General features: G+C 57.2%; 218 protein-coding genes, 6 pseudogenes and 2 riboswitches (2 of these 226 cut by a window edge). Of the genes and pseudogenes, 115 read left to right on the top strand and 109 right to left on the bottom strand.

Annotation, left to right across the window (positions count from 1 at the left end; translation table 11 throughout):
* From dgcB to RHM56_RS25340, 4 genes are all read right to left on the bottom strand, one after another.
* Positions 1–1,765, bottom strand: the 5' portion of a protein-coding gene (gene dgcB / locus RHM56_RS25355; RefSeq protein WP_322237108.1) for a dimethylglycine demethylation protein DgcB. It extends 179 nt beyond the left edge of the window; 1,765 of the gene's 1,944 nt are visible here — the first part of the coding sequence; the start codon lies at positions 1,763–1,765; the stop codon falls past the left edge of the window.
* Between the two features lie 114 nt (positions 1,766–1,879).
* Positions 1,880–3,940, bottom strand: coding sequence for a dimethylglycine demethylation protein DgcA (gene dgcA, locus RHM56_RS25350; protein ID WP_322237106.1), 2,061 nt, complete (start codon positions 3,938–3,940; stop codon positions 1,880–1,882).
* A gap of 15 nt (positions 3,941–3,955) precedes the next feature.
* A complete protein-coding gene (locus RHM56_RS25345; RefSeq protein WP_153335141.1) occupies positions 3,956–4,486 on the bottom strand; it encodes a 4-vinyl reductase in 531 nt (176 codons plus the stop codon).
* 213 nt (positions 4,487–4,699) lie between these two features.
* Complete coding sequence (locus RHM56_RS25340) at positions 4,700–5,677, bottom strand: dipeptidase (RefSeq protein WP_322237103.1); 978 nt, start codon at positions 5,675–5,677, stop codon at positions 4,700–4,702.
* A 229-nt stretch (positions 5,678–5,906) separates the two neighbouring features.
* Between RHM56_RS25340 and RHM56_RS25335 the strand changes: the two genes are divergently transcribed.
* The 3 genes from RHM56_RS25335 (at position 5,907) to RHM56_RS25325 (ending at position 7,245) form a co-directional block, all read left to right on the top strand.
* Positions 5,907–6,308: a lysozyme inhibitor LprI family protein gene (locus RHM56_RS25335; RefSeq protein WP_322237101.1), complete on the top strand. Its 402-nt coding sequence runs from the start codon at positions 5,907–5,909 to the stop codon at positions 6,306–6,308.
* Between the two features lie 14 nt (positions 6,309–6,322).
* Positions 6,323–6,739, top strand: a complete 417-nt coding sequence (locus RHM56_RS25330) for a DUF3010 family protein (RefSeq protein WP_322237099.1) — start codon at positions 6,323–6,325, stop codon at positions 6,737–6,739.
* A gap of 248 nt (positions 6,740–6,987) precedes the next feature.
* Positions 6,988–7,245: a hypothetical protein gene (locus RHM56_RS25325; RefSeq protein WP_322237097.1), complete on the top strand. Its 258-nt coding sequence runs from the start codon at positions 6,988–6,990 to the stop codon at positions 7,243–7,245.
* 101 nt (positions 7,246–7,346) lie between these two features.
* On the opposite strand, the gene RHM56_RS25320 is transcribed toward RHM56_RS25325, so the two are convergent.
* On the bottom strand, positions 7,347–8,450 hold the full coding sequence (locus RHM56_RS25320) for a GlxA family transcriptional regulator (protein WP_322237095.1): 1,104 nt from the start codon (positions 8,448–8,450) through the stop codon (positions 7,347–7,349).
* Positions 8,451–8,923: 473 nt separating this feature from the next.
* A complete protein-coding gene (locus RHM56_RS25315) occupies positions 8,924–10,300 on the bottom strand; it encodes an L-serine ammonia-lyase (RefSeq protein ID WP_322237093.1) in 1,377 nt (458 codons plus the stop codon).
* Positions 10,301–10,658: 358 nt separating this feature from the next.
* Here RHM56_RS25315 and RHM56_RS25310 point away from each other — a divergent pair, with 358 nt between their 5' ends.
* The 3 genes from RHM56_RS25310 (at position 10,659) to choV (ending at position 13,696) form a co-directional block, all read left to right on the top strand.
* A complete protein-coding gene (locus RHM56_RS25310) occupies positions 10,659–11,606 on the top strand; it encodes a choline ABC transporter substrate-binding protein (RefSeq protein WP_322237091.1) in 948 nt (315 codons plus the stop codon).
* 69 nt (positions 11,607–11,675) lie between these two features.
* Entirely contained in the window at positions 11,676–12,521 is an 846-nt protein-coding gene (gene choW / locus RHM56_RS25305) for a choline ABC transporter permease subunit (protein ID WP_322237089.1), read from the top strand.
* Positions 12,518–13,696, top strand: a complete 1,179-nt coding sequence (gene choV, locus RHM56_RS25300; protein WP_322237087.1) for a choline ABC transporter ATP-binding protein — start codon at positions 12,518–12,520, stop codon at positions 13,694–13,696. Before choW ends, choV begins: the two co-directional genes overlap by 4 nt.
* Positions 13,697–13,870: 174 nt before the next feature.
* Here the strand turns inward: choV and RHM56_RS25295 are convergent, their stop codons facing one another.
* Positions 13,871–15,808: a BCCT family transporter gene (locus tag RHM56_RS25295; RefSeq protein ID WP_322241867.1), complete on the bottom strand. Its 1,938-nt coding sequence runs from the start codon at positions 15,806–15,808 to the stop codon at positions 13,871–13,873.
* A gap of 441 nt (positions 15,809–16,249) precedes the next feature.
* On the opposite strand from RHM56_RS25295, the gene betI reads away from it, so the two are divergent.
* The 10 genes from betI (at position 16,250) to RHM56_RS25245 (ending at position 30,672) form a co-directional block, all read left to right on the top strand.
* Positions 16,250–16,843 (top strand): transcriptional regulator BetI, encoded by a 594-nt coding sequence (gene betI / locus RHM56_RS25290; protein WP_322237085.1) that lies wholly within the window; start codon positions 16,250–16,252, stop codon positions 16,841–16,843.
* 109 nt (positions 16,844–16,952) lie between these two features.
* The gene (betB, locus tag RHM56_RS25285; RefSeq protein ID WP_322237082.1) at positions 16,953–18,425 is read left to right on the top strand and encodes a betaine-aldehyde dehydrogenase; all 1,473 of its coding nucleotides are present in this window, start codon (positions 16,953–16,955) and stop codon (positions 18,423–18,425) included.
* Between the two features lie 126 nt (positions 18,426–18,551).
* Positions 18,552–20,255 carry a choline dehydrogenase gene (gene betA / locus RHM56_RS25280; protein ID WP_322237080.1) on the top strand — a complete coding sequence of 568 codons (1,704 nt, stop codon included), beginning with the start codon at positions 18,552–18,554 and terminating at the stop codon, positions 20,253–20,255.
* A 240-nt stretch (positions 20,256–20,495) separates the two neighbouring features.
* The gene (locus RHM56_RS25275) at positions 20,496–21,938 is read left to right on the top strand and encodes a TldD/PmbA family protein (RefSeq protein ID WP_322237077.1); all 1,443 of its coding nucleotides are present in this window, start codon (positions 20,496–20,498) and stop codon (positions 21,936–21,938) included.
* Positions 21,938–23,275 carry a TldD/PmbA family protein gene (locus RHM56_RS25270; protein ID WP_322237075.1) on the top strand — a complete coding sequence of 446 codons (1,338 nt, stop codon included), beginning with the start codon at positions 21,938–21,940 and terminating at the stop codon, positions 23,273–23,275. The genes RHM56_RS25275 and RHM56_RS25270 overlap by 1 nt, the downstream gene beginning before the upstream one ends.
* Positions 23,276–23,367: 92 nt before the next feature.
* Positions 23,368–24,798 (top strand): multidrug transporter subunit MdtD, encoded by a 1,431-nt coding sequence (gene mdtD, locus RHM56_RS25265; RefSeq protein ID WP_322237073.1) that lies wholly within the window; start codon positions 23,368–23,370, stop codon positions 24,796–24,798.
* Between the two features lie 207 nt (positions 24,799–25,005).
* Positions 25,006–26,343, top strand: a complete 1,338-nt coding sequence (dbpA, locus tag RHM56_RS25260) for an ATP-dependent RNA helicase DbpA (RefSeq protein ID WP_322241866.1) — start codon at positions 25,006–25,008, stop codon at positions 26,341–26,343.
* 124 nt (positions 26,344–26,467) lie between these two features.
* Positions 26,468–27,646, top strand: a complete 1,179-nt coding sequence (locus RHM56_RS25255) for an NAD(P)/FAD-dependent oxidoreductase (protein WP_322237071.1) — start codon at positions 26,468–26,470, stop codon at positions 27,644–27,646.
* 294 nt (positions 27,647–27,940) lie between these two features.
* Entirely contained in the window at positions 27,941–30,115 is a 2,175-nt protein-coding gene (yccS, locus tag RHM56_RS25250; protein WP_322237070.1) for a YccS family putative transporter, read from the top strand.
* A 74-nt stretch (positions 30,116–30,189) separates the two neighbouring features.
* On the top strand, positions 30,190–30,672 hold the full coding sequence (locus tag RHM56_RS25245; protein ID WP_322237068.1) for a GNAT family N-acetyltransferase: 483 nt from the start codon (positions 30,190–30,192) through the stop codon (positions 30,670–30,672).
* On the opposite strand, the gene RHM56_RS25240 is transcribed toward RHM56_RS25245, so the two are convergent.
* Entirely contained in the window at positions 30,647–30,943 is a 297-nt protein-coding gene (locus tag RHM56_RS25240; RefSeq protein WP_322237066.1) for a winged helix-turn-helix domain-containing protein, read from the bottom strand. The two genes, RHM56_RS25245 and RHM56_RS25240, sit on opposite strands and share 26 nt — an antisense overlap.
* A gap of 107 nt (positions 30,944–31,050) precedes the next feature.
* Positions 31,051–31,551, bottom strand: a complete 501-nt coding sequence (locus RHM56_RS25235) for a M48 family metallopeptidase (RefSeq protein ID WP_322237064.1) — start codon at positions 31,549–31,551, stop codon at positions 31,051–31,053.
* A 189-nt stretch (positions 31,552–31,740) separates the two neighbouring features.
* Here RHM56_RS25235 and RHM56_RS25230 point away from each other — a divergent pair, with 189 nt between their 5' ends.
* Positions 31,741–32,142, top strand: coding sequence for a hypothetical protein (locus RHM56_RS25230; protein WP_322237062.1), 402 nt, complete (start codon positions 31,741–31,743; stop codon positions 32,140–32,142).
* A 59-nt stretch (positions 32,143–32,201) separates the two neighbouring features.
* On the opposite strand, the gene fba is transcribed toward RHM56_RS25230, so the two are convergent.
* From fba to tkt, 5 genes are all read right to left on the bottom strand, one after another.
* The gene (gene fba / locus RHM56_RS25225) at positions 32,202–33,266 is read right to left on the bottom strand and encodes a class II fructose-bisphosphate aldolase (RefSeq protein WP_016782491.1); all 1,065 of its coding nucleotides are present in this window, start codon (positions 33,264–33,266) and stop codon (positions 32,202–32,204) included.
* Positions 33,267–33,497: 231 nt separating this feature from the next.
* Entirely contained in the window at positions 33,498–33,716 is a 219-nt protein-coding gene (locus RHM56_RS25220) for a hypothetical protein (RefSeq protein WP_322237060.1), read from the bottom strand.
* 32 nt (positions 33,717–33,748) lie between these two features.
* Positions 33,749–34,912, bottom strand: a complete 1,164-nt coding sequence (locus RHM56_RS25215; RefSeq protein WP_322237058.1) for a phosphoglycerate kinase — start codon at positions 34,910–34,912, stop codon at positions 33,749–33,751.
* A 26-nt stretch (positions 34,913–34,938) separates the two neighbouring features.
* Complete coding sequence (gene epd / locus RHM56_RS25210; protein ID WP_322237056.1) at positions 34,939–35,994, bottom strand: erythrose-4-phosphate dehydrogenase; 1,056 nt, start codon at positions 35,992–35,994, stop codon at positions 34,939–34,941.
* 121 nt (positions 35,995–36,115) lie between these two features.
* A complete protein-coding gene (gene tkt / locus RHM56_RS25205; protein WP_322237054.1) occupies positions 36,116–38,113 on the bottom strand; it encodes a transketolase in 1,998 nt (665 codons plus the stop codon).
* Positions 38,114–38,374: 261 nt separating this feature from the next.
* On the opposite strand from tkt, the gene RHM56_RS25200 reads away from it, so the two are divergent.
* The 4 genes and pseudogenes from RHM56_RS25200 (at position 38,375) to RHM56_RS25185 (ending at position 42,857) form a co-directional block, all read left to right on the top strand.
* On the top strand, positions 38,375–39,370 hold the full coding sequence (locus tag RHM56_RS25200) for a metalloregulator ArsR/SmtB family transcription factor (RefSeq protein ID WP_322237052.1): 996 nt from the start codon (positions 38,375–38,377) through the stop codon (positions 39,368–39,370).
* Positions 39,371–39,389: 19 nt separating this feature from the next.
* Entirely contained in the window at positions 39,390–40,580 is a 1,191-nt protein-coding gene (metK, locus tag RHM56_RS25195) for a methionine adenosyltransferase (protein ID WP_322237050.1), read from the top strand.
* Positions 40,581–40,734: 154 nt separating this feature from the next.
* Positions 40,735–42,371 (top strand): annotated as a pseudogene (ligB, locus tag RHM56_RS25190) (NAD-dependent DNA ligase LigB).
* A gap of 90 nt (positions 42,372–42,461) precedes the next feature.
* Entirely contained in the window at positions 42,462–42,857 is a 396-nt protein-coding gene (locus RHM56_RS25185) for a DUF1090 domain-containing protein (RefSeq protein ID WP_322237048.1), read from the top strand.
* Between the two features lie 71 nt (positions 42,858–42,928).
* On the opposite strand, the gene RHM56_RS25180 is transcribed toward RHM56_RS25185, so the two are convergent.
* Positions 42,929–43,378 (bottom strand): cytochrome c, encoded by a 450-nt coding sequence (locus RHM56_RS25180; RefSeq protein WP_322237046.1) that lies wholly within the window; start codon positions 43,376–43,378, stop codon positions 42,929–42,931.
* 128 nt (positions 43,379–43,506) lie between these two features.
* On the opposite strand from RHM56_RS25180, the gene RHM56_RS25175 reads away from it, so the two are divergent.
* Together RHM56_RS25175 and queC are read left to right on the top strand one after the other, a co-directional pair.
* Positions 43,507–44,649 carry a murein transglycosylase A gene (locus RHM56_RS25175; RefSeq protein ID WP_322237044.1) on the top strand — a complete coding sequence of 381 codons (1,143 nt, stop codon included), beginning with the start codon at positions 43,507–43,509 and terminating at the stop codon, positions 44,647–44,649.
* A gap of 94 nt (positions 44,650–44,743) precedes the next feature.
* Entirely contained in the window at positions 44,744–45,445 is a 702-nt protein-coding gene (queC, locus tag RHM56_RS25170) for a 7-cyano-7-deazaguanine synthase QueC (RefSeq protein WP_322237042.1), read from the top strand.
* Positions 45,446–45,545: 100 nt separating this feature from the next.
* Here queC and RHM56_RS25165 read toward each other — a convergent pair whose 3' ends face one another.
* Positions 45,546–45,932: an MAPEG family protein gene (locus RHM56_RS25165; RefSeq protein WP_322237040.1), complete on the bottom strand. Its 387-nt coding sequence runs from the start codon at positions 45,930–45,932 to the stop codon at positions 45,546–45,548.
* Positions 45,933–46,253: 321 nt separating this feature from the next.
* Here RHM56_RS25165 and RHM56_RS25160 point away from each other — a divergent pair.
* The 3 genes and pseudogenes from RHM56_RS25160 to RHM56_RS25150 form a co-directional block, all read left to right on the top strand.
* A pseudogene (locus tag RHM56_RS25160) lies at positions 46,254–47,114 on the top strand (cation:proton antiporter); the annotation flags it as partial.
* A gap of 380 nt (positions 47,115–47,494) precedes the next feature.
* Positions 47,495–48,481: a nucleoid-associated protein gene (locus tag RHM56_RS25155; protein ID WP_032894897.1), complete on the top strand. Its 987-nt coding sequence runs from the start codon at positions 47,495–47,497 to the stop codon at positions 48,479–48,481.
* The gene (locus tag RHM56_RS25150; protein ID WP_047338026.1) at positions 48,478–49,920 is read left to right on the top strand and encodes a hypothetical protein; all 1,443 of its coding nucleotides are present in this window, start codon (positions 48,478–48,480) and stop codon (positions 49,918–49,920) included. Before RHM56_RS25155 ends, RHM56_RS25150 begins: the two co-directional genes overlap by 4 nt.
* Positions 49,921–50,184: 264 nt before the next feature.
* Here RHM56_RS25150 and RHM56_RS25145 read toward each other — a convergent pair whose 3' ends face one another.
* From RHM56_RS25145 to arsN2, 4 genes are all read right to left on the bottom strand, one after another.
* Positions 50,185–50,721 carry a hypothetical protein gene (locus RHM56_RS25145; RefSeq protein WP_032894895.1) on the bottom strand — a complete coding sequence of 179 codons (537 nt, stop codon included), beginning with the start codon at positions 50,719–50,721 and terminating at the stop codon, positions 50,185–50,187.
* The gene (locus RHM56_RS25140) at positions 50,714–51,886 is read right to left on the bottom strand and encodes a DUF3800 domain-containing protein (RefSeq protein WP_032894893.1); all 1,173 of its coding nucleotides are present in this window, start codon (positions 51,884–51,886) and stop codon (positions 50,714–50,716) included. Before RHM56_RS25140 ends, RHM56_RS25145 begins: the two co-directional genes overlap by 8 nt.
* Positions 51,887–51,947: 61 nt before the next feature.
* Positions 51,948–52,316 (bottom strand): hypothetical protein, encoded by a 369-nt coding sequence (locus tag RHM56_RS25135; protein WP_032894891.1) that lies wholly within the window; start codon positions 52,314–52,316, stop codon positions 51,948–51,950.
* A gap of 72 nt (positions 52,317–52,388) precedes the next feature.
* Positions 52,389–52,853, bottom strand: coding sequence for an arsenic resistance N-acetyltransferase ArsN2 (arsN2, locus tag RHM56_RS25130; RefSeq protein WP_032894889.1), 465 nt, complete (start codon positions 52,851–52,853; stop codon positions 52,389–52,391).
* Positions 52,854–52,982: 129 nt separating this feature from the next.
* Between arsN2 and RHM56_RS25125 the strand changes: the two genes are divergently transcribed.
* Genes RHM56_RS25125 through RHM56_RS25095 form a run of 7 tightly spaced genes read left to right on the top strand, consistent with a single transcriptional unit; the run spans position 52,983 to position 57,868 of the window.
* Complete coding sequence (locus RHM56_RS25125) at positions 52,983–53,405, top strand: arsenate reductase ArsC (protein ID WP_032894887.1); 423 nt, start codon at positions 52,983–52,985, stop codon at positions 53,403–53,405.
* On the top strand, positions 53,402–53,758 hold the full coding sequence (locus RHM56_RS25120) for a metalloregulator ArsR/SmtB family transcription factor (protein ID WP_322237035.1): 357 nt from the start codon (positions 53,402–53,404) through the stop codon (positions 53,756–53,758). The genes RHM56_RS25125 and RHM56_RS25120 overlap by 4 nt, the downstream gene beginning before the upstream one ends.
* A 24-nt stretch (positions 53,759–53,782) precedes the next feature.
* On the top strand, positions 53,783–55,066 hold the full coding sequence (locus RHM56_RS25115) for an arsenic transporter (RefSeq protein WP_032894883.1): 1,284 nt from the start codon (positions 53,783–53,785) through the stop codon (positions 55,064–55,066).
* Between the two features lie 16 nt (positions 55,067–55,082).
* Positions 55,083–55,553, top strand: a complete 471-nt coding sequence (locus tag RHM56_RS25110) for an arsenate reductase ArsC (RefSeq protein ID WP_032894881.1) — start codon at positions 55,083–55,085, stop codon at positions 55,551–55,553.
* 47 nt (positions 55,554–55,600) lie between these two features.
* Positions 55,601–56,314 carry an arsenical resistance protein ArsH gene (arsH, locus tag RHM56_RS25105; RefSeq protein ID WP_032894879.1) on the top strand — a complete coding sequence of 238 codons (714 nt, stop codon included), beginning with the start codon at positions 55,601–55,603 and terminating at the stop codon, positions 56,312–56,314.
* Positions 56,315–56,334: 20 nt separating this feature from the next.
* Entirely contained in the window at positions 56,335–56,757 is a 423-nt protein-coding gene (gene arsC, locus RHM56_RS25100) for an arsenate reductase (glutaredoxin) (protein WP_032894877.1), read from the top strand.
* A 37-nt stretch (positions 56,758–56,794) separates the two neighbouring features.
* Complete coding sequence (locus tag RHM56_RS25095) at positions 56,795–57,868, top strand: ArsO family NAD(P)H-dependent flavin-containing monooxygenase (RefSeq protein WP_032894876.1); 1,074 nt, start codon at positions 56,795–56,797, stop codon at positions 57,866–57,868.
* A 26-nt stretch (positions 57,869–57,894) separates the two neighbouring features.
* Here the strand turns inward: RHM56_RS25095 and RHM56_RS25090 are convergent, their stop codons facing one another.
* A complete protein-coding gene (locus tag RHM56_RS25090; protein ID WP_032894875.1) occupies positions 57,895–58,446 on the bottom strand; it encodes an arsinothricin resistance N-acetyltransferase ArsN1 family B in 552 nt (183 codons plus the stop codon).
* A 289-nt stretch (positions 58,447–58,735) separates the two neighbouring features.
* A complete protein-coding gene (chrA, locus tag RHM56_RS25085) occupies positions 58,736–59,956 on the bottom strand; it encodes a chromate efflux transporter (RefSeq protein WP_416194930.1) in 1,221 nt (406 codons plus the stop codon).
* A 570-nt stretch (positions 59,957–60,526) separates the two neighbouring features.
* On the opposite strand from chrA (RHM56_RS25085), the gene RHM56_RS25080 reads away from it, so the two are divergent.
* From RHM56_RS25080 to RHM56_RS25070, 3 genes are all read left to right on the top strand, one after another.
* Positions 60,527–62,014 carry a SulP family inorganic anion transporter gene (locus RHM56_RS25080; protein ID WP_032894873.1) on the top strand — a complete coding sequence of 496 codons (1,488 nt, stop codon included), beginning with the start codon at positions 60,527–60,529 and terminating at the stop codon, positions 62,012–62,014.
* Positions 62,015–62,025: 11 nt separating this feature from the next.
* The gene (locus tag RHM56_RS25075; protein ID WP_032894871.1) at positions 62,026–62,877 is read left to right on the top strand and encodes a universal stress protein; all 852 of its coding nucleotides are present in this window, start codon (positions 62,026–62,028) and stop codon (positions 62,875–62,877) included.
* A gap of 92 nt (positions 62,878–62,969) precedes the next feature.
* On the top strand, positions 62,970–63,503 hold the full coding sequence (locus tag RHM56_RS25070; protein WP_032894870.1) for an NUDIX hydrolase: 534 nt from the start codon (positions 62,970–62,972) through the stop codon (positions 63,501–63,503).
* A 103-nt stretch (positions 63,504–63,606) separates the two neighbouring features.
* Here the strand turns inward: RHM56_RS25070 and RHM56_RS25065 are convergent, their stop codons facing one another.
* From RHM56_RS25065 to RHM56_RS25040, 6 genes and pseudogenes are all read right to left on the bottom strand, one after another.
* The gene (locus RHM56_RS25065) at positions 63,607–64,614 is read right to left on the bottom strand and encodes an aldo/keto reductase (RefSeq protein WP_032894869.1); all 1,008 of its coding nucleotides are present in this window, start codon (positions 64,612–64,614) and stop codon (positions 63,607–63,609) included.
* Between the two features lie 64 nt (positions 64,615–64,678).
* Positions 64,679–64,909, bottom strand: coding sequence for a hypothetical protein (locus RHM56_RS25060; RefSeq protein ID WP_144420576.1), 231 nt, complete (start codon positions 64,907–64,909; stop codon positions 64,679–64,681).
* A gap of 119 nt (positions 64,910–65,028) precedes the next feature.
* On the bottom strand, positions 65,029–66,027 hold the full coding sequence (locus RHM56_RS25055) for an NADP-dependent oxidoreductase (protein WP_032894867.1): 999 nt from the start codon (positions 66,025–66,027) through the stop codon (positions 65,029–65,031).
* Positions 66,028–66,098: 71 nt separating this feature from the next.
* The gene (locus RHM56_RS25050; RefSeq protein WP_047338273.1) at positions 66,099–66,968 is read right to left on the bottom strand and encodes an alpha/beta fold hydrolase; all 870 of its coding nucleotides are present in this window, start codon (positions 66,966–66,968) and stop codon (positions 66,099–66,101) included.
* Positions 66,969–67,066: 98 nt separating this feature from the next.
* Positions 67,067–67,856: pseudogene (locus RHM56_RS25045) on the bottom strand (SDR family NAD(P)-dependent oxidoreductase).
* A 41-nt stretch (positions 67,857–67,897) separates the two neighbouring features.
* Positions 67,898–68,998, bottom strand: a complete 1,101-nt coding sequence (locus RHM56_RS25040; RefSeq protein ID WP_032894863.1) for an alkene reductase — start codon at positions 68,996–68,998, stop codon at positions 67,898–67,900.
* A 165-nt stretch (positions 68,999–69,163) separates the two neighbouring features.
* On the opposite strand from RHM56_RS25040, the gene RHM56_RS25035 reads away from it, so the two are divergent.
* The 3 genes from RHM56_RS25035 to RHM56_RS25025 all read left to right on the top strand — a co-directional run bounded on the left by RHM56_RS25035 (position 69,164) and on the right by RHM56_RS25025 (position 70,701).
* Complete coding sequence (locus tag RHM56_RS25035; RefSeq protein ID WP_032894862.1) at positions 69,164–69,763, top strand: TetR/AcrR family transcriptional regulator; 600 nt, start codon at positions 69,164–69,166, stop codon at positions 69,761–69,763.
* 75 nt (positions 69,764–69,838) lie between these two features.
* Positions 69,839–70,273 (top strand): YeeE/YedE family protein, encoded by a 435-nt coding sequence (locus RHM56_RS25030; RefSeq protein ID WP_032894861.1) that lies wholly within the window; start codon positions 69,839–69,841, stop codon positions 70,271–70,273.
* Positions 70,274–70,275: 2 nt separating this feature from the next.
* The gene (locus RHM56_RS25025; protein ID WP_032897737.1) at positions 70,276–70,701 is read left to right on the top strand and encodes a DUF6691 family protein; all 426 of its coding nucleotides are present in this window, start codon (positions 70,276–70,278) and stop codon (positions 70,699–70,701) included.
* On the opposite strand, the gene chrA (RHM56_RS25020) is transcribed toward RHM56_RS25025, so the two are convergent.
* The 4 genes from chrA (RHM56_RS25020) to RHM56_RS25005 form a co-directional block, all read right to left on the bottom strand.
* Entirely contained in the window at positions 70,672–71,838 is a 1,167-nt protein-coding gene (gene chrA / locus RHM56_RS25020) for a chromate efflux transporter (protein WP_050499465.1), read from the bottom strand. The two genes, RHM56_RS25025 and chrA (RHM56_RS25020), sit on opposite strands and share 30 nt — an antisense overlap.
* A gap of 240 nt (positions 71,839–72,078) precedes the next feature.
* On the bottom strand, positions 72,079–73,281 hold the full coding sequence (nhaA, locus tag RHM56_RS25015; RefSeq protein WP_032894858.1) for a Na+/H+ antiporter NhaA: 1,203 nt from the start codon (positions 73,279–73,281) through the stop codon (positions 72,079–72,081).
* A 196-nt stretch (positions 73,282–73,477) separates the two neighbouring features.
* A complete protein-coding gene (gene crcB, locus RHM56_RS25010) occupies positions 73,478–73,861 on the bottom strand; it encodes a fluoride efflux transporter CrcB (protein WP_032894857.1) in 384 nt (127 codons plus the stop codon).
* A 138-nt stretch (positions 73,862–73,999) separates the two neighbouring features.
* Positions 74,000–74,061: riboswitch (Fluoride riboswitch) on the bottom strand.
* Positions 74,062–74,196: 135 nt separating this feature from the next.
* Complete coding sequence (locus tag RHM56_RS25005; protein ID WP_032894856.1) at positions 74,197–74,529, bottom strand: hypothetical protein; 333 nt, start codon at positions 74,527–74,529, stop codon at positions 74,197–74,199.
* Between the two features lie 466 nt (positions 74,530–74,995).
* Here RHM56_RS25005 and RHM56_RS25000 point away from each other — a divergent pair, with 466 nt between their 5' ends.
* Positions 74,996–75,457, top strand: a complete 462-nt coding sequence (locus tag RHM56_RS25000) for a 3'-5' exoribonuclease (protein WP_032894853.1) — start codon at positions 74,996–74,998, stop codon at positions 75,455–75,457.
* Between the two features lie 90 nt (positions 75,458–75,547).
* Here RHM56_RS25000 and RHM56_RS24995 read toward each other — a convergent pair whose 3' ends face one another.
* Positions 75,548–76,027 (bottom strand): helix-turn-helix domain-containing protein, encoded by a 480-nt coding sequence (locus RHM56_RS24995; protein WP_050499464.1) that lies wholly within the window; start codon positions 76,025–76,027, stop codon positions 75,548–75,550.
* Positions 76,028–76,254: 227 nt separating this feature from the next.
* On the opposite strand from RHM56_RS24995, the gene RHM56_RS24990 reads away from it, so the two are divergent.
* The 4 genes from RHM56_RS24990 to RHM56_RS24975 all read left to right on the top strand — a co-directional run bounded on the left by RHM56_RS24990 (position 76,255) and on the right by RHM56_RS24975 (position 77,944).
* Positions 76,255–76,647 (top strand): DUF6957 family protein, encoded by a 393-nt coding sequence (locus RHM56_RS24990; protein WP_051903165.1) that lies wholly within the window; start codon positions 76,255–76,257, stop codon positions 76,645–76,647.
* A gap of 42 nt (positions 76,648–76,689) precedes the next feature.
* Positions 76,690–77,136 (top strand): hypothetical protein, encoded by a 447-nt coding sequence (locus tag RHM56_RS24985; protein WP_158879131.1) that lies wholly within the window; start codon positions 76,690–76,692, stop codon positions 77,134–77,136.
* A 90-nt stretch (positions 77,137–77,226) separates the two neighbouring features.
* The gene (locus tag RHM56_RS24980) at positions 77,227–77,610 is read left to right on the top strand and encodes a hypothetical protein (protein ID WP_032894847.1); all 384 of its coding nucleotides are present in this window, start codon (positions 77,227–77,229) and stop codon (positions 77,608–77,610) included.
* Positions 77,611–77,665: 55 nt separating this feature from the next.
* Complete coding sequence (locus RHM56_RS24975; protein ID WP_095023249.1) at positions 77,666–77,944, top strand: hypothetical protein; 279 nt, start codon at positions 77,666–77,668, stop codon at positions 77,942–77,944.
* 61 nt (positions 77,945–78,005) lie between these two features.
* On the opposite strand, the pseudogene RHM56_RS24970 reads toward RHM56_RS24975, so the two are convergent.
* The 6 genes and pseudogenes from RHM56_RS24970 to RHM56_RS24945 all read right to left on the bottom strand — a co-directional run.
* Positions 78,006–78,119: pseudogene (locus RHM56_RS24970) on the bottom strand (DUF411 domain-containing protein); the annotation flags it as partial.
* Between the two features lie 27 nt (positions 78,120–78,146).
* Entirely contained in the window at positions 78,147–78,419 is a 273-nt protein-coding gene (locus RHM56_RS24965; RefSeq protein WP_032894845.1) for a heavy-metal-associated domain-containing protein, read from the bottom strand.
* Positions 78,420–78,533: 114 nt separating this feature from the next.
* The gene (locus RHM56_RS24960) at positions 78,534–80,804 is read right to left on the bottom strand and encodes a heavy metal translocating P-type ATPase (RefSeq protein WP_032897731.1); all 2,271 of its coding nucleotides are present in this window, start codon (positions 80,802–80,804) and stop codon (positions 78,534–78,536) included.
* A gap of 90 nt (positions 80,805–80,894) precedes the next feature.
* Positions 80,895–81,146 (bottom strand): DUF2933 domain-containing protein, encoded by a 252-nt coding sequence (locus RHM56_RS24955; RefSeq protein ID WP_032894843.1) that lies wholly within the window; start codon positions 81,144–81,146, stop codon positions 80,895–80,897.
* Positions 81,147–81,271: 125 nt separating this feature from the next.
* Entirely contained in the window at positions 81,272–81,667 is a 396-nt protein-coding gene (locus tag RHM56_RS24950) for a hypothetical protein (RefSeq protein ID WP_032894840.1), read from the bottom strand.
* A gap of 99 nt (positions 81,668–81,766) precedes the next feature.
* Positions 81,767–82,162 carry a hypothetical protein gene (locus RHM56_RS24945; protein WP_032894838.1) on the bottom strand — a complete coding sequence of 132 codons (396 nt, stop codon included), beginning with the start codon at positions 82,160–82,162 and terminating at the stop codon, positions 81,767–81,769.
* A gap of 285 nt (positions 82,163–82,447) precedes the next feature.
* Here RHM56_RS24945 and RHM56_RS24940 point away from each other — a divergent pair, with 285 nt between their 5' ends.
* The 5 genes from RHM56_RS24940 (at position 82,448) to copD (ending at position 87,023) form a co-directional block, all read left to right on the top strand.
* Complete coding sequence (locus tag RHM56_RS24940; RefSeq protein WP_032894835.1) at positions 82,448–82,657, top strand: co-regulatory protein PtrA N-terminal domain-containing protein; 210 nt, start codon at positions 82,448–82,450, stop codon at positions 82,655–82,657.
* 148 nt (positions 82,658–82,805) lie between these two features.
* A complete protein-coding gene (locus RHM56_RS24935; protein ID WP_032894833.1) occupies positions 82,806–84,659 on the top strand; it encodes a copper resistance system multicopper oxidase in 1,854 nt (617 codons plus the stop codon).
* 127 nt (positions 84,660–84,786) lie between these two features.
* The gene (locus RHM56_RS24930) at positions 84,787–85,632 is read left to right on the top strand and encodes a copper resistance protein B (protein ID WP_232964630.1); all 846 of its coding nucleotides are present in this window, start codon (positions 84,787–84,789) and stop codon (positions 85,630–85,632) included.
* 69 nt (positions 85,633–85,701) lie between these two features.
* Entirely contained in the window at positions 85,702–86,085 is a 384-nt protein-coding gene (copC, locus tag RHM56_RS24925; RefSeq protein WP_032894831.1) for a copper homeostasis periplasmic binding protein CopC, read from the top strand.
* A 2-nt stretch (positions 86,086–86,087) separates the two neighbouring features.
* On the top strand, positions 86,088–87,023 hold the full coding sequence (copD, locus tag RHM56_RS24920; protein ID WP_032894830.1) for a copper homeostasis membrane protein CopD: 936 nt from the start codon (positions 86,088–86,090) through the stop codon (positions 87,021–87,023).
* A 51-nt stretch (positions 87,024–87,074) separates the two neighbouring features.
* Here copD and RHM56_RS24915 read toward each other — a convergent pair whose 3' ends face one another.
* Positions 87,075–87,521, bottom strand: a complete 447-nt coding sequence (locus RHM56_RS24915) for a DUF411 domain-containing protein (protein ID WP_032894829.1) — start codon at positions 87,519–87,521, stop codon at positions 87,075–87,077.
* Positions 87,522–87,809: 288 nt separating this feature from the next.
* On the opposite strand from RHM56_RS24915, the gene RHM56_RS24910 reads away from it, so the two are divergent.
* Positions 87,810–88,493, top strand: a complete 684-nt coding sequence (locus tag RHM56_RS24910; RefSeq protein ID WP_032894827.1) for a heavy metal response regulator transcription factor — start codon at positions 87,810–87,812, stop codon at positions 88,491–88,493.
* Positions 88,490–89,872: a heavy metal sensor histidine kinase gene (locus tag RHM56_RS24905; protein WP_047338274.1), complete on the top strand. Its 1,383-nt coding sequence runs from the start codon at positions 88,490–88,492 to the stop codon at positions 89,870–89,872. Before RHM56_RS24910 ends, RHM56_RS24905 begins: the two co-directional genes overlap by 4 nt.
* 293 nt (positions 89,873–90,165) lie before the next feature.
* On the opposite strand, the gene RHM56_RS24900 is transcribed toward RHM56_RS24905, so the two are convergent.
* Positions 90,166–90,807: a hypothetical protein gene (locus RHM56_RS24900; RefSeq protein ID WP_032894825.1), complete on the bottom strand. Its 642-nt coding sequence runs from the start codon at positions 90,805–90,807 to the stop codon at positions 90,166–90,168.
* A gap of 12 nt (positions 90,808–90,819) precedes the next feature.
* Positions 90,820–91,557 (bottom strand): HupE/UreJ family protein, encoded by a 738-nt coding sequence (locus RHM56_RS24895; RefSeq protein WP_032894822.1) that lies wholly within the window; start codon positions 91,555–91,557, stop codon positions 90,820–90,822.
* A gap of 513 nt (positions 91,558–92,070) precedes the next feature.
* Between RHM56_RS24895 and RHM56_RS24890 the strand changes: the two genes are divergently transcribed.
* Genes RHM56_RS24890 through RHM56_RS24875 form a run of 4 tightly spaced genes read left to right on the top strand, consistent with a single transcriptional unit; the run spans position 92,071 to position 94,701 of the window.
* Positions 92,071–92,370: a metal-sensing transcriptional repressor gene (locus RHM56_RS24890; protein ID WP_032894820.1), complete on the top strand. Its 300-nt coding sequence runs from the start codon at positions 92,071–92,073 to the stop codon at positions 92,368–92,370.
* A gap of 7 nt (positions 92,371–92,377) precedes the next feature.
* A complete protein-coding gene (locus RHM56_RS24885; RefSeq protein ID WP_032894819.1) occupies positions 92,378–93,514 on the top strand; it encodes a nickel/cobalt efflux protein RcnA in 1,137 nt (378 codons plus the stop codon).
* 12 nt (positions 93,515–93,526) lie between these two features.
* A complete protein-coding gene (locus RHM56_RS24880; protein ID WP_032894818.1) occupies positions 93,527–93,964 on the top strand; it encodes a YqaA family protein in 438 nt (145 codons plus the stop codon).
* A gap of 2 nt (positions 93,965–93,966) precedes the next feature.
* On the top strand, positions 93,967–94,701 hold the full coding sequence (locus RHM56_RS24875) for a TraX family protein (protein ID WP_032897726.1): 735 nt from the start codon (positions 93,967–93,969) through the stop codon (positions 94,699–94,701).
* A gap of 40 nt (positions 94,702–94,741) precedes the next feature.
* On the opposite strand, the gene RHM56_RS24870 is transcribed toward RHM56_RS24875, so the two are convergent.
* Positions 94,742–96,052 carry an MFS transporter gene (locus RHM56_RS24870; RefSeq protein ID WP_032894816.1) on the bottom strand — a complete coding sequence of 437 codons (1,311 nt, stop codon included), beginning with the start codon at positions 96,050–96,052 and terminating at the stop codon, positions 94,742–94,744.
* 254 nt (positions 96,053–96,306) lie between these two features.
* On the opposite strand from RHM56_RS24870, the gene RHM56_RS24865 reads away from it, so the two are divergent.
* Positions 96,307–96,459 (top strand): YHYH domain-containing protein, encoded by a 153-nt coding sequence (locus RHM56_RS24865; RefSeq protein WP_223656464.1) that lies wholly within the window; start codon positions 96,307–96,309, stop codon positions 96,457–96,459.
* Positions 96,460–96,555: 96 nt separating this feature from the next.
* Here the strand turns inward: RHM56_RS24865 and chrA (RHM56_RS24860) are convergent, their stop codons facing one another.
* The 4 genes from chrA (RHM56_RS24860) to RHM56_RS24845 form a co-directional block, all read right to left on the bottom strand.
* On the bottom strand, positions 96,556–97,914 hold the full coding sequence (chrA, locus tag RHM56_RS24860) for a chromate efflux transporter (RefSeq protein ID WP_032894815.1): 1,359 nt from the start codon (positions 97,912–97,914) through the stop codon (positions 96,556–96,558).
* On the bottom strand, positions 97,907–98,851 hold the full coding sequence (locus RHM56_RS24855) for a chromate resistance protein ChrB domain-containing protein (protein ID WP_032894813.1): 945 nt from the start codon (positions 98,849–98,851) through the stop codon (positions 97,907–97,909). The genes chrA (RHM56_RS24860) and RHM56_RS24855 overlap by 8 nt, the downstream gene beginning before the upstream one ends.
* A gap of 132 nt (positions 98,852–98,983) precedes the next feature.
* Entirely contained in the window at positions 98,984–99,460 is a 477-nt protein-coding gene (locus RHM56_RS24850; protein ID WP_032894812.1) for a hypothetical protein, read from the bottom strand.
* A complete protein-coding gene (locus RHM56_RS24845; RefSeq protein ID WP_032894810.1) occupies positions 99,457–99,666 on the bottom strand; it encodes a hypothetical protein in 210 nt (69 codons plus the stop codon). The genes RHM56_RS24850 and RHM56_RS24845 overlap by 4 nt, the downstream gene beginning before the upstream one ends.
* A 188-nt stretch (positions 99,667–99,854) precedes the next feature.
* On the opposite strand from RHM56_RS24845, the gene RHM56_RS24840 reads away from it, so the two are divergent.
* Positions 99,855–100,103: a CsbD family protein gene (locus RHM56_RS24840; protein ID WP_032894809.1), complete on the top strand. Its 249-nt coding sequence runs from the start codon at positions 99,855–99,857 to the stop codon at positions 100,101–100,103.
* A 294-nt stretch (positions 100,104–100,397) separates the two neighbouring features.
* On the opposite strand, the pseudogene RHM56_RS24835 reads toward RHM56_RS24840, so the two are convergent.
* Together RHM56_RS24835 and RHM56_RS24830 are read right to left on the bottom strand one after the other, a co-directional pair.
* Positions 100,398–101,006, bottom strand: a pseudogene (locus RHM56_RS24835) (histidine phosphatase family protein); the annotation flags it as partial.
* A 151-nt stretch (positions 101,007–101,157) separates the two neighbouring features.
* Positions 101,158–101,625 (bottom strand): transcriptional regulator, encoded by a 468-nt coding sequence (locus RHM56_RS24830; protein WP_032894808.1) that lies wholly within the window; start codon positions 101,623–101,625, stop codon positions 101,158–101,160.
* A 303-nt stretch (positions 101,626–101,928) separates the two neighbouring features.
* Here RHM56_RS24830 and RHM56_RS24825 point away from each other — a divergent pair, with 303 nt between their 5' ends.
* Positions 101,929–102,483: a hypothetical protein gene (locus RHM56_RS24825; protein WP_032894807.1), complete on the top strand. Its 555-nt coding sequence runs from the start codon at positions 101,929–101,931 to the stop codon at positions 102,481–102,483.
* Positions 102,484–103,191: 708 nt separating this feature from the next.
* Positions 103,192–103,656 carry a hypothetical protein gene (locus tag RHM56_RS24820; protein WP_050499462.1) on the top strand — a complete coding sequence of 155 codons (465 nt, stop codon included), beginning with the start codon at positions 103,192–103,194 and terminating at the stop codon, positions 103,654–103,656.
* Between the two features lie 249 nt (positions 103,657–103,905).
* Here the strand turns inward: RHM56_RS24820 and RHM56_RS24815 are convergent, their stop codons facing one another.
* From RHM56_RS24815 to RHM56_RS24795, 5 genes are all read right to left on the bottom strand, one after another.
* Positions 103,906–104,457, bottom strand: coding sequence for a hypothetical protein (locus RHM56_RS24815; protein WP_047338033.1), 552 nt, complete (start codon positions 104,455–104,457; stop codon positions 103,906–103,908).
* Between the two features lie 104 nt (positions 104,458–104,561).
* Positions 104,562–106,022 carry a tyrosine-type recombinase/integrase gene (locus RHM56_RS24810; protein WP_047338034.1) on the bottom strand — a complete coding sequence of 487 codons (1,461 nt, stop codon included), beginning with the start codon at positions 106,020–106,022 and terminating at the stop codon, positions 104,562–104,564.
* Entirely contained in the window at positions 106,015–106,620 is a 606-nt protein-coding gene (locus tag RHM56_RS24805; RefSeq protein WP_050499460.1) for a hypothetical protein, read from the bottom strand. The genes RHM56_RS24810 and RHM56_RS24805 overlap by 8 nt, the downstream gene beginning before the upstream one ends.
* 2 nt (positions 106,621–106,622) lie before the next feature.
* Positions 106,623–108,710: a hypothetical protein gene (locus tag RHM56_RS24800; protein WP_032894804.1), complete on the bottom strand. Its 2,088-nt coding sequence runs from the start codon at positions 108,708–108,710 to the stop codon at positions 106,623–106,625.
* A complete protein-coding gene (locus tag RHM56_RS24795) occupies positions 108,694–110,982 on the bottom strand; it encodes a hypothetical protein (RefSeq protein WP_032894803.1) in 2,289 nt (762 codons plus the stop codon). The genes RHM56_RS24800 and RHM56_RS24795 overlap by 17 nt, the downstream gene beginning before the upstream one ends.
* 84 nt (positions 110,983–111,066) lie before the next feature.
* On the opposite strand from RHM56_RS24795, the pseudogene RHM56_RS24790 reads away from it, so the two are divergent.
* The 4 genes and pseudogenes from RHM56_RS24790 to RHM56_RS24775 all read left to right on the top strand — a co-directional run.
* Positions 111,067–111,474, top strand: a pseudogene (locus RHM56_RS24790) (cation:proton antiporter); the annotation flags it as partial.
* A gap of 125 nt (positions 111,475–111,599) precedes the next feature.
* Entirely contained in the window at positions 111,600–111,971 is a 372-nt protein-coding gene (locus RHM56_RS24785) for a hypothetical protein (protein WP_322237002.1), read from the top strand.
* A gap of 1 nt (position 111,972) precedes the next feature.
* Positions 111,973–112,515 (top strand): PQQ-binding-like beta-propeller repeat protein, encoded by a 543-nt coding sequence (locus RHM56_RS24780; RefSeq protein WP_322237000.1) that lies wholly within the window; start codon positions 111,973–111,975, stop codon positions 112,513–112,515.
* Complete coding sequence (locus RHM56_RS24775) at positions 112,512–113,963, top strand: PQQ-binding-like beta-propeller repeat protein (RefSeq protein WP_322236998.1); 1,452 nt, start codon at positions 112,512–112,514, stop codon at positions 113,961–113,963. Before RHM56_RS24780 ends, RHM56_RS24775 begins: the two co-directional genes overlap by 4 nt.
* Positions 113,964–114,221: 258 nt before the next feature.
* On the opposite strand, the gene RHM56_RS24770 is transcribed toward RHM56_RS24775, so the two are convergent.
* Positions 114,222–114,863, bottom strand: coding sequence for an HD domain-containing protein (locus RHM56_RS24770; protein WP_322236996.1), 642 nt, complete (start codon positions 114,861–114,863; stop codon positions 114,222–114,224).
* On the opposite strand from RHM56_RS24770, the gene RHM56_RS24765 reads away from it, so the two are divergent.
* On the top strand, positions 114,862–115,026 hold the full coding sequence (locus RHM56_RS24765; protein WP_322236993.1) for a hypothetical protein: 165 nt from the start codon (positions 114,862–114,864) through the stop codon (positions 115,024–115,026). The genes RHM56_RS24770 and RHM56_RS24765 overlap by 2 nt on opposite strands.
* A 28-nt stretch (positions 115,027–115,054) precedes the next feature.
* Positions 115,055–116,020: a GlxA family transcriptional regulator gene (locus RHM56_RS24760; RefSeq protein WP_322236991.1), complete on the top strand. Its 966-nt coding sequence runs from the start codon at positions 115,055–115,057 to the stop codon at positions 116,018–116,020.
* A 22-nt stretch (positions 116,021–116,042) separates the two neighbouring features.
* On the opposite strand, the gene RHM56_RS24755 is transcribed toward RHM56_RS24760, so the two are convergent.
* The 4 genes from RHM56_RS24755 to RHM56_RS24740 all read right to left on the bottom strand — a co-directional run bounded on the left by RHM56_RS24755 (position 116,043) and on the right by RHM56_RS24740 (position 121,252).
* A complete protein-coding gene (locus RHM56_RS24755; protein WP_322236988.1) occupies positions 116,043–116,762 on the bottom strand; it encodes a 16S rRNA (uracil(1498)-N(3))-methyltransferase in 720 nt (239 codons plus the stop codon).
* A gap of 103 nt (positions 116,763–116,865) precedes the next feature.
* A complete protein-coding gene (locus RHM56_RS24750; protein WP_322236986.1) occupies positions 116,866–118,272 on the bottom strand; it encodes an adenosylmethionine--8-amino-7-oxononanoate transaminase in 1,407 nt (468 codons plus the stop codon).
* A gap of 131 nt (positions 118,273–118,403) precedes the next feature.
* Entirely contained in the window at positions 118,404–119,651 is a 1,248-nt protein-coding gene (locus tag RHM56_RS24745; protein ID WP_322236984.1) for a pyridoxal phosphate-dependent aminotransferase, read from the bottom strand.
* Entirely contained in the window at positions 119,648–121,252 is a 1,605-nt protein-coding gene (locus tag RHM56_RS24740) for a pyridoxal-dependent decarboxylase (RefSeq protein WP_322241863.1), read from the bottom strand. Before RHM56_RS24740 ends, RHM56_RS24745 begins: the two co-directional genes overlap by 4 nt.
* A 520-nt stretch (positions 121,253–121,772) precedes the next feature.
* Between RHM56_RS24740 and RHM56_RS24735 the strand changes: the two genes are divergently transcribed.
* A complete protein-coding gene (locus RHM56_RS24735; RefSeq protein WP_322236982.1) occupies positions 121,773–122,324 on the top strand; it encodes a cytochrome b in 552 nt (183 codons plus the stop codon).
* 32 nt (positions 122,325–122,356) lie between these two features.
* Positions 122,357–122,935: a YceI family protein gene (locus RHM56_RS24730; protein WP_322236980.1), complete on the top strand. Its 579-nt coding sequence runs from the start codon at positions 122,357–122,359 to the stop codon at positions 122,933–122,935.
* 176 nt (positions 122,936–123,111) lie between these two features.
* Here the strand turns inward: RHM56_RS24730 and RHM56_RS24725 are convergent, their stop codons facing one another.
* The 3 genes from RHM56_RS24725 to ahcY form a co-directional block, all read right to left on the bottom strand.
* Complete coding sequence (locus RHM56_RS24725) at positions 123,112–124,977, bottom strand: DEAD/DEAH box helicase (RefSeq protein WP_322236978.1); 1,866 nt, start codon at positions 124,975–124,977, stop codon at positions 123,112–123,114.
* A 359-nt stretch (positions 124,978–125,336) separates the two neighbouring features.
* Positions 125,337–126,182, bottom strand: a complete 846-nt coding sequence (gene metF, locus RHM56_RS24720; RefSeq protein WP_322236976.1) for a methylenetetrahydrofolate reductase [NAD(P)H] — start codon at positions 126,180–126,182, stop codon at positions 125,337–125,339.
* 74 nt (positions 126,183–126,256) lie between these two features.
* Positions 126,257–127,666 carry an adenosylhomocysteinase gene (ahcY, locus tag RHM56_RS24715; RefSeq protein WP_322236974.1) on the bottom strand — a complete coding sequence of 470 codons (1,410 nt, stop codon included), beginning with the start codon at positions 127,664–127,666 and terminating at the stop codon, positions 126,257–126,259.
* Positions 127,667–127,689: 23 nt separating this feature from the next.
* A riboswitch (S-adenosyl-L-homocysteine riboswitch) is annotated at positions 127,690–127,796 on the bottom strand.
* A gap of 198 nt (positions 127,797–127,994) precedes the next feature.
* Here ahcY and RHM56_RS24710 point away from each other — a divergent pair.
* Positions 127,995–128,396 (top strand): acyl-CoA thioesterase, encoded by a 402-nt coding sequence (locus RHM56_RS24710; RefSeq protein WP_322236972.1) that lies wholly within the window; start codon positions 127,995–127,997, stop codon positions 128,394–128,396.
* A 174-nt stretch (positions 128,397–128,570) separates the two neighbouring features.
* Positions 128,571–129,416: a formate/nitrite transporter family protein gene (locus RHM56_RS24705; RefSeq protein ID WP_322236970.1), complete on the top strand. Its 846-nt coding sequence runs from the start codon at positions 128,571–128,573 to the stop codon at positions 129,414–129,416.
* Positions 129,417–129,499: 83 nt separating this feature from the next.
* Here the strand turns inward: RHM56_RS24705 and trhA are convergent, their stop codons facing one another.
* From trhA to pilG, 7 genes are all read right to left on the bottom strand, one after another.
* Positions 129,500–130,117, bottom strand: coding sequence for a PAQR family membrane homeostasis protein TrhA (gene trhA / locus RHM56_RS24700; protein WP_322236968.1), 618 nt, complete (start codon positions 130,115–130,117; stop codon positions 129,500–129,502).
* A gap of 104 nt (positions 130,118–130,221) precedes the next feature.
* Complete coding sequence (locus RHM56_RS24695; RefSeq protein WP_322236966.1) at positions 130,222–130,671, bottom strand: chemotaxis protein CheW; 450 nt, start codon at positions 130,669–130,671, stop codon at positions 130,222–130,224.
* Positions 130,664–136,573 (bottom strand): Hpt domain-containing protein, encoded by a 5,910-nt coding sequence (locus tag RHM56_RS24690; RefSeq protein WP_322236963.1) that lies wholly within the window; start codon positions 136,571–136,573, stop codon positions 130,664–130,666. Before RHM56_RS24690 ends, RHM56_RS24695 begins: the two co-directional genes overlap by 8 nt.
* A 27-nt stretch (positions 136,574–136,600) precedes the next feature.
* Positions 136,601–138,658, bottom strand: coding sequence for a methyl-accepting chemotaxis protein (locus tag RHM56_RS24685; RefSeq protein ID WP_416194873.1), 2,058 nt, complete (start codon positions 138,656–138,658; stop codon positions 136,601–136,603).
* 53 nt (positions 138,659–138,711) lie between these two features.
* Positions 138,712–139,257 carry a chemotaxis protein CheW gene (locus RHM56_RS24680; RefSeq protein ID WP_322236960.1) on the bottom strand — a complete coding sequence of 182 codons (546 nt, stop codon included), beginning with the start codon at positions 139,255–139,257 and terminating at the stop codon, positions 138,712–138,714.
* A gap of 10 nt (positions 139,258–139,267) precedes the next feature.
* Positions 139,268–139,645 (bottom strand): twitching motility response regulator PilH, encoded by a 378-nt coding sequence (pilH, locus tag RHM56_RS24675; RefSeq protein WP_322236958.1) that lies wholly within the window; start codon positions 139,643–139,645, stop codon positions 139,268–139,270.
* Positions 139,646–139,686: 41 nt separating this feature from the next.
* Positions 139,687–140,094, bottom strand: coding sequence for a twitching motility response regulator PilG (gene pilG / locus RHM56_RS24670; RefSeq protein ID WP_019409156.1), 408 nt, complete (start codon positions 140,092–140,094; stop codon positions 139,687–139,689).
* 319 nt (positions 140,095–140,413) lie between these two features.
* Here pilG and gshB point away from each other — a divergent pair, with 319 nt between their 5' ends.
* The 7 genes from gshB to RHM56_RS24635 all read left to right on the top strand — a co-directional run bounded on the left by gshB (position 140,414) and on the right by RHM56_RS24635 (position 146,322).
* Positions 140,414–141,367, top strand: a complete 954-nt coding sequence (gshB, locus tag RHM56_RS24665; protein ID WP_322236955.1) for a glutathione synthase — start codon at positions 140,414–140,416, stop codon at positions 141,365–141,367.
* A gap of 77 nt (positions 141,368–141,444) precedes the next feature.
* Positions 141,445–142,344, top strand: coding sequence for an energy transducer TonB (locus RHM56_RS24660; protein WP_322236952.1), 900 nt, complete (start codon positions 141,445–141,447; stop codon positions 142,342–142,344).
* A gap of 78 nt (positions 142,345–142,422) precedes the next feature.
* On the top strand, positions 142,423–142,995 hold the full coding sequence (locus RHM56_RS24655) for a YqgE/AlgH family protein (RefSeq protein ID WP_322236950.1): 573 nt from the start codon (positions 142,423–142,425) through the stop codon (positions 142,993–142,995).
* Positions 142,995–143,435 (top strand): Holliday junction resolvase RuvX, encoded by a 441-nt coding sequence (gene ruvX / locus RHM56_RS24650; RefSeq protein WP_322236947.1) that lies wholly within the window; start codon positions 142,995–142,997, stop codon positions 143,433–143,435. Before RHM56_RS24655 ends, ruvX begins: the two co-directional genes overlap by 1 nt.
* An 83-nt stretch (positions 143,436–143,518) precedes the next feature.
* The gene (gene pyrR, locus RHM56_RS24645; RefSeq protein WP_322236943.1) at positions 143,519–144,037 is read left to right on the top strand and encodes a bifunctional pyr operon transcriptional regulator/uracil phosphoribosyltransferase PyrR; all 519 of its coding nucleotides are present in this window, start codon (positions 143,519–143,521) and stop codon (positions 144,035–144,037) included.
* A 12-nt stretch (positions 144,038–144,049) separates the two neighbouring features.
* Positions 144,050–145,054 carry an aspartate carbamoyltransferase catalytic subunit gene (locus tag RHM56_RS24640; RefSeq protein ID WP_322236941.1) on the top strand — a complete coding sequence of 335 codons (1,005 nt, stop codon included), beginning with the start codon at positions 144,050–144,052 and terminating at the stop codon, positions 145,052–145,054.
* Complete coding sequence (locus RHM56_RS24635) at positions 145,051–146,322, top strand: dihydroorotase (RefSeq protein ID WP_322236939.1); 1,272 nt, start codon at positions 145,051–145,053, stop codon at positions 146,320–146,322. The genes RHM56_RS24640 and RHM56_RS24635 overlap by 4 nt, the downstream gene beginning before the upstream one ends.
* Before the next feature lie 85 nt (positions 146,323–146,407).
* On the opposite strand, the gene RHM56_RS24630 is transcribed toward RHM56_RS24635, so the two are convergent.
* The gene (locus RHM56_RS24630; RefSeq protein WP_019409165.1) at positions 146,408–146,824 is read right to left on the bottom strand and encodes an NINE protein; all 417 of its coding nucleotides are present in this window, start codon (positions 146,822–146,824) and stop codon (positions 146,408–146,410) included.
* Positions 146,825–147,077: 253 nt separating this feature from the next.
* Here RHM56_RS24630 and RHM56_RS24625 point away from each other — a divergent pair, with 253 nt between their 5' ends.
* Positions 147,078–147,737, top strand: coding sequence for a C40 family peptidase (locus tag RHM56_RS24625; RefSeq protein ID WP_322236937.1), 660 nt, complete (start codon positions 147,078–147,080; stop codon positions 147,735–147,737).
* A gap of 88 nt (positions 147,738–147,825) precedes the next feature.
* Here RHM56_RS24625 and RHM56_RS24620 read toward each other — a convergent pair whose 3' ends face one another.
* Positions 147,826–148,815 carry a type IV pilus twitching motility protein PilT gene (locus RHM56_RS24620; protein WP_322236933.1) on the bottom strand — a complete coding sequence of 330 codons (990 nt, stop codon included), beginning with the start codon at positions 148,813–148,815 and terminating at the stop codon, positions 147,826–147,828.
* A 57-nt stretch (positions 148,816–148,872) separates the two neighbouring features.
* Here RHM56_RS24620 and RHM56_RS24615 point away from each other — a divergent pair, with 57 nt between their 5' ends.
* From RHM56_RS24615 to RHM56_RS24575, 9 genes are all read left to right on the top strand, one after another.
* Positions 148,873–149,559 (top strand): YggS family pyridoxal phosphate-dependent enzyme, encoded by a 687-nt coding sequence (locus RHM56_RS24615; RefSeq protein ID WP_322236931.1) that lies wholly within the window; start codon positions 148,873–148,875, stop codon positions 149,557–149,559.
* Between the two features lie 32 nt (positions 149,560–149,591).
* The gene (gene proC / locus RHM56_RS24610) at positions 149,592–150,410 is read left to right on the top strand and encodes a pyrroline-5-carboxylate reductase (RefSeq protein WP_322236929.1); all 819 of its coding nucleotides are present in this window, start codon (positions 149,592–149,594) and stop codon (positions 150,408–150,410) included.
* Between the two features lie 11 nt (positions 150,411–150,421).
* Positions 150,422–151,009 carry a YggT family protein gene (locus tag RHM56_RS24605; protein WP_322236927.1) on the top strand — a complete coding sequence of 196 codons (588 nt, stop codon included), beginning with the start codon at positions 150,422–150,424 and terminating at the stop codon, positions 151,007–151,009.
* A gap of 178 nt (positions 151,010–151,187) precedes the next feature.
* On the top strand, positions 151,188–152,327 hold the full coding sequence (gene metX, locus RHM56_RS24600) for a homoserine O-succinyltransferase MetX (RefSeq protein WP_322236925.1): 1,140 nt from the start codon (positions 151,188–151,190) through the stop codon (positions 152,325–152,327).
* A 7-nt stretch (positions 152,328–152,334) separates the two neighbouring features.
* Positions 152,335–152,955, top strand: a complete 621-nt coding sequence (gene metW, locus RHM56_RS24595; protein ID WP_322236923.1) for a methionine biosynthesis protein MetW — start codon at positions 152,335–152,337, stop codon at positions 152,953–152,955.
* Between the two features lie 25 nt (positions 152,956–152,980).
* On the top strand, positions 152,981–153,403 hold the full coding sequence (locus RHM56_RS24590; RefSeq protein WP_322236922.1) for a DUF4426 domain-containing protein: 423 nt from the start codon (positions 152,981–152,983) through the stop codon (positions 153,401–153,403).
* Positions 153,400–153,996 carry an RdgB/HAM1 family non-canonical purine NTP pyrophosphatase gene (gene rdgB / locus RHM56_RS24585; RefSeq protein ID WP_322236920.1) on the top strand — a complete coding sequence of 199 codons (597 nt, stop codon included), beginning with the start codon at positions 153,400–153,402 and terminating at the stop codon, positions 153,994–153,996. The genes RHM56_RS24590 and rdgB overlap by 4 nt, the downstream gene beginning before the upstream one ends.
* Positions 153,993–155,207: a radical SAM family heme chaperone HemW gene (gene hemW, locus RHM56_RS24580; RefSeq protein ID WP_322236917.1), complete on the top strand. Its 1,215-nt coding sequence runs from the start codon at positions 153,993–153,995 to the stop codon at positions 155,205–155,207. Before rdgB ends, hemW begins: the two co-directional genes overlap by 4 nt.
* A 9-nt stretch (positions 155,208–155,216) precedes the next feature.
* Positions 155,217–155,543 (top strand): DUF3392 domain-containing protein, encoded by a 327-nt coding sequence (locus tag RHM56_RS24575; RefSeq protein ID WP_322236915.1) that lies wholly within the window; start codon positions 155,217–155,219, stop codon positions 155,541–155,543.
* A gap of 225 nt (positions 155,544–155,768) precedes the next feature.
* On the opposite strand, the gene trmB is transcribed toward RHM56_RS24575, so the two are convergent.
* The 4 genes from trmB to RHM56_RS24555 all read right to left on the bottom strand — a co-directional run bounded on the left by trmB (position 155,769) and on the right by RHM56_RS24555 (position 157,993).
* The gene (gene trmB / locus RHM56_RS24570; RefSeq protein ID WP_322236914.1) at positions 155,769–156,491 is read right to left on the bottom strand and encodes a tRNA (guanosine(46)-N7)-methyltransferase TrmB; all 723 of its coding nucleotides are present in this window, start codon (positions 156,489–156,491) and stop codon (positions 155,769–155,771) included.
* A 9-nt stretch (positions 156,492–156,500) separates the two neighbouring features.
* The gene (locus RHM56_RS24565; RefSeq protein WP_322236912.1) at positions 156,501–157,295 is read right to left on the bottom strand and encodes a thiazole synthase; all 795 of its coding nucleotides are present in this window, start codon (positions 157,293–157,295) and stop codon (positions 156,501–156,503) included.
* A 45-nt stretch (positions 157,296–157,340) separates the two neighbouring features.
* Positions 157,341–157,541 carry a sulfur carrier protein ThiS gene (gene thiS / locus RHM56_RS24560; protein WP_322236910.1) on the bottom strand — a complete coding sequence of 67 codons (201 nt, stop codon included), beginning with the start codon at positions 157,539–157,541 and terminating at the stop codon, positions 157,341–157,343.
* An 80-nt stretch (positions 157,542–157,621) separates the two neighbouring features.
* Entirely contained in the window at positions 157,622–157,993 is a 372-nt protein-coding gene (locus RHM56_RS24555) for a DUF423 domain-containing protein (protein ID WP_322236908.1), read from the bottom strand.
* Between the two features lie 44 nt (positions 157,994–158,037).
* Between RHM56_RS24555 and mtgA the strand changes: the two genes are divergently transcribed.
* Positions 158,038–158,808 carry a monofunctional biosynthetic peptidoglycan transglycosylase gene (gene mtgA, locus RHM56_RS24550; protein ID WP_416194872.1) on the top strand — a complete coding sequence of 257 codons (771 nt, stop codon included), beginning with the start codon at positions 158,038–158,040 and terminating at the stop codon, positions 158,806–158,808.
* Between the two features lie 126 nt (positions 158,809–158,934).
* On the opposite strand, the gene rpoH is transcribed toward mtgA, so the two are convergent.
* The 4 genes from rpoH to ftsY form a co-directional block, all read right to left on the bottom strand.
* Positions 158,935–159,789, bottom strand: coding sequence for an RNA polymerase sigma factor RpoH (rpoH, locus tag RHM56_RS24545; RefSeq protein ID WP_322236906.1), 855 nt, complete (start codon positions 159,787–159,789; stop codon positions 158,935–158,937).
* 114 nt (positions 159,790–159,903) lie between these two features.
* The gene (ftsX, locus tag RHM56_RS24540) at positions 159,904–160,929 is read right to left on the bottom strand and encodes a permease-like cell division protein FtsX (RefSeq protein ID WP_322236904.1); all 1,026 of its coding nucleotides are present in this window, start codon (positions 160,927–160,929) and stop codon (positions 159,904–159,906) included.
* Positions 160,926–161,597: a cell division ATP-binding protein FtsE gene (gene ftsE, locus RHM56_RS24535; RefSeq protein WP_322236902.1), complete on the bottom strand. Its 672-nt coding sequence runs from the start codon at positions 161,595–161,597 to the stop codon at positions 160,926–160,928. The genes ftsX and ftsE overlap by 4 nt, the downstream gene beginning before the upstream one ends.
* Positions 161,594–163,102 carry a signal recognition particle-docking protein FtsY gene (ftsY, locus tag RHM56_RS24530; RefSeq protein ID WP_322236900.1) on the bottom strand — a complete coding sequence of 503 codons (1,509 nt, stop codon included), beginning with the start codon at positions 163,100–163,102 and terminating at the stop codon, positions 161,594–161,596. The genes ftsE and ftsY overlap by 4 nt, the downstream gene beginning before the upstream one ends.
* A gap of 356 nt (positions 163,103–163,458) precedes the next feature.
* Here ftsY and RHM56_RS24525 point away from each other — a divergent pair, with 356 nt between their 5' ends.
* The 6 genes from RHM56_RS24525 (at position 163,459) to RHM56_RS24500 (ending at position 170,373) form a co-directional block, all read left to right on the top strand.
* Positions 163,459–164,814 carry a pitrilysin family protein gene (locus tag RHM56_RS24525; protein ID WP_322236898.1) on the top strand — a complete coding sequence of 452 codons (1,356 nt, stop codon included), beginning with the start codon at positions 163,459–163,461 and terminating at the stop codon, positions 164,812–164,814.
* Complete coding sequence (locus tag RHM56_RS24520; protein WP_322236896.1) at positions 164,807–166,297, top strand: pitrilysin family protein; 1,491 nt, start codon at positions 164,807–164,809, stop codon at positions 166,295–166,297. The genes RHM56_RS24525 and RHM56_RS24520 overlap by 8 nt, the downstream gene beginning before the upstream one ends.
* The gene (gene rsmD / locus RHM56_RS24515; RefSeq protein WP_322236894.1) at positions 166,297–166,905 is read left to right on the top strand and encodes a 16S rRNA (guanine(966)-N(2))-methyltransferase RsmD; all 609 of its coding nucleotides are present in this window, start codon (positions 166,297–166,299) and stop codon (positions 166,903–166,905) included. The genes RHM56_RS24520 and rsmD overlap by 1 nt, the downstream gene beginning before the upstream one ends.
* A 189-nt stretch (positions 166,906–167,094) precedes the next feature.
* Complete coding sequence (locus tag RHM56_RS24510; protein WP_322236892.1) at positions 167,095–168,348, top strand: pitrilysin family protein; 1,254 nt, start codon at positions 167,095–167,097, stop codon at positions 168,346–168,348.
* A gap of 196 nt (positions 168,349–168,544) precedes the next feature.
* Positions 168,545–169,540, top strand: a complete 996-nt coding sequence (locus RHM56_RS24505) for a hydrolase (RefSeq protein ID WP_322241860.1) — start codon at positions 168,545–168,547, stop codon at positions 169,538–169,540.
* Positions 169,540–170,373, top strand: a complete 834-nt coding sequence (locus tag RHM56_RS24500; RefSeq protein ID WP_322236890.1) for an AraC family transcriptional regulator — start codon at positions 169,540–169,542, stop codon at positions 170,371–170,373. The genes RHM56_RS24505 and RHM56_RS24500 overlap by 1 nt, the downstream gene beginning before the upstream one ends.
* Before the next feature lie 5 nt (positions 170,374–170,378).
* On the opposite strand, the gene RHM56_RS24495 is transcribed toward RHM56_RS24500, so the two are convergent.
* Together RHM56_RS24495 and RHM56_RS24490 are read right to left on the bottom strand one after the other, a co-directional pair.
* On the bottom strand, positions 170,379–171,233 hold the full coding sequence (locus RHM56_RS24495) for a sulfurtransferase (protein ID WP_322236888.1): 855 nt from the start codon (positions 171,231–171,233) through the stop codon (positions 170,379–170,381).
* Between the two features lie 29 nt (positions 171,234–171,262).
* Positions 171,263–171,931 (bottom strand): TetR/AcrR family transcriptional regulator, encoded by a 669-nt coding sequence (locus RHM56_RS24490; RefSeq protein WP_322236886.1) that lies wholly within the window; start codon positions 171,929–171,931, stop codon positions 171,263–171,265.
* 160 nt (positions 171,932–172,091) lie between these two features.
* Between RHM56_RS24490 and RHM56_RS24485 the strand changes: the two genes are divergently transcribed.
* From RHM56_RS24485 to RHM56_RS24465, 5 genes are all read left to right on the top strand, one after another.
* Positions 172,092–173,522 (top strand): coniferyl aldehyde dehydrogenase, encoded by a 1,431-nt coding sequence (locus tag RHM56_RS24485; protein ID WP_322236884.1) that lies wholly within the window; start codon positions 172,092–172,094, stop codon positions 173,520–173,522.
* Positions 173,523–173,544: 22 nt separating this feature from the next.
* Entirely contained in the window at positions 173,545–174,090 is a 546-nt protein-coding gene (locus tag RHM56_RS24480; RefSeq protein WP_322236882.1) for a twin-arginine translocation pathway signal protein, read from the top strand.
* Between the two features lie 134 nt (positions 174,091–174,224).
* On the top strand, positions 174,225–175,820 hold the full coding sequence (locus RHM56_RS24475; RefSeq protein ID WP_322236880.1) for a GMC family oxidoreductase: 1,596 nt from the start codon (positions 174,225–174,227) through the stop codon (positions 175,818–175,820).
* 115 nt (positions 175,821–175,935) lie between these two features.
* Positions 175,936–176,418 (top strand): pantetheine-phosphate adenylyltransferase, encoded by a 483-nt coding sequence (coaD, locus tag RHM56_RS24470; RefSeq protein WP_019409197.1) that lies wholly within the window; start codon positions 175,936–175,938, stop codon positions 176,416–176,418.
* Positions 176,419–176,517: 99 nt separating this feature from the next.
* Entirely contained in the window at positions 176,518–176,769 is a 252-nt protein-coding gene (locus RHM56_RS24465) for a YfhL family 4Fe-4S dicluster ferredoxin (RefSeq protein WP_019409198.1), read from the top strand.
* A gap of 68 nt (positions 176,770–176,837) precedes the next feature.
* Here RHM56_RS24465 and mutM read toward each other — a convergent pair whose 3' ends face one another.
* Complete coding sequence (gene mutM / locus RHM56_RS24460) at positions 176,838–177,650, bottom strand: bifunctional DNA-formamidopyrimidine glycosylase/DNA-(apurinic or apyrimidinic site) lyase (protein WP_322236878.1); 813 nt, start codon at positions 177,648–177,650, stop codon at positions 176,838–176,840.
* 9 nt (positions 177,651–177,659) lie between these two features.
* Positions 177,660–178,475 carry an HDOD domain-containing protein gene (locus RHM56_RS24455; protein ID WP_322241859.1) on the bottom strand — a complete coding sequence of 272 codons (816 nt, stop codon included), beginning with the start codon at positions 178,473–178,475 and terminating at the stop codon, positions 177,660–177,662.
* A gap of 201 nt (positions 178,476–178,676) precedes the next feature.
* Between RHM56_RS24455 and RHM56_RS24450 the strand changes: the two genes are divergently transcribed.
* Positions 178,677–179,873 (top strand): class I SAM-dependent rRNA methyltransferase, encoded by a 1,197-nt coding sequence (locus RHM56_RS24450; RefSeq protein ID WP_322236876.1) that lies wholly within the window; start codon positions 178,677–178,679, stop codon positions 179,871–179,873.
* A 104-nt stretch (positions 179,874–179,977) separates the two neighbouring features.
* Here the strand turns inward: RHM56_RS24450 and RHM56_RS24445 are convergent, their stop codons facing one another.
* A complete protein-coding gene (locus RHM56_RS24445) occupies positions 179,978–181,663 on the bottom strand; it encodes a DUF4153 domain-containing protein (RefSeq protein WP_322236874.1) in 1,686 nt (561 codons plus the stop codon).
* Positions 181,664–181,986: 323 nt separating this feature from the next.
* On the opposite strand from RHM56_RS24445, the gene ilvD reads away from it, so the two are divergent.
* Positions 181,987–183,834 (top strand): dihydroxy-acid dehydratase, encoded by a 1,848-nt coding sequence (gene ilvD, locus RHM56_RS24440; protein WP_322236872.1) that lies wholly within the window; start codon positions 181,987–181,989, stop codon positions 183,832–183,834.
* 61 nt (positions 183,835–183,895) lie between these two features.
* Here ilvD and RHM56_RS24435 read toward each other — a convergent pair whose 3' ends face one another.
* Complete coding sequence (locus RHM56_RS24435) at positions 183,896–184,951, bottom strand: haloacid dehalogenase-like hydrolase (RefSeq protein ID WP_322236870.1); 1,056 nt, start codon at positions 184,949–184,951, stop codon at positions 183,896–183,898.
* A gap of 219 nt (positions 184,952–185,170) precedes the next feature.
* Between RHM56_RS24435 and RHM56_RS24430 the strand changes: the two genes are divergently transcribed.
* Positions 185,171–186,562, top strand: a complete 1,392-nt coding sequence (locus tag RHM56_RS24430; protein WP_322236868.1) for an L-cystine transporter — start codon at positions 185,171–185,173, stop codon at positions 186,560–186,562.
* A 95-nt stretch (positions 186,563–186,657) separates the two neighbouring features.
* Here RHM56_RS24430 and RHM56_RS24425 read toward each other — a convergent pair whose 3' ends face one another.
* Positions 186,658–187,170: a dihydrofolate reductase gene (locus RHM56_RS24425; RefSeq protein ID WP_322241858.1), complete on the bottom strand. Its 513-nt coding sequence runs from the start codon at positions 187,168–187,170 to the stop codon at positions 186,658–186,660.
* 95 nt (positions 187,171–187,265) lie between these two features.
* Here RHM56_RS24425 and RHM56_RS24420 point away from each other — a divergent pair, with 95 nt between their 5' ends.
* Together RHM56_RS24420 and RHM56_RS24415 are read left to right on the top strand one after the other, a co-directional pair.
* Positions 187,266–188,645, top strand: coding sequence for a DUF2868 domain-containing protein (locus RHM56_RS24420; protein ID WP_322236866.1), 1,380 nt, complete (start codon positions 187,266–187,268; stop codon positions 188,643–188,645).
* On the top strand, positions 188,638–190,002 hold the full coding sequence (locus tag RHM56_RS24415) for a GTPase/DUF3482 domain-containing protein (protein ID WP_322236864.1): 1,365 nt from the start codon (positions 188,638–188,640) through the stop codon (positions 190,000–190,002). The genes RHM56_RS24420 and RHM56_RS24415 overlap by 8 nt, the downstream gene beginning before the upstream one ends.
* A 65-nt stretch (positions 190,003–190,067) precedes the next feature.
* Here RHM56_RS24415 and RHM56_RS24410 read toward each other — a convergent pair whose 3' ends face one another.
* The 7 genes from RHM56_RS24410 to RHM56_RS24380 form a co-directional block, all read right to left on the bottom strand.
* Positions 190,068–190,625: a phosphonate degradation HD-domain oxygenase gene (locus RHM56_RS24410; RefSeq protein ID WP_322236862.1), complete on the bottom strand. Its 558-nt coding sequence runs from the start codon at positions 190,623–190,625 to the stop codon at positions 190,068–190,070.
* Positions 190,625–191,752: a TIGR03364 family FAD-dependent oxidoreductase gene (locus tag RHM56_RS24405; protein ID WP_322236860.1), complete on the bottom strand. Its 1,128-nt coding sequence runs from the start codon at positions 191,750–191,752 to the stop codon at positions 190,625–190,627. Before RHM56_RS24405 ends, RHM56_RS24410 begins: the two co-directional genes overlap by 1 nt.
* A 117-nt stretch (positions 191,753–191,869) precedes the next feature.
* On the bottom strand, positions 191,870–192,892 hold the full coding sequence (locus RHM56_RS24400) for a putative 2-aminoethylphosphonate ABC transporter substrate-binding protein (protein WP_322236858.1): 1,023 nt from the start codon (positions 192,890–192,892) through the stop codon (positions 191,870–191,872).
* 25 nt (positions 192,893–192,917) lie between these two features.
* Entirely contained in the window at positions 192,918–194,633 is a 1,716-nt protein-coding gene (locus tag RHM56_RS24395) for a putative 2-aminoethylphosphonate ABC transporter permease subunit (RefSeq protein WP_322236856.1), read from the bottom strand.
* A gap of 1 nt (position 194,634) precedes the next feature.
* Positions 194,635–195,711 (bottom strand): putative 2-aminoethylphosphonate ABC transporter ATP-binding protein, encoded by a 1,077-nt coding sequence (locus RHM56_RS24390; protein WP_322236854.1) that lies wholly within the window; start codon positions 195,709–195,711, stop codon positions 194,635–194,637.
* Positions 195,712–195,897: 186 nt separating this feature from the next.
* Positions 195,898–196,761, bottom strand: a complete 864-nt coding sequence (locus RHM56_RS24385; protein ID WP_322236852.1) for a LysR family transcriptional regulator — start codon at positions 196,759–196,761, stop codon at positions 195,898–195,900.
* A gap of 17 nt (positions 196,762–196,778) precedes the next feature.
* The gene (locus RHM56_RS24380; protein WP_322236850.1) at positions 196,779–199,022 is read right to left on the bottom strand and encodes a heavy metal translocating P-type ATPase; all 2,244 of its coding nucleotides are present in this window, start codon (positions 199,020–199,022) and stop codon (positions 196,779–196,781) included.
* 85 nt (positions 199,023–199,107) lie between these two features.
* Here RHM56_RS24380 and cadR point away from each other — a divergent pair, with 85 nt between their 5' ends.
* Positions 199,108–199,557, top strand: coding sequence for a Cd(II)/Pb(II)-responsive transcriptional regulator (gene cadR / locus RHM56_RS24375; RefSeq protein ID WP_322236848.1), 450 nt, complete (start codon positions 199,108–199,110; stop codon positions 199,555–199,557).
* A gap of 82 nt (positions 199,558–199,639) precedes the next feature.
* Here the strand turns inward: cadR and RHM56_RS24370 are convergent, their stop codons facing one another.
* From RHM56_RS24370 to RHM56_RS24360, 3 genes are read right to left on the bottom strand one after another with little or no spacing between them, the layout of a single operon-like run.
* The gene (locus tag RHM56_RS24370; RefSeq protein ID WP_322236846.1) at positions 199,640–200,611 is read right to left on the bottom strand and encodes a thymidylate synthase; all 972 of its coding nucleotides are present in this window, start codon (positions 200,609–200,611) and stop codon (positions 199,640–199,642) included.
* Between the two features lie 49 nt (positions 200,612–200,660).
* Positions 200,661–201,467: a prolipoprotein diacylglyceryl transferase gene (gene lgt, locus RHM56_RS24365; RefSeq protein WP_322236844.1), complete on the bottom strand. Its 807-nt coding sequence runs from the start codon at positions 201,465–201,467 to the stop codon at positions 200,661–200,663.
* Positions 201,468–201,479: 12 nt separating this feature from the next.
* Positions 201,480–202,262: a sulfite exporter TauE/SafE family protein gene (locus RHM56_RS24360; RefSeq protein ID WP_322236842.1), complete on the bottom strand. Its 783-nt coding sequence runs from the start codon at positions 202,260–202,262 to the stop codon at positions 201,480–201,482.
* 120 nt (positions 202,263–202,382) lie between these two features.
* Here RHM56_RS24360 and RHM56_RS24355 point away from each other — a divergent pair, with 120 nt between their 5' ends.
* Entirely contained in the window at positions 202,383–203,129 is a 747-nt protein-coding gene (locus RHM56_RS24355) for an NRDE family protein (protein WP_322236840.1), read from the top strand.
* A 154-nt stretch (positions 203,130–203,283) separates the two neighbouring features.
* Here RHM56_RS24355 and ptsP read toward each other — a convergent pair whose 3' ends face one another.
* Positions 203,284–205,563, bottom strand: a complete 2,280-nt coding sequence (gene ptsP / locus RHM56_RS24350) for a phosphoenolpyruvate--protein phosphotransferase (protein ID WP_322236838.1) — start codon at positions 205,561–205,563, stop codon at positions 203,284–203,286.
* 21 nt (positions 205,564–205,584) lie between these two features.
* Positions 205,585–206,064, bottom strand: a complete 480-nt coding sequence (locus tag RHM56_RS24345) for an RNA pyrophosphohydrolase (protein WP_019828104.1) — start codon at positions 206,062–206,064, stop codon at positions 205,585–205,587.
* A 143-nt stretch (positions 206,065–206,207) separates the two neighbouring features.
* Between RHM56_RS24345 and RHM56_RS24340 the strand changes: the two genes are divergently transcribed.
* The gene (locus tag RHM56_RS24340; protein WP_322236835.1) at positions 206,208–206,864 is read left to right on the top strand and encodes an HAD family hydrolase; all 657 of its coding nucleotides are present in this window, start codon (positions 206,208–206,210) and stop codon (positions 206,862–206,864) included.
* Positions 206,865–206,950: 86 nt separating this feature from the next.
* Here the strand turns inward: RHM56_RS24340 and RHM56_RS24335 are convergent, their stop codons facing one another.
* Together RHM56_RS24335 and ilvA are read right to left on the bottom strand one after the other, a co-directional pair.
* Positions 206,951–207,379: a DUF2269 family protein gene (locus RHM56_RS24335; protein WP_322236833.1), complete on the bottom strand. Its 429-nt coding sequence runs from the start codon at positions 207,377–207,379 to the stop codon at positions 206,951–206,953.
* Between the two features lie 40 nt (positions 207,380–207,419).
* Positions 207,420–208,934 (bottom strand): threonine ammonia-lyase, biosynthetic, encoded by a 1,515-nt coding sequence (gene ilvA / locus RHM56_RS24330; protein ID WP_322236831.1) that lies wholly within the window; start codon positions 208,932–208,934, stop codon positions 207,420–207,422.
* A 133-nt stretch (positions 208,935–209,067) separates the two neighbouring features.
* Between ilvA and rpiA the strand changes: the two genes are divergently transcribed.
* Positions 209,068–209,739, top strand: coding sequence for a ribose-5-phosphate isomerase RpiA (gene rpiA / locus RHM56_RS24325; protein WP_016782772.1), 672 nt, complete (start codon positions 209,068–209,070; stop codon positions 209,737–209,739).
* A gap of 330 nt (positions 209,740–210,069) precedes the next feature.
* On the opposite strand, the gene RHM56_RS24320 is transcribed toward rpiA, so the two are convergent.
* The 3 genes from RHM56_RS24320 to RHM56_RS24310 all read right to left on the bottom strand — a co-directional run bounded on the left by RHM56_RS24320 (position 210,070) and on the right by RHM56_RS24310 (position 213,229).
* A complete protein-coding gene (locus RHM56_RS24320) occupies positions 210,070–211,137 on the bottom strand; it encodes an IS110 family transposase (protein WP_322241702.1) in 1,068 nt (355 codons plus the stop codon).
* A gap of 126 nt (positions 211,138–211,263) precedes the next feature.
* Positions 211,264–212,172, bottom strand: coding sequence for an SdiA-regulated domain-containing protein (locus tag RHM56_RS24315; protein WP_322236829.1), 909 nt, complete (start codon positions 212,170–212,172; stop codon positions 211,264–211,266).
* A gap of 127 nt (positions 212,173–212,299) precedes the next feature.
* Positions 212,300–213,229: an SdiA-regulated domain-containing protein gene (locus tag RHM56_RS24310; RefSeq protein WP_322236827.1), complete on the bottom strand. Its 930-nt coding sequence runs from the start codon at positions 213,227–213,229 to the stop codon at positions 212,300–212,302.
* A gap of 627 nt (positions 213,230–213,856) precedes the next feature.
* On the opposite strand from RHM56_RS24310, the gene RHM56_RS24305 reads away from it, so the two are divergent.
* The 8 genes from RHM56_RS24305 (at position 213,857) to RHM56_RS24270 (ending at position 221,973) form a co-directional block, all read left to right on the top strand.
* Positions 213,857–214,621, top strand: coding sequence for a hypothetical protein (locus RHM56_RS24305; RefSeq protein WP_322236825.1), 765 nt, complete (start codon positions 213,857–213,859; stop codon positions 214,619–214,621).
* A gap of 223 nt (positions 214,622–214,844) precedes the next feature.
* Positions 214,845–216,086 carry an SfnB family sulfur acquisition oxidoreductase gene (locus tag RHM56_RS24300; RefSeq protein ID WP_322236823.1) on the top strand — a complete coding sequence of 414 codons (1,242 nt, stop codon included), beginning with the start codon at positions 214,845–214,847 and terminating at the stop codon, positions 216,084–216,086.
* 11 nt (positions 216,087–216,097) lie between these two features.
* Positions 216,098–217,294, top strand: a complete 1,197-nt coding sequence (locus RHM56_RS24295) for an SfnB family sulfur acquisition oxidoreductase (RefSeq protein WP_322236821.1) — start codon at positions 216,098–216,100, stop codon at positions 217,292–217,294.
* Positions 217,294–218,649, top strand: coding sequence for an LLM class flavin-dependent oxidoreductase (locus tag RHM56_RS24290; protein WP_322236819.1), 1,356 nt, complete (start codon positions 217,294–217,296; stop codon positions 218,647–218,649). The genes RHM56_RS24295 and RHM56_RS24290 overlap by 1 nt, the downstream gene beginning before the upstream one ends.
* Positions 218,650–218,758: 109 nt before the next feature.
* Positions 218,759–219,550 (top strand): MetQ/NlpA family ABC transporter substrate-binding protein, encoded by a 792-nt coding sequence (locus RHM56_RS24285; RefSeq protein ID WP_322236817.1) that lies wholly within the window; start codon positions 218,759–218,761, stop codon positions 219,548–219,550.
* Between the two features lie 2 nt (positions 219,551–219,552).
* Positions 219,553–220,674: a methionine ABC transporter ATP-binding protein gene (locus RHM56_RS24280; RefSeq protein WP_322236815.1), complete on the top strand. Its 1,122-nt coding sequence runs from the start codon at positions 219,553–219,555 to the stop codon at positions 220,672–220,674.
* The gene (locus tag RHM56_RS24275; protein ID WP_322236813.1) at positions 220,664–221,308 is read left to right on the top strand and encodes a methionine ABC transporter permease; all 645 of its coding nucleotides are present in this window, start codon (positions 220,664–220,666) and stop codon (positions 221,306–221,308) included. The genes RHM56_RS24280 and RHM56_RS24275 overlap by 11 nt, the downstream gene beginning before the upstream one ends.
* Before the next feature lie 41 nt (positions 221,309–221,349).
* Positions 221,350–221,973 carry a class I SAM-dependent methyltransferase gene (locus tag RHM56_RS24270; RefSeq protein ID WP_322236811.1) on the top strand — a complete coding sequence of 208 codons (624 nt, stop codon included), beginning with the start codon at positions 221,350–221,352 and terminating at the stop codon, positions 221,971–221,973.
* Between the two features lie 93 nt (positions 221,974–222,066).
* Here the strand turns inward: RHM56_RS24270 and RHM56_RS24265 are convergent, their stop codons facing one another.
* From RHM56_RS24265 to RHM56_RS24240, 6 genes are all read right to left on the bottom strand, one after another.
* On the bottom strand, positions 222,067–222,525 hold the full coding sequence (locus RHM56_RS24265) for an REP-associated tyrosine transposase (protein ID WP_322236809.1): 459 nt from the start codon (positions 222,523–222,525) through the stop codon (positions 222,067–222,069).
* A gap of 182 nt (positions 222,526–222,707) precedes the next feature.
* Positions 222,708–222,923, bottom strand: coding sequence for a TOBE domain-containing protein (locus RHM56_RS24260; protein WP_003444581.1), 216 nt, complete (start codon positions 222,921–222,923; stop codon positions 222,708–222,710).
* A gap of 34 nt (positions 222,924–222,957) precedes the next feature.
* Entirely contained in the window at positions 222,958–223,764 is an 807-nt protein-coding gene (gene ssuB, locus RHM56_RS24255) for an aliphatic sulfonates ABC transporter ATP-binding protein (RefSeq protein ID WP_322236807.1), read from the bottom strand.
* Complete coding sequence (ssuC, locus tag RHM56_RS24250; protein WP_322236805.1) at positions 223,761–224,567, bottom strand: aliphatic sulfonate ABC transporter permease SsuC; 807 nt, start codon at positions 224,565–224,567, stop codon at positions 223,761–223,763. Before ssuC ends, ssuB begins: the two co-directional genes overlap by 4 nt.
* A gap of 7 nt (positions 224,568–224,574) precedes the next feature.
* Positions 224,575–225,723 (bottom strand): FMNH2-dependent alkanesulfonate monooxygenase, encoded by a 1,149-nt coding sequence (ssuD, locus tag RHM56_RS24245; RefSeq protein ID WP_322236803.1) that lies wholly within the window; start codon positions 225,721–225,723, stop codon positions 224,575–224,577.
* A gap of 31 nt (positions 225,724–225,754) precedes the next feature.
* Positions 225,755–226,232, bottom strand: partial view of a sulfonate ABC transporter substrate-binding protein gene (locus RHM56_RS24240; protein ID WP_322236801.1) — the 3' portion only. It continues 488 nt past the right edge of the window; the window shows 478 of its 966 coding nt (coding positions 489–966); the start codon falls outside the window, past its right edge; its stop codon occupies positions 225,755–225,757.

The raw sequence follows: 226,232 nt of genomic DNA, 5'->3' as shown, positions 1-226,232 counted from the left end.
GAATGTCGTCCATGCGCATGTCGGGAATACGCTGCTTGCCGGGAATGTCGGTAATCGGCGCGCCGCCGCCCCCTCCGCAGCACCGCGAACGAAAGCCAGAACGCGCCATCTCTTTGACTTCAATGCCCAGCGCACGCAACACCGCACGCGGCGCCTCGTATTCACCGTTGTAGCGGCCCAGGTAGCACGGGTCGTGATAAGTCACGCTGCCACCCGTGTCGGCACTCACGTTCAGTTCCCCGGCCGCCAGCAACTCGGCCATGTAGGTGCTGTGATGTTGCACTAGGTAGTCGCCGCCAAAGGCGCCGTATTCGTTTTTCAGCACATGGAAACTGTGCGGATCGCAGGTCACGATGCGTTGGAACCGGTACTGCGCCAACGTCTGAATGTTGCGCTTGGCCAGCGCCTGAAACGTGGCTTCATCGCCCAAACGCCGGGCCACGTCGCCGCTGTCGCGTTCTTCAAGACCGAGTACGGCGAAATTGACCTTGGCCGCTTTCAGCACTTTGACGAACGCACGCAAGGTGCGCTGGTTACGCATGTCGAAAGCGCCATCACCGACCCAAAACAGCACGTCCACCGAGGGTTTGTCGCGCATCACGTCGAGGTTTAAATCGGCCGCCCAGTTCATCCGTCCGCCGGGAGCAAAGCCGCCGGGGTTATCGGTGGCAATCAGGTTGTCCAGCACCTGCGCGCCATTGTTCGGGGTCGCGCCTTTTTCCAGGGTAAGGAAGCGGCGCATGTCGACGATGGCGTCCACGTGCTCGATCATCATCGGGCACTCTTCGACACAGGCGCGGCAGGTGGTGCACGACCACAAGGTGTCGGCGTCGACCAGGCCATTGACGATGGGTTGATGCGGGTTGCCGCCATGCTCGCCAATCGGTTTGCCGGGGTACGGGCTGCCGGCAAACTGCGCGTCAGTGCCGCCCGCCAACCCGACGACCATGTCTTGAATCAGCTTTTTCGGGTTCAGCGGCTGGCCAGCAGCAAAGGCCGGGCACGCGGCTTCGCACTTGCCGCACTGCACGCAGGCGTCGAAGCCGAGCAGCTGGTTCCAGGTGAAGTCCTTGGGTTTCTCGACACCCAATGGCGCGCTGCGGTCGGTCAGGTCGAGGGCTTTCAAACCCGTCGAGCGACCGCCACCAAAACGTTCGGCGCGGCGGTGCCAGGCCAGATGCAAAGCGCCCGCAAAGGCGTGTTTCATTGGCCCGCCCCAGGTCATGCCCAGGAACAATTCACTAACGCCCCACGCCACGCCGACGGCCAGCAACGCGGCCAGTGACCAGCCGCCAAAGCCTTCAGGCAGCACACCTGCGACCGGCAAGGTGAGGATAAAAAAGCTCGCTGAAAACGCCAGCAGACTTTTCGGCAGGCGCATCCACGGCCCCTTGGACAGCCGGCTCGGTGGATTGAGACGACGTTTAAACACACACAGCGCGCCGACAAACATCAGCGCCGTGGCGAACAGCAACGCGTAACCAAGCACGCGGTTTTGCACGCCAAACCCGTGCACCAGAATCGCCAGCACCGCTGCCAGCACAAAGCCGCCAGCCGTGGCGACGTGGGTGTTGGCCATGTATTTATCGCGGGCCACCACGTGGTGCAAATCGACCATGTAGCGACGCGGCATAGCCAGCAGCCCGCCGAGCAGATCGACCTTGGCCGGGCGGCCCCGACGCCACATAGCCATGCGCCGCACGGCGCCAAAAACGGCGAGCGCGAGGGCGGCGAATAACAGGATGGGAAGGATGATAGTCAGCATGATGAAGCTCCCAGGTCTCACACGATCCCTGTAGGAGCGAGCTTGCCTCGCGATCTTTTCAAAGATCAAAAGATCGCGAGGCAAGCTCGCTCCTACAAAGGTATGGGTCGCTGCTTAGAAATCCTTGCACAACCGCAGGGCGTCATAGATGGCGGCATGCACGTTGCGCTGCGCCACGCAGTCGCCGATACGGAACAACAAGTAGCCGTCGCCCGCTTCGCTCAGGCATGGCTGCGGCTGGATGGCGAACAACGCTTCTACGTCGATCTGGCCCTTGTTGCGCGAATCCGGCTTGAGTGCGTAGTAGAGCTCTTCGTCCGGGCGCACGCCGTTTTCAATCACCACCTGGTCGACCACGCGTTCTTCTTTGGCGCCGGTGTATTCGTTCTCCAGCACAGCAATCAGCTTGTCGCCCTCGCGGTAGACCTTCTCCAGCATCATGTCGCCAGTCATGATCACTTCTTTGGGGTACAGGCTGCGGTAGTAGGTGGGAAATGACGTGCCGCCCACCGCCACACCCGGCTTGGTGTCATCGGTAACGATTTCGACCTGCGCGCCTTTGTCCGCCAGAAAGTCGGCCACGGACATGCCGGTGAATTCGCAAATGGTGTCGTACACCAGCGCGTTTTTGCCCGGCGCCACTTTGCCGTCGAGCACGTCCCAACTGCTGACCACCAGCCCTTCGGCCGCGCCCCAATGTTCGTTCTGTTCCACATACGAATGCCCGCCCACCGCCAACACCACGATGTCGGGGCGCAGGTCGCGAATGGTCGCCACATCGGCGGCAGTGCCCAAGCGCAGGTCAACGTTGAGCCGCGCCAGTTCCAGTTGGAACCAGCGCGTGATGCCGGCCATCTGGTCACGTTGCGGGGCTTTGGAGGCGGTCGTGATTTGCCCGCCAATTGCCTCTTTTTTCTCGAAAACAGTCACGTCATGCCCGCGTTCAGCCGCCACCCGCGCGGCTTCCATCCCGGCCGGGCCTGCGCCGACGATCACCACTTTGCGTTTAGGCCCGGTGGTTTTCTGAATGATGTGCGGCACGCCCATGTATTCACGCGACGTCGCAGCGTTCTGAATGCACAGCACATCCAGCCCTTGGTATTGGCGATCGATGCAGTAGTTGGCGCCCACACATTGTTTGATCTGGTCGATCTGGCCCATTTTGATTTTGGCGATCAGGTGCGGGTCAGCGATGTGGGCGCGGGTCATACCGACCATGTCCACGTAGCCACCTTCCAGAATGCGTGTGGCCTGGTTCGGGTCTTTGATGTTTTGCGCGTGCAGCACCGGCGCCTTGACCACTTCTTTGATGCCAGCAGCCAGGTGCAAAAACGGCTCCGGCGGAAAGCTCATGTTCGGGATCACGTTGGCCAGGGTGTTGTGCGTGTCGCACCCCGAGCCGACCACGCCGATAAAGTCGAGCATGCCGGTGTCGTCGTAATACTTGGCGATTTGTTTCATGTCCTCGTGGCTCAAGCCATCGGGGTGAAATTCGTCGCCGCACAGGCGTATGCCCACGCAGAAATCCGGGCCGACTTCGGCGCGCACCGCTTTGAGCACTTCCAGGCCAAAGCGCATGCGGTTTTCAAAACTGCCGCCCCACTCATCGGTGCGTTTGTTAACCCGCGGGCTCCAGAACTGGTCGATCAAGTGCTGGTGCACCGCCGACAGTTCCACGCCGTCCAGCCCGCCTTTTTTAGCCCGACCCGCCGCACTCGCGTAGTTGCCGATGATGCGCCAGATTTCTTCGGGCTCGATGGTTTTGCAGGTCGCGCGGTGCACCGGCTCACGCACCCCGGACGGCGACATCAGGGTGGGCCAGTTAAAGCCATCCCAACGTGAGCGACGGCCCATGTGGGTAATCTGGATCATGATTTTGGCGCCGTGCTTGTGCATGGCGTCGGCCAAATTCTGGAAGTGCGGGATGATGCGGTCGGTGCTCAGGTTGACCGAACTCCACCACTCCTGCGGACTGTCGATGGCCACCACGGATGAGCCGCCGCAAATCGCCAGGCCAATGCCACCTTTGGCTTTTTCCTCGTAGTACTGCACGTAACGCTCGGTGGTCATGCCGCCATCGGTGGCATAGACCTCAGCGTGCGCGGTGCTCAGCACGCGGTTGCGGATGGTCAGTTTGCCGATTTGAATCGGCTCAAACATTGCTTCGAACGCCATATCCCGATCCTCGACTTACAACGGCTTGACGATAAACAGGCCGTGGTCGTGGCCTTCTTCCGATCCGCTATAAACCTGCTCGGCTACGGTGCGGATCTGGCTGCCACGCGCTTGCAGAATCTGGTCCATGGCACCTGCAAACCAGCCGGTGAACATGTAGTCGACCTTGCGCCCGACCTTGCCGTACACATACACGAAGCAGGAGTGTTCAAGCTTGATCGTGGCGGTGCCTTTGTCGAGGTCGATGTCCTGAATGGTGAACAGACCCCAGCCGCGTTGCGACAGGCGTTTCATGTAGTGCTCGAACACCGCAACGCCTTCCAGGCCATGGCATTCGGCTTCTTTTTCGCACCAGTGCCAGGCGGACTTGTAACCGGCCTTGTAGAGAATCTCGGCATAGGCGTCAGCGCCCAGCACCTCTTCGATGCCCATGTGGTTATTGACGAAAAAATGCCGTGGCACGTAGAGCATTGGCAGCGCGTCAGAGGTCCAGACGCCAGTCTCGCTGTCGACTTCGATCGGTAATTGCGGGGCGATTTTAGCCATGAGTACAACTCCAAAAATTGATTCGTTGTTTTGCTTGGCGTGGCTTTGGCCTTGCTCTTATAAAAAAGCTGTGTGAATGCCTTTGGAGCCGTAGCGAGCTCGTCGAGAGCAAGGAAGGACCGGAGCGACAAGCGAGACAGTACGGGACGTACGGCGAGTTTGGCGCGAGGACCTGACGCGGCTATCGGCGAGCGCAGTAGGCTCCAGAGATATTCACTCGCCCCAGACGTCTTTTAGGACACCAACCCAGTTCTCACCCATGATTTTTCGCACCACGCGTTCGCTGTGGCCGCGCTTGAGCAGGGTTTCGGTGAGGTTCGGGAACTCGCCCACGGTGCGGATGCCCAGCGGGTTGATGATCTTGCCGAAGCTGGTCAGACGTCGGGCATAGCCTTTGTCGTGGGTCAGCATTTCGAAAAAGTCCTGACCGTGGCCTTGGGTGAAGTCGGTGCCAATGCCAATCGCGTCTTCGCCCACGATGTTCATCGTGTACTCGATGGCTTCGGCGTAATCGTCGACGGTCGAATCAATGCCCTTGGCCAGAAACGGCGCGAACATGGTCACGCCGACAAAGCCACCGTGGTCGGCAATGAACTTGAGTTCGGCGTCGGATTTATTGCGCGGGTGTTCTTTGAGGCCGGACGGCAAACAGTGCGAGTAGCAGACCGGTTTTTTCGATTCGAGAATGACTTCTTCAGAGGTCTTGGAGCCCACGTGCGACAGGTCGCACATGATGCCGACGCGGTTCATTTCAGCCACCACTTCGCGGCCGAAACCCGAGAGCCCGCCATCGCGTTCATAGCAGCCGGTGCCCACCAGATTTTGCGTGTTGTAACACATCTGCACGACGCCAACGCCGAGCTGTTTGAAGATCTCGATGTAACCCAATTGGTCTTCAAACGCGTGGGCATTCTGGAAGCCGAAGATGATCCCGGTTTTGCCCAGCTCCTTGGCGCGACGAATGTCGGCAGTGGTTTTGACCGGGATCACCAGGTCGCTGTTTTCGCGGATCAGGGTCTGGCTGGCGACGATGTTATTGATCGTGGCCTGAAACCCCTCCCACACCGACACCGTGCAGTTAGCGGCCGTCAGGCCGCCTTTGCGCATGTCTTCGAACAACTCGCGGTTCCATTTGGCAATGATCAGCCCGTCGATAACGATGCTGTCTGCGTGCAACTCGGCTGGGCTCATCAGGCGTCCCCTTATAGGCGATTGCTGCGCCGAATCGTCTGCCGGCGCTTTGGGGCCAGCATAGGCTTGGGGTTAAAAACAGCCGGGTGCAAAAGCGACAGCGCGATTGCCGAAAGCGTCAATCCGCGACAAAGCGTGAGGCGGCCCTGACCTTTGCTTACGAGGCGCGGCTGTTAATTGGCCGACGCTTAAGCCAGAATCGGCCCCAACTATGGATTAGGAAGCCGCAATGAAATCGATTCTCCTGGCCTTGGCGTTGATCACCAGTGGTGCGTACGCCGCCGATGATGCCGATTACAACCCGTGTGATGCGGTAGAGAACGACCAGCAAACACTGGCGTGTTCGGTGTACAGCAAACAGGCCGCAGAGCAATTGCTGGCCGAAAACTTCGAAGCGCTGCAAGCGCGCATGAAGTCGCTTTACGGCAGCAACGCGACCCAGCTCAACAACATCACCAGCAAGATCAAAGCGGCGCAGGCGCTGTGGCTGCACCAGCGTGATGCCGATTGCGCGATTGTGGTGTTCCCGGCAACGGCGGGCACCGAAGCGTTCAACATCGCCCAAAACGACTGCATGGCGGCCATCAGTGATGATCGCTCGGAATTTTTGGAATCGATTGGTCAGGAATGACCTGTGGGGCTTTTATGACTATTTGCGGTATCGAAATCAAAGGCAGCGAAGCCATTTTCGCCTTGGCGACCCGAGGCGCACAGGGCCTGGAACACGTGGCGATTGCCACTAAAAAAATCGCCCTCGACGACGATGAAGACGCCGCCAACGTCAAAGCCTTCGCCGTGCAGATCGCAGCGTTTGTGAAGGCCAACGCCATCACCCGTATCGCAATCAAAAAACGCAGCAAAAAAGGCGAATTCGCCGGTGGCCCGACGACCTTCAAGATCGAAGGCATCATCCAGTTGCTGGACGCGTGCGAGGTGCAATTGCTGTCACCGCAAACCCTCAACGCGCAATTCAAAAAGCATGCGTTCGACCTGCCTGCATCGCTGAACAAATACCAGCACGACGCTTATAAAGCGGCGTGTGCAGCGCTGCTCAAAGGTTAAAAAAACGAGTACAAAAAAGCCCCGAACCTGCCGTGACAGGTTCGGGGCCAATAGTGTGTGATGCCGAGACGGTGACCAAACCCTCGACAGTGTTGCTGATGCCAGTGTGCCCAGCCCTGAGTGCGCTTACTTAGTCAAAAACGACCTGTTCTTAGGCATACCAGACATCCCTTTAAACCCTGCTTGCCCCTTTGTAGAAGCGCTACCAGAATCAAGCTTCGATCGCGCCTCTGTGAAAGGGAAAAAACATGATGCACGCAGATTTGATTGATGAGCAGGACCTGCTGAGCCAACTGCGTTCGCTGGGCTTTGACGTGTCGGGTAACGCTGAACAAGCGTGCTCAAGCGTGGTGTGCGGACTGAATGAAACCAATGCCCGCGCACTCAAAGGCCTGGTCGAAAAACTCTACACCAGCAGCGCGACCATCTTGCCTGCGGTGCGCCAGGCCATCGACCAGCAACTGCTGCCGGGGCTGGTGCAGTTCAAGCAAAGCAAGATCATTTAAGCGAAAGCAAGTCACTCGTAAGAGCGAGCTTGTCTCGCGATCTTTTGATTTTTTAAAAGATCGCGAGACAAGCTCGCTCCTACAGGGGCTTTGACCTTGCCCTACACCCTCACACTCGCAAACGTCGATTCATTACGCGCCTGATTAAGCGCCGACATCGGCCCGGCCAATGGCGCCAGCAACAGCGAATGCGGAATCGCCACCAGCGTGGTTTGCTGCGCCGTATTAGAGCCCACGCGCTCATCGCGTGGCGGGATCCCAAAATACTCGCGGTAACACTTGGAAAAGTGCGGCGTCGAGACAAACCCGCACACCGCCGCCACTTCGATAATCGACATGGGTGTTTGCTTGAGCAACTGCCGCGCCCGCACCAAACGCAGCTTGAGGTAGTAGCGCGACGGCGAGCAGTGCAAATACTTCTGGAACAGGCGCTCCAACTGACGGCGCGACACCGTCACATACACCGCCAACTCATCAAGATCGATGGGTTCTTCAAGGTTGGCTTCCATCAGCGCGACGATTTCCTGCAACTTCGGCTGATTGGTGCCGAGCATGTGCTTGAGCGGCACACGCTGGTGATCCTGTTCGTTACGAATGCGCTCATACACAAACATTTCCGAGATCGCCGCCGACAGTTCGCGGCCATGATCGCGGCTAATAAGGTGCAGCATCATGTCCATCGGCGCCGTGCCGCCCGAACTGGTGGAGCGGCTGCGGTCCAGGGTAAACAGGCGAGTACTCATGGACACCCGCGGGAAGGCTTCCTGCATCGACGCCAGGCATTCCCAGTGCACGCTGCAATCAAACCCGTCGAGCAACCCGGCATACGCCAGCGCCCAACTGCCGGTGCACACTGCACCCAGGCGGCGTGATTGACGCGCCTGGCTTTGCAGCCACGAAACGTGCTCGCGGGTCACGCTGCGTTGAATGCCGATGCCGCCACACACAATTACCATGTCCAGCGCCGGGGCCTTGTGCATGCTGGCGTCAGGGGTGATTTGCAAGCCATCACTGGCCCACACCTGGCTGCCGTCTGCACTGAGAGTGCTCCAGCGATACAACTCACGGCCGGACAACTGATTGGCCATGCGCAAGGGCTCTATCGCGGAGGCCAGGGAAATGAGCGTGAAATTGTCCAGCAGCAAAAAACCGATGGATTGAGGCGTACGGTTCTGGGGTTGGGCCCCGGAGTTGAACGACGTCATCGCAGTATCTCCTCACACAAAGCGGGTGATGGCCCCAGGCGCAGGCTCTTGTTATGGCCCACGTTTAGCGGGGGCTTTGCAATCACAACGCAAATGCCGTGCCTAAACTTGAATGGGTATTCAATAAAATCTGAAAACGACGTCGTAATACGTCTAGGTGGGTGATGGTGAACGCAGGCTTAAACAACGTCTAAACAGACGTGGCGCAGGGCGCGGGGCCGTGTTGAGCAAATCGGTAGCACTTGTGGGAAACACGTAGGACGCGTCCGTGTCACCAAAGGTGCTGGTGGAGGGTGTGCGCTGAAAGGGGGCGCTGTGCGCTTAAAAAGCGCGCCCGACACACCTCATAAGATTTCTACCGAAACCAGACAGGCTGGTAGTTAAACATCCCGACGAACTCTTCAGGCGGTTTTATTAAATCTGAGCGATTTCTAATAATATCTGTGCCTTCAGCCGGCTACAGGGACTGGCAATCAACACTCCACCGCGCTCACCGCTAACCCGCCGCGTGAGGTTTCTTTGTATTTGTCGTGCATGTCGGCGCCGGTGTCGCGCATGGTGCGGATCACCCGGTCGAGTGAAATGAAGTGCTGGCCGTCGCCGCGCAGGGCCATTTGCGCGGCGTTGATGGCTTTGACCGCCGCGATGGCGTTGCGCTCGATGCACGGCACTTGGACCAGACCGCCCACCGGGTCGCAGGTCAGGCCCAGGTTGTGTTCCAGGCCAATTTCGGCGGCATTGCACAGTTGCTCGGGCGTGGCCCCGAGGATTTGCGCCAACCCCGCCGCTGCCATGGCGCACGCCGAGCCGACTTCGCCTTGGCAACCCACTTCGGCACCGGAAATAGAGGCGTTCTTTTTGCACAAGATGCCAATCGCCGCCGCGCTCAATAAATAGTCAACGACGTTGGCTTCGCTGACCTCGTCGCTGAATTTCATGAAGTAGTGCAACACCGCCGGGATGATGCCTGCCGCGCCGTTGGTCGGGGCGGTGACCATGCGCCCGCCCGCCGCGTTTTCTTCGTTGACCGCCAGGGCGAACAGGTTGACCCACTCCATGGCGCTGAGGGTGGAGCCGATGACGTTGGGTTTGCCCAATTCCTGCAAGCTGCGATGCAAACGTGCAGCGCGGCGCCGTACGTGCAGCCCGCCGGGCAAAATGCCCTCGTGTTTGAGGCCTTGTTCGACGCAGTCCTGCATGGCACGCCAGAGTGTGATCAGGCCACAGCGAATTTCGTCTTCGCTGCGCCAGGTGCGTTCGTTGGCCATCATTAATGCGGCTACGCTGAGGTGGTGTTCGCGGCACAGGTTAAGCAGTTCGACGGCGCTGGAAAAATCATAAGGCAGCACCGTGCGATCCATGTCCAGCACACCGCTGGCCGCTTGCGCTGCGTCCACCACAAAGCCGCCGCCCACCGAGTAATAGGTGTCGCGGTGCAGTTCGCCGTGCTGGCCTTCGGCGATCAAGGTCATGGCGTTGGGGTGAAACGGCAGGTTTTCGTCGATAAGACGCATATCGTTCGACCACACGAACGGAATGGGCAGGTAGCCATCCAGCAACAACGTTTGGCTGTCGTGCAGTTCGGTGATGCGCGGGCCGATGTGTGCCGGGTCGATTGCATCTGGCCATTCGCCCATCAGGCCCATGATCACGGCGTTGTCGCTGCCATGGCCGATGCCGGTGGCCGACAGCGAGCCGTAAAGCTGCACTTCAATGCGTCGCACCTGTGGCAACTGATCACGCTCACGCAGTCCTTGCACGAACAGAGCAGCCGCCCGCATCGGGCCCACGGTGTGGGAGCTGGAGGGGCCGATGCCAATCTTGAACAGGTCGAACACGCTGATAGCCATGAGCAAGAACCTTGTAGGTATGTATTGGCATCATGGGCCGTTTGCATCGCCTGAAAACGTCCAGCTACGACCCGCTATTGCCTGCCAGCGCCTTCGCCGTTTTATGCGGTGCAGACGCTCTAAAAGTGCTGCTTTTGGGCAGGAAACGTCCAGATACGACCTCGCAGGTATCAGATACGACCCTGCCTGTACTGGATGCGACGCACCCTGTAGGCGTTTGATTTTGGCTGTTACATGATCAGTCTCGACTCGATTGCTGGATGCGTTGGCAGCACGTTTGCCGGGCATCGTCCAACCGCAACTGATCCGTGCGGCTTTTCAATCGAAAACCGCCCCCCAGACACACAGGAGTTGTTGCATGAAACATTCCTCCCCCTTGCTGTTGGCTGCATTGCTGAGTCTGCCGGTTCTCGCCCAGGCTGCCGAACCTGCACAGTGCAGCACCGTGAACTTCTCGGACGTCGGCTGGACCGACATCACGGTAACCACCGCCGTCACCAGCGCCGTGCTGGATGCGCTGGGCTACAAGACCAAAACCACAATGATTTCGGTACCGGTGACGTACAAGTCGCTGGCAGATGGCAAGAACATGGACGTGTTCCTCGGTAACTGGATGCCGACCATGGAAAACGACATCAAGGCTTACCGCGATGCAGGAACGGTGGAGACCGTGCGCGCCAACCTGGAAAACGCCAAGTACACCCTCGCGGTGCCTCAGGCGCTGTATGACAAAGGCCTGAAAGACTTTTCTGACTTGCCTAAATTCAAGAAAGAGCTGGACGGCAAGATCTACGGCATTGAGCCGGGCAACGACGGCAACCGCATGATCCAGACCATGATCGACAAGAACGCCTTCGGCCTTAAGGACGCGGGCTTCAAGGTGGTGGAATCAAGCGAAGCCGGGATGCTCTCGCAAGTGGATCGCGCTCAGCGCCGTGGCACCGATGTGGTGTTTTTGGGCTGGGAACCGCACCCGATGAACACCCGCTTCAAGATGAAGTACCTCACCGGCGGCGATGATTTTTTTGGCCCTAACTATGGCCAGGCGACTATCTATACCAACACCCGCAAGGGCTACACCCAGGAATGCCCGAACGTGGGCCAGTTGCTGAAAAACCTGGTGTTCACCCTGGACATGGAAAGCACCCTGATGGGCAAGGTGCTGGACGACAAGATCAAGCCGGACGCAGCCGCCAAGGCCTGGCTGAAACAGAACCCTCAAGTGCTCGAAACCTGGCTTGCGGGCGTGACCACGATTGATGGCAAACCTGGCCTTGAGGCGGTCAAGGCCAGCCTCGCGAAGTAATCGCGGGCGCCAGGCGGCGTGTCCGCCTGGCTCCGTTTCAATTCCTCCTGCATGCGGACGTTCACTACCATGCTGATTGATCACAAAATCCCTCTAGGCGAGTACATCGCAGACTTCGTTGACTGGTTGACCAAACACGGGGCCAGCACCTTCGACGCCATTGCGAGCACGCTCGAAGCGATGATTCACGGCGTGACGTTTGCGCTGACCTGGTTCAACCCGTTGGCGTTTATCGGGTTGATCGCCTTGTTTGCGCATTTTATTCAACGCAAGTGGGGGCTCACGGTGTTTGTCGCGCTGTCGTTTCTGCTGATCCTCAACCTGGGGTATTGGCAAGAGACCATGGAAACCCTCGCGCAGGTGCTGTTTGCCACCTTTGTCTGCGTGATCATCGGCGTGCCCTTGGGGATTCTCGCCGCGCACAAGCCTATGTTTTATACCTTTATGCGCCCGGTGCTGGACTTGATGCAGACCGTGCCTACTTTCGTTTACCTCATCCCGACCCTGACCCTGTTTGGTCTGGGCGTAGTGCCGGGGCTGATCTCGACCGTGGTGTTTGCGATTGCCGCGCCGATCCGCCTGACCTATCTGGGCATTCGTGATGTCCCCCATGAACTGCTGGACGCAGGCAAGGCCTTTGGCTGTTCGCGCCGCCAGTTACTGACCCGCATCGAGCTGCCGCACGCCATGCCGAGCATCGCAGCCGGGATTACCCAATGCATCATGCTGTCGCTGTCGATGGTGGTGATTGCCGCCCTGGTGGGCGCTGATGGCCTGGGCAAACCGGTGGTCAACGCACTGAACACGGCCGACATTGCCCTGGGCTTTGAAGCCGGGCTGGCGATTGTGTTGCTGGCGATCATGCTCGACCGGATCTGCAAACAGCCGGAAGCCAAAAAAGGAGCTGACGCATGAGTATTATTCGCTTCGATAAGGTTGACGTTATCTTCGCCAAAGACCCGCGTGAGGCGTTGAGCCTGCTGGACCAAGGCCTTTCGCGGGACCAGATTCTGAAAAAGACCGGGCAGATTGTCGGCGTTGAAAAAGCCAGCCTGGACATCGACAAAGGCGAGATTTGTGTATTGATGGGCTTGTCCGGCTCTGGCAAGTCCAGCTTGCTGCGCTGTATCAACGGCCTCAACACCGTGAGCCGTGGCCAGTTGTATGTGGAGCATGAAGGCAAGCAAATCGACATCGCGTCGTGCACGCCCGCTGAGCTGAAAATGATGCGCACCCAGCGCATTGCGATGGTGTTCCAAAAGTTCGCCTTGATGCCGTGGCTGACGGTGCGCGAGAACATCAGCTTTGGCCTGGAAATGCAGGGCCGCCCCGAAAAAGAACGGCGCACGCTGGTAGACGAAAAACTGGAACTGGTAGGCCTGACCCAATGGCGCAATAAAAAGCCGGACGAGTTGAGCGGCGGCATGCAACAGCGCGTCGGCCTGGCGCGGGCGCTGGCGATGGATGCCGACATTCTGCTGATGGACGAACCTTTTTCGGCGCTGGACCCGCTGATCCGCCAAGGCCTGCAAGACGAGTTGCTGGAACTGCAACGCAAGCTGAGCAAGACCATTGTGTTCGTGAGCCACGATTTGGACGAGGCGCTGAAACTGGGCAGCCGCATCGCGATCATGAAAGACGGCAAGATCATCCAATACAGCAAACCTGAAGAAATCGTGCTCAACCCGGCCGACGACTACGTGCGCACGTTTGTCGCGCATACCAACCCGCTGAACGTGTTATGCGGGCGCAGCCTGATGCGCACGCTGGACAACTGCAAACGCATCAATGGTTCGGTGTGCATTGATCCGGGGGATGACTCGTGGATTGATCTGGCGGACGGCAACACCATCAAAGGCGTGCGTAATGGCGCGGGCGTGGTTGATTTGCAGCAGTGGCAGCACGGGCAAGCGGTTGAAACCCTGGGCCGTGGACCGACCTTGGTGGATTCGAGTATCGGCATGCGAGACGCGCTGCAAATCCGTTACCAGACCGGCAACAAACTGGTGCTGCACGACAACCAAAAAGTGGTGGGGATCTTGGGTGATACCGAGTTGTACCACGCGTTGTTGGGTAAAAACCTGGGCTGATCGCTAAGCCCTCGTAGCAGTTGACGAGTAGAACGAGGCTACGTCCGGCGGCGTAGCCGTCGTATATCCAGACAACGCGGTTTTTCAAGTAAACCGCTTGTGCAGGTTTTACGATCGCTTCGCAATCGGACGCAGCCTCGTCCCTTCGGCAGCTGCTACGTGAGGCGTGAGCCTTTAGCTGTACACCCTGCCAAGGAGCTGGCGATGGCTTTCAAACTGGTCGAGCACGTCACGGCTGATTTGTTCTTGGGTGAAACCCATCAGGTCGTACTCCTGGTTGCCGTTGTGCAAATACACTTCGGCCCGGTAGTAACGACTGCGCACTTCGTCCTGGTCAGACTCGCTCGGCGCGGCCAAATAGCCGTCCAGGCTGACTTCGTAGACAAACGGGTTGCCTTCCTCCATCTCGACCCGCACGCCCATGCACCGCTTGGCGCTGCCCAACAGGGTTTGTACTTCCAGCCCCTGGCTGCGCAGTTGCACCGCGGCTTCTTCAAGGGCCGGGGTCACGTGTTTGTCCATAAAGCGCTGCACCACCGCTTGGGTCGGTTGCAGGTCTTGGGCCGTCAAACGCTCGCTGAAACCACGACGGCCACGGGCCGCCAGCTCGGCTTGTTCCTGCTCAACCAGGGTGTCTTGGCGCATGGCTTTGTGCAGGCCAAACATGAACAACACCAGCACCACCGAGAACGGCAGGCCTGCCAGCACGACCATGGTTTGCATGGCCGCAAAGTTACCGGCAAACAACAAACCGATCGTCACCAGGGTGATCACCACCGACCAGAAAATACGCAGCCAATGCGGCGCGTCTTCGTCCACGTCCCCGCCTGTGCACGACAGGTTGGCCATCATCACCGCGCCGGAATCCGCAGGCGTCAGGAACAGGACGAAGCCGACAAAGATCGACACACCGATCACGATTTTCGACGCGGGGTAATGCTCAAGCAGTTGGTAAATCGCCATCGACGGTTGTTCGAGGGCCGTTTTGCCCAGTTCTACCGCACCTTGGTTAACCACCAGGTCGAGGGCCGAGTTACCGAAAATCGACAACCACGCCAGGGTGAAGCCCAGCGGAATCAACAACACACCCGCGACCAGTTCACGCACGGTACGACCACGGGAAATACGGGCGATGAACATGCCCACGAATGGGGCCCAGGAAATCCACCATGCCCAGTAGAACAAGGTCCACAGGCCCAGCCAGCCCTCAGTCTTCTGGGTGTCGCCTTCGTACACGTACAAGTCGAAGGTTTTCATGATGATGCCGTTAAGGTAGTCACCGGTGTTTTGCACAAAGCCGTTGAGCAGGTGCAAGGTGGGGCCGAACAGCAGCACGAAAATCAGCAAACCACTGAACAGCACGATGTTCAGGTTGGACAGCCGACGAATGCCGTTTTCAACACCCGAGACCGCGGCGATGGTGGCCACGGTGCTCATCACGATGATCACGATCAGCAGGTTGGTGTTGCTGTGCTGCATGCCGAACAGGTTTTCCAGCCCCGACGACACTTGCATCGAACCAATGCCCAGGTTGGTCACCAGACCGAGCAGGGTCACGAACATGCCGAAGCCGTCGACCGCATGGCCCGCCGCGCCTTTGACCCAACGCTCGCCCATCAGCGGGTACAGCGCCGAACGCAGCGCCAGCGGCTGGTTGTGGCGATAGGCAAAGTAGGCCACGGCCAAACCGACCAATGCGTAGATCGCCCAGCCGTGCAGGCCCCAGTGCAGGAAGGTCAGTTGCAACGCCTGACGCGCCGCTTCATGGCTGGCCGACACGCCTTCTGGCGGATTGAAGTAGTGGTCCAGCGGCTCGGACGCGCCGAAATACAACAAGGAGATGCCGATACCGGACGAGAACAGCATCCCGGCCCAGGCGCCATAGCTGAAGTCGGGCGTGTCTTGCTTGGTGCCCAGTTTCAGTTTGCCGTAGGACGAAAACGCCAGGCCCACGACGAATATCAGGTAAGCGGCGATCACCACCATGTAGTACCAGCCGAAGCTGCGCGACAGCCATTCTTGGGCAATGCCCAGAATGCGCCCGGCTTCTTCGGGGGCAGCGATCAAAATGGCAGTCAACAGCAATATCAAGGCGGTGGAGGTGTAAAACACCCAACCGTTGACCGTCACCTTTTGCGGCGGGGTCTTTATAAGGGAGGCAGAACTCATTGCACGGGTGCTCCAGGCAGTGCGACACAAGGACTTAAGGCAACGCACCACTCGACCAATCGGTTACATAGCGACTAACGGTCGAGTGATATAAAGACACCGCTTAAAAACCGGACCCTGCCTGTCCCTGTAGGAGCGAGCTTGCCTCGCGATCTTTTAAAAGATCAAAAGATCGCGAGGCAAGCTCGCTCCTACCGGCTCTCTGCATCCGGAGATATTTACCGTGTCGTTTTTCGGCGATTGTTGTAGGAAAAACACAACAGCACGCGACGAATTGTCGCAGAGCTTATTCTTTGTTGATTGAACGTTCAATCAAAACAAAATAGACTGGCCGTCGTTCAGTGATCGTTGTGCACTGCTCGCCGGCCCAAGGAGATGTACAAAATGCCCAAGGTCGGTATGCAACCCATACGCCGCCAGCAGTTGATCGAAGCCACGTTGTTGGCGGTCGATCAGGTCGGGATGGCAGATGCCAGCATTGCGCTGATCGCCCGTTTGGCAGGTGTGTCGAACGGCATCATCAGTCACTACTTTCGTGACAAGAACGGTTTGATTGCCGCCACCATGCGGTACTTGATGAACGTATTGATCGACAACGTCAGCGAGCGCCGCCAAGCGCTTGAGGACGACAGCCCAAGGGCACACTTGCAGGTGATCGTTGAAGGCAACTTTGACGCCAGCCAGGTGAGTGGCCCGGCAATGAAAACCTGGCTGGCCTTTTGGGCAGCCAGCATGCACCAGCCGTCGTTGCACAGATTGCAGCGGATCAACGATCACCGTTTGTACTCCAATCTGTGCTGCCAGTTCCGTCGGGCACTGCCGCTGGCTGAAGCCCGCAATGCCGCACGCGGCCTGGCAGCCCTCATCGATGGTCTATGGTTGCGGGGTGCCCTGTCGGGAGACGCTTTCGACACCGAGCAGGCACAACGCATCTGCTACGAATACATGGATCTACAACTGGCGAAACAGGTGAGTTAGGCCCAATTAACGCTTAACCCCTGAACTGTCGTGAATCTGCGGTGCCACAGCTAGAGGGCACCCGACTCACGATTAACGCCCACCACTTGTCTGCACTTGCGAGGATTTTATGGCCCGTTTCGAACTGCAAAAACTCTACATCGACGGCGGTTACACCGACGCCGGTAGCGACGCTACTTTCGATGCCATCAACCCGGCTAACGGCGAAGTCCTCGCTCAAGTGCAACGTGCAACCAAGGAAGACGTTGAGCGCGCCGTTGTCAGCGCTGAAAAAGGCCAGAAAATCTGGGCCGCCATGACGTCGATGGAGCGTTCACGCATTCTGCGCCGCGCGGTTGAAATCCTGCGCGAGCGCAACGATGAGCTGGCCGCCCTGGAAACCCTGGACACCGGCAAGTCGTACTCCGAAACCCGTTACGTCGACATCGTCACCGGCGCCGACGTGCTGGAATACTACGCAGGCCTGGCGCCCGCCATCGAAGGCGAGCAGATCCCGCTGCGCACCACCTCTTTCGTTTACACCCGCCGCGAGCCGCTGGGCGTGGTTGCCGGTATCGGCGCGTGGAACTACCCGATCCAGATCGCTTTGTGGAAATCCGCCCCGGCGCTGGCTGCCGGTAACGCGATGATCTTCAAGCCAAGCGAAGTCACCTCGCTGACCACCTTGAAACTGGCGGAGATCTTCACCGAAGCGGGCCTGCCAGACGGCGTGTTCAACGTCCTGACCGGCAGCGGCCGTGAAGTCGGCACCTGGCTGACCGAGCACCCGCGCATCGAGAAAATCTCGTTCACCGGCGGCACCGACACCGGCAAAAAAGTCACCTCCAGCGCCACCAGCTCTTCCTTGAAGGAAGTGACCATGGAACTGGGCGGCAAGTCGCCACTGATCATTTTTGACGACGCCGACCTGGACCGCGCGGCAGATACCGCGATGATGGCCAACTTCTACAGCTCGGGCCAGGTGTGCACCAACGGCACCCGCGTGTTCATCCCGACTGAGCTCAAAGCCGCCTTTGAAGCCAAGATTCTGGAACGCGTTGCACGCATCCGCATCGGTAACCCGGAAGACGAAAACACCAATTTCGGTCCGCTGGTCAGCTTTGCTCACATGGAAAGCGTGCTGGGCTACATTGCCAAAGGTAAAGAAGAAGGCGCCCGCCTGCTGTGCGGCGGCGAACGTCTGATCGAAGGCGAACTGGGCAAGGGCGCCTTCGTGGCCCCGACCGTGTTCACTGACTGCACCGACGAGATGACCATCGTCAAAGAAGAAATCTTTGGCCCGGTGATGAGCATCCTCACGTACGACAGCGAAGAAGAAGTGATCCGCCGCGCCAACGACACCGAGTTCGGCCTGGCCGCGGGCGTTGTGACCAAAGACCTGAACCGCGCACACCGCGTGATTCATCAACTGGAAGCGGGTATCTGCTGGATCAACGCATGGGGCGAGTCCGACGCCAAAATGCCGGTCGGCGGCTACAAGCAGTCGGGCATTGGCCGTGAAAACGGCATCAGCTCGCTGGCGCAGTACACCCAGATCAAATCGGTTCAGGTAGAGCTGGGCGATTACGTTTCGGTGTTCTAAACCCAAAACGTAATACCTGTAGGAGCGAGCTCGTCTCGCGATCTTTTGATCTTTTTAAAGATCGCGAGACGAGCTCGCTCCTACAGGGTTCAAGTGATCTGACCTACATCAAAGAGGGTGCATTTTATGTCCCAAGAATTCGACTACATCATCATTGGTGCCGGCTCTGCCGGTAACACCCTGGCGACCCGTCTGACTGAAGACCAAGGCGTCACTGTGCTGCTGCTTGAAGCGGGCGGCCCGGACTACCGTTTCGATTTCCGTACCCAGATGCCTGCCGCACTGGCGTTCCCGCTGCAAGGCCGTCGCTACAACTGGGCCTTTGAAACCGACCCGGAACCACACATGGACGGCCGCCGCATGGAATGTGGCCGGGGCAAGGGCCTGGGCGGCTCTTCGCTGATCAACGGCATGTGCTACATCCGTGGCAACGCGATGGACTACGACGGCTGGGCGAAAAACCCGGGCCTGGAAGACTGGTCGTACCTGGACTGCCTGCCGTATTTCCGCAAGGCCGAAACCCGCGACATCGGCCCGAACGACTACCACGGTGGCGATGGCCCAGTCAGTGTGACCACGCCCAAAGCGGGCAATAACGTGCTGTTCCACGCCATGGTTGAAGCCGGCGTGCAAGCCGGTTACCCGCGCACCGAAGACTTGAACGGCTACCAGCAAGAAGGCTTCGGCCCGATGGACCGTACCGTGACGCCGAACGGCCGTCGCGCCAGCACCGCTCGCGGTTACCTGGACACGGCCAAGCAGCGCTCGACCCTGACCATCGTCACCCACGCCCTGACCGACAAGATTGTGTTTGAAGGCAAGCGTGCGGTCGGCGTGCACTACATGGTCGGCGACAACCATGTGCGCATTGAAGCCAAGGCGCGCAAAGAAGTGCTGCTGTGCAGCGGCGCCATCGGTTCGCCGACCGTGCTGCAACGTTCCGGCGTTGGCCCGGCCGAACTGCTGAACAGCCTCGACATCCCCGTGGTACATGACCTGCCGGGTGTTGGCCAAAACCTGCAAGACCACCTTGAGCTGTACCTGCAATATGCGTGCACCCAGCCGGTGTCGCTGTACCCGTCGCTGCTCTGGTACAACCAGCCAGCCATTGGCGCGGAGTGGCTGTTCTTGGGCAAAGGCATTGGCGCGAGCAACCAGTTCGAAGCCGGTGGTTTTATTCGCACCCGTGAGCATTTCGACTGGCCGAACATTCAGTACCACTTCTTGCCGGTGGCGATTAACTACAACGGCAGCAATGGCGTGAAAGAGCACGGTTTCCAGGCGCACATGGGCTCCATGCGCTCGCCAAGCCGTGGCCGGATCAACGTGAAGTCCAAGGACCCGCGTGAGTACCCGAGCATCCTGTTCAACTACATGTCCACCGAGCAAGACTGGCAAGAATTCCGCGACGGCATCCGCCTGACCCGTGAAATCATGCAACAGCCTGCGCTGGACGCGTTCCGTGGCCGCGAAATCAGCCCCGGGATCGACAAGCAGACCGACGAAGAGCTGGACACCTTTATCCGTGAACACGCCGAGACCGCGTTCCACCCGTCTTGCTCGTGCAAAATGGGCACCGACGAGATGGCCGTGGTTGATGGTGAAGGTCGCGTGCATGGTATGCAGGGTCTGCGCGTGGTCGATGCCTCGATCATGCCGTTGATCACCACGGGCAACTTGAACGCGCCGACGATCATGATCGCCGAGAAAATCGCCGACAAGATCCGTGGCCGCCAGCCACTGCCGCGCAGCACCGCCGACTACTACGTCGCAGGCGACGCGCCAGTACGTGGCAAGCCACTGCGTGACGTGAGCCGTACCGCGCAGTAACGCCGCATACGCCAGCTCCTGCAAAAACCTGTGGGAGCTGGCTTGCCAGCGATGGCCTCTCTTCGATTTACCGGATAGACCCAGCCGCTTGCATCGCGGGCAAGCCCGCTCCCACGGGTACGGGCTTTTCATTTCATTCTCCTCCGCTTGCCCCCACCTCAACGCAGGCCTACTCTAGTGCCTCGTTTCGCGCCTCACTCCCCCCTGTACACCCGATTTCCCGCTTTCGGAGGTCCGTGCATGTTCGATTTTCACCCTCAGCTCAAGCAGCGCTTTGCCGCGCTGCGCACCCGGGCCGAGTTCTTTTCGCTGCGCTATGTACACGAATCGGGGCACTACCTGTCGGTACGCAAGAATGTTGCAGAACCCCCGTCATTCAGGCACGACCAAGGCGCGATGCTGACGGTGCGGCTCAAGGGGGTTGAAGCCTATGCCGCAACCAACGACCTGTCGCAAGCCGGGCTGCAAGCTGCCCTCGAACGCGCCGAAGCTCAAGCCCGCCTGATTGCCGACCACGCGCTGCTCGATCTGAGCCAGGAGCCCGTCTCCAGCGCCCAGGCCGATTACTTTTCTCCCGATCTTGATCAGGCCTTCCCGTCGCTGAGCGAGTGCTATGAACTGCTGGGCGCAGAATCAGCCTCGGTCCCCAAAGACCCGCGACTGGTGAGCTGGGAGGTCTCGCTCGGCCTTAATAACGTCGAACAGATCTACCTCAACAGTGCCGGTGCCGAGCTGCGTCAGGCCCAGCGCTTTGTATTCCCCGGCATCAGCGTCACCGCCTATGACGGCAACGACAGCCAAAGCCGCAGCCTGGGCCGCGAAAACTTTGGCCAGCAAGGCGGCTTTGATGCGATCCGCCGCAGCGGGCTGATCGGCGCAGGCCCAACCGTCGCCGATCAGGCATTGCAACTGTTGCTCGCGCCCAACACCCCCAAGGGCAAGCGCGACCTGCTGCTGATGCCCGACCAGATGATTCTGCAAATCCACGAGTCCATCGGCCACCCGCTGGAGCTGGACCGCATTTTGGGTGACGAGCGCAACTACGCAGGCACCAGCTTCGTTAAAACCAGCGATTTCGGCCACCTGCAATACGGCTCTGCATTGCTCAACGTAACGTTCGACCCGACGATTCCCGAGCAGCTCGCCAGTTATCGCTTTGACGATGACGGCACTCCGGCGAGCAAAGAATTCTTGATCCGCGAAGGCTTGCTGCTGCGCCCGCTGGGCGGTGCGCTGTCGCAGTTTCGCGCAGGCCTCGAAGGCGTGGCCAACAGCCGCGCATGCAGCTGGAACCGCGCGCCGATTGACCGCATGGCCAACCTCAATATCGAGCCGGGCGATCAGTCCATGGCGCAGATGATTGGCGGCATCGAAAACGGCATTTTGATGGCCAACAACCGCTCGTGGTCGATTGACGATGCCCGCAACAAGTTCCAGTTTGGTTGCGAATGGGGCCAGTTGATCGAGAACGGCGAACTCAAGGGCGTGGTCAAAAACCCCAACTACCGGGGTATTTCCGAGCAGTTCTGGCGCAACCTCAGCGCCGTGGGCGACGCCAGCACCTTTAAAGTGTTGGGCACGCCCAACTGCGGCAAAGGTGAACCGAACCAGGTGGTCCGCGTGGGCCATGCGTCCCCGGCCTGTGTGTTCAGTGACATTGATGTGTTTGGAGGAGATGCCTGATGAGTACCCCATTGAGTCAGGCCGAGCAGTTCGAAGGGTTGGTCGCGTGGCTGCGCGACGCGATTCAAGGCCCCGAACAATTCACCCTGGGCTACGACGCTGAAGCCTCTGAGTTCATCCGCTTCAACAAGGGCAAGGTGCGCCAGGCCGGGCAGGTGCAGCAAGCCAGCATCGACCTCAAGCTGATTAACGACGGTCGCCATGCCAGCGTCAGTGTCACGTTGGCGGGTGCGCCCGCTGACGATCAGCAGCGCTTGGCCCACGCCCTGAAACAACTGCGTGAAACCTTGCCCCTGCTACCAGCCGACCCGTATCTACGGCTGAACCCCGAGCCCTGGCACAGCCGTAACGTGCAGGCCGATCCCTTGCCTGACACCGCTCAGGTGCTGGATGACATCCGCCGTGCAGCCAAAGGCGTCGATCTGGTCGGGTTCTACGCCAGCGGCCCGATCAGCTATGGCTATGCCAGCTCAGAGGGCGCGTTTGGCTGGCATCAGGCCAACAGCTTCAACTTTGACTGGAGCCTGTTCCACAGCAACGGCCAAGCGGTGAAAGCCAGCTACGCCGGGGCCGACTGGAACCGCGAACGCTTCGCCCAGCGCATGCAACTGGCCCGCGAGCAATTGGCGTTTCTGGACCGCCCCGCGCACGTGCTCGCGCCCGGCGAGTACCGTGCCTACCTGGCGCCCGCGGCGCTGGAAGAAGTCATGAGCATGCTGTGCTGGGGCGGTTTCTCGGCGCAGGCCTTGGCCAGCAAATACAGCCCGCTGCAAAAGCTCTACGCCGGAGATGCCACATTAAGCCCGCTGGTGTCACTGGACGAACAAGTAAGCCAATCCTTGAGCCCGGCATTTTCGAGCGAAGGGTATCCGCGTCAGGATTTGTCGCTGGTCAAACAGGGCAAGTCCCATCAGCAATTGGTGGGTTCGCGCAGCGCAGCCGAGTATGGACTGGAGGTCAACGGCGCCCCTTCGGGTGAAGCCCCCAGCGCACTGGCAATGGCCGCAGGCACGCTGGCGCAGGCCGATATTCTCAAGCAGTTGGGCACCGGTCTGTACATCAGCAACCTGTGGTATTTGAACTATTCTGACCAACCAGCAGCGCGCCTCACGGGCATGACGCGCTTCGCCACCTTCTGGGTGGAAGACGGCGAGATCAAGGCACCGGTCAACACCATGCGTTTTGATGACAGCGTCTACAGCCTGCTGGGTTCAGAACTTGAAGCACTGACCGCAGAGCGGGAGCTGCTGTTGTCAGCCAGCACTTACGATCAGCGCCAGACTGCGTCGAATCTGCTGCCGGGTGCGTTGGTTAAAAAAATCACGTTGACGTTGTAAATACCCTGTAGGAGCGAGCTTTTGATCGTTTAAAAGATCGCGAGGCAAGCTCGCTCCTACAGTAGATCCTCGAACAATTAGAAAGAGGTCCTATGCCCGTACGCCCGGTTCTCACGCCCGAAACATTACGCTGGTTGCCGTGGGTGGTGGCCATCGCGTTCTTTATGCAGTCGCTCGACGGCACCATCCTCAATACAGCCCTCCCCGACATGGCCCGCGACCTCAAGGAAAACCCGCTGCGCATGCAGGGGGTGATTGTTGCGTACATGCTCACGGTGGCCTTGCTGATCCCGGCTTCGGGCTGGATCGCTGACCGCTTCGGCACCAAAAAGATCTTCTTCAGCGCCATTCTGCTATTCAGCATCGGATCGCTGTTTTGCGCCCTGTCGAGCACCCTCAACGAACTGATTGCAGCCAGGGTTCTGCAGGGGCTGGGCGGTGCCTTGATGATCCCGGTCGGGCGCCTGGTGGTGCTCAAAGCCTACCCGCGCTCGGAACTGGTGCGCATCATGGGGTTTATCACCATCCCCGGCCTGCTCGGCCCGCTGATCGGCCCGACCATGGGCGGCTGGATGGTGCAGTACCTGAGCTGGCACTGGATTTTCTTGATCAACTTGCCGGTGGGCATGCTCGGTTGCTGGGCCGTGTGGCACTTTATCCCGGACTTGCGCGGCGACGAACGCACGCGCTTCGACGCCTTGGGCTTTGTGCTGTTTGGCGCGGCCATGGTGTTTATCACCATTGCGATGGAAGGCCTGGGCGAGTTGCACATGCCACACCTGCGAGTGATGTTGCTGCTGTTTGCGGGGCTGGCGTGCCTGGCCGCGTATTGGTTGCGCGCCGCCAATATCAGCAACCCGCTGTTCTCCCCGGTGCTGTTTAAAACCAAAACCTTTGCCGTGGGTATTCTGGGCAACCTGTTCGCCCGTCTGGGCAGTGGCGCGTTGCCGTTTCTGGTGCCGTTGCTGCTGCAAGTGGCCTTGGGCTATTCACCCTCGCAAGCCGGGATGAGCATGTTGCCGCTGGCGGCAGCCGCCATGCTGGCCAAGTGGATAGCGCGACCGCTGATCGAACGCCTGGGCTATCGCATCATTTTGACCGGCAACACCCTCGCGCTCGGGATCATGCTGGCCAGCATGGGCCTGGTCACCGCGCACACGCCCTACCCGCTGCTGCTGGCGATGCTGGCCGTTCTGGGCGCCATCAACTCCTTGCAGTTCACGGCGATGAACACTGTGACCCTGATTGACCTTGATGACGCCAGCGCCAGCAGCGGCAACAGCTTGCTGTCGGTGGTGGCGCAACTGTCGCTGAGTCTGGGGGTTGCGTGTGCCGGTGCCCTGCTGGGCGGCTTCACCGGGGACGGCGCCAATGACGGCGTGGACACGGTGCTGGGGGCGTTCCAGCTGACCTTCCTGACGGTCGGGATCATGGCCATGCTGGCGGCGGCGATTTTCCTGCAACTGTCACCCCAAGACGGGCGCAAACCCAAAGCCAACTCGGAGCATGAGCTGGATCATTAACACCGCCCTCCTGTAGGAGCGAGCTTGTCTCGCGAGCCTTTAAAGGTTCGCGAGGCAAGCTCGCTCCTACAGGGTACGGGTGACTTCTCGTCCAGAATGTTCGGGCATTGGGCACAGGGCTGTTACACTGCGCGACATTTTGTTTTGCAGGCCAGTCCCGTGACCACCATTGCCACCGCTTTTAACACTCTGCCTCTGTCCGCCGCCATGTTGGCTAACCTCGACTCCCTCGGTTATGCCCAGATGACGCCGATTCAGGCGCAGAGCTTGCCGGTGATTCTCAAAGGCATGGACCTGATCGCTCAGGCCAAGACCGGCAGCGGCAAAACCGCTGCATTCGGCATCGGCCTGCTGAACCCGATCAACCCGCGCTTCTTCGGTTGCCAGGCGCTGGTGATCTGCCCGACGCGTGAACTGGCTGACCAGGTGGCCAAGGAAATCCGCCGTCTGGCCCGCGCCGAAGACAACATCAAAGTGCTGACCCTGTGTGGCGGCGTGTCGTTCGGCCCGCAAATCGGCTCGCTGGAGCACGGCGCGCACATCATCGTCGGCACGCCGGGCCGCATCCAGCAGCACTTGCGCAAAGGCTCGCTGGTCCTCGACGGTCTGAACACGCTGGTGCTCGACGAAGCAGACCGCATGCTCGACATGGGTTTCTACGACGCCATCGAAGACATCATTCAGCAGACTCCAGAACGCCGCCAGACCCTGCTGTTTTCGGCCACCTACCCGGTGGGCATCAAGCAGCTGTCGTCCAAGTTCATGCGTAACCCGCAACAGGTCAAAGCTGAAGCACTGCACACCGACAGCCAGATCGAACAGCGTTTCTACGAGATCTCGCCAGAAGAACGCATGAGCGCCGTGACCAAAGTGCTGGGGCACTTCCGTCCGCAATCGTGCGTCGCGTTCTGCTTCACCAAGCAGCAGGTGCAGGAAACCGTTGATCACCTGACCTCCAAAGGTATTTCTGCGGTCGGCCTGCACGGCGATCTGGAACAGCGCGACCGCGATCAAGTGCTGGCGATGTTCGCCAACCGCTCGACGTCGGTGCTGGTGGCGACTGACGTAGCGGCCCGTGGTCTGGACATCGACGCACTGGACATGGTGATCAACGTTGAGCTGGCCCGCGATTCGGAAATCCACATTCACCGCGTTGGCCGTACCGGTCGCGCCGGTGAAAAAGGCATTGCTATCAGCCTGGTGGCACCGTCCGAAGCGCACCGCGCCCAGGCCATCGAGCAATTGCAGAAAGCCCCGCTGAACTGGGAAACGCTGGACACCCTCACCTCTCAGGGCGGCGCGCCTTTGCTGCCCGCCATGAGCACCCTGGTGATTGGTGCAGGCCGCAAAGACAAGGTTCGCCCAGGCGATATCCTTGGCGCACTGACTGGCGACGCGGGTATCCCGGGCGCCCAGGTCGGCAAAATCGCGATCTTTGACTTCCAGGCTTACGTGGCCGTAGACCGCACCATTGCCAAGCAAGCGGCCCAGCGCTTGAGCGACGGCAAAATCAAAGGCCGCTCGCTGCGCGTTCGGGTGTTGTAAGCCCACCGCGCCATACCCTGCCCCCGTAGGAGCGAGCTTGCTCGCGATCTTTGCTTTTAAAGATCAAAAGATCGCGAGCAAGCTCGCTCCTACAGAGTTACCCGCCGTATTTGAGGACACCGCTTTGCGTACCACCGACGTTGTGATTATTGGCGCTGGCGCCGCAGGTTTGATGTGCGCGCTGACCGCTGCCGGGCGTGGGCGCAAGGTGATGCTGATCGACCACGCCAACAAGGCGGGCAAGAAGATCCTGATGTCGGGCGGCGGCCGTTGCAACTTCACCAATATGTACACCGAGCCGAGCAACTTCCTGTCGCAGAACCCGCACTTCTGCAAGTCGGCACTGGCCCGTTATACCCAATGGGATTTCATCGAACTGGTGAGCAAGCACGGCGTGCCTTACCACGAGAAGAAACTCGGCCAGTTGTTCTGCGATAACAAATCCAGCGACATCCTTGAAATGCTCCTCAGCGAGTGCCAACAGGCGGGCGTCAGCCTGCACCTGGACACCTCGGTTGAGCAGATCGAGAAAACCGACACCGGCTACAGCCTCAAGACCACGCTGGATCAATTGAACTGCCAGTCGCTGGTCATCGCCACTGGCGGCCTGTCGATCCCGACCCTCGGCGCCACCGGGTTTGGTTATCAAGTGGCTAAACAGTTTGGCCACACCTTGCTGCCGACCCGCGCAGGATTGGTGCCGTTCACCATTACCGATCAGCTCAAAGAGATCTGCACCGAACTCTCGGGCACTTCGGTGGACTGCCTGGTGAGCTGCAACGATCAAAGCTTTCGCGAGAACATTCTGTTCACCCACCGCGGCCTGAGTGGCCCGGCGATTTTGCAGATTTCGTCGTTCTGGAACAGCGGCGACACCGTTGAGATCAACCTGCTGCCGGATCTGGACGCGCTGAGCTGGCTGCAAGCCCAACAGGCCGAACGCCCGAACAGCGAACTGAAAACCCTGCTCGGTGAAATCTTCACCAAGAAGATGGCCAACCTGCTGGCCGAGCATTGGTTCGTGTCCAAGCCCATGAAGCAATACACCCCAAGCGAGCTGGCTGACGTGGCGGACAAACTGGCGAGCTGGAAAGTCGTGCCCGCCGGGACCGAAGGCTATCGCACCGCTGAGGTCACGCTGGGCGGCGTGGACACCCGCGAAGTGTCGTCCAAGACCATGGAATCGCTGAAAAGCCCGGGGCTGTATTTTGTCGGCGAAGTACTGGACGTGAGCGGCCACCTGGGTGGCTTCAACTTCCAGTGGGCATGGGCGTCGGGGTATGCAGCCGCGCAGTTCGTCTAGCGCCACTCACTGTGTAGCAGTTGACGAGCTTTGCGAGGCTACGTCCGGCTGCGCAGCAGTCGTAAATGGGCTATCACTGCTCTCCAGTTAAACCGAGTTCTCTGGCTTTACGATCGCTGCGCAATCGGACGTAGCCTCGCAAGGCTCGTCAACTGCTACGAGGTCCAGGCTAACCTTCAACACGGGTTTGCATTTAGGCAAAAAAATATTTTCTGTTCGATGTGAACAGTGCCATTGCGCTGGCGTCTTATCTGGCTCAATTTAGCGAATCGATTCGCAAGGCACCGCCACTTCATGTCATCGAAAAGCTTCAGCCATTCGCTGCGCCGTCTGTGGGCGCGGGACAAGTTCAGTTACAGCGTTCGGGTGTTCATCGCCCTGACCGGCAGCATGGCTTTTTGCTGGTATCACGACGAGATGTCGCTGCTGATTCCTTTGTTTTTGGGGATTATCGCCAGCGCTTTGTCAGAGACCGATGACAGTTGGCAAGGCCGCCTGAACGCGTTGCTGGTCACGCTGGTGTGCTTCAGCGCCTCGGCAATCAGTGTTGAACTGCTCTTCCCCTACCCTTGGCTGATGGTCTGTGCGCTGGCACTGGCGGGCTTTGCCCTGACCATGCTCGGGGCGTTGGGTGAACGCTATGGGGCAATTGCCTCTGCGACGCTGATTCTGGCCGTGTACACCATGATTGGCGTGGATCAACGCGGCGGCGAAGTCACCGACTTCTGGCATGAACCCTTGCTGCTGGTGGCAGGCGCGGCCTGGTACGGAATGCTCTCGGTGCTGTGGCAGGCACTGTTTTCCAATCAGCCGGTGCAGCAAAGTCTGTCGCGACTGTTCTGGGAGCTTGGCCTGTACCTCAAGCTCAAATCGTCGCTGTTTGAACCGGTTCGCAACCTCGATGTAGAAGCGGGCCGACTGGAACTGGCCCGCCAAAACGGCCGGGTTGTGGCCGCGCTGAACACCGCCAAAGAAATCATCCTGCACCGGGTCGGCAACTCGCGACCGGGCACCAAGCTCAGCCGCTACCTCAAGCTGTACTTTTTGGCGCAAGACATCCACGAACGCGCCAGTTCATCGCACTACCCGTATAACGCACTGGCCGATGCCTTTTTCCACAGTGACGTGATGTTCCGCTGCCAACGCCTGCTGCGCCAGCAAGGCGTGGCCTGTCAGCGCCTGTCGGACTCAATCAAGCTGCGCCAGCCGTTTGTCTATGACGACAGCTTTGCCGAGGCGCTGAGCGACCTGCACGCCTCCCTCGAACACTTGCGCATCCAGAGCAACCCGGCCTGGCGCGGGCTGCTGCGTTCATTGCGCGCACTGGCGGCCAACCTCGGCACGCTGGACCGTTTGTTGAGCGATGCCAGCAACCCCGACACCCTGGCCGACGCGACCGACAGCAGCCTGCTGGACCGCTCGCCCCGTAACCTCAAGGATGTGTGGTCGCGCTTGCGTCAGCACCTGACGCCAACCTCGCTGATCTTCCGCCACGCCCTGCGCTTGCCGTTGGCACTGAGCATCGGCTTCGGGATGGTGCACTGGATTCACCCAAGCCAGGGTTACTGGATCATCCTCACCACGCTGTTCGTGTGCCAGCCGAGTTACGGCGCGACGCGACGCAAGTTCAGCCAGCGGATCATCGGCACCGCCATTGGTCTGGCTGTGGGCTGGGCGCTGTTTGATCTGTTCCCTAACCCACTGGTGCAATCGATGTTTGCAGTGGTCGCAGGGGTGGTGTTCTTTATCAACCGCACCACGCGCTACACCCTGAGCACGGCGGCGATCACGCTGATGATTCTGTTCTGCTTCAATCAGGTGGGCGACAGCTACGGGCTGTTCCTGCCACGGCTGTTCGATACCTTGGTGGGCAGCGTGATTGCAGCCGCGGCGGTGTTCTTGTTCTTGCCGGACTGGCAGGGTCGGCGGCTCAATCAGGTGCTGGCCAATACCTTGAGTTGTAACAGCCAGTACCTGCGCCAGATCATGCAGCAATATGCCCAGGGCAAAAGCGACGACCTGGCGTATCGACTGGCGCGTCGTAACGCTCACAACGCCGACGCTGCGCTGTCGACCACACTGGCCAACATGCTGATGGAGCCGGGGCACTTTCGTAAGGACGCCGACATGGGCTTCCGCTTTCTGGTGCTGTCACACACCTTGCTCAGCTATTTGTCGGGTCTGGGCGCGCACCGCGACACCGAGTTGCCGGTTGAAATGCGCGAACACCTGATCGAAGGCGCGGGACGGCGCATCGCTGACAGCATCGACCTGATTGCCCAAGGCCTGGCCGCCAAGCTTCCGGTGGCCGTACAGAGTGACGAGGAAGAAGCCCTGGCCAACGAACTGGAACAGATGCCGGATGACATCGATGAGAACCAGCGGCTGGTGCAAACCCAATTGGCACTGATTTGCCGCCAACTGGGCCCACTGCGCACCTTGGCTGCGCATTTGGTCAAAGCGCCGTAGCCCGTCTCGCGACTTGGCGTGACTCAGCATCACGCCTACTATCGGGTCATCGTTTTGATAACAAGGACAATACCGTGACCACTGACTGGCTCTGCAAACACCACAGCGATCTGGGCAAAGAACAGCTCTACGCCATTCTGGAGCTGCGCTCGGAAGTCTTCGTCGTCGAGCAGAAATGCGCCTATCAAGACGTCGACGGGCAAGACCTGTCAGGCGATACGCTGCACGTCATGGGCTGGCAAAACGACAAACTGGTGGCGTATGCGCGCCTGCTGGACCCTGAGTCTCAAGGCGGTGACGTGGTGATTGGCCGCGTGATCATTGCCCCTGCGGGTCGCGGGCAAAAGCTGGGGCACACGCTGATTGAAGAGGCCCTGAAAAACATCGAAGCGTACTGGTCGGGTCAGCCGGTGTTCATGTCTGCACAGGCGCATTTGCAGCCGTTTTATGAGCAGCACGGGTTCAGCGCCGAAGGCGAAACGTACCTTGAAGATGACATCCCACACATCGGCATGCGCCGAGTCAAACCCTTCAAGGGTAGCCCAGCACCTGTTTGATCTGCGCCAGGTGCTGACCAACCCAGGCTTTATCGATCGGCCCCCAACTGTGAATCTGATAGCGCCCGGCGTGATTACGGGCGCCATCTTGCTGCTCAAACTCACACACAATGTCCAGATCGGCCAGGGCGGCAATGGTGTCCTGGGCCGTACGGCGCGGCATACCGGTGACTTCCGTCAGCGCGGGCACATTGCTGGCGGCCTGACTGTCGATCAACCAGGCCACGTACAAACGCCGGTAAAAACTGCTTTTGGTTTTACTGACTTCCATTCAGAACTCCTCGCCCTTTTTTTGTTGGCCTACCCCCCTGTAGGAGCGAGCTTGCCTCGCGATCTTTTGATCGTTTAAAAGCTCGCGAGGCAAGCTCGCTCCTACGGTTAAGCGCCAGAATTAAGATCACGCCACGTCAGGTACACCCGCAGGTCAAATTCCAACTGGTGATACCCCGGCAACATGTGTTCGCACAACTTGTAGAACGCTTTGTTGTGGTCGGACTCTTTGAGGTGCGCCAGTTCATGCACCACGATCATCTTCAGAAACTCAGGCGCGGCATCCTTGAACAGCGAGGCCACGCGCAACTCTTTCTTGGCCTTGAGCTTGCCACCTTGTACCCGCGAAATGGTGGTGTGCAACCCCAGCGCTCGGTGGGTCAGGTCGAGTCGGTTATCGAACAGCACCTTGTCAAAGGACGGCGCATTACGCAGGTATTCCTGTTTGATTTCCTGAGCGTAGGCGTACAAAGCCTTGTCACTTTGCACCGCATGGCGCTGTGGATAACGCTCACTCAGGTAGCTGCCCAACTGGTCGCGCTCAATCAATTGGCGCACCTGGTCCTGCAACGTCTGGGGATAAGCCTGAAGGTATTTGAGAACAGTCATGAGTCGCCAACGCACAGCGTAAAAGTGCGCCAGTGTAGCGAATTCAGCTCTTATGGCTACCATGTCAGACTTTTACGCTGCCAATAGGCGGACGTTTCCGAGAAAGCGTGACACCTGTAAGCGCTGCTTGCGGCATGGAAAGTGGCGGGGCTATCTTCACCAGTCGCCGATGATCCCCGTGGAAGAGACATGAAAAAGACGACGCCCGCCGATCCGAAACCCAAACACCTCAAGCGCGATGACCATCAGCACGATGAAGCCACCCGGCATATTCTTGAGCGCCTGCAGCAAGACCCGCCTGTGGCCCTCGATACACTTAAACCCACTCAAGCACAGGTCATCAGCCCTGAGTCACCGTTTGCCGTGTTAGCGGATGTGCGGGCAACAGACGCTTTGCTGCACATCTTGATCATGCTCAAGAGCGCGGAAGAGGTGTCGGATGAAATCACTGAGCTGGCCAGTGGCATAGAACGCGGCTTGGTGTGGTCGCTGGTGCACTCCGTCGAAATGTCCCGTGCACTGATAGAAGCACTGCTCAAGGGCAATGGCATAGCCCCCGAAAAACCAGCTGTTACACGCCCCTACAGTTGATCGGTGGTGACTGGCACAAAAAACCCGCATCGCTGCGGGTTTTTTCATGACGCTAAGGCTTAGTTGACCTTGGCGTTCAGCTCACCTTTGAGGTAACGCTGGTACATGGCTTCCAGGGAGATCGGTTTGATCTTCGAAGCGTTGCCGGCGGTGCCGAACGCTTCGTAACGTGCGATACACACGTCACGCATGGCCGTCACAGTGGCGCCGAAGAATTTACGCGGGTCGAACTCGCTCGGGTTGGTGGCCATCAGGCGACGCATCGCGCCCGTGGATGCCAGACGCAGGTCGGTGTCGATGTTGACCTTGCGCACGCCGTGCTTGATGCCTTCAACGATTTCTTCTACCGGCACACCGTAGGTTTCTTTGATGTCGCCGCCGTATTCGTTGATGATCGCCAACCACTCTTGCGGCACCGAAGACGAACCGTGCATTACCAGGTGAGTGTTCGGGATGCGCTTGTGGATTTCTTTGATGCGATCAATCGCCAGCACGTCGCCGGTCGGTGGCTTGGTGAACTTGTAAGCGCCGTGGGAAGTACCGATGGCAATGGCCAGGGCGTCCACTTGAGTGCGCTTCACGAAGTCAGCTGCCTCTTCCGGGTCAGTCAGCATTTGGCTGTGATCCAGAACGCCTTCTGCGCCGATGCCGTCTTCTTCGCCAGCCATACCGGTTTCAAGCGAACCCAGGCAGCCCAACTCGCCTTCTACCGACACACCGCAAGCGTGCGCCAGGGCAACGGTTTGCTGAGTGACGCGAACGTTGTAGTCGTAGTCGGTTGGGGTTTTGCCGTCTTCGCCCAGCGAGCCGTCCATCATGACCGAGCTGAAGCCCAGCTGGATCGAACGCTGGCACACATCAGGGCTGGTGCCGTGGTCCTGGTGCATGCACACCGGGATATGCGGGAATTCTTCGATTGCCGCCAGGATCAGGTGACGCAGGAACGGAGCACCCGCGTATTTGCGTGCGCCGGCCGAAGCCTGAACGATCACCGGGGAGTCGGTCTTGTCAGCGGCTTCCATAATGGCGCGCATCTGCTCAAGGTTGTTGACGTTGAAAGCTGGAACGCCGTAGCCGAATTCGGCGGCGTGGTCCAACATCTGGCGCATGCTGATAAGTGCCATTGTGTGTGTCTCTCCCGGACGAGGGTCGTTAATCGTGCAAGCCTGCCGTAGCGGCGGCTGCTATTCAAGTAATTGCAGATCGGGTGTTTGCCCCGGCGCTGCGAATTCGATGCGGCTGAAACGTTACAGCTCCAGCCCTGGCTGGTCGGCCCTGTGTAGGAGCGCGCTTGCCTCGCGATCTCTTAAAAATTCAAAAGATCGCGAGGCAAGCTCGCTCCTACACCATTAGCCTTAAGGACACCCGCGCTCTTTTGAAGCTTGCGGGGTCTCGTACTTTTCCAGCGCTTCAGGCCCTGAGCGTTTATTGACCAGCGGCACGCTCTGCGCCTGCCAGTCGGCCTGGTAACAGCCACTCTCTTCAGGCGTGGCCGCTTGCGCCGATGGCTTGGCCGACCCGGAGCAACCGGCCAAAAAGCCCGCAATCATTAACAGCGGTAACAACTTGACCATGTCCATGCTTCCTTTCAGGGCCTGAGTCATTTTCAGGCTTTAGCGCGGCTTTCCAGAATCTCTACAGCAGGCAGTACTTTGCCTTCAACGAACTCCAGGAATGCACCGCCGCCAGTCGAAATGTACGAAATTTGATCAGCAATGCCGTACTTGTCGATGGCAGCCAGAGTGTCGCCACCGCCTGCAATCGAGAACGCATCACTGTCAGCGATAGCCTGGGCCAGTACTTTAGTGCCGTTTGCGAACTGGTCGAATTCAAACACGCCCACTGGACCGTTCCACAGAATAGTCTTGGAAGATTTCAACAGTTCGGCAAAGTGCGCAGCAGTTTGCGGGCCAATGTCCAGAATCATGTCATCGGCGGCTACGTCGGCGATCAGTTTGACGGTCGCTTCGGCCGACTCCGCGAATTCCTTGGCCACCACCACGTCAGTCGGCAACGGCACGTTGACCTTGGCGGCGATGGCGCGAGCGGTGTCCAGCAGGTCTGGTTCGTACAGCGATTTGCCGACCGGGTGACCGGCAGCCGCCAGGAAGGTATTGGCAATGCCGCCGCCCACGATCAGCAGGTCGCAGATCTGGCTCAGGCTGTTGAGCACTTCAAGCTTAGTCGACACTTTGGAGCCGGCAACAATGGCCGCCATTGGCTTGGCCGGGGCGCCCAAGGCTTTGCCCAGTGCTTCCAGCTCTGCCGCCAGCAACGGGCCTGCCGCCGCAACCTTGGCGAATTTGGCGACGCCATGGGTCGAACCCTCAGCGCGGTGAGCAGTACCGAACGCGTCCATCACAAACACGTCGCACAGGGCGGCGTATTGCTTGGCCAGTTCGTCGGCGTTTTTCTTCTCGCCTTTGTTGAAGCGCACGTTTTCGAACAGCACGATGTCGCCCGCTTTGACGTCGACACCGTTCAGGTAGTCGCTGACCAGCGGCACTTCGCGGCCCAGGGCTTTGCTCAGGTAGTCCGCTACAGGCTTCAGGCTGTTTTCAGCCGAGAATTCGCCTTCGGTCGGACGCCCCAAATGCGAGCAGACCATAACCGCTGCGCCTTTTTCCAGCGCCAGCTTGATGGTCGGCAGCGAAGCAAGGATGCGCGCATCGCTGGTGACGACACCGTCCTTGACTGGGACGTTGAGGTCTTCGCGGATCAGCACGCGTTTACCTTGCAGATCGAGGTCGGTCATCTTTAACACGGTCATGGGTCGCAGTTCCTGAGTGTCTAAAGTTAGAGAGCGGTGTTGGGATGGGTTACGTGCAAATAGTGTTCTGCCACATCGATCATTCGATTGGCAAAACCCCATTCGTTGTCGAACCAGGCCAGCAGGTTCACCAGCCGCGGGCCGGAAACGCGTGTCTGACTGGCATCGACAATGGCCGAATGCGGGTCATGGTTGAAATCACAACTGGCATGCGGCAACTCGGTGTAGGCCAGCAAACCTTTAAGCGGGCCGCTGGTCGCGGCCTCGCGCAGCACACGATTCACTTCTGCGGCGTCGGTGTCGCGCGCCGTGACCAATGTAATGTCGAGGCATGACACATTAAGCGTCGGGACTCGCACGGCTTTGGCTTGAATACGGCCAGCAAGTTCCGGCAATAAACGTTCAATGCCTTTGGCCAGGCCGGTAGACACCGGAATCACTGACTGGAACGCCGAGCGCGTACGACGCAGGTCTTCGTGGTGATAGGCATCAATCACTGGCTGGTCGTTCATCGCCGAGTGAATCGTGGTGATCGACACATACTCAAGGCCGAACGCTTCATCCAGCAAACGCAACAACGGCACGCCGCAGTTGGTGGTACAGGACGCGTTGGACACCAGACGCTCGTCGCCGGTCAGGCTGTGTTGGTTGACGCCATAAACGATGGTCGCGTCGACATCGGCTTCGCTGGCCATAGGCTGCGAAAACAGTACGCGAGGTGCCCCGGCATCGAGAAAACGCTGAGCGTCGGCACGGGTGTGATAGACGCCAGAACACTCCAGCACCAGATCAACGCCCAGCGCAGCCCAGTCGATACCTTCGGGGGTGGCACTGCGGAACACTTTCACGCAGTCGCCATTGATGTGCAGGCAGTCGCCTTCGATCCGTATTTCGCCGGGGAACCGGCCATGCGTGGAGTCGAAGCGCGTCAAATATTCGAGACTGGCCATGTCGGCCAAATCATTCAGTGCAACGATTTCAAACCCGGCATCTGCCCCTCGCTCAAACAACGCACGCAAGACGCAACGACCAATCCGGCCGTAGCCGTTGAGTGCAACTTTGTAAGGACGCGGTTGAGGCATGGGGTTCTCTTATCAGGGCGGGCAATCAATGCAAAACCCTGTAGCCGCTGCCGCAGGCTGCGATCTTTTGATCTTAAAAGATCGCAGCCTTCGTACCTCGGCAGCGACTACAGGGACTTACTTAGTCTTCCAGCAGCTCTTCAGCCTGACCCAGGATGTTTTCCAGGGTGAAGCCGAACTCTTCGAACAAGGCAGGCGCAGGCGCCGACTCGCCGTAGGTGGTCATGCCAATGACGCGGCCTTCCAGGCCCACGTACTTGTACCAGTAGTCTGCGTGGGAGGCTTCGATAGCAATACGCGCGCTCACTTGCAGCGGCAGAACCGACTGCTTGTAGCCTGCATCTTGGGCTTCGTACACGCTGGTGCAGGGCATCGAAACAACACGGACCTTGCGGCCTTGTTCGGTCAGCTTGTCGTAGGCCTGAACAGCCAGGCCCACTTCGGAACCGGCCGAGATCAGGATCAACTCAGGCTCGCCTGCGCAGTCCTTCAGCACGTAGCCACCCCGGTTGATGTCGGCAATCTGGCCAGCATCACGGGTTTGGTGGGTCAGGTTCTGACGCGAGAAGATCAACGCGGACGGGCCGTCGTTGCGCTCCAGAGCGAATTTCCAGGCCACTGCGGATTCCACCGCGTCGGCTGGGCGCCAGGTGTCAAGGTTCGGCGTGGTACGCAGGCTGGTCAGTTGCTCAACCGGCTGGTGCGTCGGGCCGTCTTCGCCCAGACCGATGGAGTCGTGGGTGAACACATAGATCACGCGCTGCTTCATCAGGGCCGACATGCGGATGGCGTTGCGGGCGTATTCCATGAACATCAGGAAGGTCGCGCCGTAAGGCACCAGGCCGCCGTGCAGAACCACGCCGTTCATGATGGCGCTCATGCCGAACTCGCGAACACCGTAGTGCACGTAGTTGCCGCTGGCGTCTTCGCCGGTGATGCTCTTGCAGCCTTTCCAGATGGTCAGGTTGGAACCGGCCAGGTCAGCGGAGCCGCCCAGCAGTTCTGGCAACAGCGGGCCAAAGGCGGTCAGGGCGTTTTGGCTGGCTTTACGGCTGGCGATGGTTTCGCCTTTGGCAGCGACTTCAGCGATGTAGGCGTTAGCCTTGGCATCGAAGTCAGCTGGCAGTTTGCCGCTCAGGCGACGGGTCAGCTCGCTCGCCAGTTCCGGGAATTCGGCAGCGTAGGCCGCGAAGCGCTTGTCCCACTCGGACTCAACCGCAGCACCGGCTTGTTTGGCATCCCATTCGGCGTAGATATCAGCCGGGATTTCAAATGGGCCGTGGTTCCAGTCCAGCGCCTTGCGGGTCAGGGCGATTTCGTCCGCGCCCAGTGGAGCACCGTGGCTTTCTTCTTTGCCCTGCTTGTTCGGCGAACCAAAACCAATGGTGGTTTTGCAGCAGATCAGCGTTGGCTTGTCGCTTTTACGAGCGGTTTCGATCGCTGTTTTGATTTCTTCCGGATCGTGACCGTCAACGTTGCGGATCACTTGCCAGTTGTAGGCTTCGAAACGCTTTGGCGTGTCGTCGGTGAACCAGCCTTCAACTTCGCCATCAATCGAGATGCCGTTGTCGTCGTAGAACGCGATCAGTTTGTTCAGACCCAAGGTGCCGGCCAACGAGCCAACTTCGTGGGAAATGCCTTCCATCATGCAGCCATCACCCAGGAACACGTAGGTGTGGTGATCGACAACAGAGTGGCCAGGACGGTTGAACTGCGCGCCCATGACTTTTTCAGCCAGGGCAAAGCCCACGGCGTTAGCCAAGCCCTGACCCAACGGACCTGTGGTGGTTTCAACGCCCGGCGTGTAACCGAACTCCGGGTGACCCGGGGTACGGCTGTGCAGTTGGCGGAAGTTTTTCAGGTCGTCGATCGACAGGTCATAGCCGGTCAGGTGCAGCAACGAGTAGATCAACATCGAACCGTGGCCGTTGGACAGCACGAAGCGGTCACGGTCAGCGAACGACGGGTTGCTCGGGTTGTGCTTCAGATAATCGCGCCACAGTACTTCGGCGATATCCGCCATACCCATAGGGGCACCTGGGTGGCCGCTGTTGGCTTTTTGCACGGCATCCATGCTGAGTGCACGAATGGCGTTGGCACGCTCACGACGGCTGGGCATCGCTGTTCTCCTGGGTATTGAAAGTTAAATCGAAACGGAAAAAAGGCGAGCATTTTCCCTCACGCACTGCCCTCGGGGCAATGACAGATAGTCGCTTGAAGCATTTTTCCTGCGCTTAACCGTTCAACCTGTTGAAGATCGGACATTTCATTTCGTTAATCAGCACAGATGGCCCGACAAACGTGCCGGCCATCAATCAATATCAAAAAGTTTTGATATTGAACTTGCGGGGCGTGAGGCGGGTAACTAGACTGCGGCCCCATGAACTTACGCGTGCCTTCAATCCGCCATGACGATTGCGACGAGCTCTCTGCCCTGTGCAAGGCTGGAGGCGACCCGCTGCGACTCAATGTGCTGCGCGCGTTGGCCAACGATTCATTTGGAGTGCTGGAGCTGACGCACATTTTCGCTACCGGCCAGTCAGGCATGAGCCATCACCTCAAGGTGTTGTCCCAGGCACAACTGGTAGCGACGCGTCGTGAAGGCAATGCCATTTTTTATCGTCGGGCCTTGCCCCACACCGAGCTGCTGGGCGGCAAGTTGCATGCTGCGTTGCTGGAAGAGGTCGATAACCTGACCTTGCCTGCCGACGTGCAAGCGCGCATCAGTGCCGTACATGGACACCGGGCAGCGGCCAGTCAGGACTTTTTCTCGCGTATTGCCGAGAAATTTCGCGCTCAACAGGATTTGATCGCTGGCTTGCCACAGTATCGTGACAGCGTCTTGGCGCTGCTCGACAAACAGAGCTTTAGCCCAGCGGCCACGGCCCTGGAAGTCGGCCCCGGCGATGGCAGTTTCTTGCCCGACCTGGCCCGCCGCTTCCAACAGGTCACGGCGCTGGACAACAGCTCGGTGATGCTTGAACTGGCCCGCCAGCTCTGTGAACGCGAGTCACTGAACAACGTCAGCCTGCTGCTGGCCGACGCGCTGCACGGTACGCAGATCCAGGCCGATTGCGTGGTAGTGAACATGGTCTTGCACCATTTCGCGGCACCGGCTGAAGCACTCAGGCAACTGGCCACCTTGCTGCAACCTGGCGGTAGCCTGCTGGTAACAGAGTTGTGTAGCCATAATCAGGCGTGGGCCCGCGAGGCTTGCGGTGATTTGTGGCTTGGTTTTGAACACGATGATCTGGCCCATTGGGCCACCGCTGCGGGACTCGTTCCCGGGGACAGCCTCTATGTAGGCTTACGTAATGGTTTCCAGATTCAGGTCCGCCACTTTCAGCGGCCGGCTGGCGACACTCACCATCGGTAATTATTAGGAAACCGTCGAGATGAGCGAATACTCCCTTTTCACCTCCGAGTCCGTGTCTGAAGGGCATCCGGACAAAATCGCCGACCAGATTTCTGATGCGGTGCTGGACGCCATCATTGCTGAAGACAAGCACGCCCGTGTGGCCTGCGAAACTCTGGTGAAAACCGGCGTAGCAATCATCGCGGGCGAAGTGACCACTTCGGCCTGGGTTGACCTGGAACAGATCGTTCGCGACGTGATCACCGATATTGGTTACACCAGCTCGGACGTCGGCTTCGATGGCGCGACCTGCGGCGTGATGAACATCATCGGCAAGCAGTCCCCAGACATCAACCAAGGTGTTGACCGTGCCAAGCCTGAAGATCAGGGCGCTGGCGACCAGGGCCTGATGTTCGGCTACGCCAGCAACGAAACTGACGTGCTGATGCCTGCCCCGATCACGTTCTCGCACCAACTGGTGCAGCGTCAGGCTGAAGCCCGCAAATCCGGCCTGCTGCCTTGGCTGCGCCCGGACGCCAAGTCGCAAGTGACCTGCCGTTACGAAGACGGCAAGGTTGTCGCCATCGACGCCATCGTGCTGTCGACCCAGCACAACCCGGAAGTCTCGAACAAAGACCTGCGCGAAGGCGTGATGGAGCTGATCGTCAAGCACGTGCTGCCTGCTGATCTGCTGCACAAAGACACCCAGTTCCACATCAACCCGACTGGCCAGTTCATCATCGGTGGCCCGGTGGGCGACTGCGGCCTGACCGGTCGCAAGATCATCGTGGACACCTACGGCGGCATGGCCCGTCACGGCGGCGGCGCGTTCTCGGGTAAAGATCCATCCAAGGTTGACCGTTCGGCAGCTTACGCCGGTCGTTACGTGGCCAAGAACATCGTGGCTGCCGGCTTGGCTGAGCGTTGCGAGATCCAGGTTTCCTACGCAATCGGCGTCGCTCAACCGACTTCGATTTCGTTGAACACCTTCGGCACTGGCAAAATCTCCGACGACAAGATCATCAAGCTGGTGCGTGAGGTGTTCGACCTGCGTCCATACGCCATCACCAAGATGCTTGATCTGCTGCACCCGATGTACCAGGAAACTGCAGCATACGGCCACTTCGGCCGCACCCCGCAGACCAAAACGGTTGGCGACGATACCTTCACCACGTTCACGTGGGAGCGTACCGACCGCGCTGAAGAGCTGCGCACTGCCGCTGGTTTGTAAGTAAGCCTGCTGCACCCAAAGCCCCGGACAGGTGACTGTTCGGGGCTTTTTTGTGGCTGTCGGCAGGCACCGAAACACGCGGCAATCCTCTGCCCGTACGCGTTGACAACCGTCCACTAGCCTTAAGCATTCACTCCGGGCAAGGACGCTCATGATGCTGGCCACACTCCGCCTTTTCAGTGGGCTTTTGCTCGCTTTTCTCAGCTCCAACTCACTCGCCAACACCTGCACTGACGCTCAGGCACTGCGCCAGCAACTCAAGGTCTGGGACGACAGCTACCACCGCTTGGGGGTGTCATTAGTCAGCGACGCGGTGTACGACCAGTCACGCAGTCGTCTAGAACAGTGCCTTGGCGTGGACAATCCGCTACAGACCGCAAGCGGCCCCGTCGCGCACCCTGTGGCCCAGACAGGCTTGGCCAAACTGGCAGATGAACCTGCCGTTAAAGAGTGGATCAAGGGCCGCCAAGACCTGTGGATTCAGCCCAAGGTCGATGGCGTGGCGGTCACGCTGATCTATAAACAGGGCCAATTGCAGCACGTCATCAGCCGGGGCGACGGGCAAGCGGGGCAGGACTGGACCCGCTCGGCGCGTGCCATCAAGGCCATCCCCCAACAACTGTCGAAGCCTGTGGACAGGTTGCTGCAAGGCGAACTGTATTGGCGCTTGCCTGGTCACATTCAAGCCAAGGCCGGCAGCGTCAATGCGCGCAGCACCGTGGCCGGGTTGATGGCACGGCATGAATTGAGCCCCGAACAAGGCCAGGGCATCGGGTTATTTGTGTGGGACTGGCCCCAAGGCCCAACAGCGCAAGCCGAACGTATCGCGCAATTGAGCGCGCTGGGCTTCACCGACAGCCACACCTACAGCCAGCCCATCGAACACCTCGATCATGCCCGACACTGGCGCGAGCATTGGTATAACAACCCGCTGCCCTTCGCCAGTGACGGCGTGGTATTGCGCCAAAGCCAGCGCCCGGCGGCAGAACGCTGGCAGGCCAAACCGCCCAACTGGGCGGCCGCGTGGAAATACCCGCATGCCCAGGCGTTGAGTGAAGTGCGCAAAGTAACGTTCAATATTGGCCGCACTGGGCGCATCACGCCCATGCTGGAACTGACCCCGGTTCGTCTGGACGACCGCACCATCAAACGCATCAGCGCAGGTTCGTTACAGCGCTGGCAAAGCCTGGATATTCGCCCCGGTGATCACGTTGCCATCAGCCTGGCGGGCATGACCATTCCACGGCTGGACAGCGTGGCGTTGCGCGCCAGCGAGCGCGTTGAAGTCAAAACACCCAACCCCCATAACTTCCATGCTCTAAGCTGCTGGCAGGCGACACCGGGATGCGAAAGCCAGTTTTTGGCACGCCTTAATTGGCTCAGCGGCAAACAAGGGCTGGCGCTGCCATTCACCGGGCCCGGCACCTGGAAAACGCTGGTTAATGCGGGACGCATAACTCACCTGCTTGATTGGATGACCCTGGACAGCGCTCAGCTTGCTAACATTGCTGGCTTCGGTGAACGCAGCAGCGAGCGTTTGCTCGCAAGCTTGCACAGTGCGCGGCAACAACCGTTTGAGCGTTGGGTCAAAGCCCTCGGGCTGCCGCCCACGGGTGATGCACCGCTGGGGCAGTCATGGCAGGCGCTGGTTGCACGCGACGAGCAGGCCTGGCAGACCTACTCCGGCATCGGCGCCCGGCGTGCCGCGCAACTGAGTGTTTTTTTCGTGAACCGAATGTACACGCGTTAAGTGAAGAATTACGTGCTGCCGGGATTGCCGGTTTCGATTAGAGACCGCACCCGCACCTTTACCCGAGGCGTATGCTGCGCATCGGTTTATTCAAATTGTGTTTATTGTCACTTTTAGTCATGGAGCCTTTTATGAAACGTTTTTCACCCCTCGTCCTGTTGACTGTGTGTGGCCTGCTGGCCGCCCCTTTGATGGCCGCTGATCAAGCACCGGAACCAACGGGCTGCGCCGCCAAGAAGCACGCCATCACCCTGCAACTTGAGCAAGCGCGTGCCCACGGCAACAGCAACCAAGTCGCGGGTCTGGAAAAAGCCCTGAGCGAAGTGAATGCGAACTGCACCGAGGCGGGCCTGAAGAAAGAACGCGAAAACAAAGTGCTGGATGCCAAGCATGAAGTCAGCAAACGCCAGGCAGACTTGGATAAAGCCATGAAGAAAGGCGATCCGGAAAAAATCGACAAGCGTAAAACCAAGCTCGCTGAGTCGCGCAAAGAACTGCAAGAAGCGCTGGATCAGTTGGACAAGTAAGCCACTGAGTCCCCCTGCCTCGCGATCTGTTAAAGATCAAAAGATCGCGAGGCAAGCTCGCTCCTACAGGCTCAATGATTCCTGAATGCCTTGTGGCAAGCGCTGCACGTGTCTTCGACTTTCTGCACCGCTGGCGCCAGGTTGCTGGCCTGGTACGGTTGTACCTGACTGGCGATCACCAACTCGCCCGTCGCGGCTTCCAACTCGCGCGCCAATGCCTGAAAACGCGCCTGATTTTGCCAAACGGCATCCGTGGCGCTGGTTTGTTCCGACTCTTTGACCTGAGGAAAATGCTTCCAGGGCTCGTGAGCCAACGCATCCAGTTGCACAGCGGCTTCGGCAAAGCGCGGGCCATCGAACGGAACCCGGCCACGCAACATGCCGCCTAGCTCTTCGCTGGTCTTGAGCATTTGCTTGAAAATCGCTTTACGCTGACCCAGCGGTGAATCGGGGTCAACGCCACCACACGCCGAGAGCGTCAGGCAGGCCAGCAATACGACGAAACAGTGTTTAACAGTCATGGTGGCTTCACGTCACGGAAAACGGCCGCCAGTATCCCCGTGTCACGCGTAAAGACCAATACCCCTATTAAGTATATGGATTGCCTGAAAGGTCAGTTGACCTCGGCAACCTTGAAGGAACACCGTTGATGAGATCACTTTTCAAGCCGTTGGCCTGGGCGTTACCCGTTGTCATGCTGCTGGCTGGTTGCAATGGCACCGACAAAGACAACGCAAAGCCCGAACCTCATACCACCTACATCAAGGCCGATTGGAGCGCGCTGCCCGAAGTCACCGGCACCGATTTGCAAAGCGGCTTCGCCTCCTGGCGCAGTGCGTGCACCCGACTCAAGGCCGACCCGAACTGGGGCACCCTTTGCAGCGCTGCTGCCAGTTTGCCTGCCAACCCGAGCGTGGCCGAGATCAGCAGTTTTCTGCAAACCCACCTCGACGTGTACAGCTTGCGCTCGGCCGAAGGCAGCAGCGACGGCTTGATCACCGGCTATTACGAACCGGTTTACCCCGGCAGCCTGAAACCGACCGCTACCGCCAACGTGCCCATTTACGGCGTACCGTCCGACCTGATCGTGGTGAACCTGGACAGCATTTACCCTGAACTCAAAGGCAAGCGCCTGCGCGGACGCCTTGAAGGCCGCGTGCTCAAGCCTTACGACACAGCAGAAACCATCAACAGCAAAGGCTTGAATGCCCCGGTGCTGGCCTGGTTGACCGACCCGATGGACCTCCAGTTTTTGCAAATCCAGGGTTCTGGCCGCGTGCAACTCGACACTGGCCGCCAACTGCGCATTGGCTACGCGGACCAGAACGGCCACCCCTACAAACCTATTGGCCGCTGGTTGGTTGAACAGGGCGAACTGAAAAAAGAAGACGTGACCATGGGTACCATCCACGCGTGGGCGGTGGCTCACCCCGAACGCGTGCACGAGCTGCTGGCCAGCAACCCAAGCTATGTGTTTTTCACCCAGAACCCTGACAGCAACGAAGGCCCGCGCGGCTCGCTGAACGTGCCGCTGACGCCGGGCTACAGCGTGGCCGTGGATCGCAAGATCATCCCGCTGGGCAGCCTGCTGTGGTTATCGACGACCCAGGCAGATGGCCAACCCATCGTGCGCCCGGTTGCCGCGCAAGACACTGGCGGCGCAATTGCTGGCGAAGTGCGTGCCGACTTCTTCGTGGGTACCGGTCCCCAGGCCGGACAAATTGCTGGCGACATGAAGCAGAAAGGCAATATCTGGCTGCTGTGGCCAAAAGGCGCTGCGTTGCCGCAGTGAGCACCGCACAACCCCGAGCTGCGCAGGCCGCAATCTTTTGAGCTCCTTTGTCAGCGCAGAAACCTCTCTGCGCATTTTTAATCAGGCAGAAAACATGAATAAAAAAGCGGTTATCGTTTTCAGTGGCGGACAAGACTCAACCACCTGTTTAGTGCAGGCGCTGCCCCTCTATGACGAAGTGCACTGCATCACCTTTGACTATGGCCAACGCCATCGAGCAGAGATTGAGGTGGCGCAAACCCTTTCCAAGCAACTGGGTGCCACAAAGCACACCGTCCTGGATGCGTCCTTGCTTAATCAATTGACGGTCAGCAGCCTGACCCGAGACGACATTGCAGTGCCCGACGCCTCTGATCCTGAAACCGGTTTGCCGAATACATTCGTGCCGGGGCGCAATATTTTATTTCTGACACTGGCCTCTATCTACGCCTATCAGGTACAGGCCAAAACCGTCATTACTGGCGTGTGCGAAACCGACTTCTCGGGTTACCCGGACTGCCGCAATGAGTTCGTGAAGTCGCTTAACCAGGCGATTACCTTGGGCATGGCCTACGACGTGCGCATCGAAACGCCATTGATGTGGCTTAACAAAGCCGAAGTGTGGGCGCTGGCTGACGAGCACCACCAATTGGACTTGATTCGCGACCAGACACTGACTTGCTATAACGGCCTGAAAGGCGCGGGATGCGGCCATTGTGCGGCGTGCAGTCTGCGCTCGAAAGGGTTGACCGACTACCTGAGCAACACCGCTGAAGTGCGCCAAAACTTGCGGAGCAAGCTGCAAAAACCCGCATAACACCCCGCCCCTTGTGCGCTATCAACACGTTCGGTGTGTGGCAGGCAAACAACGTGTAATCGCTGCCGCAGCCTGCGGCAGCGATTACGCGGGCTTGGATTTACATCGACACAAAGAAGAAGCTGACGATCAGCCCCATGCCGATAAACCACACAATCGAACGCATCAGCGCCCAGTCGGCCAGGTAGCAGATGATGTACAGCAGGCGACTGGTGATGAACAGCACGGCCAGCACGTCGATCGTCACAGGCTGGGCGTTGCCTACGATGTCGGCAATGATCACCGCCGCCGCAAACGCCGGGGTCACTTCAAAGCTATTGAGCTGGGCGTTGTGCGCACGTTTGGCAAACCCCTCCAGCGTGTCGAGAAACGCACGCGGATCGTGGTTTTGCCGAGGCCCGAACTTGCCTTGGCTGAACTTGGCAATGCCGGTACACACGTACGGCAAACACAGGGCAATCAGTACACACCAGAAGGCAACCGTCATTGGAATTTCCTTTTTAGAGTTTCATCACGAGCATGCCGATCAGCACCCGTCCACAGGCTAAGAGCCTCGAGCCAGCAAAAGGTTCTTGGCTCTACTAGCGCTCTCTTAGTTGTAACAGCACCCCTCTAAACTTCCAGCGATCTTTTGCGCCGGGGGCGTGTCCAAGCACGTTGCAGATCAAATCATCGCAACCTGTACCAACGCCTACGCTAAACGAAGGCTGTACCGGGTAAAGATGTGTCCCTGACAGCTGCGATTACATCAAACCTATAGCCCGAACTGATCGGGCTTTCATTCACTCACGCCACCACAGGATCCCGGATGCTTGAGCTTGTTGCTGCGTTTATCTGTCTGACCTCACTACTCACGTACGTGAACTTCCGTTTTATCGGCCTGCCGCCAACGATTGGCGTCATGGTCACCGCCCTTATGTTTTCGCTGCTGTTGCAGGGTTTGAGTTTTCTCGGTTATCCGGGCCTCGAAGACCGTGTGCAAGAGCTGATCGGCCAGATCGACTTCGGCGATTTGCTGATGAACTGGATGCTGTCGTTCCTGCTGTTCGCCGGCGCCTTGCACGTCAATATCAATGACGTGCGCAGTTATCGCTGGCCCATCGGACTGCTGGCCACGGTCGGTGTGTTGATCGCAACCACGGTCATCGGCAGCCTGGCGTACTGGATTTTTGCCCTGTTCGGCTGGCATATCAGCTTCTTGTATTGCTTGCTGTTTGGCGCGCTGATTTCCCCCACCGACCCGATTGCAGTGCTCGGTGTGCTGCGTACGGCCAACGCCTCCAAGCCACTGAAAACCACCATTGTTGGCGAGTCGCTGTTCAATGACGGCACCGCCGTTGTGGTGTTCACAGTGTTGCTCGGCATCGTGCAACTGGGTGAAACCCCGAGCATCAGTGCCACGGCGATGCTGTTCGCGCACGAGGCGATTGGTGGTGTGGTGTTCGGTGGCCTGATTGGTTATTTGGTGTACCGAATGATCAAAAGCATCGAGCAGTACCAGATCGAAGTGATGCTGACCCTGGCGCTGGTGATTGGCGGCTCGGCCATGGCCAGTGAGCTGCATGTGTCGGCGCCGATTGCGATGGTGGTTGCCGGTCTGATCATCGGCAATCTGGGCCGCAACAAGGCGATGAACGAGATGACCCGTCGCTATATGGACGGTTTCTGGGTTTTCCCAAAGGCGCCAAAAAGGCCTGCATCTTTGTCACATTGAAGGCGGCTACGCAGCGCCACTGAAAGCTGAGATGCGCCTCTGTTCCTGCCGAGCTATCTATTCTGGTCGCTCCCCTTTATCAGAATCCACATCATCAAGACATCAAGGTGTGGGCATACCACCCGCGTCTAGGATTCAACACGCCCACCAGTGAGCCTTCCATCGGACAATTGATCCTGGATGGGGCAAACGGCAGCCAACCGCTTTCTCTATGTGTATATTCATACAGTAATTCGCATGCTACGCCCTGTGGGGGGACGCTAGGCATAACGCTGAAAAGGTGCTTACATCAATGCTTAATGTCATGTCGCCACCAGCAAGGATGAGGATTTAACTTGGCCACTCTTACGGATAAAGAAATCGAAGCCCTGAAAATCGAGAATTTCATTTTTCACGTGGTGCATCATCGAGCCGATGATCCGATCCTGTTTGACGACACCCCCTTAAGCACCTTCGAGCCGTTCTTCATTGACCGCATCAAAGAAACCCTCAAGGGCAATAAATTTTCTTTCGCTGAAATATCTCAAGTAAAGGCTAAATTGAATAGTTGGGAGAAGGGCGAGTCGAATTTTGTCGATATCTCCAAGAGTTTGGCTCGACAGTTCCATCGCCTTGGCGACAAACGTATGAAGTCAGGCGTATTGATCGTAATTGGTTTAGTTACAGGTGCTAAAAAGTTTTATTCGTTAATTAAGTATGACTCTGAAAAAGTCGTTACATTTGAAACTAAGGGCGCCCAGGCAATACTTCAGGCAGTTACCAACAACTTTACTGAATCACCAAAAGCGCTCCAGAAATCAGCTCTTATTGATTTGGATTCCAAAGACTCAGAAGTAGTGATCATTGATAAAATGAGCCGCTCAGGAATCAGTGATTTCTTCAAAGAATTCCTGGGAGTAGAGCGCCTCCGAAATTCAAAGGAAATGACGGTAGATTTGGTTAAGGCAATCAAAAAAACTGTAAGGACACACCTGGGTGATCTGCCGCCGGCTATCACATCGAAGGTCGCTGAGAAAGTCGTTGAGATTGCGAAAAAGCGTAAAGACTTTGAAGTCGACGAATTCTTCACAGATTTTTTCGGCATCAATGGCCAAGATGAAATCCGGGCGACCTTCGACAAAGAATTGGAAAGCCTAAATTTGACTGGTGAGGTGTTCTCCTACGATGAGGAAGAGCTACCTACCAATGAGGCAAAGAAATACGTAACAAGTGAAGGCATAACCATAAATATGCCTGCGCGGGCAAAGGGAAGCTTAACTATTGAAAATGGAAAGGATGAAACTGTTATTACTATTCGTACAAGTCGCTTGCGTGAATCATGAAACAGATAGCGCTGGAACTTCGCAACTTCTTTGAGCGACTTACGGCGTCGGGTGGTTCTGCGCAGGTTGAAACTACGCATATTTTTCGAATTGATGAAGTGAGCGTTACATCTTCCGGGTTTGTTCGAGAATTGAAAGATCTTGCCCAGCGTGTTTGTTCTATGGGCATCGGAAAGATAGAGCTTTTTGGAGAAGTTTCCGACAGCATCGAGATCAAGGATTTCGATTTGGAGGATGTGGAAAATGACAGACTAACAGTCATCTTGGAGAAGCCAGCGGATGATGGTTGGTGTTATTTCCTAACTTTAAAAGGTTTCGAAAACTGGTTGAGAACAAACCAATTTTCAGCACAGAACTCACAGAAAAAAATGTGCGTGTGGGTTGCAAGTGAAACCTTTGAATTTTCCACTCATCAGTTTCTAGTGAAAGAAATGGGTGGAGATAAAAATTTACCGACCGCCACTCAACATCCTGAAAAACCTTGGAAAATGGTACGGGATCTTACCCACTCCCTTACCCCTCCGTCGCTTGAGCCATGGCTGCTGACTGCTGAGCCAATTGCTGAAAGCGAATCTTTTACAGCCTGGAAACGCGTGGCTGTGGAAAAGCTTTCCTTTTGCTTGCCTGCCGAGATTCGCAAGGAAGATGATGAGACTCATGTAATATTTCGAGGCGGGCGCTCACTCCCCATAGCTATAGACCAGCCTATTAACTGGGCTGATATCAATTTTGAAACACTCCACGACACCTGCCAGTGGATCTACTCCACCCCTAGGGAGTGTGAAACGAAATTCCAACTTTTCAACAACCACATTGCTATCAACTGGAACAGTGGGACGACGTGGCCCTCTGGCTCAACGCCACTCTTAAAAAATAGCCTCTCGGGGGCCAAGGAAGCGTTCGCCTTTCATCTCCAAGATCAGAGCAAGGAGGCTGTCAAAAGCCTGGGAGATCTGCGCAAGGGTTTGCAGGACGAGGTTAATAAGACACAAACTGCGACAAGGGATTTAATATCAGCTCTCTGGCGTGATTTCGCGGTGGCGGGTGTTGTCTTAGCTCTCAAGACTCCGATAGCGACTACAGGCGTAGCCGATACAGCCACCACGATTCTGTATCTTGGTGTTTCTGTGCTTCTCATATTGAGCCTAGTTATCAACACTCTTTCAACCTTGCGTTTTAACAGTCTTGCTGACAGCAGTAGAGAAGGATGGCGGAAGAAGATCTACAACTTTATGTCATCCGACGACTGGAGGCGATTGGTTGAAAAACCTATATCGTCCGGACGCACCGTTTACTGGCTTGCTTGGACTGTGTGCTTCTGTCTATACGCAGCCATTGTCCACTACTTCCTATCGCTCGCGGCACCTAGCTTCGTGGCGAACCACATTGATTATTATTTTTTCTGCGCGTGGAACTACATCACCGCCTTTCTTTTATAAACTATAAGTCTAACTACCATTGAATCTTTATGGCGCAGTGTTACTACACAGATATTTAGAAACTATGCCGAAAACCATCAGGGCTTTGCTTACACAACAGAAGCCGGTCTGGCTGAGGTAGGGGCTATAGCCATCATTGTCCGCATTCCGTTGCTCAGCGTAATGTACCCAAATACGGCCATTAAGCCTAAAAGTGATGGTTAATGTGCCGTATTGGGGACATTAAATATGCATCTCAGAGCAACGTACCACCAGCGTTCAATTCTAGGAGGGTAGTTGACTCTCGGATTCGCTGGCCTCATGGCGAGCCCAGCGCAACGCAGCTATCGACATGAATTGCCTAATCGCCAGCGCTCCCCTTTCATTTCTAGCTTTGGAGCCTGGCAAGGTCAAAGCTGCCTCAACCTTGGCACGGCTAGCTTCGTACATTGCAAATGCGTTGAACTCAGAATCAAGCAGCACCAAGAGCACAATATCGAAGGGTTGTCGTAGATCAATTGCACCCATACGGCCCGTAATCTTTTGCGAGTTCAGGATACATCGCCCCTTGATCTGGATTCTCGCGACGCCATCTTCCAGCGTCTCTGTAGCGTCGTAACCTGCCTGCCTTGCAGGATGTAGTACCAGGCCGAGTCGAGTAGCAGCTTCGTACTCTGCCACCTCGCCGGTCACGCCCAGCGGCTTGCCGGTCAGGCGATAGAATCTACGCGCGAGCACCTTGGCTTCTTTCAGAATCTCTAGGATTTCATCCTGGATCAATGCAGCCTGGTGAGGTTCCTGGCCATGACTGAGTTCAGTCATCTGCAAATGCCTCGAGCGCAGCGAGCAGCTTGGCTAGTTCAGCCAAGTTGGCCGCCGTCACGATGTCATATTCTCCTCGACTGCTCAGCCGATATACCTCTCGAGCCTTTTTGACCCGTTCCAGTAGAGGAACAACAATGCCTGACGCTCTTTCAAGAAATTCGTTAATGTCTGCCCGTGTTTGAGGGATCTTGTAGCCTTTGGCCGCGCTTGTGATGATGACGTCCGCATCCCGAAGCTTGGCGATGCCACTTGATCGGATTCTCTGGCCGTTGACCTCTCCAAGTCCGCTGTCTTTTAGATGCGCCATGATCTCCGTAGTCAGCACGTAATCCTTGGTGACGAATTCGCTTTGAAATCTTAAGAACCGCAGGATACTCAATTGCAGGCGCTCATCCTCATCAGGGTGTTCGCCAGCCCGCTCGCTAAAACGATCAGCCTGGCGGAGTGCTTCTTGGTGTACTTGGTAGTCTGCATACCCAGACTCATCCGTCGGCGGTGGCAGAAGAGACTGGTACTTGGATGGCCACTCAAGCATTCCAAGAGTCAGGCTGCGTAGGATTTTTTTGTAGGCAAGGACTGCTTCTTCCGAAGCTTTCTCTTCGTAGATCTGAGCGACTGATCCAGCAAAAAAATCTGCAACCTGAACCAAAACGTTGTCCTTACTGGCCATCGTCTGGAACGCATCCTTATCGCCAAATAGGTCGTCCACGAATCGTTCTGCAACGTAGCTTTTGAGGCTCTCCTGAAATTCCTGGCCACCATGCTCGTCAACGATCATCTGGAGGTCAGGGTATGCGCGGAACAAGCGTTCATAGAGCAACCCGTTCACGTATTTTATGAACGAGGTCTTGATACGGAGGCCGCCGTCTTTGTGAATTCGGGACTTATCAACGACGGTGAAATAGAGCTTGAAAGGCAGCTCAGCTAGCTCGTTGAGGATTCGGGAACGGCGATCTGAATCCTTCGGCTTCAGATTGCTGGATTTGATCTCGCCTGTTTGAAAGTGACGCATGCGGAGTGCTTCAGCTTGGGCATAAGCAGCTTCCAGGTCTTTCTCTGCCACCAGAATGGAGCACACGATGAAGAAGCCCGAGCTCCCTCCCTTTGACGTATCAAGGTCGGAATTCCCGGACTCATCCACGAAGGCATAGGTTCTGTCCATGAGCTTGCTCCATCAACAACGTACTGAGCGCGGTGGGTCGCCCAATGGCAAGGTGGCGAACTTAGTTCGTCGCAGTGGTAGTGCCTGGAGCGGGGCCTTCGCTGAACGTGTAGTTGATGACCACGTCATTACGGATCAAAACGTCGAGCGTTTTCTGAATGCCCGTAGTCGTCACCTTCATGGTGACCACGTAGCTCTGGGCATGGGCTGAGCCGTTGGTGTAGGTGTAGATCCACTTTTCGTCAGTCTCGCTGACAGCACTCTTGGCGTAGGGCTCACCAAACAGGGACTTCAACTCAATAGTCGTCGTTTTGCCTTTGGTGATGCTCGCTACACTGGCCGACGGAAAGTCTCGCCCTGCGGTGTAGTGGGACGTAGCGCAACCGCCAAGTGCGACACAGATCCCCATTACTGCGATGAGCTTTTTCATATCCATCCTTGATCGTAGAAAGCTCCAAATCTAGCTGGCATCGAGGCTAAAAGCCATCACCAAGGTGATCAGCTACTTTCGTGCATTCGCAGATAATGCCTTGCACATGTAGCAAGCCGAGCCAGGGTAAAGCCCCCTGAACTGCTCCGTCTGAGAAATAAGAGGTGGGGCAGAGCCTCGTTGATTTACTGCATAGCCCTGCTGCTCAAAAAAGCCTGACGCAGTTGTTGTCAGCAAATGAAATCGAGCGATTCCCTGCTCGGCGGCTTTCGCTTCAATGATCTTAAGCACCGTGACACCGATCCCTTTCGATCTGTATGTCGAGACTACGACCAGGGAACGCAGCAACCCGTCCGTACCATGCGTTTCGAAACCTCCCCATGCGACCGTCTCACTATCCTGTGTGAACTCAAAAAAGGTTCGGCCTGGAAGATCAATACCGTCTCCTAGAAGGTCAGCAGATTTCAGTGCATCGCGAAAGCGCTGCCATTGACCTCCGGCTATTTCCGTTGCCTGGATCATCATCTCTTTGCCCATCCCCTTATCTCCTTTGTGCCGCTTTGTAAGAACTGTCACGGCTCAAGCCGAAGCAGCAGTCATCATATTCGCTTTACCGCATATTCGCTAAAGCGTATATTCGATTTTCCATATGCATCGAGTTTAACCATGAGCCTTGCTATCAAAGTGCTTTTCGTGTGCGTTGCCAACTCAGCCCGATCCCTGCTTGCAGAGGCTTTGCTGCGTCACACCGATCAGCGCTTCGAGGCCTTCAGCGCAGGGTCTGAACCGTCTGAGGTTGATCCGCGCACAACTCAGGCATTGGAGGCTGTTGGAGTCGATGCAACGGGCCTGCGCAGCAAGTCCATCAGCGAGTCTCAAGCTGATCGATTCGATTACGTAATCACTCTTTGTGATAAATCCGCAAGCGAGTGCCTACCAATGCCCAATGCAGGTGAAATCATTGCCTGGGATTTTCCTGACCCAGTAACTAGCGATGATCCTGGCGCATTTCGCCACACGCTCCACGACATCCACGAGCGCATCAAGCTCTTCGTTTTGGTCAAGACCAAACACCTGGAGGATCTATGACAGAACCCTTGAACCCCACCACCTTATTCAAGTGCCTGGCGGATGACACCCGAGCAAAAATTTCGCTGCTTGTCGTCAGTGAAGGTGAGCTGTGTGTATGCGAGCTAACGGCAACACTCGACCTGAGTCAGCCGAAGATTTCTCGTCATTTGGCGCTGCTGCGCTCTGCCGGTTTGTTGTTGGATCGTCGCCAAGGCCAATGGGTGTACTACCGACTGAATCCTGATTTGCCCGCGTGGGTGACTGCAGTTTTGAAGGAAGTGGTAGACGCCAATCAGCAATGGCTGGAAACCGAGGCTAAGCGCCTCTGCGGCATGAACGACCGTCCGATCAACCAAGCCGTGTGTAGCTGATTCACGCCCAACCGGATTAATTAAATGCTGATTGCCGTATTGATCTTTATCGCCACCATTGTCCTTGTCATCTGGCAGCCCAAGGGGCTTGGGGTTGGCTGGAGTGCGATGTTCGGTGCCATCGTGGCGTTGCTGGCAGGTGTCGTTACCCTTGCCGACATACCAGAGGTTTGGCGCATTGTCTGGAATGCCACTGGGACTTTCATCGCGGTCATCATCATTAGTCTGCTGCTTGATGAGGCAGGTTTTTTCAAGTGGGCTGCGCTGCATGTGGCCCGATGGGGAGGCGGGAGCACCCGCAAGCTGTTCGCATTTATCGTCCTGCTGGGCGCAGCGGTGTCGGCCCTGTTCGCTAATGACGGAGCAGCATTGATCCTCACACCCATTGTGATCGCGATGTTGTTGGCGTTGCGTTTTTCTCCTGCGGCTACTTTGGCATTCGTCATGGCAGCCGGTTTTATCGCCGATACGGCGAGCTTACCGCTGGTGGTTTCCAACCTGGTAAACATCGTTTCTGCCGACTACTTCGATATCGGCTTCAACGAATATGCTTCGATCATGGTGCCGGTAAACATCGTCAGCGTGGCGGCGACATTAGCCATGTTGCTGTGGTTTTTCCGCAAAGATCTACCAAAGACCTATGACCTCAATCAACTGGACAATCCGGACGAGGCAATCCACGACCGGGCCACTTTTGTAGCTGGTTGGTGGGTGTTGGCACTACTGCTGATCGGCTTCTTTGTCATTGAGCCATTGGGGGTGCCAATCAGCGCCATTGCAGCAGTTTGTGCATTCATTCTTTACGTCATCGCGGCTCGTGGTCACGCCATCAACACAGGCAAGGTGCTCAAAGAGGCGCCATGGCAGGTGGTGATTTTTTCTTTGGGTATGTACCTGGTTGTATATGGCCTGAAGAACGCCGGCCTGACCGACCACATCGCGCAGATCCTGAACGTGTTCGCCGGTTATGGCGTTTGGGGCGCGTCCCTTGGTACAGGGCTGCTAACAGCGTTGCTGTCTTCGATCATGAACAACATGCCCACCGTTTTGGTAGGCGCCTTATCCATTCATGCCGCCGAAGTCGATGGTGTAGTCCAGCAAGCGATGGTTTACGCCAACATCATCGGCTGCGACTTGGGCCCGAAGATCACCCCAATTGGGAGCTTGGCAACTCTGTTGTGGCTGCACGTGCTCGCCCGGAAAAACATAACGATCAGCTGGGGTTACTACTTCAAGACCGGGATCGTGCTGACCGTGCCCATCCTCGTCGCCACATTGTCCGCCCTGGCACTGCGCCTCAGTTTCTGAATCAAGGAATCGTCTGATGAAAGTCTTGTTCATGTGCACTCACAACAGCTGCCGCAGCATTCTGTCCGAGGCGCTTTTCAACCATTTGGCGCCCGAGGGTGTAGAAGCAGTCAGCTCAGGAAGCTTTCCTAGTGGCCGGGTGAATCAACGGGCATTGCAAACGCTGGAGGCGGAGGGTATCTCCACTGTGGGCTTGAGCAGCAAGGCTTCGGATGCTTTTGAAGGCTCGCCTCCAGACATCGTGATCACTGTCTGCGACCGGGCAGCGGGTGAAGCGTGCCCAATCTTCTTTGGGCCAGCTTTGAAGGCGCATTGGGGGCTGGCCGACCCGTCTGAGGCTAGCGGGTCGGAAGCCGAGATCACCGCAGCGTTTGAAGCCACACTGGCCAAAATTCACGAGCGGGTGAGTGCGTTTCTTATGCTGCCGCTCAAGACCATGAGCCCTGACCAGCTCAAAGCTGAACTGAACCGCATCGGTTCGCTTTAAAGATCAACCGAGGCGGCGTCCTAGCCGGCGCCGTGGTAGGAGTTTATATGCAAGACACATTGCCGAACGTACACACCGACCTAATCGACATTCCGTCGCTGGAGCAACTGGAGCCGCGTATACCGTCACTCCATAAGCCTCGAATTCTGCTTTTGTACGGATCGACGCGAGAGCGCTCTTTCAGCCGTATGGTAACTCAGGAAGCAGCCCGTTTGCTGGAGAAGTTTGGCGCCGAAACCAAAACCTTCGACCCCTCGGGTTTGCCGCTTCCGGATGACGCTCCCGATACACATCCCAAGGTCACTGAGCTGCGCGAGCTGATGCAATGGTCTGAGGGACAGGTGTGGTGCTCCCCTGAGCGTCACGGCTCCATGAGTGCAGTATTCAAAGCCCAAATTGACTGGGTTCCGCTTGCGATAGGTGCTGTACGACCTACGCAAGGAAAGACCCTTGCAGTGATGCAGGTCTGTGGCGGTTCCCAATCCTTCAACGTGGTTAACCAACTGCGGGTACTTGGACGGTGGATGCGGATGTTTACCATCCCTAACCAGTCTTCCGTGGCCAAGGCGTTCACCGAGTTCGATGAAGCAGGCCGTATGAAACCTTCCTCGTACTACGACCGTCTCGTGGACGTGATGGAAGAACTGATGAAGTTCACCCTGCTGTTGCGGGATCGCCAGGATTATTTGGTTGATCGGTACTCCGAGCGTAAAGAGTCCGCCGAAGAGCTGTCCAAACGCGTCAACCAGCGCTCCATCTAACGTCAGCACGAGGAAGCGATATGAGCCAGATCACGATCTACCACAACCCCGAATGCGGCACTTCTCGCAATACCTTGGAGCTGATCCGTAATAGCGGGGAAGAACCGACGGTTATCGAGTACCTGAAGACCCCGCCTGATCGCACCACACTTGCCAGGCTCATCGGGGATATGGGTATCGGGGTGCGGGCTCTTTTGCGTATCAAAGGAACTCCGTACGAAGAGCTGGGATTGGGTGATGCATCGCTGACGGACGAAAAGCTCATCGATGCCATGATGGCTCACCCTATCCTGATCAATCGCCCCATCGTCGTGGCGCCTTTGGGGACACGCTTGTGTCGTCCCTCAGAGGCAGTCCTCGACCTGTTACCGCAAGAGCAGCGTGGGAGTTTCGTCAAAGAGGATGGCCAAGTGGTCATTGATGAGCACGGTCGCAGAGTCTGATACGACGACGGTGAGGTGCCGCGATTGAGCCTGGAGGATGCTGGTGATTCAGAATTCGAAACTTGATGTTGTGGTTATCGGCGGTGGTCAATCCGCGCTGACAGTCGCCTATTTTTTGAAGCGGACAAGCTTGTCTTACGTGCTGCTCGATGCGGAGTCGGCACCAGGAGGAGCCTGGCGGCATGGCTGGGATTCGTTGCGACTCTTCTCTCCATCGGCATGGAGCTCGATTGCAGGCTGGCCGATGCCTGCCGTATCAGAAGAAACGCCTCACCGTGATGATGTTATCGACTATCTGACTCTGTACGAGCGTCGATATGACTTCCCCATCATGCGATCCACCAGGGTGACCCGTGTCGAGAAAATCGAAGAAGGATTACGGGTTGTCTCCGGGGATAGAAACTGGGATGCCAAAGCGGTTATCAGTGCAACAGGCACCTGGAGCCGCCCATTTACCCCGAGCTATCCCGGACAGGAGTTGTTCGTAGGGCAGCAGCTTCATTCCGCTCATTACGTTGGGCCGGATGAGTTTGAGGGGAAAGCCGTCCTTGTCGTGGGTGGTGGCAACTCGGGAGCCCAGATTTACGCCGAGGTTTCTAAAGTGGGTCAGGCAACCTGGGTAACTCAAGAGGCCCCAAAGTTTCTACCTGATGAGGTTGATGGGCGTGTCCTGTTCGAACGAGCTACTGCTCGATTGAAGGCGCAACAGGATGGCGTGGAGCCTGAAAACCCCGCTGGGGGGCTGGGCGACATCGTAATGGTGCCATCGGTGAAGGACGCTCGTGAACGCGGTGTATTGAGCGCAGTACGGCCATTCACGCACTTCACTTCAACAGGCGTTGTCTGGTCATCAGGAGACGAAACAGCGGTGGATGTCGTCATCTGGTGCACTGGGTTTTCTCCAGCGCTCGACCACCTGAACAGCCTGGGCATTGTAGGCCAGGATGGCAAAGTGGCTGTGAACGAAAACCGGAGTGTTGCTTCACCCAGTCTGTGGCTGGTGGGTTACGGCGATTGGACGGGGCTCGCCTCTGCGACATTGATCGGAGTAACCCGCACCGCTCGAGATGTAGTCAACCAAGTCCAAAGCTATCTCACTAGCGAATCCTGATGGCTCGCGACGCAAATCGAGTGTACCTACTGTGATGCGGCTTCAAGCTCAGGAAAGAGGATAGGCTCCAGTGGCGGAGTTGCCTGGCACAGCCCGAGCCGCCAGTAGCCGACGTCGTGCCATTTCCCAAGCTTGAAGCCTACCTCCGGATATGTGCCGATATGGACGAATCCCAGCGACTCGTGCAGCCCCACACTGCCTTCATTGGGCTGTGCGATTCCGGCATAAGCTGCACGAAAGCACTGTTTTTCAAGGATCGGAAGCAAGGTCTCATAGAGTTCACGGCCAACACCCTGACGGCGAGCCGATTCGGCTATGTACACCGTTACGTCAACGGCCCATCGGTATGCCGGACGTGCACGGTGTTGGCTGGCATAGGCGTAGCCCTTGATCTCCCCACCTTCTTCGGCCACCAGGTAGGGATATGTCTGAAGTGTCGTCGCTATTCGCTGAGCGATTTCCTCAGCGCTTGGCGGAATCTCTTCGAACGAGATCGCCGTTGTCGAAACGATGGGAGCGTAAATACGCTGGATAGCTTGTGCATCTGCAACAACTGCAGCGCGAATTGTGACTGGCATGTAAGTCGTCCATGAATAAGAATTTGAACATTACCTTTCCCGGATCAGTTTTCGCCATTAGCCCATTTGAAAAAAATGCGCAGTCTGAAATCTGAGTACCTCACCTGGGGACTTCTCTTTCGTCTAGTTCTAGCTCAGACCGTAGAAGGCTAATCGCGAAATTCAGGTCGCAATGCATGTTCTCAGTTCTGCCCCCTTCGGCTCATCAAATCCATCGGCTGCATCAACAACTCAGCACACTGTAAGCGTGCGCTAAACAACCCGTCCTGACGGAATCGCTTAGTCGACCTCAAAACTCAATGCCGAGTAACCATCCGAGGAGACCTCCCGCCAGGACGACCAACCATGGAGGAGCCTTCCAGAACATCAAAGCCACAAGCGCTATCAGCGCTAAGCCAAAGTCTGCAGGAATCAATATGGCGCTCGTCCAGACTGGGTTATACAAGGCCGCCAGGAGAAGGCCCACAACTGCTGCGTTTACGCCTGAAAGTGCAGCTTGGGTGCGTAAGCTTTTCCGCAGTTGCTCCCAAAATGGCAGCACGCCGATTACGAGCAAGAACGAAGGAGCAAAAATAGCAATGACGCAGGCAGTAGCCCCGAGCCAACCAGAAGGTTGGGCACTCATGGACGCGCCAAGAAATGCTGCGAAGGTAAAAAGCGGGCCTGGTACGGCCTGTGCTAAACCATATCCGGCAAGAAACGTGTCATTGGCTACCCATCCGTTCGGTACGGTCGCCGACTGAAGCAACGGCAGCACAACATGCCCACCTCCGAAAACTAATGACCCAGCGCGGAAGAAGGCGTTTACCACAGCTAATGCTTGTGAGGGCCACAGCTGAACCAGCAATGGCAGACCAACTAACAAGCCGAGGAACACCAGCAAAGACACCACACCGACTTTCCTACTCACCGATACCGGCAAAGACTCCGTAGCCTGGTTCTGATCGGTTCTGAAGAGGATCAATCCTATGATGGCGCCGAAGAAAATCACGCCGATCTGTCCCCAGGCATGCGGCCAAAGGAGTGCAGCATAAGCAGCAAACACGGCGATAGTTATTCGAGGCGCGTCAGTGCAAAGACTACGGCCCATACCCCAGACGGCTTGAGCAACGACAGCCACCGCGACAATTTTAAGACCGTGCAAAAGACCGCTCGGAAACGCGCCTCCCCACGCGGACATACCCTGAGCGAATAAAACCAGGATTATTGCCGAAGGCAATGTGAAACCTGCCCACGCAGCGACTGCTCCAAGAAACCCGGCGCGAGATAGTCCTAAACCTATGCCAACCTGGCTACTGGCGGGCCCCGGCAAGAACTGGCATAGGGCAATCAAATCCCCATAACTGCGCTCGCTCAGCCATTGGCGTCGAGCAACGAATTCTTCGCGAAAGTAAGCTAGATGCGCAATCGGGCCTCCAAAAGAGGTGAGTCCTAGTCGCAGGAACACCAGAAAAACCGTCCAAGGGGAGTCAGTCTTGACCACCGTTGCACTACCTTCGGCTGACAATATTCACCCCTCCCAAAATGATTGCGGTACGAAACCAAATACTATGGAGCCAACTAAACATGGGCTAAACGATGGCCTTCCTTAGACATACGAGGCTAACCCTGCGAGTGAATGTGAACTTGGTTTCATAATGTACCAACCTAATCGAAAAGCCAGCTAGAGACCTAAGCGGGTCTCGCGAGATACTTAAGGCTATCCCCTCGCATCACTCGCAAACTTTGCTCAAAAACCTGCTCTTCAGCTAGCTCTCTTTCAGCATTCAATGCTCGTGGAGCTTGACACGGAGTCGCAATCAACGGCGGCTTCAATGTATACTGACGGTTCTGCATACCCTTTGAGCTACAGGAACATCAGCATGACTGTACTCCAAACGATCTACTGGCAGCCTACGCCGCCTTAGCGCTACGCCCCCTCGCAACACCTTGCTTCCGCTAGCTTCGCTCGCGGGTGCGCACTGCTGTACGCCCGGTTTTACACCTAAAGCACACAGCGAAAAAATCCTCAAAATTTGAATTTGTATCGATTCGCTCGCCGTCCGTTTGGCGTGCGCGATGCTTTGCCTTGGATATTTCTATGCTGCAAAAAATTAAACAAACGTGGTTTTCCAACGTTCGCGGAGACGTGCTCGCGGGAATCGTAGTCGCACTCGCGCTGATTCCGGAAGCTATTGCCTTTTCCATCATCGCCGGCGTCGACCCTAAGGTCGGCCTCTACGCATCCTTCTGTATCTGTGCCGTGATTGCCTTCATCGGCGGTCGCCCTGGCATGATCTCGGCGGCTACCGGTGCCATGGCACTGCTCATGGTTACCTTGGTAAAAGATCACGGGCTTCAGTATCTGCTGGCCGCAACCTTGCTCTGTGGGGTTCTTCAGATACTTGCTGGATATCTCAAGCTGGGCTCACTGATGCGCTTTGTCTCGCGCTCAGTAGTCACAGGCTTTGTGAATGCACTGGCGATTCTGATTTTCATGGCGCAGCTGCCCGAACTCACCAACGTAACCTGGCACGTCTACGCCATGACCGCAGCGGGCCTCGGAATCATCTACCTGTTTCCGTATATACCGAAGATCGGCAAGCTGATTCCTTCGCCGCTGGTGTGCATCCTGACACTGACCGCTATCGCGATTTACCTGGGGTTGGATATCCGCACCGTAGGTGACATGGGCCAATTGCCGGACACGCTGCCGATTTTCCTGTGGCCTGAAGTCCCGCTGAACTTTGAGACTCTGCGGATCATCTTCCCGTACTCAGCAGCGCTTGCCGTTGTAGGCCTACTGGAGTCCATGATGACCGCGACCATCGTCGATGACCTGACCGATACCACCAGTAACAAAAACCGGGAGTGCAAAGGCCAGGGCGTTGCCAATATCGCAGCAGGGATGCTCGGTGGTATGGCCGGCTGCGCCATGATTGGCCAGTCGATCATCAACGTGAAGTCTGGTGGCCGCACCCGTCTCTCGACATTGTGTGCCGGCGTTTTTCTGCTGCTGATGGTGGTGTTCCTTGGCGAATGGCTCTCCAAAATCCCCATGGCGGCACTCGTCGCTGTGATGATAATGGTGTCCATCGGCACCTTCAGCTGGGATTCCTTGCGCAATCTGAAAGAGCATCCGCTGTCGACCAACCTTGTCATGGTGGCGACCGTCGTGGTCGTCGTGGCCACTCACAACCTTGCATACGGCGTACTGGTAGGTGTGCTGCTGGCCTCCCTCTTCTTTGCCAATAAGGCCGGGCACTACCTGGATATCAAGAGCACTCTGGAAGAGACGGAATCACATCGCACTTACCATGTTGTGGGCCAAGTGTTCTTCAGCTCAGCAGACAAATTCACCAACGTTTTTGACTTCAAGGAAGCCCTGAACAAAGTCACCATCGACCTGACCCAAGCCCATTTCTGGGATATCACTTCGGTTGCAGCGCTGGATAAGGTGGTTATCAAATTCCGCCGCGAAGGCGCAGAGGTTGAAGTGCTCGGTCTCAATGAAGCCAGCGCAACAATCGTCGACCGCTTCGGCGTGCATGACAAACCCGATGCCATCTACAAGCTCATGAGCCACTAAGGAGAACGACAATGACCCACGTAATGGCCTGCATTGATAACTCACAATCCTCATTGGCGGTCTGCGACTACGCAGCATGGGCGTCGCAACAACTTAACGCGCCCCTTACCTTGCTGCATGTATTGGATGAGGAGAAATACCCCGCATCTGCAGACCTGAGCGGTAATATCGGCCTTGGCAGTCGAGAGCATCTGCTGGAGGAGCTGGCTACATTGGATGCCCAGCGCGCCAGGCTTGCTCTGGAGCAAGGTCAACACATGCTTGAAAAGGCCAGGGAGCGAACGGTCATTTGCGGAGCTGCATTTCCTGAGCTAAAGCAGCGCCACGGACACTTGATAGAAAGCCTGGTTGATCTTCAGGACGATATTCGACTCTTGGTCATTGGACGAGTGGGTGAGGACAGCACACGTAGAGTGCACAGCCTTGGCAGCCAAATTGAAGCTGTCGTGCGCACAATTCACCGTCCAATTTTGATCACGAGCAGCAGCTATAAAAAGCCAGAAAAAGTAATGCTCGCTTTTGACGGCAGCCCCACAGCCCACAAAACCGTTGAGCTGCTTGCCGCCAGCCAGCTCTGCAAAAATCTACCAATTCATCTCGTTATGGTTGGCGCTGACTCGGAAGGCAACCGAGAAGCGTTGGAGAAAGCCCAGAGCACGCTCATGAGTGCTGGCTTTGTCGTCCAAGCTCAGATCGTAAAGGGGGAAGTGGAAGCGGCGCTCCACGTGTATCAGGCCGAGCACGGAATTGATCTGCTAGTCATGGGGGCCTACGGCCACTCGCGCATCAGACAATTTCTGGTAGGTAGCACAACTACAACCATGCTCCGCACAGCTACCATGCCGGTATTGCTGCTCCGCTGAATTGACTCGCCTGACCGCAGTGTTTCCAACACTCTGGAAACACTGCGGTCATCCTAGTTAATGAATATCTGAACATGTCCTGTTGAGACCTCATGCAACTCATTACTGAAATCCTTCACCCGGATCTGAAATCTATACAAGGGAAAGTATTCCGTCGTCATGCCGCACGCGGAATCGTGTTGCGGAACGAACAGATCCTGTTGCTGTTCACTGAGCGCTATAACGACTTTAGCTTTCCTGGGGGCGGCCTTGATGCTGGCGAGGACATTATCGTAGGTCTTAAGCGTGAGCTTGAGGAAGAGACTGGTGCACGCGAGATTCGGGTGCTCCAGCACTACGGTTACATCGAGGAGTACCGGCCCTATTGGAAGCCACAGTACGATCTGATGCACATGACCTCGCATTTTTATCAATGCGAAGTCGCGCCCCAGCTAGCGCCCGTGAGAATGGAAAGCCACGAAATCGCTAATGGTATGCGGCCTGTCTGGATCAACCTGCATGAAGCCATAACGCATAATGAAGCCGTGATGCAGCGTCAGGAGTCATCGATGGGGCAGTCCATTCAGCGCGAAACGTTCATGCTGAAAAAAGTCGCGTCCGAGTTGCTGATGTCAACCAGCCGATGAGAAGACGTCTCGGCAGCCTTTGTTGCGACGTCCGCAGACCACAATGACCAGTAGATTCAGAAAAGGAGGCCATATGAACCTCCTTTTTGAATTTTATAAGTCCTTATGCAACTGTCTTTGCGTGAGTCTCATTCGACTGATACGGAGATGATCTCAACGGCTCTGAGGGACTTAAGCTACTCACCGCATCAAGCTTGCAAACCTGTTCGTGTGAAAGGCGTACGTCTAAAGCACCGAGGTTATCGGTAAGTTGCTGCTCTGAGCGTGGCCCTATGATCGGTACCGCCCCATGTGTGCCAGCCCAAGCAATAGCAATCTGACTAGCACTCACGCCTAATTCGCTCGCAATCTCCAAAACAGTGTCCAGTATCAATGTGCGCTGTGCTGAATTTTCTGCCTGAAATACTTTTCCACCAAAACCTTCGGCGCGTCCTTTTTCACCTTGGCGATATTTACCGGTCAGCATGCCGCCTCCCAACGGAGACCAAGTGACTATGCCGAGACCCAGGGCGTTTGACGCCTGGAAGAGGTCTGCTTCGGGCTCACGATGCACCAAGCTGTGTTCAAACTGAGCCGCTGCAATAGGCAGCGCGTTGGTGAGTTCGGCCAGTGTGACCGCGCGGGAAAGTCGCCATGCTGGGAAATTAGAGAGTCCTGCGTAAAGGATTTTCCCTGCACGTGCCAGATCTTCAAAGCCTCTGACGATTTCCTCGACCGGCGTCACGCCATCTGGGTGATGCGCCCAGTAGATATCTATCCGGTCTGTCTTCAGGCGCCTCAGGCTGGCTTCTACCGATGTCACCAAAGCCCTACGACTGTTACCTGTGGCGAGCCGATTAGCGTTGGCTGCTGCTCCGTTGGTAAATTTTGTGGCGAGGACGAACTCATCGCGTCGTCCTTGGAGTAGAGTTCCGAGCAACTCCTCGGACTGACCAAATTGATAAGCGTCTGCCGTGTCAATGAAGTTACCACCTGCTTCAGCGTAAGCATTAAATATTGCCTTGCTGGAGTCGGGATCTGCTCCATAACCCCAGCCAGTGCCGAAGTTGCCTGTGCCGAGCGCGAGTTCCGAAACGCTGAGCCCGGTACTGCCGAACGATTTGTAGTTCATATCTATCTCCACATAGAACGCTATGTTGATTGAGTCCAAGATCAAAGCAGTTGGTACTTAGCTGTTACGGATCGAGCATTAAACTGCGCCACACAATGTTGACCGGATTTTGGAGGCTGCTGGAAACAGGATTCTCCTGAGCGCCCGAAGGTTGTTCCAGTGGCGCATTCGTCACATTTCCTTTTAACGCTTCTAGTTTTTCATCGTCAGCATTTAATGCTTGCTGTCGATTGGTTGAGTCGTCGTTGGGCAATATAGGGGCACTGGTCAACAAATCGGTTGCAGAGATTTCCATGAGCGCATCCTCAGGGCGTATGCACCCTTCCGGAGATTTCTCCCCAGTAGTTAGAACAACGGCCAAGCCCTTTTCTTTAAAGTTTTTATGTCCCATTTACTGTCTTACCCAAGGGCGGGTTACGCGACGGTGATGACTACTTTTCCCTTTGATCGCCCTTGTTCTAAGTACGTGAGTGCATCAGCGGTTGAGGCGAATGGATAGACTTTATCGATAATCGGTTTGATTGCGCCCGATTCGACCAATGCAGTAATTTCACTTAGTTGTGCGCCGTCTGAGCGCATGAAAACGAATGAGTATTTCACCCCGGTTTTGCGAGACGCTCTACGGATGCCAAGGCTAAGCAAACGTAGGATTGGCTTGACGGCCCAAGACAGCCCCTGCGCCTCTCCGAACTCAGGCGTCGGCGGGCCAGAGATGGATATGAGCTGACCTCCAGGCTTGAGGCACTGCAGTGATTTTTTGAGAGTGTCTGCATTCAGGCTGTTAAGTACGACGTCGTAGCCGTCTAGGACAGTCTCGAAATTCTGTTTTTTATAATCAATTACTATGTCTGCCCCAAGCGCTTTTACCCACTCAACGTTCGACGTGCTTGTGGTAGTAGCAACGAAAGCGCCCAGGTGCTTGGCAAGTTGAATAGCAATGCTCCCCACACCTCCCGAGCCCGCGTGAATCAGCACCTTTTGGCCCTTCTTCAAGTGGGCACATTCCACTAGAACCTGCCATGCCGTCAGCGCTACCAAGGGTAGCGAGGCCGCTTGTTCCATACTGACGTTCCGAGGTTTCAGCGCTAAAGATTTCTGATTTACAGAAATAAACTCGGCAAAAGTCCCAATACGATTCTGCGGAGGCCGCGCATACACTTCGTCGCCGGCTTTGAACTGGCGAACACCAGGCCCGACGCGAACCACAACGCCGGCCAAATCATTCCCCAATATCAAAGGAAATTTGTAAGGAAGAATTTGTTTGAATTCTCCTGTTCTGATCTTGGAGTCCAGAAGATTGACGCTTGTGGCCTTTATTTGAACCAAAACGTCGTTGGTGCCTACAACCGGATCAGGTAATTCACCGATACGTCCACCGCTCTTACCATATCGTTCGATAAAAAAAGCTTTCATGATGATGTAACTCTTAAAAGATGAGCGTGGGCGTGGAAGCTGGCGATACCTAACTGCCTTGAGGTTCTTATTCAGGAGTCTAGGAATGCCAAGGCTTTGGTGACGAAGTCAGCGTGGTACTGAAAAATTCCGCCATGCCCAGCGTCCTCGTAGATAATCAGCTTCGAGTTTGGGATGCGTCGCGCCAACTCAGTCGAGTTCACAGTGGGCACCATGATGTCGCTGTCACCGTTGGCAATCAGTGTTGGAGTCTTTATGAGACTGAGATCTTGGGGCATCTGGCGACCCCATGCGGTGATTGCCTTGAGTTGTCGCAAGAAAGCTGATGGGGTTGGGCCTTTATCACGCTCTTTTTTTCGCTCTTTCAGCCGCTTCAAAAACGCGTGCGCGGCTTTCTGACCATTAGCCGACTGAGTGAAGAAAAGATAAAACTTAGGATCGCGAAATGTAATAAGCCCCTTCAGCATCAAAAGCCACGAGACAGACCACACTTTGTCGATGCCTTGGCCGCCCGCTGGCCCTGTTCCGGTCAGAATGAGCTTTCGCACTAGCTCGGGGGCTTTCAATGCAATTTCCTGTGCCACGAACCCGCCCAGTGAAAAGCCCAGAAGGTCGACTTTCTGAAATCCTAGCGTGCGTATTAAGGCGATTGCGTCGCTTGCCATTTCACTGATGGTCAAAGGGGCAGTGCCACCAGAAGCGCCGATTCCTCGATAGTCGATGGCAATGATGCGTCGGTTATGAGCCAAACCATCAACGATGCGAGGGTCGAAGTTATCCAAGACTGCGCCCCAGTGATTCAACAGAACAAGTGGCGCACCTTCTCTAGGCCCCACGTCCCGGTAGGCAAATGTTGTTCCTTCGACATTGACCCACAGATTCGCGGTACGGGTGTACAGCGTTTGCGATTCAGTGGGACGAGTTTTGGCTTCAGTGATCATGTGCACACCGTGCCCGGGGGCAGATAGGTGAGTAAAGAAAGTGCGCAACAAACACTCTTGGTTTCAGAACAGCAGATGAGCGTCTGTTGCATGACAAATCACACCTCTGCTTTATAGCGTTCGGCTACTGGCGGATTGGCGGATCTCTGACAGCAACGCTTGGCGAGCAGTCTGCAAAGCATCCCAGTGAGCGGCTTCTTGTAGGGGCGGAATAGTCACCGGCTCGCTACGATCAAAACCGACCAGTGCGGCATCGACCAGATCGCCCACGTCCATAATTTCGCTCAAGGTGTTGATGTCGATGCCTGCACGTTCCCAGATTTCAGTGCGGGTGGCCGCAGGGAGCACAGCTTGCACGTAGACACCTTTAGGTGAGAGTTCTAGGCTTAGTCCTTGCGAAAGAAACAGGACAAAAGCCTTTGTCGCGCCGTAGACGCTCATCCCGAATTCCGGTGCCAGGCCTACGACCGAGCCAATATTGATAATTGAGCCATTACCCGCCAGCGCCAAGCGCGGCGCGATGGCGCTGGCGAGTCGCACCAACGCAGTCGTGTTAAGTGCGACCAGGTTTGCAACGCTGTCCGTGGATTGCTCAATAAAGGTGCCTGATTGAGCGGCTCCGGCATTGTTCACAAGGATGCCGATACTGGCGTCATCGCGAAGGCGAGCTTCGACCGTCGTTAAATCGTTGGCTTGAGTCAGGTCAGCCTGGATCACGTCAATGGCAACACCGTGTTGCTCGCGCAGGCTTGAGGACAAAGCTTCTAGACGGCTTTTGTCACGGGCGACCAAAACAAGGTTGTGCCCGCGCCGGGCAAAACGCTCGGCGTAAGTCGCACCAATGCCAGTAGATGCGCCAGTAATCAGTACGGTTTCAGGGAGGCTCATAAAATGATGCTCTTCAATGGATGTCGATAGACGATTCAGTCTCAGCCATGTACAGAGCTGGAGTCGGCGAGCGTTGGATAGTCGGTATAGCCCGCTGCACCGCCGCCATACAGAGTAGTAGGGTCGAATGCAGACAAGGTGGAGTTGCTCTTGAGGCGCTCTACCAAATCAGGGTTGCCAATAAACGGACGTCCGAAAGCGATCAAGTCAGCTTTGTCTTCGTTGAGTTGGGAGGTGGCTAGATTCAGGTCGTAGCCGTTGTTGGCAATGTAGGTATGTTTGAAGCGCTGGCGTAGGGAACCAAAATCGAAAGGGACGACGTCGCGTGGCCCGCCAGTCGCACCTTCAACCACATGCAGATAAACCAGGTTCAGAGCATTGAGCTGGTCGACGACGTACTCAAACTGTTGCTGCGGATCGCTGCTGGAAACGCCGTTGGCAGGAGAGACTGGGGAAATACGAACTCCCGTTCGATCAGCACCGATCTCGTCCACGACAGCAGCACTGACCTCAAGCAGTAATCGAGCACGGTTTTCAATCGAGCCACCGTATGCATCCGTGCGAATGTTGGAGCCGTCCTTGAGGAACTGATCAAGTAAATAGCCGTTTGCGCCGTGGATCTCTACACCGTCGAAACCAGCTGCAATTGCGTTCGCCGCAGCCAGACGGAAGTCGTTAACAATTCCTGGCAGCTCGCTGATATCGAGGGCTCGCGGTTCTGATACATCCTCGAAGCTATTGTTAACGAATACCTTTGTCGCAGGGCGTAAGGCAGAAGGTGCTACCGGAGCAGCACCGTTTTGCTGAAGGTCGACGTGGGAAACACGTCCGACATGCCATAGCTGCAGGAAGATGTGTCCGCCTTTCGCATGAACGGCTTCAGTTACTGCACGCCATCCCTCTACCTGCGCCTGGGTGTAAATCCCTGGCGTGTCTTGATATCCCTGACCTTGCTGCGAGATCTGGGTCGCCTCGGAAATCAACAAGCCTGCGGATGCTCTCTGACTGTAATAAGTTGCGGCCAATTCGCTCGGCACAAAACCCAACCCAGCACGGTTTCGTGTCAGCGGTGCCATTACGATTTTGTTAGAAAGTGTCAGCGAGCCGAGCGTGCAGGGCTCAAACAAGGTCTTTTCGGGCATATCGATTCCATAGTCGTTTATCAATGACTGCCATCTGCGAATTCGCAGCAATGACGCCTGCATGGAATTAATGATGTCGATCATAATCAAAGGTGTCAACTGTTTTGATTGTGATCGACATCAGAGTATAGTCCGGGCATTGTCTACCATGCCTAGGAGTAAGGAATGAAGGTCACCAAGGCGCAATCAATCGCCAATCGAGCTCATATCGTGGAGACAGCTTCAGAGCTATTTCGTGAGCGTGGCTACGATGGCGTGGGTGTTGCGGAACTGATGGCCACTGCCGGTTTTACTCATGGAGGGTTTTACAAACACTTTGCTTCCAAGTCTGATTTGATGGCCGAAGCAGCTCAAAATAGCTTGGCAAAATCCTTATCTAGTACCTGCGATCTCGACGTTGCGGATTTTGTGAATCTTTACGTGTCGAGGGATCACAGAGATGGGAGAGGAATGGGCTGTACCATGGCAGCGCTTTGTGGTGACGCGGCCCGTCAGTCAGATGATCTGAAGGCTACTTTCGCCAATGGTGTTGAAAACACGCTTTCAGCCCTCGAGGAAAAGTACCAAACGTGCCTGGGTGTGACGAAGCAAGAAGCCCGAGCGAAGATGATCGACCTGCTAGCGCATGCAATCGGTGCGGTCATGTTGTCGCGGGCTTGCCCGGATGACTCTCCTCTCGCTGATGAAATACTCGATACTTGTCGCACCGAAATAGTTACTTCGCTGCCTTCATCTGCGGCGAAAAATAAGCAGCTGAGCGGTTAGACCTAAGCCTACGGATACGAATGTTGCCTGCTGCCTCGTAGCGATTTACAAGCACTCTCGTGGAGGAGATGCAAGATGAGCATTGATTGGATCAACTTCACACCTTGGGCTTCATTAGGCGGAGGCGTCCTGATTGGGTTGGCTGCGAGCTTGTTCGTTCTCGCAAATGGTCGCATCGCAGGCATCAGTGGTTTGATTGGAAGCGTGATGCAATTTGGCAGTGAGGGTTGGAGCGAAAAGGCGCTATTTCTTCTTGGTCTGTTGCTTGCGCCATTGTTATGGGGAGCATTTAACGTTTTGCCGCAAATCGAGATTAGGGCTGAGTGGCCCACTCTGATTATTGCGGGGCTGCTCGTAGGCGTTGGAACTCGTTACGGCTCTGGCTGTACTAGCGGTCATGGAGTTTGTGGGATCTCTCGACTGTCAGCCCGATCCATCACGGCAACGATGTGCTTTATGTTCGCCGGCTTTGCAACGGTGTACGTCATTCGTCACGTGGTGGGAGCATGAACTTGATCAAGTTGGCCGCATTTTTATCTGGCTTGATCTTCGGCCTTGGCCTTCTCTTGGCAGGCATGGCGAACCCCGAAAAAGTATTGGCTTTTCTTGATGTGGCCGGGGCTTGGGATCCGTCACTCGCACTGGTGATGGGAGGGGCTATCGCAGTGGCGGTTATCCCACTGAATTGGGCGCGTAATAACAAGCAGTCCTTGCTAGGTGCCCCCATCCAGTTACCGATGAAGAGGGAGTTGGATGCCCGCTTGATTGGCGGCAGCCTGGTGTTCGGTATAGGTTGGGGAATTGCGGGGATCTGCCCTGGGCCTGCCGTCGCTATTCTGCTTACGGGGCACGGAAAGATCATCATATTCGCATTGGCCATGTTGGCCGGTATGTACTTGTTCTCTCTATTAGAGCATCGGCGCAAACCATCCAAGTAATCCTCCCACCAAAACAACCAACCATGGAGGAGCCTTCCAGAACATCAAAGCCACAAGCGCTATCAGCGCCAAGCCAAAGTCTGCAGGAATCAATATCGCGCTCGTCCAGACTGGGTTATACAAGGCCGCCAGAAGAAGGCCAACAACTGCTGCGTTTACGCCTGAAAGTGCAGCTTGGGTGCGTAAGCTCTTCCGCAGTTGCTCCCAAAATGGCAACACGCCGATTACGAGCAAGAACGAAGGAGCAAAAATTGCAACGACGCACGCGGTAGCCCCGAGCCAACCAGAAGGTTGGGCATTCATGGACGCGCCAAGAAATGCTGCGAAGGTAAAAAGTGGGCCTGGTACGGCCTGTGCTAAGCCATATCCGGCAAGAAACGTGTCATTGGCTACCCATCCGTTCGGCACGGTCGCCGACTGAAGCAACGGCAGCACAACATGCCCACCTCCGAAAACTAATGACCCGGCGCGGAAAAAGGCATTTACCACAGCTAACGCTTGTGAGGGCCACAACTGAACCAGCAATGGCAGGCCAGCTAACAGGCCGAAGAACAGCAGCAACGACACCACACCGACTTTCCTGCTCACCGGTATCGGCAAAGACTCAGTAGTCTGGCTTTGATCGGTTTTGAAGAGCATTAGTCCTATGACGGCACCGAAGAAAATCACGCCGATCTGCCCCCAGGCATGCGGCCAAAGCAGTGCAGCATAAGCCGCAAACACAGCGATGGTTATTCGAGGGGCATCATTGCAAAGACTACGGCCCATTCCCCAGACGGCTTGAGCAACGACAGCCACCGCGACAATTTTAAGACCGTGTAAAAGACCGCTGGGAAGCGCGCCTCCCCAGGCGGACATACCTTGTGCTAATAAAACCAGGATTATTGCTGAAGGTAATGTGAAACCTGCCCACGCAGCGACTGCTCCTGGAAACCCGGCACGGGATAGCCCTAAACCTATGCCAACCTGGCTACTTGCGGGGCCCGGCAAGAACTGGCACAGGGCAATCAAATCCCCATAACTGCGCTCGCTCAGCCATTGCCGTCGAGCAACGAACTCTTCGCGAAAGTAAGCTAGATGTGCAATCGGGCCTCCGAAAGAAGTGAGACCTAGGCGCAGGAATACCAGAAATACCATCCATGGGGACTCAGTCGTAACACCCTTTGAACGTCCCTCGGCTGACAAGATTCGTTACTCCCCACATGACTGCTATAGAAAACCAAATACGACAGCCTCCCTCACCGGCATATCTCGGCTTCGATATGCCGTCGCACACTGTATCTTGATCTTAACGACAAAATGATGGCACTTCGTTAGACGGTGCTCCTACAGCAGAAATTCTGATGGAGAGAAATTCTGCTGTCAGCTCATTTCTGATCACCTCGATAGAGTGGCTGTGGCAACGGCAGGCGCAGCGCTGCGACGCAAAATCAGGACTCCACCGATTGCAGCCAAGGTCGAACCGATCAACACGCCGACTTTTACCTCGTCAATCAGGTGAGCTGATCCAGCAAACGCCAGGTTTCCGATGAACAGGCTCATGGTGAAGCCGATGCCACACAAGAGCGCAACGCCGTAAAGCTGTGCCCAATTGCTGCCTTCCGGCAGTTTGGCCAAGCCCATACGAATGGCCAGAGCAGCCAATAGGAAGATGCCAATCTGCTTGCCCACCAACAAGCCGAGCGCAACACCCAGCGGAACCGGATCGACTAGGTTTTCCATCGAAATACCGGCCAATGAAACACCCGCATTGGCGAAGCCAAAAATCGGCACCACAGCGAACGCTACCCACATATGCAGCTTTTCTTCTAGGAACAGCAGTGGAGACCGGGCTTCCTCTTCAGGCTTACCCATTGGAACGCACAGCGCTACAGCGACACCCGCAAGGGTGGCGTGCACTCCCGATTGCAGTACGAAGAACCACAGCACACCACCTACCAGCAGATACGGGAACAATCGTCTGACACCCAATCGATTCATTGCGATCAGAATGGCCAGCGTTGCGAGCGATGCCAGCAACATGGGCATGGAAAGACCAGTGGTGTAGAAAAAGGCAATGATGACTACAGCACCTAGGTCGTCAATGATCGCCAAGGCGGCGAGGAAGACCTTAAGCGACTTAGGGACTCGCTTACCTAGGAGCGACAAGACGCCCAGGGCGAACGCGATGTCGGTAGCGGCTGGGATAGCCCACCCCTTCAAGGTCTCAGAATTACCCCAATTGATTGCGATGTAGATCAACGCAGGCACAACCATGCCGCCTAAAGCACCAAATCCAGGCAAAGCACGCTGGCCCCAAGTGGAGAGCCCCCCGGCCAGAACCTCTCTTTTGATCTCGAGTCCGACCATCAAGAAGAAGATCGCCATCAGGCCATCATTGACCCAATGCTCGACAGACATGCCCAACCAAACGCTATGCAAGGCTGCAAAATAACCTTGAGAGAGAGGCGAATTGGCCACAATCAGAGCCGCGAGTGCTGCGCCCATCAGTACAAGACCGCCAGCGGATTCCGAAGACAGGAAGCGAGCTAAAATTGCAGCTGCTCTTGGGGTTTCTGCAGGAGTTCTATTGTCGGTCATCAGTGTCCTAGCGCTTCGATCTAAAGAGAATATTTTAACATCCGAGGTATACCACTGCGGGTGTCCAAATAGCCTGTAACGATTATTGTCACAGGCGAAAATCAGCCTACAGCCTGTTCACTAAGCCCATGGCGCGGACTTTTTCACGAGATTTAGGAGCACGCCCAAGCGGATAAAGCCTCACTTTTATATCTCCTCAGCGAGTACCAATCATTTGGTAGGACAGAAGCCCGGCAGCGGTCATCGCTAACGAGCCTGCAACGTGCAACGAAATTGAGCCAAGCGCCCAGACCAGTCTGCCCTCCTGAATCAAGGCAACTGTTTCGGCTGAAAATGTAGAGAAGGTGGTAAGCCCACCACAGAAACCCGTGATGATCAGGAGACGCCACTCTGGACTGAGGGTAGGAGAAGCAGCCAAGAAGGCGATGGCCAGGCCGATGATGTAGCCCCCAACCATGTTCGCGACCACAGTACCTGGAGGAATCGTAGGAAAAAGAGCATTCAGCTTCATGCCCAACAGCCAGCGCAACCAGGCTCCAAGTGAAGCGCCAACGGCAATGACGATTAATGACTTCAGCACGGAGAGTCCTCCTCATCAGATCTGAGTGGACTAACTGGCAAGCGGCTCGCGCTGAAGGAAAAGGGAAACTCGAAGGGTAAGATCATAGCCTGTCCTAAATTGGAGGACAGGGAGACACACCTACGCACCCTGTCCAGGGTTCACGTAGGCATCATCAGCACGAAGGCGGTTAAAGGAGGAATGCCATCTCCTGTTCTGATCCTATAGCATCAGCGCCAATGGCATCAAGAGCAGCTACACGCGAGCGATCTGGAGGCCCCTTCGGCCAGGCAAGATGGTTGATCAATGATCCAGGCAGGGGTCGCCCCTTCGCCCAACCAGATTAGTTGGCGCGTCTACATCGATTTAACCGATACCACTTCCACATACTTGTACTTTTTCCTAGCAGCCTTCACAGCCTCCTGCTCAGCAAGCAACGAGCTCAACGTATCAGCCTCGTGAATCAGCTCGACCATTTTCCCTTCAAACTCGTTTCCAACCCGTAACGTAACCCTCAGCCTGGGCGTAAAAGCTTTCGCTTTCTTCTTGGCTGCTGGAGCAACCACCGGTTTCGCGGGCACAACTTCTTCCACAGGCTCTTTTACTAGAGGTGCGGGCACCTGCTCTTCGGGCTGAGGCGTACCGAATAGGGCACGACGCATTTCTTCTTCAGTTAATTCAGAGCTCATAGAACATCTCAACGGGACGCATTTCGCTGGGCAAGTGTTAATAAGATTGTTGCTGACTGGTATTCGTGGAGCCTGTGCGGACGTCAAATCCCCAGTTCGATTTCAAGACAAGAGCCTCGTAAGGCTTGCGAAAGCTTCACCTTTGGCAGCAGTGTAATGAGCCCATCAACTAAGTTGCTAGCGTGACGAGCGTACAGCGTGACTGTGCCTGCATCAGGCGTTCGACCTGGCACGATGGCCCCTACCCGCTGCTGGGCAATTTTCAGTATGCTCAAGACGTCCTGACTCACCTCATTGGTGGACAGGTGTTCAACCAATGGTCTGGGTGGAGGGGCGGCGCGGCTCCACAAATTTACAACCACCTGAAGCAGTCCGTCTGAGCCAAGATGTTCAAGAGCTATCTCCCACAGCTGGCCTTCCTGCGCCATATCCAGGCGAGCCCTAGTCATAACGGAGTTCCAGCAAAATGAGGCTCTTTCTTGATTGCGAGTTCACCAAGCTCTCAGCCACAGCGAAGCTGATATCACTCGCACTGGTAGCTGAAAATGGACGCGAATTCTACGTGGAATTGCTCGACACATGGCGAGAGGAAGATTGCAGCGACTTCGTCATAGAGATCGTTCTTCCGCAGCTCTGGGGCGGTGGCAATGCACAACCCATTATCAGGGCAAGAACTGCACTGCTCGATTACCTAGCCTCGTTCGACGAAGTCCTGGAGATTGTCACAGACGCTCCACAGTACGACTGGGAGCTTTTCTGCGAACTCGCATATGACAATGGTACATGGCCAAGGAACGTTCGGAATTACCCCACCGATGCAACCACTCTAGATGCCTCAAGTGACGGGGCTCCGCTTCCGCATCACGCTCTTCTTGACGCCCGTATCATCGCTAGCATGTTCACCGAAAGCGATCTGAAGAAAGGGTAATGAAGTCCTAAGAGGCCAAGGTGAGCTAAAGCTGTCTTTCACAGCAAACCTTCCTGAGGCATTTTCAACCTGGTGCTGGTCATTCAAAAATCAGGCCTGTTCGGACTTGCTGGTCAAATACCTACGAATAGTAGTTTTAGACAGACCCAACGCTTCCGATATCTCAGTCACTGACACTCCCTCACTGTTCAGGCGATTTGCCTCTGCGGCTTTCTGCGCTGCTCCGGATCGCGCCGGTCGACCAGGAGGAAGCTTCCCTGCACTTACCAACGACTCCATCTCAATATCTACGCTGTCCTTTTTTATCCTATTTAGTTGCTTATTCAGACGCTTCAGCCCCTCCCTAAGCGGCTCGTTGGACTGTAGACACGTCGCCATGAGAATCAATGAGGCCGGCTCAACCTCAAGCAGCGCTGCGAGACGAATGAGCACATCAATCGTGATGTTCACCTCCCCACGCTCAATCCGGCCCCAATAGGAACGGTCAATAGTGATCAGGTTTTCTTGCGTAAGACCTTTTTTTCTACGCAGTGCTCGCACCACTACAGCTAGGGCTTCTGCGGCCTCCATGACATTTCCCCACGCAAATCGAGGATAAGGCCATATTGCGACGCACCATAACACGGGCTATGATCCGTATTACGGCGCTATCAGCGTTTTTGAGGCCTGCTTTTCGATGCATATACATCCGTAAGCGGAGCTAAGCACCTTGCTTGCGGCAGCCATCTGCTCGAGTGCGAGCGACAACAAGCGGGATTGAATTGTCAATTTCCCGGTTATTAATGAAAGGAAGCCCTATGGCTAGCGTCGAAGAACCCGACTTCATGAATGCGCCACGGACACCACTTGAGGGCCTGTCGAGCACCTCTGCAGCTCGAGCTTTAGCAGTCGAACGCTTTCCTAAAAAGCCTTACTGCCTAGTCCGCGACTGGACAATATTTCGCATTGAAGTCACCCGCGACGAACTCTTCAAATGTCATGCAGCGGGCCAGCTCCCGATGATCCTGTTTGCTCACAACGTGGCCGAGGACAGCCAAGGCCGTTTCGAACGCGGCGATTGGGTTCGTTCAAGCATGTGCACCGGTCTCCACGACGGTATTGCGTTCGAGACCAGAAACTCTGTTTACGTATTGATTGGCCCTGGTCATGAACAGCTCGCAAGCCTGAAAGACGTTTTCTCCCTCTTCTAACCTGCGCTCTATATCGGAGCCCCTTCAGGCCAAGGACATACGATGTTTAGAACACACGACGCCGACATGCTGGGCCTACCAGGCATGTTCGGTGAGGGTCAGTACCAATGGCATCAGGTATCCAAAGTGCTTCGTAATCACTGGTATCACGTAACCGTCCAGGCCAAGACCAAGGGCCGAATTTCAGAGGCGGTTCTGATGATCGACAGCGAACCACGGCTTCAGCAACTGCTGATTGCCCAGGACTCGGAGACGATCATCACAGAGGTGCAAGTTGTCACACCTGCCCACATGAATGGCACGGGAGTTTGGCGCATGGAGAAGCTGACCAAAGTGACGCTTGGTGAAGACCAAAACGAGTGTGTTGTGTGCCTGCTAGAGGTGGAGACCGGCTCCAAATACCACAGCTCTCACCAACCTAGCTTCAACACTGATGTGCTGAGCAACCTTCGTCCGATCTATCACGCAAACATGATTCGTACAGCCTGAGATTTACCAAGATTTCTGCACGATACCAGCACAGATGGTTGCGTGTGGAATTCCTGGTTACGCCGTATATACCGCCAACGGAGTGCAACAATGCTGAACATGATTGGCTTGGATTTTTATGGGAAGCGCCACACAGAATTCGACCTAATACGAATCAAAAAAGCTCAGGCGCAAGGCTTCGATAGACCGATCACAGCGTATCTTTGCAGCGCCTCCATCAAAGCCCGAACGGGCATAGGCGTAGTGTTTGGTCACAACCGTAAAGACCAGTATGGGCGGTTCGGCGACGGCCATTTGATCCGCACTTCTGATGTGATCAAAGTCGAGCGTGAAGGCAGGTTTTGGGTGATGACGACGGAGAATAGTCGTTACGTCTTGGCGACGTTCCAGAGGGGTAATGGACGTGCAAGCCTGCGTGAGTTTCTGCGGCTTTCACGGGGGATGCACCACTTCACCCCGCGAGGGTTACAGTAATGGTCGTGGTCTTCTTCCACTGGCGAACCCTCCTGAATGGCTTCGAGGTGGTGTCATGATCGTCAAGGCAGGCGAAGTCATCTGCATTGCCTCGGGCATTTTTGAGAATTACGACCGCGCTGGGCCCTTTGTTGCAACGCAGGACTTCGACCTCGATTCATTAATAGCAGAGGCAGTGAAGCCGCTCACAGAGAAATGGGAAGTGTCGAGTTTGTTTGGCGATATACCCAGGGTGCTTTTCGAAAACGGGCTTATCACCAAGCTTCCTTGTCGCAAAATTTACCTAGGAGCGATGGGCGAAGTCGACATTCGGGAAGAGCAGGATGACCTTTGATGACGACGCTTCAAGCATTTTACTAAAGCGTCATGATGGTAGCGATAGAGCTGAGATGGTTTGCCTTGCAGTAGCCGCAGTTAGGATCGCGGTAAACGTCGATGACTTCAGCGGCTTGTGCCGCTCCGGTCATGGGTAGTGTCGTGAACGCGGCAATTCGCAGACTGGCATTCATGCGAGTTCTCCAGTTTATTACTAATTCTTACCGGCAGCAGCAACCGCCGCCGTTCCCGCCACAGCCCGAGTTTTTCTTACTCGCTACGCTTTCCACTGTCGCCAGCTGTGCTGGATAGCCCGCGTTCTCCAGGGCTGTAAGCAGCGCATGGCTGTGCGAATCGCCGCTGACCTTCACCCGTCCGGCTTTTAAATCCACCGATACGTAACTCACGCCTTCAACTGGGCGCAGCGCTTCGGTGACATGTTTGACACATGAACCACAGCTCATGCCTTGGACTTGCAGTTCAACAATTTTCATTGGTGACTCCTCACAACAAAGTTGATCATGGAAAGACTAACGCATGAGGCTTTTTTGCGGCGTTGGCTTATCCTCAACCTTGCCGCCATGGCAAGGTCAAGCGGTCGTTGTCACTCAATCAATGGAAGCCTGGCGCAGACGTAAGGCGTTGAATACTACCGACGCCGAGCTCACGCTCATGGCCAGTGCGGCAATGAGCGGTGACAGAAGGTGACCGGTAAGTGGATAGAACAAGCCGGCAGCCAGTGGGATGCCCATGGCGTTATAAAGGAAGGCGAAGGCCAGGTTCTGGTGCATATTTCTCACCGTCGCGACTGACAGGCTGCGCGCCCGTAGGATACCGAGCAGATCCCCCTTCACCAGAGTGACCTGAGCGCTGTTCATCGCCACGTCAGTGCCAGTGCCCATGGCGATTCCTACATCAGCGCGAGCCAGTGCGGGGGCATCATTAATGCCGTCGCCGGCCATCGCCACCCGGTGTCCGGCTAGTTGCAAAGATGCCACCAGACGTTCTTTATCTTGCGGCTTGACCTCGCCGTGAACCTCCTCGATGCCCAACTGGCGGGCTACCGAGCGAGCAGTTGTAAGGCCGTCGCCAGTGGCCATGATGACCTTGACGCCATCCGCCTGCAGACGCTCGACGGCCAGCTTCGTGGTGGGTTTGATGGGGTCGGCAACAGCCAGTAAACCCGCCAGGGCGCCGTCCACTGCCAGGTACATGATGCTCGTACCGTCGCCGCGTAGCTTCTCGGCATGTTCTTGCAAGCTGTCTGTGGAAACGCCGGCTTCCTGCATCAACGCGGTATTGCCTATCATCAGTCGGCGACCCTCGACCTGACCGCTTACACCAATACCTGAGGCTGACTCGAAGGTTTCAGGTGTCACCAGTTTTAGCCCTGCGGCACGAGCCTGCTCGACGATGGCGTGGGCCAATGGATGCTCACTGCCCTGATCGAGACTTGCGGCCAGGCGCAACACTTCATCCTGAGTAAATCCGGGTACGGCCTCGACGCTATGGAACGCTGGTCGACCTTCCGTGAGGGTGCCAGTTTTGTCGACTATCAAGATGTCTATCTTGCGCAGGTTTTCGATAGCGGCGGCATCGCGAAACAATACGCCGCTGCCAGCAGCCTTGCCGGTGGCAACCATGACTGACATCGGTGTCGCTAGGCCAAGGGCACAGGGACAGGCGATGATCATGACCGCGACAGCGTTGATCAGTCCGAACACCCAACTTGGCTCGGGCCCCCAAAGCCCCCAGCCGAGTAGAGTCAGCGCGGCGATAGCAATCACCACAATCACGAAGTAACTAGCAATCACATCTGCCAGCCGTTGCATCGGCGCTTTTGAGCGTTGTGCCTGCACAACCATCTGCACAATCTGTGCGAGGAGGGTCGCTGATCCTATCTTCTGCGCCTGCATCACCAGACTACCGTGGATGTTGAGAGTGGCGCCGATCAGCGCGTCGCCGGCCCTCTTCATGATCGGTATCGGTTCGCCGGTGAGCATCGACTCATCTACAGCGCTTTCGCCTTGCAATACCTGGCCGTCTACAGGTACTTTTTCTCCCGGACGCACACGTAATGTGTCGCCGCTGTGTACGTGTGTCAGAGGGATGTCTTCTTCCGTGCCATCGGCATTGATCCGTCGGGCAGTTTTTGGGGCCAGTCCAAGCAGCGACTTGATGGCAGCCGAGGTTTGCGAGCGAGCCTTGAGTTCAAGCATCTGGCCGAGAAGGGTCAGTGAGATGATCACAGCCGCTGCTTCGAAGTACACACCGATGCGGCCCTCCATCATGAAGTTGCTGGGGAATACATCGGGGGTCAGGGTTGCCACGACGCTGTAAAGGAAGGCCGCCGCCGTGCCGAGGCCGATTAGCGTCCACATGTTCGGACTTCGCTGAATCACCGAACGCACACCACGCACATAAAACGGCCAGCCAGCCCACAGCACGACGGGTGTAGCCAATCCCAGCTCGACCCAATTTTGCGTGGTGCCATGGAACAACTCCAGGGCATGGCCACCCATAGCCAGCACGGTGACGATCACTGTCAGCGGCAATGTCCACCAGAAGCGCCGGGTGAAGTCCTTGAGTTCTAAGTTCTCTTCTTCCTCCAATTCGGGAATCACCGGCTCTAAGGTCATGCCGCACTTAGGGCAGACGCCGGGGCCGATCTGGCGAATTTCCGGATGCATGGGACATGTGTATTCAGCGGCACCCGTTAACGGTTCTGCTGTTGTCTGAGGGACTGGTTCGATTTTCGGTTGAGATATTCGATAACGCTCGGGCGCTGTCCTGAAGGCCGTTTGGCATTTCAGACTGCAGAACCGGTAGTGTTGCCCCTCATATTCCGTGCTGAACTGGCTGTCGTTACTGACGGTCATGCCACATACCGGGTCATGGGAGCCAGTGGCTTGGGGTTCAGAGTTCTGTATTGGGCCGTGCTCTTGACGAACCTCAGGGGTGTGCATGAGCTAACTCCTGTTCGCATCCTTGGTTGAGACTGAGGTTTCGCCGTGATGATTGTGACCACCGTGGTGGTGCCCGAAAAAATGCATCAGCGGGCACAACAGCAAAATCATATAAGGCAGTAAACCCAGCATATGGCCGTAGTGTTCTCTTGCCAGATAGAACAGCACGATCACCAGCAGCATACCCAGCGCTATGCCGGGTTTGCTCCTCCAAAATGTTGGAGAGGTGTTAGCGGAATGTGGCGAATTCACCATGGTTCTGTACTCCTGAGGGAGTGCGGTTTAGTGATACGTCGTATAGGTGCAACGGGCGGCAGTTTTACCCTTGGCATATTGGTTAAGGTAAAACCGTCGCTGCATTGCCTACAGGCTTGTGCGCGTCACTTGCTCGTCGGCATGTTCATCATGCTCGTTTGCTGATCCATCATTTTCATCATCATGTTCATCATTCCCATCTCCATGCCGTCTTTGTTGCTGCCCATGCCCTTGCCATGACAGTTCTTATGCATCATGTCCATGCTTTCCTTCATCGTCTTCATGCTCTCCTGCATGGCGGCGTGTCGCTCGGCAGGGGTCTTGGCGGCGGCTGCCTTGTCGTGTGCAGCCTGCATTTTTTGCATTTGCTCGGTCATGACATTGTTTTGCATCGGCGTAGCTGCTTCGCTTGTCTTGGCGGGCGCGGTCTGCCCCTCCGGGTGATGCTCATCGACTGCCGAGGCGATAAGTGGGCTGCTCACGAGCAGGGTGGCGAGGATAAATTTCAATGTGGCATGCATGGCAATCTCCAAAGGGTCAGGACAATTCAGGTAATACCAAGCCGCGCCAGGTTGGCGCAGTCAGACAGTGCGCCGAAGATCGGCGCGCAGAAGGTCGGATTAATCGTTGAAACGGACGAAAATCAGGCGGGCAGGAGGTCTGGCCGGTACAGGACGCCGTAATGCAAGAAAGGCAAAAGCGGAGGGATTGGCGGGATACAAAATCAGCAACGCTGGGATAAGGAGCAGAAACGTCCAACTGAACAGGTCAAATATTTGAAGATGGAGCGAAGGACTTACAGCTATTGCCGCATCGGAGCAGTGCTGAAGGCAACCGAGGGCATGGGCGTCGTGGCTATCGTGATCTTGCGTGGTGATCAGCGAGACATGAGTTGTAGCCGGATTGTGGCTGGGCTGTGCCAGACATCCCTGGGTCGCTGCCAGACCAAACGCTAACACCCACAGCACGATGGCGAGGCGTATGAACGTTGGTTGACGATGGCGAAACCAGAACATGGAGAATCTCCGGTACTGATTAGCGGATTTTGATTTTTCAACATACTCCACATTGAAGTGCCACAGTTGATCTACATCAATTTATGCAGCCGGCTGTCGGTTCTGTGGTGCGGTCAAATTTTATGACGCCCATCGATCTTTCAGATGTTGAGTTTCTCCGGGTGCTGTCAAAAGTGTAATCACCGGCTAAGCGTGCTGACAGGTACGTTCCCTCATCATCCTCATCGAGCTGACGCTCAAACTCTCTGGTTTCATCGAGAGTCAATTCCTTGAAGGAGATGCACTATGAAAGCAACCAACGTTGTGATTCTTACACTCAGTTTGGCTATATCGTCCCTGGCCTTTGCCGAAGGTGGCGGCGACCGTGCGGTTGAGCGCATGGAACGAGCTCGCGAGACGGCAATGGCCACCGGAAAGTCTGCCCCCGGAGCTGAGGCGCAAGAAAATATTGCACAAGAGAAGCTCAAGGCTGAAAAGCAGCCTCACCATTGCTGAGCCAACCAGCTTACTGAAATGTAATCACCCCGTTTGCTGGCTTATGGCATCTTCCGATACATCAAGCGCACTAGCTCGTCTAGCGTTAGCCCTTAGGGGCACGCCCAGTGCGCACATCTAACATCCGACTGACGGGACATGAATCGGTATGCAAGCCAAAACCTCTCGGCGCACCTTTGTGAAAGGACTCACCGCAGGCGGGATTCTCGGTGGTTTAGGCCTCTGGCATACCCCTATCTGGGCCGCCCCTAGAGTGGGCGATGCCAATGTCTTGTCAGGTACAGAGTTTGACCTCTTCATCGGAGAAACACCGGTAAATATCACTGGGAACTCCCGGACGGCCATGACCATAAATGGCGGGATTCCTGGGCCCCAGCTGCGCTGGCGTGAGGGCGATACCGTGACCTTGCGGGTCAAGAACCGCCTCAAGGATATGACTTCTATCCACTGGCACGGAATTATCCTTCCGGCAAACATGGACGGTGTTCCAGGCCTTAGCTTCCATGGAATTGAGCCTGATGGCACGTACGTCTATCAGTTCAAGGTCAAGCAGAACGGAACGTACTGGTATCACAGTCACTCCGGCTTCCAAGAACAGGTTGGTGTGTACGGCCCACTGGTCATCGATGCCAAAGAGCCTGAGCCTTTTGAGTATGACCGCGACCTCGTGGTGATGCTTAGTGACTGGACTGATGAAAATCCTGCTTCGCTGATGAAAACACTGAAGAAACAGGCGGACTACTACAACACCCATAAGCGAACAGTGGGTGACTTCATCAATGACGTGGCTGACAAAGGTTGGTCAGCGACCGTCGCTGATCGCAAGATGTGGGCCGAGATGAAGATGAATCCTACGGACATTGCGGACGTCAGTGGTGCGACGTACACCTACTTGATGAACGGACAGGCTCCGGACTCCAATTGGACTGGCACCTTCAAACCTGGCGAAAAGCTCAGGTTGAGGTTCATCAATGGTTCAGCCATGTCCTACTTTGATGTACGAATTCCAGGTTTGAAGATGACTGTTGTGGCCGCTGATGGCCAATACGTCAAACCGGTAAGCGTGGATGAGTTCAGGATCGCCACTGCCGAGACTTTCGACGTGATCGTCGAACCCACGCAAGAGGCCTACACACTGTTTGCGCAGTCGATGGATCGGTCGGGTTACGCCAGAGGCACCTTGGCTGTCCGGTCTGGCATGACTGCTCCAGTGCCTGCGCTAGACCCTCGTCCTCTAGTCACCATGGCCGACATGGGTATGGCCGGTATGGATCACGGTGGGATGGCCGGTATGGGCGATATGGCTGGAATGGATCACAGCAAAATGGCCGGTATGGGAGACGACTCGATGCAGGGTATGTCAGGTATGGACGGCGGAGCCATGAAAGATAGCTCTGGTGCTATGCAAGGCATGTCCAGCATGCAGGGAATGGATCACAGCAATATGTCCATGGGCGGCATGAATGGTATGGGAGAAATGCAGTCGCACCCAGCCACAGAGTCCAACAATCCCCTCGTCGACATGCAAGCAATGTCGACCTCTCCGAAGCTCGATGATCCTGGCATGGGCCTTCGCGACAATGGACGAAAGGTGCTGACGTACTCTGATCTAAAAAGCACGTTTGAGGATCCAGATGGCCGTGAGCCAAGTCGCACTATTGAACTGCACTTGACCGGTCATATGGAGAAATTTTCCTGGTCTTTCAACGGCGTGAAGTTTTCAGACGCCGAGCCGGTAAAACTGAAGTATGGCGAGCGAGTTCGGTTCGTTCTTGTGAACGACACCATGATGACTCACCCCATCCACCTGCATGGGATGTGGAGCGACCTTGAAGATGAAAACGGGCAATTCCTTGTCCGCAAACACACCATCGATATGCCGCCAGGATCAAAGCGCAGCTACCGGGTGACTGCAGATGCGCTGGGACGCTGGGCCTATCACTGCCATCTCCTATACCACATGGAAATGGGCATGTTCCGTGAAGTGCGCGTGGAGGAATAAGGAGATGGCTATGAGTAATTTCTTAAGCGGGACTCGCATGCACTCGGCTGTACTCACGGTCGCTCTCACTGCTGGTGTTGCCTTGCCGGCAGCTGCTGAGTCTAGCCAGGGGGTGGCCGCTGGGCAGATGCAGGGCATGGATCACAGCCAGATGCAGGGTATGGATCACAGCCAGATGCAGGGCATGGATCACAGCCAGATGCAGGGCATGGATCACAGCAAAATGGAGGGTATGCAGCCCGCCAAGCAACCACTAACTCAAAGCCGGACTCCGATACCACCACTTACCGATGCTGACAGAGCCGCAGTCTATAACGCCCCTGGTGGTCATGAAGTTCATGACACTGCAATCAACTCATTTTTTATATTTGAGAAACTGGAATGGCAGGATGCTGACGATGGAAGCGCGCTGAACTGGGAAGCACAAGGTTGGATAGGGGGAGATGTTGATCGGCTATGGTTGCGCTCCGAAGGTGAGCGCACCAATGGGAAGACTGAAGAAGCAGAGGTTCAGGCACTTTGGGGCCACTCCATTAGCCCTTGGTGGGATTTAGTCGGTGGGGTTCGTCAAGACTTCAAACCAGGCGACCCACAAACGTGGGCTGCTTTCGGTATTCAGGGCCTGGCTCTCTACAATTTCGAGGCCCAGGCTACTGCTTATCTGGGTGAAGGTGGCCAGACCGCTGCTCGGTTGGAGGGTGACTACGACATTCTCCTTACCAATAAGCTGATTCTGCAACCGACGGCAGAATTCAATTTCTATGGCAAAAACGATCCTCAACGCGGGGTCGGTTCAGGGCTGTCTGAAAGTGAGGTTGGTTTGCGGCTTCGGTACGAAGTCCGCCCGCAATTCGCACCTTACGTCGGTGTAACTTGGAATCGGGCTTATGGCAGAACCGCAGACTATGCCCGCGAGGAAGGCGAAGATAACAACGAAGCACGCCTAGTGCTCGGCGTCCGAGTGTGGTTCTGAAACAAAGTTAGCGGTACTAAATAATTATCTAACCTCATTACAACAGCTTCGCGCTGTGAGGAGCCTTGCATGTCCGTATTCAAATCCTGTGTTGTGGCCGTCGCTCTTTCTTCTAGCCTGCTGCTCAGTGCAGTTGCCCAAGCTCACCCGAAGCTGCTGTCTTCAACTCCGGCTGAAGGCGAGAGCGGCCCAGCTCCTGCGAAGATTGAACTGCATTTTTCCGAAAACCTGGTTACTCAGTTTTCCGGGGCCAAGTTGGTCATGACGGAAATGCCTGGCATGTCACACTCCCCTATGCCCATGAAAGCCAGCGTGTCTGGCAGTACCGATCCTAAAACCATGATCTTGACCCCGGCCTCTCCTCTCACCGCTGGTACTTACAAAGTCGAATGGCGAGCGGTCTCCTCCGATACCCATCCGATTACCGGCAGCGTTACTTTCAAAGTGAAATAAGCGTGGGCGACCCATTGAATGTGGCGCTGCGCCTCGCGCTTTATCTGGATCTAATGCTCCTGTTCGGCCTGGCGGTCTTTGGACTGTACAGCTTTCGGGGTAAAGAGCGCGTGTCCGGAGCGGTGCTGCATTTTGGGTGGATACTGCCCGGCACCGCTGCTATAGGCATGCTTTTGTCCGTAGCAGCTTTCATGATTATCACAAGCAATATGAGCGGCGCCTCCGACTGGGACGAGCTGCGGCCTCATCTGGAAATGATGCTGTACGAGACTGAGATCGGCTATAGCTGGGTGACGCGCATGATCTCGCTGGCAGTGGTGATTTTTGTCGCAAGTCAGAGCAAGCGATGGCCAACAGGGAGTCTCTGGGTTGCTACCTTGGCAGGCAGCATCGCCTTGTCCACGCTTGCTTGGACAGGTCATGGGGCAATGGACGAAGGTACTAAGCGGTTCTGGCACTTTGCAGCTGATATTCTGCACCTCCTCTCCGCTGGGGGCTGGATCGGAGCTCTTGCGGCGTTTGGCCTGATGTTGAGGATTAAAGGGGCTAATCCGGAGCAACTCGTAAGAGTGCTGTCACGAGCGCTTAAAGGATTCGAAACAGCGGGTGGATTTATTGTTGGCACAATCATAATTACTGGCGTCGCTAATTATCTCTTCATTGTCGGGCCGACAGTAATCGAACTCGTAACTAGCACCTACGGCATTCTCCTGCTGATGAAAGTCCTGCTTTTCGCTGGGATGATTGGGCTTGCTGCACTCAATCGTTTCTACCTGAGTCCCTCACTTGAACGTTCTTTGAAGGCTGGGGATTATTCTCTGGCAGCAACTGCCTTGAGAAAAAGTGTGATGCTCGAATCGACCTGTGCAGTTGTCATCGTTTTCTTGGTGGCATGGCTAGGAACGTTGAGCCCTTCAATCGAGATGGCTCAAGGGTGATTCATGAGCCAGATCTGAGCGTCACTATGGACGCTCAGGACTAGGTAAAAACTATCGGCTCGAGGGGTAGTCAGCGACCACTTCTTGCGCACCTGCCTTGGTGAGCCCCAATACTTGATAAGGTTGATGATTCTGGCCGTAGTCCATGCCGGGGGAGCCTGCTGGCATGCCTGGTACTGCAATTCCTGCGAGGTCTGAGCGGCCACTCAGCTTCTTGATTTCTTCCGCAGGGACATGCCCCTCTACGAACTTGCCGTCAATAACAGCCGTATGGCATGACGCGAGTCCCTGCGGCACTCCTAAGCTCTGCTTAATAGCGCTCATATTGCTTTCAACATGGTCGACCACCTTGAATCCATTCGATTCAAGGTGCTTGACCCACTCCTTGCAGCATCCGCAGTTCGCGTCACGATGCACATCGATTGTGAGCGGCTCAGCCGCCTGCGCGACAGCACAAATCATCAAGCCCACGGCGAGCGATAGCTTTCGTTTGAACATTCGATGCACCTCGTAGCGTTTTAGTATGCGGTTGCTCTGCAAGCCCCCTAGCCTTGGGCCAGCCGTCATGCTTCCACAGTGGTTGGAATTAGGTTAAGCGCAAAAAGCTCAAATCGCTGATTACATTTTTGTAAGCCGCCTGCCAATTCACTCCATCCAACCCATCACACACCGACCTGTCGTGGCATCGGGCGATCCGTGGGCTGTTGAGGCAATTACATTTACGTAAGCTTGCGCACAGATGTCAGATTGGTAGCACACTAGAACACCGCAAACCGGAGCCCGTGCATGAAACTCTTGGTCGCAGAAGACGAACCCAAAATCGGAATGTACCTACAGCAGGGTCTTGTGGAGGCTGGCTTCACTGTCGACCGAGTTGTTACGGGAACAGAGGCGTTGCACCATGCGTTAAATGAGACCTATGACCTTCTGATCCTGGACGTAATGATGCCCGGCCTGGACGGCTGGGAGGTCATTCAATCTGTCCGCATAGCCGGGAACTCAGTTCCTGTTTTGTTTCTGACAGCCAGGGACGGGGTTGATGACCGGGTCAAAGGGTTGGAACTAGGAGCGGACGATTACCTAGTCAAACCCTTTGCATTTTCCGAATTGCTTGCTCGCGTCAGAAGCTTGCTCCGCCGTGGTTCCGCCGTACCCAACCAAACATCTATCAAAATCGGCGATCTGGAGGTCGATCTTCTGAAACGACGTGCCTCCCGCTCAGGTCGACGCATTGACCTCACCGCCAAAGAATTCTCCCTCCTAGAACTCCTTATGCGCCGTAGAGGGGAAGTCCTGCCAAAATCACTGATCGCATCGCAGGTTTGGGATATGAACTTCGACAGTGATACCAACGTGATCGAAGTAGCAATTCGCCGGCTCCGGGCCAAAATCGATGATGATTTCGACACTAAGCTGATTCAGACCACCAGGGGAATGGGCTACATGCTAGATGCGCCGGATACTGAATGAAGCGTGTATCTCTTACCTTCCGTTTGAGCATGATGTTTGTCTGTGCCGTGGTAGCCGTGCTGGTTGTAGCAGGCTTTACCTTCGATGCTTTTAGTAGACATCACTTCAAAGCGCTCGACCGTCAAGCGATGACGGAAAAGCTCGTATCCATTCGGCAAATCATGGATGGCGAGGCCGGCTCCGTAGACTCTTCAGAAGTGGTGTTACAACTGCAAGCCCTGCTGGGCGCCCATCAGGAGCTTTCAGCATCGATTGTCACCAACGGAGGGAGGACGATCTTCGCTACTCCCAACGGAACTGCACAGCCTACCGCTGCGGTTCATGAGGCTGGGGAAGGTTTGTTGGAGTGGACGGCTGGCGGCCATACGTATAGAGGCATGAAGGCCCAAGTTCATTTAGTGAATGAAGCTGAGCCACTAACCGCATGGTTAAGTATGGATATCACCAGTCACATGCACTTCGTTGAAACTTTGCGTTGGTGGCTGGTCATTGGGCTGGCTATCAGCGCTCTGGTCAGCGCAGCGTTAGGGTGGCTGGTGGCGCGCAGCGGGTTAAAGCCGGTCGCACAGGTGACGCAAGTCGCGGCCTCAATGTCAGCCGGTTCGCTGAAAGAACGCATCCCGATGGACTCGGTGCCTCGTGAGCTTGAGAGCCTTGTCTCTTCTTTCAACGCCATGCTTGCTCGCCTTGAAGAGTCTTTTGTTCGGCTGTCCAACTTTTCAGCCGATATTGCGCACGAGCTACGAACCCCTATCAGCAATCTGCGTACACACACCGAAGTCATCCTTTCAAAGAAACGTGCACCGGACACTTATGAAGAGAATCTCTATTCAAACCTGGAGGATCTGAACCGACTCTCCAGCATTATTGACGGCATGCTTTTCTTAGCAAAATCGGACAACGGTCTGGTTCTACCTGCCAAAGAGAAAGTCGAGTTGCGTTCGGTGGTCGAAAAACTTTTCGAGTATTACCAGTTGCTGGCAGAAGACACCGGAGTAAAGCTACAAGTCTCCGGACACGGCGCGGTCTATGGTGACGGTACGATGTTGGATAGGATGATCTCGAATTTACTTTCTAATGCGCTCAGGTATACCCCTCCTGACTGCACTGTCTCCGTAAAAATCGAGTCGTTGGGTAGCATAATCAGCTTGTCAGTGAAGAACCCCGGCGAGGAAATAGCTGGAGAACATCTGCCCCGGTTGTTTGACCGTTTTTACAGAGTCGATCCTGCACGTAGAGAGGGTGCTACGAACAACGCGGGGTTAGGTTTGGCAATCGTCAGATCACTGGTTGACGCCCATGATGGCGCCGTTGAGTGTGTCTCCGGAGGAGGCTATACGACCTTTGAGATCCGCTTACCTGCTTGGCCTGCTGACTGAGAATAAAAGAAAACTCCCGTGCCTCTTCTTTGAGGAACAAGGCCGCAATGCGGCCTTGTTTATTTACGGCGTCACTCGTGTGAATGGCCGTGCCCAGCGATCTCAGAAGTTGCGTCTTTTTCATCGCCTCCGCAGGCCGTCATCAAACCAAGGAAGCAGATCAGGAGCATCGAACGGATCATGGTTGTTGGGGTTTTCATTGGAATACTCTTCAAAAATGGATGAAATTGAATGACATGTGGTCAAGCAGCACGCTGCGTTTCTTGCCGTAGCACAGCCATCGCTGCTTCTGATTACTGTTTGACGCCCAAATAATCGCCGCTGGTTTTCAGTGTGATGGTCACGTCGTTAGTGCTGCGATTACGCCAAAACCAGCCATGGGTGCCGTCAAAAATGGCGGTGAACTCACCTTTATCACTTTTGACTTGCTTGCCCTTGTTGTAGCTGTGGAAGTACCCCTTTTCGCCGTTGTAAGGCTCTCCATGAGTGTCGTAGTTCACAGGCCCACCTGCCGCTGTCCATTCATAGCTGACAGCCTTGTCCTTCAGCACTTCCAGTTTGATTTCTGTCCCTTCACCTGGCTTGAGCGTGACGGTCATTTGATCCGTCTTTAACGCAGGGGCAGGTGTCGCAACCGGTTGAGTCACTGGTTGAGCCACCGGTTGGACTTGCGCAACCTGCGGAGCCGGGGCTGAAGCCGCTGGTTGAGGTGGAGCTGCATCCGCCAACGCCTCTTGGGCAAGAGTGATCTTCAGTTCGCCCATCTGGGTCAGCCCCAGTGTCCGGCCCACACCTGTCGGATCAATGGCGTATTCCGAGGGCATGACCACGGTCACCAAAAGGCCGGCTGCAACCAGCATTGCAATGACAGTCGAGCGCACCAGTTTGCGAGTGGTAGGTAATTCATTAACAGTGGGAAGCGGAGTATTGAACATGGTCAGAATTCCTTACGTAGAGACAAACAGGCCAGTGATCTGATAACCCATCAGCAGGAAACCGGCACTCATCATGGCGACGTTGGCGGTATAGGCGTGGCGCCAGAAGCTGCCAGTGCGCCGCCAAAACCCCATCAGAATTAGAATCGCGCTGAGGGCAAGCAATTGGCCGATCTCGACACCGACGTTAAAGGCGATGAGGTTGGGAATCAGGCCGTCAGGCGAGATTTCGTACTCCTGGATTTTGGTTGCCAGACCAAAGCCGTGGAGCAGGCCGAATATCAGCGTGGCCACTTTGGTGTTGGGTTGGAAACCGAACCAGCGCTGGAATGCACCCAGGTTGTCGAGCGCCTTGTACACCACTGAAAAACCTATGATGGCGTCGATGATGTACGAGCTAATGCTAATCTCGGTGAGCACACCAAGTAGCAGCGTGACCGAGTGGCCTACAGCGAATAGCGTGACGTAGAGCCCCACGTCTTTGAGGCGATAGAGGAAGAAGATCACCCCGAACAGAAACAGGAGGTGGTCGTAGCCCGTCATCATGTGCTTGGCGCCCATGTAGATGAAAGGCAGCAACATGACGCCGGAGCTTTCCTGGATGAAGCCCTTGTCACCTTCCGCGACGGCGTGAGCCATCGCCTCGGGCATTCCCAGGAAAAGTACAGCGACAAGTAAAAACAACAGCAATACGGGGCGGTGCAAAGGCGCAGTAAACGCGCCGACGCCGCTCATCGAATACGAATGCATAGATCAATCCTACGTTGCAGAGATCGAAGGCCGCAGTGCGGCCAAGGTCAAGACGCGAACGAAGGACGGGGTGGACGCTCGATCAAAAATATCGGCGGCAGGGGAACAGAGTCTCGAAGCGCATCGACCCGGATGGATAGCATTAGGGGGGTCGCCAGCATCAACGCTGCTGTGAGTTGCGGTGTTTCGTGCTGGTGATCAGGGGTCAATGGCGAATGGTAGTGATCTGAAAGGCTCGAGTAGCTGGATGAAGCCTCTTCGCCGTGGGAGTGATGGGCATCTTGCGCGATCTCCCAGGCTGGCTGTTTCGACGCCACAGATAACGAATAGGTATGCCCAGCCCAAGCCACCAACATGGCGAGAGCAAGTGCGATTACCACCGTCGTTGTCAGTGTTCTGCTGAACATGGCGTTAGGGTTTCAACTCGTTTTATAGGGCTTTTACGCGTTTGACCACATCCCCCTGGGGGGGATAGGATGCCAGCGTAATTCATTGAGGCCTGAGGCTCAAGTCATGAGTGAGCACGAACACGAACACAGCCATCCCCACACCCACCAGAGTCATGAGGCAATCATCAAACGTCTCAAACGGGCAGATGGGCATTTACGCGGCATCATCACCATGATCGAAGAGGGTCGTGAGTGCGTGGACATCGCCCAGCAGCTGCATGCGGTTGAAAAAGCAGTGTGCCAGGCCAAACGTACGCTCATCCAGGATCACATTGATCACTGCCTGGAGGACACCGTTTCGGCGCTAGGCAATGGCGAGCGCGCACCACTGGAAGCTTTCAAGCAAATCACCAAGTACCTCTAGGTCTGTCATGCCCAATTTTGCTGAACTGCTGCAACAAGGCGGGGCTCACGCCTGGCTGTATTTCCCGAGCGCGATTCTGCTCGGCGCCTTACATGGCCTGGAGCCGGGACATTCCAAAACCATGATGGCGGCCTTCATCGTGGCCATCCGTGGCTCGGTCAAACAGGCAGTTTTGTTAGGTTTGGCCGCGACGTTGTCGCATACCGCAGTGGTGTGGTTGGTCGCCATCGGCGGCATGTACCTGGGCAAAGGATTGGACGCGCAAACCACTGAGCCGTACTTCCAGCTTGCCTCCTCTGTACTGATCATCGTGATTGCGCTTTGGATGCTCTGGCGTACTTGGCGCGGTGAGCAGATGTTCAAGTTTGAGCAAGGTGATGATCATCACCACGGCGAGCACGACCATGGTCATGATGATGAGACCCATCGAATCGATACCGGCCATGGCCGCATCGAGCTGTCGATCTTCGAGGAAGGCATGCCACCGCACTGGCGCCTGAAGACACTGACCGGGCACGCTTGGGCTGCCTCAGATGTTCGCCTGATGACTACTCGTCCGGACGGTAGCACCCAATCGTTCTCTTTCGTTGAGCGCGACGGCTTCCTGGAGTCGACGGTCGATATTCCGGAACCACATGAGTTCAGTGCTCGCTTGAGTCTTGGGCATGCAGGTCACTCCCATGATTACGATCTTCAGTATCAGGAACACGATCACGGGCATGCTCATTCCGAATTGGAAGGCTTAGAGTTGTCGATTGATGGCTACCAGGATGCGCATGAACGTGCGCATGCCAACGATATACGCAAGCGCTTCACCAATCGCGAGGTCACCACGGGCCAGATCGTCATGTTCGGCCTGACTGGTGGTCTGATTCCTTGTCCGGCTGCCATTACCGTTCTGTTGCTATGTCTTCAGGTTAAAGAAGTCGCACTGGGAGGCATGCTTGTCCTGTGTTTCAGCATCGGATTGGCGCTCACCTTGGTCACTGTAGGTGCTGCGGCGGCAATTGGTGCTAAGCAGGCCTCCAACCGTTGGCCTTGGCTGGGCACCGTGGCTCGTCGTGCTCCGTACCTGTCCAGCGTGCTGATCATTGGTGTTGGTCTGTACGTGGGTTTCCATGGCTGGATCGGCCTGAACGCTTGAGGCAAGTCTTTCGTGTTTGAACTTACGAGCTACATTGGTCTGTTCGTGGCGGCATTCGGTGCCGCGACGTTATTGCCGATGCAGTCTGAAGCCGTGCTGGTCGGGATGTTGCTCGCCGACCGGTACGTCGTTTCTACGCTATTGGCGGTAGCCACTGTTGGCAATGTGCTTGGCTCCGCACTGAACTGGCTTCTGGGCCGTTCTGTTGAGCGATTTCGCCACAAGCGCTGGTTCCCCGTGAGCGAGAGCAAGTTAGAAAAAGCCCAGCATTCCTATCTGCGCTACGGGCGCTGGTCACTGTTGTTGAGCTGGGTGCCCATCATTGGCGACCCGCTGACAGTCGTCGCTGGAGTCATGCGCGAGCCACTCTGGAGTTTCCTGCTGATTGTCACCTTGGCCAAGGGCGTGCGTTATCTCGCGCTGACCGCCGTCACCCTGGGGTGGGCATGACGATGCCTACTGACCCGCTTTCCCCACTCAAGAGCCGAAGCAGTAGCCTAGATCTGATCAAGTGGCTAGCGATGTTGACCATGGTTATCGATCACTTGCGGTTGGTGTGGCCGGAGTTGAGCAACCTGTTCATTCCGGGGAGAGTTTCCTTTCCGTTGTTCTGTGTCGCTATTGCAGCCAACGTGGCGCGCTCCAAACAGGGTGAATTGCTGACTGCTGCGAACGGTCGTTATCTTGCCTTGATGCTGTTATTCGCCGCCATTTCAGAAGTGCCTTATCGCTACATCAGCACCTCGGGATCATTCAACGTGTTGGTGACGCTGGCATTGGGGCTGGTGATTGCCTGGGGATGGCAACATCGCACTCTGTTGAGCAGCGCTATGGCGTTATTGGCCGCCGCGATTGCCTACGTGCTGGATGATCCACTTATGTACGGCTTCTACGGTGCACTTGTACCAGCGGCTGTCTTAATAGCAATCAAAGGCCCCGGTGTTCTTTGGCTGCTGCCTGCGGTTCTATGCTTGATGAGCAATACGCGAAGTAGCATCGTAATCAAAGCGCTGGACTTGGAAGTCTATTCATTGGTGGCTTTGAGCACCGCGTTCGCGGCGCCGCTGATCGGACTCTGGCTACTGCGTCAGAGCTTCACTTTCAAGGTCTGGCCGGTACGGCAATGGGGATACTGGTTCTATCCGGGCCACCTTGCCGCTTTGCAAGCGCTACGGTTGCTTGTCTGAATACCGGTCACCAGCTTTAGCAAGTCTTAGGAACTCACGATCATCTGTTGGGCCATCGGCGATGCTGATCATCGATCACGTATGGATGTTCGTGATCCACACCTTCCTGGCCGTCGATGTGCGCGTGATCGCCCGGCAGATTCTCATGGGTGTGTTTGATCGACTTCTGGTCATGAACTGGGCGCCAGATTACGATGCTGACCAGTAGTGCACTGCCTGCCACAGCGGCGAGGCCAACAAACGACGCCGTGAGGCTGATGTTGGCTCCCAGCCATCCCGCCAGTGGATAAGTAATCAACCAGCAAGCATGGGACAGCGCAAATTGGGCGGCAAACAACGCCGGGCGATCTTCGGCATGTGCCGAGCGACGCAACAGGCGACCGCTTGGAGTCTGGGCCAGCGAATAGCCCACCCCGAGCACCATCCACAGCGGCAGCAGGAAGTTGTAGATGGTCAGGTTGATACCGACGGCCAAGCCTGCGACCAGTATTCCTCCGCCAAACAACATGGCCGTTCGGTCTTTGATGTTTTTCAGCAGGCGAGGCAAGACCAGGGCCGAGATCATGGAACCACCACCAAACGCAGCCAGCGCCAATGCCGTTGAGCTTTGAGGCAGAGCGAAGCGCGACTGAACCATCACCACGGTATTGACGATGACCATGGCACTGGCAGCCGCTACCGTCAGGTTGAGAGCCAGCAGCCCTCGCAGGCGGGGCGTCGCTAGGAATATGCGCATGCCACGAGTAGTTCGTTCATAGATGCTGCGTCGTGGTACTTGCTTCGCCTTTGGCAACAACACCGTGGCGACTAGGGCGGCAGAAGCGAGGAAGCCGATGACCGTGCCGGCGAAAAGGCTGTGGAAGCTGATCACCGTCAGGAGCGCGGCAGCGAGCATCGGGCTCGCGACACTTTCGAGATCGTAAGCCAGACGCGATAGCGACAAGGCACGGGTGTAGTCGTCTTCATCCGGCAGGATGTCTGGAATGGTCGCTTGGAACGTTGGAGTGAACGCTGCCGATGCGGACTGAAGGACGAAAATCAGCACGTAGATTTGCCAAACCTCGGTCACAAACGGGAGAGCAAGCGCGACCAGCGCCCGCACCAGATCCAGCGAGACCAGCATGGCTCTGCGAGGCAGGCGCTCTGCAAAAGCCGCTGCAATGGGCGCTACGCCAATATAGGCCGTCATTTTTATAGCCAACGCCGTGCCGAGAACGGCACCTGCTTGGGCGCCTGCTAGATCGAACGCCAGTAAACCGAGCGCGACGGTGGCAAGGCCAGTCCCTAAGAGTGCAATCACCTGAGCCAGGAAAAGATGGCGATAGGTTCGGTTGGCTAGGATTTTCAGCATGAGAAATCTCAAAAGGAAGCGCGTACGACTATCTGGTTACTGAGATTTCCCGAAGATAAAAGAACTACGAGTTTCTCGTTTTCAGATGAATTCATATCCCCCCTAGGGGGATATGAATTCATCCTAAACCAGAGCCAGAAGTAGCTCAAGAAATAAGCATTCGACCTTTGATCGAGTCTCCGGAGAAGTAGCTTGCTCAGTGAAGGCACTTAGCCATACGCTGCCGGGCGTGAGACCTCTCACGGATATAAAATATGAGCAAGGAGCAAGCCCTGATGAAACTGTCCGCCATTTTGATCGCCGCTTTACTTTCGATTACGTCCGTTGCTGCCTTCGCACACAGCGGCGGTACTGATTCAAAAGGTTGCCATCGCAACCATAAAACCAACGACTACCACTGCCATTAAATGGCCAAAGCCCAGCGTCAGGCTGGGCTTTGGTGTGAGCTGGTCACTTCAGATCTCTGGGTGTCTGACGGACGCTGTTTAATCCGCTCGTGATCGCTAGCGCAACAGATGTACTGCCAGACCAGCGAGCGCACAGGCCATCAGTACCTGAATGACGCCGCGCTTGAAGCGGAACAATGCTATTGCGGCTGCGATGGCGATCAATGCAGAGGGCCAGTCGAGGTTACCGCTGAAGCCTTTCGGCCAAAGCACGTGATACCCGAAGAAGCACGCCAGATTGAGGATCACCCCAACTACGGCGGCGGTGATGGCGGTAAGCGGTGCAGTGAACTTGAGTTCGTTGTGGGTCGACTCAACCAGAGGGCCACCCGCAAGGATGAACAGGAACGAAGGTAAGAAGGTGAACCAGGTCACCAGGGCAGCTGCGACAGCTCCGGCCAGAAACACCTGATCAGCCCCGAACACTTGCGAGACATAGGCCCCGACGAAGCCGACGAAAGCCACCACCATGATCAGCGGCCCTGGCGTGGTTTCCCCCAGCGCAAGGCCGTCGATCATCTGTGTCGGGGTTAGCCAGCCATAGTGACCGACTGCGCCTTGATAGACATACGGCAGTACGGCATAAGCCCCGCCGAAGGTCAGCAATGCAGCTTTGGTAAAGAACCAGCTCATCTGGGTCAGGGTTCCTTCCCACCCAAAGAGCGCGGTCAAAACACCCATCGGCAAAGCCCATAGCACGGCACTAATCAGTGCGAGTGAGGCCAATTTCAACCAGCTGAACCGAGCATGTTCGGGGGACGGCGTGTCGTCATCGATTAAGGCCGGGCCGAAGGATTTTTTGGCGGCGCTATGGCCACCGGCTCTGAATTTTTCGGGTGCCATTCGCCCCCCGAAATAGCCAATCAACGCTGCCCCTAAGACGATCAGCGGGAACGGAACATTGAATGCAAAGATGGCGGCAAATGAAGCCGCTGCTATCGCCCACAGCCAATTATTCTTCAGTGCCCGAGAGCCGATTCTATGCGCCGCCTGCACCACGATGGCCGTCACGGCGGGCTTGATGCCGTAGAAAAGTCCGGCTACCACGGGTACTTCGCCGAACGCGATGTACATCCACGACAGCGCGATCAGGATGAATAGTGAGGGCAGTACAAACAGCGCGCCGGCGATCACGCCTCCCCACGTTCGATGCATCAGCCAACCAATGTAAGTCGCCAATTGCTGAGCCTCGGGCCCTGGCAACAACATGCAGTAATTGAGGGCATGTAGAAATCTGCGTTCTGAAATCCAGCGTCGCCGCTCCACCAACTCCTGATGCATGATCGAGATCTGGCCCGCAGGCCCGCCGAAGCTAATGAAACCGAGCTTCAACCAGAACCAGAACGCCTCACGCAGACTAATCTGTTCAGGCCTCAACGGATTCGCTTCAACCTCTGGTGCCATAACTTTACTCATTGGGTTGCTCCTCTTTCACAAACCCGGCGAGCAGGCCGTCGAAGATGGCGCTCGCGGCAGCCAGAAGTTGGTCGTCGTCGGAAATGGTCTCTCGCAGCCCAGCAAGCACCCGCTCAATCCCGGCAGCCTCCACCGGCTGAATACCGCCAACATCGAGGTAATGCACAAGGGCAGCAATGCGACCTAGACCTTGTATCTGGATTTGAAAACTGGCCTGTAGGGTTTCAAAGGTGACGCGGTTACCAACATGGCTGAAGGTTGCGTCATCAAAATCAAACCCCAAGGCGTTGACTGGGCAGTCCTGTGGAGTGTTCAGCCAGACGATCTGAGCTTGCGGGTCGATGAAGCGGCGGATCAACCAGGCACAGGCGAGCCGGTCGACCCAGGGACGTTTACGCGTTGCCCAGATACGGCCCTGATAATCGCTGAGATTGAGTACCGATATCGGTTGATTACTGCTGTGCGGCTCATCCGGCGACAGGGCTCTACTGACTGCCGTCTCTAACTCCTGTAGAGCCGCATCAATCTGGTGCTTTGGTTCACCTGGGAAGTAATCGATGCTCGCTATCTGATCGTAGGCTTTGCGCAGCTTGCGGATTTGTTTGGTCGTCGCCAGCGCATTTTCAGCATTCAACTGCTCACGGCAGCCTTCGATCTCTCCACCAAGTTTGGTGTAGTCATCCTTGCGGTCGAAAAACTCGATAAAGCGCTCACCGTTGGGATCAACTACAGGCAGGAGGTAGGCGGTGCCATTGATGGCCAATATGTCTCGTTCGACAGAAGTCAGAGCTTCGCGGCAAGCGCTGGTATCAGGGAGCAGGTAAACACCGTCACGGAGTACAGCGGCACCTGAAGCTTTCAAGGCACGCCAGGCTCGCATGCGCTCGGTGGCGTTGGCGGTGGGTAAGCCAAGGATCAATGCGAGCCAATTTTTCATGTAGGAATATCTACTCGATATGTAGTAATCGCTACGCTACTCCTTGCTGCAAGGCTTGGGAAGCGGTGCTCAACAAAAGCAGTTGTTCAGAGGGCATTCGGAAGAAGGAACAGACACGCAGACTTGCGGTGGTCATTGCGAGCGAAGCCAAGCTTCCATTTTTTGCAACCTTCCTCTACGTAAAAGCACCGGTTTTCCTAAATCCAACATCACCAACAATCCCTGCCTTTCGCATGTTGAAGGGAACCAATCAGCGATTTCGACGTTGCAGCGTTTGGCGTCACCTACCGCCCACTTAATAATCATGTCTGCTGCGGCACGGTAGTGATCCGCCATGAACAGCCTTTTGCCGTCTTCTGACCAGCCTCTCATCGCAAGCTCGTCGGTTACGTCGATGAGTCCAGCGTCTCCAAAGAAATCGGTCGTATCTGGATAATGAATACCTGCCAAGGACACCTTGGCCACGCCGGATTTTCGGTCGAAGTAAGACAGGAAATGCCATCCTCCCGTTGTACTACCTGGATCTGGAAAATTGATCGCAGCTTTGCCAGTGATGTAGTGCGTGCGGGAAACGCGTTTGAGATCAAAATCGAAAAGCGGCTGGTTCATGGGAGTGTTTTGAGCCGGGCCAGCCCCTGTTTGATATGACCAGCGTTCTCACCAATTGTGTAAAGCGCACCACGGACGTTGTCGCCGACTTCCGCATGTCCCTGGGCTTCCACCTGGAGGGTCAGCTCCATGAGCGCAGCCTCAAGGGCCAGCTGGTTTTGGTACATCCTTTCCAGTACATCTGATAGGGAATACTCACCCTGCATTTGGCTCACCTCCATGTTGGGAGCAACAGCATAGCAATAGGCTTAAACGTGTAGGCGCTTTTCCAAACTGGCCTACAGCTCATCACCATTGAACTAATCATCATGCGCATGTCCCTAATGTCGTGCTGATAGCCGCCCGATTAGCGCGGTTCGGAGCTCCCCACTCTCACGCAAAGGTTTGATGAATCATGAAGAGCGAACAAGTTGAAGGTGTAGCAGAAAAGCTGGCCGGCAAGGCGCAGAGCACGGTCGGGAAACTAATTGGTGATTCGAAGATGGAAGCTGAAGGTGCGGGACATCAAGCGGCTGGTCAGCTGACTAAAACCTATGGCGATACACTGAATAGCGTATCCACGTTCGTTAAAGAAAAACCAGTCGCCGCCCTCGCGATTGGTGCTGCAGCGTTGATCTTGATAAATCGCATTTTTCGTCGTTGAACGTGGAGGAGGTGTCTCCAGCCAGGTGACACCTCTCGCTAAAGTCCTGCCCTCTTCGCACTCCCGCTACAGTTTTCTGCCAGGAGAGTGCGAGGGTAATAAACCTGCAGCCTCTTTTGCCTCGAGTAGCCTTTGCTCAGCGTACATAGCCGGATCATCGTCTGGCAGCGGGTAGCCTGCAGCCGATAGGGCCTGGGCCCGCTCCTCAATCAGCACGCGCTCGGGAACGCGAAACGCTTGGTAGGATCTGCCTGGTACGCGTTGAGTTACGCCAACTCGCAACTCCTCAGGACTTACTCTCCAGCCGGCATCGTCTGGGTGCTTGGTAAGCTTGTAACCAGAGCAGTTAGGCACGTGGTGAGTGATCTCGTACTCTCGCCATACGGCCATAGCTTGACCGTCAATCTTCTGTGGCCTGCACTCAATCAGCCAAGCCACCGCATTGATGAGTTGCCCATGTGAAAACACGGCGATGTCCTGGGCAGGATGCTCTGCAAGTCTATCTAAGAAAGACTGACCTCTAGATATAAAGTCCAAGAATGACTCGGCGCCTTCACCATCCGTGAACGCTGGGTCTGACTTGGCCCAGTATCCCTCCACCCAAGCTCGTCTCTGGGCAACGGTCGTGTTGATACACCGTGCAGGTTCAAGGTAGGTGAACTCGTGAATGGGCCATATTTCAAACGGCACTGAAGGGAAAGCAGCCACTGTCTGCATTGCAGTTGCTTGCGCTCGGGAGAACGGCGAGGCAACGATCAGATCTGGGGCTTGAGCGAATGACCCTGCCACTTGGCGCGCTTGCTCGACCCCCTTTGGGGTAAGAGGGATGCTCGCGTGATCAAGGCTGGGTTGGCCTGCGTTGGCCGCGCTTTCTCCATGGCGGATCAGCCTGACGTGCTTCACCGACCAAATATCCCCACTATTTCAGCCATCCGAACCTGCTCTCTACGTTATGGGCAACACCACAAGTGCCTACCCTTGCCCAAGGATACACCGCAGCCATGAGCACGAAACACATCACGTAGAAAAAGAGGGGTCGCGATAACCTGGAGGTTTATGTATTCCAATATTTTTGGACTGTGCTTCTGGCAATGCCAAGCTTTTCAGCGATTGTTTTCCTGTCGAAACCTTGCGCTTTCAGGGCTCGAACGTAATCTGCATAAAGCGGCTGCTTAGGCTTTCCCTGGGAGCGCTTGATGAGCTTTCCATCACTGAATTGCTCCTCTACCAACTGCCACCCTCCGGACATCTCGAATTCCCTGATTCGCAAGGCAGTACGTTGCAGGGCTTGCGAAGGGAGCTCGTCACCCTGAGCCGCAATGGCGAGAGTAACCATAGTCAAAAGGTCGAGGCCTAGATAGTCAGCGATCTCGTCCAGTTTCTCCAACGTCGCGTTCGCTCGGGCCTGCTCAAGCTTCCCCACGTACGTTCTGTGCGTTGCCCCCGCCAACTCTTCGTAACTCAACCCCTGATGAGCACGAGCTCCACGCAATGCTCCTGCCAGCGCTTCTTTCAGATGCATGAGTCGGATCCTCAAAACTGAGGATAGAGCCACGGCAAGCGTGTTTCGATAAACAGATCATAGTGATATTATCGTGACATATGGTTTGCCAAGCAGTCGTTTGATCATAGCGGCGACGTCTGGATTGGTGATGGATTGGTCATCAGAGCAGCACCTAAGACACGGCCAGGGACGTCTCGATGGGAGACGCGCTCATCAAGTCCGGCGTTTATGGCCAGCGTGAGCCCGCCTGCAATAGTCACTGAGCGACGTCTTGGCAAGAACCAGATCCACTTTTTTGAGCGATGGCAGGGATAGTGAGTGATGAAGTTCGATTGCGTGAAAGTTTCAGGAAAAGTTGACTACGTTCGATCTGTTGATCGAATGAACGGCGGACATAAAGCTAAAGTCAGCATTGATGGTGCAGTTATCCCGAATTTGCAAGTATCGAATAAGCTTTACGAAGAGTTAGAAGTCGGCGAAAACGTAACTTTGTATGGACTTTTCAAAAGAAGTAATGACAAGGAAAAAAACACAGGCATCTTGTACGGCCTAGCGAAGCAAAACGGCGAGAAATCATTTGCAACCCAGTATAGATATCAAGTCCCGCTTTTCCTGACGGTCACTGCGACCATCGCATTTTGCTTAACTTTCGTCGCCGGCTGGATAGCTTCGATATTCCCAGTGCTTTTCTTGTTTGGAGAAAATTCGGATTATATGTATACCACTACGGTATTTGCAGTAATTGAGTCGAGCTTGGTTGCCGCATTTTTCCTGTGGAGGGCATGGGCGATGTTCAACGCTACATCTGATCCTGAAGCTTGGGAAACTACCGAAGCCGCAGCGCTATCGAGTCGCTTTAGTAAGCTCCACAAGTAATTGTCCTGTGCGTAGGGCACGCTAACACCCGCCCCGGCTTCAGGATCGCTGCGCCAGACTTTCCTTTGGCTGCGAGTATCGGGCAAGCGGAGCGCGCAGGCGTGTGGGATGGACGCCCGTAGGGACGAGACGTGGCTTGCCACGGCTCGGTTCACGCCAGCCATCCGCCGAAGGCGGCACGCCATAACCACCGCCCTGCTTTGTGAAAAGGAGGCTTAAATGACCTGCGATTTACTCCGCGAGCGTGAGAGGACTAGGCGAAGGGTTCTGTGGGCCCTTGCATGCCTCCGTCCTGGTGATCCCAACGCATCCGACCTCCTTGTCATCCTCGATGATCTCGACGACCAAGAGCGAAACGACACCCCCTGTAGCGATAAGCTACTCGACCTCATTGAGGTTCGTAACTCTGTCTCGGTGATGCGTCATAACTCCGGAATCGACATCATTTTGGAGAAGACTATTCCGCAACCCTGGAGAGAGCGTTTCCACCAAGCAAGCATCGGGTCGACCAGAGTTCCTGATGGGCCCTACGCCACAGACTGGGACAAGTTTGTGAATGAATGGGAGCGTGAGATGCAGCATGTGCAAAACCATCGACTTGCAAAGGCTGCTAACAGTTAGAACGGCTGGTTCGAGCGATGGCGGCGCAAACACACGAGCAGTCGGTGTAGCCGCTGAAAGTCGCAACCTTCAAACCGGAGCAGCAAGGTGGAACGGCCTTCTTTTTTTATCGATTTCGAGGCATCAGGGATAGCCCCAGATAGCTATCCCATTGAGGTGGCTGTCGTGTCGAATGAAACCTGGTTCAGTTCGTTGATAAAGCCAGCCCGCTATTGGACGCATTGGTCGTTCGATGCGCAAGACATGCATGGTCTTACTCAGGATCATTTACTTCAGGAAGGTGATGCCCCACCAACTGTGGCGGAACGAATGAATCAGCTGTTTTCAGGGCAGGTGCTTTGCAGCGACTCACCTCAAGATGTTTTTTGGCTCGATGTCCTCTACGAAGCAGCAGACCTGATGCCGACCTTCGAGTTGAAGCCTTTGGAAGTGTTTGTGGGTCGGGAGGCTGCCAGTGACATTTATCGCCTACTGCCCACGACTAGGCACCACCGAGCTCTCCATGACGCAACCGCTTTGATGAACGCATGCCGTGCTTTGTTCGAAGCTTGAACTACCAGAGGGGTGTATACCTACCCTCACCTATGCGAAAGCGATGAGTCCATTGAAGTATGGATGTAGCACAGCGTGTGCGACCGCTCGAACCGAAGACAGGTGATCACGTGCCTGGTAGGCATGGCAAGCGGAGCGCGCAGGCGTGTGGGATGGAAGCCCGGAGGGCCGAGACCTTGGCATCGCAAGGGCTCGGTACACGACAGCCGCTCCCCGCAGGGGCGCGCCCCAACTGAAAGCTCAGGGTCATCAAAGCTCCGCATCCCAAGCATCCATAGCCTCGCTCACAGCCGCGTACCACTGGAGATCACCAAGTTGTAGAGCGTTCGCGATTTGCCTATTGGTATTGCCATCGACCCAAGTGGGGAGACTCTCTATGGCTCCTGTGAACATGCTTGCTGAAGCGACAGCGAATTGTCCCTTACTCATAGACTGGAGGCACACGTAGCGAACTGCAGCGCCAGTCTGCATCCGACGCCAAGCCACCACCTCAATACAGTCCATGGTGCTCATAGAAGCCTCTATGGTGGCACTCGCTCCCTGTTCCACCCGAATGTCTGCCGCAACTTCGAATGAGCCGCTAGCCGCTCCTGGTTTGTGGACGAGATGCTTCAACTGCTCACGTGAAGCGACGATCTGTTCGCGAAGCTCTTCAGGATCGATGGACATCCCGCCCTCCGGTGTCACCTTGAGGGTCTTCAAGGAGTTCGCCGCCAGGATGAACTCGCGTTCACGCGCTTTCTCCCACTCGGAGCGACGGTCGGGGCTGATAAGGTTCCAGAGGCGTGAAAGCAGCAACAAAACCTTCTCCTAACCTTAAGCCCAAGACTTGAATCCATTGCTAATGAACCATGGTATCTCAACACTACCGTGTGAATGATAGACCCGTGCCAGAATTCACCGAATCATTCGCGGCCAGGCAGAATCGGAGCGATTCCTTTGACCGTTTTCTCTCTTGCAAGCTCACGAGCAAAGTCATCATCTCTTAAAGCCTCAAGCTTCTCCATCTCTACGTTATATTCTTGAATTGTAAGGGTAGAGCCGAGATGGGCTCTGAGTTTACGAGAGTATTTATCGAACTGCTCCATGGCTCGAATTAGGAAAACATTGCTAACTGTAGTGCTATACCCCTCAATCTCCTTGAATGCTGCATGTACATAGCCCATGATAGTCGCAATTGATTTCTGGCCGGTATACATCTTAACCTCCTCAAGATAGCTTTCATCAGAAAGCAACCTGACTTCAAAGTCTCCTGCACGCCTATATCTATCCCGCTGTACAAACTCCATTACCAAGTTCGTTATAAACGAGTGGCGAAACATGTGCGCGCATGCTTGTTCCTCGATGCCAGCAAACCTGCGCACTGAACCGATCTCATTACCAAGGGATGTTTCTGAAAGCGGAGTTCCGGTTGCTGATGATACAAATACGAAGCCATGATCTTTAATACTCGAAAATTTATTTCTTACAACTTTACCCCTGTGAAACTCAATGTATGAGATCAGTTCATTGAGAAACATCTTATTTACGGGTATTTCCCTTTCCTCGCTGTCGTCGCCCTTCAGCGTGATAAACCTAAGCATAGGATGCTTCATCTCATACGCGGTCAGGACATCTACGACCTTAAGACTCGCAACCTCTGAAAGCCTAGCCCCAGAGTTTTCCAATGTTGAGATAAATGCATGCCGCCGAATCTTGATGAACCGTGAGCCCCCCATTTCATCGACAGCGCTCCTGAGCTGGTCGACATGAACAGCAGGAATCGCATTCCGCTCGTGCCTCCTACCACCAGGTGGAAATGCATGATGCCACACACTGTGCACAGCATAATCACGACCACGCTTATCTTTTTTCACTGTAACGTTTTCAGTAATCTTTATTCGCCCTCCAATCGCGACGAAACTGGGTTGCTCATAAAGCCCTCCAATATACTTTAGGAAGTCTATACATACAGTCCCAACGTCTACAACGGTGAGTGTGGCTTTCTTCTTCTCACGAAGATTTTTGGGATCTACTTCCGTACTTAGATGATGAATAAAACGCGTAAAGTCGTTATCTGATAGATCTATAAAATCAATGTTTGAAGCATAACAGAATCTAACCAACTGACTGATTTTTTGAGCATACTCACCAATCGTCCCACCTTTTCTACCTGTACGCGCTAACCCTTTACGCTTCATCCTATTGGGGCGAACCGTAAGGGAAAGCATGTAGAGATTCGCGGCAAAACAGGGTGCCCCGTTTGGCCAATTGATGAATGTCAGATTGCTCGCATCCCTAGTCACGAGCTTCCCCAGTGCGTTGTGGTCAAACAACTCAAGCTCAGGAACCACTGAATAAAGCTTACGCTCATGGAAATTACTCACTCCTTACTACCTTTAAAGACTGGATATTCTCGTGAGATGGAATCACATCAAAAGGAGACTCATTAAGCGAGACTATTGCCAACAGTGCATTTACGGCTTCGCTAGCGCTTTTATTTCTAACAGCCTCACTAGAACCATCCCTGGTTTCTTTGATTCCCGATATAGCAGTGGAAAGCCCTTGAAGTAACCTGAAATTAGCGCGGCGCAGTGCGACCACCGTGCATTCTAACTCGCTATTAATTTGCTCTAGCCCATTTTTGGTCTTCTTGGTAGGCTTGTTGCCCCTTTCGGCATACGCAGCAATTGCATCCTTAGCCACGCTCCTAAGACGCTCTAGCCCTGCGAAACCGTGATAACCAAGTAATTCATCGGATTTTTTTTTGAGGGTGTTCAGACTCGTGGGGGCGATAGCGTATTGCTGGCCAGCCAAATCGAACTTGTAAGAAAGGGAAGCCAAAGCTCCCTGATTTTTTAGAGCGGAAGTAACAACCTCATTTGAAACGTATTTTTCAACATCGGCAAGTACGTCCTCTAGCAAAATCTGTCGCGCCTTGATTGACTGATTGTGAACTTGAATTTCCGACCTAGGCTTACCCATGATTACGCCCCCTTTACGTGAACAAGAACCTGCATTTCCTTGCCATAAGCACCAAGAACAAATACAGGCTCAAATTTGACAATGCCTTTACTCATCAAATGCTCTAGATGCTCCGAAAAGGATTCTTGATCTACAAGACGCACATCATCCGTTCCGAACTGTTCCTTCATCAACGCACGTAACGATTTATAGTTATGCACATCACCAGTGAAGAATTTCTCAGCAATAATTTGGGCTTCCGCCCCACGGAGGGATGCGCCATCTGTGGCATCTGTAATGTACCTCCATGCATGCTCAATATCGTTATGCCCGAGAATCCAACGAAGCGTATCTATGCGTCCTTTCCCATATGCGTGAAAGAACAACAGGGCCGCTACACGGCGCAACTGGTGCTGCCTGATATAATACCGAAGCCCTACTTCATTAACTTCGCTCTCAAAGTAGTCACACAAGAAGTCAAAGCATGTATTCATGCTCATTTTTGTGGCGGAATATATTAACTTTCTGCCATGCAAAGACGGAACGGAGAATATAGTAGGAGCTTCCGCCGAGAATCCAGCATTGATGAGCTCCTCCTGAAGGCGTACTAATTGCCCAAGCATCTGTACCGCAAGGGGATCAATAGGTCTGGCATCGGATTTCCGGAGACCATACGTATTGGTTGTGCTCTTTTCTCTCATGAACATCAGCCAAGTATTCGTGGAGTCGAATGCTCGGGCCGACGGGATCTGCAAAAGCTCATCTATTCGGCGAGCCATAAGCAAACCAACAACAAATTGAATAGCACCAATATAAACGTAGACAAGTTCAAGCAAGCCTGCATTGGATCTTAGCCGCTCAAAATAGTTCTGCTTCGTTCCCTTTCGACTTTCAAGACCACTGCCATCGGCATCACTTGTATTTCTACAACCAAGCCCCAGTTTTGTCACGCCGTGATGTTTCAAATCACTGCCAACAATTGAAACAACCTGCTCATCGGTTAGGCTTGTAAGCGTTGTGTCATGCTCATCACAGTATCGAGCCAACCTGCAAAACCCCTCAATAACGAGAGGGCCCAGCTCGTAATGAAACTCGACAGCACCTTTGAATAATTTAAAAATCGTGCCGGACGGCACTGTCACATAACGACCAGGTTTGGCTAGCTCTGGCATGTAACCTTTAATTCTATCCAAAACTCGCTCATTGGGCCCTGGCACTCCAAGTTTCTTGAGCAACCCCATTCCATACAAAAAGTTGTAAAATAGCCTGTACTGGGATTCGGCCATGAGACTTCCCGACCTAGAAGTAACCTTTACTCCCTCCATCTCACGCTTATAGGACTCACCAAGCGGATAAAAACTAAGAATTTCATGCCTAGGCTTGGCCATGTCCCCACGGATAGTATTTGGGTAAACCTCGGCTGAGATGCGTACAGAGTTTACCGTATAGCCAGCACCTCTATGTCCGTCGTAGTGGCCTTTATAATATAAAGCGGCCCGAATACGTGGAATATCATCAACGGAAACATTAAGCTCGTTGGACTCGAGCTGAGTAGAACTTATCTCTAACATCGACGGATTCTCTTCCAATATGGAAGCAATCGTCGCGCCTGGTATTTCATCCAAGAGCGCTAGAGCATACTTACTCAATTTTTCTGACCAATCATACAGCGCTTCGGCCACGGAGGATTCTGAAGACAGCTTATTTAGGATCCATTTCAAATCGCCTTCAGACAAGCCTGCCAATCCGGCACTTGAAAGCTTGAGCTCATGTGCGTGAATTAGCAGGCAGTCAATAACACCCACGGCGGCGTGAAACTTCCGTCTTAATGTCTCAACACTTTGAGAATTAGCCATTTCAACCAGGCTATTTCGCGTGGCGCCAATGAGGGCGTATTTAAGACCGTTCAACAGATCTAGGTTTTCGTCATCGGTGAGGTATGAATTGTTGTCTAGGGCTACCTTCCAGTTTAGCAGAATGGGATCGCCGTTAAAATTCACGCTCCAGACGAAAGCATTAAAATCAGTGGTTAGCCAGGATGCTTTACGGAAAGCTTCTGCTGGCGCTAAGCGAGGCTCGCCGAGGAACCCAAGTTTAGATGGAGCATTCATATACAAACCTCTCCACAGACTCTGCGCTAGCTGTTAATGCCGCCTTGTGGAGATCACTCCGATAAGTGGCATCTCGGTGCTTACTAATCTCCCCTTCTAGAAAGCCTGCGTAACTCGCCCAGTAGACTGCCTTAGCACTAACCTTCTGATTGGGTGGCGCTTGCTCAACAGCCAATTTTATCGAGAGCAGCACGCTCAAAATATCGACAGACACTAACGCATATACAGTCCCGTCGTTCTCAATCTTTTCATGATGCCCATCTGGATCTTGAAGATACGCAGGAATATCTCCAAAAGCATGATTCACTAGAAAAGCGTCTAATTCAGCCAAGCTTGAGAAATTGCTGGCCCGAAATAAAAACGGACTATCTTTAAGACTATGACAAATTAAGATCTTGTTAAATACTCGCATGCGCCTTTCATGCAGGAAATCGATAATCACCTTGGGCAAATAGTGATCCATGAGGTTAGGATCGTAGCTCTCATGACCTAAAGCCTGAGATGTAGTTTCAGCGCTATGCGTCTCAATAAATATCTCGGTTACTCTGGATGCGCGTACGGAAGACGCACTCACCATCTCCAAAAACTTAACGAGATCATCTTCAGACATGTCCGTATGAGGACGAAATTGAGCTAAAAGATTGTTTCTCAAATACGTACCAGGTTTAAGTGTTGACCTCGACCACGGGGTTAGGGTGCTTTTGGCAGGCGGTGAAAATGCGTTACCGCATGTAATGAACAGCTTCCTCCATGAGGGATCACCCTGTGATTTCAAATACTCACGTAGGGGCGCAGTGATCTCAATAATTTGGTCGACCAAAGCTTTAGTTTCTGAGGTTAGCGTGATTTTTTGTTCAGACCTTCCTGCCCCCTTACGATCCTTGTACCCCACCAGCTTATACACCGACCCGTCCAGTACATATCCAGATCTCTGCCCATGCTTATTCCAAAGATCGAAATCACCCAGAAACTCTGACGTAATTATCGGATGCCTTAGAATAATTAGGAGCTTAAATGGCATTAGACTCCCCGCCAGTGGCATCCCCATATAGCTGGCTAAATCAGAAGCAGGAGTCTGAGAATCTTTTGTATCCACTGACAAGGAAGCGTAGTGGCTGTATGGCTCTCCGTACCCGTAGGTTTCGAAAATACAGCAAATATTTGGGATTATTAGTAGGTGTCCCTTCTTACGTTTAGTTGTATCTACCAACTCTCCCTGCGCAGCGAGCTTTTTACGACGAAGAACCCTACCATATAGATCTGCTATCTGAGCCTTGGCCCATCCCTCAATAATCTTCAGCCGCTTAGATATGGAAATAAATAATATTTCAATAGCTTCAGACTCAGTAAGATGTAATGGTATTTCCATTACGAGCTTGACTTTTACATCAGCGCCATCTTCGTTTTTTCTGATATTAGTCGACTGACCATCGATTCGCTTCGCAGGTGCTAACGGCAGCTTCCCTCCCAATGGCTCCGCCCATACACCTGGAAGAATGAAAATCTTCTCAATGAACCCAATATACTTATTCCAAGTCTTCATTTGCGCGTCGATATCCAGCCCCAAGGCCTCGCCACTCATGAAAAAACTTTCCCTGAAATCCCAGAAGAAATTGTAAATCATTGTCGAATCGTTAAACGTGTATTCAGGCCAAGAATCACTATTCTGACTCAGAAAACCAGCCATCTTATTCGGCATAGTTAACTGTGTAGCTCCATACCCTGAAATATGGAGTCGTAGCTGCTCATACAGGCGGGATGTAAAATCATGACCATGACTGTTATGAATATTGGCAAAGTGACAATACAACGTGGTGCCTTTACGGTTTTCTACAGGCCATCCAGTCCAATATTTGACTTTACGCTGGTCAACCCCATGAAGTATTTTCTTCCACTTCGCATTATATTTTTCTCTTAGTCCACTTCCATATTCTGTCGGCGGCATGGAAGGGACGTAATTACGCGCTTCGAGCAAAATATCTTGCAGATAAACGGAAATCTTCGCGCGCGTCACGTCAGACGTACCGACCAAATCCTGTTCGAACAGCGCTCCTTGAAAACCCGCAACGATGTGGGTCAGCTCTGACGACGAAAGCTTCAAGAAAGACAAGGGCTGGTTGGTGATGTCACAAAAGCATTCGAGAAGCTTCAATGTCGTCGTCGACGGCACCTTCCTACGCTCAGCGCAACGCTGAAACAACTCCACCACATCAGGCGCCAGAGCTCGGAAGGGATAGGTTTCGATGGGCGATCCTTTTTTGACGATTGTCACTTACAAAATCCGTGGTGAGCTGGCTGTAATCTCCATTCTACAGGCATTCCGAATAACTGACAAAAAAATGCGAATGGCAAAATCTGGGAATTGCTCGATGACATGCTCAACGCGCTGCTGTTTGCGTTGATCGGGATGGAACTGTTGCTGCTGCCGTTCTCGTGGCTGCACTTGCTGGCAGCCAGCGTGCTGGCCTTGGCGATTTTGCTCTCGCGCCTGCTCACCGTGGCCCCGGCCATTGTGCTGCTGCGCCGCTGGCGTACGGTGCCGCGCGGCACTATCCGCATCCTCACGTGGGGCGGCCTGCGGGGCGGTGTTTCGGTGGCCTTGGCCCTGGCGTTGCCGCTGGGCCCTGAACGAGACCTGATCCTGAGTATTACCTACATCGTGGTGCTGTCTTCGATCCTGTTCCAAGGCCTGACCATCGGCAAACTGGTCAAACACGTCACCAAAGATTCACCGGCTGCGACGCAGTCTGAACACACGCATTAATCCTCGCCCCACCCGTAGGTGCCACGGCGCCTACGGGGATTTGCCCCTCCTCCCGGCGTTTCCCGTCAGCTTGGCTACACTCCTTTTCTAAATGTAAGAAAGTACGTCACGAAAAGGAGAGAGGGATGAGTACGTCTGCCACCTATGCACCACCCCGGCGCCATCTTGGCGCTAACATCGTGATCATCACGGCCCTGGTTGCTTTGTGCATTACGGCGTGGAGGTTTTTCACCCCGCTGTCAGGCGTAACAGGCTCCGGTGGCGCGATTGTCACAATGCTGGCTGCCTTAGTGTTGTTGATTGTTGGCGTGTTACTGACCAAGACAGGGCCCGGAGGCGCCAGGAATTTTTTCCTGTTCTTGGGTTGGGCCGGTGTGATCGGAACGTTTTTTGCCGCGTTGCTGCTGCATGGCTGGTGGACCGCGGCCGTACTGGTCGTGTGCGCTGTGGGTGTCGTCATTGAAACGTTTGGCGGCAAGCCAACAAGGAGCGCGTGATATGAGCGGAATCAAAAAACACCTTCTGACAGCACCTGCCCTGTGCATGCTGGCGGGCATGTCAACAGCCCATGCAGACACGCCTTACGTGGTTCCATCGCCCATTCTCGCTGAGTCGAGCATCTCTGCCGAAGACGCCAAACTGCCTCTGCCGACGGGTAAAGAGTGGGACAGCTTTCATGGCCAACTGAGTTCGCAAAAGTACTCACCGCTAACACAAATCAACAAGGACAACGTCGGGCAGTTGAAGAAGGTCTGGCAGTATTTCACCGGCGACATGTCTGATGGCACCGGCAAAATCCCTGCGACCGTCTGGTCCGCCACCCCGATTTTTGCCAACGACACGCTGTACATCGGCACGCCTTTTTACCGGATCATCGCGCTCGATCCCGAGTCGGGCAAAGAGAAGTGGACCTTTGATACCAAGTCCGCCTTAGTCGCCGATACACAGCCCGCGCTGAAGTCTCGCGGCGTGGCTTACTGGCAGGAAAAAACCCGCAAGCGGGCGTGGCGTGTCAGAAAGTCGTGTACCTGGGCAACATGACTGCGCAGCTCTACGCGGTCGATGCTGACACCGGCAAGCCGTGCGAAAACTTCGGCAAAAACGGCGTGGTGGATGTTAACCAGTGGAACAAAGTCAACGCCAAATGGCCGTTGTCGCAGTTGCAGCCGCCCACCGTTATCGGTGACAAGCTGATCGTCGGCTGGGCCGGTAAAGACTGGGAATATGAAGTCGAATCGCCAGGTTCGCTGTTTGCCCTGAACGCCCGCACGGGCGAGCTGGAATGGGAATTCAAGCCGATCCCTGATGACGAAGCCCTGAAAACCGGCACGGCCAACATCTGGACCGCCATGTCATATGACCCGGCCCTCGGGTTGCTGTACATCCCCGTGTCCTCACCGTCGCCCAACTACTGGGGCGGCAATCGGACACAACCGATTCCTCTCGGCACCTCGACCACCGCACTCGACATCAACACCGGCAAAGTGGTGTGGTCACGTCAGTGGGTTCACCACGACATCTGGGACTACGACATCAACTCTGCCCCGACCCTGATGGACATCACCGTCAATGGCAAACCTGTGGCGGCGCTGGTTCAGGCGACCAAAATGGGCTTCCTGTTCACGGTTGACCGCCGTACCGGTGAAGACGTGTGGCCGATTGAAGAACGCCCTGTACCAAAAGGTGAGGCTGACGGCGAAGTCTACTCACCGACCCAGCCCTTCCCGACCAAGCCTGCTCCGTTGCTGGATCAGTCGAAAAAACCGGCTATCTGGAAAATCGCTGACATTGTCGGCTTTGGCCAATGCACCAAAATGTGGGACGGCCTGGAATACAACGGTATGTACTCGCCGCCTGGCCTCAAAGGCAACGGCGTGCTGGCCTACCCGGACAGCGCCGGTGGCGTGCAGTGGGGCGGTGTAGCGTTCGACCCGGTCAGCCAGGTCGCCATCGTCAACACCTCGCACATCGTGCAAATGATCAAGTTGTGGGATCGCGCCTCATACGACAAACAGCCTAAAGACGCTGGCAACGAAAACGGTTTCTACCCGCAGATTGGCGCGCCTTATGGCATGTCATTGTTGAACGCGCAGAACTGGGCCGGCATGCCGTGCTGGGCTCCGCCGTTCGGTGAACTGGTGGCCATCGACATGCACACCGGTGACGTGAAATGGCGTCGTCCGATGGGTGCGGTCCAGCAGTGGGGCTGGTACATGCCTGCCGACATGGGCTCGCCAACCATTGGCGGCCCGGCAGTGACGGCCGGTGGCGTGGTGTTCATCGGTGCATCGATGGACGCCAAGGTTCGCGCCTACTCACTGGATGACGGCAAAGAACTGTGGTCGGACATCGTAATGGCGCCAGCCGTCGCCAACCCTGCCGTGTACGAATACAAAGGCAAGCAATACGTGGCCTTTGTCGCGGGCGGCAACTCGATCATGAAAGATCAAGTGGGCGACCAAGTCGTGGTGTACGCACTGCCGAAGTAGAGGTGCTGCTCGCGCAGGGCCTGCTTGGGCTCTGCGCGAGCGCGCTGCAAACCGGTTTCGTAGCAGTTGCCGAGTTTCACGAGGCTACGTCCGATTGCGTAGCGATCGTAAATGCTAACTGACAGACCGCGGTGCTTGATTTTACGACTGCTACGCAGCCGGACGCAGCCGGACGCAGCCTCGCGGTGCTCGTCAACTGCTACGAGATTTCGTTCGCAGTTCATCCAAAGTGGACACGCTTAACCGCAGGTTATAGGTCTACGAAACCCAAGGCGATTGGCGGATGATCTCGACGAAGTTCATCGGCTTGAAGCGTGGGTCGATGTCCACCAGCACGTCAGCGTTAACCGTGCCGAAGGTCGTGTCGGGGCGGTGTTTGAAGCCGTTGGCGAACGCACAGAGGATGCACTCCTTAAACCCTTCACCACGCGGATGCGCATGCACAACGGCTTCGCGGTGCTCGGTGGGGAACGCCGCGTAGTCGATGCCCAGCACATCCATTTCAACGCCCGCCGTCACCAGCGCCACGTTTGGCCGCAGGTGTTGCGGCACGCCCGGCGTAGTGTGCAGCGCGATGGCCAGCCACACTTGTTCGACATCGTCGTCGCTCAGGCCGAAGGGTTTCATGAAGGCTTTGGCGCTGTTGGCGCTGTCCACTTCAAAGCGCTCGTTGTCGGTGCGATGACCTTCTACCAGCCCCAGGTCGTGGAACATGGCGCCGACGTAAAGCAGTTCCGAGTCGTAGGCCAATTGTTTGCGCTGGCCGCTCAAGGCGCCAAACAAAAACACCCGGCGTGAGTGGTTGTAGAGCAGATCGGACTCCACATCACGGATGTACTCAGTAGTGGCTTTAGCCAAGGCGCTGTCCGGGATGACGATGCCTGCGATGGTCTGACTCATGACGAACTCCTCGATCAAGCACCGGGGTGGCGCTGTGGATTTCAGTGTGGGCGCAGCAGCCCATGGCAACAATCGACACGCAGGTGCGATTCGTGCCAATCAGGTTGCAATGCCGGCCATGCTTTTTGACGGGCTTGCCACAGGGCCCGACAGCGGTATTTGATGGTGCACCCCTCTGATGGCTGACCCCGATGACCCTGAGCGTAGCGTTGATTGTTTTCCCCGGCGTGCAGGCGCTGGATGTGACCGGCCCGCTGGACGTCTTCGCCGAGGCCAATGCTTTTCTGCCACCTGAGAAGCGCTACCAACTGGAGGTGCTGGGGTTGGCGTCAGGGTTATTGGCCTGTTCGAACGGGTTGTCGATTCAGGCGCACCGACATTTTTCTCAGGCCAAAACAGGTTATGACCTGGTGTTATGCGCAGGCGGCCCGGCGCTCCCCGATCAAGATTTCGGCCCTGACTTTGATCGTTGGCTGCGGGGTATTTGCCGAAAATCTCGTCGATTTGGCTCTATTTGCAACGGTGCCCTGATGCTCGCCCGCGCAGGTTTACTGAACGGTCGCCACGTGACGACGCACTGGGGTGACGTCGCCGAACTGGCGCGTTTGTGCCCAACGGCCAAGCTGGAAGCTGATCGCCTGTATGTGCAGGACGACAACTTGTTTACCTCGGCTGGGGTGACAGCGGGGATTGATCTGTCGCTGTATGTACTGAGTCAGGATCACGGCCCGGAGGTGGCGCTGAACGTCGCCAAACGGCTGGTGGTGTTTACCCAGCGCTCGGGTGGGCAATCGCAGTTCAGCCCGTTTTTGACAGCAGCCGCCCACAGTGATTCGCCAGTGGCTGCGGTGCAACGTTTTGTACAGGCAAACCTGCGCGCCGACCTGACCATCAGCGAACTGGCCCAGGCAGCCAACATGAGCCCGCGCAATTTCTCTCGGGTATTTGCCCGCGAGGCACAGGTCACCCCGGCGCAATTTGTCGAAGGTGCGCGGGTGGACGCGGCGCGTACGCTGCTTGAAAACCCTGCACTGGCACTCAAGACCGTGGCTTACGAATGCGGCTTTCGTGATGCACACCACATGCGCAGCGTCTTCATGCGCCGATTGGGCGTGTCGCCGCAGCAGTTTCGGGTGAACTTCGCGGCGATGGTGTAGCTCGCGCCTACACGTCAGTCGTTTAGAAATCGCCCCACAATTGCTGAGCCACGGCCAGTGCCACGACGGGTGCGGTTTCGGTGCGCAGCACGCGCGGGCCGAGGCGCGCAGGCTGAAAGCCCGCCGCTTGGGCGTGATCAATTTCGTGATCGGTCAGGCCGCCTTCAGGACCGATCAAAAACGCCAGGCGCGCGGGCTTGGCATGGCTGGCCAGCGGCTCGGACACGGGGTGCAGAACCAGTTTGAGGTCGGCCTCGGTGGTTTTGATCCAGTCGCCGAGCAGTACCGGCGGGTGAATCACCGGCACACGTGAACGGCCGCATTGCTCGCAGGCGCTGATCGCCACTTGCCGCCAATGCGCCAGGCGCTTGTCGGCACGTTCATCCTTGAGCCGCACTTCGCAGCGCTCACTCATGATCGGGGTTATTTCTGTGACGCCCAGTTCGGTCGCTTTTTGAATCGCCCAGTCCATACGCTCACCACGGGACAAGCCCTGGCCCAGGTGAATGGCCAATGGTGACTCGACCTGCCCGTCAAAGACTTGATCGAGCACGACGCGCACACGCTTTTTACCGACTTCCAGCAAACGCCCCAGAAACTCCTGACCTGAGCCGTCGAACACTTGCAGGGCATCGCCCTCGGCCATGCGCAGCACACGGCCAATGTAATGCGCCTGGGCTTCAGGCAATTCATGTTCACCGAGGCTCAAAGGGGCATCGATAAAGAAGCGGGACAATCTCATTTAAGTTCTCTGAAAAAAGCCCTTTGTAGGAGCGAGCTTGCCTCGCGATCTTTTGACTTTAAAAAAGATCGCGAGGCAAGCTCGCTACTACAGGGGATTAAAATTAACCCGGGTCCCGGAAGTCAGGATGAAAGTTCGCGGGCACCGCCACGCTGATGTCGGTGCGGGTAGCGATGTCGATCCCTTCACTGGCGACTTCGGCCAGAAAATCGATCTGCTCGGGTGTGATCACGTAAGGCGGCAAGAAATACACCACACTGCCCAACGGACGCAACAACGCACCGCGCTCCAGTGCGTGCTGAAAGACTTTCAAACCACGCCGCTCCTGCCACGGATAAGCCGTTTTGCTGGCTTTGTCCTGGACCATTTCAATCGCCAGCACCATACCCGTCTGACGCACTTCCGAGACATGTGGATGGTCCGCCAGATGCGCAGTCGCACTGGCCATGCGCTGGGCAAGCGCCTTGTTGTTCTCGATGACGTTGTCTTCTTCGAAAATATCCAGCGTCGCCAAAGCCGCTGCACACGCCAGCGGGTTGCCGGTGTAGCTGTGGGAATGGAGGAAGGCCCGCAAAGTCGGGTAGTCATCGTAGAACGCGCTGTACACCTCATCGGTGGTCACGCAAGCCGCCAGCGGCAAGTAGCCACCCGTCAGCGCCTTGGACAAGCACAGAAAGTCTGGCGTGATACCGGCTTGTTCGCAGGCAAACATCGTCCCGGTGCGGCCAAAGCCCACAGCAATTTCGTCGAGGATCAGGTGCACGCCATAACGGTCGCAGGCTTCGCGCAGCAGCGTGAGGTAAACCGGGTGATACATACGCATGCCGCCCGCGCCCTGAATCAGCGGCTCGACGATCACCGCGGCCACCGTGTCATGGTGCTCAGCCAGGGTCTGTTCCATGGCCAGGAACATCGTGCGCGAGTGCGCTTCCCAGCTCACGCCTTCAGGGCGCAAGTAGCAATCAGGGCTCGGCACTTTAATCGTGTCGAGCAGCAAGGCTTTGTAGGTTTCGGTGAACAACGGCACATCGCCCACTGACATCGCGGCCATGGTTTCGCCGTGGTAACTGTTAGTCAGGGTCACGAAGCGTTTTTTGTTCGACTGGCCACGGTTAAGCCAGTAGTGAAAACTCATCTTCAATGAGACTTCGATACACGACGAACCGTTGTCGGCATAGAAGCATCGGGTCAGGCCTGCGGGCGTCATTTTCACCAGACGCTCAGACAGTTCAATGACCGGCTGATGGCTGAAACCGGCCAGGATCACGTGTTCCAGTTGATCGACTTGATCCTTGATGCGCTGGTTGATGCGCGGGTTGGCGTGGCCAAACACGTTGACCCACCAGGAACTCACCGCATCCAGGTAGCGCTTGCCTTCGAAGTCTTCAAGCCACACGCCTTCACCGCGCTTGATCGGGATCAGAGGTAACTGTTCGTGATCTTTCATTTGGGTACAGGGGTGCCATAACACGGCAAGGTCGCGCTGCATCCACTGATTATTCAGGCCCATTTCCACTCTCCTGGCGCTGGTTCCCGGCGTGTGCGGGCAAACAATCGCGCAAGACTATGCAATGCACAGGTTCGTAACAAGTCATTACGCCTGGAGATACACCCAAGAGATCAGGAAATGTCGAGTGGCGTTTACAAACCGTTACTTATAAACCATCGACGCAAACGCTCAATCATAAGTTCTAGCCTGGCAGGACTCTGGACCAATGCAATACGAACATAGCCTTTGCCGGCCAGACCAAACAAACTGCCGGGCGTCATTAAAATGCCCGTGTCGTTCAGCAGCTTTTGAGTAAACGCGACGTCACAATCCGCTGTGCAGCGGTCGGGCAATTTAGCCCATAAGAAAAACCCGCCTTCAGGGGGTGCAACTTTCCACCCCATCAGGTTTAAGGCGCCGACGACCATGCCAATACGCTGGCGATAGTCCTCGCTGATAAGGCTTGCGACCGGTTCCAGTTGTTCGAGCATTTCGGTGGCAACACGCTGAAACGGTAAAAACATGCCGAAATCACTATTGGCCTTCAGCCCCTTGAGTGAGTCAATCATGGAGGCTGCCCCTACCGCGAATCCAATGCGCCAGCCTGCAAGCCCACACGATTTGCTCAAACTGTGGAGTTCAATCACGCACTCCATTGCACCTTCAAGCCGCAAGGCAGAGCCCTGCAAGTACTGGGAAGCACCGCTGGGCAGGCGGAAATCCAACTCGACATAAGCCCTGTCCAGCACCACTTTCAAATGATGTTGGCGCGCAAAACGTACGGTGCGTTGCAAAGTCTGTTCAGTCACCACGACCCCGGTGGGGTTGTTCGGCGAACAAAGCACCAGCAAACGGGCATTTCTCAACTGCGTAGCCGTGATCTGTCGAACGTCAGGCTGACCAGACGCATCGCAGGGGAAGTACTCCACGCGCACCCCACGCTGCAAGGCACACGCCTGATAAACACTGTAAGACGGGTCGGGCAAGAGCAATGTCTCGCCCGGCTTCACAAACGCCAAAAGCGCTAAAAAAATACCTTCTTTACTGCCCTGCAAATCCACCACGTGATGGTGCGCACTGAGTCCAACAGCGGCTGAGCCCAAAAACCGACGCTGGTGGTAAGCCACAAACTGCTCGCGCAGGGCCAGATTTATATCGCCTCTAAACTCCCCATAGCCGTGCAGGCTTGCGTCATTGATGTAATGAGCCAAACGTTTGAGCCAATAGGCTGGGGGATGAACATCCGGATTTCCCACCGACAGATCGATAAGGCTGGGCAGTGGTCGCTCGCTGGTCTGTTGTCGCTCGCAGTAAAGATCAATCATCTGCTTGAGAAGGGCAAAGCCGGTAGGCGCCGGCTCAGCGATCGCGGTGACATCAAAGTTCGCTGCGCACTTCATTTGATGGGGCGCTCGAAATGCTCGCTCACTTGGCTGATTTGACGCTGGCGATACCGCGTTTCAAAAATGACCTTTTGCTCGGCGATTTGCCTGAGCACCCAGTCCCAATCTTCATTTGTTAAATCTGTATGGCAGGGCGTCAGCAAAAAGGCCGTGGTAACGGCTGCCGGATTATTATTAATTCGGTAATTGGGTACGATACTGAAAAGCGGGAACTGCACTCCCGTATTGGTCAACTGCCAGCAATGCTGCATAAAGGCCTTGGCCAATTCATCGTTCGTCACACCCCCGCCAGACAGGTCACTGGCAAACGGAATTGAAAATACAACTTCATGCCCTAATGTTTTTTCATTTAACTGCGTAAACAATGCCTGCCGTTCAATGGCAGCAACAAGCGCCTCTCGGCCTTGTTGAAGTTTAAAGACGTAAGCACCTAAACCTTGTTTTCCAAATTTCTTTAAAGCGACCCAACTGGAAAGAATGCCAGAAGCACCGCGTGAATTTTCAAACGTATAACGGTAGGCGCGCAGTTGTCCGGGTTCAAAGTCTCTCTCACTGAATCGATACTTTCCGTCACCCAGTTCATCCATAAAGCGACGGTCTTGGCTAACAAAGTAACTGTTGTTACACGGGCATAAACCGGTTTTATGGAAATCGACTCCGAATGAATCGAAGTGCGCAAGCCCCGAAAAACGTTCACAGATGGCCTCAAGACGCTGCGCAACGGCATTGCCTGGCAACAGAGTCTCTGGCAGACGCTTCAGCCCACCTTGCAGCAAGGTGAAATAAACCCAACCAATCACGCTGTCCAGGTGCAGGTAGGGCCGATAGCTCAACGCCTCGCGGCTGACGAAACCCTCCACGATCTCATGGATGACCCGCGTGTCTTCGCAGTTGAAATTGATCGTTGTCCCACCCGCACAAATGATGGCTGCTATTTTTTTTCCTTGTGCATGAGCCCGTTCCAATAGCAGGAGCAAAGCCTTTGGGCACATTTGCCCGGCCTCATTACTCGGTACTCGCCAGCAGTTGTCAGAGCCAAGGCCTAATTGGCTTGCGATGTGCTCCACGCAGTAATGCCCGCCCTCGCTACTGAAAACGACTGTCTCACCTGTCAATCCCTGGCATTGGGAATCTGGCAAGAGTCGGCTGAGGGCCGAACGAATCGCGTACATCAGGGTTATTTTTCCACCATTGCAGGCGATTCCCATGGCTTGATCCCAGCCCACCCATTTCCCCAGGGTTCGGGCGACTTTCTGCTCGACCAGCAAACTTTCGCCACCAAAGGTTTCCATCAAACTGTTGATGTTATAGGCATTGGCCAGATTGGCCGCCGCAACAGTGTCCGTGTCAGGCTCAGGAATAATATTAAATAGCGAGTATTTTGACTGAGGCCTTATTGAACCATTGAAAAAACTGGATATTTCCGTCATTAGTTCAGTTTCAGATAAGGGTTCACTCTGTACTGTGTTCAATTCTTCAAGAAAATTAAAGGGTCGTTGAGCAAATCTAGGCGTTGGCGTTAACGAGGGTGAATCAGTCTTATACGAGGACGTCCCAGCCGGTACCAAACAATTTATGAAGGCGTCGTACTCGACCATTTTTTGGGCTATAAGTGCTGTAGGACTTAATACCGAGTCGCTGACAATAGAATGATATTTATCGTGACGCCTTGTTAACGACATAGTTCTCAACTCCCGATTCTTAATTTTCCCTGACAATTTAAATATGCTGCACAGGCATAAATACCAGCAACCAAATCTGCCTTTCTTAAACCTGACTTACAAGCAGCGATATGTAACACACCATTGAAAACCAACCGCGATATATACCTTTTATCTATTTAACTTAAGCCTCATATATCCCATAAAGTTTCAACGCTATTTTTGTAAGCTTAAAATTGGACGATGCTGCATGAGCCATGACCAAGCACCCTCCTCAGGGTGACCTGCAAGCGTCCCACCCCCTTATGCCCGGAGGCAGGGTAAAAATTTAATATTCCCTTAACTTCGCCGGAACACTGTCAGATCGTATTTATCGATGGTTCAAAGCGAATTTTTCAGCTTTCATTCGATGTATAAAACACTATTCTTAGGCCCAGATTCCCACAGGATGTTGGCTATGCAGCTACGTAACTCTTCTTCTCGCTATGGCGCTGTCAGTATTTTTCTGCACTGGTCGGTTGCACTGGCGGTGTTTGGATTGTTTGCGTTGGGCTTGTGGATGGTCGGTCTCGACTACTACGACCCTTGGCGCAAAGAAGCCCCTGACCTGCATAAAAGCATTGGTCTGACGTTACTGGCCGTCATGCTGATCCGCGTTGTCTGGCGGTTCATCAGCCCGGCACCGCCAGCGCTTGAAAGCTATAGTCGTGCAACCCGTATCGGCGCCAAGTTGGGGCACGCGTTTCTGTACCTCAGCTTGTTTGCCCTCATGATCGCGGGATATTTGATCTCAACAGCCGAAGGCGTTGGTATCCCTGTTTTCGGTTTGTTTGAAGTACCGGCACTGATCTCCAGCCTGCCCGATCAGGCTGATGTTGCCGGCGTTGTGCACCTTTGGCTGGCCTGGACCGTGGTGATTTTCGCCGGTTTGCATGGTCTGGCCGCCTTGAAACACCACTTCATCGATCGTGATGTGACCCTGACGCGTATGCTGGGGCGCAAAGCCTGATGCTCAACCTCAATTCAAAAGGAATAGAACGCATGTTGAAAAAGACTCTCGCCGCTTTGGCACTTGGGACTGCACTGCTGACCGCCGGTCAAGCCATGGCTGCTGACTACACCATCGATAAAGAAGGCCAGCACGCCTTCATCGACTGGAAAATCAGCCACTTGGGTTACAGCTTTGTCCACGGCACGTTCAAGGACTGGAAAGGCACTTTCTCGTGGGATGCGGCCAAGCCTGCTGATAGCAAGATTGATATCACGCTGCAAACTGCCAGCTTGTTCTCCAACCACGCTGAACGTGACAAGCACATCGCCAGCAAAGACTTCCTGGACGTGTCCAAATACCCTGAAGCGACCTTCAAGTCGACCAAGGTTGTACCAACTGGCGACAAGACAGCTGACGTGACCGGCGACCTGACCCTGCACGGCGTCACCAAGCCTGTCACCTTCAAAGCAACGTTCAACGGCGAAGGCAAGGATCCATGGGGCGGCGAACGCGCTGGCTTCAACGCGACCACCACGCTGAACCTGAACGACTTCGGTATCAAAGGCCCAGGCCCAACCTCCCAGACCCTGGACCTGGACATCTCGCTGGAAGGCGTGAAAGCCAAGTAATAGCGGTGTTATACGGCTAAACAAAAACGCCCCCGACCTTTCGATCGGGGGCGTTTTTTTGTGTGCGGCTTATTTTGTGGGAGCTGGCTTGCCAGCGATGACATAGCTCCCGCCCCAGAAAAACCGAGGTGAAAGCATCGCCGGCAAGCCGGCTCCCACATAAGCGCAGTGTTAACTCAGCGGTTGCGAGTCAACAGCGCAGGCTTCTCGCCGCGAGGGCGGTTCGGCAGTTGATCCAGCTGCTCAGGCGTCAGGAAGCGATCGGTTTTCGATTCCTTGTGCATGATCTTCGGCTGGTTCTCACGTGGACCTTTAACCGCTGGCTCTTGACGCGAATCATCACGCGCCGGGCGGTTGTTGTCGCGACGCGCCTGACCGTCACGGGGTGCACCGCTGCGTGGGCCGCTGCGCTTGGCTGGCGGGGTGCCAGTGCTTGCGCCGCTGCCAGTGCGCGGACCATTTTGACGACCGCCCGTACGGGCTGGAGTGCCAGCGCCAGTGCCGGTACCCGCGCCTTGCGCCGGAGCGCCCGGACGACGGCCGCGGCTCTGGTTGTTCTTGTTTTGGTACGGGCTGACGTAATCAGCGCGGTTACCAAAGTTATCCACATCGTCATCGCGGAACTCGTCCGGCGCACGATTGGTGTCGGCACGCGGGGTTGGCTGACGCTGTTCGCGGGCGGGCTGGGCTTCACGTGGTTTTTGCTCACGTGCCGGGCGCTCACCGCGTGCAGCGGCTGGCTTCTCTTTACCCTTGTCCTTGCCTTTGTCTTTACGACCGCCGCCACCGCCGCCGCCATTACCTGGGCCGTCGCCGCGTGGACCGCGTGGCGGGTTGCGCGGGTTACGCACATCCGGACGCTCGCGCACTTCAGGCTTTTCAGCTTCTACGGTGCTGGAGTCAAAACCCATCAGGTCGCCATCGGCGATTTTCTGCTTGGTCATGCGCTCGATGCTTTTCAGCAGTTTTTCTTCGTCCGGCGCCACCAGCGAGATCGCCTCGCCCGAACGACCGGCACGGCCTGTACGGCCGATACGGTGAACGTAATCTTCATCGACGTTTGGCAGCTCGAAGTTGACCACGTGCGGCAACTGGTCGATGTCCAGGCCACGCGCAGCAATATCGGTCGCTACCAGAATGCGCACAGAACCGGCTTTAAAGTCGGCCAGGGCTTTGGTACGGGCGTTTTGGCTCTTGTTACCGTGGATGGCCACAGCGCTGAGGCCGTGTTTGTCCAGGTATTCAGCCAGACGGTTGGCACCGTGCTTGGTGCGTGTGAAGACCAGCACCTGCTCCCATGCACCCGCGGTGATCAAGTGCGCCAGCAAGGCACGCTTGTGGGTCGCTGGCAGACGGAATACGCGCTGTTCGATACGCTCAACCGTGGTGTTCGGCGGCGTGACTTCAATGCGTTCCGGGTTGCGCAGCAGCTTGCCGGCCAGGTCGGTGATGTCCTTGGAGAACGTCGCCGAGAACAGCAGGTTTTGACGTTTGGCTGGCAGGCGCGCGAGGACTTTTTTCACGTCGTGGACGAAGCCCATGTCGAGCATCCGGTCGGCTTCATCGAGCACCAGGATTTCAACGTGGGACAAGTCAACACTGCCTTGGCCGCACAGGTCGAGCAAACGACCCGGGCAAGCAACCAGTACGTCAACACCGCGGGACATGGCTTGAACCTGTGGGTTCATGCCGACGCCGCCGAAGATGCAGGCACTGACGAACTTCAAGTCGCGGGCATAGAGCTTGAAGCTCTCGTGCACCTGAGCGGCGAGTTCGCGAGTGGGGGTCAGGACCAGTACGCGGGGTTGGCGCGGACCGTGACGCTGGGATTTGTCCGGGTGGCCATTGGGAAACAGCTTTTCCAGAATCGGAAGAGCGAAACCACCGGTTTTACCAGTACCTGTCTGAGCCGCGACCATCAAATCGCGACCTTGCAACACGGCGGGAATGGCCCGCTGTTGCACCGGAGTAGGCTCGGTATAGCCCGCAGCTTCAATGGCGCGGACTAAAGCCTCGGAGAGACCGAGGGAAGCAAAGGACATGAGTAATCCTGTTTTAGTTAGGGCTTGGCCCAAAGGGATAGTCTTGCCTGGCGTGAATGGCGTTTAAGGTGACGCAATCCCGTCCGGTCCTGCTCCAGTCCTGAAGGCCCACTCACACCGCTCGCGCTGGCCGAAAGCTGCGCCGTAACGGGGTGGAATGCCTTGTACAAGGACGAGCGGCCGGGCGTAAGCCTGGCGGAAAACCCGGAGTATAACAGAGCAATCACGGCGCGCCGATTTCATGCTGCTCAACGGTTTTGTGCAGCTGTAAGGCACATCCCCTGTAGGAGCGAGCTTGTCTCGCGATCTTTTGATCGTTTAAAAGATCGCGAGGCAAGCTCGCTCCTACAAGGTTCGTGTCAGCGTGGCAGCTTCAGGTTGTTCCAGATCGCCAGGCTCGGCTCAGACTGGTTCAAGGTGTAGAAGTGCAGCCCTGGCGCGCCGCCGTCCAGCAAACGCTCGCACATTTCGCTGATGACTTGTTCACCAAAGGCCTGAATGCTATTCGCATCGTCGCCGTAGGCTTCCAGTTGCTTGCGAATCCAGCGAGGGATTTCTGCACCGCAGGCATCAGAGAAACGCGCCAGCTTGCTGTAATTGGTGATCGGCATGATGCCCGGCACGATAGGAATCGTGACGCCCGCCGCCCGCACACGCTCGACAAAACGGAAGTAGCTGTCGGCGTTGAAGAAGTATTGGGTGATCGCACTGTCGGCGCCAGCGTGAGCCTTGCGCACGAAGTTGCTGATGTCGTCTTCGAAATTGCGCGCCTGCGGGTGCATTTCCGGGTACGCCGCCACTTCGATGTGGAAGTGATCGGCTGTTTCTTCACGAATGAAGCTCACCAGGTCATTGGCGTAACGCAATTCGCCACTGGCCATGCCCATGCCCGAAGGCAGGTCGCCACGCAGCGCGACAATACGCTTGATGCCCGCTGCCTTGTACTGGGCCAGCAGACCCCGTAAATCGTCCTTGCTGTCACCCACGCACGACAAATGCGGGGCCGCAGGTACTTTTACTTCGCTCTCCAGTTGCAGCACGGTGTTGATCGTGCGGTCACGGGTCGAGCCACCGGCACCGTAGGTGCAGGAGAAAAAATCCGGGTTGAAGGTCGCCAGATGGCGAGCCGTGTTCATCAGTTTTTCATGCCCAGCATCGGTCTTGGTCGGAAAGAACTCGAAGCTGAAACGACGGTCTTGAGACATGGTCAAATCCTTGGCAATACGAAAGCCGGACGCGAACCCGCCCCCCACAGGGAGAGCGGGCGGTCTGAACTAAATCAGTAGCGGTACGCTTCTGGCTTGAACGGGCCTTCGACGGTGACGCCGATGTAGTCAGCCTGTTGCTGGGTCAGTTGCGTAACCACGCCACCGAAGCCGCGAACCATTTCCAGGGCCACTTCTTCGTCGAGTTTCTTCGGCAGAACTTCTACGGTCAGACGCTCAGCTTGCAGCTCGGCTGGCAGGTCAGCGTATTTCTGCGCGAACAGGAAGATCTGCGCCAGTACCTGGTTGGCAAACGAGCCGTCCATGATGCGGCTTGGGTGACCTGTGGCGTTGCCCAGGTTAACCAGACGGCCTTCGGCCAGCAGGATCAGGTAGTCGTCGTTCTGTGGGTCGAATTCGCCCAGGCCAGTACGGTGAACCTTGTGTACCTGTGGCTTCACTTCTTCCCATGCCCAGTTTTTGCGCATGAAAGCCGTATCGATTTCGTTGTCGAAGTGACCGATGTTGCACACTACGGCGCGTTTTTTCAGCGCAGCCAGCATGTTTTTGTCGCACACGTTGACGTTACCGGTGGTGGTCACGATCAGGTCGATCTTGCCCAGCAGCGCAGCGTCGATGCTGGCTGCGGTGCCATCGTTCTGGCCGTTGATGAACGGCGAAACCACTTCAAAGCCGTCCATGCACGCTTGCATGGCGCAGATCGGGTCAACTTCGGAAACCTTAACGATCATGCCTTCCTGACGCAGCGATTGAGCCGAGCCCTTGCCCACGTCGCCGTAGCCGATGACCAGCGCTTGCTTGCCGGACAGCAGGTGGTCAGTGCCACGCTTGATCGCATCGTTCAGGCTATGACGGCAGCCGTACTTGTTGTCGTTTTTGCTTTTGGTCACCGAGTCGTTCACGTTGATCGCCGGGATCATCAGCTCGCCTTTGGCCAGCATGTCCAGCAGACGGTGTACGCCGGTGGTGGTTTCTTCGGTCACGCCGTGGATCTTTTTCAGCATGGCCGGGTATTTCTTGTGCAGCAGCTCGGTCAGGTCGCCGCCGTCGTCGAGAATCATGTTGGCGTCCCAAGGCTGGCCATCTTTGAGGATGGTTTGCTCAAGGCACCACTCGTACTCTTCTTCGGTCTCGCCTTTCCAGGCAAAAACCGGGATACCGGCAGCCGCGATAGCAGCAGCGGCCTGGTCCTGAGTCGAGAAGATGTTGCACGACGACCAACGCACTTCGGCGCCCAGGGCAACCAGGGTTTCGATCAGTACGGCAGTCTGGATGGTCATGTGGATGCAGCCCAGAATCTTCGCGCCCTTGAGCGGTTGTTCTGCGGCATACCGACGACGCAGCCCCATCAGGGCCGGCATTTCGGATTCAGCGATGAAGGTTTCGCGACGGCCCCATTGGGCGAGGGACATGTCAGCGACTTTGTAGTCGGTAAAACCTGCAGGCGTGTTTACAGCGCTCATTAAGAGCCTCCATTCGTTTAAATCGCGAATGGGCGCCGTTGTGCGTTTAGTGCCTGCTCAGGGAGCCCTGAACAAACAACGCCCCATCCGAGCCTGACAGGTTGAACCTGCTGCAGCGCCCCTCGGACAGGTGGCGGGAAAACGGTACCAGGAAAAAATGACCGTTTTTGAAGCGAGGGAGATTATAGCCATCCGCAACGATGTTCCCAAGGTTTTATCCAAGGCTTTTTCATTTGCCTAATCGAGACCATAGTCCAAGGTTAATAGAGCTTAACGCTGCGGTCTGACATCATGGCCCGCATCTTAGGCAAGACGGTCAGGAGCGAATATGAATTTTCACACCCGCAAATGGGTTAAACCCGAAGACCTAAACCCCAACGGCACCTTGTTCGGTGGCAGCTTGCTGCGCTGGATCGACGAAGAAGCCGCGATTTACGCCATTGTTCAACTGGGCAACCAGCGCGTGGTCACCAAGTACATCTCCGAAATCAACTTTGTCAGCGCCTCGCGCCAGGGCGACATCATCGAACTGGGCATCACGGCCACCGAATTTGGCCGCACCTCAATCACCCTGACCTGCGAAGTGCGCAATAAAATCACCCGCAAAAGCATCCTGACGGTCGACAAAATGGTCTTCGTCAACCTCGGCGAAGACGGTCTGCCCGCACCACACGGGCGCACCGAGATCAAATACGTCAAAGACCAGTTCGAAGACGAGAAGAAAGACTGATCATCTTTGAGCTTGTAGTCGCTGCCGCAGGCTGCGAAGGGTTGCGTAGCAACCCGTTTATGCGAAGCCCCATCGGTCCCCATCGCAGCCTTCGGCAGCGACTACAGGTTTTGAGTGAACAGCCTCTCGCCGGGCGTGTCGTACGTTTACACACGCCAACGGTCATGAAGCCCCATGAGCACTCAAAACAGCGGCAAAACCCCCAACCTGTCGGCTGAAGAAGAGCACGACGTCACCAAAAACCAGCCGCCACGGGCCGCCGTTCTGCACGAGATCATTCGTTTGCAGGGCGACCAGGAGCTGGAGCGCAGTATTGCCGCGCTCTTCTGGTCGGCACTCGCCGCCGGGCTGACCATGGGTCTGTCACTCATGGCCATGGGCTTACTCAACTCGCGGTTGCCCAGCGCAGAAGGCTTTAAGGTCATCGCCAGTTTTGGTTACTGCGCGGGTTTTCTGGCGGTCATCCTCGCTCGCCAGCAACTGTTCACTGAAAACACCCTGACGGCCGTATTGCCCATCATGAGCAAACCGACGCTGAACAATTTCGGGCGGTTATTGCGTCTGTGGGCGGTGGTGCTGGTGGGCAACTTGATCGGCACCTTGCTGGTGGCCTACGTGATGCTGCATTTGCCGATTTTCGACACTCAGACCGACATGGCCTTCCTTGAGATTGGGCGCAAGGTGATGGAAAACGACACCAGTCAGATGTTCTCCAAGGGCATTATCTCGGGCTGGATGATTGCAACCATGGTGTGGATGATCCCCTCCATGGAGAGCGCCAAGATGTGGATCATCATCCTCATCACCTACCTGATGGCCTTGGGTGACTTCACTCACATCGTGGTGGGCACGGCCGAAGTTTCCTATCTGGTATTTGCTGGCGAGCTGCCGTGGAAAGACTTCTGGCTGGTCTTTGCGGGCCCGACCCTGGCGGGCAATATCATCGGTGGCAGCTTCATCTTCGCCCTGATCAGCCATGCGCAAATTCGCAGCGACAACAAAAAACCGGCCCAGAAATAAGCACAGCATCTGTAGGAGCGAGCTTGCCTCGCGATCTTTTAAGCGATCAAAAGATCGCGAGGCAAGCTCGCTCCTACAGCCCACTAAATCACGTAATGCGCGATGGCCACAAAGTGCAGCAGGCTGCCAGCAATCACGAACAAATGCCAAATGCCGTGGGCATGGCGCAGACGATGATCCAGGGCAAAAAAGATAATCCCCACGGTGTACATGACCCCGCCTGTGGCCAGCCAGATAAAACCGGCGGTGCCCAAAGCAGCCAGCAGCGGCTTGACCGCCACCAGCACAATCCAGCCCATGACCGCGTAAATCACAATCGACAGAATGCGTGCTTCGGAACGCGGCTTGATCTCTTGCAGCATGCCGATCACCGCCATGCCCCAGACAATCCCGAACAGCGACCAGCCCCACGGCCCGTGCAGCGTCACGAGACAAAACGGGGTGTAACTGCCCGCGATCAGCAGGTAAATCGACAGGTGATCAAACTTTTGCATGATCACCTTCGAACGCCCGCGCACGCTGTGGTAAACGGTCGACACGCTGTACAACAGCACCAGCGTCACGCCATAGATGGCCACACTGACAATCTTTTGCGGGCTGCCGTCCAGGCACGCCATGACCAACAACCAGATACTGCCTGCCGCAGCCGCCACAGCCCCCACCAGGTGGGTCCAGGCGTTGAGCTTTTCCCCGTGATACATGTGCAACATCCTCAATAACCGACAGTGCGACTGTGTCACCTTGTTACAAGATAAGGGTCAAGCCTGCGACCTTAAAGGGCAATACGGCGATCGTCTCGCCTTATTCACCCCTCCCCCAGCACCAACCTCTCCAGCCCCAGCAAATCCGGGATCTTCGCCACGTAATCCCCCACTTGCACCGCCGCACGCTCCAGCGAACTGAGCGGTACGTCGACGAAGTTCAGTTGGCTGTCGAGTCGGTAGGAGCGTGGGATGCCTTGCACCACCAACCCTATGAATTTAAGGCGCGGGTCGCCGCTCAGGGTGTTGAGGATGACGATGCGGGCGCGCTCGCCCATGACCAAAGGGCTGCCGCAGGCAGCTTCGAAGCTGATCAGCGGCAGTTCGCGGTCGCGCCAGGTGATTTGTCGCAGGTGCCAAGGCGCAGAGTCGCTGCTGGGCTCGCCGCGCTGCCAGTCGATGAGTTCCGCTATCGCAACGTTGGGCAGTAACAGGTAGCGATCTGCCAGCGGCAGCAACAAGCAGGTCAGGCTGCCCACGCGGTGATCAAGCATTCAGGTTGCTCCAGTAGGCGATACGCTCCAGCAACACCGACTCTTGATACGGTTTGCCCAGGTAGTCGTTGACCCCGATGGCCATCGCGCGGTTCTGGTGCTTTTGGCCGGTACGCGAGGTGATCATGATGATCGGCAGGTCTTTGAGGTACGGGTCGTTGCGCACGCGGGTGGCCACTTCAAAGCCGTCCATGCGCGGCATTTCGATGTCGAGCAGCATCAGGTCCGGGGTGTGGTCATCCAGCACGCTCATGGCGTCGACCCCGTCTTTGGCGGTGATGACATTCATGCCGTTACGTTCGAGCAAGCGGCTGGTGACTTTGCGCACAGTGACCGAGTCGTCGACTACCAGCACCAGCAACGGACGCACCGCCGGGGTGAATTCCATCAGGCCGTTGGCGTCCTGGTTCGCCTGCTGTGAGGGCTGACGGGCCTGGTGCGCGCGGATGTAAGCCAGCAAGTCGAGGATCAACACCACTCGGCCATCGCCCAGGATGGTGGCGCCCGACACACCTTGCACCCCGGTAAATTGCGGGCCGAGGCTTTTGACCACGATTTCTCGCGAGCCCGCCAACGCGTCAACTTGCAGCGCCACGTACTGATCCTGGCAATGCACCAGCAGCACCGGCAATGACTGGTTTTGCCCCACCAGTTTGGGCTTGCCCACGGTTTGCAGCAGTTCGCCCAGGTAAAACAGGTCGTAGTCCTGGCCGCCGTAGTGGTACATGTGCGGGTCTAGCTGGTAGTAATCTTCCAGCTCGTGGGGCAGAACCCGCACGATGCCTTCAACGGTGTTGAGAGCAATGGCGTACTGCTCGTCCGCGCACTGCACCATCAAGGCGCGGTTGAGCGAAACGCTGAACGGCAGGCGGATTTGAAAATGCACGCCCTGCCCCGGCACCGAGTCGATGGTCATGCTGCCGCCCAGTTGGCGCACTTCTTCATGCACCACGTCCATGCCGACGCCTCGCCCGGAAATCTGGGTGATTTTTTCAGCTGTCGAAAAACCGGGCTGCAAGATGAACTGCAACACGTCGCGGTCGCTGATGCTCACGTGCGGGTCCAATAAGCCGCGCAATATAGCTTTGCGCCGCACCGCTTCCAACGGCACGCCGGCTCCATCGTCACGAATGTCGAACACCACATCGCCGCCTTCGTTAGACAGCTCAAGGGAGATCAGCCCCTGCGCAGGCTTGCCGCTGGCCTGGCGGATGGCAGCGGGCTCAAGGCCGTGGTCGACGGCGTTGCGCAACATGTGTTCAAGCGGGGCGACCATGCGCTCCAGGACATTACGATCGATTTCGGCTTCGGCATTGATGACGCTGAATTCGACCTGCTTGCCCAGCTCACTCGCCACTTGTCGCACCACGCGCTTGAGGCGTGGCAGCACTCGCTCGAACGGCACCATGCGGGTGCCCATCAGACCTTCTTGCAACTGGGTGTTAACCCGCGCTTGTTTTTTCAACAGGCTGTAGGCGTCCTGGTTGCGCGCCGCTAGCGTGGCCTTGAGGTCGAGCAGGTCGGAGGCTGATTCGAAGAGCGCACGCGACAATTGTTGCAACTGCGAATGGCGATCCATTTCCAGCGGATCGAACTCATCGTAAGCCACGCCATCGACTTCGGTGTATTGGCGGCTGTGGATACGGCTCTGGGTTTCGGTGTCGAGCCGACGCAGTTGATCGTGCATGCGCTCAAGCGTGGTCTGCATTTCGTTGAGGGCGGTTTTGCCGTCGTTGACCTGCTGCTCAAGGCGCCCGCGAATGATCGAGTTTTCACCCGCCAGGTTGACCAGTTCTTCCAGCAATTCAGCCGGCACTTTGAGGGTGTCCAACCCGGTCCGCTCAGCCTCGGGCACCGGCTCCGGCTTGCTCGGCGCTGGCGGCGGAACAGCTTTGCGGGTGCTGCGCTCAACCTTGCGAATGTGTTCGATCAGCACCTGCGGCGAAGGCACCGGCTGGCCGCTGCGCAGGGCATCGAGCATTTGCGCCAACTGATCGTGGCTGCGCTGCAACAAGGTAAACAGCTCGGCACCCGCCGTCAGAAAACCCAGAGAAATATCTTCAACAAGGGTTTCCAGCTCGTGGGCAAAATCGCCAATGGCGGCAATTTCAACCATGCGCGCGCCCCCTTTGAGGGTGTGCAGGTCGCGCAGCAGGTTTTCGACTTCCAGGTGGTTTTGCGGCTCGCCCTGCCAGCGCAGCAGCGCCGCCCCTGAGCTTTCGAGGATGTCGAAAGCCTCTTCCAGAAAGATGTCCAGCAGCTCCGGGTCGGTAACGCTTTGCTCGACCGCAGGCACCACTTCAGGCTCGACGCTGTTCGGCTCGGCTGACGGCGTGTTGTAGAGTCTGAAACCGCGAATGGCCTCGATCAGTTCGATGGGGTCACTCAAGGGTTGCTGGTGTTGCAACTGTTCGAGCAGGACCACCAGTTGCGCGTGGCTGAGCTCCAGTAAGCGGGACAACGTCGGGCTGTCGCTCAGGCGTCGATCCAGCAGCCCTTCGTAAAGGTGCTCCAGTTCATGGGCCAGGTCGCCAATCGGCACGATCCCGGCCATGCGCGCACCCCCCTTGAGGGTGTGCAAGTCACGCTGCAACGAGGACAGCGGCGCCAGATTGTCGGGTTCATTGAGCCAGCGCTGTAACGCCTGGCCCGCGCTGTCGAGAATATCCACCGCTTCTTCAAGGAAAATGGCGACGATTTCATCGTCCATTTCCTCGCTCTGCTCAGCGCCCAATTGCGCGGTGGCGGCGCCCAGCTCAGTGATGTCCAACGTCTGGTGGCCGTCTCGACGAATCAAGCCCGTCGCATCAGGCGCCAATCCTTCATGCAGCAGCGCACGCAAGGCGGCAATACGCTGGGGTTGCGGGGTGATTTCTTGCCCGGCCGCCAACTGGTCGAGCATGTTGATCAGTGCTTCATGGGCCTCATCGGCCTCGTGGAAGAACCGCTCGCTCACCACCAAACTGCTTTCTTCAACGGCGCCGTACACATCGAGCAAGGCTTCGCACAGCGCGTCGATGGGTTGCAGATCCAGCAAAAACGCCGACTCGCCCAACGTGGTCAGTTGGTCCAGCAAGGTGTCGAGCCCGTCGCGCTCATGCGGGTTCTGTCGCCAGTGACGCAGCACGTCTTCGGCATCAAACAGAATGTCCATGCTCTGCGCCAGAAACTCGGCGGTGCGTTGCGGGTCACGCGCCGTCGTCAATCCGCCTGCGGGCGCGTCCAAAATGCTTTGCAAGCGCCGCAAGACGCATTGCTCAGTACGCTTGATCAAGTCCCGAGCACCGCGAATCTCGCTCAGCGGGTCGACATCGAGCTGTTTGAGGCCGCGATGCAGCAAGCTGTCGGCCTCCAGCAACAATTGGACTTCATCTATGTCCAGCGCAATGTTGTGGGCCTTGTATTCACGCACCAGATAATCCAGCGGCGTTGCCAGCTCGGCCATTCTGAGCACGCCCGCCATGTGCGCACTGCCTTTGAGGGTGTGCATGGCGAGTTGCAAATCGTCGGTGGCGTACAGCGGCAGTTGCTCGCTGGCCAGGTCAATAAAGTGGTTCAGGCTGTCGAGGTGGGTTTGCGCTTCGTGACGAAAAATGTCCAGCAATTGCGGGTCGAAGCCGGGGGTTTGCTGCTCGATCAACAGCGGCAACGGCTCGCCTCGGGACAGAGAATGCGCACGCGCGGCCAGTTGATCGACGTCTTCGTGCTGACGCTGGTTCCCTTCGGCAAATTCCTGAATCAATTGCGCCAGCTTCACCAGCACTTCATCCAACAATTCATACATCGCCGGGGTGGGGGCCACTTTGTGCTCGATCACGCGGTTGAGCAGGTTTTCGACAGCCCACGCCAGCTCGCCCAGCACCAGCGCACGGACCATACGCCCGCTGCCTTTGAGGGTATGAAAAGAACGCCGCAGGATAGCCAGCGCGGCACTGTCGGCCGGGTTGGCGATCCACTGCGGCAAGGCGTCATGCAGGGCGACCAGGACTTCGTCGGCCTCTTCCAGAAAGACCTCCAGCAACTCCTCATCGATGGGCTCTTCGCCCGCAGGCGGCGGCAACAGACTGCTGGGAATGTGTTGCGCCGGTGGGTTGACCTCCGACAGCGGGCCGGCCAGCACCTCGGCCAGGCTTTGCATCACCTGGGGATCATCCAGGATCTGCATGTCGTGCATGACCATAACTTCATTGGGGCTGAGCCGGTCATTGAGCACCGGCACATTGTGCTCGACCGGCGCATAACCCAGCTCGACCAGGCTTTTTTCAGCCCGTACCAGCACCTTTTCTCCCGCGGCTCCGGGGTCCAGAGCGAGTCGCTCCAGATAGTATTCGATGCTGATCAACGCATCCGCCAAATGGTCCAACTGCTCGTTGCGCGGCAACGGGCCGACCAACAGGTGCTCGACGACAAAGTCGTGGCAGCCTTGCAGCAAGCTGGCGGCGCGGCTCAGGGGGATCATGGCCAGCGCGCCACGGATTTGCGTCAGCAGGTCGGGCAGCGCTTGCAGGTGCTGGCGGTCGTGGTTGTCGGCCAGATAATCGGCGATCAGGTCTTTGACTTCTTCCAGTCCGATGCGCGCTTCTTTGATCACCAGTTGGTGGATCTGCATCAAGTCGGTGGTGGGCAGGCGGCTCTCTTCTCGGGACGAAGGCTCGACACTGCCAACCATTCCGGCCAACGTGGATTCGACGTACAACAGGGCCGCAGCCACGTCCATCAAGACCGCGTCAGTCGGTTCTCGCTGCCCTTGGGCGATGCCTTGCACCACGGCCAATTGGTTGATGATGACCTTGCGCGGCTGCCCAAAACCGAGCACCGCCAGCGTGTCGGCAATCTGCCGCAAAGGCGCCATCAGGCTGCTCAACTCCGAGACATGCAGGCGGTCGCTGCGCACAAACAGGTCGAGGCGCTCCTTGACCCGCACCAGTTCTTCGCACAAAGCCGCCACCACCGAGCGCATGGCGTCTCGGTCAGGGCCAGCCAGTCGCGCCCGCTCTTCATCGACCATGGCCGCATCGGGCATGGCTTCATCCAGCTCATAACGATTTTTCAGCGCGAGCATTTTGGTGGTCGGCTGTTCCGCTTTGGCGATGTAAAACAGCAGGCTGGTGAGCAAATCGTCAGGCGCAGGCTGATTGACGCCCTCGATGCCTTGCTCCAGCAGGCGCTTGAGTTCTTTTTCCGATTCACTCAGCAGGCTGCGCAAGGCCGGGCTATTGGCGACGCGCCCCCGCAACATGCCGTCGACCAGCGCCGAGGCGACTTTCCACAAGGCATTGAGCGGCGCGCCCTGACACAGGCTTTCAAGCTGGCCAAATACATCAGCCAGCCGCTCCAGGTTGGCGCGCGCGTCTTCTTCGCCCAGCAAGCCTTGGAGTGCGTCATGCAAGGCGTGTTGCAACGCCAGTATCTGGTGCGGCCACTCGGCCGGGTGCAAGTGGGCCAGGGCGGCCTGATCCAGCTCAGGCAGCGTGTGCAATTCGGGGCTGAACAGACTGGTTTCAGAGAGCAGGGCCTCGCCACGGGCGGTGCGCAAATCGTTGAGCAACGGCAACACCACCAACGGCCAGTCACGTCGGGCGCTGTGCACGCGATCAAGGTACAGCGGCAATTGGCTGAACGCTTGTTGCAACAAGCGCAGGGCTTCGTCGAGCTGGCTGACCCGGCCCTGTTGCAGGGCGACCACCAACTGCTCCATCTCTTCAGCCAGTAAGGCAGCCCCGTAAAACTCGACCATCAGTAAACTGCCATGCACCTGATGAATGCGTTCCAGACACTGCGCCAGCGCTTGCGCGGCGGGTTGCCGGGCGTAGTCATCGAGCGCCACGCGAGCCTGTTTCAAGGTGTCGGCAATCTCGTCTTTAACCCACTCAAGGGCTACATAGTCGTGCCGGTCAACCATAACAACTCCAATCTGAATTGCGCCGCACTACTGTGGCTCATGGGTTTTGGGCGAGGCTGGCAAGGTGAAACCGGACACCGAGCGCCGCAGTTGGCTGGCCATTTTTGCCAGGTTGCCAATGCTGTCAGCGGTCGCGGTCGAGCCGGACGAGGTCTGGTTGGTGATTTGCTGAATCACGTTCATGGTCAGGGAAATTTGTGACGCTGAAGTGGTTTGCTCTTGCGCGGCGTTGGAAATGCTCTGAATCAAGTCAGCAAGGTTCTGTGACACGCCTTCGATTTCTTCCAGCGCCACCCCGGCGTCGTGCGCCAAACGCGCGCCGCGCACCACTTCGGTGGTGGTTTGTTCCATGGAGATCACGGCTTCATTGGTGTCAGCCTGAATCGCCCGCACCAGGGTCTCGATTTGCCGGGTCGCCGCCGACGAACGTTCAGCCAGGCGCTGGACCTCGTCAGCTACCACCGCAAAGCCGCGCCCGGCATCACCGGCCATCGAGGCCTGAATGGCCGCATTCAACGCCAAAATGTTGGTTTGGTCCGCAATGTCATCAATCAGGCTGACAATGTCGCCGATTTCCTGAGAAGACTCGCCCAAACGTTTGATCCGTTTGGCGGTGTCCTGAATCTGGTCCCGAATGTTGTCCATGCCGTGGATGGTGTTGTGCACCACTTCATTGCCTTTGTTGGCAATCGCCACCGAACGCTCCGCCACCGCCGACGACTCGGACGCATTGGCCGAGACCTGATCAATCGACTGGGCCATTTGCTGAACCGCCCCAGAAGCCTCGGCGATCTGCTGAGCCTGATGCTCTGATGCATCGGCCAGTTGCATGGCGGTGGCCTGGGTTTCCTGCACGGCAGCTGCCACCTGGCCCGCGGTCAGGTTAATGGTGGCCACCAATTCGCGCAGTTGGTCGATGGAGTAGTTGATGGAGTCGGCAATCGCTCCGGTGAAGTCTTCGGTCACCGACGCGGTCACTGTCAGATCACCGTCCGCCAAGTCTTCGATTTCGTCCAGCAAGCGCATGATCGCGTTTTGATTTCGCTCGTTCTTTTCAGCGGTTTCACGCAATTGACGATTGGTCTCGCGCACCATCACCAGCCCGATGAGGATGATCGACATCAGCGCCAGCAGGCCCAGAACATAGCCGCCAATGATGTCCAGCGAACGCCCGCTGGCGAGATTTTCGAAACCGTTGGCCAGCGTTGACGCTTCGTCGAGCATGGTTTGCGACAGGCTGAAAATGGTATTGGCGGCCTCTCGCACTTGAAACAGCTGGGGCGACGTTTCGAGGATCTCGTCCACCGAACCCGACACAAACTGGAACAGCTCCGAGATTTCCAGCAGCCGGGCGCGGGCGTCTTTGTCTTCAACCCGAGTAATTCTGAGCCCGTCATTGCCTTCGAGCATGCCATTGAGCACTTGCCCGAAACGGTTGGCATCACGGCCAAAGGCATCAGCCGCCTGGGCGGCGCTCTCGTCACCGGCCAGCACCGTGTTGACCGCCCCTAAAATGCGTTCAGCGAGCAAGGACTGACGCTGGGCCAGGGCAACCTGGCTGGCCGGGGCTCCACGCTGCAACAAAATCTCGACGACCTTTTCGTACTCGACCTGCAACTGCGGCACAGTCTCGGCCAGGGTGGCCGCCACCTGATGCAACGACAATACGGTTTGTTCGCTGGCCAGAATCGCGTTGGTGCTTTGCAGCAACTGCTCCCAGTCGCGCTGAACGGCCTGCATTTCCTTGTGCACAGTAGGTGGCGCAGGCGGCAGGCCGGTCGACGGGTCGCCTTTTTGCAAGTAACCCCAACGTTGGCTGAAGTCGTTGCGCGCGTCGCTGAGCAACTTGAATGCGGCGGCTTTACCGGCGGCGGCTTCAGTGGCGTTTTTGGCGATACGTTGCGACAACACGCGCAATTCGCCAGCGTGGCTGATGTATTGCTTGTCGTAGTTGGACTGGGTGTTGAGGTAAGCAAAGTTGGCGAACAACAGCATGATGAACACGATCAGGGCGATAAAAAGCACGATGATCTGCGAACGACTGCGCGACCCTTCCATTGGTTTAGCGGTATTGGCTGTGCTCATCGATCAGGCCCTGGCATCCCGTAGTAAAGCTGAAGGTAAAACGCACGCCCTGTTCACACCGCCACAGCCCAAAACTGCGGCGCCCGGGCCAGAGCGAACGGGCTGAAAATCCACCATGCGGGCTGACCGGCGAAATGCCCCTGAATATAGGGCGCAAACGAAAGGCCGGGTAAGGCCTGTACATCGGTGTCCAGCTCGGACTGGGCAAAGTGCTGCATGCCCAGCACTTCGTCCACTTGCAAACCGACAAATACGTCTTTGTATTCCAGCACCAGCACGCGCCGCTGCTTGCGCAAGGGCGATAACTCAATCGCGAAAAAGCCGCACAGATCCATAATCGGCAACAGTTGCCCACGCAGGTTGGCCACCCCTTTAACCCAGGGTTTTACGCCCGGCAGCAAGGTAAAGCGCGGCTCGTGGAGGATTTCGGCAATTTCACCCAAGGGCGCCACAAAGCGGTGCTCCCCCATGCGAAAGCCAATGCCGCTCCAGGCTTGGGCCTCGGCCTGCGTTTGCACAGGCACCACACCCGCTGCCAGCGAGCGACAGCGCTGGTCTATCTCAAGCAGCAGTTCGAAGGCCGTCAGTGAATCAGGCATCAGAAGGCCATCACTTGTCCGATTTGTTGGCTAACACCGAGGTCACCGTCTTGATCAGCATCTCTTCATCGATCGGCTTGGTGATGTAGTCCTTGGCCCCTTGGCGCGTGCCCCAAACCTTATCGGTATCTTGATCTTTGGTGGTCACGATAATCACCGGGATATGGGTGGTTTCGGCGTCTTTGGTCAACTGGCGCGTCGCCTGAAAACCATTAAGGCCCGGCATCACGATGTCCATCATGACCAGGTCGGGCTTTTCCAGCCGTGCCAGCGCCACACCATCTGCGCCGTTTTCAGCCTTGAGCACTTCATGACCGTGCTTTTCAAGCATGCTGGTCAGTTTGTACATTTCAGTCGGCGAGTCATCGACGATCAGAATGCGAGCCATGGTGTTCCCCATTTATAAGGTGATCGGCCGACTGGCCGGCGTCATTGAGCGTTCGGGACGACGTTGAAACCCGGCACATGGGCCTTGATTGCACTCAGCAGCTCATCTCGGCTGAAAGGCTTGGTCAAAAATTGATCAGATCCGACAATCCGCCCCTTGGCCTTGTCAAACAACCCATCCTTGGACGACAGCATAATCACCGGCGTGGTTTTAAACGCCCGGTTGTTCTTGATCAGTGCGCACGTCTGATAGCCATCCAGACGCGGCATCATGATATCGACAAAGATGATATGCGGATGATGGTCGACAATCTTGGCCAGGGCATCAAAACCGTCGATCGCCGTAATGACCTCGCAGCCCACGTTTTTCAGCAACGTTTCTGCGGTGCGGCGAATGGTCTTTGAATCGTCGATCACCATCACCTTCAAGGCGCTGGAATGCTTATCCATATGTGCTCTACCATCGCCACGGCGACCCGTTTTGTGACAACTGTGCGGCTTGTAGCCGTAAATCCTTGATGGACAAGGGCTGCAAGCACTGTGCGAGCCTTTTTAGCACAGACGCGACCTGCAATCTATCGGACGGTTTTTTCTTGACCACAGACCACACTCAGCGCCACTCTTGCGCCACTTTTTTGAGTCAGCAGATGACCTGTAGGAGCGAGCTTGCCTCGCGATCTTTTGACCTTTTTAAAGCTCGCGAGGCAAGCTCGCTCCTACCGTTAGTTGCATAACGCCTTTTGCCCACCATTTATTTAAGGAATTTGCCATGAGCGTTCGAGTCGGGATTGTCATGGACCCCATTGCGGGCATCTCCTATAAAAAGGACAGCTCGCTGGCCATGTTGCTGGCCGCACAGGACCGCGGCTGGACGCTGTTCTATATGGAGCAGCAAGACCTTTACCTGAACGAAGGCAAGGCCCGTGCGCGGATGAAGCCGCTCAAAGTGTTCGCCAACCCCGAGAAGTGGTTTGAGCTGGAGGCCGAAACCGACACAGCCCTGAGCGATCTGGACGTGATCCTGATGCGCAAGGACCCGCCCTTCGATATGGAGTTTGTGTACTCCACCTATTTGCTGGAGCAAGCCGAGCGCGACGGTGTGCTGATCGTCAACAAGCCGCAGAGCCTGCGTGACTGCAACGAAAAACTGTTCGCCACCCAGTTCACCCAGTGCACACCGCCGACTGTGGTCAGCCGCCGCGCCGACGTACTGCGTGAGTTCGCTGCCCTGCACGGCGACGTGATCCTCAAGCCGCTGGACGGCATGGGCGGCACGTCGATTTTCCGCCATCGGGTAGGCGATCCCAACCTGTCGGTGATCCTCGAAACCCTGACCGCCAACGGCACTCAGCAAATCATGGCCCAAGGCTACCTGCCAGCGATCAAGGACGGCGACAAACGCATCCTGATGATCGACGGCGAGCCTGTTCCGTATTGCCTGGCGCGTATCCCGGCACAAGGCGAAACCCGTGGCAACCTGGCCGCTGGTGGCCGTGGTGAAGCCCGTCCGCTGACCGAAAAGGATCGCTGGATTGCAGCCCAAGTGGGTCCAACACTGCGTGAAAAAGGCCTGTTGTTTGTAGGCTTGGACGTAATCGGTGAGCACCTGACCGAAATCAACGTCACCAGCCCGACCTGCATCCGCGAAATAGACAACGCCTTTGGCACTAACATCGGCGCCCTGTTGATGGATGCGATTGAGCGCAAGCTCGCCGCACGCTGATCTGCAACATCCAGAAAAAGACCAACATTGCGCTATCATGCGCACCCTGTGAAACCCGCGATGTTGGTCTTTTTGCCATGACACTCCCCAGCGACCTGCCCTCCGAACTCAGCCACAAAGGCGCGCGGGCGGCTGATCGCCTGGGTTTTACCCTGTTTGTTGCAGCGCTGATCCATATTGCGGTGATTTTGGGCGTGGGTTTCAGTGTCAGCGAGCCCAAGCAAATCAGCAAAACCCTGGAAATCACTCTGTCGACTTTCAAGAGCGAGAAAGCGCCTGAGAAAGCTGACTTTCTGGCGCAAGACAACCAGCAGGGCAGCGGCACGCTGGATAAAAAAGCCGTGCCCAAGACCACCGAAATTGCCCCGTTCCAGGACAACACCGTTAATAAAGTCACGCCGCCTCCGGCTGCCAAGCCCGAGCAGCCTAAAGCAGCGCCCAAAGCAGCCGTGACCACGGTGGCACCCAAGCCCAAAAAAGCCCCGAGCGAACCGCAAAAAGTCAAAACTGAAGCGGCGCCCAAGGCCAGTGTTCCTACGTTCGACAGCTCGCAGCTGTCCGGGGAGATTTCCAGCCTGGAAGCCGAACTGGCCAACGAACAACAGCTGTATGCCAAACGCCCAAAGATCTACCGCATGAATGCGGCGTCAACCATGCGCGATAAAGGTGCTTGGTATAAAGAAGACTGGCGCAAGAAAATCGAACGTGTGGGCAACCTGAACTACCCCGAGCAAGCGCGCCGAGAAAAGATCTACGGCAAGCTGCGACTGCTGGTGTCTATCAACCGCGATGGCTCATTGCATGAAGTGCTGGTGCTGGAGTCGTCCGGGCAACCGTTGCTGGATCAAGCCGCGCAGCGCATCGTGCGCCTGGCCGCGCCTTTTGCACCGTTTACCGGCGACCTGGCAGATATCGACCGCCTTGAGATCATCCGCACATGGCGCTTCGGCCCGGGCGACCAGTTGTCGAGTAACTAAGCCAGCTCCCACGGAGCCCCCAATTGTTTCGCTATCGCCAACTTGTCAGTTCCCCTAGTCAGCGCCACACTTAGGCCCATGAAAAAGCACACGCCAACCTACCTCAAGCATCAATTCCTGATCGCCATGCCGCACATGGCTGACCCTAATTTTGCCCACACCGTGACCTACATCGTCGAGCACACGGAAAATGGGGCCATGGGGTTGGTGATCAATCGGCCGATGGAGCTGAGCCTGGCGGATATTCTTGAGCAGTTGCGCCCCGATGTACTGTCGTCGCCTTTGTGCCAGCACATTCCCATCTACGGCGGCGGTCCGGTGATGGTCGACCGCGGTTTTGTCTTGCACCCCGCCACGATGAACTTTGACGCCACCGTCGAACTGTCGGACGGGTTGGCACTGACCACCTCGGTCGACATCCTGTTCAGCATTGCTGACGGTCGCGGCCCACAGCGCAGCTTGATTTGCCTGGGCTACGCCGGGTGGGACGCTGGCCAGTTGGAGGCCGAACTGGCCGACAACGCCTGGCTGACCTGCCCCTATTCAAGTGACATCCTGTTTGCAACTTCCAGCGAGCTGCGCCTCGACGCAGCCGCCAAACACCTCGGAGTGAACCTTAATTTGCTAACCAGTCAAGCAGGCCATTCCTGATGGCCAGCCTTCGTTTACTGCTGGGTTTCGACTACGGCACCCGTTCCATCGGGGTGGCTGTCGGCCAGATGATCACCGGGCAAGCCCGTGAGCTGTGCAACCTGAAAGCCGAAAACGGTATTCCCAAGTGGGAAGAAATCGAAAAGCTGATCAAGGAATGGCAACCCGACGCCATGGTGGTCGGCATGCCCCTGAACATGGACGGCACGCCGAGCGAGTTCTGCGCCCGCGCGCAAAAATTTGCCAATCGTCTCAATGGCCGCTTCAATCTGCCGGTGTTTACCCACGATGAACGTCTGACTACCTTCGAAGCCAAGGGCGAACGCCGCGCCCAAGGTGGCCAGCGAGGCAGTTACCGCGACAACCCCGTTGACGCCATCGCCGCCAAACTGGTGCTGCAAGGCTGGCTCGACGAACACCCGGAACACCCTCAAGCCTGACGCTGCGTTTGCACCACTGACGCGCCCCATTGTTTGCGCCCGCCGCCGCACGCTTTGCCACGCGGGCCTTTTAAGGAGCCACCATGATCTTGCCTGTTCCCGCTGAACTGATCTCTCAGATGGCCATTGATCTCAAGGCCCATCTGGCCCGTCGCGGCATCACCGAACCCCGTTTCATCGGCATTCGCACCGGCGGCATCTGGGTTGCTCAGGCGCTGCTGCGTGCACTGAAAAGCGATGCGCCGCTGGGCACGTTGGATGTGTCCTTCTACCGCGATGACTTCAGCCAAAACGGCCTGCACCCGCAAGTGCGCCCCTCAGACCTGCCGTTCGAAATTGAAGGCCAGCACCTGGTGCTGATTGACGACGTGCTGATGAGCGGCCGTACCATCCGCGCCGCGCTGAACGAACTGTTCGACTATGGTCGTCCTGCCAGCGTGACGCTGGTCAGCCTGTTGGACCTGGACGCTGCCGAGCTGCCTATCCGTCCGAACGTGGTGGGCGCGACCTTGTCACTCAAGCCAACCGAGCGCGTCAAATTGTCCGGCCCTGCGCCGCTGACCCTCGAGCTTCAAGATTCATCTCTAGACCCAGCCCTTTAAGAGACCATTGCGATGACGCCTACAGACGCCAAGCGCCCGCTACAGCTCAATGATCAGGGCCAGTTGCGCCACTTCCTGTCGCTCGACGGGTTGAGCCGTGAGCTGCTGACCGAAATCCTCGACACCGCAGACTCCTTCCTTGAAGTCGGCGCCCGGGCAGTAAAGAAAGTCCCGCTGCTGCGCGGCAAGACCGTGTGCAACGTGTTCTTCGAGAACTCCACCCGCACCCGCACCACCTTTGAAATGGCGGCTCAGCGCCTGTCCGCCGACGTGATCACACTGAACGTGTCGACCTCGTCGGCGAGCAAGGGCGAAACCCTGCTCGACACGCTGCGCAACCTTGAAGCCATGGCCGCCGACATGTTCGTGGTGCGTCACGGCGACTCCGGGGCCGCGCACTTTATTGCCGAGCACGTGTGCCCGCAGGTGGCGATCATCAACGGCGGCGACGGCCGTCACGCGCACCCGACCCAGGGCATGCTCGACATGCTGACCATCCGCCGGCACAAAGGCAGCTTTGAAAACCTCTCGGTGGCCATCGTCGGCGACATCCTGCACTCGCGGGTCGCGCGTTCGAACATGATCGCGCTGAAAACCCTGGGCTGTAAGGACATCCGCGTGATCGCACCCAAGACCCTGTTGCCGATCGGTATCGAGCAATACGGCGTGAAGGTGTACACCGACATGAACGAAGGCCTGAAAGATGTCGACGTGGTGATCATGTTGCGCTTGCAGCGCGAGCGCATGTCCGGAGGCCTGCTGCCGAGCGAGGGCGAGTTCTACCGCCTGTTCGGCCTGACCACCGCCCGCCTGGCCGGTGCCAAGCCGGACGCTATCGTGATGCACCCTGGCCCGATCAACCGAGGCGTGGAAATTGAGTCGGCAGTGGCTGACGGCCCTCATTCGGTGATCCTCAACCAGGTGACATATGGCATCGCCGTGCGCATGGCCGTGCTGTCCATGACCATGAGCGGGCAAACGGCCCAGCGCCAATTCGAACAGGAGAAGGCCCAGTGAAGCTCAGCATTCTCGGCGCTCGCGTAATCGACCCAGCGAGCCAGCTGGATCAAGTGACAGACCTGCACATTGAAGCCTGCAAACTCGTCGCCATTGGTGCGGCACCTGCTGGCTTCACCCCAAACCAGACCCTCGACGCTCATGGCCTGGTGGCGGCACCGGGGCTGGTTGACCTTAACGTCGCCCTGCGTGAGCCGGGTTACAGCCGCAAAGGCACCATTGCCAGCGAAACCCGCGCAGCGGCGGCCGGTGGCGTGACCAGCCTGTGCTGCCCGCCGCACACCAAGCCCGTGCTCGACACCTCGGCGGTGGCCGAATTGATCCTGGACCGTGCCCGCGAAGCGGGTAACTGCAAAGTGTTCCCGATCGGCGCACTGAGCAAAGGCCTGGAAGGTGAGCAACTGGCCGAGCTGATTGCCCTGCGTGACGCCGGTTGCGTGGCGTTCGGCAACGGTCTGAGCAGCTTCAGCAACACCCGTACCCTGTGCCGGGCGCTGGAATATGCAGCGACGTTCGACCTCACAGTGATTTTTAACTCGCAAGACCGCGACCTGGCCGAAGGCGGCATCGCCCACGACGGCCCAATGGCGGCTTTCCGGGGGTTGCCGGGCATTCCGGAAACCGCAGAAACCGTGGCCCTGGCCCGCGACCTGCTGCTGGTTGAGCAAAGTGGCGTGCGTGCGCACTTCAGCCAACTGACCAGCGCACGCGGCGTGGCCCTGATTGCTCAGGCACAGGCTCGCGGCCTGAAAGTAACCGCCGATGTGGCGCTGTATCAGCTGATTTTGACGGATGAAGCGCTGGTGGACTTCTCCAGCGTGTACCACGTGCAACCGCCGCTGCGCACCCGCGCTGACCGCGACGGTCTGCGGGCGGCCGTGAAGTCGGGGGTGGTGCAGGCTATTTCCAGCCATCACCAGCCTCACGAGCGCGACGCCAAACTGGCACCGTTTGGCGCGACCGAGCCGGGCATGAGCAGTGTTGAACTGCTGTTGCCACTGGCGATGACACTGGTAGAAGACGGCCTGTTGGACTTGCCGACCTTGCTCGCCCGCCTCAGCGCAGGCCCGGCTCAGGCATTGCGCCTGCCAGCGGGTCGTTTGGCGGTGGGTTCACCTGCCGACCTGGTGCTGTTCGACCCGGCGGCTTCGACAGTTGCCGGTGAGAAATGGCTCTCCAAAGGCGACAACTGCGCGTTCCTCGGCCATTGCCTGCCGGGCGCCGTGCGTTACACGCTGGTGGATGGGCGGATCAGTTACGAAGGCTAAGCACGCAGCCCTCTTGTAGAAGCGAGCTTGCCTCGCGATCTTTTAAAAGATCGCGAGGCAAGCTCGCTCCTACGAGTTTTGTGTCTTAACGGCGCTCAGCGTTCTTGATCGAGATCTGGTCGTTCAAGGTCCAAAAGTCATACAGCACGCCGATCAGGAAAAAACCGCCCGTGAACAAGTAGATGATCCCGGTGATCCACTTGCCCATGTACATGCGGTGTACGCCAAACACGCCCAGGAACGTCAGCAGAATCCAGGACACGTTGTAGTCGGTATCACCTGACGTAAAACGCAGGTCCGCTTCACGGTCCATGCTCGGGATCAGGAACAAGTCGATCAGCCAACCTATTCCCAACAACCCAAAGGTGAAAAACCAGATCGTCCCGGTCACCGGCTTGCCGTAATAGAAGCGGTGCGCCCCCAGGAAACCAAAAATCCAGAGCAAATAACCCAGCACTTTGCTGTGGGTATCGCGCTGTACATCGTCTCGATAGCCGCTCATAAATGCCCTCTTTGCTGCTGATAGAAAAATATTGTGACTTTTTTTGTGACTTTTTTACTGTCTCGCAACAGGTAAAAGTGTCTTACAAAAAATGGCGCAAAGCCTTGTACTACCTGACTTGCACAGTTTCCATGTGACATTTCGTCACCACGTTTAGCCTTTTTGACCCCCGAGTCCAATCGACAAACGGCCTGAGAAAGGACAAAAAAGCTGTTATAAAGTTTCGCGCTAACCACCCATTGAGCCCTGCCGAATGCGTCCTATATTCAAGACATGGCTAACCATTTGCCTATTAATGCCACTGGCCGCCCACGCCACCAATCGTGAGCAACATCTTCCATCCGGCTTCACTGGCTTCACCGCAAAGTCATCTGCGAGTGCTGCCCATGTCGCCACTAACAGCAAAACCACGACCAAAACCGTCGTGCGCCCAACGTCCAGTAAAGCGCACCGCAAGGTCCCAGGCAAAATTGCCACCGCTTCACTGACCGCTGCCAACAAGCAAAGCAGCGCTGTATTGAGCCGTGCCGTTAACGTGCTGGGTACTCCTTATCGTTGGGGCGGCAGCAGCCCAAGTAAAGGGTTCGACTGCAGCGGATTGGTCAAATACGCCTTTAACGACGTAAAAGCTGTGAATCTGCCCCGCAGTTCCAGCGAAATGGCCAGCGGCCATGGCCAAAAGATCGAACGCAAGGATTTGAAACCTGGCGACTTGCTGTTTTTCAACATCAAGAGCCGCAAGGTTAACCACGTTGCCATTTACCTGGGCAATGACCGGTTCATCCACGCGCCACGTCGCGGCAAGTCAGTGACCATCGACACCCTGAACAAACCTTACTGGCAGAGCCACTACGTGGTTGCCAAGCGTGTATTGCCTAAAGAACAAACCAAATTGCAGGTTGTTCAGCGCTAAACACACACGCACTCCCTTGTAGGAACGAGCTTGCCTCGCGATCTTTTGACTGTTTAAAAGATCGCGAGGCAAGCTCGCTCCTACACGGTTATATCAAGCCGTTTTCTTTCAGCCGTTTCAGGCTCATCTCCAACGTCTGCATCCCCACCGCCCCGCCGGTCTGGATAGTAGAAACCATCTGCGCCACCTTGTTTTCCCGGATCAAATTACGAATCGCCGGCGTCGCCAGCATGATTTCGTGAGCGGCTATCCGACCGCCTCCCACGCGTTTAACCAGCGTTTGAGAAATCACCGCCTGCAGTGATTCAGACAACATGGCCCGCACCATGGCTTTTTCTTCGGCTGGAAACACGTCCACGATCCGGTCGACCGTTTTGGCTGCCGACGCGGTGTGCAGCGTCGCCAACACCAAGTGCCCCGTTTCTGCTGCTGTCAGCGCCAGGCGAATGGTGTCCAGGTCACGCATTTCACCCAGCATGATCACGTCCGGGTCTTCGCGCAGTGCCGCACGCAAGGCCGCCGCTACGCTGTGGGTGTCACGCGACACTTCACGCTGGTTGATCAAGCATTGACGCGGCGTGTGAATAAACTCAATCGGGTCTTCAATGGTCAGGATGTGCTGCTGACGGGTGGTGTTGATGTGGTCAAGCATTGCCGCCAAGGTGGTGGTCTTGCCCGAGCCAGTCGCCCCCGTCACCAGCACCAGCCCTTGTGACAGGCGACAGAGCTCGCCAAACACCTCGCCAAGGCCGAGGGATTCAATGCTTGGGACTTGCGCAGCAATGCTGCGAAACACCGCCCCAGCGCCACGGTGCTGCTCGAAGGCATTGACCCGAAACCGCCCCAAGCCCGGCATCGTGTACGAAAAATCAGCTTCGTGATCTGTTTCAAACGCTGTGCGCTGTGCGTCGCTCATCACGCTGCGGATAAGTTCGCGCACCTGATCCGGCGCCAGCACCGGCAGTTGGCAACGCTGCATCTCCCCATCCACCCGCAGCATAGGCTCCACACCTGCTGACAGGTGCATGTCTGAAGCCCCGTGTTTGACGCTAAACGCCAACAGGTCGGCGATGTCCATACCCCCTCCCAATTCCAGTAGAATGCCGCAGACTTTCACAACGGCGGGCTTAAATGAATGTCCACGATAGCAGGCAACATTGCTCAGGTTGAGGCTCGAATCCGTGCAGCGGCAGAGGCTGTGCAACGTGATGTAACGAGCATTCACTTACTCGCGGTCAGCAAGACCAAACCCGCAGCCGCCTTGCGCGAAGCGTACGCCGCCGGGATTCGCGACTTTGGCGAAAACTATCTGCAAGAGGCCCGCGCCAAGCAGGTCGAATTAGCTGATCTGCCCTTGTGTTGGCACTTCATCGGCCCCATTCAATCGAACAAGACGCGTGATATCGCCGAGCATTTCGCGTGGGTGCATTCCGTGGACCGCCTGAAAATTGCCCAGCGCTTGTCTGAACAACGCCCGGCCAACTTGCCGCCGCTGAACATCTGCATTCAGGTCAACGTCAGCGGTGAGGCCAGCAAATCGGGCTGCACACCACACGATCTGCCTGCGCTGGCGGCTGCAATCAATGCGCTTCCACGCTTGAAACTGCGCGGCTTGATGGCCATTCCCGAACCCACCGAGGTTCGCGCGGAGCAAGACGCCGCGTTTGCAGCGGTACGCACATTGCAACAAAGCCTGAACCTGGGGCTCGATACACTTTCCATGGGCATGAGTCACGACCTGGAGTCGGCCATTGCCCAAGGCGCCACGTGGGTGCGTATTGGCACCGCGCTGTTTGGTGCACGCGATTACGGCCAGGCTTGAGAAACTCGCCTCACTTTTTATAAGGATCGGTTATGAGCAAAACGTGTATTGCCTTTATCGGGGCTGGCAACATGGCTTCCAGCCTGATCGGCGGCCTGCTGGCCAAAGGTCTGGACGCTGCACAGATTCGCGCCAGCGATCCCGGCGCAGAAACGCGGGCCAAGGTCACGGCCGAGCACGGCATTGAGGTCTTCGCCGACAACGCACAGGCCGTGCAAGACGCTGACGTGATTGTGATCGCGGTCAAGCCACAGGCCATGAAGGCGGTGTGCCAGAACCTGCGCCCGCACCTCAAGCCGCATCAACTGCTGGTATCGATTGCCGCAGGCATCACCTGCGCCAGCCTGCTGAACTGGCTGGGCAACCAGCCGCTGGTGCGTTGCATGCCTAACACCCCGGCATTGCTGGGCAAAGGCGTGAGCGGCCTGTTTGCCACCGCCGATGTCACCGCTGAGCAACGTCAACACGCTGACGAACTGCTGTCGGCCGTGGGGATCGTGCTGTGGGTAGACACCGAAGCGCAGATCGACGCAGTGACCGCTGTTTCTGGCAGCGGACCGGCGTATTTCTTCTTGCTGATCGAAGCCATGACCGCCGCAGGCGTCAAACTCGGTCTGCCGCGGGAAGTCGCTGAGCAACTGGCGCAACACACCGCGCTGGGCGCCGCCCACATGGCCGTGGCCAGCGATGTCGACGCCGCTGAATTGCGCCGTCGCGTCACCTCGCCAGCAGGCACTACAGAAGCTGCGATCAAGTCATTCCAGGCGGATGGTTTTGAAGCCATCGTCGAAAAAGCATTGAGTGCCGCCGCGCACCGCTCGGCCGAAATGGCCGAACAATTGGGTCAATAAAGGAGCACATGATGTCTGGACTTAATGGCGCTGCCATTTTCGTGATTCAAACCCTGGGTAGCCTCTACCTGCTGATCGTGCTGCTGCGTTTCATCCTGCAATTGGTACGGGCCAACTTCTACAACCCGTTGTGCCAGTTCACCGTCAAAGCCACCCAACCACTGCTCAAGCCTTTGCGCCGCGTGATCCCGAGCCTGTTCGGGCTGGACATGTCATCGCTGGTTCTGGCCATCATCGTGCAGATGGTGATCTTCGCCGTGGTGCTGACCTTAAGCTACATGTCGTTCAACGTGCTGGGCCTGCTGGCCTGGGCAATCATTGGCGTCACCGCGCTGTTCTTGAAGGTGTTCTTCTTCGCCATGATCATCAGCGTGATCCTGTCGTGGGTGGCACCGGGCAGCAGCAGCCCTGGCGCTGAGCTGGTCAACCAGATCACTGAACCTGCACTGGCACCGTTCCGCCGCTTCCTGCCAAGCATGGGCGGCCTGGATATTTCGCCGATCCTCGCGTTCATGGTCATCCAGTTGATCCAAAGCTACGTGATCCCGCCTTTGGCGATGTACGTTGGCATGCCGGTCGTGTTGTTCGGCCTGATCTAACGAGAAAACCCTGATGTAGGAGCGAGCTTGCCTCGCGATCTTTTGATCTTTAAAAGATCGCGAGCAAGCTCGCTCCCACAGAGGTTGTATTTCAGTTCAAAAATCAGCCCAGACCATTGCTTGCTGCACTGCCCCCCGCTCATTAGACTTACGCCTCATTTAAATGAGAGCAGGGTCGATGCCAGCTGCCTTTCCCCCCGATTCCGTTGGTCTGGTTGTGCCGCAAATGGCGCACTTCAGCGAACCGCTGGCTTTAGCCTGCGGCCGCTCACTGCCTGCCTATGATCTGATTTACGAAACCTACGGCCAGCTCAATGCCACGGCCAGTAACGCTGTGCTGATCTGCCACGCACTTTCCGGGCACCATCACGCAGCCGGTTTCCACAGTGCCGACGAGCGCAAGCCCGGCTGGTGGGACAGTTGCATTGGCCCCGGCAAGCCGATTGATACCAACAAGTTCTTCGTGGTCAGCCTCAACAACCTCGGTGGCTGCAACGGCTCTACGGGGCCGAGCAGTCTCAACCCCGAGACCGGCCGTCCGTTTGGCGCCGATTTCCCGGTATTGACCGTTGAAGACTGGGTACACAGTCAGGCCCGTCTGGCTGACAGCCTGGGGATCAACCAGTGGGCGGCCGTCATCGGCGGCAGCCTGGGCGGCATGCAAGCGTTGCAGTGGAGCATCAGCTACCCGGATCGCCTGCGCCATTGCCTGGCCATTGCCTCGGCACCCAAGTTGTCGGCGCAAAACATCGCGTTCAACGAAGTGGCGCGTCAGGCCATCCTCACCGACCCCGAGTTCCATGGCGGTTCGTTCCAGGAAAAAGGCGTCATCCCCAAGCGCGGCCTGATGCTGGCGCGCATGGTCGGGCACATCACCTACCTGTCCGATGACTCCATGGGCGAGAAATTCGGCCGCGGCCTGAAAAACGAAAATCTCAACTACGACTTCCACAGCGTGGAGTTCCAGGTTGAAAGCTACCTGCGTTATCAGGGTGAAGAGTTCTCCGGGCGTTTCGATGCCAACACCTACCTGCTGATGACCAAGGCGCTCGACTACTTCGACCCGGCGGCCAACTTTGACGATGACCTGGCCAAAACCTTTGCCGGGGCCAAAGCGCGCTTTTGCGTGATGTCGTTCACTACCGACTGGCGCTTCTCGCCAGCGCGCTCGCGTGAACTGGTGGACGCGCTGATGGCTGCCAAAAAAGACGTCTGCTACCTGGAGATCGACGCTCCGCAAGGCCATGACGCCTTCCTGATCCCGATCCCGCGTTACCTGCAAGCCTTCAGCAACTACATGAACCGCATAGAACTGTGAGAACGCCATGAGAGCCGACCTGGAAATCATCCAAGACTGGATCCCCGCCGGCAGCCGTGTGCTCGACCTCGGTTGTGGTGATGGCGAACTGCTGAGCTGGCTGCGCGACAACAAGCAAGTCACCGGCTACGGCCTGGAAAACGACCCGGACAACATTGCCGAGTGCGTCGCCAAAGGCATCAACGTCATCGAGCAAGACCTGGACAAGGGGCTGGGCAACTTCGCCAGCAACAGCTTCGACATCGTGGTCATGACCCAGGCGCTGCAAGCCGTGCACTACCCCGACCGGATTCTCGACGAAATGCTACGCGTCGGTCGCCAGTGCATCATCACCTTCCCGAACTTCGGTCACTGGCGTTGCCGTTGGTATTTGGCCAGCAAGGGCCGGATGCCAGTTTCCGAATTTCTGCCGTACACCTGGTACAACACGCCGAACATTCACTTCTGCACCTTCGAAGACTTCGAAGCGCTGTGCAGTGAGCGCGAAGCCCGCGTGATCAATCGCCTTGCCGTGGATCAACAACACCGGCACGGGTGGGCGAGTAAGTTATGGCCTAACCTGTTAGGCGAGATTGGCATTTACCGTGTCAGCAGCCCCGGCCTGCAGGATCACCAAATCGCGGTTTAAATCAGTGTGCTCAAGGAGAACGATCATGGGACGGATTGGATTGCTGTTGCTCTCGATGTGCTTTGCCGTTCAGGCCATGGCCGCCGGGGCCACCCAGGTGGGCAGCACAGTGGTCAACTACAACGCCTTCATGAGCAACTTCCTGAGCGCTGAGATCGCGCAAAAGTACGGCTTGCAGCGCAACGACCACCTTGGCGCCTTGAACGTCAACCTGGCCAAGGCTGATCAAAAAATCGCCAGCACCATCAAGGGCACTTACCGCGCCATTGATGAAAAAAAAGCTAAGCCACTCACCTTCAAGCAGGTGATCAATGACCAGGGCTCGATTGATTACTTCGCCCAGTTCCCGGTCAAATCCTCTCAAGTCTATGTGTTTGATGTTGAACTCAAGGTCAACGGCGAAACCAAAGGCATCGAATTTTCCCAAAAGGTCGCTCCGCTCCAATGATTAACCTTACGCAACTGGTCCTGGCTAGCCACAACGCCGGCAAACTCAAAGAACTTCAAGCCATGCTCGGCGAGTCGGTGCAGTTGCGCTCGATTGGAGAATTCAGCAGCGTTGAGCCGGATGAAACCGGCTTGTCGTTCGTTGAAAACGCGATTCTTAAAGCGCGCAACGCGGCGCGCATCTCGGGCTTGCCTGCACTGGCCGACGATTCCGGGCTGGCGGTGGACTATCTCGGCGGCGCGCCGGGCATTTACTCAGCCCGTTATGCCGACGGCCAAGGCGATGCGGCAAACAACGCCAAGCTGCTCGACGCCCTCAAAGATGTGCCCGAAGCCGAACGCGGCGCGCAGTTTGTGTGCGTCCTGGCACTGGTGCGTCACGCCGACGATCCGCTGCCTATCATCTGCGAAGGCCTGTGGCACGGGCGCATCCTGCCTGCGGCCAGCGGCGAGCATGGCTTTGGATACGACCCGCTGTTCTGGGTGCCTGAGCGTAACTGCTCCAGCGCCGAACTCAGCCCGGCCGAGAAAAACCAGCTGAGCCACCGCGCCCGCGCCATGGTCTTGCTGCGTCAGCGTTTGGGCCTGAAATGACCCACGACACACCTCCACAGCCGCTCTATCTGGGTGCGGCTGGCTTTACTCAGCAGGCGCCGCGCGCGCCGCTGACGCAACTGCCGCCTCTGTCGCTGTACATCCATATTCCGTGGTGCGTGCGCAAATGCCCGTATTGCGACTTCAACTCCCATACCGCAAGCCCGGTGCTGCCAGAAGACGAGTACGTCGACGCGTTGCTGGCCGACCTTGATCAAGACCTGCACACCGTCTATGGCCGTGAACTGAGCTCGATTTTCTTCGGCGGTGGCACCCCGAGCCTGTTCAGCGCCGAAGCGCTGGGCCGTCTGCTCAAAGGCGTTGAAGCCCGCATCCCGTTTGCCAGCGACATCGAAATCACCCTCGAAGCCAACCCCGGCACCTTCGAGCAAGAAAAGTTTGTGGCCTACCGCAAGCTGGGGATCAATCGCCTGTCGATTGGCATCCAGAGCTTTCAGCAAGAAAAACTCCAGGCGCTGGGCCGTATCCACAACGGCGACGAAGCGGTGCGCGCCGCCGGTATGGCGCGCCTGGCGGGCTTCGACAACTTCAACCTGGACTTGATGCACGGCTTGCCCGATCAGTCGCTGGACGATGCCCTGAGCGACCTGCGCCAGGCCATTGCCCTCAAACCGACACACTTGTCGTGGTATCAACTGACACTCGAACCCAACACCGTGTTCTGGAACAAGCCGCCTGATTTGCCCGAAGACGACACCTTGTGGGACATCCAGGAAGCTGGCCAAGCATTGCTCGCCGAACACGGCTACGCCCAATACGAAGTCTCGGCCTACGCCCAACCGGGCCGCCCGGCGCGGCACAACCTCAACTACTGGAGTTTTGGCGACTTTATCGGCATCGGCGCTGGCGCTCACGGCAAATTGAGCCATCCTGATGGCCGAATCGTCCGTACTTGGAAAACCCGCTTACCAAAGGACTACCTCAATCCAGCCAAAAGCTTTCAAGCTGGCGAGAAAACCCTGACAGCGGAAGAGCTACCGTTTGAGTTTCTAATGAACGCCTTGCGCCTGACTGACGGTGTCGACTCGGCGCTCTACCCGCAGCGCACAGGTTTGCCCCTCGACAGCTTGAATATTGGACGCCAAGCCGCCGAACAAAGCGGCTTATTGCAGGTCGAACCGACACGGTTGGCCGCCACGGCCCGGGGGCAATTGTTTCTCAACGACTTGTTGCAGCACTTTTTGATCTAAGGAACTCGAATGGACCTGGTACTTGACCTGCTCGCCACCGTATCGCGCTGGAGCCGCAGCCACCTCTCGGAGATCGCCCTGGCCTTGATTGGCTGCTTGTTGGTGCTGTTTGGTGCGGACTTCAAAGGCTGGGTCGAACAGCGACTGGGCAACATCGCCGGTGCCTTGCGCGTTCCATTGATGGCCCTGCTGTGCCTGATCGGCAGCGGCGCGGCCCTGATCTACGCCACCCCATGGGTTGAGCGCGGCCTGAGCCAGTTCAACAACTACAGCCTGGCGCCGGTGTTGTTGGTGGTGCTGGTGTTGATCGGTGTAGTCGCAGATCGCCGCGGATAAACCCACATAAAGGATCTGTAGCAGCTGCCGAGCTCCGCGAGGCTGCGTCCGATTGCGTAGCGATCGTAAATTCTGAATGCCAGATCTAACTGAAGCACCGTGGCAACCCATTTACGACGACTGCGTCGTCGGACGTAGCCTCGCGGAGCTCGGCAACTGCTACGAGGTTTCTGGCACGTAATACGACTATGGGAGCTGGCAAGCCAGCTGCCTCAGATTTAACGTTTACGCCAGTTTCTCGAACTTCAAATCCCACACGCCATGCCCAAGACGTTCGCCGCGGCGTTCGAACTTGGTCACCGGGCGCTCGGCCGGGCGTGGGACGCACTGGCCATCTTCGGCCAGGTTGCGATAGCCAGGCGCGACGCTCATCACTTCCAGCATGTATTCGGCGTACGGTTCCCAGTCGGTCGCCATGTGCAACACGCCACCCACTTTCAGCTTGGAGCGCACCAGCTCGGCAAACGACGCTTGTACGATGCGGCGCTTGTGGTGACGGCTCTTGTGCCATGGATCCGGGAAGAACAGCAGCAAGCGATCAAGGCTGTTGTCGGCCACGCAACGGGTCAGGACTTCGATGGCGTCGCAGTCATACACCCGCAGGTTGGTCAGGCCTTGGGTCAGGACGCCGTTGAGCAGCGCGCCCACACCCGGACGGTGAACCTCAACCCCGATGAAGTCTTGCTCAGGCGAAGCCGCCGCCATTTCCAGCAGGGAGTGGCCCATGCCAAAGCCGATTTCCAGTGTGCGCGGCGCCGAGCGACCAAACACCTGGTCGTAATCGACCGGGGCATCGGCCAGTGGTAGGACGTACAGCGGCGTGCCTTGGTCCAGCCCACGTTGCTGGCCTTCGGTCATGCGTCCGGCGCGCATCACGAAGCTCTTGATGCGGCGGTGCTGGCGGTCGTCGCCTTCTTCCGCGATTGGGGTGTCGAGTGATTCAGTCATCAGTGGCTCTTACTTGATCAGACCATCCAGCGGCGAAGAGGCGCTGGCATAGAGTTTTTTCGGCATGCGTCCGGCCAGATACGCCAGACGGCCCGCCACAATGGCGTGTTTCATGGCTTCGGCCATGATGATTGGATGCTGGGCATTGGCGATGGCCGAGTTCATCAGCACCGCTTCGCAGCCCATTTCCATGGCGATGGTGGCGTCGGAGGCAGTGCCTACACCCGCGTCCACCAGTACCGGAATTTTTGCTTCTTCAAGAATGATCCGCAGGTTGTACGGATTGCAGATACCCAACCCCGTGCCGATCAGGCCCGCCAGCGGCATGACCGCGATGCAGCCCATGGCTTCCAGTTCGCGGGCGATGATCGGGTCATCGCTGGTGTACACCATTACATCGAAACCGTCTTTGACCAGAATCTCAGCGGCCTTGAGGGTTTCGATCACGTTCGGGAACAGGGTTTTCTGGTCCGCCAGCACTTCAAGTTTGACCAGGTTGTGGCCATCCAGCAGTTCTCGGGCCAGACGGCAGGTGCGCACGGCTTCAATCGCGTCATAGCAACCGGCGGTGTTCGGCAGAATGGTATAGCGGTCTGGCGGCAGCACGTCGAGCAGGTTTGGCTCACCCGGGTTCTGACCGATGTTGGTGCGACGCACAGCGACAGTGACGATTTCAGCGCCCGAGGCTTCGATGGCCAAACGGGTTTCTTCCAGGTCGCGGTACTTGCCGGTACCTACCAGCAGACGCGACTGATACGTACGGCCAGCCAAAACAAAAGGCTTATCGCTGCGAACATTGCTCATCGGGAATCCTCTTTTATGTGTGTTAGGGCGGTTGGGAGCGTGGGACTAGCCGCCACCAATGGCGTGCACCACTTCGACCTGATCGCCTTCTTTGAGCACCGTCTCGGCGTGCTGACTGCGCGGCACGATGTCCAGATTAAGCTCAACTGCGACTCGACGGCCCGTCAGCTCCAGCCGTGCCAACAGAGCCGCAACGGTTTCGCCGTCCGGCAGTTCAAGGGATTCACCGTTCAACTGAATGCGCATGCGCGACGCTGCCATCATTTTTAGGGGCCCGCATTCTAGCCCGATCAGTCAGGGCGACCCAAGCCATTCGTCCTACAGTCTTAACTTACGCGCCAGGCGGCCAGACCCAGGCACAACCAACCGGCCAGAAATCCCAGCCCGCCAATAGGGGTAATCATCCCCAGCTTGCTGATGCCAGTCAGAGTCAGTACGTAAAGGCTGCCGGAAAAAAGCACGATACCCAGCGCGAAACACACACCCGCCCACGTGATCAAACGGCTTTGCAATTGGGTCGCCAGCAGTGCCACGCCGAACAGGGCCAGGGCGTGAACCAGTTGATAGGTCACCCCTGTATGAAAAATAGCCAGGTATTGCTCACTCAGTCGGTCTTTCAGGCCATGGGCCGCAAAGGCGCCCAGAGCCACACCGGTAAAGCCGAAGAACGCGGCCAACATCAGAAAAACGCGCAACATGGTTAACTCCCGTCAGGATCATCGAATGGCGCAGGGTCTGTATAATGGCGCGCTCAACGGGTTCGGCCAAGCCATCTATGCTGCGTAATCTTTTACATCGCTTTCTTAAAGCCCTGCTCTGGTTCGCAGCGGGCAGTGCGTTGCTGGTGCTGATTTTTCGCTGGGTGCCGCCACCCGGCACCGCGCTGATGGTCGAGCGCAAGGTCGAGTCATGGTTCGACGGCCAGCCCATTGATCTGCAACGCAACTGGCGGCCTTGGGATGAAATCTCCAATGAGCTGAAAGTCGCAGTGATTGCCGGTGAGGATCAAAAATTTGCCGAACACTGGGGCTTTGACTTCAGTGCCATCAGGGCGGCCTTCGTGCACAACGAGCAGGGCGGCACGTTGCGTGGCGCCAGTACGCTGAGCCAGCAAGTGTCGAAGAACCTGTTTTTATGGTCGGGGCGCAGTTGGCTGCGCAAAGGCCTGGAAGCCTGGTTTACCGGGCTGATTGAGGTGTTGTGGCCTAAACAGCGGATCCTCGAGGTGTACCTCAACAGCGCCGAATGGGATGACGGGGTATTTGGTGCGCAGGCGGCGGCTCAACATCACTTCGGCGTGGATGCCAAAAACCTGTCGCGCCAGCAGGCCAGTCAGTTGGCCGCCGTGCTGCCTAACCCGCGTAACTGGAGTGCCAGCCGTCCTAGTCCGTATGTGGCCAGCCGTGCAGCGTGGATTCGCCAGCAAATGCGTCAACTGGGCGGGGACAACTACCTCACCACCCTGAACACCTCCCCGCAGCGACATGCCCTGGGCGGAGTAAACCAACTGTAGGAGCGAGCTTGCCTCGCGATCTTTTAAACGATCAAAAGATCGCGAGGCAAGCTCGCTCCTACACTGTATTTGCAACACAAACAAAAACGCCCCGATCTGATCGGGGCGTTTTTTTGTCGGGCCGGGTTAGGCGGCGATCGACAATTTGAGCTTGTTCATCGCGCTTTTTTCCAGCTGACGAATCCGCTCGGCTGACACGTTGTATTTCTGGGCCAGGTCGTGCAGCGTGGCTTTCTCTTCAGCCAACCAGCGCTGATACAGAATGTCACGGCTACGCTCGTCCAACACTTCCAACGCTTCGTGCAGGTTGGTGTTGGAGTTATCGGTCCAGTCAGCGTCTTCCAGTTGACGCGCCGGGTCGTACCGGTGGTCTTCCAGATAATTGGCTGGCGACTGGAATGCACTGTCGTCGTCAGCTTCTGCTGCCGGATCGAACGCCATGTCGTGGCCAGTCAGGCGGCTTTCCATCTCGCGGACTTCGCGAGGCTCTACGCCGAGGCTTTCAGCCACACGATGAACTTCTTCATTGTTCAGCCAGGCCAAACGTTTTTTCTGGCTGCGCAGGTTAAAGAACAATTTGCGCTGAGCCTTGGTGGTCGCGACTTTCACGATCCGCCAGTTACGCAAGATGAACTCGTGGATCTCTGCTTTGATCCAGTGCACAGCGAAAGACACCAGACGCACACCCATTTCAGGGTTGAAGCGTTTGACCGCCTTCATCAGGCCGACGTTACCTTCTTGGATCAGGTCTGCCTGAGCCAAGCCATAACCCGAATAACTACGGGCAATGTGTACAACAAAACGCAGGTGGGCGAGCACCATCTGCCGAGCCGCCCCCAAATCCTGCTCATAGTAGAGACTCTCGGCCAGTTCACGCTCCTGCTCCGGTGTCAGCAATGGAATGCTGTTCACCGTGTTGACATAGGCCTCAAGGTTCGCACCAGGGACCAACGCATACGCAGGTTGCAAAGAAGTGGTCATACGAAAAAACCTCCGTCTTACATAACTCGTGCAGTTCAGCACTGCGAAAGTTGACCGGGAACCCTGAAAAAAGTTCCCGAAAATAGCTGAAAAGGTCAACAGGTAAAAAGGAAACTACTTGGGCGAAAGCTCACGTAAGTGACGCGCTACTGCAATCCATGCACCGATATACCCTAACAGCACCGCGCCAAGCAAGAGCGACAGACCATCGGCTACTGGCACTCCGGCCAGTGCAAAATTGCTGCCATACAATCCGGCCAGCCCTACAACGGCATCGTTGAGCCAGTTCAGGCCGTACGCCAATACACCCCAGGACAAAATCCCGGCTCCAAATCCGTAAAGCGCGCCCATGTAAAGAAACGGCCTACGTACATAGCTGTCTGTACCACCGACCAGCTTGATCACTTCAATTTCGATACGACGGTTCTCGATGTGCAGGCGGATCGTATTACCGATGACCAGCAGCAACGCCGAGACCAACAGCACGGTCAGGCCAAACACAAACCGGTCACCCAATTTCAGGATGGCCGCCAAGCGTTCGACCCAGACTAGATCAAGTTGCGCCTGTTGCACCTTCGGCAACGCAGCAAGTCGCTCGCGCAAGGCCTCGAGGGTGGCTTTATCGACCTCATTCGGGGTCACCAGCACCACGCCCGGCAACGGGTTATCCGGCAGCTCTTTGAGCGCTTCGCCCAGCCCTGACTGCTGCTGGAACTCATCCAGGGCTTTTTCGCGACTGATAAATTCAGCGTCCGCGACCCCAGCCATACCTTTTATCTGATTGCTTAATTGCTCGCCCTGCTCACTGCTGGCGTCCATCTGCAAGTACAACGAAATCTGCGCCGCACGCTGCCATGAACCACCCAGTCGCTCGACGTTGTTAAGCAACAATGACAAGCCCATCGGCAAGCTCAGGGCCACCGCCATCACCAGGCAGGTAAAAAAGCTGCCTATCGGCTGCTTGCCCAAACGCCGCAAGCTGTCGAGCAGGCTGGCGCGGTGCGACTCAACCCAGGCCTGAAACAACATTGCGAAGCTAGGACCATCGTCTTCGTCGTGTTTTTTCTTTTTCGGCGGCTGTGGATCGGCGGCCTTCGGCGCGACGCGCTCGGATACCTTGGGGCTGCGTGTTGCACTCATTGCGCGGCCTCCCCGTCACCGATCAGTCGGCCGCGCTGCAAAGTGAGCATGCGATGACGCATACGTGCAATCAGCGCCAGATCGTGGCTTGCGATCAGTACGCTGGTGCCCAAACGGTTGATGTCTTCAAATACGCCCATGATTTCCGCCGCCAGACGCGGGTCGAGGTTGCCGGTGGGTTCATCGGCCAGCAGCAATGCTGGGCGATGCACGATAGCGCGGGCAATGCCGACACGTTGTTGTTGGCCTGTGGACAAGTCGCCGGGGTACAGATCGGTTTTATCCGACAGCGATACGCGTTCCAGCGCCGAGTCCACGCGCTTGGCAATCTCGGCCTTGGACAGACCAAGAATCTGCAACGGCAGCGCAACGTTGTTAAATACCGTGCGATCAAACAGCAGTTGGTGGTTCTGAAACACCACGCCGATCTGGCGACGCAAAAATGGAATCTGCGCGTTGCTGATCTGGCTCAGGTCCTGGCCAGCCAGCAGCAATTTGCCGCTGGTTGGGCGCTCCATCGCCAGTAATAGCCGCAGCAGCGTGCTTTTACCTGCGCCGGAGTGGCCGGTGACAAACAGAAATTCGCCGCGACGAACACGGAAGCTCAGCTCGTGCAGGCCCACGTGTCCATTTGGATAGCGTTTACCGACCTGCTCGAAACGAATCATGGACGCTCCCGCTCCGCAAACAGAGCCTGGACAAAGGGTTCGGACTCAAAGGTACGCAAATCGTCGATGCCTTCACCGACACCGATAAAGCGAATCGGAATATTGAACTGCTTGGCCAGAGCGAAAATCACGCCGCCTTTGGCCGTGCCGTCGAGTTTGGTCAGCGCCAGGCCAGTCAAGGCAACGGTCTGGTTGAACTGCTTGGTCTGGCTGATCGCGTTTTGACCGGTGCCTGCGTCGAGCACCAACAACACTTCGTGCGGCGCGTCTTCGTCGAGCTTGCCGATCACCCGGCGGACTTTTTTCAGTTCTTCCATCAGGTTGTCTTTGGTGTGCAGACGACCCGCAGTGTCAGCGATCAACACGTCAATGCCACGGGCCTTGGCCGCTTGCACCGCGTCGAAAATCACCGAGGCCGAGTCGGCACCGGTGTGCTGGGCGATAACCGGGATGTTGTTGCGCTCACCCCACACCTGCAACTGCTCGACCGCCGCCGCACGGAAGGTATCGCCCGCTGCCAGCATGACTTTTTTACCTTCCAGTTGCAGTTTCTTGGCCAGTTTGCCGATGGTGGTGGTTTTACCCGCACCATTCACGCCGACCACCAGAATCACAAATGGCTTGTTCTTCGCTTCGATTTTCAGCGGCTGCTCGACCGGCTTGAGCATGGCGGCCAACTCGTCTTGCAACGATTTGTACAACGCATCGGCGTCGGTCAGCTGCTTGCGCGCCACTTTCTGTGTCAGATTTTTGATGATCACCGACGTCGCTTCAACGCCAACATCGGCGGTCAGCAAACGGGTTTCGATCTCATCCAGCAGGTCGTCATCAATAGTCTTCTTGCCCAGGAACAGGCTGGCCATGCCTTCGCCAATGCTGGCGCTGGTTTTCGACAAGCCTTGTTTGAGACGGGCAAAGAAACCGACCTTGGCTTCAGGAGCAGGAGCAGGTGCCGGAGCAGGGGCTGGCGGTTCAATAACCGGCGCGGGAGCCGCAACGACTGGCACTGGAACTGGCACTGGAACTGGAACTGGAACAGGTTCTGGTTCTGGCTCTGGCTCTGGCTCTGGCTCTGGCTCTGGCTCTGGGGCAGGTTCTGGCTCGACGAAGGTTTCAACCACTTCAACCACCGGCTCGGCGACGATGACCGGCGCAGTGACGGCAACGTCGAAAGCGGCTTCAGGGATCGGCGGCACAACATGCGGCTCATCCAGGTCTTCGACCAGTGCAACCGGCTCTTCGGGAACCGGCAGCGATGGCCACGGCTCGGCTTTGGCCGTCTCTGGCAATTGAGCAACAGGCGCGGGCACATCGGCGATCACAACCACTTCAGGCGTCGGCTCGGCCACCACAGGAGAGGCTTCGATCAACGGCTCGGGGGTGATTTCAGGCGCTGCCGGCTGTTCAACGACGGTTTCCTGCGGCTTTCTGCGCAGCCATCCGAACAGGCCTTTCTTCTCGCCAGCCGCAGCTGGGTTCTTCTTGTCGTCGTTGGAACCAAACATGGAGGACGGCTATCTCATCGTAGCGAAGCGCCACTGTGGCGCCCCGGCAAATAATATTCGGTACGAAAAAGACTGTTTTTTTGTCAGCTCGTTCGCACACAACTTATTCAGAGTGTAAAGAAACACCCCTATAACTTCGTCTTAACTCAGATCTGAAGCGGGAAAATCGGCAAAAAAACGAAATTTACCGAGATACATCCACACTTTCAGGTCGGCTCCTATACTGCCCGATCAAACGTGGTCTGATCGTCATTGGCTTGATAGACGTGGCCGCCAGTAAAACGGATCAGTATCCTAGCACCTCATCACCCGCAGACGCTAAGGCCAAGCGGGCAGCCCAACAGGTTTAAAAACGAATGAATGCTCTAGCCCGCCACGCTGCTGGCCTGTTCTTCAGCACAGTTTTAGTCCCGCTTTCGGCCTTTGCTGCCGATACACAACCCACCCACGAGTTTCGTCTGGACAATGGCCTCAAGGTCATCGTGCGTGAAGACCACCGCGCCCCAGTCGTGGTATCGCAGGTTTGGTACAAGGTGGGTTCCAGTTACGAGACACCCGGCAAGACCGGCCTGTCCCACGCTCTTGAGCACATGATGTTCAAGGGCAGTAACAAAGTCGGCCCCGGCGAAGCGTCGTTGATTTTGCGCGATCTGGGGGCCCAGGAAAACGCCTTCACCAGCGACGACTACACGGCCTACTACCAAGTGCTGGCCCGTGACCGCCTGGGCGTTGCCTTTGAGCTGGAAGCCGACCGCATGGCCAGCCTTCGCCTGCCGCCAGAAGAGTTCAAGCGCGAAATCGAGGTGATTAAAGAAGAACGTCGCCTGCGCACTGACGACCAGCCGATGAGCAAGGCGTATGAAATTTTCAGCGCCATGGCTTACCCGTCCAGCGGCTACCACACGCCTACCATCGGCTGGATGGTTGATCTGGAGCGCATGAATGTTGCCGAGCTGCGCGCCTGGTACGAAGAATGGTACGCCCCCAACAACGCCACCTTGGTGGTAGTCGGTGACGTGACCCCGGATGAAGTCAAAGCCCTGGCCCAGCGCTACTTTGGCCCGGTGCCCAAGCGTGATATTCCGGCGGCCAAAATACCGCTCGAACTGGCCACTCCCGGTGAGCGCCTGCTCAAGATCCACGTTCAAACGCAACTGCCCAGTCTGATGCTGGGCTTCAACGTCCCGAGCGTTGCCACAGCCATAGACCCCGTGACCGCCAACGCCCTGCGCCTGATCTCGGCACTGTTGGACGGCGGCTATAGCGCTCGCATGCCGACTCAACTGGAACGCGGCGAAGAACTGGTGTCCAGCGCCTCGTCCAGTTACAACGCTTTCACCCGTGGCGACAGCCTGTTCTTGCTGTCGGCAATGCCCAACAGCCAGAAAAAAGTCACGCTGGCCCAGACCGAAGCCGGACTGTGGCGCTTGCTGGATGACTTGAAAAAGACCCCGCCTAGCGCTGAAGAGCTTGAGCGTGTGCGCGCCCAAGTGATTGCCGGTCTGGTCTACGAGCGCGACTCGATCACCAGCCAGGCCTCCTCGATTGGCCAACTCGAAACCGTGGGCCTGTCATGGAAGTTGATGGACAGCGAATTGGCTGACCTGCAAAAGGTCACCCCGGCCGACATTCAACAGGCCGCTCGTACCTATTTCACTCGCGACCGCCTCAGCGTTGCGCATGTACTGCCCGAGGAGAAGACCCATGAGTGAGCGTAAAGGCCCCCGCTACGCCCTGCTCGCCCTGACCACTGCGGTTCTGGTCGGCGTACTCGGCTACTATTTCGCCAGCCCCGCAGAATCGGTGGCCGGCCAGACCCTGGATCAAGCCAAGTCCGAGCGCAAGTTAGAGTCTCTGGCTGAACTCGACGGCAAGGCCCCCACTAATCGCAAACTGAATGTCCAAACCTGGCAAACCGCCGAAGGCGCCAAGGTGCTGTTCGTCGAGGCCCGTGAACTGCCGATGTTCGACCTGAGCCTGACGTTTGCCGCCGGTAGCAGCCAGGACGAGAACACCCCGGGTTTGGCAGTGCTGACCAACGCCATGCTCAACGAAGGTGTGGCGGGTAAAGACGTTGGCGCCATTGCACAAGGTTTTGAAGGCTTGGGCGCAGCATTTGGCAATGGCGCTTATCGCGACATGGCCATTGCTTCGTTGCGCAGCCTCAGCGATGTCGACAAGCGCACCTCGGCACTCAACCTGTTTGCCGAAGTAGTGGGCAAACCCACCTTCCCGGCCGACTCGCTGGCACGCATCAAAAACCAGCTGCTCGCAGGCTTTGAAGTTCAAAAACAAAACCCTGCCAAGCTGGCGAGCAATGAACTGTTCAGCCGTCTGTACGGCAGCCATCCTTACGGGCACCCCACCGACGGCTCAGCCCAAAGCATCGGCTCGATCACCCTCGATCAGATCAAGGCTTTCCACAACAAGGCCTATACCGCTGGCAACGCGGTGATTGCGATTGTCGGCGATCTGTCTCGCGCCGAAGCCGAAGCCATGGCAGCTCAAGTGTCGGCTGCACTGCCTAAAGGCCCTGCGGTGGCCAAAGTTGCGCAACCGGTCGAGCCTAAAGCGGGCGAAACCCACATTGAGTTCCCGTCCAAGCAGACCCAACTGCTGCTGGCCCAACTGGGTGTCGACCGCGACAACCCTGACTACCCCGCGTTGCTGCTGGGCAACAAAGTCTTGGGCGGCGGTGGCTTTGGTACCCGCCTGATGACCGAGGTGCGTGAAAAACGTGGCCTCACCTACGGCGTTTACTCAAGCTTTAGCCCCATGCAGGCGCGCGGCCCGTTCATGATCAACCTGCAAACCCGTGCCGAATTGAGCGAAAACACGCTCAAACTGGTGCAAGACATTTTGGCTGACTACCTGAAAAACGGTCCGACGCAAAAAGAACTCGACGATGCCAAGCGTGAATTCGCTGGCAGCTTCCCGCTGTCAACCGCCAGTAACGCGGCAATCGTCGGCCAACTGGGCGCGATAGGCTTCTATGATCTGCCTTTGGACTATCTCGAAACCCTAAGGCAGCAGTCCCAAAACCTGACGATCGAACAGGTCAAAGACGCCATGAACAAGCACTTGAGCGCCGACAAAATGGTCGTAGTGACCGCTGGCCCAACCGTGCCGCAAAAACCACTGCCACCTCCTACCGATAAACCTTCAGAGCAACCTCTTGGGGTTCCGGAGCATTAATGGCAAAGCCAAAAAACACATCGCACTCAGGTGCCGGTCAGTTACGCATCATTGGCGGGGAATGGCGCAGCCGCAAACTCGACTTCCCCCATGTAGAAGGCCTGCGCCCCACGCCAGACCGTGTCCGTGAAACCCTGTTCAACTGGTTGGCCCCGTACATCGCCGGCGCCAAGGTGCTGGACGTGTTCGCCGGCAGCGGCGCGCTGTTCCTTGAAGCCTTGTCGCGTGGCGCGGCCAAAGGCCTGGCCCTGGACAGCAATCGTGACGCCATCTCCAACATCCGCGAAAACATGGGCCTGCTGCGCTGCACCATCGGTGACGTGCAACAGACCGATGCGCTGCGCTTCCTGGACGCGACCCCGAGCGACACCTTTGACGTGGTGTTCCTTGACCCGCCGTTTAACAAAGAACTGCTCAAGCCTGCCTGCGACCTGCTGGAGCAACGCGGCTGGCTGACAGAGGACGCCTGGATCTACACCGAAAGCGAGTTGCGCCCGTCCGAACTGGGCTTGCCCGGCAACTGGCGTCTACACCGTGAGCAAAAAGCCGGGGGGGTGAACTACGCCCTGTGGCAGCGCGAAGCGGTTCAGGCTCCCACAGCGCAGTAACTACCGCTGATCTGTGCAGTCGCTGCCGCGCATTGCGGCAACGATTGCACACATTCTTGTGCAATCCGCTCTATTTATGTACCGCACCCAGCACCCTGCGCCAGCGCATTCTGCCGGTTCTAACTGATCACTCGCCCCGTGTGCATCTGCACACCGGCTGGCGTGTTCAAGAACAACGGAATGTGAAAAATGACCTTTGCTGCTGAAAAACCGACTCACGCCTACACACTGGATAACGGCCTGCTGGTAATCGTGCGCCAGGACCACCGTACGCCAGACATTTGTGCCTCGCTGTCCCACAAGGTGGGCACCGACCATGAACGCCCAAACCAGCGCGGGCTGGCGTATCTGGCAGGTGGCGCGACCTTCAAGGACAAAGACCTTGAGCGAAAAATCGGCGCCGTGGCCAACGGCTGGATTGATTATCACCTCAGTACCTACAGCCTCGAAGCGCCCAGCGCCGATCTGCAGACAGTGCTGCAATTGCTCGCCGCCAGAATGGAGCCTCAGACGCTGTCCCAGGAGCGGCTCGATAAAGGCATCAAGCGCACTCAAGAACTCGAAGAGGGCGAACCGTACTTCAGTTCCGACTACTGGATGACCATGCCGTTCGAGCAACTGATTTTTCCTCAAGCACGCAAAGCGTACAAATTCGGCAATATCGACGACCTTGCACGCGTGACGGTGGCCGACGTCCTGCGCTGGCATGAAGAAGGTTACGCGCCCAATAATTCGGTTCTGGTCATCGCTGGCGATACGACGCTCGAAGACATCCAGCCATTGATCCAGCGCCTGTTTGGCGACATCAAGCCCTTCAACAGTCTTACCCCGACAGAGCAGCCCGCCCACATATATACAGGCGAGCCACGCCGGTTGGTCCAGCACCTCGATACGCCACTGCCACGGCTGCAAATGGCCTTTAATACGCCAAGCCTCGCAACCCCTGGCGCCACTAACGACATTCGCGTTCTGCAAGTGATCAGCGCCCTGCTGACCAAAGGTCCAGAGGCATGGCTGCCGTTACGTTTGTCTGAAGGCAAAGACACGCTGTACAGCGTGGTCAGCCAACTCCCGATCTTCCGCCCGAACGATGACCTCTTTCTGCTGGCGGCCACCCTGGGCGCAGAGTCATCGCTGTCACTGCAACAGGTAGAGCTGGAAATCAAACAGCTGCTGGAATCACTCAAACACCGCGCACTGGATGCCGAAACCTTGACGTACGGCCAACAGCAGGCCCTTGAAAGCCTGGCAGAGCGGGACACCCTGGAGTTACAGGCCTCGCTCCTTGGCAACCTGGCCGCCATCGGGCAACCATTGGAGTTGATCGACAGTGAAGCAGAGCAGATCCAAAACGTGACGGCAGATGACATCCAGCGTGTGGCCAACATGTACTTCAGCCCGGAGCGCTTGAGCGTCGCGCATAGCCTGCCGCGCGAATCCTGATCCCCACGCTTTACCCTCGACATTTTGTAGAAGCTGGGCGCCAGCTGCTCTGACATTTGACCCATTGGATGAGCATCGCGCTGCACACACTGCTTGGGCACCGAGCCGTGTTGTGGCAACTTAGGCAGTTTCCGACACCTGTCACCGACTGAGAACTTAAGTGCGCGCCCTCGCTTCCCCTGCGTTACCCGTGGAACTGTTCACTCCAGCTTCAGGCTTCAGCAACCCTCATTTGCAAACATTATGGGGGCCGCTGTGGCGCACCAAACCCGTCATTAGCCATCAGCGAGAGCGTCTGTGGCTAAAAGACGGCGACTTTGTGGACCTGGACTGGCACGGCACGCCCGCAGCCAATGCGCCGGTGGTGCTGGTGCTGCATGGCCTCACGGGTTCTTCGGGGTCGCACTATGTGCTGGGTTTGCAAACCGCACTCGCGACACAAGGCTGGACCAGTGTCGCGCTGAACTGGCGCGGCTGCTCTGGCGAGCCCAACCTGCTGACCCGCAGCTACCATTCCGGCGCCAGCGAGGACCTGGCTGAAGTCGTGGCGCAGTTGCGGGCCAAGCACCCGTTAGCGCCGCTGTATGCCGTGGGCTATTCGCTGGGGGGCAATGTGCTGCTCAAGTATTTGGGCGAGTCGGGCAGCGAAAGCGGCCTGCATGGCGCGGTCGCGGTGTCGGTACCGTTTCGTCTGGATCAGTGCGCCGACCGCATTGGCATGGGCTTTTCAAAGGTGTATCAGGCGCATTTCATGCGCGAGATGCTGGCTTACCTGAAACTCAAGCAACACCGGTTCCAGCGCGATGACAAACACGAAAGCCTGGCCACGCTGGCTAAATTGGGCTCCGTAAAGTCATTGAGCAAAATGCGCACCTTCTGGGAGTTCGACGACCGGGTCACAGCGCCACTGAACGGCTACCTCAATGTCGAGGATTACTACCGCCGGGCGTCGAGCCGCTACTTTCTTGGCACCATCGACACGCCAACCCTGATTATTCAGTCCGAAGACGATCCCTTCGTGTTCAAGCACAGCATCCCCAACGCTAGCGAACTGTCAGCGAGCACCCAACTGGAGTTGCACGCCAAGGGCGGGCATGTCGGATTCTTTGGCGGCTCTGCGAGAAAACCCGATTACTACCTTGAACGCCGTATTCCGCAATGGCTGAGCGGGCTAAGGGGCGAGCCAACGTGATGAACCACGAAACGGAAGAATCGATCCGCTTTTGGCAAGCACCGCCGCTCAACGGCGTCGAACTGCTGACGGCGCGCTACATCGAACACCGTTTCGTGCCCCACGTACACGATGGTTTTGTGATCGGCATGATCATGGCCGGTGCCCAGCGCTACCGCTATCGCGGGGCCGAACACCTGGCACCGACTGGCACGCTGGTGCTGATCAACCCCGACGAAGTTCACAACGGTTACAAAGGCCATGATGCGGGCTGGCACTATCGTGCGTTTTATCCGGACAACGCGCAGTTACACGGGCTGCTGGAAGAGCTGGAGCTGCCCGCCACCCACTTGCCGACCTTCAATGAAACGCTGCTGCACGACTCAGACTTGTTCAAGGGTTTGCACCAATTGCATCAACTGCTCGAAGGTCCGGAATCTGCACTGCACCAGCAAACGGTCTGGCGCCACATGATGCTCGCCCTGCTCAATCGCCACGCCCGCCTGCCTATGCCGGGCAAGCCTGGGGTTGAGCACCGCGCAGTCAGCCAGGCCAAGGAGTTGCTGCAGGCGCGACTGGCCGAGCCGCCTTCGCTGGAAGAACTGGCGGCGGCGGTCAACTTGTCAGCGTTTCATTTTGCCCGCGTGTTTCAACGAGCGACCGGCATGCCGCCGCACACCTGGCTGATGCAGCAACGCATAGCCCATGCACGGGCGTTGTTACAGCAGGGATGTTTACCGTTACAGGTGGCCACGCAACTGGGCTTTGCCGACCAAAGCCACCTGAGCCGACAGTTTAAAAAGGTCTATGGCGTAGGCCCCGGTGCGTATCGGGCGGCCAGTTCCCAGGCCTGACGGTCTCAATCCCCGGTTGCTACGCCACGTGCGGGGTCATTGATCCACTCACTCCACGAGCCTGCATACAGCTTGCCTAACGGGTAACCGGCCAATCCCAGTGCAAACAGGTTGTGGCACGCTGTCACGCCAGAGCCGCAATACGCCACCAGTTCTTCGGGCGAACGGCCTGCCAATTGTTCGGCAAAGCGCTGTTTCAGTTGTTCAGCGGGCAAGAAGCGCCCCGTACTGTCGAGATTTTCAGCAAACGCTGCACACTGCGCGCCCGGAATGTGCCCAGCCACGGGATCGAGGGGCTCAACCTCGCCACGAAAACGCGGCATGGCGCGAGCGTCAATCAAGGTCAGACCCGGCTCGCCAAGGCGTTCTTGCAGTTGCTCGGCACTCAACAGCACGCTGTTGTCGGGTTTGCCATTGAAGGTTCCGAGCTGAGTAACAGAGGCATCCAGACTCAGCGGAAAACCTGCCGCCTGCCAGGCCTTTAGCCCGCCATCGAGAAGAAATACACCGTCGCGTTTGCCCAGCCAGGCCAACAGCCACCAGGCACGGGCCGCAAAAGCACCCGGACCATCGTCATACAGCACCACATCACTGTCGTCGTTGATGCCCCACGCGCGTAAACGCTCAAGCAAAAAATCCGGCTTAGGCAGCGGATGGCGGCCCGTCACGCCTTTGATCACCGGCCCGCTCAGGTCCCGCTCAAGATCAGCAAACTGCGCCCCGGCAATATGCCCTTCGGCATAGCTGCTGCGGCCATAGTCCGGGTCTTCCAGCGCAAAACGGCAATCCAGAATGACCAGCCCAGGCTGAGCCTGACGCTCATTCAAGGCTTGAGGGCTGATCAGTTGAGCAACGGGCATAGTGAACTCCTGTGAGGGGTGAAATGCAGTTAATGTACGTCCATTGCCTGTTCCAGCGGAACGTAATACTCCTTGATCAACTCATCGACCGCGTGACGGTACTGATCGGTGACGAAGCCTGACTCCAGCACCAGCAGTTGGTAAACCCCGCGCTTGATAGCCTGCTCGGATAGCTGGTCACGGTTCTCACTGCTGGTGCACAAAAAGCCGATCCACGAGGTAAGAATGATCCAGGCATTGAGGGTCAACGATTCAATCTGCAGTGGCGTCATGTCCAGGATTCCCGCTGTCACAAACCCCGTAAAGATCGCTCGCCCCTGCCGCAGGCATTGCTCGGAGAAGCGGCGATAGCGAACCGCCAGCTCCGTGTCGCTGTGCAGCAGGTGCTCAATATCGCGGTACAAGAACCGGTAGCGCCACATGGCATTCAGCAGATGCCTCAAGTAATCGCGCTTGTCGCCGACGCCGGGCAAACGCCCTTCTGGCGGGTGTAAAAACCCCAATACCAGCGCCTCGTACTCACCAAACAACACCGAGATAATCGCCTGCTTGTTCGGGAAGTGGTAATACAAATTACCCGGCGAAATTTCCATGTGGGCGGCAATGTGGTTGGTGCTGACACTGCGCTCGCCCAGCTGGTTAAACAGTTCAAGGCTGTTATTAACGATTCGCTGGCTGGTTTTTAATCGTGCGGCCATGGCTTGGACTTAAGTCTAAATTGAAAACATCTTAAGGCTTGACCACGGATCGTTAAACAACCTGAGTGGCAGCCCCCCCAATTGACAACGTAGAGCGCAAGCTCTAAAAACATCGTAGCTCTCACAAGAACAGTCAATAAGAAACCTGCAGGAGCGAATCATGTCTGCCGACAGTGCCCACCACCACGCATCCTCTCTCCTGCCGAGTGACCTCCAGCCCCTTTTCGCCACACAGCGTAAGGCCTACGCAGAACATCCATATCCGCCAATAGCACAACGCCAGCAATGGTTGAAAAGTCTACGCCGAATATTGAGTGATGAGCGCGAAGTTTTAATCGACGCCATCAGCCAGGACTTCAGCCACCGCAGCGCTGATGAGACCTTGTTTGCCGAGCTGATGCCCAGCCTGCACAGCATTGATTACACCCTCAAGCATTTGAAGCGCTGGATGAGGCCCTCATCGCGCCGCGTGGGCGTAATGTTCCAGCCCGCCAGTGCCAAGGTGGTGTACCAGCCACTGGGCGTGGTCGGGATTATCGTGCCGTGGAACTACCCGCTGTACCTGGCGATGGGACCGTTGATTGGCGCTTTGGCGGCAGGCAATCGGGTCATGCTCAAACTCAGCGAATTCACCCCGGCCACTGGCCGATTGCTTAAAGATTTGCTGGGGAGGATCTTTCCCGAAGACTTGGTCACCGTTGTCCTGGGGGATGCAGAGGTGGCCGTGGCGTTTTCGAGCCTGGCGTTCGATCACCTGCTGTTCACCGGCTCGACCCATGTCGGCAGGCTGGTGATGCGCGCTGCGGCTGAAAACCTCACCCCGGTCACCCTGGAACTGGGCGGCAAATCACCCGCCATCGTGTCGGCCGATGTACCGCTCAAAGACGCGGCCCAGCGCATTGCCTGGGGTAAAACCCTGAATGCCGGGCAAACCTGTATCGCGCCGGATTACGTGCTGGTGCCGCAAGACCGGGTCGAAGGTTTTATCGACGCTTACCGCCAGGCCGTTCATGGGTTTTACCCCACCTTGACCGATAACCCGGACTACACCGCGATCATCAGCGAACGCCAAGTGGCGCGCCTTGAGCACTTGCAAACAGACGCCACGCTCAAGGGCGCCCGGCTGATCCCGCTGTACGCACAAGGCCAGGGTCAGCGCATGCCCCACGCCCTGTTGCTGGATGTAAACGACGATATGCAGGTCATGCAGGACGAGATCTTCGGCCCGCTGCTGCCAGTGGTGGCCTACAGCACGCTTGCGCAGGCGCTGGCCTACATCAACGCCAGGCCTCGTCCGCTCGCGCTGTATTACTTCGGCTACGACAAGGCCGAACAGCAGCGCGTAATCCAGGACACCCACTCCGGCGGCGTCTGCATCAACGAAACCCTGCTGCATGTGGCTATCGACGACCTGCCTTTTGGCGGCGTCGGGCATTCGGGGATGGGGCACTACCATGGTCACGAAGGCTTTTTGACCTTCAGCCACGCCAAAGGCGTTTTGATCAAACAGCGCTGGAACAGTTCGCTGACGATCTATCCGCCTTATGGCCGACAACTGGTGCGCCTGATTCAAAAGCTGTTTATCCACTAGCCCCTGACAGCGAGACCTGCTCATGCCTGAATCGCCTGTTGAAACGGCGCTGCTTTCACGTCGCGGTGCTTTAAAAATCGGACTGGGCGCGACGGCTTTTCTCGCCGTCGCCGGGTTGGGCGCCAGCCTCAGTGGCTGCTCGACCAGCACCAGCGCCCGTGGCTTTGAGGTACTGCGCAGCGCTGATCTGGATTTTTTGCAGGCGCTGATTCCGGTCATGCTGGCAGGCAGCATTGCCCATGTCGCCCTTCCCGGCGCAACAGACGCTACCTTGCATCAACTGGACAGCAACCTGGCTCACCTGTCGCCCGAGCTGCTCAAGCTGACCCTGCAACTGTTCGACGTACTGGCCATGCCCGTGACACGCGGCCCGCTGACCGGCGTGTGGAACCGTTGGGAGGACACCAGCCCCGAGCGCATTCAGCATTTTTTGCAGCGCTGGCAAAACAGCAGCCTCAACCTGTTGCGCATGGGCCATGGCTCACTGATGCAACTTGTGATGATGAGCGGCTACGAACAGCCCGAGTTATGGGCCCATTGCGGGTATCCCGGCCCGCCGGAAATTTAACTGAGCAATACAACCCCCCCGTGGGAGCTGGCTTGCCAGCGATGCAAGCGCCTCGGTCTATCTGACACGCCAGCGTGATGCCATCGCTGGCAAGCCAGCTCCCACAGACCTCTTATTCCGATGAGAAACCTCTTATGCCCGTACCCGATCTGTTCCGCGAAGGCCTGGCGCGAGGCTGGAAAACCTATGACGGTTCGCGACTCGACAGTGATCTGACGCTCGAAGCCGACGTTGCTATCATCGGCAGCGGCGCAGGCGGCGGCACCACGGCTGAAATCCTCAGTAACGCCGGGTATAAGGTCGTGCTGATCGAAGAAGGCCCGCTCAAAACCAGCAGCGATTTCAAGCTTCTCGAAGGCGAGGCCTACACCAGCCTGTACCAGGAAGGCGTCGGGCGCATGAGCAAAGACGGCGCCATCAGTATCCTGCAAGGCCGTGCCGTGGGCGGCACCACGCTGGTCAACTGGACGTCAAGCTTTCGCACCCCGGCGCAAACCCTGGAGCATTGGGCTCGCGAGCACGCGGTCAAAGGCCATAGCGAAGAGGCCATGGCGCCATGGTTTGAGCAGATGGAGCAACGTCTCGGCGTGGCACCGTGGCTGATCCCACCCAATGCCAACAACGAGGTGATTCGCAACGGCTGCGAAAAACTCGGCTACAGCTGGCACGTGATCCCGCGCAATGTGCGCGGTTGCTGGAACCTGGGCTATTGCGGCATGGGTTGCCCGACCAATGCCAAGCAATCGATGCTGGTCACGACCATCCCTGCCACCTTGGAAAACGGTGGCGAACTGCTCTATCTGGCCCGCGCCCAGCGCTTGCTGATCAATGGTGGTCAGGTTACCGGCCTGGAATGCCAAGGCATGGACAGCCGCTGCGTGGCGCCCAATGGCCACACCATCACGGTCAAGGCCCGGCATTACGTGCTGGCGGGTGGCGGCATTAACACCCCGGGCCTGTTGATGCGCTCTGAAGCGCCCGATCCTCATAAACGCGTGGGCAAGCGGACATTTCTGCATCTGGTCAACTTCTCGGCGGCGCAATTTCCCGATGCCATCAGCCCGTTTTATGGCGCGCCACAGTCGATTTACTCAGATCATTTTCAGTGGAAAGACGGCGCCACGGGCCCCATGGGCTACAAGCTCGAAGTCCCGCCGCTGCACCCGGCGCTGGCCGCCACCTTGTTTGCCCGTTATGGCGAAACCAGCGCCAAACACATGGCGCAGTTGCCGCATACCCACATGATGCTGGCTCTGATGCGCGACGGTTTTCACCCCGACAGCCCTGGCGGCAGTGTCGAGCTGCGCAGTGATGGCAGCCCGGTGCTCGATTACAGCCTCACGCCTTATGGCTGGGAAGGGCTCAAACGGGCCTTCCACAGCATGGCCGAGATCCAGTTTGCCGCGGGCGCCAGCAGCGTGATGCCGCTGCACAGTGACGCGCAGTACATCAACAGCCTGAGCAAAACCCGTGAACAGATCGACAGTTTGAGCCTTGAGCTGTATCACACACGACTGGCCAGCGCCCATGTGATGGGCGGTTGTGCGATGGGTGAAAATCCGCACATGGCGGTCACCGACAGCCTTGGGCGCCATCACCAACTGCGTAATCTGTCGATCCATGATGGCTCTTTGTTCCCCACCAGCATTGGTGCCAACCCGCAATTATCGGTGTACGGGCTCACGGCGAAACTCGCGACGCAGCTGGGCGAAAGGCTTAAAAATCCGTGAAAAAGACCTTAATTCGCCGCGTCTATAGTCCTTTCTTCTGCGAATGGCGACTTGGCCGACCGAGAATGCTGCGATACCATCCGACTCCCCAACGGATTCCCGCCAGGACGACGCGATGAACCGAGTGTTGTACCCAGGTACATTTGACCCTATTACCAAGGGCCATGGCGATCTGGTCGAACGCGCCTCGCGCCTGTTCGATCATGTGATCATAGCGGTCGCTGCCAGCACCAAGAAAAACCCGCTTTTCCCTCTGGAACAGCGTGTTGAGCTGGCGCGTGAAGTCACCAAGCACCTGCCCAATGTTGAGGTAGTCGGCTTCTCGACACTGCTTGCGCACTTCGCCAAAGAACAGAACGCCAATGTCTTTCTGCGTGGCCTGCGGGCCGTGTCGGACTTCGAATACGAGTTTCAGCTGGCGAACATGAATCGCCAACTGGCTCCCGATGTCGAAAGCCTGTTTCTGACGCCGTCAGAGCGTTATTCGTTTATTTCATCGACATTGGTGCGTGAAATAGCGGCGTTAGGCGGCGATATCAGCAAGTTTGTGCACCCGGTTGTGGCCGATGCCCTGACCGAGCGGTTTCGCAAGAAGTAACCGCTGAAGCGGCGCCCGCGTGCACTGCGGGCGCCAATGCGGCACAATTGCCGCATTCGATTTCAGTTGCCCGGGCAAACCGCCCCGGCCGGAGTACCCATGTCCCTGATCATCACCGACGATTGCATTAACTGCGACGTCTGCGAACCCGAGTGTCCGAACGCTGCCATTTCCCAGGGTGAAGAGATCTACGTGATCGACCCTAACCTGTGCACCCAGTGCATTGGTCATTACGATGAGCCGCAATGCCAGCAGGTTTGCCCGGTTGACTGCATCCCGCTGGATGAAGCGCACCCGGAAACCGAAGACGAACTGATGGAAAAATACCGGAAAATCACCGGCAAGGCGTAAGGGTTGCCTCGCGATCTTTTAAACAATCAAAAGATCGCGAGGCAAGCTCGCTCCTACAGGGTTTAGGGTTACTTCTGGCAGCGCGGGCAGAATACGCTGGCGCGCTGACCCAGTTTGACTTCGCGCAGTTCGGTGCCGCAGACCTTGCACGCTTCGTACGCACGGCCATACACAAACAGTTCTTGCTGGAAGTAACCCGGCTGACCATCACCCCCGATGAAGTCGCGCAATGTAGTGCCGCCACGCTCAATGGCGGCGGCCAAAATCCGCTTGATCTCAATCGCCAGCTTTAAATAGCGCGCCCGCGAAATGCTCTTGGCTTCGCGACGCGGATCAATGCCTGCGGCGAACAACGCTTCGGTCGCGTAAATATTGCCCACACCGACCACCACGGCGTTGTCCATGATGAACGGCTTGACGGCCATCGCACGCTTGCGCGACAGCTGGAACAGTCGATCACCATCAAACAGGTCGGTCAGCGGCTCCGGCCCCAGCTTGAGCAGCAGCTCGTGGTTCAGCGGGTCAAGGCTCCAGAGCATCGCACCAAAGCGACGCGGGTCGGTGTAGCGCAAGGCCAGCCCCGACTCCAGCTCAATGTCCACGTGCTCGTGCTTGAGCGCTGGCAACCCGGCTTCAACCAGACGCAAATTACCCGACATGCCCAAATGACTGATCAACGTTCCGACTTCGGCGTTGATGAGCAGGTATTTGGCGCGGCGCTCAACCCGCACGATTTTCTGCCCCGACAAGCGTATATCGAGGTCTTCGGGGATTGGCCAGCGCAGGCGCCGGTCGCGCACAATCACCCGGCTGACCCGCTGCCCTTCAAGGTGCGGAGCAATACCACGGCGGGTTGTTTCGACTTCAGGTAATTCAGGCATCAGAGGCTCTCACGGGTGAGCACCCAGCTCGCGGATGCTTTCTTTCACGTTCTCAAAGTCATAGTCAGACAGGCCGACGTAGTCCAGCACCAGAGGGCCGACGCTGTTCCACTCATGGTCTTCACGCTGGTTACCCAACACTTTATAAGACGCGCAGATGTGCTCGGCCATCTTGAGGATCGCCAGCAGGTTTTTAAGCTGGCTGTTGCGCGACGACTCGTCGCTGAAAATCGCCAGCGCATTGTGGTGGTTAGCAATCGCTTCGGTCAGGTGCGCAGGCAAGCGCCAGGATTTGGCCGTGTAGTAGCCGACCACCGCATGGTTGGTGTTGAAATGCCGGTTTTCTGTGTCGACCACCCGGCTGCCCGGTCCCGCGTTAGCGTAGCCCTGTTCCAGTACATGCATGTACTCAGGGAAGCGCTTGAGCATCAGCGGGATGCCGCAATCGTGAAACAACCCCAGCGCATAAGCCTCATCAGCGGCCAGCGTGCCGGTGCGTTTGGCCAGCGTCAGGCTGGTCATGGCAACGTCCTGGGCGGTGTCCCAAAAACGGTTGAGGGTCACGATGGTGTCGTCGGTCATTTCACCCTTGATCGACTGCGCGTTGATCAAGTTGATCACGGTGCGACTGCCCAGCAGCGTCACCGCGCGCCGGATCGAAGCTATTTTTTGGGTCAGACCGTAGTACGGCGAATTGACGATTTTCATCAGTGCGCCAGACAAACCGGGGTCTTGGGAGATCAGGCGGGCGATCACTTCCAGATCCGGATCAGGCATGTATTGCTCCATCTGCAAATCCACCATGATTTGCGGTTGAGGCGGCACGCTGATGCCTTGCAGTGCCTGGCTGATCTGCTCGGATGAAAGCTCTGGGGGCATGTCGACTTACTCTGGATTAGGCCGCGATTCTATCGGAAATTTATGACCGGATGGGCGCGTGATCCGACGCAATACCGCGAATCTACCAAGCTTGAAGGCCGCGTCTAAGGCTATAATCGCGCCCTTTTCAATACCCGGAGCGACGTCATGTCCCTGCCAAGCCTGCGCCTTAAAGCCAATGCCGATCGACGCCTGCGCGCCGGCCACCTGTGGATCTACAGCAACGAAATTGATGTAGCCACCACCCCTCTTCATGGCTTCAAGGCTGGCGACCAAGCCGTGCTCGAAACCGCCACCGGCAAACCGCTGGGCATCGTGGCCATGAGCCCGAACAACCTGATCTGCGCTCGCCTGCTGTCGCGTGACATCAAGCTGCCATTGGACAAGTCGCTGCTGGTGCACCGCTTGAACATGGCCTTGTCCTTGCGCGAGCGTCTGTTCGACAAGCCTTACTACCGTCTGGTGTACGGCGATTCTGACCTGCTGCCAGGTTTGGTCGTTGACCGTTTCGGCGACATTCTGGTAGTTCAGCTGGCGTCGGCAACCATGGAACAGCACAAGGACGACGTCATTGCCGCCCTGGTGCAAGTCATCAAGCCAAGCGGCATTCTGTTCAAGAACGACTCGGCCGCCCGCGATGCCGAAGGTCTTGAGCGTTACGTTGAAACCGTTTTCGGCCTGGTGCCGGAGTGGGTTGCCCTGGAAGAAAACGGCGTGAAGTTCGAAGCGCCGGTCATGGCTGGCCAGAAAACCGGCTGGTTCTACGACCACCGCATGAACCGCGCCCGTCTGGCGCCATACGTCAAAGGCAAGAAGGTCCTGGACCTGTTCAGCTACATCGGCGGCTGGGGCGTACAAGCCGCTGCGTTTGGCGCCAGCGAAGTGACGTGCGTCGACGCCTCCTCGTTCGCACTTGACGGTGTAGAACGCAACGCCGCGCTGAACGGCTTTGCAGAGCGCGTGACCTGCATGGAAGGCGACGTGTTTGAAGCGCTCAAAGAGCTCAAAGCCAACGAAGAGCGTTTCGACGTGATCGTGGCTGATCCGCCCGCCTTCATCAAACGCAAAAAAGACCTGAAAAATGGCGAAGGTGCTTACCGCCGTCTGAACGAGCAAGCCATGCGCCTGCTCACCAAAGACGGGATTCTGGTCAGCGCTTCGTGCTCGATGCACTTGCCCGAAGACGACCTGCAAAACATCCTGCTGACCAGCGCCCGCCATCTGGATCGCAACATCCAGCTGCTGGAACGCGGCGGCCAAGGCCCGGATCACCCGGTACACCCGGCCATCGTCGAAACGCGCTACATCAAGAGCATCACCTGCCGCTTGCTGCCTAACAGCTAAGTCGCAATGACCCCCTGTAGTCGCTGCCGAAGGCTGCGATGGGCTGCGAAGCAGTCCTGAAGGCCCTTCGGGCCTTATCGCAGCCTGCGGCAGCGACTACATGTTCAGGGCCGATCCACCCTCGGGCTCAGCTCCACGCCCCCCATCTCCAACGATTGGTAACGCGGTTTCACCACCTTCGCTTTCCCCTCCCGAATCAGCTCAATCAGCTCCAGCGGGTTGTCGTCGACTTCAAACTTGCCCGCACGCTGCCATTTACCCTGAGCATCGCGCTTAAAGAAGTACAACGGGCCAGACCACTTCTGCTTAGGCACTTGCAACACTTCGTTCTGCCCATCCTGATCCAGATCGACGGCCCACATCGCGCACCCCGGATACCGGCACAGATGGCCTGGCATGCCCAGCGCTTCGAACTGCTCACTGCCGTCCACAGCGGGCCCGATCCACTCCAGCAGCCTGTCGTTGGACGCGCGTGCGCCCTGGCCTGTGTCCGCTTCCTTGAGCCGTTTCAACAACACCTGCCGTGCAGGCTCGGCCAACACCTTGCCTTGTTCGACTTGCGCCAATAAAGCCTCGTACGCCTGTTCGCCCGGCAAGCCCAATTGATAGCGCAACGTTTGCGCATCGAACGCATCAACCGCCGTTTTGCCGCTCAACAAGCGCTGCACTTGATTCTTTGCACTGATCTGCAGCGGGCTGAACCAAGGTGTGTGGATCGCCAGCAACACCGCCACGCAACCCAGTGCAATCCATGGATTGCTGACACGCAAACTGCCCAACCAGACTGATCGCGACGCAAGCACGGCCAAGACCGCCGCCACGCTGTGCGCAAAGACCACCAGCACCAGCAGCATCGCTAACAGGCGGCTTGGGGTGAGGCCGTATTGTTCAATTCGCAACCAGCTCGAATACCCCGCCAGCACCACGAGCACAGGCAAACACAGCAGGCACAGATCAACCATGCGCACCAGCCACACCGGGTAACCACTGCTCTGCTGCCCGTCCTGAAACACGCCGTTGAGAAAGAACAGATTGACCGCCACCAGGCACAGCATGATCGGCGTCGAATAGCCCGTACCCCAAATCGGTGCCAGCCCGCTAAAGGGCAGCGCAAACGTGAACACAATCGCAATCATCGAACTCAGCGGCAGCAGAAAGCGGCACAGCGTGAGCAGAATGCCGCGCAACAGGCCAATCACCCGATCATTCTCACGGCCCATGTGCAGGCCCAGCGCGAACACCATCATCGAACTGACGCAGATAAACCCAGTGGTTGAGAACAGCTGATTCAGCGCGACAATACCGAGCATCTTGAACAAGCTGCCCCACAACAGCAGCAGCGCCCAAAACACCGCATTCAGCAGCAAGCCCAGCAACACGATAAACACCGTGTCCCAGGCATGGCGAAACAAATCTTCATAGCGCGGCATGCGCGCTTCACGGGTCGGCCAACTGAGGATAAACGCCGTCACGATGTACGTAATGACGACCGAAAAAAACAGCCAGCTGCCTGCGAGCCAATTATTGGTGTGCCAGAGCTCTCCTGCGTCCTGGAACACCCACGCGCTGATCGCCGCCATCAGCAGGGTAAAAGCCGTCACCAGCCACCGCGTGCCCCGCAGGCGAACACTGTCGCCCAGCAATATCAAATTGATACCACCCACCAAGGTGAAGGCGATCAACGCATGTTTAAGGCTCGACCCGCCAACATGGCTGGCCAGCCACAGTAAAAGCCCTTGGATCAGGCCAATGGCCAGGCACCTGTAAACGGATCGATTGAGGGTGAGCATTCAGAATCCCTGCTGAAAAATGACGCTTCACTTTATCCCTTGAATGGGCAAACGTCGAAATACCCCTCTAACAAGGCAACAAAACCCACAGGCAGGTTTTGCGCCAGCAACGTCTGGGCCATTCCTTCCCGCCGCCAGCCGTGTAGAATCGACGCATTCATCGCCAATCATCCCCGGCGGGTTTATGAGCTCAAGCCCAAGCGCGCGGCGATCCCGCAGCGTTCACGGCAACTCGCGGATACGTGGTCATTTCTGTGTGATCCGCCAGTCATTAGAAGCTCACTTCCCTGTTTGTTACCTGATTAGCCGCCCGGAGTTGTTCCATGCCTGACTATCGTTCGAAAACCTCCACCCACGGCCGCAATATGGCCGGTGCCCGCGCTTTGTGGCGCGCCACGGGGATGAAAGATGCCGACTTCAAGAAGCCGATCATCGCTATTGCCAACTCCTTTACCCAGTTCGTACCCGGCCACGTCCACCTCAAGGACATGGGTCAACTGGTGGCCCGCGAGATCGAGCGCGTTGGCGGCGTTGCCAAAGAATTCAACACCATTGCAGTCGATGACGGCATCGCCATGGGCCACGACGGCATGCTGTATTCGCTGCCGAGCCGCGAGATCATCGCCGACTCCGTCGAGTACATGGTCAACGCCCACTGCGCCGACGCCATCGTGTGCATTTCCAACTGCGACAAAATCACCCCTGGCATGCTGATGGCTTCGTTGCGCCTCAACATCCCGGTGATTTTCGTTTCGGGCGGGCCAATGGAAGCGGGCAAAACCAAGCTCGCCAGCCACGGTCTCGACCTGGTAGACGCCATGGTCATCGCCGCCGACTCCAGCGCTTCTGACGAGAAGGTTGCCGAGTACGAGCGCAGCGCTTGCCCGACGTGCGGTTCATGCTCCGGCATGTTCACCGCCAACTCGATGAACTGCCTGACCGAAGCCCTGGGCCTGGCCTTGCCGGGCAATGGTTCGACCCTGGCGACCCACAGCGACCGCGAACAACTGTTCCTGCAAGCCGGTCGCACCATCGTTGACCTGTGCCGCCAGTACTACGTCGAGAACGACGACTCGGTCCTGCCGCGCAACATCGCCAACTTCAAGGCGTTCGAAAACGCCATGACGCTGGACATCGCCATGGGCGGTTCGACCAACACCATCCTGCACTTGCTGGCCGCTGCCCAAGAGGCCGAGATCGACTTCGACCTCAAAGACATCGACCGCCTGTCACGCCATGTGCCGCAACTGTGCAAAGTGGCGCCGAACATTCAGAAGTACCACATGGAAGACGTGCACCGCGCTGGCGGCATTTTCTCCATTCTCGGCTCGCTGGCCCGTGGCGGCCTGCTGCACACCGAACTGCCGACCGTGCACAGCAAGACCCTGGCCGAAGGCATCGCCAAGTGGGACATCACCCAGACTGACGACGAAGCCGTGCATACGTTCTTCCGTGCAGGCCCGGCCGGCATCCCGACGCAGACCGCGTTCAGCCAGTCGACCCGCTGGGACACCCTGGATGACGACCGTGAAAACGGCTGCATCCGCAGTGTTGAACACGCCTATTCGCAAGAGGGCGGCCTGGCTGTGCTGTACGGCAACATCGCGCTGGATGGCTGCGTGGTCAAAACCGCCGGTGTCGACGAGTCGATCCACGTGTTCGAAGGCAACGCCAAAATCTTCGAAAGCCAAGACAGCGCCGTGCGCGGCATTCTGGCTGACGAAGTGCAGGCCGGTGACATCGTGATCATCCGTTACGAAGGCCCGAAAGGCGGTCCGGGCATGCAAGAAATGCTCTACCCGACCTCGTATCTCAAGTCCAAAGGCCTGGGCAAAGCCTGTGCCCTGCTGACCGATGGTCGTTTCTCGGGTGGCACCTCGGGCCTGTCCATCGGCCACGCTTCGCCAGAAGCCGCTGCCGGTGGTGCGATTGGTCTGGTGCAAGACGGCGACAAAGTGCTGATCGACATTCCGAACCGCTCGATCAACCTGTTGGTCAGCGACGAAGAACTGGCCACACGCCGTGCTGAGCAAGACAAGAAAGGCTGGAAGCCGGTTGAAGTGCGTCCGCGCAAAGTCACCACGGCGCTCAAGGCCTACGCCTTGCTGGCCACCAGCGCCGACAAGGGCGCGGTGCGTGACAAAGCACTGCTGGACAAGTTGGTGCCATAAGCCAACCCGCCAAACAAGAATCCCGGCCATGTGCCGGGATTTTTGTTTGATACATCTGCGTTTACTGAATTTCATCGGGTTTGACGATCACCCAGTTTTTGTCTGCCGTCACCGACAAACCTTCTTTTGCCTGTGCTGCGGCGTTTTTGGCCATCATGCCTTGCAGCTGCGTCATGTATTTGTCTTTGCGGTTGATCCACAAATGAATCCCGCCTTTGTTCACGTCAACGCTGTGAAACAACATGTAGCCGTCGCTCGATGGCGTATCGCCTGCCACCAGCACCGGTTTTTTCCATTGGTCGATGTACGTCAAAATCGCCGCCTGTTTGCCCGCCATCCAGGTGGCCGGGGTCCATAGGTAAGGCGTGAGTTCAAGCCCCATGTTGGCTTGCTCGTTGTAAGTGCCCGCGCTGATCTGCTTACGCGCCGTGGTCAGCTCGCCGGTGTCGCGGTTTTTGAGCAACGTACTCACACCAATCACGTTCTGTGGTTTGACGTTGTAGCCGTACTTTGGATCGGCCGCGACCATGCGCACCAGCTCTTCAGAGGCGGCGGTCATCACGTACACGTCGATGCCGTTTTCCATCAGTTTGTTAAACAGCTCAACCTGACCCGCAAAGATCTTGGGCGGTTGGATCTCGGCCGTCTTGAGCGTATCGCCTTCAAAATACGTCACAGGAATGGGCTGCCCGGACGCCATCAACTCGTCCACATAGCCTTTGAGCTGTTGCAGGGTAAAGCCGGAAAACACTTGCGCGACCCATGGGTAACAGACCATGTCGTCGACTTCACACAAACGGTAGTAATAGCTGAACAGGCTTTCCGGGTGATCGGCCGTGTCTTTAAACGGGATGAGCTTGAGCGACGGATCAAGGCTGTCACGAGTGATCAGACCCAGGTTTTCCATGTACGGCAACAGCGCCTCTTCCAGGTCGTTGCGGTAGCTGGTGTTGTCCATGTCAAAAACCGCGAAGTTACCCTTGTTCGCGTTGGCGGCAATCATGGCGTTCAATTGCTGGGCCTGATCCGCTGGCCAGTGCTCCAATTCAGTCGCCAATACCTGCCCGGCCAAGCCAAAACACAGGGTTGCAGCTATCCACTTCGCCGTCAGATTCATCAGCTATGCTCCTCGTAAAGGCGTCGACGCTAGCAAACCTCTGTGACAGTTTTAGCGTGGATACGACCTTTAGCATCCTGAAAGCGCCACCCTCTTATTCCAAAAACCAAGGTCATCATTCCAGAACGATATATTTCGAGCTATATCAACCTGTTAGCATTTCCGGTTCGAAATTTTTATCGCTAAAAGACTGGTTCAAGTCGTCCCCTCGGAGCTTTCATGAATGTCCCGCTGATCCTCAATCTGCTGGTGTTCCTCGCGTTGCTGTTCGGCTTGTCGCTGACCCGCCACACCGCGTGGAGTCTGGCAAAAAAAGTCCTGCTGGCGCTGGTTATCGGCGTGCTCTTCGGCTTGGGCTTACACCTGGTGTACGGCACGGACAGCCAAACCCTCAAAACCTCCATCGGCTGGTTCGATCTGGTCGGCAGTGGCTACGTGCAACTGCTGCAAATGATCGTCATCCCGTTGGTGTTTGCCTCGATCCTGAGCGCCGTTGCGCGCCTGCACAACGCATCATCGCTGGGCAAAATCAGCTTCCTGACCATCGGCACGCTGCTGTTCACCACCATGATCGCAGCGCTGGTCGGCATCGGCCTGACCAACCTGTTCGGTCTGACCGCTGACGGCCTGGTCGCAGGCGCAGCTGAAATGAGCCGCCTGCAGATCATTCAGAGCGATTACGTGGGCAAGGTCTCGGACCTCAACGTGCCGCAGTTGCTGCTGTCGTTTATCCCGCAAAACCCGTTTGCCGACCTGGCCCGCGCCAAGCCGACGTCAATCATCAGCGTGGTGATTTTTGCGGCATTCCTGGGGGTTGCGGCACTGCAACTGTTCAAGGACGAGCCGGAAAAAGGCAGCAAAGTACTGAACGCCATCGACACCCTGCAAGCCTGGGTGATGCGCTTGGTGCGCCTGGTCATGAAGCTGACCCCGTACGGCGTGCTGGCCCTGATGACCAAAGTAGTCGCCATGTCCAACCTGCAAGACATCCTCAAACTCGGCAGTTTTGTGGTGGTGTCCTACATCGGCCTGGCGCTGATGTTCGTGGTTCACGGCGTGATCTTGTCGGTGTCCGGCGTTAACCCGCTGCGCTTCTTCCGCAAGGTCTGGCCGGTGCTGACCTTCGCCTTCACCAGCCGTTCGAGCGCTGCCAGCATCCCGCTGAGCATCGAAGCACAAACCCGCCGCCTGGGGATTCCGTCTTCGATCGCCAGCTTCGCGGCATCGTTTGGCGCGACCATTGGTCAAAACGGCTGCGCGGGTCTGTACCCGGCCATGCTGGCCGTCATGGTTGCCCCAACGGTGGGCATCAACCCGCTGGACCCGGTGTGGATCGCATCACTGGTGGCGATTGTGACCTTGAGTTCGGTGGGCGTTGCGGGCGTGGGCGGCGGTGCAACCTTCGCGGCCCTGATCGTACTTCCAGCGATGGGCTTGCCGGTGTCACTGGTGGCGTTGCTGATCTCGGTCGAGCCGTTGATCGACATGGGCCGTACGGCGTTGAACGTCAGTGGTTCGATGGTCGCCGGTACCGTCACCAGCCAGATTCTGCACCAGACCGACAAGGCCATCTTGGCTGAAGACGATCACGGGGATTTGGCGCACGCTTAACCCTCGAGCCCCTGTAGGAGCGAGCTTGCCTCGCGATCTTTTAGACGATCAAAAGATCGCGAGGCAAGCTCGCTCCTACAGGCGATGTGTCAGCGTTAAACCCTTTCCCACACCTCAAAGCTGAACGCTGGCTTGCCCTCTGCGGCGTCGTGCTTTTCTTCTGATACCAACGTCCACAACGCCTGATCAAACTCAGGAAACCATGCATCTCCTTCCGGGCTCAGGCCCACGCGCGTCAGGTACAAGCGGTCGGCATCCGCCAGGCCTTGGGTGTACAGCTGCGCGCCACCAATCAACATCACTTCGCTCACGCCCTGCTCGTTTGCCCACGCTTGAGCGCGCTCGACGGCGGCCTCTAGGGAGGCAAAGACTTCGGCACCTTCGAGCTGCAAGTCGGTCTGACGACTGACCACCAGGTTCAAGCGACCCGGCAATGGGCGGCCCAGCGAATCCCAGGTTTTACGGCCCATGATGATCGGCTTGCCCAAGGTGGTGGCCTTGAAATATTTGAAATCCGCCGGCAAATGCCACGGCATGCTGTTGTCGACGCCGATCACGCGGTTTTCACCGAGGGCCGCGATCAGGCTGAGGGGGAGTGATTTTTTCATGCCGGCGAGGATACCAGAGCCGCCCTCGCCTGGGTGCAGTACCCCGACTTGCGTCACAGCGGTTATGCTCATGGCTCACTTGAATGGAATGTCGCGTGACTCAACTTTCCCCGCTGCAACGTCTCTGGCTGACCGAAACCGTGCGCCTGCGCGAAGAACACGCAGGCCCGCTGGACGACCTAGAAGCCAACCGCCGCGCCCGCAACGACGGGGGCGATTTAGCCACACGCTTGCAAAACCGTGCCCTGTGGCTGGCCGAGCGCGATGGGCTGGTCACCGCCCTGAAACATTGGCTGCAAGGCGCACGCCTCGCGCTGCTGGGCCTCGCCGTGCTGGCGATCATCAGCGGCGCCGGACTGGCCTTTGCTGCGCTGGGTGACGGGCAAACCCCGGTCAATGTGTTTTGGGCGCTCGGCAGCCTGCTCGGGCTCAACCTGATTCTGCTGCTCAGTTGGGCGCTGGGCCTGCTGTTTGCCGGTGAACACGGCGCCAGCCTCGGTCGTTTATGGCTGTGGCTCAGCGACAAACTGGCCCGCGACGCCAAGGCCGCGCAATTGGCCCCGGCCTTGTTGCTGTTGCTGCAACGCCAAAAGCTCAACCGCTGGGCGCTCGGCACCTTGGTCAATGGCCTGTGGTTGCTGGCGATGCTCAGCGCGCTGACGTTGATGCTGTTGCTAATGGCCACCCGCCGTTACGGCTTTGTCTGGGAAACCACCATTCTGAGCGCCGATGTGTTTGTCAGCGCCACCCGCGCACTCGGCGCGCTGCCCGGCTGGCTGGGGCTTAATGGCCCGACCGAAGAGATGATCCGCGCCAGCACCGACACCGCTTACAGCAGCGAGCTGGTGCGTCAAACCTGGGCCGTGTGGCTGGTCGGAGTGGTCCTGGTTTACGGGGTCATTCCGCGACTGTTGCTGGCAGCTTTCTGCCTGTGGCGCTGGAAACGCGGGCGCAACGCGTTGCAACTCGACCTCAACCTGCCCGGCTACAGCCAACTGCGCGAACGCTTGATGCCAAGCAGCGAGCGCCTTGGGGTTAACGACGTGGCCCCCGAACACCTGCACAACGTGCACGCCGGGCAGACCTACCTGCAAACCGATGGCGCGCTGATCGTGGCCATCGAGCTGGATGACCAGCACCCGTGGCCACCCAAGCTGCCTGACACGGTCAAGGATGCAGGCATCCTCGACAGCCGCGAATCACGGCAAAAACTGCTGGAACAAATGACCCGTTTCCCGCCCGCCCGCCTGGCCATCGCCTGCGACCCACGGCGCTCGCCGGATCGCGGCAGCCTCGCCTTGATCGGCGAACTGGCCCGCAGTGCTGCCGAGACCCGCATCTGGCTGTTGCAAGCACCGCCCGGCCAGGCGCTGGACGCCGACCGCCTGAGCGACTGGCACCACGCCCTTGACCAACTGGGGCTGCCCTTCGCCACCCGCGCACCGATCAACTGGCTGGAGACAGGCCATGACTAAGCCTCTGACGCTGGCCGTGGTCGGCCACACCAATGTGGGCAAAACCTCATTGCTGCGCACCCTCACCCGCGACGTCGGCTTTGGCGAAGTGTCTCATCGCCCCAGCACCACCCGGCATGTCGAAGGGGCGCGGCTGTCGGTGGACGGCGAGCCGCTGCTGGAGCTGTACGACACGCCGGGGCTGGAGGACGCCATCGCTCTGCTCGATTACCTTGAACGCCTCGACCGCCCTGGCGAACGTCTGGACGGCCCGGCGCGGGTCGCGCGGTTTCTCGACGGCAGCGAAGCGCGCCAGCGTTTCGAGCAAGAAGCCAAAGTGTTGCGCCAACTGCTGGCCTCCGACGCCGGGTTGTACGTGATCGACGCACGCGAACCGGTGCTGGCCAAGTACCGCGACGAACTCAGCGTGCTGGCCAGTTGCGGCAAGCCGCTGCTGCCGGTGCTGAATTTTGTCAGCAGCCCGCAACACCGCGAGCCTGAATGGCGCGAAGCGCTGGCCCGGCTCGGCCTGCATGCGCTGGTGCGGTTTGACAGCGTGGCTCCGCCCGAAGACGGCGAACGCCGTTTGTATGAAAGCCTGGCCTTGTTGCTGGAGCATTCACGTGGGGCGCTGCAACGCTTGATCACCGACCAGCAAGCCCAGCGCGAAGCGCGCAAACACAGCGCATTGCGCTTGATCGCCGAACTGTTGATCGACTGCGCCGCCTGTCGACGCAGTGTCGCCAGTGAAAAAACCGTCGAGCAACAGGCCGTCAATCAACTGCGCGAAGCGGTTCGCCAACGCGAGCAGCGCTGCGTTGAAGCGCTGCTCAAGCTGTACGGCTTTCGCCCCAATGACGCGGCGGCCAGCGACTTGCCGCTGTTGGACGGGCGCTGGGGCGATGACTTGTTCAACCCCGAAACCCTCAAGCAACTGGGCGTGCGCGTGGGCAGCGGCATCGCGGCAGGCGCGGCGGCGGGTGCCGGGGTGGATTTGATGGTCGGCGGGCTGACGCTGGGCGCCGCTGCCTTGGCAGGGGCGATTGCCGGAGGCGCGCTACAAACGGCGCGCAGCTACGGCAGCCGGTTATTGGGCAAGCTCAAGGGCCAACGTGAACTGACCGTGGATGACAGCGTGTTGCGCTTGCTTGCCTTGCGCCAGCGCCAGTTGCTGCACGCACTGAATGCACGCGGGCATGCGGCGGTGGACAGCATCAAGGTCGCCACCCCGCAAGACACAACCTGGCGCGAGGGCAAGCTGCCCGAAGCGCTGAACAAAGCCCGTGCGCACCCGCAATGGTCATCGCTCAACCCGCATCCCAAATTGAGCCAGGCCGAGCGCCAGGAACAGATCGAGTTGCTGGCAAATACCTTGTAGGAGCGAGCTTGTCTCGCGATCTTTTGATCGTTTAAAAGATCGCGAGGCAAGCTCGCTCCTACGGGTTAGGTGTTTAACAGGTTCAAGGCTTTGGCTTTGAGGAGTTGCAGGTCGATGAGCGGGACGTGCAGTTGCTTGGCCTGCTCGTCCCACGCACGCAGGCGCAGGCTGAGCGAACACAGCGGGTCTTGCTCAAAGGCATCGGCCTCGGCGTCGCTCATCACCCCGCCCTGATAACCCAAGGTCTTGATACTGGCTTCGCTCAGCAGGTCGTAGTAACCGGGTTGGCGCAGGGTCAGGTAGCGCTTGGCCTGAACGTGATATTCCACCAGCGTGGCCAGCCGCTCGCTGAATCCAGCACGGCGCAAATAGTCCGCGCCCAGTTGCTCATGACTGACCACGCCGTAACCACCCATGATCGGTGCATTTTTAACGCACAAGTGCCCAATATCGTGAAAGAACGCTGCCAACACCACTTCATCATCACAGCCCTCGGCCAACGCCAACTGCGCCGCTTGGGACATGTGTTCGATCTGTGAAACCGGCTCGCCGATGTAGTCCTCGGTACCAAACTGCTGATACAGGCTGAACACTTGCTCGACCACTTGTTGCGCCGGGGTCATCACGCTTCTCCCAGCAAGCGGGCAATGTTGCGCTCGCCCAGAGCCGGGCCCACGCTCATGCCAACGCCGGTGTGCATCAAGGCGGCACTCAAACCTGGCGCCACGTCCAGCCACGTGAACGGCTTGGCCCCGCGAGCGCCATACACCCCCTGCCAGCGCTCCACCACGTGCACCTCGCAGCCCAGGGTTTCTTCGCACAGCTGAAGCATCCAGTTGTCGACCTGTTCGCCGTTAAAGGGCGATGGATCGCGGCTGTAATCGTGAGAATCACCGACGATCAGTTCGCCGTATGGCGTAGGGCTGATGAGCAAGTGAATGCCGTGTTGGTCCAGATGCGGGCTGTCGCGCAGGATGTCCGCTTGCACCTCAGCCGCTTCCGGCAAATCGGCAAAGGCGCCGTAATGCACGCAACTCAGGCCGGTGAGCAGCGCGTGTTGCAACCGCATATCAACCTTGGGCCGTACCCGCAGCATTTGCAGGCGGCAGATCTGCGGGTTGAGCGTCGCCAGCGGCTCGGCGAGCAAGGTCTGATAGTCATGCCCGGAGCACACGATCACCTGCGCGCCGTTAAAGCTGCCCGCCGTGGTATGAACCCGACCTGGCTCGACGTCGCGCACCAGCGTTGAAAAATGGAACTCGACACCAAGGTCGCGTTGCAGGTACTGGATCAAGGCTGGAATCGCCTCACGCGAGTACACCTGCTGATCGTCCAGCCCATGTAACGCGGCGCGATGATGGCTGAACTGGCCGTCGTACAGCGCGTCCTTTTGAGCCCCGCGCAGCAATTCGGCGCGGTAGCCGAACTCACGGGCGCGGCCTTGGCAGAAGGCGTCCAACAGGTGTTCTTCGGCCTCGGTGCGGGCAAACAGGTACGAGCCGTTGCGCTTGAGATCAAAGCCCGCGTGCTGCGCCCAATCGCCCCAGATGCCACGGCTGACCTGGGCCAGATCAAGCATCACACCCGGCGGCTGGCCGGTGACCAGCGCTTGGCCAAAGTTGCGCACTGAAGCGCCCAATGGGGTGCTGGTGCGTTCGAATACATGGACCTTAAGCCCGCGTTTGGCGGCGGCGAAGGCGTGGGACAAGCCCAGAATGCCAGCGCCGACGATGAGAATGGGTTGCGTCATACACCTGTCCTGAAGAGCAAATCCAATCCCTGTAGGAGCGAGCTTGCCTCGCGATCTTTTAAAAGATCAAAAGATCGCGAGGCAAGCTCGCTCCTACAGGGTCAGGTTACTGAAGAGTTATTCGGCCACTTTCTCGGACTTGCCGTCATAGCGTTTGCGCCATTCGGTCAAAATCTCATCGCGGTTTTTCGAGGCCCAGGCGAAGTCGTTTTTGATCAGGCGCTGTTCGTAGTCCGCTGGCAGTTCGGTCTGCGGCTTGGCTATGCCAGGTTGCGCAAGTACGGCGAAGTTCTCTTTATAGAGCTCCATCGCCGCCGGGCTGGCCGAGAAGTCGGCCAGTTTCTTGGCCGCTGCTTCATGTGGCGTGCCTTTGATCACAGCCGTCGCTTCGATTTCCCAGCCCAGGCCTTCTTTGGGCAGGATGATGTCCAGCGGTGCGCCCTGGCGCTTGAGCTGCACGGCCGGGTACTCAAACGAGATACCAATCGGGAACTCGCCTGCCGCCGCCAATTTGCACGGCTTGGAACCGGAGTGAACGTACTGCCCGATGTTCTGGTGCAGGGCGTCCATGTACGCCCAACCTTGCTTCTCGCCAAAGGTTTGCAGCCACGCACTCACGTCCAAAAAGCCAGTGCCGGACGACGCCGGGTTCGGCATCACGATCTTGCCTTTGTACTCAGGCTTGGTCAGGTCTTGCCAGCTCACCGGCTTGGTCAGGCCCTGCTTTTCAGCTTCGATGGTGTTGAAGCAAAGGGTCGCGGCCCACACGTCCATGCCGACCCAGGCAGGCGGGTTGGCCGCATCGCGATAGTTGGGGCCGATCTTGGCCAAGTCTTGCGGGGCATAGCTTTGCAGCATGCCTTGCTGGTCAAGGATCGCCAGGCTGGAGGCTGCCAGGCCCCAGACAGCATCGGCTTGCGGGCGGGCTTTTTCGGCCAGCAGCTTGGCGGTGATGATGCCGGTGGAATCACGTACCCATTTGATTTCCACGTCCGGGTTGGCCTTCTCAAACGCCTGCTTGTAGGTCTTCAGTTGCTCGGCTTCGAGGGCGGTGTAAACAGTCAACTCGGTTTTGGCAGCAAACGCGTTAACACTGAAAGCGGTGAGGACAGCAGCGACAAGAGCAAGAGGCTTGAACATGGTGCGGTTCCTTGAGGTGGATGGGTTAGTGCGCAGGTGCGCCTTGGCGCCAGGCCTGGGAGCGGCGCAATACGCCGCGTGAAGCCCAGGCCAGCAGCAGGGACACGCCGATGGAGGTCAACAAAATCAGGGTCGACATGGCGGCCGCGCCGCCGACGTTGCCCGCGTCGTCCATGTTCAGCACCGCCACCGCAGCGAGGAGGGTGTCGGGGCTGTAGAGGAAGATGGCTGCTGAGACCGTGGTCATCGCGGAAACGAACAGGTAGCGCACGATGTCCAGCAGCGCGGGCAGGCAAATCGGCACGGTGACGCGCCAGTAGTGGCGGTACAGCGGCGCCTTGAGTGACAGCGCCGCCGCTTCGAACTCGCCATCGAGTTGGCGCAGCGCGGTGGTGGCAGTCATTTGCGCGGTGGTCAAATAGTGAGCAATGGTGCACACCACCAGCAGCGTCATGGTCCCGTAGAACACGTGCAGCGGGTTGCCCGGCAGGTTGAAAAAGAACACGTAGCCCAAGCCCAGCACCAGACCTGGCACTGCCATCGGGACAAAGCTGAGCATGCGCAGCGTCAGATTCAGGCGTTTCTGGCTGTGGGTCTTTTCCATCAGGTACGCGCCGGTGAAGATCACCACGCTACCGATCAACGCCGTGCACAGCGCCATGGTCACGCTGTTGCGGTAGGCCAGCCAGCCGCCGCCAGCGGTGTCGCTGAACTGATAGTGATTGAGTGAAAGCGACAGGTTGTACGGCCAGAATTTGACCAGCGACGAGTACACCGCCATCCCGAACACCAGCAACAGGGCCGCGCAAATCAGCAACACGATGGCCAGATAGCAGCCGTCACGCCCTTTCGATGGCAGCGGTTTGAACACCTGGGCGCGGCCACTCATGGCGTCGCCATGCTGACGGCGCAACCAGGCATCGACGCCAAAACTGAACAGCGCAGGCAGCAGCAAGACCATGCCGATCAAGGCGCCCCGTCCAAACTGTTGCTGCCCGACCACCGCTTTATAGGCTTCCAGCGCCAGCACTTGGTAGTCGCCGCCGACCACCACCGGCACGCCGAAATCGGTGATGGTCAGGGTGAACACCAGGCAGAACGCGGCGAACACCGCTTGGCGAGTGCCGGGCCAGGTGATGCTGCGAAAGGCCTTGAAGGGGCTTGCGCCCATGCTCGATGCGGCATCAAACAGGCGCGCATCGGCCAGCGACAGCGCCGACAGCAGAATCATCAACGCGTGAGGAAAGGTGTAGATCGCTTCGCCGAGCACGATGCCCCAGAAGCCGTAGATGTTGTCCGCGACCAGCCCGCGCAACAGGCCCTGATTGCCGAACAGATACACCAGCGCAATACCGGGCAACATCGACGGCGCCATCAGCGGCAGCAACGACAGCCCGCGCCAGATGCGTTTGCCGGGGATCAGGGTGCGTTGCAGCGCATAGGCAAACAGGTACGCCAGCGGCACCACTATCGCTGCCACGCTAAGAGATACCTTGAGGCTATTGCCCACCAGCCAATGAAAGTTGTCGCTGGTGACCAACGCCCGCGCCGCTATCCAACCGCCACCTTGGCCGCCTTCGGCACTGAAACCGCGCCAGAAGATCGCCAGCAAGGGCATCAGCACCGCCACACTCAGCAATAGCAACAGCAGCACTTTGCCGCCGACGACAAAAATGCGGTCACCCAGTTGTACCTGAGCGCTCTGTTTGCCCGTCAGCAGCAAGGCCATGTGCGCGGCCATCTTAGGCAAACACCTGCAAGCTGCTCGGCGGCAACGCGACGAAGATGTCTTGGGCGCCGAGGCGCGGCAGGTCGTGGGTGCCGACCTCTGCGGTGAGCGCGTGGCCCGGCAAATGGTTGAGTTCAAAACGCATGCGGCAGCGGTTGCCGAGGAAGGTGATTTCTCGCACGCGGGCCGCAAACAGGTTTTCCTGGTGCAGCACCGGGTTCACGCTGATCGCTTCGGGGCGGCAAAACAAACGGCCCGATGCAGCACGGCCAGCGTCCGCAGCCAAGCGCATGTTCAGGCCGCCCACTTGAGCGTGGCTGTCGCTGTTGCGCTGAAAAGGCAGCCAGTTGCCTTGCCCGACAAACTCGGCAACAAACGGCGTGGCGGGTTTGTCGTAGATGTCTTGCGGGGTGGCGTATTGCTCGACCTTGCCGTTGTTCATCACGGCGATGCGGTCGGCCATCAGCATGGCTTCATCCTGGTTGTGGGTCACCATCAAGGTGGTGATGCCCAAGCTGCGTTGCAATTGGCGCAACTCGGTACACAAATGCTCACGCACACGGGCATCCAGCGCCGACATCGGCTCATCGAGCAACAGCAGCGACGGGGCTGGCGCCAAGGCACGGGCCAGTGCGACACGTTGCTGCTGACCACCCGACAACTGGCCGGGGAATTTCTTCTCGCTGCCGGTCAGGCCGACCAGTTCCAGCATCTCGGCAACGCGCTTGCGCACCCCATCGCGGTTACTGCCCGCCAGGCCGTAGGCAATGTTGGCTTCAACGGTCAGGTTGGGAAACAAGGCGTAGGACTGAAACAGAATCCCGTAGTCTCGTGCTTGCGGTGCAAGGTCGGAAACGTCGCGCTCACCGAGGTACAGGTTGCCATCGTCCTGACGCTCCAGCCCGGCGATGCACCGCAGCAGGGTGGTTTTGCCGCAGCCAGAAGGCCCGAGCAGGCACACCAATTCGCCTGCGGCCACTTCCAGCGAGACGTTATCCAGCGCATTGAAGGCGCCAAAGCGTTTGCTGACATTGCGCACTCTCATCGGGACGCCGGGTTGGGTCAGAGCGGTTGCGTTCGTGCTGTTCATGGGTGCGCCTCATCAAGCAGATGGGCTCATCCTAGAGACGCAATACGTACAAGATGTGGCAGATAGGCAAAAGCTGCCGATAGAGGTATTGGTGGATTTGGGATGTGTAGGAGCGAGCTTGCCTCGCGATCTTTTAAACGATCAAAAGATCGCGAGCAAGCTCGCTCCTACAGGGGTGAGTGGTTGTCAGGCCGGGGCCATTTCCTGCGCCAAGCCCAGAAAAGCTGCGGGCAAACGCGCTGACTTTCGCTCTTTGAGGCAGTACAGGTATTCAGAGATCAGCGGCGCGCCTTCAAGGCTCAACACCCGCAGTTGCGGGTCGTGGGGGACTTCTTGCCGGGCAATGATGCTGATCCCGATGTTGCGCAGCACCGCTTCGCGTATCGACTCACGGCTGCCAATCTCCAGCAGCGGGCCAACGCTCACGCCTGCGCCATTGAGCAGGTCTTCGGTCAGTTTGCGTGTGGTCGAGCCCTGTTCGCGCATCAGCAGGCAATGCCCGGCCAGCGCGCTCAACGGCACATGATCCAGTTTGGCCAGCGGGTGATTGCGATGCACCGCCACCACCAGCGGGTCAGTGCCCAACACACGGCGAATCAGCCTGGGGTCTTCAAGCAATTGCGATGAGGCGGCGAGGTCGACCCGGTACTCGTCCAGTGCTTCGAGCACTTGCTGGGAGTTGCCGATGTCCACCGACACCGCCATCTGCGGCAAACGCTCACGGAACGCTTTGACCAGGTCGAGAATGTAATATGGCGCGGTGGCGGCGATGCGCAGGGTGCCGGTGCCGTGGCCGCTGTTGCGCAAGAAGAACTCGATGTCGGCCTCTTGCTGCAACAACGTCTTGACCATGGGCAGCAAACTCACGCCGTCATCGCTGAGCGTCAGGCGCCGCCCGCCCCGGTAGAACAACTCCACGCCGTACTGGCTTTCAAGCTGGCGAATCTGCGTGGTCACGGTCGGCTGGCTCAGGCCGAGCTTTTTCGCGGCCTGAGTAATGCTGCCCAACTGGGCCACCCGGTAAAACGCTTTCAGCTCGGCACTCAGCACTGCGGCCCTCTCTTGGTCTATTTGCGCAACAGGCGCAAACCATTAAACACCACCAACAGGCTCACGCCCATGTCGGCAAAAACGGCCATCCACATGGTGGCCAAGCCGAGGAAGGTTACCGCAAGAAAGATCGCCTTGATGACCAATGCCAACGCGATGTTCTGCTTCAAAATGCTTGAGGTGTTGCGCGACAAGCGAATAAAAGCCGGAATTTTGCGCAGATCATCGTCCATCAAGGCGACATCTGCTGTCTCAATCGCGGTGTCGGTACCGGCTGCGGCCATGGCAAAACCGATTTCTGCACGGGCCAGCGCCGGGGCGTCGTTGATGCCGTCACCGACCATGCCCACGTGATGCCCCTTGGCGTAAAGGGCTTCAATGGCCTTGAGTTTGTCTTCCGGCAGCAAGTTGCCCTGCGCTTCGTCGATGCCCACTTGTGCGGCAATCGCTTTAGCGGTGTGCGGGTTGTCGCCGGTCAGCATCAGGGTTTTAACCCCCAAGGCGTGCAGCTCACGAATCGCTTCGCGGCTCGACTCTTTGACCGTATCGGCCACCGCGAACAGGGCCAATGGGCCTGTGCTGTCGATGAGAAAAATCACCGTTTTGCCCTGTTCTTCCAGCGCGAAGAGTTTTTCTTCAAGGGCAGGCGAGCACAGACCCAGCTCTTCAATCAGGCGATGGTTGCCCAAGTGGTAAGCCTTGCCGTCGATTTCGCCGCGCACGCCCCGCCCTGCTAGCGCGCTGAAGTTATCCACAGCACGCAGCGACAGGTTTTTATCCACAGCGGCATTGGCGACGGCCAAAGAAACCGGGTGGTCGGAGCGCGAGGCCAGACTGGCCGCCAGCAACTGCGCGCTCTCGGTGTGCAGCGGGTCGAGCGGCAGGTAGTCGGTCTGCACCGGCTTGCCGTGGGTGATGGTGCCGGTTTTATCCAGCGCCAAAAAGTCCAGCGTGTGACCGCTTTCGAGGTACACCCCGCCTTTGACCAGAATGCCTTTGCGCGCAGCCGCCGCCAGCCCGCTGACGATGGTCACCGGGGTCGAGATCACCAGTGCACATGGGCACGCCACCACCAGCAAGACCAGCGCACGATAGACCCAGTCGAACCACACGCCGCCCATCAACAACGGCGGGATAACCGCCACCGCCAAGGCAAACAGGAACACCACCGGGGTGTAGATTTTGGCGAAGCTGTCGACAAACCGCTGAGTTGGCGCACGCGCGCCCTGTGCTTGTTCGACGGCATGAATGATGCGCGCCAGGGTCGAGTTGTTGGCGGCTGCCGTGACCCGATACTCCAGCGCACCGGCCTGATTGATGGTGCCCGCAAAGACTTTGTCGCCCACGGTTTTTTCAATCGGCAAGCTTTCGCCGGTTATAGGCGCTTGGTCGATGGTCGAGTGCCCGGCCACGATTTCGCCATCCAGGCCGATACGCTCGCCGGGTTTAACACGCACGATGGCGTCCAGTTCGACGTCTTTTACCTCACGTTCCTGCCATGTGCCGTCCGCTTGCTGCACGGTGGCTTTGTCCGGGGCCATTTGCATCAGGCCGCTGATGGCATTGCGCGCGCGGTCCAGGGATTTGGCTTCGATCAGCTCAGCCACGGTAAACAGGAACATCACCATCGCCGCTTCTGGCCATTGGCCAATCAGAATCGCACCGGTCACGGCGATGCTCATCAGGGCGTTGATGTTCAGGTTGAGGTTTTTCAGGGCAATCCAGCCCTTTTTGTAGGTGGTCAGGCCGCCGCTGAGAATCGACACCAGCGCCACCAGGGCAATCACCCACGTCGGCGCCGCGTCGGTGAAATGCAGCACTTCGGCGGCCAACGCGCCAACACCCGACACAGCCAGCGGCCACCAGTGCTTTTTGGCAACCGGCGCTGGCGGGGTGTCGGTGTCCGACTCCAGCGGATCGGCCTGCATGCCGAGGGACTTGATGGCCGCAACAATCGAATCAGTGGTCGGCAAGTCGTGGGTGACGCCCAGCACCCGATTAATCAGGTTGAACTCCAACTGCTGCACACCGGCCAGCTTGCCCAGTTTGTTCTGGATCAGGGTCTGCTCGGTTGGGCAGTCCATGGCTTCAATGCGAAAGCTGCTCAGGCGAGCGCCCGCGGTTGGCGCGGCGCTCAACTTGATCACGCTTGGCGCAGCGCTGCTTGAACAGCAACTGTGCGCGTGGCTGGCGTGGTCGTGCTTTCCCTCATGGTCATGGTCAGCGTGTGGTGTGTGCGGAGTGTGAAGGGAGTCGCTCATCGGGTGCGTCCAAAAAAGGTGCCTGTTGCCAAGTAAAGACCCTGTAGCCACTATAGGGTCAAGCATCCTTTGGGAGATAAGCGCGATGAAGATTGGTGAACTGGCGAAATTGACCGATTGTCAGGTCGAAACCATCCGTTACTACGAGCGTGAAGGCTTGTTGCCTGAGCCTGCGCGCAGCGAGGGTAATTACCGGCTGTACACCCAGGCGCACGTTGAGCGGCTGACGTTTATCCGCAATTGCCGCAGCCTCGACATGACCCTGGAAGAGATCCGCAGCCTGCTCAACCTGCGCGACAGCCCGCAAGACCAATGCGAAAGCGTGAATGCGCTGATCGACGAGCACATCCATCACGTGAAGGCGCGCATTGATGGGTTACAGGCGTTGCAGGTGCAACTGCTCGACCTGCGCCAACGCTGCGGCGAAGGGCCGGACAACAATCATTGTGGGATTTTGCAGCGTCTGGAAGTCAGCGGCTCAGTGGCCGCGCCAGAAGGCGAACCGAGCCATGTGGGCAGAAGCCACGGGCATTAGGCCCCCTGTAGGAGCGAGCTTGCCTCGCGATCTTTTGATCGTTAAAAGATCGCGAGGCAAGCTCGCTCCTACAGTTTGCGGATTACACCGCCATCGGTGCGGTCATGGGAGCGTGGTGCTGGTAGCCTTCGAGGCTGAAGTCGCTCGGTTCGATCAGCTCCAGCCACTCTGGCTGGTAAACGCCGGTCTTGGCGAATTCCGGCACGCGGTCCGAGATCACCAGTTTTGGCATCGGGAACGGCTCGCGGGTCAGTTGTTCGTTGAGCATGTCCAAGTGATTTTCATACACGTGGGCATCGCCAATGAAGTACGTGAACCAGCGCGGCGTGTAGCCCGTCAGGCGGCCGATCAGGCTGAGCAGGGCTGCGCCTTCGGTCAGGTTGAACGGCGTGCCCAGGCCCAGGTCGTTGGAACGAATGTAGAGGGTCAGGGAGATTTCCTTGGTCTCGACGTTCGGGTGGAACTGGTACAGCAGATGGCACGGCGGCAGGGCCATTTCATCGAGCTGGGCGCAGTTCCAGCCGTGGAACAAGATACGGCGGCTGCCCGGATCATTGATGATCGTGTCCACGCACTGGCGCACTTGGTCGATGGCCTTGTACAGCACCACGTAGGCCTGGCCGTCTTCTTCACCTTCAGCAATCTGACGATAGCCTTGGCTCAGGCACAGCTCGATGGCCGCCTGGTTGCTGCGGGCCACTTGCTTGTAAGCCGGCCACTTGCGCCATTGCACGCCATAGATTTCGCCCAGGTCGTCTTCGCCCTGACGGAACGGGTTGGCCAGCCACTGCGCGTTTTCGTTGGCGTTCTGGTCCCAGACCTTGCAGCCCAGCTCACGGAAGTCCGCCGCGCTGTTGACCGGGCGCAAGAAGCCGCACATCTCGCCAATCGCCGATTTGAACGCCATGCGCCGAGTGGTGATGGCCGGAAAGCCTTCTTTGAGGTCATAGCGCAGCATGGCGCCGGGCAGACTGATGGTCTTCACGCCGGTGCGATTGGCTTGCAAGGTGCCATTTTTAATGACGTTGGCAACGAGTTCGAGATATTGCTTCATGGTTTTCCTAGCGTTTGAATGCAGGGCCGCACGGCCCCGCGATTCGAATTTAATGCGCAGCCTTTTGAGCCGCTGGATCTCGCTTGTAAGCCAGCCAGATCAGGAACAGTCCGCCCGCGATCATCGGGAGGCAAAGGATTTGCCCCATCGTGACCCAGCCGAACGCCAGATAGCCTAGCTGAGCATCGGGTACGCGAACGAATTCGACGATGAACCGGAAGATCCCGTAGAACAGGGCGAACATCCCGGAAACCGCCATCGTAGGACGGGGTTTACGCGAGTACAGCCAAAGAACGAGGAACAGTGCCACACCTTCCAGCGCAAACTGGTAAAGCTGCGACGGATGGCGCGCCAATTGTTGCGGGTCGGTAGGGAAGATCATCGCCCACGGCACGTCGCTGGCCTTGCCCCACAGCTCGCCGTTGATGAAGTTACCAATGCGCCCTGCGCCCAGACCAATCGGCACCACGGGGGCGATGAAATCCAGAATCTGGAAAAACGACTTGCCGTTGCGCTTGCCGAACCACCAGGTGGCCAGCATGACGCCGATCAGGCCGCCGTGGAACGCCATGCCGCCTTTCCACACTTCAAAAATCAGCAACGGGTTGGCGATGTAGGCGCTCAGGTCGTAGAACAGCACGTAACCCAAACGGCCGCCGACAATCACGCCCATGGCCACCCAAAACACCAGGTCCGAGAGTTTCTCTTTGGTCCAGGTCGGATCGAAGCGGTGCAGGCGTCGCGACAGGATCAGCCAGGCGGCGCCAATGCCGATCAGGTACATCAAGCCGTACCAATGGATTTTCAGCGGTCCGATGGCCAATGCCACCGGGTCAATCTGCGGGTAAGGCAGCATTGCGACTCCTTGTTAGATCAGGAAACTCAAACCGACACAGAACAACAGTGCGGCAAACAGCCGTTTCAGCAGGCGTGGCGAGAGTTTGTGGGCCAAACGCGCACCGAAACGGGCAAAAAACATGCTGGTCAGGGCGATCCCGAGCAGCGCTGGCAAGTAAACAAACCCGAGACTATGCGCGGGCAAGTCAGGGTTGTGCCAGCCAATCATCATGAAACTTAATGCACCTGCCAAAGCGATCGGCAGCCCACAGGCCGACGAGGTGGCCACGGCTTGCTGCATCGTCACGCCGCGCCAGGTCAAAAACGGCACCGTCAGCGAGCCGCCGCCGATCCCGAAAATCGCCGAAGCCCAGCCAATCACGCTACCGGCCACGCTCAGACCCAACTTGCCCGGCACCGTTCGGCTGGCCTTGGGTTTTAGGTCCAGGGCCATTTGCAGGGCGATGATCACAGCAAACACACCAATGATTTTCTGCAAGTGCGGACCTGAGATCGCCTCAGCGGTCAACGCGCCAATCCCGGCCCCGACCAGAATGCCCAGGCTCATCCAGGCAAACAGAGGCCACAGCACCGCGCCTTTGCGGTTGTGCGCAATGACCGAGTTGATCGAGGTAAAAATAATAGTGGCCAATGACGTACCCACGGCCAAATGGGTCAACACCTCGTGGCTAAAACCTTGCAAGGTGAAACTGAACACCAGCACCGGCACGATGATCAGCCCGCCACCGACTCCAAACAGCCCAGCCAGCACGCCAGCGAAGCCTCCCAACACCAGATAGAGCAGAAATTCCATGACTAGCCCCTGTTTTTTGACCCGCATGGTAACGGAGCAAGGGCTTGGGCTCCACTGCATGGCGCAACACGCCCGAGCAATCTATAAGTAGAGTGATTAAAAAAACATTAAGGACTGCCCATGTGCCTGATTGTCTTCGCTTGGCGCCCCGGCCACGCACAGCCTCTGGTCGTTGCGGCCAACCGTGATGAGTTTTATGCGCGCCCCAGTCTACCGCTGGCCCAGTGGGTTGAAGCGCCGCAGGTATTTGCCGGTCGTGACCAGCAGGCAGGCGGCACCTGGCTGGGCGTGGGAGCGAATGGCCGCTTTGCTGCCCTGACCAATATTCGCGAGCCGCACCGGCCACCGGGCCGGCGTTCACGGGGCGAATTGGTGTCTGGCTTCTTGAGTGGCAACCAGACAATTACTGACTATTTCGACGATGTTGACCAACGAAGACTGAGTTATGCCGGTTTTAACCTGCTGCTGGGTGATCGCGACCAGCTTTGGCATTTCAACTCCAGAGAGCTGGTGCCGCAGCCCCTGAGTGCGGGGCTGTATGGCCTGTCGAATGCCGGGCTGGACACGCCGTGGCCCAAGCTGCTCAGGGCCAAGGCGGCGCTGGCCGAGGTACTGAACGACCCGCAGCCGCAAGCCTTGCTGGCACTGCTCAAAGACCCGCAAGCAGCGCCTTTCAATAAATTGCCCGACACCGGAGTCGGGCTGGCCACCGAGTCGTTGTTGTCGAGTGTGTTTATCGCCAGCCAAAGCTACGGCACGCGCGCCAGCACGGCGTTGATCGTCAACGCTGATGGTTCACGGGTGATGGTGGAACACAGCTTCGGGCCGCAGGGTGGGCGATTGGGCGAGGTGCATCTAACCTCGTAGCAGCTGCCGAGCTCAGCGAGGCTGCGTCCGATTGCGCAGCGATCGTAAATGCGAAGATCACGTTCTATCTGAAAGATCGTGATAGCCGATTTTACGACGACTGCGTCGCCGGACGTAGCCTGCGGCAACTGCTACGGATTCATCCCCACCAAAGCTAGTAAGGCTTGATCGCCGCCGGGTTCATCATGCGCGTCAGGCCCATGTTTTTCAGGGCCAGTTGCATGGTGCTGCGGATGACTTGCGGGTTGTCGATGGTCATTACTTCAGCCAGCATTTCTTTGGCACGGCTCAGGCTGACCTGACGCAGCATCCATTTCACTTTCGGCAAGTTGGTGGCGTTCATCGACAAGCTGTCAAAACCCATGGCCATCAACAAAATCGCCGCCGCCGGATCACCGGCCATTTCGCCGCAAATACTCGCAGGCTTGCCTTCGGCATGCGCATCACGCACCACCGATTGCAGGGCTTGCAGCACCGCCGGGTGCAGGTAGTCGTACAAATCGGCCACACGCGGGTTGTTGCGGTCTACTGCCAATAAGTACTGAGTCAGGTCGTTGGAACCCACCGAAAGGAAGTCCACCTGGCGTGCCAGCTCTTTGGTCTGGTACACCGCCGCCGGGATTTCGATCATCACGCCAATCGGCGGCATCGGCACGTCGGTGCCTTCGTCACGCACTTCACCCCAGGCGCGGTGCAGCAGGTGCAGGGCTTCTTCGAGTTCGTGGGTGCCAGAGATCATCGGCAGCAAGATACGCAGGTTGTTCAGGCCTTCGCTGGCCTTGAGCATGGCCCGGGCCTGCACCAGAAAGATTTCAGGGTGGTCGAGGGTCACGCGAATCCCGCGCCAGCCCAGGAACGGGTTGTCTTCTTTGATCGGGAAGTACGACAGTGACTTGTCGCCGCCAATGTCCAGGCTGCGCATGGTCACCGGTTGCGGATGGAAGGCGGCGAGTTGCTCGCGATAAATCGCCAGCTGCTCCTTTTCGCTCGGAAAGCGCTGGTTGATCATGAACGGCACTTCGGTGCGGTATAGACCTACGCCTTCAGCGCCACGCTGTTGCGCGCGCGCCACATCGGCCAGCAGGCCGGTGTTGACCCACAGCGGCATGCGGTGGCCGTCCGGGGTAATGCACGGTAGTTCACGCAGGGCGTCGAGGCCCTGGGACAGTTGGCGCTCTTCTTCGACGACATCGGCGTATTGCTTGCGCAGCACGTCGCTGGGGTTGGTGTAGACCTCGCCGTGGTAGCCGTCGACGATCATCTGAATGCCGTCAACCTTGGAGTACGGCAGGTCGACCAGACCCATCACGGTCGGAATCCCCATGGCACGGGCCAGAATCGCCACGTGGGAGTTACCCGAACCCAATACCGACACCAGGCCGACCAATTTGCCTTCCGGCACTTCGCCGAGCATGGTCGCGGTCAGTTCTTCACTGACCAGAATGGTGTTGTCGGGGTAGACCATGGTTTGCTGGCGGTCGTGCTGCAAATAGGCCAGCAGACGACGCCCAAGGTCACGCACGTCCGACGCCCGCTCACGCAGGTAGTCGTCGTCCATCAATTCGAAACGGTTGACGTGATCAGTCACCACCTGACGCAACGCGCCCTGAGCCCACTGGCCGGTCTTGATGACATTTTTGACTTCACTGCCCAGCGATGCGTCGTCGAGCATCATCAGGTACACATCGAACAGCGCCTGTTCTTCAGGCCGCAGTTGAGTGGCAAGCTTTTTAGACACCGCACGCATGTCGTTACGCACGCCTTCGAGCGCGGTTTTGAACAGTGCGATTTCAGCCGGGATGTCGGTGATGGTTTTATCCGGCACCACGTCCAGGTCAGCCGGGGGCAGCATGACCACCGCTGTACCGACCGCGGCCCCGGGCGAACCGGGTACGCCCACGAACTTGGCTTCCTGGATGCCTTTACCTTGACGCCCCAAGCCGCGAATCGAGCCCGTGGCTTCGGCGTGGGCGATAACCCCGGCCAATTGCGCGCTCATGGTCACGAGGAAGGCTTCTTCGCCCTCATCGAACTGACGGCGTTCTTTTTGCTGAATGACCAACACCCCGACCACACGGCGGTGGTGGATGATCGGCGCGCCGAGGAAGGAGGCATAGCGCTCTTCGCCGGTTTCGGCAAAGTATCGGTAGCGCGGGTGATCGGCGGCGTTTTCGAGGTTCAGAGGCTCTTCACGGGTGCCCACCAAACCGACCAGGCCTTCGTTGGGCGCCATGCTGACTTTGCCGATCGAGCGCTTGTTCAAGCCCTCGGTGGCCATCAGCACGAAACGGTTGGTCTCTGGATCAAGCAAATAGACCGAGCAGACCTGACTGCCCATGGCCTCTTTGACGCGCAACACAATAATCCCCAACGCCGCCCTGAGATCTTTGGCGGCGTTAACTTCCTGGACGATCTTGCGCAGCGTATTGAGCATGGTTCGGGGTCGAACTCCGTGTCAGGCGCGCGTTAAAAGGCGCGGGGCAAGCTCTTTGAGAGCGCGACGGTAGACCTCGCGCTTGAATGTCACCACCTGGCCCAACGGATACCAATAGCTGACCCAGCGCCAGCCATCGAATTCCGGTTTACCGGTTAAATCCATCCGCACCCGCTGCTCATTCGAGACCAGGCGCAGCAAAAACCACTTTTGCTTCTGACCGATACACAGCGGTTGGCTGTGGGTACGGACCAGTCGTTGCGGCAAACGATAGCGCAACCAGCCTCGCGTGCAGGCGAGTATTTCTACATCTTCGCGTTCAAGGCCAACTTCTTCGTTCAGCTCGCGGTACAAGGCGTCTTCTGGCGTTTCGTCAGGGTTGATACCGCCCTGTGGAAACTGCCACGCGTCTTGATTGATTCGGCGAGCCCACAGTACCTGTCCGGCGTCATTTGTCAGAATAATCCCGACATTAGGACGGAAACCATCGGGGTCGATCACGGCAACAACCTCGCAAACGCATGTCGCCGCATTGTTCCACAAAGGTTGTGAAAGCAGCAACGCGCCTTCCTGCCTTATGTGCACTCTTATGAAAAGACCGTATTCTTGTGGCCTTCAAATTGACATTTCAGCGAGTAACTTCAATGCGTCTGGCTTTATTCGACTTGGATAACACCCTTTTGGGCGGTGACAGCGATCACGCGTGGGGCGACTACCTGTGCCGACGCGGCATTCTCGACGGTGACGCCTACAAGGCCCGTAACGACGAGTTTTACCAGGATTACCTGGCCGGCAAGCTGGATAACGCCGCCTATCTTAATTTCAGCATGGAAATTTTTGGCCGCCATGACATGGCTCAACTCGATCAATGGCACCGCGAATTCATGCGCGACTGCATTGACGAACTGATGCTGCCAAAAGCGCTAAAACTGTTGGCCGAACACCGCGCTGCGGGCGATACGCTGGTGATCATCACCGCGACCAACCGTTTTATCACCGCTCCGATTGCTGCCAAGCTGGGCGTGGAACATTTGATCGCCACCGAATGCGAGATCGTCGATGGCCGTTACACCGGCCGCAGCGCCGACGTACCGTGCTTCCGTGAAGGCAAAGTGACACGCCTGAACCGCTGGATGGCAGAAAACGGCCACACCCTCAAAGGCAGCTACTTCTACAGCGATTCGATGAACGACTTGCCGTTGCTGGAGCAAGTGACCCACCCCGTGGCCGTCGACCCGGATGAAAACTTGCGCGCAGAAGCGCAGAAGCGTGGCTGGCCAGTGATTTCGCTGCGCGATTAACCCCCAATCCTGTAGGAGCGAACTTGCCTCGCGATCTTTTGATCTTTTAAAAGATCGCGAGGCAAGTTCGCGCCTACAGGGGTTGGTTAAACCGGTTTTGCGCCCATCATGGCCGCAATTGCGATAAAGCAAATCGCACAAAAAGCCGCCAGCACCACGGTAAAGCCCGGGTATTTGGCCATTCGCCCCAGCCGCAGGCGGTTGAGGCGCACCAACAGCCACAACCAGCTCAAGCCACCCAGCAGGTACAGACTGCTCCCGCCCAGCAACCACAGCTGGCTCAGCGGCCAACCCGACATGTGCACCAAAAACCAGCCACTCACCGGCAGCGCCAGCAAGCACAGGCCCATCAGCCCCCAGAGAAACGCCCACGGGCGGCGCACCAGGCCACCCGCCAGGAAGGCGTCACCGGCACGCCGACGGCGAATCACCACAACCAACAGTACAAGCGCGCTGATAAACAGCAGCAGTGTCGACACACCATGCAGCAGTTTTAACGCGGTGAACGTTTCCATTTGATTTATCTCTTGAGCCGTTCAATCAGCGTAGCGTTTATCAGCCAAGAAACAGTTGATAAGCCGGGTTATCACTTTCATCCCAATACGGGTAGCCGATTTCAGCCAGCGCCGCTGGCACCAGATGACGCTCGTCAGCCGGCACTTGCAGCCCCGCCATCACACGGCCATCTGCCGCGCCATGGTTGCGGTAATGGAACATCGAGATGTTCCAGCGCCCGCCCAGTTTGTTGAGGAAGTTAAACAGCGCACCCGGACGCTCCGGAAATTCGAAGCGAAACAGCAACTCATCACTGACCTTGGCCGCGTGCCCGCCGACCATGTGGCGGATGTGCAGCTTGGCCAATTCGTTTTCAGTCAGGTCGACCACCGGAAAGCCTTGTTCAGTCAGGCTGGCCAGCAAGGCACTGCGCGGGTCGTTCTCGGGGTGCGTCTGCACACCGACAAAGATGTGGGCTTCGCTGCCCGTGTGGTAGCGGTAGTTGAACTCAGTGATCTGGCGCTTGCCGACCGCCTGGCAGAACGCTTTGAAGCTGCCTGGCACTTCCGGGATGGTCACCGCGATGATCGCTTCGCGGCCTTCACCCAGTTCGGCACGCTCGGCCACATGGCGCAAACGGTCGAAGTTGACGTTGGCACCCGAGTCGATGGCAACCAGTGTCTGGCCGCGCACACCACGTTGCTCGACGTATTTTTTGATCCCTGCCACACCCAGCGCGCCCGCAGGCTCAGTGATCGAGCGGGTGTCGTCGAAAATATCTTTGATGGCAGCACAGATTTCATCGGTGCTGACGGTGATCACTTCATCGACATAGTCTTTGCAGATATCGAACGTGTGCTGGCCAATCTGGGCCACCGCCACGCCATCGGCGAAGATCCCGACGGTCGGCAAGACCACGCGCTCGCCCGCTGCCATCGCGGCTTGCAGGCAGTTGGAATCATCGGGCTCGACGCCAATGATCTTGATGTCTGGTCGCAGGTACTTCACGTACGCAGCAATACCCGCAATCAATCCGCCACCGCCCACCGGCACGAAAATCGCATCCAGGGGTGCCGGGTGTTGGCGCAAAATTTCCATCGCCACGGTGCCCTGCCCGGCGATGGTGTGCGGATCATCGTACGGGTGGACGTAAACGTAGCCTTCTTGCTCGACCAATTGCAGCGAGTAAGCCAAGGCTTCCGGGAAGGAGTCTCCGTGCAGCACCACAATCCCGCCACGCGAACGTACGCCTTCAATCTTGATCTCGGGCGTGGTTTTAGGCATGACGATGGTGGCTTTAACCCCCAATACCTTGGCGGCCAGCGCCAGGCCCTGCGCATGGTTGCCTGCCGATGCAGTCACTACGCCGCATGCGCGCTCGGCGTCACTCAATTGCGTGAGCTTGTTATAAGCGCCACGAATCTTGAACGAGTACACCGGCTGCAAGTCTTCGCGCTTGAGCAAAATCTGGTTGCCCAGACGCAGGGACAACTGATTGGCCGTCTGCAAGGGGGTTTCTACGGCAACGTCATAAACGCGCGAGGTGAGGATCTTCTTAACGTACTGTTCGAGCATCGGAAAACTTCACTGAGCGGGTGGGCAGGGACCAAGGAGTCTACCCCAGCGTTTACACGGGCGACCATACGAATCCAAAGGTTTTAGTTATACTCCACGCCCTTCTGTTTACCCTTCCCGCCCCGGAGCCCGCATGACCCAGGATCAACTCAAACAGGCCGTTGCCCAGGCAGCTGTCGACTTCATCCTTCCAAAACTGGATGACAAGAGCATCGTTGGGGTCGGCACCGGCTCCACGGCCAACTGCTTCATCGACGCACTGGCCTTGCACAAGGGCGCATTCGACGGCGCCGTGGCCAGCTCCGAAGCCACCGCCGCTCGCCTGAAAGGCCACGGCATTCCGGTGTATGAGCTGAACACTGTCAGCGACCTGGAGTTCTACGTGGACGGCGCCGATGAGAGCGACGAGAACCTGAACTTGATCAAAGGCGGCGGCGCAGCCCTGACCCGCGAAAAAATCGTCGCGGCCGTGGCTAAAACCTTTATCTGCATCGCCGACGCCAGCAAGCTGGTGCCGGTACTGGGCGCGTTCCCGCTGCCGGTTGAAGTGATCCCGATGGCCCGCAGCCACGTGGCCCGCGAGTTGGTCAAACTGGGCGGCGACCCGGTCTACCGTGAAGGCGTGGTGACTGATAACGGCAACATCATCATCGACGTGTTCAACATGCAGATCACCAACCCGGTGGAGCTGGAGCGTCAAATCAACGCCATCGTCGGTGTCGTGACCAACGGCTTGTTCGCTGCCCGTCCGGCCGACCTGCTATTGCTGGGCACACCTGAAGGCGTGAAAACCCTGAGCAAGTAACCCGTAAAACGGGTAGGAGCGAACTTGCCTCGCGATCTTTTAAAGATCAAAAGATCGCGAGACAAGCTCGCTCCTATGTATGGACTCGCCCCCACTGTCAACCCGCTTTTTCCCACTGATACCCGGCTGCATCTATGTATAAGGCCTATTTTGGGAAGCCATAATCGGCTTCTGGCCAACATTTTATGAGCTCGCGATATGCCAATTACAGTTAGGCCTCAAGGGCCGGTAGGAGCGCAGGCATAAATTCGCGACGGTCTGACCTGTGATCAATGTTCTTAAGCATGGGTTGGAGCGGTTTACACCCCGGTGGCAGAACTCTTTAGATCCTTAACTCATCGCTGCCTCTTGGCCGTTGCTCACTTGGCGGCGATACGTTTGGTCGTTTTGTAACAGCACCCAGATGATGCGCAAGTTTCGGTTGGCTAACCGAACGGCCGCCTCTTTGCGACCCAACTTTGAGACCCAGCGTTGCAAGCGCCGGTCATCTGGATCCTCTGAATCAGTGCGTACCTGTCTCAACACCGCGTGAGCGCCCTGAATCGCCAAGCTTCGCAAGTAGGCATCGCCATGCTTGCTCATCTTGCCCAATCGGACTTTCTCGCCGCTGCTGTGCTGCTTGGGCACCAAGCCGAAGTAAGCAGCGAACTGCCGCGCGTTGGCAAAGCGCTCAGGTTCGGTTTGTTTAGCGATCACTGCTGTAGAAATAATTGGGCCGATACCGCGTACGGTCATCAGCCGTTTGGCTGTTTCGTCATTTTTTGCCGCTGTTTCCAGTCGACCGGTCAGTACATTGATGCGCTCGCCCAACTGACTCCATTCGCCCAGTAACTCATCTATCAATTCGCGTAACAGGTCAGGCAATGGTTGGCTGGCATCCTCCAGAATCCGGGGGATAACCTGGCTGATTGCTGCTTCGCCCTGCGCCATGGCAAGACCATGCTCTAGCAACAGGCCGCGCATCTGATTACTCATTGCTGTGCGACGGCGCACGTAACCTTGCCGGACACGATGAAGAGCTTGCATGGCCAAGGCAGCAGCACTCTTGACCGGTACCGACGAGATATTGATATCTCGCCCTGCGCGCAAGATAGCCAGTGCATCGTTGCGATCGTTCTTGGGTCCGCTGCGGTGATTGGCGACATGCTGGGCTGGCAATATCCGGACAGGATTGCCTTGGGTTTTCAGCAATTGCGCCCATGCCTGAGCCCCCGGACCTGTCTCCACCAACACGGTTACGCTTGTTGGCAATTTCCGAAGAAATGCATGAAAGGCCTCACGTGAATTGATGCGCTCCTCATACACCGTTAGGCCAAAGGCATCCTGGCCAGCCACCTGGAAGACCCTTTTAGCCAGGTCTACGGCGATGACGGTGCATTTCGAAACATCGGTTGGCATGGACTGATTGGTCGTCGTATTCTTTTTCATGGACTCGCCCTCGCTGTCGTTGGCTTCTAATAGAATGCCACCGTGGCGCACAGACGCCTCGGCTTGGGCGAGTCCATGTAATTACACGGTGTTGATTCAAGGTTTCTTGAACACGTAAAACAGGTTCGGCTCACTCACCACATACACCGTCCCCTCGTCGTCCATGGCGACGCCTTCTGCTTGCGGCACTGATTTTTCCAGACCATGACGGCCCTTTCTCAGCGACAACGTGCTGATCGGGCGCCCGTTTATATCCAGCTCCAGCAGCAACTTCGACTCATCCGACAGCGCCAGTAAGTGCCCGCTGCGTTCGTCAAACTGCAAGCTCGACAAGTCACGTACAAACAACCGCGCATCACGCCTCGGGTTGGTCACCACGTGAGTGGCATAAGGTTGTCGCGGGTTGTCATGAGGAAAACCGCGCACCTCATATATCAGCATCGGATCACGCTCTTTGGCCACAAACAAACGCTTGCCAACCGAGTCGTAGGCCAGGCCTTCAAACCCCTTATTGCCCAGCGGGTTGATCCCAAGTGTCAATTGCTCGGCATCGGCGGCATTCAGTACGCGGGTGTTGTCATCGATCGTCACTTTGATCAAGCGCTGCTGAGATTCATCGGTGATCACATAAGTGTTCTCGCCAATGAACTCAATGGCCTCGGCATCACCAAACCCGACCAACGGTATACGCCGAACGATCCGCCCATCGAGCGACAACTCGACCAATTCGGTTTTTTTGTTAGTCACGGTAAACAGGGTTTTGCGCAATGGGTCGAAGGTCAGCGCAGAAACATTGTCTTCAAGGCCATCGATTGCCTGGCCTTGCAGCACGGCGCGGTACTCACCCAGATTGATGCTGTCAGGGTGCGCGGGCTGCCATAGCTGGCTGAGGTTGAACCAGGTGCGTTCGAACAAACGGTAATGCTGCGCAGCGAAGCCTGCGGCGATCAAGGCCGCAAGCAACACGCTCATAAAAAGGAAGGTAGAACGATTAACACGGCGCATTGGCTCGGGCTCTAAACAAATCAGGCGGTTGGAATACCACGACTGCATGAACTCAAGCTTAATTCTGGATGCACGGTATGTTGCTTGTGGGAGCCTGGCAGCGCTCCTACAGGGCCCCGCCCTGTCTTTACTTGGCCTTCTTCTCGAAACGGTAGAACAAGTTGGGCTCGCTCACCATGTACAGGGTGCCGTTGTTATCAATCGCCACGCCTTCGGCCCGAGGAATGGTGTTTTTCAGACCATTGAACCCACGAAGCAAGGTCATGAAGCTGACTTGCTCACCCAGCTCATCGAGTTCGAGCAGCAGGTGCGAGTCCGCAGACAGCACCAGCGTGTGGCCGGTGCGCGGGTCCATGCTCAATCCCGACAAATTACGCAGATCGAGCTCATCGCTGGGCACTTTTTGCTTGTCCCCGATGAGCACCTGGCTGCCATCGCTTTTCCACACAAACATGGCCGGTGGGCGCTCTTCACCCAACAACAACTGCTGGCGACGCGGGTCCCAGGCGATGGCTTCGAAGGCTTTGTTCTGGTTTTTGGAAGGCCCAAGGTCGTACTTCGGGAAGTCATCAACGTTCAGGCTTTTAGTGTCAGGCTCGACTTTGATGATGCTCAGCATGTGTTTGCGCTCATCGACAATCGCCAGCAGGCCATTCTCCATCACCGTCAAACCTTCCGGGTTGCTCCAGCCCACCAGCGGGATTTTGCGCAGCACGTCGCCGTCGAGGGTCAACTCCACCAGAAACGGATTTTTGCCCATCACGGAGAACAACGTATTGCTCAAGGGGTTGTAGGCAAGATCCGACGCTTCGTCCTTCTCCATCCCCGGCAACGGCTTGGCATCAATGACCGCCGTATAGTCAGGCAACCACACGCTTTCATTCTGCTCCATCGGGCTCTCAAACTGCTCCAGCACCCACAGTGCCCCACGGTCATCCCAGTGCATGATTGACGCCAGCCCATAGAGCAGCGCAGCCAGCACCAATAGCCAGTAATACCAACGGCCAAAGCGAGAAGGTCGACGCGCGGGAGGGGTCAGCTGAGGGTCTGTAGCCATGGGCAGGATCATCCAAGAAATTTTGCTAGGTCTAATAGCACAAAGCGGGCAAAACCGACTGCCTCGCGCGACGTTATTATGCAGATTGTGTGTGAAATAATTGCTAACACCAGCCCCCTCCCCTAGCAGGAAGGACTTAGCCTTCCCTATTTTTTCGTCTCAATGTTCACCCTGAAACTATAAAAAACATGTGTAGGATTAATCTATATTTATCAACAGCCATATTTTCCCACACACTCTTACACGCCAAACTTCCCAAGCACAGCCACATAAAACACGCCCCCTCACACTCGGCACTTTATAACTTCAAGTCCGTCTCCCCCTGTCTAAACGTCCCCTGAGGCAGCACTATTAAACGTCTTGCCAGTAGGAACTTTCTGATTAAGCCGAATACACTAACATTTGCTACATCCCGCCTTGACACTGATGAGCCAAGACTCTTATCTAATAAAAAACACTGTTCCAACCTGCACCCAACACAGTCATTTATCACCCGAACAGGCTGCATACGGATTTTCAAACCCATTACCCAAGCCACACGAGCACCCGTTTCACTCAGCGCTGGAACCCAAAGCAGCCGCGCCACTGTGCTCTGTGGCGCCTCAAAGTTAGAAAGGAATTTAACCCATGCCTTTTACCTTGCACACTCATAAGTTAGCAGCCCCCACGCTGGCCCAATCTAATAAGCACACTATTTGTGCACGTGCAGCCGAACAACTATTCGTCACTGTCGCACCCTATATAAATATGGAAGAAGGCGATTTAATCGAACTATTTTGGGACGGCTGCTATGTATCTTCACAACAACTAACCCGAGCAAACATTGGCCAACCCATTTCATTGAGAGTGCCCGAAAGTTTCATTCAAAATGGAACGGCCCGTCTTTATTACAGGGTGATGCACATTGGCAGCAGCCCTGCGCTTTCGGTCCAACTTAAAGTGCTGGTCAAACTTGATTGCCCCGGAGGCGAAGCCATCGGTGAGGAAAACCAGGGGCTTGCGCCACTGATGATTCCCGACCCGATCCAGCGTTACGGGGTTAACCCGAGCCAGATTAAACGCGGTGTGCCTGTGACCATCGAGCCCTACCGCAACATGGCCAGCGAAGACGAAATTACCTTGCTCTGGGGCGATGTGCGCCTGGATCTGCCAAAACTGCGTCAGGTCGACGTCAACAAACCTGTCAGCGTCTTCGTGCCCCCCGAGATTATTCAGGAAGCCGGCGAGGACCCAAAACTGGAGGTCACTTACTGCGTAATTGACCGCGTCGGCAACAACTCTCGCTGGGCACCGGCCCGAACACTCAAGGTGGGCGCCAACAAACGCTATATCAACACCGCCCCGCGTGAGGTGCTATTCGCCGCAGAGCCGCGTCCTAACTGGCGAAACTGATCGCTGAGGCCAGCGTGAATCGTCTATCCATATTCCAAAAATGTAGTTTTTATAATTTTTATACTCGATTAGGGTATATGCACCGGACCACCGGACTCTCTTGCTTTAACTCGCGCCGCTCAGCGGCGCTCCAAACAACGAGACGCGAGGTAGGTATGGCCAGCAACACAATTACCCTTGTGCAGATCGCCAGGGCATTGCGTGCAGTCAAGGAGCACAACTAATGTCCCTCTTGGCGAATGCACAACTGCAAAGCGACCTCGATGTCGCGCCCCTGTTGCTAGCAGCGCACGTCCTGCGCACTGACAACGAAGCCCTTCAAGCCGCCCACGAACTGGCCAACGCCGCCCGTGAACATGCCGCCAAGCGCGATCAGCAACGCAAACTGCCGTGGTCACTGGTCGAAGCCTTTACCCGCAGTGGCTTGGGCAGTATTTCTATTGCTCGCGCATTTGGCGGGCCGCAGGTGTCTTACGTCACCTTGGCTGAAGTCTTTGCGATCATCTCGGCAGCCGACCCGGCGCTGGGGCAAATTCCGCAAAATCAGGTGGGCCTTCTCAACCTGATTGAAAGCATCGCGACCCCGGCGCAAAAAGAACATTTGTTCACCAGCGTGCTGCAAGGCTGGCGCATTGGTAACGCGGGCCCGGAGCGCGGCACTAAAAACACCCTCGATCTGAAAGCCCGCATCACCGCCGATGGCGATGACTTCGTGATCAACGGCCAAAAGTTTTACTCCACCGGGGCGCTATTCGCGCACTGGATCGCCGTCAAGGCGCTCAACGATGACGGCAAGCAAGTCATGGCCTTTGTCCGTCGCGGCACACCAGGCCTGCGGGTGGTCGATGACTGGTCCGGTTTCGGCCAGCGCACCACAGCCAGTGGCACGGTCTTGCTGAACAACGTACCGATTGAAGCCGAGCTGGTCATCGACAACTGGCGCTTGGCTGAAATACCGAACATTCAGGGCTCGGTGTCGCAACTGATTCAGGCCGCCATCGACCTGGGCATTGCACGCGGCGCCATCGCCGACACCCTCAGCTTTGTGCGCGAACGCTCGCGCCCGTGGGTTGATGCCAAGGTCGAACGCAACAGCGATGACCCCTACGTGATCGCTGACATCGGCAAGTTGCAGATCGAGTTGCACGCCGCCGAAGCGCTGCTGCGCAAAGCCGGTCGCGTGCTTGACGAGGTCAGCGCAGCGCCGATCGATGCACAGGCCGCTGCCCGCGCCTCGATTGCCGTGGCCGAAGCCAAAGCCTTGAGCACTGAGCTGTCATTACTGGCCAGTGAAAAACTCTTCGAGCTGGCGGGCAGTCGCGCCACCCTTGCCGAGTTCAACCTGGACCGGCATTGGCGCAACGCGCGCGTGCACACCCTGCACGACCCCGTGCGCTGGAAATACCACGCCATCGGCGCCTACCGCCTCAACGGCACGTTGCCTGCCCGACATTCCTGGATCTAACGGAGACACCCATGTCACTGACATCCAAACAGGTCCCGGTTATCCACAGCGATGCCGAGGCCCTGAGCGTAGCGCGTGAACTTGCCGCCCATTTCAAGCGTGACAGCGTCTTGCGTGACCGCGAACGACGCCTGCCTTTCGATGAGCTGGAGCTGTTTTCCCACACCGGCCTGTGGGGCATTACAGTGCCCAAGGCGTATGGCGGCGCCGCCGTGTCCAACGTCACCCTTGCGCAAGTCGTGGCCCTTATCTCGGCCGCCGACAGTTCGCTGGGACAAATCCCGCAGAACCATTTTTACGCCCTCGAAGTGCTGCGCGTGAACGGCAGCGAATCGCAAAAACAACGGCTCTACGCCGAAGTCCTGGCCGGGCAACGCTTTGGTAATGCGTTGGCCGAACTGGGCACCAAAACCGCCCACGACCGCACCACGCATCTGGCCAAGGCGGAACACGGCTATCGCATCAACGGCCGCAAGTTCTACGCCACCGGCGCGCTGTACGCGCAACGCATTCCTACTTCGGTGGTGGATGACCACGGCGTGCAACACCTGGCCTTTGTACGCAGCGACAGTGAAGGTTTAAAGGTGATCGACGACTGGAGCGGCTTTGGCCAGCGCACCACCGGCAGCGGCTCTGTGGTGTTCGACAACGTGTTTGTCGCCACCGACGACGTGATCCCGTTTCAAAGCGCTTTCGAACGCCCGACGCCGGTCGGCCCGCTGGCGCAGATTCTGCACGCGGCCATCGACACCGGTATCGCCCGCGCAGCGTATGAAGACGCCCTGCACTTTGTACGCACCAAAACCCGGCCCTGGATCGACGCCACTTCTGACATCGCCAGCGAAGACCCATTGACCCTCAACACGTTCGGCCGCCTGAGCGTGCGCTTGCATGCCGCTGAAGCCTTGCTGGACCGCAGCGGCGAGTTTCTCGATACCGCCCAGGCCAACACCAACGCCAGCACCGTGGCGGCAGCTTCAATTGCCGTGGCCGAAGCGCGCGCCATTAGCACAGAAGTGTCGCTGGCCGCTGGCAGCACCCTGTTTGAGCTGGCCGGCAGCCAGGCCACCCTGGCCGAGCACGGCCTTGATCGTCACTGGCGCAACGCCCGCGTGCACACCCTGCACGACCCGGTGCGCTGGAAGTACCACGCCGTGGGCAATTACTACCTCAACAGTGAAAATCCACCGCTGCGGGGGACCCTCTGATGAGCAAAAAGAAAATCCTGCTCAATGCCTTCAACATGAACTGCATTGGCCATATCAACCACGGGCTGTGGACGCATCCACGCGACACCTCGACCCGTTTCAACACCCTGGAATACTGGACTGAGCTGGCGCAGTTGCTGGAACGCGGGCTGTTCGACGGCCTTTTTATCGCCGATATCGTCGGCGTCTACGACGTTTATCAACAATCGGTTGATGTTCCGCTCAAAGAGTCCATCCAGTTGCCAGTCAACGACCCGTTGTTGCTGGTTTCGGCCATGGCGGCTGTCACCAAAAACCTCGGTTTTGGTTTGACCGCCAACCTGACCTACGAGCCGCCGTATTTATTCGCACGCCGCATGTCGACCCTCGACCACCTGACCCGTGGCCGGGTGGGCTGGAACATCGTGACCGGTTATCTGGACAGCGCGGCCAAGGCCATGGGCCTGACCGAGCAAGTGGAACACGACCGCCGTTACGACCAGGCCGACGAATACCTGGAGGTGCTCTACAAACTCTGGGAAGGCAGCTGGGAAAACGGTGCCGTACTCAACGATCCGGTGCAACGCATCTACGCCCAGCCCGACAAAGTGCACAAGGTCAAACACGCGGGCGAGTTTTATCAGGTCGAGGGCTATCACCTCTGCGAGCCGTCGCCACAGCGCACGCCCGTGCTATTCCAAGCGGGCAGCTCGGACCGTGGACTGCGATTTGCCGGGCGCCACGCCGAGTGCGTATTCATCAGCGGGCAGACCAAAGCCGCGACCAAAATCCAGGTCGACAAAGTCCGCGCCAGCGCTGCGGCGGCGGGCCGCAACCCTGACGACATCAAACTGTTTATGGGCCTCAACGTCATCGTCGCGCCGACCGAAGCCGAGGCACAGGCCAAGCGTGAGGAATACCTGAGCTATGCCAGCGCCGAGGCCGGGGTGGCGCATTTCGCCAGTTCCACCGGCATCGACTTTGCCGACTACGCACTGGACGAGCCGATCCAGTACGTAAAAAGCAACGCCATTCAGTCCGCGACCAAAGTGCTGCAAAACAACGATTGGACGCGCCGCAAGCTGCTCGAACAGCACGCGCTGGGCGGGCGTTACATGACCGTGGTCGGTTCGCCGGAACAGGTCGCTGACGAACTGGAATCGTGGATCGCCGAGACCGGCCTCGACGGCTTCAACCTGACCCGCATCGTCACCCCTGAAAGCTATGCCGACTTCATCGATCTGGTGATCCCCGAGCTGCAACGTCGGGGCTCCTACAAGACGGCGTACGACACCGGCAGCTTGCGGCAAAAGCTGTTTACCGAAGGCGATGCGCACTTGCCCGAGCGCCATACCGGCGCCTCTTTTAGACACTAACCCCCTGTAGGAGCGAGCTTGCCTCGCGATCTTTTAAACGATCAAAAGATCGCGAGGCAAGCTCGCTCCTACAAAGACCGAATTACGCCCTTTTGACTGGATGAATTTCATGAACAAAAAACACGCACTGGTTCTGGCTCTCGGGCTGTTCAGCGGCCTCACTTTCGCCGCCGAAAAGCCCCTCAAGGTCGGCACCACCTCCGCCTTTGCCATTCCGCTGGAAGCCGCCGTGGCTGAAGCTGAGAAACAAGGGCTGAAAGTCGAGCTGATCGAGTTCACCGACTGGATCGCTCCCAACGTCAGCCTGGCCAGCGGCGACATCGACGTGAACTACTTCCAGCACATTCCATTCCTGGAAAACGCCAACGCCGCCAGCGGCTTTCATCTGGTGCCTTACGCCAAGGGCGTGATCAACAACGTGGGCCTGTATTCCAAAAAATACAAAAGCCTCGATGAACTGCCCGTCGGAGCTACCGTGGCCATCGCCAACGACCCGATCAACAGCGGGCGCGGCCTGCAACTGCTGGCCAAGGCCGGGCTGATCACGCTTAAACCCGGCGTCGGCTACAAAGCCACCGAAGAAGACATCATCTCCAACCCGAAAAAGATCAAAATCCTGCAGGTCGAAGCCGTGCAATTGGTACGTGCCTACGACGATGCTGACCTGGTGCAGGGCTATCCGGCCTACATCCGCATGGCCAAAACCTTCGATGCAGAGTCCGCGCTGCTGTTCGACGGCATCGACCACCCCGAATACGTGATTCAGTTCGTCATCCAGCCCAAGAGCAAGGACGACAAGCGCCTGGCCAAGTTCATCGACATTTATCAGCACTCACCGGTGGTAAAGGCCTCGCTGGATAAAACCTACGGCACCCTGTACCAACCTGGCTGGACGAACTGACCATGAGCGTAGCCATTGCCCACACGCGGCTCGATGAACCGCCACCCAGCGCATCCAAGACCGATCTGCACCCGGAGCTGACAAACGCCCACGTGCGTTTTATTGGCGTCGGCAAAACCTATGATGGTCGCCAAGGCCCGGTCGATGCCCTCAAAGGCATTGATCTGGCGATTCAACGCGGAGAAATTTTCGGCATTATCGGCCGCAGCGGTGCAGGTAAATCGTCGCTGATCCGCACCATCAATCGACTGGAACAACCGAGCAGCGGCCGCGTGTTGATTGATCAAATCGACATCGGTGAGTTTGACGAAAACAAGCTCGTCGCCTTGCGCCGTCAGATCGGCATGATCTTTCAGCACTTCAACCTGATGTCGGCCAAAACCGTGTGGCAGAACGTTGAACTGCCGCTCAAGGTGGCCGGTGTGCCCAAGCTGCAACGCGAACAAAAAGTTCGCGAGTTGCTGGAGCTGGTCGGCCTGCAAGGCAAGCACACGGCTTACCCGGCACAGCTCTCCGGCGGGCAAAAACAACGCGTGGGCATTGCTCGTGCGCTGGTTCATGACCCAGCGATTTTGCTCTGCGACGAAGCCACCTCAGCCCTCGACCCGGAAACCACGCAGTCGATCCTTGGCTTGCTGCGCGAGATCAATCAGCGGCTGGGCCTGACCATCATCCTCATCACCCACGAAATGGCGGTGATCCGCGACATTTGCCACCGCGTGGTGGTGCTCGAACAAGGCCAGGTCGTCGAACAAGGTCCGGTGTGGCAAGTGTTTGGCAACCCGCAGCACGAGGTCAGCAAAACCTTGCTTGCACCGCTGCAAGACAACTTGCCCGAGGCGCTGCAAAGCCGCATTCACGCCGCCCCGCAATCGGCACAATCGAGCGTGATTTTGCGCCTGCGCTTTACCGGCAGCCAGGCCCAAGAACCCGATCTGGGCGCACTCTTCAGCGCCTTGGGCGGCCAGGTGCGGTTGCTGCATGGCGGCGTCGAGCAGATCCAGGGCCATGCGCTGGGGCAGTTGCTGCTCAGTGTCACCAGCAGCTCATTGGGTGCCGAAGAATTGCGCAAGCGCGCTGAACAATGGGCGCAACAGGTCGAGGTGCTGGGCTATGGGGCTTGATCGTTTATGGCAGGGCCTGATCGACACCTTTTTGATGGTCGGCGTGTCGTCTTTTATCGCGCTGATTCTAGGCATTCCGCTGGCGGTGATACTGGTCACCAGCGACAAGGGCGGCATCTATGAAGCCCCCGCGCTGAACAAAGCCTTGGGCGCGTTCGTGAACCTGTTTCGCTCCATCCCGTTCCTGATTTTGATGGTGGCGCTGATCCCGTTTACCCGCTTGATCGTCGGTACCACCTACGGCGTGTGGGCGGCGGTCGTACCGCTGACCATCGCGGCCACGCCGTTCTTTGCGCGCATTGCCGAAGTCAGCTTGCGCGAGGTGGACCATGGGCTGATCGAAGCCGCACAGGCCATGGGCTGCAAGCGACATCACATCATCTGGCACGTTCTTTTGCCCGAAGCGTTACCGGGCATCGTCGGTGGTTTTACCATCACCATCGTCACCATGATCAACTCCTCGGCCATGGCCGGTGCGATTGGTGCGGGCGGCCTGGGTGACATCGCCTATCGCTACGGCTACCAGCGGTTTGACACCCAAGTCATGCTCACCGTCATCGTCTTGCTGGTGCTGCTCGTCGCCGTGATTCAGCTCGGCGGCGATCGCCTGGCCCGCGTACTGAACAAGCGCTGAGGTATAGTCGGCGGCCACACTGCCGCCGACTGAGCCCTGCGATGACCCTCGATCCCAACACCCTCGAACAGATTGCTGCCACCACCCTGGCGCACTACCAACAGAGTGCAGAAGGATTTCGCGAAGGCACGCGCGACCACGACGTGAGCCAGAACATCAACGCCTTGCTGCGACATATTCAAGGCGCGGCACCGTTCACAATTCTGGATTTTGGCTGCGGGCCGGGCCGTGACCTGCAAACCTTCACCCGACTGGGGCACATCGCCATCGGGCTGGACGGCACCGAACGCTTCACCCAAATGGCCCGCGAAGACAGCGGCTGTGAAGTGTGGCATCAAGACTTTCTCAACCTTGACCTGCCGGCCGAGCACTTTGATGGCATCTTCGCCAACGCCTCGTTATTTCATGTACCGACCCAGGAGCTGGAACGCGTGCTGCGTGAACTGCATGCCAGCCTGAAGCCGGGCGGCGTACTGCTGAGTTCGAACCCACGTGGGGATAACCGTGAAGGCTGGAATGGCCAACGTTATGGCGCGTATCACGACCTGGATAATTGGCGCGCGATGCTCACAGCGGCGGGGTTTGTGGAACTGGAACATTACTACCGCCCGACTGGGTTGCCCCGCGATCAGCAGCCATGGCTGGTGAGTGTTTGGCGTAAGTAACGCCCTTTTTTTGTAGGAGCGAGCTTGCCTCGCGATCTTTTGATCTTTTAAAAGATCGCGAGGCAAGCTCGCTCCTACAGTGTGGTGGTGTGTTTATAGCCAGATGGCATCCCAGTGAGGGTAGTCACCCAATCGCTTGACCAAGCCTGCCCGCAGTGGGTTGGCAACGATATAGCGGGCAGCATGAACCACATCTTCGTCATAACGGATTGCCCGGTCGTGATAGCCCTTTTGCCAAAGCTTGAGCGGCCTTCCTTGTGCAACGCCAATGCTCATGGCCGCCCGTGATTTTGTCCGTTGCATCACCGCTGAAAGACTTGAGCACTTAATCTCAACCAACCAATGGAAGTGATCGGGCATCACAACCCAGGCAAGTGATTTCACCCAACCTTCCTTATCAGTTCGTCTTAGCTCATTGATCAAAGAACGAGCTAAATGAAAGTCATTGAAAATCGGCTCTCGATTCCTAACAACCGCGGTGACTAGATAGATACGTCCAGCCTCAGAGAATCTCCCGGTACGTAGCCGACATGCATGAGCTGACACAGGCATTCCTTTAGATATCAAAGGAAAAAGGTTAGTGCCCTACAGCGAGGGTTGAAGCACTGCTGTGAATCTGAATATGTCCACACCCCCTGTAGGAGCGAGCTTGCCTCGCGATCTTTTGATCTTTGCAACACCATAAAAAAACCCCGAAGGGCTCACACCGTTCGGGGTTGTGGATCTTTCATGGATTACAACTTGGCGATGGACACTTCGGTGGATTTTACGAAGGCGATGACTTCACTGCCGACCACCAGCTCCAGCTCTTTGACCGAGCGGGTGGTGATAACTGACGTCACGATGCCGGACGCGGTTTGTACGTCGATTTCGGACAGTACGTCACCCAGTACGATTTCTTTGATGTGGCCTTTGAATTGGTTGCGAACGTTGATGGCTTTGATAGTCATGGTGTGGATTCCTGTCTTGGGATTAAAAGTAGGTTTATTGCGCCCAACGCAATTGCGTGGGCAGCGGTGCTACAGGTTCTGGTTCAGGTGGCGAACCCGGTAAGGCGAGGACTCGGTTAAGCACTTCGGTTTCCAATGCCGCCAGTCGATGTGAACCCCGCACCCGAGGGCGCGGCAGTTCGACAGTGAGGTCGAGCCCCACTTCGCCGTCTTCGATCAGGATGACCCGATCAGCAATCGCGACGGCTTCACTGACGTCATGGGTCACCAGCAATACAGTGAAACCATGTTGGCGCCACAGGCGTTCGATCAGTTGTTGCATCTCGATGCGGGTTAGCGCATCCAGGGCACCCAACGGTTCATCCAGCAGTAGCAAACGCGGTTGGTGGATTAAGGCGCGGGCCAAGGCCACACGCTGTTTTTGCCCGCCCGATAAAGCAGCTGGCCATTCGTTGGCCCGTTCGGCCAAACCCACTTCTTCCAGCGCTTTAAGGGCTTTTGGCCGCCAGTCGCCTTTGAGGCCAAGGCCCACGTTGTCGATGACTTTTTTCCAGGGCAACAAACGCGCTTCCTGAAACATGAGTCGGGTGTCGTCACGCGCGTCTTGCAGCGGTGCGCTACCGGCCAGCAGTTGACCCCCCGTGGGCTGGTCGAGCCCGGCCAGCAAGCGCATCAGGGTGCTTTTGCCACACCCGCTGCGGCCCACGATGGCTACAAACTGCCCTGCCGGAATGTGCAGGTTGATGTCACGCAATACCTGACGATCACCAAACGCTTTTTGCAGGTTCTGCACCACCAAAGGGATGCCCTGGCGCAAGTGCGGGAGCTGTTGAGCTGTCATGCTGCACCGCCTTTAACCACTTGATACGCCGGGTGCCAGCGCAACCACACACGCTCCAGACCCCGGGCCGCGCTGTCGGCCAATTTGCCGAGTACCGCGTACAAAAGAATCGCCAGCACCACCACGTCGGTTTGCAAGAACTCCCGGGCGTTCATCGCCAGGTAGCCAATGCCGGAGCTGGCAGAGATGGTTTCCGCCACGATCAGCGTCAACCACATAAAGCCCAGTGCAAAGCGCACGCCGACCAGAATCGAAGGCAGCGCACCCGGCAGGATCACTTGCCAGAACAGGCTGAAACCGGACAAACCATAGCTGCGGGCCATTTCAACCAGCGCCGGGTCAACGTTGCGGATGCCGTGGTAGGTGTTGAGGTAGATCGGGAATAACGTCCCCAGCGCCACCAGAAAAATCTTGGCCGATTCGTCGATGCCAAACCACAGGATCACCAGCGGGATGAGCGCCAGGTGCGGCACGTTGCGGATCATTTGCACCGAGCTGTCGAGCAGGCGTTCGCCCCACTTCGACAAGCCTGTGATAAACCCCAACGCTAGGCCGATGCCACCACCGATGGCAAAGCCAACGCCTGCACGCCAGCCGCTGATGGCGAGGTGTTTCCAAATCTCACCGCTGCGCACCAGTTCCACGCCCGCTTCAATCACTGCAATCGGTGCGGGCAAAATGCGCGTCGACAACCAGCCCGCCGACACTGACAACTGCCACACCGCCAGCAGCAATAAGGGCAACAGCCAAGGGGCAAGCGTGTGGCCAATTTTATTAAGGCTTGAAGCCTTCGCCGTACTCATGGCCGCCTCAGCTCTGCGACGCGGCTTTGGGAATGATGTCGTTGGCGACCATTTCACCAAACGGGCTCACGTAACCGGCACCTTTGGGCAGTTCCGGGCGCTCGATGTCCAGGTGCGGGAACAGCAGTTCAGCCACGCGGTACGACTCTTCCAGGTGGGGGTAACCCGAGAAAATAAAGGTATCGATGCCCAGGTCTGCGTATTCCTTGACCCGTGCTGCAACCGTTGGGCCGTCGCCGACCAGCGCCGTACCCGCGCCACCTCGTACCAGGCCAACACCGGCCCACAGGTTAGGGCTGACTTCGAGGTTGTCGCGGCTGCCGCCGTGCAGGGCAGCCATGCGCTGCTGGCCGACCGAGTCAAAGCGTGACAGCGAGGCTTGAGCACGGCTGATGGTGTCGTCGTCCAGATGAGAAATAAGTTTGTCGGCGGCTTTCCAGGCCTCTTCGTTGGTTTCACGCACGATCACGTGCAGACGAATGCCGAAGCGCACGGTGCGGCCCAACTTGGCGGCTTTGTCGCGCACTTGCTGGATTTTTTCTGCGACCGCAGCCGGTGGCTCGCCCCAGGTCAGGACCATTTCAACTTGTTCCGCGGCCAGGTCTTGCGCCGCTTCCGAAGATCCACCGAAGTACAACGGCGGACGCGGTTGCTGGATCGGCGGGTAGAGCAACTTGGCGCCTTTGACTTTGATGTGCTGACCGTCGTAGTCGACGGTTTCGCCTTCGAGCACGCGGCGCCAGATGCGGGTGAATTCCACCGAGGCCTGATAGCGCTCTTCGTGGCTCAGGAACAAACCATCACCGGCCAGCTCGTCCGGGTCACCACCGGTCACCAGGTTGAACAGCGCACGCCCACCGGACAATCTATCCAGGGTTGCGGCCTGACGGGCCGCCACGGTCGGCGAAACAATACCCGGACGCAGTGCCACCAAAAATTTCAAACGCTGGGTCACCGGAATCAATGCAGCGGCTACCAGCCAGGAGTCTTCGCATGAGCGTCCAGTCGGGATCAACACCCCGCCGAAGCCAAGACGGTCTGCAGCTTGCGCAACTTGTTGCAGATAACCGTAGTCGACGGCGCGTGCGCCTTCGGAGGTGCCAAGGTAATGGCCATCACCGTGGGTAGGCAGGAACCAGAAAATATTGAGGCTCATGGAGTGGTCTCCTAAATGGGTACAGCAAGCGTTAAGGGGCTTTGGCCACAGTGGCCGGTGGCGTCCAGATCACATCTTTAATAACCAGCGGCTTTGGAATGAGCTTGAGCTGGTAAAAACTGTCGGCAATCTTTTGCTGTGCGTTGACCACTTCAGGGGTCAGGAACTGCGCGCCGTAGCCTTGGCGTTTCACTGAGGTCTCGGTGATGTCGGCTGGCAGGCCCAGCAACGGAGCGACTTGTTGGGTCACCTCCTGCGGGTGTGCCTTGGCCCACTCTCCGACGTTGCGCACTTCGTCGATCAGGGTTTCGATCACTTTAGGATGCTGCTCAGCGAACGGCTTGGTCGCCAGATAGAACTGGTGGTTGTCTGCGATACCGGTCGCATCACGCAGGGTGCGAGCGTGCAGTTGTTGCTCGGCAGCAGCTTGGTACGGGTCCCAAATAACCCAGGCATCCACACTGCCGCGTTCAAAGGCTGCACGCGCATCCGCAGGCGGCAGGAACACG

The sequence above is a fragment of the Pseudomonas sp. CCC3.1 genome (genome assembly GCF_034347405.1).
In the GTDB taxonomy this organism is placed as follows: domain Bacteria; phylum Pseudomonadota; class Gammaproteobacteria; order Pseudomonadales; family Pseudomonadaceae; genus Aquipseudomonas.
The sequence above is the reverse complement of the archived record's forward strand: the minus strand, read 5'-3'. Positions and strand labels throughout refer to the sequence as shown.

Excerpts from the sequence above, each read along its gene's own strand:
- dgcA (WP_322237106.1), bottom strand. The coding sequence starts at position 3,940 with ATGGCGTTCGAAGCAATGTTTGAGCCGATTCAAATCGGCAAACTGACC.
- RHM56_RS25345 (WP_153335141.1), bottom strand. The coding sequence starts at position 4,486 with ATGGCTAAAATCGCCCCGCAATTACCGATCGAAGTCGACAGCGAGACT.
- RHM56_RS25340 (WP_322237103.1), bottom strand. The coding sequence starts at position 5,677 with ATGAGCCCAGCCGAGTTGCACGCAGACAGCATCGTTATCGACGGGCTG.
- RHM56_RS25335 (WP_322237101.1), top strand. The coding sequence starts at position 5,907 with ATGAAATCGATTCTCCTGGCCTTGGCGTTGATCACCAGTGGTGCGTAC.
- RHM56_RS25330 (WP_322237099.1), top strand. The coding sequence starts at position 6,323 with ATGACTATTTGCGGTATCGAAATCAAAGGCAGCGAAGCCATTTTCGCC.
- RHM56_RS25325 (WP_322237097.1), top strand. The coding sequence starts at position 6,988 with ATGATGCACGCAGATTTGATTGATGAGCAGGACCTGCTGAGCCAACTG.
- RHM56_RS25320 (WP_322237095.1), bottom strand. The coding sequence starts at position 8,450 with ATGACGTCGTTCAACTCCGGGGCCCAACCCCAGAACCGTACGCCTCAA.
- RHM56_RS25315 (WP_322237093.1), bottom strand. The coding sequence starts at position 10,300 with ATGGCTATCAGCGTGTTCGACCTGTTCAAGATTGGCATCGGCCCCTCC.
- RHM56_RS25310 (WP_322237091.1), top strand. The coding sequence starts at position 10,659 with ATGAAACATTCCTCCCCCTTGCTGTTGGCTGCATTGCTGAGTCTGCCG.
- choW (WP_322237089.1), top strand. The coding sequence starts at position 11,676 with ATGCTGATTGATCACAAAATCCCTCTAGGCGAGTACATCGCAGACTTC.
- choV (WP_322237087.1), top strand. The coding sequence starts at position 12,518 with ATGAGTATTATTCGCTTCGATAAGGTTGACGTTATCTTCGCCAAAGAC.
- betI (WP_322237085.1), top strand. The coding sequence starts at position 16,250 with ATGCCCAAGGTCGGTATGCAACCCATACGCCGCCAGCAGTTGATCGAA.
- betB (WP_322237082.1), top strand. The coding sequence starts at position 16,953 with ATGGCCCGTTTCGAACTGCAAAAACTCTACATCGACGGCGGTTACACC.
- betA (WP_322237080.1), top strand. The coding sequence starts at position 18,552 with ATGTCCCAAGAATTCGACTACATCATCATTGGTGCCGGCTCTGCCGGT.
- RHM56_RS25275 (WP_322237077.1), top strand. The coding sequence starts at position 20,496 with ATGTTCGATTTTCACCCTCAGCTCAAGCAGCGCTTTGCCGCGCTGCGC.
- RHM56_RS25270 (WP_322237075.1), top strand. The coding sequence starts at position 21,938 with ATGAGTACCCCATTGAGTCAGGCCGAGCAGTTCGAAGGGTTGGTCGCG.
- mdtD (WP_322237073.1), top strand. The coding sequence starts at position 23,368 with ATGCCCGTACGCCCGGTTCTCACGCCCGAAACATTACGCTGGTTGCCG.
- dbpA (WP_322241866.1), top strand. The coding sequence starts at position 25,006 with ATGTTGGCTAACCTCGACTCCCTCGGTTATGCCCAGATGACGCCGATT.
- yccS (WP_322237070.1), top strand. The coding sequence starts at position 27,941 with ATGTCATCGAAAAGCTTCAGCCATTCGCTGCGCCGTCTGTGGGCGCGG.
- RHM56_RS25240 (WP_322237066.1), bottom strand. The coding sequence starts at position 30,943 with ATGGAAGTCAGTAAAACCAAAAGCAGTTTTTACCGGCGTTTGTACGTG.
- RHM56_RS25235 (WP_322237064.1), bottom strand. The coding sequence starts at position 31,551 with ATGACTGTTCTCAAATACCTTCAGGCTTATCCCCAGACGTTGCAGGAC.
- RHM56_RS25230 (WP_322237062.1), top strand. The coding sequence starts at position 31,741 with ATGAAAAAGACGACGCCCGCCGATCCGAAACCCAAACACCTCAAGCGC.
- fba (WP_016782491.1), bottom strand. The coding sequence starts at position 33,266 with ATGGCACTTATCAGCATGCGCCAGATGTTGGACCACGCCGCCGAATTC.
- RHM56_RS25220 (WP_322237060.1), bottom strand. The coding sequence starts at position 33,716 with ATGGTCAAGTTGTTACCGCTGTTAATGATTGCGGGCTTTTTGGCCGGT.
- RHM56_RS25215 (WP_322237058.1), bottom strand. The coding sequence starts at position 34,912 with ATGACCGTGTTAAAGATGACCGACCTCGATCTGCAAGGTAAACGCGTG.
- epd (WP_322237056.1), bottom strand. The coding sequence starts at position 35,994 with ATGCCTCAACCGCGTCCTTACAAAGTTGCACTCAACGGCTACGGCCGG.
- tkt (WP_322237054.1), bottom strand. The coding sequence starts at position 38,113 with ATGCCCAGCCGTCGTGAGCGTGCCAACGCCATTCGTGCACTCAGCATG.
- RHM56_RS25200 (WP_322237052.1), top strand. The coding sequence starts at position 38,375 with ATGAACTTACGCGTGCCTTCAATCCGCCATGACGATTGCGACGAGCTC.
- metK (WP_322237050.1), top strand. The coding sequence starts at position 39,390 with ATGAGCGAATACTCCCTTTTCACCTCCGAGTCCGTGTCTGAAGGGCAT.
- RHM56_RS25185 (WP_322237048.1), top strand. The coding sequence starts at position 42,462 with ATGAAACGTTTTTCACCCCTCGTCCTGTTGACTGTGTGTGGCCTGCTG.
- RHM56_RS25180 (WP_322237046.1), bottom strand. The coding sequence starts at position 43,378 with ATGACTGTTAAACACTGTTTCGTCGTATTGCTGGCCTGCCTGACGCTC.
- RHM56_RS25175 (WP_322237044.1), top strand. The coding sequence starts at position 43,507 with ATGAGATCACTTTTCAAGCCGTTGGCCTGGGCGTTACCCGTTGTCATG.
- queC (WP_322237042.1), top strand. The coding sequence starts at position 44,744 with ATGAATAAAAAAGCGGTTATCGTTTTCAGTGGCGGACAAGACTCAACC.
- RHM56_RS25165 (WP_322237040.1), bottom strand. The coding sequence starts at position 45,932 with ATGACGGTTGCCTTCTGGTGTGTACTGATTGCCCTGTGTTTGCCGTAC.
- RHM56_RS25150 (WP_047338026.1), top strand. The coding sequence starts at position 48,478 with ATGAAACAGATAGCGCTGGAACTTCGCAACTTCTTTGAGCGACTTACG.
- RHM56_RS25145 (WP_032894895.1), bottom strand. The coding sequence starts at position 50,721 with ATGACTGAACTCAGTCATGGCCAGGAACCTCACCAGGCTGCATTGATC.
- RHM56_RS25140 (WP_032894893.1), bottom strand. The coding sequence starts at position 51,886 with ATGGACAGAACCTATGCCTTCGTGGATGAGTCCGGGAATTCCGACCTT.
- RHM56_RS25135 (WP_032894891.1), bottom strand. The coding sequence starts at position 52,316 with ATGAAAAAGCTCATCGCAGTAATGGGGATCTGTGTCGCACTTGGCGGT.
- arsN2 (WP_032894889.1), bottom strand. The coding sequence starts at position 52,853 with ATGGGCAAAGAGATGATGATCCAGGCAACGGAAATAGCCGGAGGTCAA.
- RHM56_RS25125 (WP_032894887.1), top strand. The coding sequence starts at position 52,983 with ATGAGCCTTGCTATCAAAGTGCTTTTCGTGTGCGTTGCCAACTCAGCC.
- RHM56_RS25120 (WP_322237035.1), top strand. The coding sequence starts at position 53,402 with ATGACAGAACCCTTGAACCCCACCACCTTATTCAAGTGCCTGGCGGAT.
- RHM56_RS25115 (WP_032894883.1), top strand. The coding sequence starts at position 53,783 with ATGCTGATTGCCGTATTGATCTTTATCGCCACCATTGTCCTTGTCATC.
- RHM56_RS25110 (WP_032894881.1), top strand. The coding sequence starts at position 55,083 with ATGAAAGTCTTGTTCATGTGCACTCACAACAGCTGCCGCAGCATTCTG.
- arsH (WP_032894879.1), top strand. The coding sequence starts at position 55,601 with ATGCAAGACACATTGCCGAACGTACACACCGACCTAATCGACATTCCG.
- arsC (WP_032894877.1), top strand. The coding sequence starts at position 56,335 with ATGAGCCAGATCACGATCTACCACAACCCCGAATGCGGCACTTCTCGC.
- RHM56_RS25095 (WP_032894876.1), top strand. The coding sequence starts at position 56,795 with ATGCTGGTGATTCAGAATTCGAAACTTGATGTTGTGGTTATCGGCGGT.
- RHM56_RS25090 (WP_032894875.1), bottom strand. The coding sequence starts at position 58,446 with ATGCCAGTCACAATTCGCGCTGCAGTTGTTGCAGATGCACAAGCTATC.
- RHM56_RS25080 (WP_032894873.1), top strand. The coding sequence starts at position 60,527 with ATGCTGCAAAAAATTAAACAAACGTGGTTTTCCAACGTTCGCGGAGAC.
- RHM56_RS25075 (WP_032894871.1), top strand. The coding sequence starts at position 62,026 with ATGACCCACGTAATGGCCTGCATTGATAACTCACAATCCTCATTGGCG.
- RHM56_RS25070 (WP_032894870.1), top strand. The coding sequence starts at position 62,970 with ATGCAACTCATTACTGAAATCCTTCACCCGGATCTGAAATCTATACAA.
- RHM56_RS25065 (WP_032894869.1), bottom strand. The coding sequence starts at position 64,614 with ATGAACTACAAATCGTTCGGCAGTACCGGGCTCAGCGTTTCGGAACTC.
- RHM56_RS25060 (WP_144420576.1), bottom strand. The coding sequence starts at position 64,909 with ATGGAAATCTCTGCAACCGATTTGTTGACCAGTGCCCCTATATTGCCC.
- RHM56_RS25055 (WP_032894867.1), bottom strand. The coding sequence starts at position 66,027 with ATGAAAGCTTTTTTTATCGAACGATATGGTAAGAGCGGTGGACGTATC.
- RHM56_RS25050 (WP_047338273.1), bottom strand. The coding sequence starts at position 66,968 with ATGATCACTGAAGCCAAAACTCGTCCCACTGAATCGCAAACGCTGTAC.
- RHM56_RS25040 (WP_032894863.1), bottom strand. The coding sequence starts at position 68,998 with ATGCCCGAAAAGACCTTGTTTGAGCCCTGCACGCTCGGCTCGCTGACA.
- RHM56_RS25035 (WP_032894862.1), top strand. The coding sequence starts at position 69,164 with ATGAAGGTCACCAAGGCGCAATCAATCGCCAATCGAGCTCATATCGTG.
- RHM56_RS25030 (WP_032894861.1), top strand. The coding sequence starts at position 69,839 with ATGAGCATTGATTGGATCAACTTCACACCTTGGGCTTCATTAGGCGGA.
- chrA (WP_050499465.1), bottom strand. The coding sequence starts at position 71,838 with ATGGTATTTCTGGTATTCCTGCGCCTAGGTCTCACTTCTTTCGGAGGC.
- nhaA (WP_032894858.1), bottom strand. The coding sequence starts at position 73,281 with ATGACCGACAATAGAACTCCTGCAGAAACCCCAAGAGCAGCTGCAATT.
- RHM56_RS25005 (WP_032894856.1), bottom strand. The coding sequence starts at position 74,529 with ATGAGCTCTGAATTAACTGAAGAAGAAATGCGTCGTGCCCTATTCGGT.
- RHM56_RS25000 (WP_032894853.1), top strand. The coding sequence starts at position 74,996 with ATGAGGCTCTTTCTTGATTGCGAGTTCACCAAGCTCTCAGCCACAGCG.
- RHM56_RS24995 (WP_050499464.1), bottom strand. The coding sequence starts at position 76,027 with ATGGAGGCCGCAGAAGCCCTAGCTGTAGTGGTGCGAGCACTGCGTAGA.
- RHM56_RS24990 (WP_051903165.1), top strand. The coding sequence starts at position 76,255 with ATGGCTAGCGTCGAAGAACCCGACTTCATGAATGCGCCACGGACACCA.
- RHM56_RS24985 (WP_158879131.1), top strand. The coding sequence starts at position 76,690 with ATGTTTAGAACACACGACGCCGACATGCTGGGCCTACCAGGCATGTTC.
- RHM56_RS24980 (WP_032894847.1), top strand. The coding sequence starts at position 77,227 with ATGCTGAACATGATTGGCTTGGATTTTTATGGGAAGCGCCACACAGAA.
- RHM56_RS24975 (WP_095023249.1), top strand. The coding sequence starts at position 77,666 with ATGATCGTCAAGGCAGGCGAAGTCATCTGCATTGCCTCGGGCATTTTT.
- RHM56_RS24965 (WP_032894845.1), bottom strand. The coding sequence starts at position 78,419 with ATGAAAATTGTTGAACTGCAAGTCCAAGGCATGAGCTGTGGTTCATGT.
- RHM56_RS24960 (WP_032897731.1), bottom strand. The coding sequence starts at position 80,804 with ATGACCGTCAGTAACGACAGCCAGTTCAGCACGGAATATGAGGGGCAA.
- RHM56_RS24955 (WP_032894843.1), bottom strand. The coding sequence starts at position 81,146 with ATGGTGAATTCGCCACATTCCGCTAACACCTCTCCAACATTTTGGAGG.
- RHM56_RS24950 (WP_032894840.1), bottom strand. The coding sequence starts at position 81,667 with ATGCATGCCACATTGAAATTTATCCTCGCCACCCTGCTCGTGAGCAGC.
- RHM56_RS24945 (WP_032894838.1), bottom strand. The coding sequence starts at position 82,162 with ATGTTCTGGTTTCGCCATCGTCAACCAACGTTCATACGCCTCGCCATC.
- RHM56_RS24940 (WP_032894835.1), top strand. The coding sequence starts at position 82,448 with ATGAAAGCAACCAACGTTGTGATTCTTACACTCAGTTTGGCTATATCG.
- RHM56_RS24935 (WP_032894833.1), top strand. The coding sequence starts at position 82,806 with ATGCAAGCCAAAACCTCTCGGCGCACCTTTGTGAAAGGACTCACCGCA.
- RHM56_RS24930 (WP_232964630.1), top strand. The coding sequence starts at position 84,787 with ATGCAGGGCATGGATCACAGCCAGATGCAGGGTATGGATCACAGCCAG.
- copC (WP_032894831.1), top strand. The coding sequence starts at position 85,702 with ATGTCCGTATTCAAATCCTGTGTTGTGGCCGTCGCTCTTTCTTCTAGC.
- RHM56_RS24915 (WP_032894829.1), bottom strand. The coding sequence starts at position 87,521 with ATGTTCAAACGAAAGCTATCGCTCGCCGTGGGCTTGATGATTTGTGCT.
- RHM56_RS24910 (WP_032894827.1), top strand. The coding sequence starts at position 87,810 with ATGAAACTCTTGGTCGCAGAAGACGAACCCAAAATCGGAATGTACCTA.
- RHM56_RS24905 (WP_047338274.1), top strand. The coding sequence starts at position 88,490 with ATGAAGCGTGTATCTCTTACCTTCCGTTTGAGCATGATGTTTGTCTGT.
- RHM56_RS24900 (WP_032894825.1), bottom strand. The coding sequence starts at position 90,807 with ATGTTCAATACTCCGCTTCCCACTGTTAATGAATTACCTACCACTCGC.
- RHM56_RS24895 (WP_032894822.1), bottom strand. The coding sequence starts at position 91,557 with ATGCATTCGTATTCGATGAGCGGCGTCGGCGCGTTTACTGCGCCTTTG.
- RHM56_RS24890 (WP_032894820.1), top strand. The coding sequence starts at position 92,071 with ATGAGTGAGCACGAACACGAACACAGCCATCCCCACACCCACCAGAGT.
- RHM56_RS24885 (WP_032894819.1), top strand. The coding sequence starts at position 92,378 with ATGCCCAATTTTGCTGAACTGCTGCAACAAGGCGGGGCTCACGCCTGG.
- RHM56_RS24875 (WP_032897726.1), top strand. The coding sequence starts at position 93,967 with ATGCCTACTGACCCGCTTTCCCCACTCAAGAGCCGAAGCAGTAGCCTA.
- RHM56_RS24870 (WP_032894816.1), bottom strand. The coding sequence starts at position 96,052 with ATGCTGAAAATCCTAGCCAACCGAACCTATCGCCATCTTTTCCTGGCT.
- RHM56_RS24865 (WP_223656464.1), top strand. The coding sequence starts at position 96,307 with ATGAGCAAGGAGCAAGCCCTGATGAAACTGTCCGCCATTTTGATCGCC.
- chrA (WP_032894815.1), bottom strand. The coding sequence starts at position 97,914 with ATGAGTAAAGTTATGGCACCAGAGGTTGAAGCGAATCCGTTGAGGCCT.
- RHM56_RS24855 (WP_032894813.1), bottom strand. The coding sequence starts at position 98,851 with ATGAAAAATTGGCTCGCATTGATCCTTGGCTTACCCACCGCCAACGCC.
- RHM56_RS24850 (WP_032894812.1), bottom strand. The coding sequence starts at position 99,460 with ATGAACCAGCCGCTTTTCGATTTTGATCTCAAACGCGTTTCCCGCACG.
- RHM56_RS24845 (WP_032894810.1), bottom strand. The coding sequence starts at position 99,666 with ATGCAGGGTGAGTATTCCCTATCAGATGTACTGGAAAGGATGTACCAA.
- RHM56_RS24840 (WP_032894809.1), top strand. The coding sequence starts at position 99,855 with ATGAAGAGCGAACAAGTTGAAGGTGTAGCAGAAAAGCTGGCCGGCAAG.
- RHM56_RS24830 (WP_032894808.1), bottom strand. The coding sequence starts at position 101,625 with ATGCATCTGAAAGAAGCGCTGGCAGGAGCATTGCGTGGAGCTCGTGCT.
- RHM56_RS24825 (WP_032894807.1), top strand. The coding sequence starts at position 101,929 with ATGAAGTTCGATTGCGTGAAAGTTTCAGGAAAAGTTGACTACGTTCGA.
- RHM56_RS24805 (WP_050499460.1), bottom strand. The coding sequence starts at position 106,620 with ATGGGTAAGCCTAGGTCGGAAATTCAAGTTCACAATCAGTCAATCAAG.
- RHM56_RS24800 (WP_032894804.1), bottom strand. The coding sequence starts at position 108,710 with ATGAATGCTCCATCTAAACTTGGGTTCCTCGGCGAGCCTCGCTTAGCG.
- RHM56_RS24785 (WP_322237002.1), top strand. The coding sequence starts at position 111,600 with ATGAGTACGTCTGCCACCTATGCACCACCCCGGCGCCATCTTGGCGCT.
- RHM56_RS24780 (WP_322237000.1), top strand. The coding sequence starts at position 111,973 with ATGAGCGGAATCAAAAAACACCTTCTGACAGCACCTGCCCTGTGCATG.
- RHM56_RS24775 (WP_322236998.1), top strand. The coding sequence starts at position 112,512 with ATGACTGCGCAGCTCTACGCGGTCGATGCTGACACCGGCAAGCCGTGC.
- RHM56_RS24765 (WP_322236993.1), top strand. The coding sequence starts at position 114,862 with ATGACGAACTCCTCGATCAAGCACCGGGGTGGCGCTGTGGATTTCAGT.
- RHM56_RS24770 (WP_322236996.1), bottom strand. The coding sequence starts at position 114,863 with ATGAGTCAGACCATCGCAGGCATCGTCATCCCGGACAGCGCCTTGGCT.
- RHM56_RS24760 (WP_322236991.1), top strand. The coding sequence starts at position 115,055 with ATGACCCTGAGCGTAGCGTTGATTGTTTTCCCCGGCGTGCAGGCGCTG.
- RHM56_RS24755 (WP_322236988.1), bottom strand. The coding sequence starts at position 116,762 with ATGAGATTGTCCCGCTTCTTTATCGATGCCCCTTTGAGCCTCGGTGAA.
- RHM56_RS24750 (WP_322236986.1), bottom strand. The coding sequence starts at position 118,272 with ATGGGCCTGAATAATCAGTGGATGCAGCGCGACCTTGCCGTGTTATGG.
- RHM56_RS24745 (WP_322236984.1), bottom strand. The coding sequence starts at position 119,651 with ATGAAGTGCGCAGCGAACTTTGATGTCACCGCGATCGCTGAGCCGGCG.
- RHM56_RS24740 (WP_322241863.1), bottom strand. The coding sequence starts at position 121,252 with ATGGTCGAGTACGACGCCTTCATAAATTGTTTGGTACCGGCTGGGACG.
- RHM56_RS24735 (WP_322236982.1), top strand. The coding sequence starts at position 121,773 with ATGCAGCTACGTAACTCTTCTTCTCGCTATGGCGCTGTCAGTATTTTT.
- RHM56_RS24730 (WP_322236980.1), top strand. The coding sequence starts at position 122,357 with ATGTTGAAAAAGACTCTCGCCGCTTTGGCACTTGGGACTGCACTGCTG.
- RHM56_RS24725 (WP_322236978.1), bottom strand. The coding sequence starts at position 124,977 with ATGTCCTTTGCTTCCCTCGGTCTCTCCGAGGCTTTAGTCCGCGCCATT.
- metF (WP_322236976.1), bottom strand. The coding sequence starts at position 126,182 with ATGTCTCAAGACCGTCGTTTCAGCTTCGAGTTCTTTCCGACCAAGACC.
- ahcY (WP_322236974.1), bottom strand. The coding sequence starts at position 127,666 with ATGAGCGCTGTAAACACGCCTGCAGGTTTTACCGACTACAAAGTCGCT.
- RHM56_RS24710 (WP_322236972.1), top strand. The coding sequence starts at position 127,995 with ATGAATTTTCACACCCGCAAATGGGTTAAACCCGAAGACCTAAACCCC.
- RHM56_RS24705 (WP_322236970.1), top strand. The coding sequence starts at position 128,571 with ATGAGCACTCAAAACAGCGGCAAAACCCCCAACCTGTCGGCTGAAGAA.
- trhA (WP_322236968.1), bottom strand. The coding sequence starts at position 130,117 with ATGTATCACGGGGAAAAGCTCAACGCCTGGACCCACCTGGTGGGGGCT.
- RHM56_RS24695 (WP_322236966.1), bottom strand. The coding sequence starts at position 130,671 with ATGCTTGATCACCGCGTGGGCAGCCTGACCTGCTTGTTGCTGCCGCTG.
- RHM56_RS24690 (WP_322236963.1), bottom strand. The coding sequence starts at position 136,573 with ATGGTTGACCGGCACGACTATGTAGCCCTTGAGTGGGTTAAAGACGAG.
- RHM56_RS24685 (WP_416194873.1), bottom strand. The coding sequence starts at position 138,658 with ATGAGCACAGCCAATACCGCTAAACCAATGGAAGGGTCGCGCAGTCGT.
- RHM56_RS24680 (WP_322236960.1), bottom strand. The coding sequence starts at position 139,257 with ATGCCTGATTCACTGACGGCCTTCGAACTGCTGCTTGAGATAGACCAG.
- pilH (WP_322236958.1), bottom strand. The coding sequence starts at position 139,645 with ATGGCTCGCATTCTGATCGTCGATGACTCGCCGACTGAAATGTACAAA.
- pilG (WP_019409156.1), bottom strand. The coding sequence starts at position 140,094 with ATGGATAAGCATTCCAGCGCCTTGAAGGTGATGGTGATCGACGATTCA.
- gshB (WP_322236955.1), top strand. The coding sequence starts at position 140,414 with ATGAGCGTTCGAGTCGGGATTGTCATGGACCCCATTGCGGGCATCTCC.
- RHM56_RS24660 (WP_322236952.1), top strand. The coding sequence starts at position 141,445 with ATGACACTCCCCAGCGACCTGCCCTCCGAACTCAGCCACAAAGGCGCG.
- RHM56_RS24655 (WP_322236950.1), top strand. The coding sequence starts at position 142,423 with ATGAAAAAGCACACGCCAACCTACCTCAAGCATCAATTCCTGATCGCC.
- ruvX (WP_322236947.1), top strand. The coding sequence starts at position 142,995 with ATGGCCAGCCTTCGTTTACTGCTGGGTTTCGACTACGGCACCCGTTCC.
- pyrR (WP_322236943.1), top strand. The coding sequence starts at position 143,519 with ATGATCTTGCCTGTTCCCGCTGAACTGATCTCTCAGATGGCCATTGAT.
- RHM56_RS24640 (WP_322236941.1), top strand. The coding sequence starts at position 144,050 with ATGACGCCTACAGACGCCAAGCGCCCGCTACAGCTCAATGATCAGGGC.
- RHM56_RS24630 (WP_019409165.1), bottom strand. The coding sequence starts at position 146,824 with ATGAGCGGCTATCGAGACGATGTACAGCGCGATACCCACAGCAAAGTG.
- RHM56_RS24625 (WP_322236937.1), top strand. The coding sequence starts at position 147,078 with ATGCGTCCTATATTCAAGACATGGCTAACCATTTGCCTATTAATGCCA.
- RHM56_RS24620 (WP_322236933.1), bottom strand. The coding sequence starts at position 148,815 with ATGGACATCGCCGACCTGTTGGCGTTTAGCGTCAAACACGGGGCTTCA.
- RHM56_RS24615 (WP_322236931.1), top strand. The coding sequence starts at position 148,873 with ATGTCCACGATAGCAGGCAACATTGCTCAGGTTGAGGCTCGAATCCGT.
- proC (WP_322236929.1), top strand. The coding sequence starts at position 149,592 with ATGAGCAAAACGTGTATTGCCTTTATCGGGGCTGGCAACATGGCTTCC.
- RHM56_RS24605 (WP_322236927.1), top strand. The coding sequence starts at position 150,422 with ATGTCTGGACTTAATGGCGCTGCCATTTTCGTGATTCAAACCCTGGGT.
- metX (WP_322236925.1), top strand. The coding sequence starts at position 151,188 with ATGCCAGCTGCCTTTCCCCCCGATTCCGTTGGTCTGGTTGTGCCGCAA.
- metW (WP_322236923.1), top strand. The coding sequence starts at position 152,335 with ATGAGAGCCGACCTGGAAATCATCCAAGACTGGATCCCCGCCGGCAGC.
- RHM56_RS24590 (WP_322236922.1), top strand. The coding sequence starts at position 152,981 with ATGGGACGGATTGGATTGCTGTTGCTCTCGATGTGCTTTGCCGTTCAG.
- rdgB (WP_322236920.1), top strand. The coding sequence starts at position 153,400 with ATGATTAACCTTACGCAACTGGTCCTGGCTAGCCACAACGCCGGCAAA.
- hemW (WP_322236917.1), top strand. The coding sequence starts at position 153,993 with ATGACCCACGACACACCTCCACAGCCGCTCTATCTGGGTGCGGCTGGC.
- RHM56_RS24575 (WP_322236915.1), top strand. The coding sequence starts at position 155,217 with ATGGACCTGGTACTTGACCTGCTCGCCACCGTATCGCGCTGGAGCCGC.
- trmB (WP_322236914.1), bottom strand. The coding sequence starts at position 156,491 with ATGACTGAATCACTCGACACCCCAATCGCGGAAGAAGGCGACGACCGC.
- RHM56_RS24565 (WP_322236912.1), bottom strand. The coding sequence starts at position 157,295 with ATGAGCAATGTTCGCAGCGATAAGCCTTTTGTTTTGGCTGGCCGTACG.
- thiS (WP_322236910.1), bottom strand. The coding sequence starts at position 157,541 with ATGCGCATTCAGTTGAACGGTGAATCCCTTGAACTGCCGGACGGCGAA.
- RHM56_RS24555 (WP_322236908.1), bottom strand. The coding sequence starts at position 157,993 with ATGTTGCGCGTTTTTCTGATGTTGGCCGCGTTCTTCGGCTTTACCGGT.
- mtgA (WP_416194872.1), top strand. The coding sequence starts at position 158,038 with ATGGCGCGCTCAACGGGTTCGGCCAAGCCATCTATGCTGCGTAATCTT.
- rpoH (WP_322236906.1), bottom strand. The coding sequence starts at position 159,789 with ATGACCACTTCTTTGCAACCTGCGTATGCGTTGGTCCCTGGTGCGAAC.
- ftsX (WP_322236904.1), bottom strand. The coding sequence starts at position 160,929 with ATGAGTGCAACACGCAGCCCCAAGGTATCCGAGCGCGTCGCGCCGAAG.
- ftsE (WP_322236902.1), bottom strand. The coding sequence starts at position 161,597 with ATGATTCGTTTCGAGCAGGTCGGTAAACGCTATCCAAATGGACACGTG.
- ftsY (WP_322236900.1), bottom strand. The coding sequence starts at position 163,102 with ATGTTTGGTTCCAACGACGACAAGAAGAACCCAGCTGCGGCTGGCGAG.
- RHM56_RS24525 (WP_322236898.1), top strand. The coding sequence starts at position 163,459 with ATGAATGCTCTAGCCCGCCACGCTGCTGGCCTGTTCTTCAGCACAGTT.
- RHM56_RS24520 (WP_322236896.1), top strand. The coding sequence starts at position 164,807 with ATGAGTGAGCGTAAAGGCCCCCGCTACGCCCTGCTCGCCCTGACCACT.
- rsmD (WP_322236894.1), top strand. The coding sequence starts at position 166,297 with ATGGCAAAGCCAAAAAACACATCGCACTCAGGTGCCGGTCAGTTACGC.
- RHM56_RS24510 (WP_322236892.1), top strand. The coding sequence starts at position 167,095 with ATGACCTTTGCTGCTGAAAAACCGACTCACGCCTACACACTGGATAAC.
- RHM56_RS24500 (WP_322236890.1), top strand. The coding sequence starts at position 169,540 with ATGAACCACGAAACGGAAGAATCGATCCGCTTTTGGCAAGCACCGCCG.
- RHM56_RS24495 (WP_322236888.1), bottom strand. The coding sequence starts at position 171,233 with ATGCCCGTTGCTCAACTGATCAGCCCTCAAGCCTTGAATGAGCGTCAG.
- RHM56_RS24490 (WP_322236886.1), bottom strand. The coding sequence starts at position 171,931 with ATGGCCGCACGATTAAAAACCAGCCAGCGAATCGTTAATAACAGCCTT.
- RHM56_RS24485 (WP_322236884.1), top strand. The coding sequence starts at position 172,092 with ATGTCTGCCGACAGTGCCCACCACCACGCATCCTCTCTCCTGCCGAGT.
- RHM56_RS24480 (WP_322236882.1), top strand. The coding sequence starts at position 173,545 with ATGCCTGAATCGCCTGTTGAAACGGCGCTGCTTTCACGTCGCGGTGCT.
- RHM56_RS24475 (WP_322236880.1), top strand. The coding sequence starts at position 174,225 with ATGCCCGTACCCGATCTGTTCCGCGAAGGCCTGGCGCGAGGCTGGAAA.
- coaD (WP_019409197.1), top strand. The coding sequence starts at position 175,936 with ATGAACCGAGTGTTGTACCCAGGTACATTTGACCCTATTACCAAGGGC.
- RHM56_RS24465 (WP_019409198.1), top strand. The coding sequence starts at position 176,518 with ATGTCCCTGATCATCACCGACGATTGCATTAACTGCGACGTCTGCGAA.
- mutM (WP_322236878.1), bottom strand. The coding sequence starts at position 177,650 with ATGCCTGAATTACCTGAAGTCGAAACAACCCGCCGTGGTATTGCTCCG.
- RHM56_RS24450 (WP_322236876.1), top strand. The coding sequence starts at position 178,677 with ATGTCCCTGCCAAGCCTGCGCCTTAAAGCCAATGCCGATCGACGCCTG.
- RHM56_RS24445 (WP_322236874.1), bottom strand. The coding sequence starts at position 181,663 with ATGCTCACCCTCAATCGATCCGTTTACAGGTGCCTGGCCATTGGCCTG.
- ilvD (WP_322236872.1), top strand. The coding sequence starts at position 181,987 with ATGCCTGACTATCGTTCGAAAACCTCCACCCACGGCCGCAATATGGCC.
- RHM56_RS24435 (WP_322236870.1), bottom strand. The coding sequence starts at position 184,951 with ATGAATCTGACGGCGAAGTGGATAGCTGCAACCCTGTGTTTTGGCTTG.
- RHM56_RS24430 (WP_322236868.1), top strand. The coding sequence starts at position 185,171 with ATGAATGTCCCGCTGATCCTCAATCTGCTGGTGTTCCTCGCGTTGCTG.
- RHM56_RS24425 (WP_322241858.1), bottom strand. The coding sequence starts at position 187,170 with ATGAAAAAATCACTCCCCCTCAGCCTGATCGCGGCCCTCGGTGAAAAC.
- RHM56_RS24415 (WP_322236864.1), top strand. The coding sequence starts at position 188,638 with ATGACTAAGCCTCTGACGCTGGCCGTGGTCGGCCACACCAATGTGGGC.
- RHM56_RS24410 (WP_322236862.1), bottom strand. The coding sequence starts at position 190,625 with ATGACCCCGGCGCAACAAGTGGTCGAGCAAGTGTTCAGCCTGTATCAG.
- RHM56_RS24405 (WP_322236860.1), bottom strand. The coding sequence starts at position 191,752 with ATGACGCAACCCATTCTCATCGTCGGCGCTGGCATTCTGGGCTTGTCC.
- RHM56_RS24400 (WP_322236858.1), bottom strand. The coding sequence starts at position 192,892 with ATGTTCAAGCCTCTTGCTCTTGTCGCTGCTGTCCTCACCGCTTTCAGT.
- RHM56_RS24395 (WP_322236856.1), bottom strand. The coding sequence starts at position 194,633 with ATGGCCGCGCACATGGCCTTGCTGCTGACGGGCAAACAGAGCGCTCAG.
- RHM56_RS24390 (WP_322236854.1), bottom strand. The coding sequence starts at position 195,711 with ATGAACAGCACGAACGCAACCGCTCTGACCCAACCCGGCGTCCCGATG.
- RHM56_RS24380 (WP_322236850.1), bottom strand. The coding sequence starts at position 199,022 with ATGAGCGACTCCCTTCACACTCCGCACACACCACACGCTGACCATGAC.
- cadR (WP_322236848.1), top strand. The coding sequence starts at position 199,108 with ATGAAGATTGGTGAACTGGCGAAATTGACCGATTGTCAGGTCGAAACC.
- RHM56_RS24370 (WP_322236846.1), bottom strand. The coding sequence starts at position 200,611 with ATGAAGCAATATCTCGAACTCGTTGCCAACGTCATTAAAAATGGCACC.
- lgt (WP_322236844.1), bottom strand. The coding sequence starts at position 201,467 with ATGCTGCCTTACCCGCAGATTGACCCGGTGGCATTGGCCATCGGACCG.
- RHM56_RS24360 (WP_322236842.1), bottom strand. The coding sequence starts at position 202,262 with ATGGAATTTCTGCTCTATCTGGTGTTGGGAGGCTTCGCTGGCGTGCTG.
- RHM56_RS24355 (WP_322236840.1), top strand. The coding sequence starts at position 202,383 with ATGTGCCTGATTGTCTTCGCTTGGCGCCCCGGCCACGCACAGCCTCTG.
- ptsP (WP_322236838.1), bottom strand. The coding sequence starts at position 205,563 with ATGCTCAATACGCTGCGCAAGATCGTCCAGGAAGTTAACGCCGCCAAA.
- RHM56_RS24340 (WP_322236835.1), top strand. The coding sequence starts at position 206,208 with ATGCGTCTGGCTTTATTCGACTTGGATAACACCCTTTTGGGCGGTGAC.
- RHM56_RS24335 (WP_322236833.1), bottom strand. The coding sequence starts at position 207,379 with ATGGAAACGTTCACCGCGTTAAAACTGCTGCATGGTGTGTCGACACTG.
- ilvA (WP_322236831.1), bottom strand. The coding sequence starts at position 208,934 with ATGCTCGAACAGTACGTTAAGAAGATCCTCACCTCGCGCGTTTATGAC.
- rpiA (WP_016782772.1), top strand. The coding sequence starts at position 209,068 with ATGACCCAGGATCAACTCAAACAGGCCGTTGCCCAGGCAGCTGTCGAC.
- RHM56_RS24320 (WP_322241702.1), bottom strand. The coding sequence starts at position 211,137 with ATGCCAACCGATGTTTCGAAATGCACCGTCATCGCCGTAGACCTGGCT.
- RHM56_RS24315 (WP_322236829.1), bottom strand. The coding sequence starts at position 212,172 with ATGCGCCGTGTTAATCGTTCTACCTTCCTTTTTATGAGCGTGTTGCTT.
- RHM56_RS24310 (WP_322236827.1), bottom strand. The coding sequence starts at position 213,229 with ATGGCTACAGACCCTCAGCTGACCCCTCCCGCGCGTCGACCTTCTCGC.
- RHM56_RS24305 (WP_322236825.1), top strand. The coding sequence starts at position 213,857 with ATGCCTTTTACCTTGCACACTCATAAGTTAGCAGCCCCCACGCTGGCC.
- RHM56_RS24300 (WP_322236823.1), top strand. The coding sequence starts at position 214,845 with ATGTCCCTCTTGGCGAATGCACAACTGCAAAGCGACCTCGATGTCGCG.
- RHM56_RS24295 (WP_322236821.1), top strand. The coding sequence starts at position 216,098 with ATGTCACTGACATCCAAACAGGTCCCGGTTATCCACAGCGATGCCGAG.
- RHM56_RS24290 (WP_322236819.1), top strand. The coding sequence starts at position 217,294 with ATGAGCAAAAAGAAAATCCTGCTCAATGCCTTCAACATGAACTGCATT.
- RHM56_RS24285 (WP_322236817.1), top strand. The coding sequence starts at position 218,759 with ATGAACAAAAAACACGCACTGGTTCTGGCTCTCGGGCTGTTCAGCGGC.
- RHM56_RS24280 (WP_322236815.1), top strand. The coding sequence starts at position 219,553 with ATGAGCGTAGCCATTGCCCACACGCGGCTCGATGAACCGCCACCCAGC.
- RHM56_RS24275 (WP_322236813.1), top strand. The coding sequence starts at position 220,664 with ATGGGGCTTGATCGTTTATGGCAGGGCCTGATCGACACCTTTTTGATG.
- RHM56_RS24270 (WP_322236811.1), top strand. The coding sequence starts at position 221,350 with ATGACCCTCGATCCCAACACCCTCGAACAGATTGCTGCCACCACCCTG.
- RHM56_RS24265 (WP_322236809.1), bottom strand. The coding sequence starts at position 222,525 with ATGCCTGTGTCAGCTCATGCATGTCGGCTACGTACCGGGAGATTCTCT.
- RHM56_RS24260 (WP_003444581.1), bottom strand. The coding sequence starts at position 222,923 with ATGACTATCAAAGCCATCAACGTTCGCAACCAATTCAAAGGCCACATC.
- ssuB (WP_322236807.1), bottom strand. The coding sequence starts at position 223,764 with ATGACAGCTCAACAGCTCCCGCACTTGCGCCAGGGCATCCCTTTGGTG.
- ssuC (WP_322236805.1), bottom strand. The coding sequence starts at position 224,567 with ATGAGTACGGCGAAGGCTTCAAGCCTTAATAAAATTGGCCACACGCTT.
- ssuD (WP_322236803.1), bottom strand. The coding sequence starts at position 225,723 with ATGAGCCTCAATATTTTCTGGTTCCTGCCTACCCACGGTGATGGCCAT.